Below are 230686 nucleotides of genomic sequence, written 5' to 3'. Positions count from 1 at the left end.
GCAGGCAGTCTGGTCATCGACTGTTCGCGCATCGCCGCAACCAGGCCTTCGCGCAGCGACCGGTTGCCGTGGTGATTGTCGATCGCATCCATGGCGGCGCGGCCAAGCACGGCCGGCCCGTCGAGCAGCAAAAGCCGCGTGCGGCCGGGCGCGCGCATGGCGGCGAGATAGGCGTCCGAGCCGGCAATCAGCGCATTGCGGGCAAACAAAGAAGGCGGCGAGGCGCGCTCGATCTCTTGCGCCACCGCCGCCGCCTCCTGCTCGACCACGGCGGCAAACAGCGCCTGCTTGTCGGCAAAGTGGTGATAGAGCGCGCCGCGGGTGACGCCGGCGGCCGCAACGATCTCCGGCGTGCCGGTCTCGGCATAGGACTTTTCGATGAACAGTTTGCGCGCCGCAGCGATCAGGTCGGCGCGCGTCGCTTCGGTGCGGTCGCGGTTGGAGCGGCGCGGGGTTTCTCGTTGCATACATGCAGCCTGTATGTTATTTCGAATTACATGCAAACTGTATGTTGGCTGACGGGAGAAAGAAAGATGAAGACGACGAGCTATTATCCGGTGCTGATGACGGGCGACGTAGCCGGCACGAAAGCCTTCTATATCAATCACTTCCGCTTCAAGCCGCTGTTTGCGAGCGACTGGTATGTGCATCTGCAGTCTGCCGAGGATCGCCGGGTCAATCTCGGTATCGTCCAGGGCGACCACGAGACGATCCCGAGGGGGGGCGCGGCCGCACATCGGGGCTGCTGATCAATTTCGAGGTGAGGGATCCTGATGCTGTCTATGAACGGATCGTTGCGGCCGGCCTGCCGATCCTGTGCCCGCTGCGCGACGAACCCTTCGGCCAGCGCCATTTCATCACCAGGGATCCCAATGGCGTGCTGATCGACGTCATCAAGCCGATCCCGCTCGGCCCGGAATTTCAGGCGCAATTCGCGGCGGGCGCGGCGGGCGCCTGAACGATGGCAGCAAATGTCGGCAGCGGCTCCGGCCGCTGTGGCCGGACCCGCACCATGCGGTCTATGTTGGTGACGTTGAAGCTGGGCCTGCCGCATGCGTGACATCTGCCTTGTTCGGGCGCCATCCAATCTCGGCCTTCGGCCCTTGGAGCCGGGCCATGTGCCCGGCACCTGGCGTGCGCCGCAGGCGCTGAGCCAAGCTGGTTTGATCGAGTCGCTGGCGCCGGGGCGGGTGGTCGATCTCGACAGACCCGCCTACAGTACCGAACCGCAACCGGGCACTAGGCTGCGTAATGGTCCGGCGATCCGCCGCTTCAACCTCGATCTTGCCGAGATCGTCACCGGTGCGCTTGGGCAAGGCGAGTTCCCGCTGATCATCGGCGGCGACTGCTCGATCCTGCTTGGCGCACTGGTCGCCGCGCGGCGCTCGGGCGCGGTCGCCCTGATCCATGTCGATGGCCACAGCGATTTCCGCCATCCCGGCAACTACGATGTCAATGCCTCACTCGGCTCGGTTGCCGGCATGGATCTGGCACTTGCCACCGGACGCGGCGAGGCTTTGCTGGCGCAATGGCCAGGTGTTGTCGGTCCGCTCGTCGCCGACGAGGCGGTGGTTCAGATCGGCGAACGCGAGAGCCGCGATGCCGATTTTGCCTGGCCCGACATCAATGCGACCGCCGTCACGCGCATCGACGTCTTTGCCGCGCAGGAACTCGGCGCGGCTGGAGTGTTGCAAAAGACAAGAGCGACGCTGGCGCGCGCCGGCTGTCCCTACTGGCTGCATCTCGATGTCGATGTGCTCGACCAGACGGTGATGCCGGCGGTGGATTCGCCCGGCAGCCCCGGCATCGATCCCGATGAACTCGTTGCCATTCTGTCGGCGCTGGCAGCGGACCAGCGCTGCACCGGCTTGGACATGACGATCTACGATCCCGACCTCGACCCGACCGGTGACCTTGCTCGACTGCTGGTGTCGCTGCTCGGGCGGGTGCTCAAGCCTCGATAAGGCTCAGCTCGCCCTTGCTACCGGCGTCACCGTCACCTGGCTGACGCCGGTGCGGCGCACCACTGTGCACAGCGTCTCGCGGCCGATGCGTTCGGCGTCGAGCATGCGCACGAGGTCGTCGACGCCGGTGACCGGGCGACCGTCTATTGACGCGATGATGTCGCCTTCCCTGAGGCCGGCCTTCGCCGCGGGTCCGTCTTTCTCGACGCTGCGCAGCCGTACCGCCGTACTGGTGGTCACCTGCGACAGAAGGGCGGCGCGGCGCGGCAGGTTGGTGGTGTCGGCCGAGATGCCGATGAAGGCACGGCGCACGCGGCCGAAGCGGATGATCTCCGAAATGACGAAATTGGCGGTGTTGGAAGCGACCGCGAAGGCGATGCCTTGCGCGCCGTGGATCATGGCGGTGTTCACGCCGATGACCTCGCCTGCCGACGACACCAGCGGTCCGCCGGAATTGCCGGGATTGAGCGCGGCATCGGTCTGGATGACATCGTCGATCAGCCGCCCGGTCGAGGCGCGCATCGAACGGCCAAGTGCGGAGACCACGCCTGACGTTACGGTCCATTCGAAGCCGAGCGGATTGCCGATGGCAATGGCGATCTGGCCGCGCCGCAGCCGCTTGGAATCGCCGAGCGGCGCGACTTCGGTGAAGCTGCCATCGGCGCGCACCAGCGCGATGTCGGTGTCGGGGTCGCGGCCTAGCACACGGCCTTCGCTGGAGGCGCCGTCGGGCATAGAGACGCGCACCGTTTTGGCATCGCCAACGACATGGAAATTGGTGACGACCAGCCCGTCCGGGGTGATGACGAAGCCGGAGCCATGGCCACCTTGGCCACCGACGCGCTCGATGCGGCAGACGGCTGGGCCGATGCGGTCGACGGCGTCGGCGACTGTCGTCGAATAGGCGTCGAGCAGTGTGTCGTCGGTTTCGAACTTGTGGGCGGCGAGGGCCATTGGCGGGGCTCCGTGTTTTCAGGCGCGATGATGACTATATGTGCGGAGCGGCTCGAACTGCCGCGACCTGACCAGATGGCCAGTCAAACCAGTAACTAGCCGTCAGACGAGTACCTCCGGGCGCACTGCCGAGCGATATCTGGGCATGAGAAAACCCAGGAGATCATCATGAGTGACTTCAACCTTAATGCATTTTCCGAGGCCATCGCCGATCTCGCCGCCAAGGCTGCGCCGGCAACGGCAAGTTTCACCACCCATCACCATCGCACCGCCAGCGCCTTCCACTGGCGTGACGGCTATTTCGTCACCGCCGAGGAAGCTGTCGAGGCCGGTGAGGAGATCGAATTGACATTGGCTTCGGGCGAAGCGGTGAAGGCCGAACTGGTCGGTCGCGATCCGTCGACCGGCGTAGCGCTTCTGAAGCCGGCCGGCGCGGCCGCGGCGCCTGCGCTCGCCAAGGCTGATGGGGTGCGGCCGGGCAACGTCGCCATCGCTGTCGGCAGCAGTCAGGGCTCGGCGCTGGCCGTCTCGGGCTCGGTCGGCGAGGTCGGCCCCGCCTGGCGCTCGATGCGCGGCGGCAGCATCGATCGGCGCATCAATCTCGCCGTCAATGCCGGCGGCCGTTTCGAGGGCGGGCCGGTGCTTGACGCCAAGGGCGCGCTGATCGGCATGCTGCTGTTTGGGCCACGTGGTCGTGCGCTGGTCATGCCTTATGAGACGATCGAGCGGGCCGTGGCGACGCTGCGTGAAAAGGGCCATGTCGCGCGCGGCTATCTCGGCGCCGGCCTGCACCCGATCCGTGACGGCGCGGCGCGCGGCGCCATGGTCATGAGCCTCGACGACAATGGTCCGGCCAAAGCCGCCGGCCTTGCGCTGGGCGACATCATCGTGGCGTGGAATGGCGAGGCCGTGCACGGCCCGCGCGAACTGATCCGAAAGCTTGGGCCGGATAGCGCGGGCGCTGCGGTGACGCTCGGCGTGGTGCGCGGCGGCGAGCAGCGCGACGTCGCGCTGACCGTCGGTGAAAAACCGCTGAGCTGAGAGGGCCGATGGAAAGCGACACGCTGACAAGGCCGGAGGCGGGTGGGCCGGAGGCGGGTGGGCCGGAGGCGGGTGGGCCGGAGGTGGGTCGGCCGGAGGTGGCGGGCGGCGGACGCCAGCTCGTGGTGCTGATCGCGCTGCACGATGCCGCGCGTGCCGAGCGCCTGTCAGCTTCGCTTGCCATGGCGGACGATCTGCTTCCGGTCGTAGCCGGCAGCGGGATTGCCGACGTCGCTGTCTTCGATGACGCTGTTGCGAACAGTGCGGCCTGGCTCGATCGAGCCGATGGTGGCAACAGCGCAATCCCACGGGTGCTGCTATCCGCGAGCGCTGGCCGGCCGGAAAACCGGGTGCTTGCCGTGCTGCCTTTGGCGTCGGATGCGAATCTGATCGCGGCTGCCGTCAGACTGGCGGCGGCCGGCTACCGGGTGTCCAGGGATGGGCGTTCGACGCCCGCTCGCCACGACGATTTCGATGGCGCCGCCAACGGCGGAAGCCATAGCGGGCTGTTCGGCGAGGAGCCGTTGGACGATGGCGCTACCGCCCGTCCGGCGCTGTCGCCGCGCGAGGCCGAAGTGCTGGCGCTGCTGGCCGAAGGCGCGCCCAACAAGGTGATCGCGCGGCGGCTGAACATCTCCGTGCACACGGCAAAGTTCCACGTCGCCGCGATCCTGATCAAGCTGGGTGCTGCGAACCGCACGGATGCCATCGCGATCGCGATGCGGCAGGGCCTGGTGCTGGTCTAACCCCCTTATCCATTTGAGCCTACGTTGCGTAACCCGTTGCAGGCTGCCGAGGCCTTGCGCAGTGCATTGCCGCCGCGCAATGGTTCGCGTCAGTGATGTAGCAAGGGAGGTGCCAAGACATGTCGCTCAAGGGAAAGACGCTGTTCATCTCCGGCGGGTCGCGCGGCATCGGGCTGGCGATAGCGTTGCGGGCGGCGCGCGACGGCGCCAATGTGACGATCGCGGCCAAGACCGCCGAGCCGCATCCGAAGCTGCCGGGCACGATCTACTCGGCAGCTGAGGAGATCGAGCAGGCCGGCGGCAAGGCGCTGCCTGTTTTGTGCGACATCCGCGAGGAGGCGCAGGTGGCCGAGGCGGTTGCCAAGACCGTCGAAAAGTTCGGCGGCATCGATATCTGCGTCAACAATGCCAGCGCCATCCAGCTCACCGGCACGCTGGAGACCGACATGAAGCGCTACGATCTGATGCACCAGATCAACACGCGCGGCACTTTCCTGGTGTCGAAAATGTGCGTTCCCCACCTGAAGTTGGCTGAGAATCCTCACATCTTGAATCTGGCGCCGCCGCTCGACATGAAGGCCAAATGGTTCAAGAACCACGTCGCCTACACCATGGCCAAGTTCGGCATGTCGATGTGCACGCTGGGGATGAGCGCCGAGTTTGCCAAGGACGGCATCGCGGTCAATTCGCTGTGGCCGATCTCGACCATCGACACGGCTGCGGTGCGCAATCTGCTCGGCGGCGCGACGGTGGCGGCGATGAGCCGCTTACCCGACATCATGGCCGATGCCGCACACGCCATCTTCCTGCGGCCATCGCGCGAGACATCAGGCAATTTCTACATCGATGAAGAGGTGCTGCGGGCCGAGGGCGTGACCGATTTCGCGGTCTATGCGCCGGGCGCGACCGGGCCGCTGGCCGGCGACTTTTTCGTGCCGGACGCGGTATTTGCCAATTCGCCGACGAACGTCAAAAGCGTCTATTGACGGAAATCACGGGCCGCCGGCGCTGCCCCTCATCCACCTGCCGGCGTTGGTCGTTCGAAAAACCAAGCAGTTGCCTTTCGCCCGCTGTGCGGACCAGCCTCACCTCCCCATGAACGGGAGAAAGGGGCTCATCACGCCTCGCCCTTCTTGCCTTTGCTCAGTCCCATCAGCCGGTCGATATAGGCCAGCATCAGCGCCGAGACGACGAAGGCGAGATGGATGATGGTCAGCCACATCAGCTGGTCGATCGTATAGGAAGACGAATTCAGGAACACCTGCAACAGGTGGATCGAGGAAATAGCGACGATGGTCGAGGCGACCTTGACCTTCAGCGAGCCGACATCGATGGTACCCAGCCAGTGTACGCCGCCATCCTGGTCGTCGAAACGGCTGACGAAATTCTCGTAGCCGGAGATGATCACCATCACCACCAGCGAGGCGACAAGTGCGGCGTCGATAAGGCCGAGCATCTTCAGGATGGTGTCGGTGTCGTCGAGTGTGAAGGCGACCATGACGAACTCGTAGAGTTTTTTGCCGAAGGACAGCGCATAGACGGCGAGCGCCAGGGCCAGCCCGATATAGAAAACCACCAGCAGCCAGCGTGAGGCGAGGATGATCGATTCGATGGCGAGTTCGAGACGTTTCATGCAGCGGTTCCGGTCAGCTTTGATGTCGACTGGGGTATTTCGATCAGCTTGCCGCGGTTTGCAAGGCAAATTGCGACGCAAAAAAACCCCGCCGGGAGGGCCGGCGGGGTTCAATGCATCCCGCTGGAGTCGGGACGGGGCAGGGAACGCCCAGCCTTGAATCTGGGGAGGGCGGCCGCTCTATTCAATGAGCCGGTTCTAATACCAGTACAATTCTTGTTGAACCGGGATTGCTGTCCGCAGCTCGACCCATCCCGGTCTGCCGGGATGGGTCCTTGTTGTCGATCTGATTCCAGAAAGCTGCTCAAGCCATTGGAAAGCAGATCAATTGTTACTCGCCACCGGTGCCACCAGCGAGGTGATGCGACGGATGCCGACGCGGCGGTTCTCGCGGTTGGGCGCCGTGGTGTTGACCTTGAGGTATTCCTCGCCATAGCCCTGAGTGGTCAGGTTTTCCGGCGGGATGCCGAAGGCATTGGTCAGCGCTTCGGCGACAGACTCAGCGCGCCGGTCGGACAGAGCAAGGTTTGCCTCCGGCGTGCCAACCGCATCGGTGTGGCCTTCGATCAGGAAGGTTTCGGCCGGGTTCTTCTTCAACAGTTTCTCCATGGCCGTGGCGACGCCTTCCAGTTTCTGCACTTCGGTGTCGGATATCGAGGCCGAGCCGAACTCGAAGTTCAATGTGTCGAGGTCGACGCGACGGGCAATGTCGCGCACGCGCGCCGAACGCTTCACTTCGTCGATGGAATAGAGGCGCTGGACCTTCTCCACCGGCGGTTGTTCGAGGAACTCGTAATAATCGTCCGGGCTTTCGACATCTTCCGAATCGAGGATGTACTCGCGGCGCGGGATGGTGAGCCGCATCGGCGGCAGGTCGTCACCGGGATCGCGCCAGTCATTGTCGTCGTCATAGCTGCGCTCGTCGACATAGCTCAGCACATATTCGTGCCCATCCGGCGTGATGCGCGATCGCCTGATGACGTCGCCATTGCGGTTGCGGATGGTGACGATCTGGATGCCATTGTCGCGCTCGACGATTTCCCGAGAGCGATCGCCCGACAGTTCCTCGTAGTAAACATTCCTGGCGCCGCGGTGCATGCGCGGAGCGTCATTGCTTTCCACGATCGTCTGGTTGTTGAACTGCAGGATGACGCGGTCGCCAAGTTCCTTGACGACGTCGACGCCTTTCGGACGCCGGCGGTCGCGGACGTTCTCATCGGGTGCACGCTCGACGCGTTTGCCTTTTTCCTCCGTCACCGGGGCGATCTTTTCTGGCTGAATTGCCTGCTGAGCTGACTTGTCGTCGGTGGGCGGCGGTCCCTGGTCGACCGGAGCCGGCTTCGGGGCTTGCGCCTCGGTGCCGCCCTGCGCGGGCTGCTCGCCCGTCTGGCCGCCAGCATTCTGGCCGTTCCCATTTTGGCCGTTCCCATTTTGGCTGTTGCCGCCCTGGTCCTTGCGGTGCTTGCGCCTGGCATCCTTCTGGCTGTCCAGGATGGGTGCTTCGTCGGGGTTGGCCGTGGCTTCGCCTTGCGCCGGCGTCTCACCTTGCGCGGGCTGCTCGGCATTGGCCGGTTGCTCCGCAGGCTGTGGTTCACCGGTCGCAGGCTGCTGTTCGCCCGTCACCGGCTGTTCGCCGACAGTTTTTTTGCCGTGCTTTTTCGCCTGATCCTTCGGCTGTTCACCTTCGGCGGGAGCCGCTTGCTGATCGGCCGGGGGCTGAATCGGCTCGGCCTGCGGCGCGGGCTCTCCGGCAGGCGCAACTTTGACGTCTGGCGCTTTGTCGGCAGGCGCGGCCTCGATCTGCTGATCCTGCTTGCGCTTTTTCTTGCCCGACTTGTTGTCGTTTGCCGGCGCCACCTGTTCGGTGGGCGCTGCTTGCTCGGCAGGCTGCTGGGCCGGCTGTTCAGCGGGCGCCGCTTCGATCTGCTGTTGGTCGCGCTTCTTCTTGCGTGGCTTTAGCGGCTGTTCTTCATTTGCCGGAGCTACCTGTTCGGCCGGTTGTTCAGCCGGTGCTGCCTCGATCTGCTGCTGGTCACGCTTCTTCTTGCGTGGCTTGAGCGGCTGCTCATCGGTCGCCGGCGCTGCCTGGGCGCCGCCCTCGTCCGCAGGCGCCGCCTCGATCTGCTGCTGTTGATTGCGCTTCTTTTTGCGCGGCTGCTGTTCCTCGGCGGCAGGTGCGGCCTGTTCGGCCGGGGCCTGCTCGGTCTGCTGCTGATCCCGCTTCTTCCTGCGCGGCTGTTGTTCCTCGGCGGCAGGGGCGGGTTGCTCTGCAGCCGGTGCAGGCTGCTCGGCGGCCGGCGCTGCCTGTTCGGCCTGCTGGCGTTTCTTTTGCGCGGCAGTTCCTGGTCGGTCTGCTGACCATCTGCAGCAGGGTCGTCCTGGACCAGGATCAGTGGCGCGGCCGTGCGCTGCAAGGGGCCGAAAACGGCGTTGCCCTGCAACGGGGATGCGCCCAACGGCGCGGATGCCATAAGCAGGCCAAGTGCCGTACCTGCCAGTACCCGTGGTTGGCGTTTCATCTTAAATTCTCCTTGTGGGGTCCCATCCCTGCCCAAACTGTCCTTGACCGGATTGGTTCCGGTTTGCGGGCATTACCCGCACCCAAGGACGATTGACCGGCGTTTTGAAGGCAACTTCATGTTTTCCTATGGTGCGGCCGGAACTTGAAGTCACACAACAGCTTGACCTTGCCGCATGCGGAGGCCACATCTCGACCCATAATGGAAACGCCGTTCTGGAAGACCAAGACGCTGGAAGCGATGACGCCCACCGAGTGGGAATCGCTGTGCGACGGCTGCGGAAAATGCTGCCTGTCTAAACTCGAGGACGAGGATACCGGCGAGATCTACTGGACATCAGTCGGCTGCCGGCTGTTCGATGGGCAAAGCTGCCGCTGTTCGGACTATGCCAACCGGCTGGCGCGCGTGCCGGACTGTGTCGGGCTGACGCCGCAGAATGTGCGCACCATCACCTGGCTGCCGAAAACCTGCGCCTACCGGCTGGTTGCCGAGGGGCACGACCTCTATTGGTGGCACAGGCTGGTGTCGGGAAGTGCCGAGACCGTTCATGATGCCGGCATCTCCATGCGCGGCCGCGTCCGCGCCAGTGAGACCGATCTGGCCGAGCCGGACGACTATTTCGACTATATGCTCGATGACGAGCCCTGAGCATTCTGGAACGGACGCTGCCATAGGGCGTTCTGCGCCATTGGACGTTTTTGACGGTCAGGATCGTTTGCAGCGGTGGAAGGGGCGGTTGCTTTCAACCTGTCGGGCAGATTAACCGAAAATGAACGGCCGGTTCGCGAAGAGTTCAGATTGCAAGGAGCATTCTCCCCCCATCGGTTCGACCAAGACGGGCGCAAGCCCTCAACAAGGAGAGAAGACAATGTTCAACTCATTCAAGACGGCAGCCCTTTCGGGTCTCGTAGCTCTCGGCACCCTTGCCGCAGTGCCCGCCCAGGCGGACTCGATCTATCTCGGCTTCGGCAACAACCATGACCGCCGCGTCGGCGTCTACACCGGCGACGATGAGGACGGCTTTCGCCGTGACCGCAATTGGCGCCGCTGCTCGCCGGACCGCGCCCTCGACAAGGCCGAGCGCATGGGCCTGCACCGCGTCCGCATCGTCGATGTCAATCGCCGCGTGGTGAAGGTCGCCGGCCGCCAGTATGGCGATCGCGTAGTGGTCGTGTTCGCCAATGAGCGCGGCTGCCCGGTTATCTATCGCTAAGAGAACCAGACTGATCTTCTGCGAAGATCAGTCTGGGATACGACCTTCTGCGAAGGTCGATCGGGAGGCATGTTCCTCTGCGAGGATCAGCCTGGAGTAGCGGCATGACCCTTCTAGGGTCAGCCAGGAGCCCCTTTCCCTCCGCGGAAAGGTGCGGCTCGAAAAAACCCCGGAGGCCAGTCCTCCGGGGTTTTTCATGTCGGAAATCTGCGGTTCCGGCCGACGGGTTCAGCAGAACCGCGCCCGGCCCGGCGGCCTGCTACTTAAGCTCGAATGTAACTGTTACCTGCACGGCGTAGGCATTCTCGCCGGCCTGCACGGGAACCGCGGCGCCTGCCGCATCGAAGGCCTTGGCATTGATCGGCATCGGCGCCGGCGCAACGTTCTGGTCGGTGATTTCCAGCACCCGGCCGATGCTGACGCCGGCGGCTTCGGCCAGCGTCTTGGCCTTGGCCATGGCATCGGCGACCGCCTTCTTGCGGGCTTCGGTGACGGCAGCTTTCGGGTCTTCGTTGGAGAACGAAATGCCTCCGCCCTGATTGACGCCGAGCGACACAGCCTTGTCGAGAATCTCACCTGTTTTGTCGATGTCGCGGATGCGCACCGAGAGTGTGTTGGTCACCTGGTAGGCGACAAGCTCGGCTTCCTGGCTGCCGTCCGGTTTGTTGGTGTAGTTGTAACGCGGGTTAATCTGGATGCCGGCGGTCTGCAGGTCGCGGTCCTTGATCCCTGCCGACTTCATTGCCGCGATCACGGCGGCCATGGCGTCGTTGTTGGCGTCGAGTGCCGCGCGTGCGGTCTTGGCCTCGCGCATGACGCTGAGCGTCAGCAGCGCCAGGTCAGGCGCCACGGTCGACTGGCCTTCACCCGACACGATGATGCGGGGCGGGGGCAGCGAATCGGCAGCGCTTGCCATCGCCGGAAAAGCGATCGCGGCGGCAAGTGCGAGCGGCAAAATATGTCTGGTCATGAAAATCTCCTCGGTGTGCGATCCAGTCGCGCCTGTCGACTAGGGCGCGAATATGGGCTGATTTGGGCGATCTCGGCCAGCCCGTCCGGAAAGCCTTGTGCCGCGCAAGGAAAAACACTAATCCAGCGCGCGTGGGGCCTGTAGCTCAATGGTTAGAGCCGGCGGCTCATAACCGCTTGGTTGGGGGTTCGAGTCCCTCCGGGCCCACCAGTCGCCTTGGTGCACAAGGCTTTGCGTCGAGGGTAGACAACCTGGTTAGACAGTCGGTTAGACAGTCGGTTAGACAAACCGCTTCAGAAGCTTCGCCATGCCATCCATGGCGAGCCGCTCCTGCTCCGTCCTTGCTGTAAAGCTCTACGTGGTCCAGGTCGTCGTGGCCGAGAATGCCTGCCGATTGTTTCGAGGTCGCGCCCCTCCTTGGCCAGGTACTTCCCCAGCGTCTTCCGAAGTCCATGCAGCGTGCAGCCGGGCCCCATGCCCGCCATCTTGGTTCGGTGCGCCATCATGCCGGTCAGCGACCTCTCCGAGAAGGAATTGCCGTAGGCGTTCAAAATCACCGTGTCGGCCGAGCCCCAATGCTTCGGTGAGCACATAGGTGATCTTAGCGGACTTCAAATGCGATCCGCTGCTCACTAATTACTTGATCCCGTAAATTACATGATCACGTACCGACTTTTTATTGAAATCCCGAATTCGGTGGCCTTACAAGACCGATGTTGCCATTGCTCGTAGGTCGGCTGTGATGGATAACGTGGTTCCATTCCGCAAGGCCGTGCCTTGCGTCGAAGTGACAGAAACCTGCGGCGAATGGTTCGTCCGCGTGGTTGAGAAAGATCAGGAAATTGCCAGGTCATTCAATCAGGAATCGTTCGCGTTGTCCTTTGCAGAAGGCCAGCGGATACGCCTAGGGCTAGCGAAGGTCGTGCGCCTGTAGGGCGCTGTGGGGCGGCATTGTAGGCATTCAAGCATGAGCGGAACCTAATTTGCAGCCGCAAATTAATGTCCAATGAATGAACTCCCAAACCGGAAAAAACTCGTGCCTGACCCTCAACCTCGGCGCGGCTCCAACAAAGGTGTGTTGCTAGCGGCTGCAGCGCTGCTGTTTGCCTTTCTCGCTCTTATTCTGTTTGGGTTTTTTCAGTAAGTGCGCGCGGCGCCGGCTTCCTAGAGAGGGCAGAGCACCTGCCGACGTGATCTTCGATCGCTCGCGTCCTTGCGGCGGGGCGACTATCCAAGCCGGCTCGGTTCGTCGCTCCTGACGGGTTCGGCGGTCCCACCACAGCAGGATGATCATTCGGCAATTTTTGGCAGCGCCGGTATTCAACTCACGCCCAAAGCGATTGAACTGAAGCTGGCCGTCGATGTCGTGACTGACGCAGCATGAGCCGAACAGGCGAGGCAAGCGCAAGCCTTGGGGCCCAACCTCAGACAGACGAAGCACGCTCGTGCAGTCTGGAGACAGCGCAACGAGTTATTCATTCGGGCGCCTTCGCATCACCAGCGGAACGAAAGAGTTAACTGGCGGTTTACTAGGGAAGGATTGCAGGACGAAAAACATTGAGGATTTCTGCCATGACAATGTTGTTCGAACCACTCGACTCTGAAGGTTACAAGCGCAGCGTGGTCTACCATGCGGCACGCTTGTCCATGCTCCACAATCGAATGCTGAAGCGTTTCGACAAGGTCGATAAAGCGGCTGAAAAGGTTGAAGCCGAGGTGGAGTTGTTTGATGAAGCTGTTCGCACTCTCTACGAATGAGCGGCATGTTGACCGCCGACGTTCCTGCTAGCGCGTATACGGGCGCGGGGTTCACCGTTGCTCCACCAGGCGATGTCGCGCCGCGTATTTGGGCTTGATAAGCACGATCTAATGTATACGATTCACCCAGCCGGCCTGGCTCCCCCGCCATTGGGCCGGTCAGGCCCGACGGTTCAACGCACCACCCCAAACGACTGTCGGGCCGCTAGGACTCTCACTGCGCAGCCGGGTTCATGCTTTGCCTTTTTTTCTCGAAAAGCGCGAGCTTGGTCATATAACCAATTCTGATTTTTGCATGGCATTGGGTGCAGTTGAAGTTGGATATCACCTTCAACCACGATCCCTTTTTATGATGACATGAGAACAGTTTGGACATTCCAGTTCCAGGTACTCGTCCCCCATATCGTTTGAAATCGGCACTACGACACTCCCCAACAGTTGCCCGTGAAACTTGCGCTTCGAGATCGGCCGGCACCTCCGTGCTCAAACCCCGAACGTGGGTCCTTGGCAGATGTTCCGCAATCCGACCTCTGGCGACCGGGATCGGACCTAAGTCCAAATCGCCGCCAACAGGCCGAGAAGTGGAACCCCGGCGGATGCTTTTTGAACGCAGAATTTCCGTCCTCGCCGGTCGTAGTCCGCCGTCCTCATGGCCAAAGCGCCAATGTTGCCCTTTGTGAGACTGACCTCGTCCGGCCTACCAGGTCGCCAGGGCGCAACTCCGGTAATAATGCGGCGGAGCGAATGTCAGCGCGAAGCTGTGCGCAGGGACGCCAACTCGCTGACAGCAGCAAGGATGACAGCATCGGTTGCCGGCTTCGGCAGGAATCTGCAGTCGCGGAAAGCCGCGGGAACGTCGGCGGGGCCAAATCCCGACAAGAAGGCAAAGGGGATGCCTCGCGCCTGCAATATCCTCGCCACCGGCAGACCCGTTTCACCGTTCAGCTGGATGTCTAGCAACGCCACGTCAATCTTGTCCGATTCGACAAGACGCAGAGCGGCGGATACCGACGGCACAGGTCCGACCACCTGATAACCGGCGCGACGCAGCCGCGCGGCAGTGTCCTGCGCGACTAGCCATTGATCCTCAACAATCAGAACACTCACGCTTTCGCTCACGGCCCCTCTCTGCGATTGACCGGAAATGAGATGTCGATCCGAGACCTTCGGACAGTTGTTTCGACATGTCCGCAAACCTATAGGTAACCTCTCCATGCAGCAAGGTGAGGCTGATGCTGGAGCGGAGGCGCTTCCACCGACCACTTGCTGAATTACCGGAGCCGAAGATTAGCGCGTCAATGGAGCTGCGGTCCGCGCCTCCGCTCCATCAGAGTTGGATAGGCGTTTACCCCTCTCCACGATCCACAAAATCTAAAAGCCGCCGTACCGCGCCATTGGCTCTTCAAAGCATGAGCAGCACCTCTCTCTCCATCTTTGGCGACCTGAGATTGCAATCGGTCAATGAGCGTCAGAAGTGCGATGCACCGAGTTTGTGCCTGCAGTTTTTCGAAGGAAAGGCTTGAGAATTCATGATTTCGGAGCAGGTTTGGCTGGCGCATGAGCGCCGCAGATCTATACTGGGGAGATCAAGCGATGGGGTCGGCCATGAGCAAAGAGTTCAGTGTAGCTGATGCCTATGGCGCCGGCCGCGCCATGTTCATGGGACTTGAACTGCTGGTTTCGCCCGGTGCGCTCGTCCCCAGACCTGAGACCGAGTTGCTCGGCAAGACCGCGCTTGGTGTGTTGCATCAGATGAACCTGCCGGCTCCGCGCATAGTTGATATGTGCTGCGGCACTGGGAATCTGGCGTGCGCGATCGCCTACCATGTGCCCAGCGCCCTTGTCTGGGCAAGCGATCTCACCGATGAATGCGTCGAAACGGCACGCCGCAACACCTCACATCACGGCATGGCTGAGCGTCTTTCGGTGCTTCAGGGCGACTTGTTCGACTCTCTCATCGGCCTTGGGTTAGACGGAACTATCGACGTAATCGTCTGCAATCCGCCTTACATTTCTGAAAAGCGGCTCGAGGGCGACCGCGCCCATCTGATCGAGCTTGAGCCGCGCGAGGCGTTTGCAGCCGGCCCTTACGGCCTGAGCATTCATATGCGCGTACTGAAAGACGCACCGCGATACCTGCGGCGTGGCGGCATCCTGCTCTTCGAGGTCGGGCTTGGCCAAGACCGACAGGTAGCGGGTCTGCTGGAACGCAGCAAGGCATTCGAGAACATCCGTTCGGTCTCGAACGAAGCGGGCGAGGGCCGGGTGGTTCTGGGGCAAGTCAAGACGCAGGCATGAATCCTGCGACAATCAGACCAAATACGGGGCTGCTCTGGGCGTTACGCTTACCCATCAGTTCATTTTGCGGATGATGTATTGCTCGATCCCCTGGATGGAATCGAGGTTTTCAGGCAGAAGTTCGCTATCCTCGACGGTAATGCCAAAGGTCTCCTCGATGAAGCCGATAATCTCAAGCACACCCGTCGAGTCGACAATGCCTTGATCGAGCAAGGATGCGTCATCCAGCAATGCCTTGACGTCGCTGACGTAGAAATTCGAAACCAAGAAACTACGAATCTGCTCGCTGTAGATTCCGGTGCGTTCCTTGATGGTCAACATGAATTCGTCCTCCGTGGCGTCACCATTAAATCAGCGACTTGGTTCTGGCCCCGTATCATGACAGCGCCGTTTTCTTGAGTTTTCCCGTGTCCGTCATCGGCAGGTTCGCCACAACGACGATGGATTTCGGGACCATGAAGTTTTCCAGACGCTTCTGGCACTCCTTCTGCAGTTCCCTTTCGCCAATGGCTCTTCCATGCTCCATCACCACAAAAGCTTTCACCGCTTGCCCGAGGAGCTCGTCGGGAACACCTATGACAGCCGCTTCTCGGACTCCTGGAATGTCCATCAGTACATTTTCCACTTCCCTTGGCGCCACCTTCTCGCCTCGCGACTTTATGATCTCATCCCCACGGCCAACGAAGTAGAGGTAACCCTCCGTATCCATCCGGCAGTAGTCGCCGGTGTATAGGACCTGCTCGCCGGGCAGCGGGCCGGGTTTGAGTTTCCTGGCCGTTGCCTCGGGCTTGCCCCAATACCCGTTCATCACCGTTGCGCCGCGAATGACGAGTTGGCCGACAACGCCTGGGCCTATCCGCCTGTCATGCTCGTCAACGATCCACATCTCCGTATTCGGGATTGCGATCCCTACGCTCAATGGCTTTCGCTCGAGGTCCTCTGGCGGCAAATAGGTGCAACGTTTGCATTCGGTGAGACCGTACATCGAATAGATGCGTGCACTCGAAAACAGCTCGCGAAGCATGAAAATATGCTTGAGGGGTAGGGCTGCCGCAGTGTTTGTGACGTAGCGGATGCTCGAGAAATCCTGGTCTTTGAGGGACCTGAGTTCGGAGAGTGCGGCAAAGATTGTGGGCACGCCGGGAAAGCCCGTAACTCCCTCCTGCCTGATCAACCCGAGGATCTGTGCCGGGAAAGCGAACGAGCGTTCGAGCACCAGCCGGGCGCCGGTACGAAAAGCCATGATCATCTGGTACAGTCCATAATCGAAGGCGAGGGTAGGACATTGAGGATCACCTCGTCCTCGGCAATCGCCAGGTAGGAAGCGACAGACGCGCACGCGGCCATCATGTTTCTGTGCGTCAGCATCACGCCCTTGGGTTCGCCCGTCGACCCGGACGTGTAGATGATGGCTGCCAGATCAACATCGATGCACTGCCGTGCCGGCGGCGTATCCGCGCCATTGGCGAGGGCGGCGTCCCAGCGCACGGCAAACGGCAGCTGGGCGAGTTCGACGTCGTCGATCGGTCCCGATACGATCACCCGCAGAAGTGACGGGCAGCCGCGCGCCGGCTCGCGGAAGATCGCTTGCAGATGGCCGTCCGTGATGAGCGCCGTCGGCCGGCAGTCGTTGAGCAGATAATCGAGCTTGTCGCTCTTGGTGAGCGGGTTGACGATGCACACCACCGCATTCGCCTTTAGCACCGCCCAGAAGCTAACCACCGTCTCGACGGTGTTGTCGGCGAAGATCATCACGCGATCACCGCGAACGACTCCGGATGCGGACAGGTCCCAGGCGATCGCGTTGGCTCGCGTTTCGAGTTCGAGGTAGGTGACACGCTGCCTGTTGCACACCAGCGCCACCTTACTTCCGTGTCGGACGGCGGAATGGGCGAGGTAGTCATGCAGCAATGGTACGGCATCATGCAACATACAGGCGCTCTTCCCGATGTTCGCAGTCGACGTCGACGCTGAGCGTGCATTCGAGCGTTGCACTGGGACAACCCGCGACGAACTGCTGATGAAGAAGTTGGGTCGACAACACGCCGACCAGCGCCATGTTGTCGGCATTGGACAGGTCGCCATCGCCAGTTCTGGCCTGGCATTTGGCAAGCAGGTGCGTGACCCCCTTTGGATCGAAGACATTCGCCTCGCGCAGGGCCGTCTGCGAAACCGCCTCGCGAGCGTAATCCGGAGCGTCTGCGCCGACGAAGCAAAGCGCGTTGGGCGCGCGGAAGGGCTGCTTCTTGCGGGCTACGATCTCGGAGGGCAGGATGGGTGCCGCCATGCGCTTCAGCACGTGCTTTTCGTCGAGGCCGCGGAGTTTGAAGGAGGGTGGCAGCGAATTCGCGAGCCTCACAAGTTCATCGTCCAGGAACGGGAAGCGCCCCTCGACTGAGTGAGCCATCAGCATCCTGTCGCCTTGCGAGGAGAGCAGATAGCCCGACATCAGTGTTTGCACCTCGAGATACTGGTCCTGCGCAAGGGGACTCCAACGGGCAAACTGCGCGGGCAGACGGGCGAGCAACTCGGACACGGCGTCGCGGCCCTGCGTTCGAGCCCGCATATCGGCCGTAAACAAGCGCTTGATGGCCCTGGTGGTTTGCCAGCGGGTTTCATGAGCAAAGCCCGGCGCGTCGTAAGCCTGAATATTTCGCCCGAAGAACTGACGCGCCATCGCCTGCTGTTGCACCGGCGAGCGGGTGAGATAGGGGTAAAGGCGTTCCAGGAGCCGAGAGCGTCGTGTCGAAGTCGGGTGGCGCCCCCAGAAGCGGCGGACCTTGCCTTCGCGGAACAGGTCGTAGCCGGCGAACATTTCGTCAGCGCCTTCGCCGGTCAGCACGACCTTGATTCCACGCTCGCGCACCAGGCGCGAGAGCAGGAAGAGTGGCGCCGGGGCAGTCCTCAGTATCGGGCGTTCGGTGTGTCGGATTACCTCCGGAAAGATCCCGGCTATATCTCTGCGCGAAACGACCACTTCATGGTGCTCACTGCCGGCCGCCTCGGCAACCATTCGCTGGAAGCGGGTCTCGTCATACTCGGCGTCGGCAAAACGCAAGGAGAAGGTTTGGAAGCGCTCGCCCGCGAAGCGCCTCGCGAGCGCGGCCACAAGCGAACTGTCCAGCCCTCCGGAGAGGTAGCACCCGACAGGCACGTCTGCGCGCGCCATTCTGAGCGCCGTCGCGGCTTCAAGAGCGCTAGATACGCGGTCCACCGCGTCATCGCTGGACCCGGTGAACTCGCCCTGGCGCGATCCGAACTTGTCGGGATAGGAAGGCTGCCAAAAAATCCGCTCACGAACGGTGCCATCCTGATAGATGCGGACATGACCCGGCTCGAGTTCGTTGATTCCGTGGAAAACTCCTTGCGGCGGAACGACCGTCCAGAGCGTGAACGTCTGATCGATGCCGGCGGGATCAAAGGCGCGAGGTATGGTTCGATCGGCCGCGAAAATGGCTTTCACTTCGCTGGCGAAATAAAGCCGGTGCGCATGCTCGCTGAAATACAGCGGGCAAATGCCGAAGCGGTCGCGCGACAATACGAGACGATTGGCCACTGAATCCCAGATCGCAATTGCCCATTGGCCGTTCATCCGCTCGAAGGCCGTTTCTCCCCACTCACGATAGGCGTGTAGCGCGACCTCCGTGTCGCTGCGGGTTCGGAAGCGGTGGCCGAGCGCCGTGAGTTTTTCACGCAATTCGACGTAGTTGAATATCTCGCCGTTGAACACGATCCACGTCGTATCGCCTGTATCCGCCATCGGCTGCTGGCCACTGGAAAGATCGACGATGGACAGGCGCACATGCGCCAGCCCCGCGCGTCTGTCCCGGTAGAGACCGCGCCCGTCGGGACCGCGATGCGCCAGCGCGCCCATCATCTGCATCAGCGCCTGCCGCGAAGGAGAAGCCGCTGTGGCATTCAGCGCCACGATTCCAGCGATGCCGCACATGCTCGGTCAATCTCCGCCTTCGGCGGACAGCAAAGGCCGCGCGTGAAGATAGTGGGCCGCCCTTCGTTTCGCTTCGATGTCCTTGAACACTTTCTGAAGCTGGGGCTCGGTGAGGCCAGCAACCGCCGCGAGCTCATTGCTGGCGACCCCGTGGTTCAGGCCGTAGAGGCATAGATCCATCAGGTGATAGGGCAGCGCGAAATAGAATTCTTCCTGGCTTTGGGTCATGGAAAAGGTGTCGGTGGTCGGTGGCCGCTGCCGGATTTCATCATCCACCTCGAGATATTCCGCGAGTTGATAAACCTGGGTTTTGTAAAGGTGAACGATCGGCATCACGTCGGCGGCTCCGTCGCCCTGCTTGACGAAAAAGCCCTGGTCGTACTCGAGGCGATTTGGAGTGCCGACAACCGCGTATTTGAGGCGGTCGGCGTGATAGTATTCCGTCATCTTGCGCAGGCGCTGCTTGTAGTTTGTCGCAGCAACGATCTGCAGATAGGCAGCTGGCGGCAGACGCACGGTATCTACTTTACCCTGCGGATCCTGGACCGTGAGGCGAGTTATATTGAGCCCGCTGCTCTCCAGAACCGACGCGATCACCAGCTTGCATTTCCACCCTTCCCCATAGTCGGGAACGACGGTCTGGATCGCATCGATCTGCCGGCGGTAGGCCCCAATGGCCTCCAGTGCCGGTGCTATGTCCTCAAGGACGCTTTCAATGCCAAGCTGTGCCGCGACGCGGCGGCCAAGTCTCAGGGAGTCGCCGGAAGAATCCCGCTCCGGCATGAACAGTCCCAGGACCTTGTCTTTCCCGAACGCGCGCATGCACAAGGTCGCGACGACGGAGCTGTCGATACCGCCGGAAAGACCGACAACCACGCCGCGACGATGCAGGGTGCCGAGAACCTGAGTGCGCAAGGTGTCAACGATGCGATCGACCTCCGCGCGGGCATCGAGCGTCAGCATGTCCTTGCTGAATTCCGGAATTATGTCGATGACAAGTCCTCCCTTTTGCGAGATTCGGCGGGGGAATAGGTCTGCACGATGGCCGTCTCGATAAGCGGACGGTTGGTGGCAAGGTTTGGTTCGACGACAAGGTCGATGTGGCTGCCCGTGATCGAAATGACGTCCAGGTGTGCCAAGACGCTGTCCCAGCCCAAGGCCCGCGGCATTCCCTCCCTGCGACATCGGAACAAGGTACCGGAGAGGGGCAGAGCCGGTTTCGGTGCCTCAAGCCACTGGAAGAATGACTTCGCCCTTAAAACCTCCTGCAGTTCCAGTTTGGTCCTGAAGATCGTCGGGTTGAACTCTCCATTGGCAAATCTGTCCAGAATCCTGGCCAGACGCGCTTCGCCGCCCACGGCGACGGTGATCTTCGCAAGGGCTCTGCAAGCCATCCGGTGCGCGGATATGCGGTTGGTGCGAATACGATAGAACGTACGGGTAACTGTCTCCCAATGGTTGCTCGGCTCGTCCAGAAGGCTCGTGTCGAGGATGCCCAGGAACCGCACCGTTCGCCCGGCCTTCATGAGCCGTGCGGCAACCTCGAATGCAACCGCGCCACCCAGAGAATGGCCGAGAAGTCGCACGGGGCCCGCAGGTTGGATGCGGCTTATCTGCTCGAGTGCGGCGCCAGCCATGGCGCTGAGGGTGTTGTGTCCGTCCAGTATCGCCGCAAGGCTCGGATATCGGATGGGGTTTACACGGGCGACTTTCCCCATGGCGGCTGCGAACGCAGCGAGGCTCGGGCCATAGCCAACGGACCCTGGAAACAGGAAAAGAACCGGGGGGTGGTGCTTCTTTTCGCGCCCTTCGCCTAACCGTGCAGAGACGACCGCCTCAACCATCTCGTCCAAGCTCATGCCGACGGTGAATGCTTCGAGGCCCAGCTCTTGCCCGATGGCGTTTTCGATCGCCATGACGCAGTGCAGCAGCTGCAGCGAATCTCCTCCAGCATCATCCCAGTTTCCCGTGGCAGTGCCTGTGTTGAGAACCTGCGTCCACGCGTGCTGCACTATTTGACGCGTGTCCTTTGCTCCTCCGGCGGGCGGAGCATCGAGAGTGGACGACCGGGCGGCTCGCGCCCTCCTTCCGTGCGAACGATCTATCTCGGCCAGAGTTGCCAAATCGACCTTACCTCCCGACAGGCGTGGGATTGCGTCAACGGTGTGCAATCGCAAGGGACGCAATGGTGTCGGCAAGGTCATCCTGAGGAGCTGGCGAAGGTCGTCTGCAAAAGCGCCGCCTGCGAAGCACTGGGGAACCGCGAAGGCGATGAGTTCCTGCGCGGCCGTTACCATCACCACGGCATCCGCCACTGAAGGCGCGCAACGCAAGACCCGTTCGAGTTCGGCGGGCTCGATGCGTCGACCATTGATCTTGATCTGGCGCCCTTTGCGGCCGACGATCCTCAAGATGCCATCATCGTCCAGCCGAACGAGGTCCCCGGTCGAAAAAAGCCGAGCCTCGGGATCGTCGGGGTCCGGCTGCGCGGGAACGACCACACCGTTCTCCCAATGACCAAGCAGGACATAGCGGCTTTTGATCAGAAGCTCTCCACTTTCGCCTGGCCCTACATTGCGCTCCGCTTCGTCGACGATAGCGAATGTCATACCAGGGAGCAGCCTGCCGACGGGAACCGACGCGTCTTGCTCGGGCCAGTCAGGCGGCAAGAACCATTGCGAACCGATGGTTTCAGTCGATGAGTAGCCGATCTGGATCAGACACTGGTCCGAAACGGCTTTGCGCAGCAAAGCGATGTCCGTCCATGACACTTTCTCCCCACCGATCCGGGCCACTCTGAGCGGCCAGGAAGCGTCGGCGGGCGCCTCAGCCAGGAGGGCTCGAAGCAGTGCCGGCACAAGATAGGCGATCGTCACACCTTCGGACTGCAATCGAGCGCGCGTAGCGCGCAGGCCGACAGCCTCCACCTCGAGAAGATGCAACGTGGCGCCCGTCAGCAGCGCCGCAAAAATCTCCCGGCAACCGGCGATCGTGGCTGGCCCGGTCAGCGGCAGGAAAACGTCATCCGCGCTGATATGGCACGCATCGACATATTGCCGGACCCGCCATAGCAGGCTGCGTTGGCTGTTGACGATTCCCTTGGGGCGCCCGGTGCTGCCCGAAGTGTAAAGCACCAATGCGGGCGCATCGACCGAAACCATAGGGGGCTTATGCTGCTGTTCTGGGTGTTGATCGTTGGACGCCACGGCGGCCGCAATTTCGATCCAGATGATCTCTTGGGCCAATTCGACCGGGCGAACATTTTCGGCGCCTATAATCGCGCCGAGCCCCGCGGCACTGACTATATCGAAAATGCGAGAGGCGGGATCTCTTGTGTTGAGCGGAACCGAAGGCCGTCCCGCCGCCATGGTCGCCAACATCGCCACAGGATACCAAGCGGAGTTTGCTTGCAGGATGCCGATGGCCTGCCCTTCGGGGACGACGGCAGCGATATGAGTTGCCAGCGTCTCGACCGCCCGGAAAAGCTCAGAAAAAGTCAGGCGGTTCGCGCCGTCGCTGATTGCGAGCTTGTCAGGATGCCGCCTGGCGACATCTCCAAGGTGGTCGAAGATTGGAATGTCTGCAAATTTGGCACCCATCTGTCGGTAACGGCGCCAGACTGGCCCCCCTTGGTCAAGGTCATATTCGGGAACGACTGACCACTTTCGGGTGGGTCGCAGATCCACCTGTAGGTTTTGATTTGCCACTTCCGAATGCAAACACACTGAGGACATTCAGGGCCCCGCCAAGCTGTCGGTCGAACATCGCTCGCCACGGAGATCTTTTCATCAATCATTCGGATGATGCCTCGATCTTGCCTAGCCAGCGCTTCCCGAGCGTCCTTCAGAAGTTTTGCCATTTGTGTCCAGCACCGGTCGTTTTTCCTTGCAAGCTCCGTGGAGCGCAAGACGGCTTGCCCAGGCGAACGGATGCGATCGGCATCTCCGCCAGAATCCGGGCTCGGTGCCTAGATTCACTGACTGGAACAATCATTCAAATGAACGTTGGTGTGATCTGAAATCCGGCTAAGCTTGATCCGTAGGGGAATGACTGCTCGTTCGGAGACGCTTGAGCATATGATCATCGAGTTGTTTGGGCCGCCTGGCGCGGGTAAAACCACGCTGCTTCGCGGCCTCTGCCAAGGGCTGGCGAGACACGGCATCAATGTGAAGACAGTAAATGGGTATCGCCTGATTGAACCTGGATCGGCTCAGGATGACGCTCCGGAAATCCGCCATGGCATAGGAAGAATTGGCAAAAAGATTGCCACATCCGGTCCTATCTTGCTGTCGACCTTGCCAAAGGACAGTGTCGCGGCCCGGCTTCTGGCATCGATCCCTCTTCGAAGCCGCGTGTGGTCATGGCGAATGAAGGTCGACATCGCCCAACTGTGCCAGTCCTGGCGCCAAGCGCGGGAGTCGCCCGGTTGCTTCATCTTCGAAGAGGGCATGATTCAGGCTTTGTGTGCGCTGGGTGTGCTGGCTAGAACTCCAAGCCTCGACGCGGTCCGCGAGTGCCTGGCGTTCCTGCCGCGGCCGGATCTCGTTGTGCAACTCGACGCGCCCCAGGAAACGTTACGCCGCCGTCTTGTGGATAGGCATGCGCAGCAACCGCTCCTCGAGGTTATGCTGTTCGAACTTGGCGTGGACAAAGGATTAAGGCAGGCCGAAATCTCAAGAGAGGTCGGCGAGTGCCTGCGCCAGGACCGATGGCCGTTGATACAAGTCAATGGTGCTGAACCTCACGACGTGGACGGGGTCGTCGCGCGCGTTCTGGGAGAGCATGTTGGTCATGCTGCCTAGGCTGGCCCATGACCTATGATCCATGACACATTTATGCATTTGGCGCCAAGCCGGGCAGCATCTGCCGCCAAGCGCGCAATCATGTCGAATCGTGCTGATCGAGCACTTCGAGCATGGTCGTCAACATGCTTCCGACTTCCTCAGAGATTTCCTCGGGGCGGATTCCCGCTCTGATGGCATCCGCCGTTGCTTGGTCCGCAAGTTTCGCCGCAAGAGCCGGATCGGCCTTGGTGTAGAGTGGGATCTTATCCTCTACCCATTTCTGCAGGAATTCGATGCCGCGCGCGCTCATACCAAGTACAAGCTCGGCGGGGCTTCTTGGTTCCGTCAGCCATATTCAAGAACGTCAGACCATCTTGCTCAGGCTGACGTCCCACGGTCACGTCACGATGAACGAGGACGCCGTCAGAGCCAGATGTGGCGATAGAGTGGCAAATTGGATCTGATGTGCGCCGCCCGAGCCGTCGCTGTCAAAGGAAAGCGCGCCGGTCGTGCTGTTATAGACGATGTGATCGCCGCTGTCGTGCGCGGCCCTGCCGGCGTAAAACGCCGAAGAGGGAAGGGCGCCTGTATGCAGGCCGGCAAACACGGTGTGGTCGAGTTGGATCTTGTCGTGGCCCACTTTGAAATCGGTGACCTTGTCGATATTGCCGACCTTGAGAGCCGAATCGAAGACAAAGACGTCGTTGCCGCCATGTCCCGTCAGAACGTCTCTCCCGCCACCGCCGTTGATAGTGTTGCTCCCGGAATTGCCATCAATGGTTTGGGCGAATTCGTTTCCCGTGAGCTTGATGGCGGCAGTTCCCAATTTGCTGGTGGTCGCAAGATGCTCGACCTGCGAGCCGGCCGACAGCGCGTAGCTGACCGATGCCAGCACGCTATCGTTGCCGCTGTGCCGCAGTTCCACCACCTTGTCGCCGGCGTTGTTGACATAGTAGGTGTCGTTGTAGCCGCGGCCCATCATCGTGTCCGCGCCAGCGGTGCCGCGAAGCACATCCGCGCTACCCGTGCCGTAGAAAATGTGATCGCCGGTGCTGGTCGGAGGGACACTTGTGGGCGGAGGCACTGTGCTGGTAGGCGGCGGCGTCGGTTCGCTGGCCGAAGGACCGCTTGCGGTGCTCTGGTTGTGTTGAAGGAACAGAGCCTGCAGCGTCGGCGAGCTCTCAAGCGCCGTGTCGCCCTGTTGAGAACCCCAAGCATACGCATAGTCGAAGGCGGGCGAAGGCGCTACCTTGGCCCAGTGGTCCAACATAGTCTTTTCCTGAGCAACGCTGGGCAGGACATAGCGACCGCCCGTGTCGGTCGTCCAGTCGCCGCCGCCGAAGGTCTGATACACGGGAACGACCTGACTGAGCGGGATGCCCGAGGCGACGGCCGCCGCCACAGTCCTGTCGATCATGTTGTAGTCAATCGTGCTTGTTCCGGTCCGTACCGGGTAGGGATCCAAGCCGTAATAGTCGATATGCGTGTTGGCAGGATTGAATGTGTTTGAAAAGTCGGGGTTAGCGGAAGACCCCATGTTCATCATGGTTATGAAGGTCTTGGCGCCGGGCAGGTGGCTGTGGATCCAGTCTGACTCCGCCTTCAGATCAGCGGCGGTGGCATAAGTTCCCCATTTGCCGGTCGGGTCCGGCTCATCGACGAGGAAGAAGCCAAACACTTTCGGATTGCCGATGAAGGGCGTGACCTTCTGGATAAAGGAGGAGGTTGCACCATCTGCTTCATTGAGCCACACCAGGCCTTTCTGGCCGGCCGGCAAGGCGTTGAGCTGGTCCAAGGAAGATACATCAACAAGATTGAATCCGGCTTTCGCGACCTCGGAGGCCGACCCGCCCGAGGCGTAATGGAGTGTTGTCATTGACATACCCTTCGTCCGATTCGGTAGGCGCCCCACACCTGCCTAGGGAAAGGATCCATTAGCGACAAATCAAATACCGGCGCCCCTTGATAGAATCTTTGATCATACTCCGGAAAACACAACAGCCTCGATGCTACGCAGAGGTATGTAGATGATCCAAGTATGGGGTGCTCAAGCCTGCAACGAAAGCATTGCAGGAAGTCTGCCGGAGCGCCTTGTGCGTTTGCAGTGGCGGCAATCGGCCAATGCGCGCTTGGGTTGCGCGAGCCACCGCCCAAATGCGCGCTTCCGCAGGATTTATTCGAGCTCAGACCGCAAAGGAACCGCGCCCTGGCGAAGCCTCCCATTGCAGCCGCTCAATGCTCCTCGTAAAAAGCCTCGGCGCCAAAATGAGCAAGGCAGTACTCCACAAGGTCATGCGAGGCGCGCGCCGCTGGCAATTGCGGAGAGGCACTGAACTGGATCCCACCGGGTTCAACGGAAAGGCGGGCGTGCCGGTCCGGATGACGGCGAGCATGGCAACGCGGTCGCCCATCCGCGGGAAGAGGCGGCTGGTGGGTCCGACCATATCCAGAGACCGGGTGAAAGCCTGCTTCCAGACGAAGCGATCGGGAGAACTGGCGGTGCGAGTCATCACACCGCCTGGTCGCGATGTTGATCCGGCGAGAGAAGGCGGGCGGAAGTTGCTTTGAACGCGGCGCGCGGACCTTTCGAACACAGCCCTTTTTTATATCCGGCCCGCCGTGTCGTACGCGAAGATGTCGTCCTTGCACCGTCAGACCGGATGAATCCAACTCACTGACCGAGGCGACAGCGATTGTGGCTGCATTGCCGCTTCGTTGATCAGCTTGCTTCATGCAAACAGACGAGGACAGCACGAAAGCCTGCTCCTAGCGTGGGACTGGCTGTTGTGTGTTCAGGGGCGATGAAACCGGCCATGGAAACCGCGGATAGGATCAGCTGTTTTACGCGATTGGTATCGCATCCAGGAGCGACAGGATGAGTCCGCATCTGGTTTGCGTTGGAGGCGAGGATCATAGACTAAGAATCCCGTTTCTTTTGGCGCTTCGCGAAAGGGGTTTTCAAGTCACTGCCGTTTCGAGTGATCTCGGAGCCGCCTTCTCACCCCATGGCATTGCCCATCGCCGATTTGGGTTCGACCGCTTTGGCAGCGGCGGTGCAGAATGGGGTGCTGTAAGCGCGATCCGTGAACTGATGTCCGAACTGCGTCCGGACATCATTCAAAGTTTCGACACCAAGCCCAATATCCTAACTCCACTGGCGGTGCGCGGGCACGTTCCCGTCGTTCGCACCATCAACGGGCTTGGTTGGACATTCTCGTCGCGGGAGCCGCGGGCCCTGGCATTGCGTCCTTTCTTTTGCGGCCTTCAGGGGGTGGCGTCTCGTTGGACAGCCATGACCGTCTTCCAGAATAGTGATGATCAGGCCTTCTTCGAGCGCTATCGGCTGGTGGCTCGCGGCAAAGGGCGACTGATCCGGAGTTCTGGCATCGACCCCGATGCATTCTCGATGGCAAGGTATCGTGGTCCTTCGGCTGCCACGATGCGCGAGGAACTTGGCCTACAATCGGCCCAGGTCATAATATTTGTCGGCCGGCTCACGCGGCAGAAGGGGATTCCAACCCTCATCGAGGCGGTTCCTCGCGTTATCCGCGAGAGGCCCGACGCGCGTTTCGTACTTGTCGGCCCGCAAGACTCCGAAGGTCCGTTTGCCGTCAGCAGAGCCGATATCGAGCGCCATGTTCCCCACGTTGTCGCATTGGGGCCAAGGCGCGACATTCCAGCCCTCCTTGGGATGGCGGATCTGTTTGCGTTTCCGACGCAATATCGCGAGGGAATTCCGCGTGTCCTGCTGGAGGCGGGATTGTCCGGATTACCGATCGTCGCCTCCAACATGCCGGGCTGCAACGATGTGGTTGAGGATGGCTGGAACGGCTATCTCGTGGCGCCGCGCGATGCGGATGGCTTGGCCTCCCGGATAGTCGATATTCTTTCCGACCCCGCCCGTGGCAAGACCATGGGGAGCCGTTCCGTCGGATTCGTGCGGGAGCGGTTCTCGTTGTCGTGGGTCATCGACCAGTATTGCGACCTGTACAAGACAATCCTGGGTGGCAGATATCGCAGCAGGCTTGTTCAAGCTGCGCAGGCGAATCCGAGGGAAGAGGCGGTGCCGAGCCCCCATCGACTGGGCGAGGCGCGGCAATGATGCGTGATGCGCTTCTGGCCTTCGGCGTCGCGATGTCCTACGCGGCGCAACTCAGCATCCCAGGGCTGCCCTTCGGCTACAGCGAACTGTGCCTCACGCTCTGGATAATGCTGTCGATAACGCGAATCCTTGCTGGCGGCCAACTGGAGGTTACGCCGGCACTGGCTAAGCTTGGGCTTTTCTGGCTGATCCTGGCGCTTGCCATGGGCGTGGGTTACATCATCGGTTTTCTGACAACCACGTTGTTCCTGGATCCGTTGTTGCACGACACGCTGGCCTATGTGCTGTTGGCGTGCGTCACCTGTCTGGCCGCTGCGGAGCCCAACGCGTCTTTCCGTTTGCGTCGTATCGCCTGGTGGATGGTTGCTGTCGCGAATGCGGGCTTCATCATTCAGGTAGGGCTTGGTTTCGGCTGGCTCCATCAGGCTGGGGTCGAACCCTGGTACTGGGACCGCTTCTGCGGGTGGTCCGACAATCCGAACCAGCTTGCGCTCTACTGCGCCCTACTCGGTCCACTGGCCTTGCATCTTGCCACAACCACCAGCAATAAATGGGGAAGATGCCTTGCCCTATGCAGCCTCATATTCACCGTTTACGTCGGAAGGCTGACAAAAAGCGATACCTACCTTTATACCACGGTCCTGGCTTGTCTGATCCTTCTCGGGCTGCGGGTCCGGGCCTGGCTGACGAGCGACGGCAATAAGGCGAGCCTTTCAAGGCAGCTTGCCGTCCTGATGGCCGTTGGCTTCCTGCCGCTGGCCCTGTCTATAGCGCCGTATGCCCTCAGCGAGGCCTCCAGCGCCGAAGACTTCGCCAAGAGCCTGACCAAAGACAAGGGCGGGGAAGCGACTGCCCAAACCGCGGCGCTTCGCCTCTATCTCTGGAATGCAGCCTTGGAGAAGGGGGCACGATCGGGATCGCTTGGACTGGGTCCGGGCCCGCACCTAGATAGTCCCCCCGTGGTCAATCAACAGTTTTTGCCGCGGCCCTTCGAGGCGCACAGCACCATCCTGGATCTCTACACTCAGGGCGGCCTGATTTCGGTTCTAGCCCTGATGTGGATCTTCGGCTCAGCTGCGTTGTCCGCCTGGCGGGCGAAGCTGGATGCTCTGGTGGCGCTCGTGGCATCGATCGCCGCCTTCAGTGCTCCGCATTTGGTCATCCGCCATCCGATCGTGTGGTTCTGTCTGACCCTCTGCCTTGTCGCTGGGACGCCGGAAGCGATCCCCGCGATTGTTCGCCAGAGGAGATGCTAGAATGTGTGGGATCGCCGGAATTTTGTTGGCGCCCGATGCACCCAACGCAAGTGCGCTCAGGGCCATCGGACCGATGGCGACGGCGCTTCGTCATCGCGGACCTGACGGTGAGGCCTTCTGGGTGAGCCGTAAAGGGGGGGTAGCCTTCGGCCACCGGCGACTGGCCATCGTCGACCTGTCCGAAGCGGGTCGCCAGCCAATGCTCTCCGCGAGCGGTCGGTATGTCATCACGTTCAATGGCGAGATATACAATTTTCGCAATCTGCGCCGTGAACTGGAAGGGGCGGGCCATCATTTCCGCGGCGCCAGCGACACGGAGGTCATGCTGTGCGCGATCGAAAGCTGGGGCCTTGATGCAGCCCTCGCGCGCTTCGCTGGCATGTTTGCTTTCGGGCTGTGGGACCTGGAGAACCGAACGCTTCAGCTTGCCCGCGACCGAATGGGCAAGAAGCCACTCTATGTCGCCTTGACACGTGACGCGCTTGTCTTCGCCTCGGAGCTGAAGGCGATCACTTGCTTCCCAGGCTTCACCCCGGAACTCGATGTCGATGCGGCGACGACGATGGTTTCCAACGGCTGGGTGCCGGATGACCGTTGCATTTGGCAGGGCGTGTTCAAGTTGCCGCCTGGTTCAGTCCTGTCGGTCACTGCGGCGCAATTCGCCAACGCCCGAGGCACCGGTTCGCTTGCGCATCGCATTCACCCTTGGTGGTCGCTGGCCGATGTCGCCGGCAAGGGACAGCGCGATCCGATAGCCGCCAGCGACGAGGACCTCGCGACCGAGCTCGACAGCCTGCTCCGACTGGCCGTCAAGGAACGAATGGTTGCAGATGTGCCGCTGGGCGCCTTTCTGTCGGGCGGGATCGACAGCTCGACTGTCGTCGCCCTGATGCAGGCACAGTCCCGAAACCCCGTTCGGACGTTCACCATAGCGTTCGGGGAAGGTGGGTTTGATGAAGCTCCCCATGCGGCCGCGGTTGCTCGGCATCTGGGCACCGATCATACGGAACTTCATCTCTCGCCGGCCGCCGCGCTTGAGGTCGTTCCGGAGCTGCCCCGGATTTGGGACGAGCCGTTTGCCGATGAATCGCAGATACCGACGCTGCTGGTGTCGCGCCTCGCGCGTCAACATGTAACCGTGGCGCTTTCAGGCGATGGCGGCGACGAGTGCTTCGCAGGCTATTCTCGACACTTCCTGGCAACCCGCTTCACAAAGCAGCATGAGCTGCCATTGTCATTTCGCCGGCTGTTGGCATCGGGGGCTGGGTTGCTGGCCCAAGCCTCTCAGAAAGATATCTTCGGCAATCTGCCGCTTTCGGCGAATATGCGGCATGGCTTGCGCGGTGACCGCCTGGCTCGCCTTGCCCGCCTGCTCGCGGCGCGAGATGAGGACGAACTCTTTCTGCAACTGACAAAATCTTCAGCCAACGACCTTGTTCATCGCAAGCCGTCGACAGCACCTACCGACACCACAAAGCTCGACGGCCTGCTCTCGCGTCTCCTATTCGCCGACATGACAGGCTATCTACCGGGCGACATTTTGGTGAAGCTCGATCGAGCCACCATGGCCAACAGCCTCGAGGGGCGATGCCCGATCCTGGACCATCGCGTCGTTGAATTCGCCTGGCGCTTGCCAGCCCGTGCCAAAGTCCGAAACGGGAAGGGCAAATGGTTGCTTCGCCGACTGCTTGATCGTTATGTACCACGCCGACTGGTCGACCGGCCCAAGCAAGGTTTCGACGTTCCGGTCGGGACTTGGTTGAAAGGGCCCTTGCGCGGCTGGGCAACCGATATCATTGCCACGATCGGCCGCTCCGGGGACGGGGTCATCGACCGTGAGAAGGTCGACGCATGCTGGCGCAATCATCTGCATGGAAGCCAAGATAATTTCCGCGACCTGTGGCCGGTGCTCATGTTTCAGGCGTGGCGCAACGAAGCCATGCGGCCATCGACGGTCGCCACGCACCCTTCTTACCATATCGAACTGACAGGGGATTGAGATGGAAGGTTCCATAGCCAACCGCGCCCGGCGTCCGCGCGCCAAGCAGATGGAAGTTGGGACACTTGAAACCAATCTGCGCTTGATGCGGCCGCCACGCGAGCCAACGCAATCGTCACCCTTCCACCAGCTCGTCATCATCCTGGCGACGCGAAAATGGTTCTTGCTTGCCATGGCCCTTCTGGGCGGCATCCTGGCCGGACTGGCAGGCTTCACCCGCCCGGTGCTGTTCGAGGCAACGACCCAGGTCATTATCGATGCCCCGAGCAGCAGTGCTTCGGGCGGCGTGGCGTCCGCCCAGGACTCGCTGGAATCGAACATCGATGATCATCTGACGATGCTCTCCTCGCAAGGCCACCTGCGTCGGGTCCTGGCAGCACTGCGCAAAGCCCAACCAGACGACGGTACCGGAAAGAGCGTCGTCAATGCCGTCCCGCCCGCGGCTGGCTCGTTCCTCATCGATCTCCTGAGCAGGGCCTGGAGACAGGATAACACGGTGGCGGAAAATCCGGACGCAGCGGACGCGCCCGAGTTGAAGGCGCTACGCAACGGAATGAGGGTCGGACAAGAGCTGCGATCGCGCGTCATCACCATCGGCTTCACCGATCCAAGTCCGGCGCGTGCGGCACTTGTCGCGAACACGTTTGCCCAGGTCTACATTCAAGATCTGGTACAAAAAAGCCGGGCATCGGATCAGGTTCATCTGGATTCGATAGTCGCCAGCCTTCCGCAAGTACAAAGGGATCTTGTCGAAGCGACAGATCGGCTGGAGACATACCGGCTCACGCATGGCGCCGTCGATCAGACCGCGGCCAACAACGCAGCCAGTGAGACAGCGGAACTCGGCCGGCAGATATTCCTATCGAAAGCCAGTCTTTCCGCGTCGGAAGCGCGCCTTCGCCGTATTGAGGACCTGCGCAAGGCGGGCGCCCCGGTCACGGCCATCGCTGAAGAAATCGGGTCGCCCGTGTTGACGGACCTGGTGACACGCCAGTCGGGTGCCGACGGCGATCTGCGCAACGCGATCGCCCGCGAAATGGAGCAAAGCGTTGCCCGAATCGCTGCCGAGGCAAATGTCTACCGGTCTCAGGCTACGGCTCTTGAAAGTCGCAAGTCGATGCTCGACGCGGCCGTGGCCGACACGGCGAGCCAACTTTCGGGGCTGCGTTCCCTTGAGCCTCGGGTAGCCATCGTGACGCAGCATTACAACGAACTCCTGAGCCGACAGCAGGATCTGATACGTCGCATCGCCGCTCCTTCGCCAGGCGTAGCGGTCCTTTCGACCGCCTGGCCGCCGTCGACCCCCATGACATTGTCGCCAATTTTCCTGATTCCCCCCGGCATGGTCGTCTTTGGTCTCATGGGGGCGGTCATTGTCCTGGTCCGCAACGGTTTCAACCAAACCTTGCGCAGCGAAGCCGAAGCCGAGGCCGAGCTTGGAGTCCCGTGCGTAGGACTGCTTCCCAGGGTTGCGGGACTTAACGCCAGAAAGCTGCGGCATCTGGTTCTGAGCCAGCAGAACTTGCCGTTCAGCCGCGCCGTGACTTCGCTGCTCGTCACTGCGGCGCCAACTCAGGGGAAGGGGCAGCCGCCGCATATCATTCTCGTGACGTCCAGCATCCAGGACGATGCCAAGACCGAGTTGGCATGGAGCCTGGCGCTGGCGGCAACGCGGCTGGGAGGAAGAGTGCTTTTCCTCGATCTCGATCGCAAGGATGTACGGCTCACGAACGGGTTTCGTGGTGAATTCAGCACCGACAAGGCCCGGAACTCCTTCGGCGACTATGTGAATGAACGTTGCGTGCTGAAGGATGCAATTACGAGGATGCCGGAAATCGGTATCGACCTCATGGCCGCTCCAGCACCTTCCGATGATCTCCTGACCCTTCTGTCCACCGTCGACAAATGCCAGTTCACCGAGGAGCTGCGTTCGGCCTACGACGTGGTCATCATGAACGGTCCCCTGGGCCTCGGGGGGCCTGAAACCAGGCTGCTTAAGCGCTGGGCCGATTCGGTGCTTTTTGCCGTTCGCTGGGCAAGGACGAGGCGCAGCATTGCCCGTGGTGCTCTGGATGCAATAGGGACCGGCGGATCCGCCACCGTTCCAGTAGGGAGTGTGCTCACCCGGGTGAACCTGAAGAGGCTAGCCGGCTCCAGGCTCGGAGACAACGCCGATCTTCTGTTGGAGAGGGTTTGAAGATGCGTGTGCGATCTTCAACAGAAGCTCCAGGGAGCGATCGCGCCCCTAAATCGAGCCAGCTACACGATGATCATTGAATTTTTCGGACCTCCAGGATCCGGCAAAACAACCTTCGCACATGCGCTTGCGCAGCAGCTGCGCGGGAAAGGCTATCACGCCAAGGTCGCTCTCAGCTACAAGCCAAGCACCAGGGCCGCCAAATATGATCTCGGAATCTTTCTGTTCATATCACGGATCGTATCGGCGATATTTTCAACAGCTAGAATACTGCTTTTTTCGGCAGGGCGAGCAGATGATATTTCCAATTCCTTTGCAATGGTGAGGATGATACCGCCAAGAAACCGAATATGGCGCGCGCGAATCTGGCGATACATCCTGCACCTTTCGCGTTGCTGGAAGTCTGCGGAGCAATCGCCCGAAATTATAATTTTCGATCAAGGATATGTTCAAGCGATTGGTTCGCTTGCGATGTTTAATGGGAGCACCAACCCCGGAGCGCTGGAAAAGGCGCTCAGCCTCGCACCGGCGGCCGATCTCACCGTCAGGCTCTTGGTGCCAGCTGCGGTCGTGGAAAGTCGCCTTCGTCGGCGGATGGAGCTTGAGCCGCCGGCGGAACGGATTTTCGAGGCCGACTTGAACGTGAACATGCGCTCGTTCGCCGTTTTTGAAGCGATGCATGACCTCCTTACAACATCTGGCCGGGAAATCATCTCCGTCGAAAACACCGATGGTCCATCGACCTTTAAAAGTATTTGTCGGATTGAGAGACAAATACTTTCTGCATTGTCGCGCTTCGATAGGGCGGTCGGCGAAAAGCAAATTGAGTTGCCGGCTCATCGCGCAGATGTAACTGGTTCAGCAACCGCGCCGCCGCGCAACAAGGACATGGGCTCGCGGCTCGCTTGGGCAAGCATATTCGCCTTGCTGATCTATATTGGTGGCGCTGGTTTGACCAGTCTTGCCCAGTTGGCAATTGCACGCCTTATCGGACCTCACAACTACGGCATCTATTCCTACGTTCAGGCTTGGACGTCAGTGCTCGCCTATCTGGCAACGCTTGGCTTTAATGTATCATTGTTGCGTTTCCTCCCGGCCTATAGGGCCAGTGGCAGGCTTGATCTGGCCCGCGGGGTGATAAGATTTGCGCTGCAGAGATCGCTGATAGCGGCAACCTTATTCGGGATGATCGGCGCTGCGTCCGTCCTGTTCCTTTCAGATCCAACGGAAAGAGGGCTTGAGACAAGCATCGTGCTCGGCATGATGGCTGTGCCCTTGGTTACGGCCTATGCTCTCGGAGCCACGCTTGTGCGTGCTTTCGGCGGCGTTGTCTCGGCGTTGTTGCCGGAGCGCATCATGCGAGACGGACTCCTGCTCGTGTTGGTAGCGCTCCTGGCATTGTCGGGATTTCGAACAGTGGATGCGCCCTCGGTGACGATGGCGGTGCTTGTGAGTTCCGCTTTCACAGCGGCGCTGGTGTTCATCATCGCTAGGAGGTTTGAACCACCCGGCCTGGGACACGCCAAGCCAAGTTATGCCTCGAGGGAATGGTGGCTTGCCGTCCCCCCGCTCATGCTCATCACTGGGCTCGATGTTTTCGTCAGTCGGGCAGGAGTCCTGGTTTTGGGCTGGACAAGCCATATTGCTGAAGCGGGTATTTTCGCGCTGGCCTTGAATGTCGCGATGCTCGTGGGCCTGTCCCGTATCGCCGTGGCAACCATGTTTTCGCCAACAGCAGCCGATCTCTACGTCAGAGGCGATCGCAGAGGCCTACAACAGCTGTTCGCGCGCGCAACCCTGCTTTCTGCTGGCGGTGCCATCCTGGTGGCCGTCCCAATGATGGTGATAGTCGAGCCGTTCTTGAGCTATTTCGGTGAGGGTTATAGCGCGGGAGCGCCGATCGCACGGGTTCTGATTTTGGGATATGTCTTTGTCGCGCTGTGCGGGCCCCAACAGAATCTCCTGACCATGACTGGAAATGAATGGGCTGCGGCAACGACGATGGTAGCGGGTGCTGTGGCCAATATAATTGCCTGTGCAGCCGGAGTTGCGGTGTACGGCCTGCTTGGCGCTGCGGTGGGTGTGGCACTTGCACTGAGCATCTGGAGCATTGCCATGGCCGTTTATATCCGCAAGCGACTGAAAATCATGCCAGGCTTGGTTTTTGCCTTGCTGTCGATGAGGCCGAGCGCGGTCGATGCCCGTCAATGGCATTGGTTCTTGAGGGCGAGCAAATGAGACCACTGTTTTCGCTACGGTGATCGCCGTCGTTCGGGCAGGAAGTCACGAAGCCCGGATCGCACAAAGGCCCATAGGGCTGCGCAAACGCTTCGGCGTATACCTGTTCCGGACACCCGCGTCCCCGCGGGCAGCCGATACTTTGCGGGCGGTGTCCGTCATTTGAAGGATGCATCAGTTTCGGAGGTGCACCACGGTGTGCTCACAATCTGCGGAGCATCCATGGAACAAGCCCGAATGGCGAGCGCCTCGGCGCCTGCAGTGCGCCGTCGCTCGGAGAGATCGACGCCTGTCGAGCGCAGCCAACGCGAAACCCTCACCCAGGTCCAGGTCCTGCGCGCCCTCGCGGCTAGTTCGGTCGCGCTGCGACACGCCCAGCATGATGCGGCCACCCTGGAATTACAGGCCGGCCGCACCTTTCAGAGCTGGAATCCGATACCATGGAGCGCTGGAGTCGATATTTTCTTCGTGATTTCCGGGCTTATCATGGTGCATACGTCGCGACAGCTGTTCGCAAAGCCCGGGGGCGCGCGTCTCTTCATTTCCCGCCGGATCGCGCGAATTGTCCCGCTATATTGGGCGCTCACCTCGCTCTACATTGCGGTAGCGGTGGCCGCCCCAAATCTTCTCAACCAGAGCTACGTCGATTTCAGGTTTGTAGTCGAATCCTACTTATTCGTTCCGGCCAGTCGCCCTGACGGCGTCGTTCAGCCGGTCTACGAGTTGGGTTGGACGCTCAATTATGAGATGCTGTTTTACGTGCTGTTCACGGCGACGATCGTGCTGCCCATGCGGTGGGCAGTTACGGTCCTGCTCGCGATCCTGGTTGGGATGGTGCTCTCGGGCGCTCTTGGGGCTCCTTTGCCTGAGCCCTGGGGTTTCTGGACCAATCCGATCATCCTCGAATTCGCTTTCGGCGCGATGATCGGGGTCATGTGCGCCTCAGGCCTGCGGCCTTCCGGCCCAATCAGGGCCTGTATGGCCGCAACGGGACTGGGTGCCCTGATGCTTGCGGCGGCGTTTCCCGATATCTCGGCCGGCTTTGGTCGCTCTGTCGTGTATGGCATTCCGGCGTCTCTAATTGTTTGGAGTGCTGCCTTGGCACCGCCGGGTAAACTGAGGCATGACAGCCTGGCGGCGAGGTGGGCCGCTGGCGTTGGCGATGCGTCATACGCTCTTTACCTCATGCATCCATTCGTGATCCGCGCCATGCGCATATTGTTCTGGCGTACAGGGTTGATCTTTGTGCTCGGCCCGTGGGCCTTCATCGGTTCGGCCTTGGCGATAACCCTCGGCGTGGCATTTATCACCCATCGTCTGTTCGAGAAGCCGCTCACCCGCTATGCGCGGCGCCTTTTGGGGGTCGGGCACAGTACAGGACGGCAGCTTGGGCCCCTTCCAGTGCCGGCGTATCGCCACCCTGTCCACCAAGGAAATGGCGGCGTTGTGCTCACTATGCCGTTGCCGGAAGGCCAGCTGGTCGCACCTGCCCCACAGGGCGTGCATGGAATTCCCGATACCATTCCACGAAACGTTGCACGCCGTCCTCCAGTGTTGTCGCCGGTGCGAAGCCAACGGCGCGGCGGAGGTCCCTGACATCGGCGCGGGTTTCCAGGACGTCACCTGGCGGTAAAGGTACGTTGACGCGAACGGCGCGGCGACCAAGGGCCGTCTCGATGAGCGCGATCAGATGGTTGATTTCTTCCGGCCGATCATTGCCGATATTGTAGAGCCTATATGGCGCCGAACTGGTGGCAGGATCGGCAGCGCGACCGTCCCAACCGGGATCCTGACACGGTGGTTTGGCGAGCACGCGAACAACCCCCTCTACGATGTCGTCGATATAGGTGAAATCCCGCCATACGCGCCCGGCATTGGCGATTTCGATCGTTCGGCCCTCGGCGATGGCATGGGTGAAAGTATAGACTGCCATGTCGGGCCTGCCCCAGGGGCCATAGACGGTGAAGAAGCGCAGTCCGGTTACGGGGAAGCCGAACAGATGGCTGTAGGAATGCGCCATGCATTCGTTGGCGGCCTTGGTGGCGGCGTAGAAGCTCACCGGATGATTGGCACCATGATGCTCGGAAAAGGGTATGCGTCGATTGGCGCCATATACGGAGCTCGACGAGGCATAAACGAGATGGCTAACGCCCGCGTGTCGGCAGCCCTCCAGAACGTTGAGAAATGCGACTATGTTTGACTCCACATAGGCATGCGGGTCGACGAGCGAATGACGCACCCCGGCCTGGGCGGCCAGATGCACGAAGTGCGATGGCTGGAATTCGCAGAACAGCGCTTTCACCAGCGACCGGTCCGCCAGGTCGAAGCGCTTCGGCGTGAACCTCGGCTCGGCGCAGAGCCGTGTAAATCGCGCCTCCTTCAGCTTCAGATCGTAGTAAGGCGTGAAGTTGTCGACGCCGATGACCTCGGCGCCGAGCCGCAAAAGGCGTGACGCAACATGAAATCCGATGAACCCAGCGGCGCCCGTGACGATGATCGGCCCCGTGTGCTTAAGGTTCGACGCAGCACCATCCTGCAGCGCGTGAACGATATCCGCCAGCTTGTTGACCTTCGAATCTGCTTCGGCCATGGCAAGTCACTCCCGTTTCCAGGTTCCGCGTTCCGCGCTATCTCGGCAGCGCTTGAACGATCGGAAATGGCGCCGCCGGCCTTGTGATCTACGCGACAGCGCGCTCAATGCGGGCCGCCGCTGTCTGAATCAAAGCGGATGCAGACAGCAGTCGATTTCTCATGGCAAAACCGAAATGCGCCCCAAAAGAGCCACTAGTTCCGCCTGACGCCTCGTGTCGGTCTTGGCGAACAGCGAGGCGAGCTGAGAGCGAATAGTCGTGCGACTGAGATGCCAGCTACGGGCGATCTCCAGGGGCGCGTCGCCATGGGCGAGGCGTAGCGCCAACTGCGTTTCCGCGCTGGTCAAACCGAACATCCTTTGCAACGTGCGAGGGTTGGCCGCCGATTTGTTATCCCGGTCCAGCAATGCGACGACGGTTGTCCCGTCCGGTGTAACGACGCCCGTCTCGTTCATGGTCACCGGCCTGTCGCCTCTGCTGTGGATCACTACCCATGAGAGTGAGCCCGGCTGGAGGTGGACCGGAACATTCGCGACCAGCCGCCTCAACCCGGCAGCAAGCTCGACGGCTGTATCAGTTGCTTCGCCCTGGCGTGCGAGGGTGTCCCGAGCGGCAGCGTTCCATTCTATTACTTTCTTGTCTCGGTCCAGGACGAGATAGCCGCAACCCATACGATCAAGCATGCCGGTGATGGATTCCAGGCTGCGTCGTCGAGATCCGCCGACCCTTGCGTCCGGTCGGTCCACAAGGCTTATCGGCCTTTCGTGGCGGGTATCGTTCAATACAATGTATTGCCTGCCTGCAAGCGCATCGTTTCGCGTTTCAATCAGTGTCATCGCTTCCACCCAACCCATTGCTACTGACGCAAATCAAATCTGATGAAGTTGCTGCTTCAACTTGAATTTCCACATACTGCGAGAAATCTGCGAATGGTTTTTCCGCAGCGTCTCTTGGATATATCTTTCTGAAGAGCGCTCCTGACACCATGATTTTATTCGCCGGCAAAGTCATGGCAATCGGGCAATGGGATTAGGTGCCACCCCTTCGGCCTAGTCTCGACGGACTAGACCGAAAGTTGTAGTCTTTGCGCATGGGTTCGGACCTGCGCTGGCTCAAATCGAATGTGTCGAGCACTACGTGGGCTCATCTAGCTTCGCTTTTGGTGTTTGCAGCATCGATAGCATTCGAGGCGATAAGTACGGTATATGGCGGCCAGCCGTTGCCGCTTGTTGCGTTTATCCCCATAACCGTTGTCATCGTGTATCTTGAGGGCCGTTTTGTTGCCATCGCAGCAACGCTTCTGATGGCGGTCGCCGGCTTGTGGATGCGACACCTGTTGGACGGTCACCTCACTGGTCGAGACTGGACCGGGGCCGTCTTCCTTCTGGGTTCGGGTAGCCTGATCGCAACCGTGTTCCACCGCCTGCGACAAGATCTGCACGGCGCGCTCAGGGTGGCAGAAGCGAGGCTCGCTGCCATCGATGCTGCCGCCTTGGGCTTTGCTAATACCAATCGCCATGGCGAACTGCTGCAGTCGAACAGACGGCTTTTGGAGATGACCGGCTACGCGCACAAGGAACTTGCCCAACTGGAGCTGGAGGAACTCATTTTCCCCGACGATCGAGGTACTGTGCGGAAACTTTTGCAAGATTTGGGCAATGGGACCGCGTCGGCGACGGATATCCGCGTTTTGCGCAAGGATGGCACGGCATTTTGGGCTCACCTGGCCCTGTCTTCGTCGCGGCCGGACGAGGCGCCAAATGAGAGCGTATTCGTGGTGGTTGACGATATTTCCGAGCGACAAGCGGCACGCGAGGCCCTTCGGGCTCAGAAGGAATGGCTCGATCTCGCCGTATCTGCCGGGCGCCTGGGCACATGGCAAATAGACATTGAGGATGGGACAGTCGCCGGCTCCGGCAAGTTCTGGGACATCCTTGGTCTGCCTCCGGCCCCAGTCCGCCGCTTGGAAGAACTCTCGGCCGTAATCCATCCCGTCGACTGGCCGAAGTTGTCCGCCTCGGCAAAGCCTTCATCGGCATTGAACTTTGACGTCGAGATTCGCGTCCGGCAAGTGGATGGTCACACACGCTGGATTGCATTGCGTGGACGGCAGGAAGAGCACGGCGACCGCAAAATGCGCATCGGGGTGGCGGCGGATCTGACCGAACGTCGACAAACAACTTTGCTTCGCGCCGCCGTAAAGAGACGCGAGCGCATAATGCGCGAAGAGCGCCATCGGTTCAGCAATGTGTTTCCAGTGATTAGAGCTCTGGTCAACATGATCGATATTCCCGACAATGATGTTGCCAAATACAAGGAGATGTTGATCGATTGGATTCGAACACTGGAGGCGACCCATCGCATCCTTTCTCGTCATGCCAACCTGTCAGGGATGCTCCATGAACTCGTGGACCGGGAATTGCAGCCCTTCAAGGAGACACGCGACATTACGATCAGTGGACCTTCCCTCACTGTGCCAAGCGGCGCCGCCGAGGGCTTGGCGATGATCCTTCACGAGTTGACGACAAACTCGGTGAAACATGGTGCGCTGGGTGACCCGAATGGCAAGGTCGAAGTTAAGTGGCGATTTGCATCCGAGGACGAAGGTGACGACCTCGTGTTCGATTGGGTGGAATCGGGCCGACGGAAGAGTTCAAAAGTCGTACGCCGCGGGTTCGGGTCACTGATAATCGGTGTGGACAGCACGCCGCTTGTCGGGCATTCCCCGAATATGGAAATAACCGAAGATGGCCTTCGATATTCGCTGCGTGTATCGCGCAAAGAAATTGAGGAATTTGGATTGCAATAGAGCCCCTACAAGTCGAAGCCGAATTGGCCAATTAACCGATGGTGTGGGCCCTTTGCTGCGATTTCCTGCAAGCAAACTCGGGCCGGTTCGAGGGGCATACGTCAACTCGCCTGTCTCGTCAGCCAGCTTTGGAGCAACACAGCTGCTTCGGTACGGTTTCTAACCCCAAGCTCACGCAGCACGGCTGCGGCATGGATTTTCGTTGTCGCCTCGGCAATGTCCAGATTACGGGCAATCTCCTTATTCGAGTACCCCTCTGCCATCAGCTTGAGGACGTCCTTCTGTCTAGACGTCAGCCTAGCGACGTCGCCCGAGCCCTCGTGCCGGCGGCTGGGATTTTGAACCGGAGGTGGGGGGGCATGCGATCTCTGGTCGGCAGACGTTCGAGATAGCAGAGATGGCACATAGATCCGGCCAGCGAGGATTTCGTTTACAGCCAGCACGACTTCTTCGTCGCTCTGCGATTTGACGATATACCCGTGAAGTCCGATCGAAAGCGCGGTCAGTATCTCCGAGCGGGAATCATCCCCGGAAACGATCGCAAAGCGAGTGTCAGGATAGGCAGCCATAAAGTCGCTGAGCACTTCCTGATGGAACAGCCCAGGCATGTTCAGATCGAGGATCGCAAGATCGATGGACGCCTGCTCCTCTAAAAGATTGACCGCGGCATCGAAACACGAAGCTTCGAAAATTTCGGCGCTTGGAATTCCAGCCATGAGTGCCAGCCGGAGACCACGCCGATATAAGCCGTGATCGTCGGCAATGACGATCCGAGCCATGCAACTACCCCAACGCGTTACTCGGTTCCCGACGAGAAAACCCGCTGGAACCTCCCATTCGCCTATGATCGACAATCCGTGGTGGTCCTAAAATGGCGGCCATCCACTGGTCAACGCATCACAGTGATGTCCGCAGCGTCCCATCCACGCACATCCAGAACGTCTAATATAATACTAAATTGCGAAGCTCATCCATAGATTTTTAACCCTGGCGTGCGGTGCCTGTCGGCAAAACGATGCCGGTTTCCCATCTCTGGGTCCAAAGCCAGCTGTTCAGGACCATCGTAATCATGTGGCATCTGTTATGTCGCCACCCGCTGTCGCCGGACCTGTAGGCCGGCCCGGCCCGGGCGGATCGCAGCTTTCTTGAAAGCAACTGCTTTCGTTTTATCGCCGTCATGATCAGTGCCCAATCGCGCTTCTATCGGCTGTTGATCTCGTGGCCATCTAATACCTTGAACGTTTTGAATCCCTACCATTCAAATGCACGACGACAGCCGCCCCGGCTGTCACATACCTTTTCACATATGATGTTCGGATTGCCGCCGAGGTTTGGCCGGATTTGAGGGTGTGCCCTGGCCGGACAATGGAACACCGATCCCGAACAAAGCCAACTGCAGATCAGGAGGATCGAATGAAAGCGGTGATTCAATGTGGTGGGATGGGTACGCGCCTTCGACCGTTTACATCGGTCCTGCCGAAACCATTAATGCCGATAGGGGCCAGGCCTGTTCTTGAGTTGCTTTTGAAGTGGCTGCGGCGCAACGGCATTGAAGAGGTATATATTACGACAGGGTATCTAGGACATTTGATCCGGAGCGTCTGCGGCGATGGATCGCAATGGAACTTGAAGATCAAATATACCCAGGAAATGGAGCCACTCGGCACCGTCGGACCTCTCTCTCTGATTAGGGATGAACTGAACGAAACATTTGTCGTTCTGAACGGCGATGTCCTCACAGATCTAAGCCTGAGCCGGTTTGTAGCCGCGCACCGCTTGCATAGGGATCCCGTTACGATCGCCACGGCGTGCCGTCATATCAAGATGGACTTCGGGGTCATCGACGAGATCGACAATACCGTCCAGCTCTTCCGGGAAAAGCCGACGCTTTCCCATCTCGTCAGCATGGGGATTTACTGCATGAACCCAGATGTCCTGCGGTTCATTCCGTCCGGGATCCCATTTGGGTTCGATGACCTGATGCTGCAGATGATGCAGGGCGGCACGACCGTGCATGTTTACAAGCATGACGGTCTTTGGCTCGACATCGGTCGTGTCGATGACTTCCAGAATGCGCAGGCAATTGCCTGGGAAGATCAGTCGTCCTCAATCGAGGTCGCGGCTGCCGCCGCAGCCGCATGAAAGTCTGATGCAGAGGTCTAGCCACTAACAAGGCTTTCAGGAGGTCAAGATGCTCTTGGTGAGCGCCCCGATCCTAGGCGTGCCAGAGAAGGCAGCCCTGTCGCAGGTGATTGATAGCGGCTGGCTTACGATGGGGGACAGGGTACGAGAGTTCGAACAGGCCTTTGCCAGCATGCATGGCGCGCGAGATTGCGTTGCGGTTGGTTCCTGCACCGCAGCGCTCCATCTTCTCCTCCATGCTTTGGGCATCGGCCCTGGCGACGAAGTACTGGTTCCTTCGCTGACGTTCGTGGCGACGGCGAATGCGGTGCTGTATGTAGGGGCGACGCCGGTCTTCGTCGATATCGAGTCCGTCGACGTGCCGTTGATCTCGGTTGCGGAAGCCGAAGCGCGGTGCACGACGCGCACGAAAGCGGTCATTCTCGTTCACTTCGCCGGGTATCTCCCCGATCGGGAACAATGGCAGCGGTTCGCCCGGCTTCGCGGGCTGCATATCATCGAGGACGCTGCGCACGCGCCCGGGCTTAGGGAAGTCGGGACCTTCGGCGCCGCGGCCGCGTTCAGCTTCTATGGCAACAAGAACATGACAACGGCCGAAGGGGGCGCCGTGATTGCACGTGACCCCGATCTGCTCGACAGGGTTCGCCTGGCCCGCGGGCACGGAATGACCACGGGGACGCATCAGCGGCTGAACAGTCGTACGCCGCAATATGATGTCACGATGCTCGGGTTCAACTACCGAATGGACGAGATGCGAGCGGCAATAGGGCTGGTTCAGTTGCAGAACCTGCAAGAGTGGAACGAAATCAGGCGTATCATAGCTGTCTTGTACCGACGCCTGATCGCGGACCGTTGCCCAGCTATTGTCATTCCATTTAGCGAACCCCGGACGTCGGCTTACCACATCATGCCGATCGTCCTGCCGCGCTACGTGAGCCGGCAGGATGTCATCGACGAGTTGCGGACACAGGGCATACAAACCACCATCCACTACCCGCCGGTGCACCAAATGACGTTTTACCGCGAGCGCCTTCCCGGCGTGAGTTTGCCCCACACAGAGGATTTCGCTCAGCGAGAGCTCACAATTCCGCTGCACCCCCAGGTCACTTCCGCCGCCGCCGAATCAGTCGTGGCTGCCCTGGCAGCCGCGCTCAAAACAGGCGCGCTCAAAGCAGGCGCCCAAAGAGGAACTGCTGCATGAATGCGTTAGACCCTGCCTTTCACCGGATGTTCGTTCCAAATCCTGATCACGGCTTTGCGAGACGCGCAATCGATCTTGCGGTGGCGGGCATCGCTACCGTCGCATTGGCGCCATTGATGCTGCTGATCGCCGGAGCGCTTCTGCTCGAGGGCGGTGGCTCGATCTTGTTCGCTCAGACCCGCATCGGGGCCGGCGGCCGAACCTTTCGCATGTACAAATTTCGCAAATTCGGTGTGAACTGCGGCTCTCAAGGCCTTGCGCTGACGGTCGTGGGCGATACACGCATGACCACCGTTGGCCGCTTTCTCGCAGCGACGAAGCTGGACGAACTACCGCAGCTGTGGAATGTCCTCAAAGGCGAAATGGCGATCGTCGGTCCACGACCCGAGAGCCTGGCTTTCGCCGATTGTTTCCGGGGCGAGCTTAGGGCCGTGCTGCAATACAAGCCAGGCCTGCTGGGTCCAGCCCAGGTCGTTTTTCGGCACGAAGCACATTACTTCCCCCAATCCGTGGATCCGATCGTGTTCTACCGGGAGGTCATGTTCCCCGCCAAGGCAACACTGGACCTCTCGTATTATCCGCGACGCACCATCGTCTCCGACCTCGCGTGGATGGTGCGGGGAGTGCTGGCAGTGGTCGGTTGGGTTCCGGTACCGCCGATCGACGTTTGAATATCCAAGGGAAGCGTTCCAAACAGCCAAGGGAATGCGCAGTGATGAGCTACAATGGAAAGAAAGTCCTGGTGACCGGCGCGGACGGATTCATCGGTTCGCATGTCACGGAGGCGCTTGTTCGCAACGGGGCAGATGTCACAGCCCTTGCCCTTTACAATTCCTTTGACAGCCATGGATGGCTAGACGATCTGCCGGACACCATCCGCAGCCAGTTGAGGCTCGTCCGTGGTGACGTCCGCGACAGTGCGTTCCTTAACCGGATCATGCGCGGCCAAGCCGCGGTTTTTCATCTGGCGGCGCTTATTGCGATTCCATACTCCTACGCCGCTGCCCAGTCCTATGTGGAAACCAACATCCTGGGCACGGTGAATGTCCTCGAAGCGGCGCGCCTATGGGAGACGGAGCGGGTGATCCATACCTCGACGAGCGAGGTCTATGGAACTGCCCAAACCATGCCGATCGGCGAAACACACCCCCTGCAGGGACAGTCACCATATTCGGCATCCAAAATCGGCGCCGACATGATGGCGGAGTCCTACGCCAGGTCGTTCGATGTCCCTGTGGTCATCATGCGACCCTTCAACACGTATGGCCCGCGCCAGAGTGAGCGCGCCATCGTGCCGACCATTATCCGGCAAGTCCTCGACCCGAAATGTCCTGCGATCATGGTCGGGGATACCAGCCCGATCCGCGACCTGACCTATGTCGAAGACACCGCGACAGCGTTCCTGACCGCAGGTCTCGCCCAGCTCGAGTTCGGCCACGCCTACAACGCTGGCAGCCAACGCGCTGCGACCGTCTCGGACGTATTGGCCATTGTTCTTGAGTTGACCGATTGCAAAAAGCCGGTCCGTCGTGATGAAAGCCGCCTGAGGCCGCAAAATTCCGAAGTTCGCGCCTTGCTCGCCGATTCCTCGCGCTTTGAACGTGAGACTGGATGGCGGACACAGACCAGCCTGCGCGATGGGCTGGAGCGAACAATCACGTGGTGGCGCGAGCGCCTTAGTGAAGGCCGGGTACGGCGCGAAGTGGGTTACATGACATGACCCTGGGCGGCCGTCATGCGTTGGCGCTGTTGCTGGCTGCCGGTGCCATATCTCCTAACATCTATGTTGCCGGCGGCCGTCAAAGCAAGGCAGCGGAGGTGGCGGCCACAGCGGTCGTGAACAACCTGCCGGGCTATGTGCGCCAAACAAGGGATCCTTGGTCTGGCATGGTTTTCGCACGGATCACCAGACCGGGCGTTCTCGGCCGGGCGGGTGTATGCGGGAAGAAGTACTGCACCCACCGTTACTCAAGCGCACAGGCTTGGAATGCCGACCAGAGCCTGCTCCTGATCGCCAATGGCTGCGGTGGCCTGTGCTTTCTCGACGGACAAACCTACTTGCCTTTGTTCCACCGCAACCGCGCGACCGAATGCGAATGGCATCCCACTGATCCCGAGTTGATGATCTGCGTCGGGGGCCGGCAGATTGCGACATGGGCCCCACGTACCGATCATGAGGACGTCGTGTTCGCCTCCGGAGCGTACTCCAACCTCAAATTTGGACCCAACAAAGGCAATCCGAGCCGCGACGGCAGCCGGATTGCGGTGCGTGCAACGAACAATGACGGCCGAGCGGTGGTTTTTGGCTACGATCTCAAGCAACGGCGGAAATTCCCGGATATCGATCTTGCCGAATTCCCGGGAACGACCGGCTCCTGCTCGATCTCACCTCTCGGAATCAACATAGTGTGTTCCCAGCAATTACCGGACGGAATCGAAGCGAGTTTCGTCTTCTCCATCGACGGCATATTGGGCCAGAAGTGGATGGAGCACCATCGACCGGGCCATGGCGACATGACGGTCGATTCCGACGGAAGCGAAATCTATGTCGGGATCAGCAAATCGGATCCTGACAAATATCAGGTGATCAAGCGCCGCTTGGCTGATGGCAAGGCTACCTCGCTGATGAAATATGGCGAGGCCATGCATGCGTCACTCAGGTCGCTCGGCAGGCCCGGCTGGGTGTTTCTGAGTTATGGCGGCACGCCAGCCGAACTATCGCAGCACCCGGATTGGGCGCCTTACGCTCAGCAAGTCATTGCGCTGCGTCTAGACGGCAGTGGAGAGGTCCGCCGTGTCGCAGACACGCACAACGCGCCCTTCGACTACTGGAGCGAGACGCATGCCTCTCCGTCTCCAGACGGCACCCAGGTGGTCTGGTCCAGCAACTGGGGCGTGCCCGGTGGCCCGGTATACGATTTCGTTACTCGTGTTGAATGGCCTTTGAAGCCGGTGTTCGACCGGAAGGAGATTGTCGCAAATGACCTTCAGTAGACGATACGTTCTTGGCGCAGTCGTGATGATGTCGCTAACCTCGATGGCTTGCGCAGGCGAGGTCGAGCCCTATCAACTCTCACCTGGCGATACGGTCGAGATAGGAATAGCGCCGATCCCTGATCGGACGCAGCGCGCCGTAGTCCAGATGGATGGCAATATTGCCCTTCCGGAGGCGGGGATGATCATGGTCGCAGGCCTGACGGCGTCTCAATTGCAAAGGCGCATGCAAGAGCTCTTGCCAAGCAAGATTTTTCACGTGCGTCTGACTGACGGGCGGGAGCAGACAGTTACTGTCGAGCCTGACGATGTCACAGCAATCATAGCGGACTATCGCCCGATCTATGTAACGGGCGATGTGCTCACCCCAGGACAACAGGCCTACCGTCCGCTCATGACTGTACGGCAGGCGCTGGCCGTTTCCGGCGGCTTCAGTCTTTTGCGATCACGGGCAGGCCAGGCCGGGCCTGATCCGGTTGATCTCAAGCGCGATTACGAAATGCTCTGGGGAGATTACACGAAAGAATACCTTCACGCCGCCCGCATTCGCGCCGAGCTTCAGGGCCAGGCGGATTTCGACAAGAAGACACCACAGGGATCACCTCTTTCGCCGAGCGTTGTAGCCGCGATGGCACAGGCTGAAGCAGAGGCGCTGAAGGTTGCGCTGAGTGATTTCCGGCAGGAACAGGATTTTCTGGAGAAGGGCCGGACGGATGCTGCCGAGCAAATTGACGTTTTGCAGAAACGCGAGCAAGTCGAGGGCGAGAGCGTGAAGGCGGATGAGCAAGATTTGGCGCGAGTGACGAAGGCATTCGATGCAGGCAATCTGACCAACACCCGGCTCGCGGATGTCAGGCGCGCGTTGCTTTTATCTTCAAGCGGCGCGCTTCAAACCTCGGTCGAACTGATGAGGGCGCGGCGCCAGCAGGAGGACTTTGTCAGACAGCACGAACGCAACGACAATCAAAGGAGGATTGGCCTGCTGACGGATCTGAAGGACACCAACGCCCGGCTGGCGGATGTCACCGCCAGGCTCCATGCCGCCAGCGAGAAGCTGCAGCCGACCGGAGCATCCACACAGCCATTGCCGATTGCCGGCGAAACGGTACGGGCCCAGGTGACCATCGTGCGCAAGATCGGCAATGAATGGCGCAAGCTGTTGGTTGACGAAGATGCGATTGTGCTGCCGGGGGATACTCTCGAAGCCAGATTCAGCAGTGAACTGCAAAGTGTGGCAGTCCAATAGGGCGTCAGCGCAGTCCGTGCGGAGCTTACTGTTCTATCGGGGGGGCAACCCAATTGAACGGAGATCCAAGGTGAGGCGCATTTTCAACCAGGGAGCGACCCTGACACCCTCAACGAACGCGGATCAGATGACGCAGTCTGCAAGTTATGCTTCCCATATGCCGTCAGCGCGAATTGTGCGGTCCAGGTCGCGCGCCGGTGAGTCCGGAAATTGGCAGGAATTTACGTCCAGCAAGGAGAGCAATGCGCAGGGCGGCTGGGTGTCGGACGGCTATAGGACCAGCCATTGCGCGCCCGGCTACGGCCTACATTACAACAAAACGCACAGTTCCGGCTATTATGGCGCGCTTTGGGAGAACATCGAAAAGCCCCTGATCCTCAACGTTCTTCGCCCCTTGAGCGGAGCGAGCCGAAACTGCCTCGATTTCGCATGCGGAACAGGTCGCATCGCCGAGGTAGCCGCCGGCCTCTTCAGCGAGGTGGTTGGCGCCGACGTTTCCAGAACTATGCTCGACAGCGCTCAAGTACCGCCCAATGTGAGTTTGCGTCACGTCGACGTGACAAGGGAGAAGTTGGGTATGACGTTCGATGTGGTAACCGCATTTCGTTTTTTCCTGAACGCAGAGGATGAACTGAAATGGCATGCACTGAAAGCGATCAATGAGCACCTGAAAGATGGCGGGCGGCTTGTGTGCAACGTTCACATGAATGCGACGTCGCCCGTCGGCCTGGCGTGCCGGCTGCTCAATCGAGTGTCTGGACGCACAATTCGCCACACGCTGAGCGCGGCGAGGTTCAAGGCCCTCCTGACTGCCTCGGGATTCACCGTCGAGCAGACGATACCGTACGGTTACCTGCCTCGGCCGGGAAACCTGTTGCCAGGGTTCTGTGAAATGATGATGCAGCCTGTCGAGAAGGCCTGCAGAAGGCTTTGCGTTCCTGGCCAGCTGGCGCAACACTTCCTGGTTGTTGCGAGGAAGCGCTAAAGCGCGAAAATGCCCCGAAAAAGGGCAGGGGGTGGTTTTCTTGGGCCGCTCCGCCCGGCATGAAGCCCCGCCCAAATACCATGGAACGGCAGTTTTCCCCCGATTTGACATGTGGGTTCCGGGTTTCTGAGGGCAGCGCCACGATTTTGCTACATTTTGACTAAAGTCCAAGCATGTTAGTGGGGCGTAATATTAGAAGGCTAAGGGGATACGCTCCTGAACAGCAAGAGATTGTCGGTGCCCAGTGGGGCCAGTGAGCTTGCGCAACGATCTCTCACGGGAGGTCGAAGCCTATGAACCCTGGTGGAAGGAGTTCGTCGGATTTGCGAGGCGCAATGCTTGGGACCGTGCCTGGCCTGGTAGGCGTCGCCGTCTTCTCGGCAGTCATAAACCTTCTCGCCCTGACCGGCTCGGTCTATATGCTGCAAATTTACGATCGCGTTTTACCTTCGCAGAGCGTTCCGACGCTTGTCGGGTTCACGATCGGAATGCTGGGTCTTTACGCTGTCTACGGGCTGCTGGATTTCGTGCGGCTGCGCCTGCTGGTTCGAGTGGGCAATCGTGTCCATAGGAATTTGAAGCAGAGGGTGTTCGGCCTCTCGCTGTCCTTGCCGCTCATTGGCGGGCAGGATGCGAACCGGATACAGCCCCTCCGTGATCTCGATCAGTTACGCGGCTTCCTTTCCGGAATGGGGCCGACTGTTATATTCGACGCTCCGTGGATTCCATTTTACCTGCTGATCATCTATTTCCTGCATCCTGCGCTCGGTCTGTTGTCCACAAGCGGTGCGATCATTGTCGTGCTGCTCACGGTCATGGCGGAAGTTCTTGGCCGCACATCGGTGACACGCGCGTCCGAGACGCTGGTGTCGCAGCGCAATCTCGCCGAATCCGGACGCCGCAACGCGGAGGTCGTACGCGCGATGGGCCTTTCCGCACGGCTTGCCCACCGCTGGGGCGAGATCAATAACGCATATCTGAGGCACCAAGAGAAGCTTTCCGACGTCGTCGGCGCCACCGGGGCACTCTCTAGGGCACTGCGTTTGGCCTTGCAGTCCTGCGTTCTTGGACTGGGTGCCTACCTGGTGATAGGAGGCGAAGCCTCGCCAGGCGTGATCATCGCATCCTCCATCTTGCTGGGCCGCTCATTGGCTCCTGTTGACGCCGCTATCGCGAACTGGCGAGGCTTCGCCGCGTTCCGGCAAAGCTATTCGCAACTGGCAACGGCCCTGGCCGCTTTTCCTGACCGGGACGAACATATGGAACTTCCGCGCCCCCAAGCGGAGCTTGCGGTCGAGGACCTGACTATAGCGCCACCGGGCCAGCAAAAACCGACGGTAGCCAATGTCAGCTTCCGCCTGGCTGCAGGGACGGGAATGGCCGTTGTCGGCCCGAGCGGTTCTGGCAAAAGCACGCTTGTGCGCGCGCTGGTGGGCGTCTGGCAGCCACTTCGCGGCACGGTGAGGCTGGACGACGCCTCGCTTGACCAATGGGACCAAGAACACCTTGGCGCACATATTGGCTACCTGCCCCAGGACGTCGAACTGTTTGATGGAACGGTTGCCGACAACATTTCGCGATTTGGCGGGAAGGGCGACGCCAAGGGCGTGCTTGCAGCTGCCAAGGCAGCGGGCGTCGACAAAATGATAATGCGATTGCCGAACGGTTTTCAAACACGCATGGGCGAGGGAGGAACAGCCTTGTCGGCTGGACAGCGGCAACTCGTAGGGCTTGCAAGGGCACTTTACGGCGATCCGTTTCTTGTCGTTCTGGACGAGCCGAATTCAAATCTGGACGTCGATGGCGATACCGCCTTGGCCGGCGCGATCCTGGCAGTGCGCAGACGTGGAGGCATCGTCATCGTAGTTGCGCACCGTCCTTCTGCCCTTACCAACATCGACAGGGTACTCGTAATGTCCAATGGGATGCTTCACGCCTTCGGCTCACGCGAGGAGGTCCTGGCCAACGTCATCCGCCCCTTTGCTGCGCCGGTTGAACGCCCGGCAGCGGCCGTCGCGATGCACAAAGGGGTGAGCGGTCACGCATGAGGAATATTTTTTTGTCTGAGGCGACGATGGCTCCATCGGCCCCGATCGGCAATGGGAGCCGGCGCAACGCGATTTCGGGCACGCGCGATGGAATCGGGGCCAACCTGATCCTGGGTGCGGCGGTCACGGTTATGTTGCTTGCCGGCGGCGGGCTCTGGCTCGGTCTGACCAAGATTGCTGGCGCGGTAATTGCGCCGGCGACCGTGGTGGTCGAGAGCAACATAAAGAAGGTGCAGCATCTGACGGGCGGCACGATAGGTGGCATCTTCGCGCAAGACGGGGATCATGTACGGGCCGGCGATGTGATGGCACGGTTGGACGACACACTGACACGAGCCAATCTGCAGATAATTAGCAAGGATCTTGATCGGGCAACGGTTCGGCTTGTGCGGCTGGAGGCAGAGCGGCAAGGCCTGTCGGAGATGCAGCTTCCGTTCAGCCTTCAAGCGCGAATGGGCGAGCCGGAGCTGGCTGCGCTGGTGAACGGCGAGCGCACGCTGTTCGACAGCCGCGCTACGGCCCTCAACGGGCAGAAGGCACAATTGCAAAGCCGCTCAAAGCAACTCGAACGCCAAGTTGAGGGCCTCAAGGCGCAACAGACCGCGGAAGAACAATCCGTGGTCCTGCTGGATGGCGATCTTGTCGATGTACAGGCGCTTTTTACAAAGAAACTGGTGTCCAAAGAGCGACTTAGCAACATCAGACTGGATGCCACCCGGGCGCACGGAGAATCAGGGCGCCTCGCGGCGGCAGTTGCCGAGGCGCAGGCCCGGATCAGCGAGACCGAATTGCAGATTCTTCAGCTCGATGAACAAAGGCGTAGTGACGTAACGAGCGAACTTCGTGAAACGGAAGCCAAGCAAACCGAACTCAGCGAGCGCAAGGTTGTGGCACAGGACGAACTGGCCAAAACCACCATCCGCGCGCCGCAATCGGGAACCGTACAGGAATCTTCCATTCACACGATCGGCGGCGTGATTGCCGCGGGCGAGGTTCTCATGATGATTGTCCCTGACACCGGCAACCTTGTCGTCGACGCGCTGATTGCGCCGTCGCGCATAGATGACGTTCGTCCAGGTCAGCGGGTCTCGATCCGGTTTCCGGCTTTCGACGCCGGCACTACGCCTGCCTGCCAAGGGTCTGTCAAGCGCATCTCGGCGGACCTGATAAAAGATCAACAGCGCCAGCTTTCTTATTTCTCGGCGCGCATCAATGTCGAAGACAAGTCCACCTGTCTGACCGATGCCAAAGTGCTCAAACCCGGTATGCCAGCGGAGGTTCACATAAGTACGGACGAACACAGCGTCTGGTCTTATCTGCTGAAGCCGCTTACCGACCAGATGTCGAGGGCTTTCCGGCAATGACATGGCGGCTGTGAGCGGTCGACCGCGGGAACACGGCAGGCGTGCTTGCTGACATATTAGGGTAGGCGACGTGATGCCGACAGGGGTGACGCCTGCGGCCGACGCGCGAGGCTCGTCTGGGACATTGTCCCGGCTACAAGGATACCCCAACAGGATTTTCCTGGCCGCCTCACCAAGTCCTGCCCCGACAACAGCGTTAGTGTCCTGTCATCTTTTGCGCAACAAACAGCGCATACCGTTCCACGATCATCGACAGGGGCAATTGCCTCACGAGGAGAGGTTCTTTGCCCCTACGACGCGGCGAGGGCCCTCCGGCGGACACGGCGTGCGGCATGCACCGTTCGGTCTGCAGTCACCGCTACATTTGCCACGTCAGATGTATGCGGCAAGGCGTTAGCGCTTCCATGCGACCTCTTGTAGGGCAGCAATTCCCTGACCCGAGCATTGACCGAGGCAATTTCGACCCGCAAGTCCTCACATTCCTGCCGTCTCACATCGAGTTCAATCTGATCGGACGCCTGCTGCATGGACAGTTGCGCAAAATCTGCGGTGATCTTGGAAAGGTTCACCTTGTTGGTTTCGGCCTCCTCAGCGAGTGCGGCCAACCTTTCGTCAGTCACCTGTTTTTCCGCCAGGGCGTCGCTCCATTGTAGCTGGAGCCTGGCGATCTCGGCCGCGGCCTCGTTGTTTGCGATTGAGGCGAGTTCGAAGCGCGATTGGAGGCTTTGAACTTCTGAGCGCAATCCTCGGTTCTCAGCTTGGCAGCGTTTAAGCTCGCCATCCATGTCCGCCTGCATAATCCTGGCTGCTTCGGTCACCTCCCATAACTTGGCCTGCGCAACCTCGAGTGAGGTGTGCAATTTGATTGCCTCTTTTTCGCTCTTGCCGAGCGCACTCAGCATTTCGGAATTTCGCGCAGCTTCGTTGGCATGGATCGTCGAGAAGGCATCCAGCCTATGCCGTGCCTCTTCCTCCCGCTTCATGGCCTTTTCCAGGTCAATAGACAGGCTCACATTTTTTTCACGCAGCTGTTTGTTCTCTCGGGAGCGCCTGTCGGCCTCGACATTTGCGGCGGCAAGCATGTTCGTGAGGTCGCCAAATTCCGCTTCGTTCTTTGTGGTGTTGTTCGCCGCTTCGACCAGCTCTAGCCTTGCCGCGGCCAATGCGCCACGGAGCACTTCGCACTCTTGAACAAGGCTTGCCTGGCGCTGCTGCAATGTCTCGACCGTGCCTTGACGCTCACAGTACCGTCTGTTCAGGTCATTGAGTGTTTCCGACAAGCTCCTTTGATCTGCGATCAGATTTTGATTCGCCAACTCCAGTTCGTTCGCACGGAGAATGTCCGCGTGAAGGATGTGAAAAAACTCGAACGTCAGTTGACATGTGCTTGTAATTTCGGAGATTTTTGCGTTGATCTCCTCGAAATGGAGCTTGGCATCGTGGAACAAGCCGTTAAACGAGCTCACGGCAGCAATTCGGCTCTGCGTGTGTGAGGTCATCCGATGCGCTGGTATCGGCGAGCTATCATCGTCGTCGCCGGCACCGTCCTCGCTTGGTACGCTGTCATCCTGTTCGTTGTTGTCGCCTGCCATGTTTGGCACGTCGGCGACATCCTCCAAATCGAGGCACTGGTCGACAGCGTTAGCCAAGTCAGCTTCGAGATCGTCGAACGACCTCTCCACATTGTCCTCGGCGCGTCTGATCAAATCCCTGAACTTCATGACTTCATCCCCTGCAGCCGCATGCCCGGAACGATTGAGGCACGAGGACTGAGATGCTTTTGTATCGAGAGCTCAACTCAGCGTCTTCGTTCAATCAAACGATGCCAGGGCGCCGGCGCCGCGAGGAGCCGAGAGCTGCGATTGGAAGGCCCTACATCGGTCTAGGTGCCTGCTGACTTATTCTTGAGGACTGCGCGGCTCCCCTTCTTGCCATCGTCTTGGCGTCAATGGTGTGTTGCCTGGGCACATTAACGCTCAGGTGCAGAAGCCCCGACGAACGGCCCGGCACAGCCTCTTGTGGGGCGCATCAGGCGGCCGGGCCTAACCGGCGGTTGAGTGTTTTGGTTTGCCGGCTGACTCACCATGCGACATTGGCGAGGCAAGCGCATCATTCGAACGAATTGGGGACCGGCCGCCTGGCCGCTCAATCACACTAAGCTTCCGTTGCCGGAGCTGGCGACGAGGTGCTTTGCCTCGAGCCTTGGTATGCTACATACGAAGCGGCAATACGCGCCGGCGGAGCAGTGGCCCGACCCGTCAAACTAGCGCTGCAAAATGCGCGGCAGAGATATCCGAGAATATTGTCCAATCAGCGGTATGAGATCGAAGGCGGGCGATCTTGCTGAACTCCCAAACAATCCCGGCGTATATGTGTTCGGCAAGGAGGATCTGGAAACCATTGCGACATTGCCGAGCGGCACAATCTATGGATCATCAGCGATGAGGTTTACCGCAGCACAATATTCAACGGCGAGTTCCTCTCAACAGCATCTGCAGGCTAGGATGGACGCTTGGGCCGGTCTTGGCATCAGTTTGGAAACTCTTGCGCAATGCATGCTTTTCGGATCGCCGACCTGTATTCAGGATGCCGCAGCGGTGGCTCTCGATGAGGCGGTGACGAAGAGATGCGTTTTTCTCAAGCGAACTGAAGCGCAGACGCGATCATGTGCGCGATCGCACACGAAAGTTCTGCTTCTTTTCTTTTTTAGTTCCGACGACAGAGCCGCCGGCAGCCCTTTTCGGACGCCCTTCTGCCGCTGATTTGACCATTGCTGTGCGGATGTTCGCCGGGATATCCGTGAACCTTATCGTCCGCTGCGGCGCTCAGTTTGCATGGGGCTCTTGGAACCGTTCCGAACTTTCTCCTTGCGCCTCCGATCGAGTTGCGCGTGCTCATGCGGGGCGCTGAGGTGTCTCGATCCGCAGTGGCACGGCCATTATGCGACGAAGCCGATCAGCTTAGTTGAAATTTGTCCCCAGCGCACGGGAACGACGCTTGGCCATGTTAGTTGATGTGAATGGAGCAGCTAAGAAAAGATCTGGCATTGCTTACGCGACCGGGCTTCTGGATAGCTTTCGGCATTTTGTTGCTGCTTTACGGGATTCAGGTCATTTTTCTAATTCGGGCATGCCAATGCCTTTAGCCTGGAACATCGATACCGCTGGCTGGAACGCGGTCTGTCCATCTCCCGGCGGCTGCGCCGATAGCGTTGATCAACGATATATTCATTTATAAGCCTGCTATTCCCGGGGATGCCGAGGTTGGCAGCGCCTGCATCGTTGATTACGCACGTGGCGCTCCCCTCAAGGTAGGTGGTTACCATTCTCGCGCAGCCGGTGAGCATTGGAGCCCGCACTGTGTTGGACGTGCGCTCATGCGTCGGGAAATTTCTTATAGACAGGGGAGGGTCTGTCAGGCTGGAAAATCACAAGCTGCCCCGCGAATGAGGAAGCGAAAAAGGTGCAAGACCAGATCGATTTCTTCCAGGCAACTCGGTCCTCGCATCATCGCCGATCAGCGGCCGTACCGTCGAGAACCAAAATGCGCACGATCTCAGCCGGTCGGCTTCGACCAAAACATGCGGACTACCGGACGGGGACAGTCGGAGCCGCGTCCCGTCCTGTGGCCGGCGCTATGCTGACGCTCCTACGGTATCCCGTTCACCGCCCGCGGCAGGAGGGCGAATTTCCTCCGTCCTGCGCGCGACAACCGTCCACTGTTGCGGCCGCACGCAGGACTGCGGCTTATACGCCGTTCTTCCTTTGAGCGGCGTCCAGTTCGCAGGGCTAAATCACCATTGGTATGCAGACGAGCCTCTCGGCGTCTGGACAGAGATCAATTGCGCTTTGCACCAGAGTTCCTGGATCGTACTCTCCAAACACGCTGCAGTCGCCTAATATGGTCCACTACGTTGGCCGGCTCATACGGCTTCGCAAGGTGCGGGCCTTCCTGACAAAGGTCGCCCGCCGCGATCGCAGTTCGTTCTACTGCGGCGGAAAGCACTATTTTGACCTCGGGCTTGTTCTCGCGAACCCACTTCGACAGTTGGAACCCGTTCATGTTGCCCGGCAGGTCAACGTCACACAAGACGGTGTCGACACCGAACTCCGCATAGTTCAACGCTTGTTGCGCCTCACGTGCGAAATGGGCCTCAATCACCCTGTAGCCACAGTGGCGGAGATAGTCCGCGATGACGCATCGGGCGATGACGTCGCCGTCAACCACGAGGATCGTTTGGCTCTGTTGGTTCGGGGCTTCCATTGACGGAGAACGGTCAGCAACCGGCAGGGTTCCACGCATCATGACCTGCGCGGGATGCCGACCGAAGATCGCGGCGAGATCCTGCACGAAATGATCCCAGCCGGCGGGCGCATTCAATTCAGCGGAGCGATGCCGCACTGGTGACGCCGTTTGCCACCTGGTCGGCGAGACGGGCTAGAAGGCATGGTCTCGAAGCTCAAGGGCAGTCCATATCGCAGCGGCAAACGAGCGCTTGGCGCAAGATCAAGTGCTTTGAGGAAAGGAAATGCAAATCATCGGTGCACAGCGCGAGCGCGGCAAAGCTGCCCAGGTGATTATGGCTGAAAAGGGCCACTACAAAGGCGGCGCACTCGTCAACTTCAGTGCCGATGAGCGGCAAGCGCTTTGGGATCGCGTCCAGGGCAAGGTTGGCGGCCCGGTCCCGAAGGGGCATAAAAGGACAAGGCCGAGTGGCTGAAGCCCGGACTGGTTGGCTGGGTCAAGACCCTCAAAGGCGAAGAGAAGCTGCGGCACGCAAGGCTGCTGGATTTCCGGGAGGATGATGCAAATGGCCATGCCTAAGAAAGATCAGGAACGCGCCACCTACGCTTGGATGTACGGCGCCCAAGCGCGCAAGGATGGCAAGGAGCGTGAGGTGCCAGCTGGCTGCAGGGCTTGACGGTGTGGCGATGGACGGTTTTGGCAAGACCAAAACCGTCAACGACGAGATGGAGGCCGAGGTCGACGAAGCCGCCGTCGAGCGCCCCGACGAATAGCCATTTGGTGTATGAATCTGTACGGTCGTTTTTGATTGAAGAAAGGGTTTCGGCGGGCCTATAAAGATTGCGTTTACCATTGCCTTTTTTGGGAGGATGCGATGGTTGCAACTCCCATAGATATCGCTCAAGCGGCCACTGCGACTACGGCTACCTTGCTGAAGTGGCAGAAGTCCATGGAGGAACGCGCCACGTTTCGCCAGAACATGGATCAATCGCGCAGGGCGATCCAAGCCTCACGCGAACTGCTGAAGCGCCTTCGCCAACGTCATCGCGACGAGATGTCGGAAAGTTCGGAAAATGCCGACCCGTCTACTGCGCCGATATCGCAACGCGCCGGCAGCTAGCGGGAGGCGACCAGAGCCGATGTGATGGGGAAAGTTTCACTGGCCGTTCCTTGGGTGGGCAGGCAAGTTAAACTTTGTCAACGAGCGGCCTTTTTCGCGCTCGCGGAAGCGCCACGTTGCTTTCGACCAGGCGCACGTGCTCGGCGTCGACAGTCACCAATGGCCGGAGGCTGACGGTTACCTTGTCCCCGTCGATGCGTGTGACAGGCCGATCAATTCCATATGCTGGCCAATCACAGCCTTCCAAGTCGAATCGACAACAGAATGCGGGAAGTCGTAGGAGGGGATCGTCACGCTTATGCGATCGGGCGTCACCCGGCCGCGCACAATCGCCGTGACTGCGACCTCGTCGCCAACTTTGATACTTCCCCGAGCCATGCCCAAGACTTTGGAGCAGCCGGCGCCGGCGTCAAGATGAGGGGGAGCTAATAAAACCCCTCCGCGCCGCGATTGTGACGCAGGGCGATCCGATCGCCGCCAGCGACTTAGCAGACCAATTGACGACAGCGGCCGAGAAGCCTGGCATCCCTGCCGACCAAATCAACGGCGAAATCGAAAGCGTCTTCGAACTGCTCTTAGAGGTGATGCGGCGCGAGAGTTGCGCGAGGAGAACCAGCCCGGAGGCTTCTCCGGGGCTGTGCCGGTCCTGTCCCGTTCCAGCGGATGAACTGCGCCTTCTGACCGGTGACCGTCTCAATCGACTTCAACAGGGGTCCATGGGCCTCAGGTAGAGCTTGGCAGTGCTCCCTGTGGTACGCCAGGAGCGGCCCGGCGATGCTCTTGTGCAGCGCTTCGGCTGCCGCCAGGAAGCGCTCGATTTCAGCCCGGGAAAGCTGTTCGGAAGGTTTGTTCTGGCCATTGGCGCTCTCCATTGAGGGCGTCGCCGCAACGAGGACCATAATTCTACATGCCAGGCCGTCTGACAAGCGCCTCGCCGGCCTTACCCGAAGGAAGACGCAGGGCCACGGCGCCAAGCGGAGCCATCAGGAGCAACCGCAAAGATGAGCAACGGCAGGCCCGGCGACCTCCTTTGGCACACGGGACAAACAAGAAGGGCGCCGAGCCTTACCGGCGCTGCTTTGTGAGGGAGACGACGCCGGATGATGAGAGTATGCGATCGTGCTAATCTCTGCGAACCATGCGAATGAAGGAAAGCCGCGTGGCAGTGCCAATCAACGACGTTGAGACCAAGGTCGGCGGGTGCGATCAGGTTCGGACCATGATGACGGGCTGGTGGGCCTGCACATGGTGGTGGCTACCGCGCTACCGCCTTGCTTTGCGCCAGCCGGCGGCCCATGCCTCTGCCTCGCTGCACAGCCAGCGCTCGCTGTACTGAAACTGATCGTCGTCTTCCAGTAATGCTCCTGCCCTGGAACGTGATAAATCGCTCATCGGTACTGGTGGAAATGTTGCCCTTGATATCGCAGGCTCCCCGCGCCGGCCGTGCGGGTGCCACTCAGCCAGCCAGCTGGGATGAGCCGGTCAGGGAACCATCACCAGCGCCGGCAGATATTGCCGTCGCCACATCCACCGCCGCTTTGCGTTCTTGCGCCAGCGGTCGGCCTGATCCGCACCTTGATGACGCTGGACTTTGCCCACGCCCTCTCCCCGAGTGCAGAATGCTTCCAAAGCGGTAGCGAGTCCCGACCGGAACATTAGCGCCGACTAACGGTTATTTCGGCAGTGTTCCGAACCGTGATTGGTAGAGCGTTGGTGGCGTTTCATCTTGTCTATTTTTCCGGCCTGACGGCAGACCAGCTGCTAGGCAGCGCCGTTTCTATGATAGTGTGTTTGCTGCTTTATCACGCTCTAGCTACGGACCCCTAACTGATGGTCCACTTCCCGGCTACCCGGCAACCGAAGCTCGCGCGACGTTCCCGACTTTTTCAGCATGATGAGAAGCGCCTCTAGGATTTGTTGTGCGCCCGTAGCCAGTGCCCATGCATTCGCGACGATCTCTTGCTCACGCTCTGTCATCCCGCCCTCCTGAAAATATGTGGTCGGAGCGTGCTTTAGAAAGCTTCGCCCCAGCAGGGGCGTGCTTGACGATTTCGGCGAACAGAGAAAGTCGCCGGCTCCGCCCGACCAGGCCGGGATGGTCGTTGGGAAATTTGTTGACGGCGCTCGTGTTCACCTCACGTCCAACGCGGTTGAACTGCAGCTGACCGTCGATGTCGTGGCTGAGAATGTGCTTGAGGCTGGTCCTTTGGTCCCCGGGTCCAGCCAGGCGTCATAGTATGCCTGGTAGAGAATGAGAGGCTGTTGATCATGTGATGATGGTGCAGCTGGTTATGTCGAGATTGGAATTGTAAGCCCAAAGCCCGGCGAACGAGAAAGGCGCGTGGGCTGGCTGGGGCAAAGCGCGCAGCGAAGGGAGAGGCAATGAGCGCGTTCGCTATTGTTCTCCCTGAGCAGCACTTTCACGCGGCGGGTGCTCGGCCGGCAATCTAGGGAGCATGGCAGTTGCCGGCGCGGTTGATGTCGTCGACAATATCGTGCCATTCTACACCGATGCCTCGATGAAGACACTGAAGTCCATGCCCGAGTTCAAGGCGGTCTTCATGGCCAAGCCAAAGCCCATGCGCGAAATGATCATGCGCGAATGCAATGACGCGGCAATGAGCAAGCCCTACGCCGAGTTCTGCGCCGACGTGAATTCCCTCCGCGGAATGCAGTAGGTCATTCACGGCCGCGCAGTTTGACGACGAGGTGGGCGAATTGCCCTTATCACAATGACTCTCAGCTTCCGCCGGCAACAGCGTAATGCCAGCGGTGACCGATGCCGGCCCAGAGACTCCCCGGGCCGCTCCTCCCCAGCCTCCAGGCGAGCAGGCCGGCATCGGTCAGTAAGGTCCCGTCGGTGTGCAATATATCGTTGACGCCACGAATTGCGGACGTTCGAAACCGGTCATTGGCCATTTCGTGTGACCAAATTCCGCGACTGTTTACTTGCGATCACAAGGCCCCGCAACCTGGAGGTTCCGAAGCGCCATACTGGAGTAGCATTGGCGTGGTCACGCGATTTGAACCCGACAACGGTGCTTGAACCAGACCAGGTTAAACGTCCGTTATCGTTTTGCGCCAGAAGCGGCCAGTCAGCTTCCGGCCAAATGCGGCAGCGCTCATACTACCATGGTCAAATACAGCTCTCATGGAACTAGTTGTCTTCTTGGCCTTTGGTTCGCCAGACCATACGAGAGAATACGAGAGAAACGGCTTGGCGAACCAACCACTGACGTACTGATTTCCTGTAGAAAACGCTGACCCTCCGGGCCCACAAACTTACTACATCAATGGATTACGCTTAATTCTCAAAGTTTGAATTGAGCGTTATTGGCTAAGTCTTTCCGCTAGAGTGAAATGGCTTTGGGCCTGTTCGTCAATTTGTCGGTCTTTCGTTGGCGCCTGTCACAGTAGCTAAGCCTCCCGGTCTCGAAAGAACCTGCAACGATGCGTGCGGTAATCGGCGGCAACCACGTGCAATTAGGCGGGTTCTGAACTCCGTATGGCGAGGACACGTATGAAGACGACTACCTGGGCGCATCCAGATCGTCATCCATAAGAATACGCTCGGCCTCGGATCGCCAAGATCTATGGCCTTCCGCATGCGATGACCGATGCCGGCATTTCCTATGGGTTTCACGGGCTTACCTATAGCCATATCGCTTCGCAGCTTCGGACCCGCTACGGACCCGCAGCTGGCGGCAAGGTGATCGTCGCCCATCTCGGCAGCGGTGCCAGTCTGTGCGCCATGAATGCTGGAATAAGTGTTGGGTTTTCGACATTGGACGGCCTCGTCATGAGCACGCGTTGCGGCGCGCTCAATCCTGGCGTCACCCTCCATTTGCTGAATGACCGGAAGCTGCAGACGGACGATTGGTCACCCTTCTCTACGAGCAATCCGGCCTGCTCGGAGTGTCGGGGATATCCGGTGATATGCGGACGCTAATCGACTCCGATGATCCTCTTGCCGCCGAAGCAGTCGATCTCTTCGTCTATCGTATCGCACGCGAGATCGGGTCGCTGGCCGCTGCGATAGGCGGACTGGACACGCTGGTGTTCAAGGCAGGCATACGCCAAAACGCGCCATATATTCGAGAGAGGGCCGGGGCTGTGGCCGGCTGGCTTGCGGTTAATATCGACCACAAGCTGAATGGGCGAGGCGACGAGGTCATCAGCCTTGCTGGTTCCGACGTCGACGCGCTTGTGATCCCCACCGATGAAGAGAGAGCCGTGGGGGTCCAGCATCTGTGTGCCTCAAGCTTTGTCGCTCGTACCCTGAGCGCCGAACCTGATGCTACTCGCGCGGCGGGTGTCTCGACCTGTCAGGAGTTCGGCGGCAGCAGCATGGTCCGATAGCCGGCCATCAAGGCGATCAAGGTTGCTGCAACCAGCGGCAACCAGAACTTGGTCGGTCCGGCAAATACTGCCAGCGATGCGCGGCGATGCCGTCAGCACCGTCAGGAACCAGACCTCCCACGGGTTGAAACCGCCCATGGGTCAATCGTCCGGTTTGGCAACAAGGGCCAAGATGATCGCTGCCGCAGCCGTGCGGCAAGACATTTGCGGCGGTGTTCCTCCGGCAACGACTTGTTTCAGCTAGTTGTGGAGGTGCGACAATTGAAATCCGGGCTGGCGTTCGACGCCGGATAACAGCGATTCCGCCGATCGGAACATGTCCTCGAATTCCAACTCGTTTTCAAACACCACGCCGCCGACGCTGATGGTCAGCGTGTCCGCGGTTCCTTTTGGCGCGAAATAGGCTTGGGCCACGCGCGCGCGGATACGGTCGCCGATCTCCCTGGCGTCGTCTTCTGTCGCACCGGGCAGAAAGACCCCGAACATGGAGGTTCCGATCCGGCCCACCAGATCTTCCTTGCGTACCGATGACTGGATGGTCGAGGCTATGAGCCGCAAGGCTTCGTCACCCCAGCCAAGGCCGAAGCGCAGATTGATCGACCTGATGTGTTCGGGATGAATGACCAGGAAGGCGCCAGATCTTGGACCAGACGATTCCGGCCTGGTTGCTCTCCTTTCGACCATCGACGTGAAGACTGTCCGGTTGAGGCAGCCTGTCAGGCTGTCAAAGGTCGCCGACTTGTTGAGTTCTCTTCGATAACGGACGAGCTCGGTCCGCTGCAGTCCAATGAACAGGAAAAGTGGGCCACCGACGATGACCGGCAAGAGGATCGCTGTGACCATGCTGCGGCCGAAGGGCGTCAAGGCTTCCGAGAACAGAAGCAGATAATTTAGGCCAACCGAGAGGAGCAGAATTCCCGCCGATCCTAGGGCGGTCAGCCATGCGATATCTTTCCATTGCCGGGGCGAGCTATTCGCCATTGGTGTCATCATTAGCCAATCTCCCGCCTGATCGGCTGTCATAAGGCCAAGGTGCTGCACTTTCAGTTTCGAGGAAACATACAATTTTAGTAATGGCGCAATCACCTACCATCGGCCCGAAATCAGCCCTTCAAAAGCAAGGCTACGGCGGCAAAAGCAACGACACCGAATTATCGGCTATTGCGGCGGGCCGAATATCCCCATCTGCGCGTCTCTGGCCACTGCCTCCGCCTTGCCATAGATGCCACTCGCCAAGGCCGTCGCCCAGCCATTGGAAACAAGCCACGCGCCGACATCCTGCTTGCCCAAGCTGCACGGTGCCGCAATGGCAAAACGATCGATTTCCGGCGGCACGACGCATTTCAGCGCCCGGCCGCGCAGCCAGGAATTGAACGTCGCGCGCGCACGCTGGCCGCAAGGCCAGGCGATGCCACGAAAGGAACAGGTCTCATCCAGGTCAATGCCTTGGATCCCGCTGATGACTACCTTGCGCCCCATGGATTCGAAGGTTGCCGACGAGGTGGCAACCGGTTGGTAAAGCAAGACCCCTGGCCAATCCTTTGGCATTCGCATCCCTGCAGGCGCGGCCAGACCAAGGTCGCTGAGCGGCGGGCGCGGCTCGACCCGTTCGATTTGCGCCGAATCAAGCTGTGGCGGCGCGATAAGGTCCTGAGCAATCTTGCGTGCCCGTCCTCGCCATGGCGTATTGGCGACGGTCGCAACTGGTCGCATTGGCTGGCTATCGTCGATGGATTGACGCGGCGCTGGTATCGGCCGATCGATGGGAAGCAGATCGGCGGCCCGGATGATCAACAAGACCCCGGCCAGGAGGAGCAGGCTTCCGAGCAATATCAAGCGATTGTGCCTCAGCCAGCCCATCAACTCAAGCAAGGTTCCTTGCCCCTCAATACCCCGATGTCGATTTGGCGACCAGCTTGAGTGCGCCTTTTCGAACCTGGTAGAAGGGCATGGATCGCTCACTGGAGCCATCCGCCCGAAACCGGAACAGGCCGGTCGATCCGCGAAATCCGCTCCGATTTTCGAGCACCTGCTTGCTGAAGCCGTCAGGCCCGGCCGAACTTGCAATTCCTGCTGTCAGGGCGACCATATCATAGGCGTAGGCGACATTGGCGTCGGCTGGATAATTGTAGGTCGTCTTGAAGCGGTCGGCGATCGGGCCGGTTTCGGTTGGGTCGAGCGTGGCGATGTAGGAGCCTTCAAACAGCGGCTCCATCGGATGTTCCAGCCAGCGGTTGGTTCCAACGACGGCAATTGCTTTTCCAGGAATGCCTTTCGTTTTGAGCGCCGCAAGGATCTGCGCCGGATTGTCGTCGCCGCTGGCGATGATGATGGCATCGGGAGCCTCGACCAGCGAGCCCATATCATTGACCACTTTGGTGCCGCCATCGCCGGCCGGATACGGAATGGTGACGGCGAGCGTCGCGCCATAGATGCTGAGGCTGTTGGCGACCCGCTTTTCAACCGCGCCGGCATTCGCTCCTGCCGCAACGAGCAACACGAACTTCTTGCTGCCTTTGGCCGCCAGGCCGGCTGCGCCCGCGGCCGCGCTGTCGGCCTCGTTGAGGCGCACCGCATAGACGCCCGGGCCGCCGGCGAAATTGTCGGCCAGCGCCAGCACCGGCGGCCGCTTCGATCCCGACAGCTTGGCAATGTGCTGAGCCGCGGCAAGTTCCACCGGGCCGATGACGATCGTGGCTCCGGTGGTGATAGCCTTCACCGCCAATTCGCTGGCGTGCGCGCTGTCGCCCATGGTGTCCTCGACCGTGACCGTGAGCAGGACATTTCCAAGGTCGGCCATCGCCAGCTTGGTCGCATCGAGCATCTTCCTGCCGTTTTCGCCGGCGTTGCCCGGGGCCGACAAAGGCAGCAGCATCGTGACCTTCGTCGATCCCGTGCCGAGCGATTGCGTCGCCTGGGCGGGACCGGCAACGGCGCCGGTGACCGGCGCTCCAGGTGCGGCGATCGCCGCCGGATCGAGCGCGTCCGAGACGCTGCCTTTCGACTGGCAGCCCGACACTATGCCCGCGAACGCAAAGACGATCGCCCACGTCCACGAACCGTGTCGCTGCCGGCCAGAATCCATGATGCCTCCCTCATATCCCGCCGGGTATTTGTCCCGGTCTCATCCGTTCATCTTACGGCAGACTTGCCTCGCCGTCTTTGCAATTGCTGGATTATGGCTCAGCCGTCGAAAAGTCTTGCCCGGAGCGCCTTGATCATTCTGGCTTGCCCGGCGCTTCGATAGTCCGTGCATTTCATGTATCGCGGGCCCGGCACGAACAGCCGGCGCACACAAATCCGCCTCGCCGGGGCAGGGGCACCATCGTCTCCTGCTGTCGGGAATGCGGAGAATCCGAACGTCGCCACCGGCAATGGCCCGGCCACCGCAAAACCTTCTCTCGCCAGGATTGCACGCGCACGCCGGCAGTAGCGGACCGAAAGTTCGGAGAACCGGGTTTCACCGTGCCCGGCGCGATATTTCATGACCGTCGTGCAAAGATCGCCTTCGGCAAGGCTGTTTGCCTGCGCCAGATATCTGACGCCGAGCGCGATGTTGGTCGCAGGGACCGCGAGTTCGTCGAGCGAACCGCGAAAGCCAAGCATTCGCGCCGTCGCCGGCATCACTTGCATCAACCCGACTTCACCATCGGCGCCGTGCACATCGGGATCGAATCCGCTTTCGATCTCCATCACCGCGTGCGCCAGCACCGGCTCCAGGCCGTAGAGCGATGCCTGGCACGTCGCGAACGCCTTGAATGTCTCGCGCGTCCATTCCGGAGCGACATCGCAGCGAACCGGCCGCGTCAAGCCGGACGGAGCTTGCTGCTCGAGGGCAGGTCGTTCCAGCCAGTTGGCACGGGCTTCAGGGGCAAAAACGGCCAGTGCGATCGCTCCGGCAATCGCTCTCGACAATCTTCCACGGGCGATCATCGTCAGCCTGTCGGCGCGACTTGATCCCTTTCGGTCAGTTCATGTACTCGACCATGCGGTCGTGGAAGCACTCGCACTTGTTGAGCGTGTCCTCGTCCTTGTAGTTCGTCTTGAGGTAGCCATAGGCCATGCCGCAGGCGACCTTGGCTTCCGACGCCCAGACGAAGGCGGGGCGGGACGAATTGATCCATTCCGAGCTGTTGGCGACGGCCACCGACTCGTCCATCAGCTTGACCACCTGGACCTTGAGATCGACGATGTTGTCGTTCAACACCAGGTTCGATGTGCCGACGGTCCGGCAATAGTCGGCCACCGGCCCGTCGATGATGTCGGCGGCATAGCCCGTCGACCCGACTGCCAGCAACAGCGCCGCAGCGGAAACCAACAGTCTTACGGAACGTTTCATGATGAGATCCCCCTCTGTATTCCTAATCTCTAATACATAGCATAGTCGCGTGGCCCCGCACCATGCTCCTAGACCACGTTTGCCGTTGTCGTATGCTGCGTCACTCCGTCATCGTAGAGCAGGGTGATCGTGTTGGCGACGGGTGCATTCGTCAAGGTGGCCACGTCCACGAAATTGGCGCCGTTGGCCAAACCGTCGGCGTCGACGCTGACAGTGTTCGTTCCCGCATTGTAGTTCACGAAGTCGCCGACATTGGCCCCTCCGGCGGCTGTATCGAACAAGGAGGTAAGGTCGATGATGTCGCCATGGCCGCCGACACCGCTGTAGTCAGCGATAAGATCTTTGATGTCGAGGTGCTCGAGCTTGAACGTATCGACGCCTATACCACCGGTGAGCGTGTCCTGACCGGAACCGCCGATCAGCAGGTCGTTGCCGTCGCCGCCGAACAGTATGTCCGCTCCCGAGCCGCCGTAAAGCGTGTCGTTACCGGAGTTGCCCGACAAGGTATCATCGCCGCGTCCGCCGGAGAGGATATCAGCCTGGAGATTGAGTCCATTGAGGGTGTCGTTGCCGTCCTCGCCGAGCAGCGTGGTTTCTGTCGCGGTCGTGGTGTGAGTGTCCACGCCCGAAGTTCCTTGCCAGGTGCTGAGATCGGGCGAAAGGTGTGCCGTCACTGACCCGGCAATTGGGTCGCCGTCACCGTCGGTCGCCGTGACCGGGATCGAGATGTCGAACGGTGTGACGGCGTTGGCGGTCGTGTAGGTGACCGGGCCTAGCTTGAAGTCATTCGAGCCAACATTGGCCGAAATTTCGATTGCGCTGAACGGGTCCGAATTTGCAACCACGGTAAAGGTGTCGCCTTGCGCGAGACCGGTGATCGTCCACGTTCCGTCCCCATTGTTCGTTGCGGTCGGAGTAGCTCCGCCGGAGCCGTTGACGACAGTGACCAAGGCGCCGAGGGCCGTGCTTTCGCCGGTAACATCACCTATGTAGGTGTTATCATAGTCGGCGTTGACCGGGCGGATCGTTATCGAAACCAGGCCCGGTCCCGAGACATTGCCAATCCCCTGTGTATAGCTAGCCACCTCGTAGTGATCCGTATAGTGGGTTCCCGCCCCGATGCCCGCGGGGGTTCCGGCGATGGTGCCGTCGGTGGTTGCATTGCTGACGAAATCGAAGCGGATCTTCTCACCAGGGCTGATGCTGTTTCCGCCATCGACGCCCCAACTGCCCGTGCTGGTGTTCACGAAATTGGGGCTGTTGGCGGTTGCAAGCAGGTCGCTGGTTGAGCCGATGGAGTCCAGGACAATCGCTTGGTTGTTGCCGCCGCTTGGCGAGAAGTTCGCCGTATTGAACTGGTTGCCGGCAAACATCGTCGCGGCCTGGGTGTATGTCCAAGTATCTGTCGCCGGGTTCAGGGTCGCCGTGAAAGCGAGGTCGCTGCCGTTCGCGGCCGAGGTCCGTCCCTCCACAGTATGCGTATCGACGACGTGGAAGAAGACCTGCTCGCCATTCAGGAATATGTTTGTGCTGCCTGATGTGACGGCCGCGCCTTCGGTCACGTTGAACACGACATTGCCAACGCCGTCAGCACCGGCGCTCGCGGCAAAATTGATGCTCTCCGTCAGCACCGTATGCGTGGTGTTTTCCACGAAGATGCCATCCGGCTTGAATGGCAGCGGAACGTCGTCCAGGACCGTCAGATTGACCGATCCGGAAACATGATCACCGCTGGTGTCGGTTGCCACCACCTGAAGCCCGTTGATGGTGACGTTGCCCGAGCCGGCAAGATGCTGGAGCTGGTCGGTCAGTGTCGCGGTAACGACCGGTGTCAACGAACTGTTGGCGCCGGCGCTTGTGTTTGACAGCGCCAGATAGACGAATGCGCCGAGGTTCACGCTGCCGGCCGTTTGTATCAGACTGCCGACGAGTTGGTTGCCGACGAGCGCCCAGCTGATTGTGTATCCAGAGGCTAGGCCAGAAACAGTCGGCGCCACCCAGTTTGGATCGCCGGTCGGGTTGGCGAATGCAACATTAATGGCTTCGCCGGTCGTGGTGAAGGTGATGCCGCTGATTGCTTGCGCCGTCTCGCCGCGGCTGCCTGGGTTGGTGCCGGTCACGGCCCCGGCTTGGAGATCCGCAGGCGCCGAAGCATCGAGCGTGGTGTCGAGCGCGGCTTCGTTCAATGTCAACGACGCTGTCCCGCCACCCGATGGAACGGTGTTGGTCTGCACATTCAGGGTCACCGTGGCCGTCGAAGCGTCGCCGTCACCGTCCTTGATCGTGTAGGTGAAAGAGTCCGACCCGACATAGATGCCCGTCGGTGTGTAGGTGAACGTTCCATCGTTGTTGTAGGTGACGGTGCCGTGAGCACCGTTGGTGGCGGTCACCTGGCCGCTGACCGGATTGTTGTCGGTGTCGACGCCGTCGGCGCCGAATTTGTCGTTGGTCAGGAGGCCGGTGAGGACCGTCGCACCGGTGATCGTTGGCCCCCAGGTGTCATTCGTCGCGGTCGGCACGTCGTCGACGATGGTGATGACGAGATTGCCGGCTGGAGCGCTGTCGCCGTCGGCGTCGGTGACGACGACCGCGAAGCTGGTGCTCGACGGATCGGTCAGCGTGTTGTCGATCAGCGTATAGGCGTAGCTGATGGTGCCGATGCCGGTGGTTGCATTGTAGACATAGCTGGCCGTCAGCGATCCTGTGGTGCCGTCGGCAAAAGTCTGGGCCGAGCCGGTCAGCACATGGCCACCCAGCGAGACGGTGGTCAGGCCGTCGGGCGAGGTGAAGCCGATGGTGCCCGAAGTGGTCTCGGTGGTTGCAGGCTCGTTGGAGCCGGCCGGTTCGCCGGCGCGTGCCGGCAGGCTGGCTTCATAGACGGTGGTGGTGGCGCCGCCGGCAGCCGGAATGGCGTCGGTCGGGGTTGAATCGCCGATGGCGATGGTCAGCGTGGTGTGCGAGGTGTCGCCGTCGCCGTCCTTGATGGTGTAGGTGAAGACATCGCTGACGCCGCCCTGCGTGCCGGCATCGCGAACATAGGAGTAGGAGCCGTCGGCGTTGAGCGTCAGCTTGCCGTAGCTGCCCTGGACCTGGGTGCCGAGCGTTGCGGCATTGTCGACATCGAGATTGGTGTTGCCGGCGGCAACGCCGACCACGGCAGCGCCATCGGCGCCCTTGACGTCGATGCCGGTGACCGGCGAGGTGGTGCCAACCGCGCTCAGCACATTGCCGGTCTCGGCGGTGAACTGGTTGGACGCAACACTGTCGGTATCGGCGTGTGCGGTCGGCACGTCGTCGACGATGGTGATGACGAGATTGCCGGCTGGAGCGCTGTCGCCGTCGGCGTCGGTGACGACGACCGCGAAGCTGGTGCTCGACGGATCGGTCAGCGTGTTGTCGATCAGCGTATAGGCGTAGCTGATGGTGCCGATGCCGGTGGTTGCATTGTAGACATAGCTGGCCGTCAGCGATCCTGTGGTGCCGTCGGCAAAAGTCTGGGCCGAGCCGGTCAGCACATGGCCACCCAGCGAGACGGTGGTCAGGCCGTCGGGCGAGGTGAAGCCGATGGTGCCCGAAGTGGTCTCGGTGGTTGCAGGCTCGTTGGAGCCGGCCGGTTCGCCGGCGCGTGCCGGCAGGCTGGCTTCATAGACGGTGGTGGTGGCGCCGCCGGCAGCCGGAATGGCGTCGGTCGGGGTTGAATCGCCGATGGCGATGGTCAGCGTGGTGTGCGAGGTGTCGCCGTCGCCGTCCTTGATGGTGTAGGTGAAGACATCGCTGACGCCGCCCTGCGTGCCGGCATCGCGAACATAGGAGTAGGAGCCGTCGGCGTTGAGCGTCAGCTTGCCGTGGCTGCCCTGGACCTGGGTGCCGAGCGTTGCGGCATTGTCGACATCGAGATTGGTGTTGCCGGCGGCAACGCCGACCACGGCAGCGCCATCGGCGCCCTTGACGTCGATGCCGGTGACCGGCGAGGTGGTGCCAACCGCGCTCAGCACATTGCCGGTCTCGGCGGTGAACTGGTTGGACGCAACACTGTCGGTATCGGCGTGTGCGGTCGGCACGTCGTCGACGATGGTGATGACGAGATTGCCGGCTGGAGCGCTGTCGCCGTCGGCGTCGGTGACGACGACCGCGAAGCTGGTGCTCGACGGATCGGTCAGCGTGTTGTCGATCAGCGTATAGGCGTAGCTGATGGTGCCGATGCCGGTGGTTGCATTGTAGACATAGCTGGCCGTCAGCGATCCTGTGGTGCCGTCGGCAAAAGTCTGGGCCGAGCCGGTCAGCACATGGCCACCCAGCGAGACGGTGGTCAGGCCGTCGGGCGAGGTGAAGCCGATGGTGCCCGAAGTGGTCTCGGTGGTTGCAGGCTCGTTGGAGCCGGCCGGTTCGCCGGCGCGTGCCGGCAGGCTGGCTTCATAGACGGTGGTGGTGGCGCCGCCGGCAGCCGGAATGGCGTCGGTCGGGGTTGAATCGCCGATGGCGATGGTCAGCGTGGTGTGCGAGGTGTCGCCGTCGCCGTCCTTGATGGTGTAGGTGAAGACATCGCTGACGCCGCCCTGCGTGCCGGCATCGCGAACATAGGAGTAGGAGCCGTCGGCGTTGAGCGTCAGCTTGCCGTAGCTGCCCTGGACCTGGGTGCCGAGCGTTGCGGCATTGTCGACATCGAGATTGGTGTTGCCGGCGGCAACGCCGACCACGGCAGCGCCATCGGCGCCCTTGACGTCGATGCCGGTGACCGGCGAGGTGGTGCCAACCGCGCTCAGCACATTGCCGGTCTCGGCGGTGAACTGGTTGGACGCAACACTGTCGGTATCGGCGTGTGCGGTCGGCACGTCGTCGACGATGGTGATGACGAGATTGCCGGCTGGAGCGCTGTCGCCGTCGGCGTCGGTGACGACGACCGCGAAGCTGGTGCTCGACGGATCGGTCAGCGTGTTGTCGATCAGCGTATAGGCGTAGCTGATGGTGCCGATGCCGGTGGTTGCATTGTAGACATAGCTGGCCGTCAGCGATCCTGTGGTGCCGTCGGCAAAAGTCTGGGCCGAGCCGGTCAGCACATGGCCACCCAGCGAGACGGTGGTCAGGCCGTCGGGCGAGGTGAAGCCGATGGTGCCCGAAGTGGTCTCGGTGGTTGCAGGCTCGTTGGAGCCGGCCGGTTCGCCGGCGCGTGCCGGCAGGCTGGCTTCATAGACGGTGGTGGTGGCGCCGCCGGCAGCCGGAATGGCGTCGGTCGGGGTTGAATCGCCGATGGCGATGGTCAGCGTGGTGTGCGAGGTGTCGCCGTCGCCGTCCTTGATGGTGTAGGTGAAGACATCGCTGACGCCGCCCTGCGTGCCGGCATCGCGAACATAGGAGTAGGAGCCGTCGGCGTTGAGCGTCAGCTTGCCGTAGCTGCCCTGGACCTGGGTGCCGAGCGTTGCGGCATTGTCGACATCGAGATTGGTGTTGCCGGCGGCAACGCCGACCACGGCAGCGCCATCGGCGCCCTTGACGTCGATGCCGGTGACCGGCGAGGTGGTGCCAACCGCGCTCAGCACATTGCCGGTCTCGGCGGTGAACTGGTTGGACGCAACACTGTCGGTATCGGCGTGTGCGGTCGGCACGTCGTCGACGATGGTGATGACGATTGTCGCCGGGGCTGACGAGGAGGTGCCGTCCGACACGGTGAGCGAGAAGGTCTCGGTCTCGGTGACGGCGGGAACGTCCGTGGTCGGACTGGTCAGCGTGTACTGGTAGGTCGCTACGCCGGTTACCGCGTTGTAGCCGGTGATCAGCAGCGTGCCGTGGTCGCCCGGGAAGGTCGAACCGTTGAGGCTGCCGATGGCAACCGTGGTGCCGCCGATGGTGACGCTCTGGACGTCGTCGAGGCCGTCGGGGTCCGATACCGTGAAGGTGCCGGTCGCCACCGTGCTGCCGTTGCCGGCCGCCGAGCCCGCCGCAAGGCCGGCTTCATAGACCAGGTCGTGCGCGCCGGCCGGGTTGCCCTGGTCGACGACGATCTGCGGCACGTCGTTGGTGCCGTTGATGGTGATGGTCAGGGACGCCAGAGCGGTATCGCCGTCGCCATCCGCCACAGCATAGTCGAAGCTCTCGGCCACGGTCTGGCCGACATCCAGCGCCTGTACCGCGGCATACCCGGCCGGGTTCTGGGCTTGGGTGTAGAGCACATATGTGTAGCTGCCGTCGGCGCCCACCGTAAGCTGGCCGTAGGTTCCAGCAACGTGGTTGGCAACGGCGCCGTCCCAGGTGATCGAGCCCAAGCCGTCGGTGCCGAGGTGATCCGCGTGGCCGTCGGTTGCGTTTGCGTCGGCGCCACCCACGCCCGTGATCACATTGCCGTCTGCCGTGAGCGGCCCATCTTCGGTGACCGAGTCCTGATCGTTGACCGCAACCGGGCCATCATCCTGGAATTCGATGCTCAACGCGACATGGGATACGGCGGTGCTCGTGTCGCCGTCGAAATCGGTGATGGTGGCCTTGACGTGCAGGTCGGCGGCGACGGTCGCTATGTCGTCAAAGGCTGCGGTGCTTGAACCGTCGACATTGTGAGCGATCGGCTGATATTGCCCGATCCAGACCGCTCCGGTCGGATCGACATAAACCTTGAAGACGTCGACGCCGTTGGCAGAACCAACGAGAACGCCGTCCGCATTTGTCGAGAGCATGATCGCCGAGCCGTCGAGTGTCTTCAGGCCGGAATCGACGTTTGACAGCGGATTGCCGTTCGCGTCGGTGACGGCAAACGAGAATGTCGCGTCGTCATCGGCGCCGACCGAGGCGTTGAAAAGGCCGAGCGCGCTGGCTGACGATTTTGCGTAGCCCAACGCCCCCGGCTCGTCCACCAGAGCTGGCGGGGAGAGAGCGGTGTCATCCGCCGGATTGGGATCTGCGGCGTTGTTGACGCCGGCGGACTCGTCGTGGCTGACCCGGAAGACCTCGGTTTGCGTGGTGACCGTCGTGACCTTGGCTTCGATGCCGAAGATCTTGAACGGGTTGCCGCCGGTCAAGGTGGTATCCGTTGTCCCGTTATTGTCGGAATCGAATTTGAAACTGTTGTAGTTGCCCACCTTGAGCTGGTCGAACGGGGTGCTGCCGATGACCTCGACAGTCGCACCATCGGGCACGCCGGCGAAGGCATAGCCCACCTGCACGCCGCCCTCGAAGACAGCCGTGCCGGCCGTCAGCACACCATTGATGCTCACGGTGAACGGCTCGAATGTGCCACCGTCCTTGGCGCCGATGAACATCACGGCGGCTTCGACACCCTGGGCTTCCGCAACATCGATCGTGAACTTGACCGAGTCGACGTCGTATGAACCACCGTCGGTGATGCTGGGCGGATTCGGATTGTTGGGGGCGATGACAAGATTGTTGACGAAGTCCATCGTCACGATTTCGGGGCCGGTCAAATGCGGATGGGTTTCGTATCCGTCGATGATCTGGCCGTCGCCGACGCCGATCTTGGTGCCGGTGGTGTTGACGGAATTGTCGCCTTCGTTGATGTCGACGGCGCTGAGCTTGATGTCGTGGTTGCCTGCGCCATCCATGCCGCGAACATCGGTGTTGCCGGCCTGCAGCGTGTAGACGATCGTTTCGGTCGTGGTTGTGGTCGTCGTGCCGGCATCCCGCGCGACGATCTGCGGAACGTCGTCGAGCACCTGGACCTTGAATGTACCAGCCGCCAGTCCGATGGTATCGCCGTCACCGTCCATGGCAACGACAAAGGCCGAAAGATCGATACCGCCATTGGCAAGCGTATTTTCGGTGTTGTCGCCCGGGAGCATATCCAGAGTCGGATGATCGATCTGATCGATCAGGGTGAAGACATAGGAGCCGTCCGCACCGACGGTCAGGGTGAAAACAGGACGATCCGTGCCCGCCTGATAGCCGGCGCCGGCGCCTACATCGACATAGCCGGTCAGGGTCGTGCCGTCGGAGACGATGAGGACATTGCCGCCTTTCGAATCAAATCCCGAATCCGATGGGGTGGTTTGGGTGACAAGGCCGAAGGCCGAAGTCGCATTCGGGCCGTCAGAGCCGAAGTCGACGATTGCATTCAATGCGCCGGCAGCACCGATGGCAACCGCGGAGTTTGTTCCGGTCACTTCGCCAGGCTGAAGATTGTCGGCATTTCCGGTGGACTGGCTGTTGTGCAGACCGTCTTCGTCGACATTCGCGGTGACCTGGGCGGTGCCAGTAACCTTCGGCCCGTCATCGTCGAAGGAGAATGCGGAGCCTTGGCCGTTGATCAGGTCGACGGTCGCCTTCTCTGTGATGGTGTCGCCGTCGCCATCCTGGCGCGTTACCTCATATTGCAGCTGAACCTGGCCGCCATTGGTCAGCGACAGATTGAGTTCGGAATCGAACTTGTTGCCGTCGGCGCCATGGTTGAGCGCTTCGTAGAGCGTGGTCTGCAGCTGCTCGGCGCCAGGCGCCCCGGTGATCGCGATGGTCAGAACCTGATCGCCATGCGTGTCGCGGCCGACGATCACTCCTCCTTCGAGGAAGAGCGTGACGGCGCCGCCGTCGGTGGCGGTGAGATTCGTGGCAAGGCCACCGGCCGGAATGCCGGTAAAGCTCAGATTCCCGGTAACGGTACCAGGACCGTCCGAACCATAGCTGCCGCCGACAGTGAACAGATTGGTCAGTCCGCCTGCTACCGCGGTGTTGACCTGCGCCAGGCCCGGACCGGCATCATCCGTGTTGGCGTTGCCGCCGGCATCTTCGGTCTCGCCGATAGCGCCATTGTAGCGATCCGCGCCAACCGTCTCGTCAAGCTCGACGGAAAGCAGGCCAGCGGCTCCATCGTGGGCGCCAACCGTAAGGCTTGGCCCGTCATCGTCGAAGGAGAATGCCGAACCCTTGTCGTCGATCAGGTCTACGGTCGCCTTCTCGATGACGGTGTCGCCGTCGCCATCCTGGCGCGTCACCTCATATTGCAGCTGAACCTGACCGCCATTGGTAAGCGACAGGTTGAGCTCGGAATCGAACTTGTTGCCGTCGGCGCCATGGTTGAGCGCTTCGTAGAGCGTGGTCTGCAACTGCTCTGCGCCGGGCGCGCCGGTGATCGCAATGGTCAGGACCTGATCACCCTGCGTGTCGCGGCCGACAATCACTCCTCCTTCGAGGAAGAGCGTAATGGCCCCGCCGTTCGTGGCAATGAGATTCGTGGCAAGGCCACCGGCCGAAATGCCGGTGAATGCCAACTGCGCGGTCGTGCTGCCTGGCCCGTCGGCACCGTAGACGCCGCCAACGGCGAACAGCGAAGAAAGGCCACCCGCCAGGCCGGTCGTCACCTGGGCCAGGCCAACGCCGTCATCGGTGTTGGCGTTGCCGCCGGCATCTTCGGTCTCGCCGGCATTATAGCGGTCGCCGCCGACCGTCTCGTCGAGCTCGACCGAAAGCAACTGTGCCGCTTGCGCGGTTGCCTGGACCGAAAGCGTAGGGCCGTCGTCCAGCACACCAATATTGAGGGTCGCGGTGGCCGGATCATTGTCTGTGTCTGTAACCACGACGGCAAAGCTGTCGGAAACCCCCTCGGTCGTTCCGGTCGATGAGATGTCGTGATGATCAAGAGTGTTGTCGGCAAGGGTATAAATCCAGCTATAGCCGTTCGTCGGATTGCCGGTGACCACGAGCGTGCCGTATTGCCCGGCAACGCTGCCGCCGTTGGTCACGTCCACACCGTCAATGACAAGCGTCCCGATGCCATCACCCGAGACGATGTTGAAGGTCCCTGAAACCTGCTCGGCGGTGCTGGCCGGGTCCGTCCCGTCGGCAAGCGCGGCCTCGTTGACGACAAATCCGGAGCCAATGTCGATTGTCGGCGTCGTATCTTCTTCCCTGACCCCGATCGTCAGCTCACGCGGCTCCAGCCGTCCAAATTGCAGGTCCGTCGGCGGCAACAATGCGGAAAGATCGAAGCCGTCGCCGATACCACCTGGGGGAATGGTGAAGTCGCCGCCGGCACTGCCTGGGGCGCCGCCCGGGCCGGCCGAGATCGAACCATCGGCACCGAAGGCGACATCGACGTGGCTCGCTTCAAGAGCGGCCAGCAAGGCCACGCGCGGAACTTCGACATCACCGATGATGAAGGTCGGCACGTTGAGCGCGCCATCCTTGATGAGGATGACTGAACCGTCGGCCTGTTCCAGCAACAGATTGTGGCCGTCGACCTTGATGTTGTCGATGGAGACGTCCGCCGGAAGTTTCACGATGTTGCTGGCGTCGGCCACGTATTCATGCGGCGCGGCTGCCGCCGGCGCTTTCGCCTCCGCGGGTGCTGCCGGCTGAACGGGTGCGCCACTGCCGACATCGACCGGCACCGGCTCGGCAGGCGCCGCCTGAGCGGCCTGCGCTACCTGGATGCCTGCCTGCGATGGCGAGCCGCCATGTTCATGTGAAGAGTGCTCGTCCCAAGAATTCGAGACGGTATCCAAATCGTTACTGGTCGTCATCGCCAAACCCCTCCGGCATTTCCCGGATAGAGACAGTGACGACTTCTGCTTTGCAACTGTCCCGCAATCAATTTCATATATCCCGGTATGCAAGTCTCGGCATTTTTTACGTGTGGTAAACCCGGAAGATATAATCTGATATACATTGGCCGCGCCGCGCTTCGTTTGATATCCGCCGGCTGAGCTGGATTGGTAAACAGAAGTATAAATTTGAATAAAGTTTTACACAAAATAGGTATTCCCGATTGAAGGAAACTTATCCACCTTCCTTTCCAGTAATTTGAGACAATATTGGTACCGTCCACAGTCAAGAGGTGGGCGTCATGAAAAAAGAAAAATCTGCCCTGGGAATAACCGGGCTCAGGCTCCTCCTGCTGGCAATGGCGATTGCAAGCCTGCCGCAGCCATCATCCGCGAAAGCAATTGCCGTGAATGCCGGCGCTGCCGCTGGAGTTCTGGCGGCGGTCGAAACCCCGTCCAGTCTCGGCGGCGTTTCGCTGGCTCGGCCGCAGCCATGGCAGCCGGTTTCAGCCTACCGGATCGGCATGATTTTCAGCAGCTCTGTTGCCGTTGATGAAAAGCGTGGTTCTTCGATCGCGCCGCCCGCCGCCGGGATCGACCTGATCCAGACGGCGGCGATCATTCCCGGCGTGTTCGGTTCTGTTGCCCTGTCGATGCGCAATTTCCCGGTTTCGGCGCGCTGGGCGCCGGTCTACAAGGCAATTGTCGACTGTACCGCGAGCAGCGCGTGCGAACGCAAGAACAGCGCCTTTGCCGAGATAGTCAAGGCAGCCGGGAACAAGCGCTTCATCGACAAGTTGTCCTTCGTCAACTCAAGTATAAATCGCGCCATCGCCTACAAGAAGGACAGCGTGGTTTACGGCAAGCTCGACTACTGGGCCAAGCCCCGGGAAATCCTTGAGCGGCGGGCAGGGGACTGCGAGGATTTCGCCATCCTCAAGATGGCCGCGCTGCTGCATGCAGGCATCCCGGCGCAGAGCATGTCGCTGGTCGTCTTGCAGGATCGCAAGCGCGGTTTCTTTCATGCCGTGCTGTCGGTCAGCACCGGCAGCGGCGTCTTCATTCTCGACAGTTTGAGCAATGTAGTTTCCCGCGACACAGACCTGCCGACCTACGTGCCGCTGTATTCGTTCAGCACCGATCGCGCGTGGATCCATGGCGCGAAGACCGGTTCTGCTCAAATAGCCGATATCAAGGGCGGCCTTTCGACGGTCGCGCCTGGTGAAGGTGTGCAGCCGTAAGCTCCCATCAGAGAGTCTTGAGCGCTCTATCTCTTGTTTGACGCAATTTTCCACGAAAACCGCTCACACTTTTCCCGGAATTGCTCTAGCCGCCGAAGACGAACGCCATCAGCAGTTCCGGCTCGACCACCGGCGCCCGCACCGCGCTCAGTTGACCGCGGTAGCGGCGGTCGCCGGCGCCTATGACGAAACCGGTCGCGACCGGCGTCTCGCCATTGGCGTCGAGCCTAGCGAATATGTCGGCGACATTGAGGTCCAGCGCCAGCTTGAGATCCTGGCGCGCGTCCTCGTTCGGCGCCACCGGCAATTGCCGCCGCACCAGTTGCTGGAACGGCGCGTTGAAGGTCAGGATCTTCTTCGACGATGCCAGGGCAAAGGCCGGCGAGGGACAGGCGACGAGAATGGCGCTGATGGTCTTGATCGACGCGAGCCTCTGCAAGGTGAGGTTTTGGTCGGCCAATCCACGCATGCAGGCTACGCGAATTGCCGATGTCAGGTTTCCGGCGTTGGCGTGGCTCTCTGCAATTTCCTCGATCAGTGTGCCGATCGTGCATTTGCGGCTTTCCGCCATCTGCTTCAGCGATGTCCAGAACGCCCGTTCCAGACGAATGCCGCGGCGCATGCCGCCACGCGCCACAACCCGGAACTCCAGTCCGAAATCCTCTGCCGCCAGCGGTGGCAGCAGCCGGTCGCGATCGGCAGGAAGGGAGACCGCGCTATCGCTCACTCATTGCCTCCTCTCGCGCCTTGTTGATCGGCTTCATAAGGTAGGTGAGAATCGTTTTGCGTCCGGTCTTGATGTCGACCGAACAGATCATGCCGGGGATGATCGAATAGGTCTTGCCGTCGCGTGTCAGCGTCGATTTGTCGGTGGCGACACGGACCTGATAATAGGGTTCGCCGGTCTTCTGGTCGACCAGGCTGTCGGCAGTGATGTTCGAGACCTTGCCTTCGATGCCGCCGAAAATCGAGAAGTCATAGGCGGTCACCTTGATCAGGGCATCCTGGCCCGGCCGGATGAAGGCGACGTCCCGCGGTGAGACCCGGGCTTCGACCAGCAGGGTCTCGGACGTCGGCACGATACCCGCGACGACCGCGCCGGGCTGGACGAAGGCGCCGACCGTGTTGATGTCAAGCGTGTTGACGATACCATCGACAGGCGAACGGATATCGGTACGCGCCACCTTGTCGGTGGCACCGCGTATCGTCTCGTCCACCACCGAGAGATCGGCCAGCGCCTGCGTCAGATCGCTGAGCGCTTCCTGTTGCAGCTGGAGGCCAAGTTCGTCGACCTGAAGCTTGGCTTCCGTGATGGCAGACCTGGCTTTCTTGATGGTCTCTCCGGCAAGCGTCAGCTGACCATTGAGCTCGGTCTGCTCGCGCTCGACGCGGAGCTGCTCGGTTCGCGCCATCAGGCCCTTCTTGACCATCGCTTCGACCAGCTTCGCCTCCTGGTCGCTGACGGCCAGGTTCTTGGTGAGGCGATCGGCATTGGCGTTGGCTTCGTCGAGTTCCTTCTCACGCTGATCGAGGCGCGACTTGAGAACCGACAGTTTGACTTCGAAGTTGTCGCGCCGCGCGATTAGCAGCTTCTGCTCGTTGTCGCAGATTTCCGGCGCCACCTTCTGAATCTCGGGCGGGCAGGGAAACGCGCCCTCTAGACTTCCGGTCTGTTCGAATTGGAGCCGTGCAATGCGCGTCTGCAGCGCCCGCGCCTTGGCCTGCTGCTCGCCAAGGCTGGAAGTGTTGAAGGTGTTGTCGAGACGAATGATGAGGTCATTCTTCTTGACGACCTGACCGATCGTCACGGCGATTTCCTGAACCACGCCCGGCTCGCTGGCCTGGATGATCTGGGTCTTCGACGCCGGTATGATCTTGCCGTCGCCGCGTGCGATTTCATCGACCTCGGCGAAGGATGCCCAGGCTACCGAACTCGCAAAAAGCGCCCCGATAATGAATATCGAAGCCGACGCAAAAAGCGGCGGACGGTCTTCCCTGGCTAGCATTTACCACGTCCCAACGTGCTGTGTTCACGCATAATTCTGTTCGTCAGGCGCTTGTTTTCTGCAGCGCTTGTATCACTTGGTCTTTCGGTCCATCGGCAACGATCTTGCCCTGCTCGATGACGATCAGGCGGTCGGCCAGCTCGAGCATGCTGAAGCGGTGCGTCGATACGATCAGGGTCGTGTTGCGATCGAAAGCCACTTTGAGCTGCTTGATCAGCTGGCGCTCGGAAGCCAGATCCATCGAGCCGGACGGCTCGTCCAGGAACACGATTTTCGGTTTGGTCAGCAACAGGCGGGCAATTGCCATTGTCTGCCTCTGACCGCCCGAGAGATTGGTGCCGCGCTCGCCGACATTCATGTCGTAGCCTCGCGGATGGCGGGAGACGAAGTCGTCGACGCCGGCAGCCTTGGCCGCCTCGACGATCTGCTCATCGGTCGCCTCCGGGCACGCCATCAGGAGATTTTCCTTGATGGTGCCGGAAAATAGATCGTTGGCTTGCGCGACGATCCCGACCGCGGCGCGAACCTCAGATGGGTGGTATTGGCGGATGTCGATCCCGTCCAGCAGCAGCTCGCCGGAGGTCGGCAGGAAAAGCCTGCCGATCAGCCTCCCCATGGTCGTCTTTCCCGAGCCTATGCGGCCGATGATGCCAATCCGCTCACCGGGCTTCACCGAGAAATTCAGGCCGGTCAGCACTTCGTTTTCGGAACCCGGGTAGACAAAGCCGACATTCCTGAATGCCATTGCACCGTTGCGAATGGGGCGGTTGACGAAACCAACCGTGTCCGGCCGATCCTCAGGCTGCGCCATGATCGAATTCACCATTCGCAGGGACAGCATCGCCTGGCGAAGTCTGGACAAGGTGATCGCAATCTGCCCAAGCGGGGCCACCGCCCGGCCCGCCAGCATGACGGTGCCGATGATGGCGCCGGTCGAGACATGCCCTTCCGAAAAGGCATAGGCGCCGGCCACGATCAAGGCGACGGTGACTATCTGCTGGATGGCTTGCGTTATGTTGCCGGCGGCAGCCGAAAGCTGTTTGATCTTCTCGGACGTGTTGGATGCGTTCTTGGAATGCTCCGCCCATTTTCGCAGAAGGTACGCCTCTGCCCGCAGCGATTTGATCGTTTCCAGCGTGGAGATGGATTCCACCAGCAGGGCCTGGCGCTGCGAAGCCTCGTTCATGGAAGCGGCAACGCGTTTGCCGATGCGCCGTTGCGTGATCAGCCCGACGATCACCGAGGCGACAAAGGCAATGGCCGGTATGACGACCAGCCAACCGCCTATCGCATAGATGACAAGAAGAAAGACGAAGACGAAGGCTGTGTCGATGAAGACGCTGATGGTGTTCGACGTGAAAAACTCGCGCACGAACTCGTACTGGGTCACCCGATTTGCATATTCGCCGGTTGAGCCGGGCCTTGCCGACAAGGACGAGTTCAGCACCTTCTCGAAAAGCATATAGGAGATGCGAAGATCGGCCTTGCGCCCGGCATAGTCGATCAGTGACGCTCTGGCGGTCTTCAAGAGCAGGTCGAACAGAATGACCGCGCCGATCCCGATCGACAGCACCCAGAGCGTCGATATCGCCTTGTTCGGCAAGATCCTGTCGTAGACGTTCATGGTGAAGATCGGTGAGGCAAGAGCCAGCAGATTGATGAATACCGCCGACAGGATGACCTTCGAATAGGTGCGCCAGAACGGCCCCATCGTGCCGGTCAGCCAATGTCGCCGCTCGATCTTGGCCGCCGAACCGACGCTCATCGCCTCTACTGCGTTGGCATAGGTTATCGAGAAGGAAACGCCGCCACTAATATAACTTCCGGAAAACTCGGATTTGCTGATTGTGGTGCGCCCGTCTTCCTGGGGAGCGGTCGTAAATCCACCGTCCTCGGTCTGGGCAAGCAGCGCAACCGGCAACTGGCTGACGCGAAACAGAATGGCGGGAAGGTCGATGCGTCCGCGAAGACAGTCGCGATGGCTGAATTCCGTGATTTCAAGACCGATGCGTTCGGCAAGATGCCGGATGGCGTCGATATCGATGCGGGTGTCTGACAGCGGCACGCCGGCAAACAGCACGGTCTCGGAACTCGGCCTGCCGAGGTACCCGGCAACAGCGGAGAAGCAGGCCTTGAACGCCTCTTTTGGGGAGAGGATTTTGGGTTGTGGGTTCACGATCGGCCCGCAGGACTATCGTTCGTCCTTGACCTTCCTACTTCTTTCTTACCGGTGCGAGGATGTCGAAAGGCAGATCGTTCGTCTGCTCCGACGGCGTGCGCGCATACGTTTCGGTGTCGGCCGTTTCAGGCGCATTGAACTCGGCCTTGGCATAGGCGGTGGCCTGTTTTGCCGGCTGAAGATTCATGGTCTTCAGCAACTGCCCGGTTGCCGCCAGCAGCCGGTACTGCGCGAAAAGCGACGCGTAGGATGCGGTGTCGGCAAGCGTAGCTGTGTTGAACCGCGTGTTCTGCGCGTCGAGCACGTCGAGCAGCGAGCGCTGTCCGACCTTGAACTGCTCGCGATAGGACGCCACCAGCCTTTCGTTGGCGGCAGCCTGAAGCTTCAATGTCTTTGCCAGATCGGCCTGCCGGAAGCGGCGATCCCATGACGTACGGACGGCTTCCTCGATCTCGCGCAGAACCTGGTGCAGCACAAGGCGCTGCTCGCTGGTGCGGCGGACCTGCTCTTGCTCGTTGGCTTTGTCGATGCCGCCGCGATAGAGGTTCCAGCGCAGCACCAGCCGCGCCTGCAGGTCGCTGGCGTCGCCATCGTCGCCGTCGATGTCATAGCCGCCGCGGGCGCGGCCTTCGGCGATGACGGAGGGCCCGAATTTCGCCCGCGCCGCATCCACCAGGGAGGCGGCGGCGTCGATATCGCTGTTGGCCATGTGGACGCGCGGATTGTTCTGTCGCGCCAGCCCTAGCGCGTCGTCGAGCGACCTTGGCAGCGCGCTCGAGACATCGCCTGGCCTTGACGCGTTGGTCAGCGGCTTACCGACCGTCTTGAAGAACCGTATCTTGGAAGCCTCCAGTTCTTCGGTCGCCTCCTGCATACGTGCCTTGGCAGCGAACAGCCGCTCCTCGGCCTGCTGGCGATCAGCCTCGTTCAACGCGCCGCCTGCAATACCTTGCCGGATGTCGCCGAGGATTGCCTGGTGAAAGCCCAGATTCTTCTTCGCTTCTGAAACGATCGAAGCCTGCAGCATGTATTCGAGATAGTCCTGGACGACAGACAGTCCAATGAATTCAGACCGTTCCAGCACCCGGAACGATGCGCCGTCGACCCGCGACGCCTGACGGTTCAGTTCCGCCCGCCTTGCGCCGCTGTCATAAAGCGTCTGCGTGACAACGACATCGGCTTCCGCTGGATAGAGCGCGTCATCCTCTATGGACAGCGAACGCCGGGAGGAATTGTCGAGACGACGAACCCCCGCCGACGCCTCGACATCGACGCTGGGAAGATAAAGTCCCTTCGCTTGGCGTAGCTCGAATTCGATTGCTTCGCGGTTTTCGATCGCTTGGCCAATTTCGGGGTTGGACTCCACCGCAACCGCCATCGCCTCCTGGAGAGTGAGCGCGTGAGCATTCCCACAACTCAATATGGCGACCGTCGTCAGCAGGCCGAGGCGCTTGCCTATCGCCGACATAGATGTCGTATTCATTTCACCCCACCCCAACGTTCCCCTGCGCCATTATTGCCAGGCGTTACAACTCAACCGTGATTGTTCACAAATTTGCAAAATATGGGAGCACTTATTGATTTAGTGACCGCTAAAACGCTGAATTCAAGCAAAATTCTATAGAATGTCGCAAAAATGGCACATAAAATACCCACTGCGGTTTTTGGGTAACAGCCGTCCGAGTTTGAACAGGCAAGCGAAACCGCTCCGGGAAGGAGGACCGCAAGGCCACCTTATGACCTATTTGCTCCTGATGGCTTGACTATTTCTGGGTGTACTTTTTCAGCGAGGTGACCGACAACATCTTGGTTGGCAGCTACAATCGGCAGGATAATCTTAGTCCACTTGCCAAGAGCCTGGAACGGACACCCCTGCCTTTCTTCGACCTGAAGCGTGGGCATAAATCCCTGAGCCGGCGAATAAACGCCGACGACTGCTTCACTGGCCAGCGTGCCAGCATAGGGCTCGTATGACGGCCGATCAACGACTGGGTCAACCGAAGAGGTGACGGTACTTTTTGAGGCGGTTCGGTAGGCCATCGAATGCCGCAAGGTCCAAAAATCCCTCGATATTGATCCCGATAGCTGGTGAAACCTCAAAATATTTCTTGTGGCGATTTTCCGTTAAAATCAAAAGCGTAATTTTTTGACGGTTCTAGTGTCGGCCTTTCGCAGTTCAGAAAAAAATTTGACTGTAACGAGTCATACGCTGTTTAAAATGCGGAACGAAGTGGTCGGTAGCGCCACCACTTTGCGGGACGACATACGAGAGTTGCAGGACGAGCGGTCAAACATCGAGGGGCCGCCGGCTCGTTAGATACCACTACTCGTTCCTCCGCGCCATTCCAACAGCCTGAACTTCGAGGCAAGTGAGCCCGTCCTGGTCCGGCGCCTCGACTCGTAAATCCATTCCACCGATTACAACTGCCTGCAAGCTGCCGCTTGTTTGTTACTTCCCAAGTCTCATCGGCCATATCGAGGCGTTAGACCGTCAGCTGGTCGCGCGCTGTTGCCACAGCTGCCGATCTGCAACCGCCCCCATTTCCGCCGTTCTGGACCCTGTCCCCCAACGTTTGCAAAACGAGGTCAGCTATGGTCGGCAGTTTGGGGGTCGCGGGAGCATACGGAATGATACGGGAACCTTTCAGATTTTGGCCCACCAAAATTCAGCAAAATCAACAATTTCCGTTCGCCTTCGGGCCCACCAATAACTCACGGCTTAAGCCGAACTCTTTGTTTTGTGAATTGAGCGTTTTCCCGAAAGTATGTGCCTTTGGATCAACATAGTCGTCAGTCCGCTCGTCGATTCACCTTCTGGGATGCCACCTGTCACACGTAACCCAAGAATTTCAGCTTCGAAAGACTTCCAGCGATTCGTGCGGCAATCGGCGGCTACGACGTGCAACAGGATGGGTTCACACGACTGATGGCTCAAACCACGGGAAGGCGCTCGTTGACAGTCACTATGGTTGTCACGGCCTCACGCTTCAGGCTGTCGCTCTCCGCCCCGCCGGCGCTGGGAGGGTCACCACCGAACTTTGGATGGTGTCTCTGGCCGGGGGATATCCAGGTTTCTATGAAATCCAACGGATCTACGCTCCCCGTCATTTCCTTCGCGAGCGTCAGAAGCTCCTCCAGGCGCTGCTCACGCTCCTCGTTCGTGCACTTGAGGCGCTCATGCGCATCCGCGAAAAAGCACTCTACCGTCAAAGCCTTTCCCCACCTCTCGATAATTTCGCAAGCTGCTGCTGGCTATCGGCAGATCGTTGATGCGCAACTGTGACGGCGGTCGTTACCGTGGCTCGAGTGTCAGCAGATGTGGTAAGGCTGATTGTCGACGAGTAGCAGAGGGGTCCAGCAACAATGACTTTGAGACGAACCAGAGCTTACGGCGGATCCGGCTTGGTTCTGGCGGTTTGCACAGTATTGGCTTGGCAAAACGCCACCGCCGCTCAAGATTGCTACGCAGCCGCGACGCCTGGCGTCAATTGGCAGGAGTGTGACAAAAAGCTTCTCATCCTAGAAGGACAGGACCTGAGCGGGGCAAACCTGTTCGGTGTTGATTTCACTTCGACCGACCTCAGGAACAGCAATCTCCTTGCGGCAAATTTTGAGAAGGCAACGCTTGTGCGCGCTTCCCTGGCCGGCTCGACCGCCAAAGGCGCCCGGTTCGACAAAATCGAGGCGTACAGGACCGACTTCAGCCATATGGACGCGCAGGGCGCCGTGTTTACGGGCGCGGAAGTGCAGCGCTCGAATTTCCAGGACGCCAATCTGGTCAATGTTGATTTCACAAAGGCGGAATTGGGGCGTGCGCAGTTCCATGACGCCGATATCAGCGGCAGCCACTTTTCGTTTGCCAATCTCGCGCGGGCGGACTTCCGAGGAGCGAAGTTCACCGCACCGATAGACTTTGAGGGCGCTTTTTTCTTTCTGACCCGTATCGAGGGCCTCGATCTATCCAATTCGGCGGGTCTGTCCCAGTGGCAGCTCAACATGGCTTGCGGGGACGCCCGGACCGAGTTGCCTTCTGGCATGACGAGGCCAGAAAATTGGCCCTGTCAATTCCAGCAGGAATAGCCCGCCCGTCCGCTTCCCGCCCAAAGGCTGCCGGGCGGCAAAGCGCTCAATCAGTCCTCGGCCGCGGGTCAAAGCACGACACTGCGGGACATTTCCGGCAATCTCATTTACCGGCGAACGACAACGACCAAATAGAGGACGGATGCCCAAGGTCAAAGGTGATACCGCTCTGGACAAGGAGCGCGCCAAAACAGAGAAGCTCCTCAAAAGGTTGGATACACCGCCTTGAAGGAGGCCGGTGTGGTATCCAAGCGACCCGACCTCCCAAATCTAAAGGTTGAAAAGCGAGGGAAATAGCGCGGACACTCGCATGCTGACCTGACGAGGGCACGCCCAAAATGTAGACGTCTGCTTTGCCTTCTCAAGCTAGGAGCGTGCAGGCGGCGCTTGCGAGAACCACAAGGCGGACTGCTGGGGCCGGAAGAAGCTGTCGTATTTCCGCCCCGGTGCGATCCGATACTTCACAACTTTTTCTCTTTCCAATTGGGGGGCCATAGCAAATGAACGAAGAGACCGGCGTTCAGAAGTTGGTGCGCACGCTGCGTGCTCGAGCACCTGATGACGCAGCTGAATTGCTCGCTAGAGAGTCTCCCGAGTTCATCCGCGACACACTAAAGCTGTTGCCGGACGGGCACGCCCGTAAGGTGGCCGAGCATTTGCCACTGCATATGCGGCCCATCAGCTCTCATGACGGTGAGATGGGTTTCGCGATCCCCGAGTCGCTCGTCGACGTGATGGACCCGATCCCCGCCAGCGTTCCTGTCGGGACGACGGTTGCTGCCGCGGTGGAAGCTGTCAGAGGCGCCCAGGTGCCGACCGAGCTCACTTATCTCTACGTCACGGACAAGGGCAATAAACTGGTTGGCCTGGCGGTCCTGCGCGATCTGATGCTGAGCGAACCGGACGCGGTTGTCGATCACATCATGCTGCCCAGGCCGTTCGCTCTTGATGTCGGTCTCTCTTTGAGTAACGCATGCAAGGCGGCGGTACGGCGTCACTATCCTGTCTATCCGGTGGTGGATGCGGAGAACCGGCTGCTCGGGCAGGTTCGCGGCTGGCGCTTGTTCGAGCAGCAAATCATCGAGATTTCCGCCCAGTCTGGCCAGATGGTCGGCCTCCAGAAGGAGGAGCGCTCTTTTACGCCGCTGTTTTCAGCCTTCCTGAAGCGTCATCCGTGGCTGCAGTTGAATCTCCTGACGGCCTTCATGGCCGCATTCGTGGTCAGTTCGTTCACAGGCACGATCGAGAAGATCGTTGCTCTGGCGGCGTTTCTCCCGGTCTTGGCCGGGCAGAGCGGAAACACCGGCTGCCAGGCACTGGCTATGACGCTGCGTGGCCTTGCCCTGGGGGATGTGGACAAACGACCGAAGCTGCACTTGGTGATGAGAGAGGGCGCGCTCGCGGCCGCCAACGGCGTGCTCGTCGGCGTTGTTGCTGCTGCGGCGATGTGGTTCTATGCCTCGAGGCAACCGGCGTCGGCGGCGCAGGCGCCGATGCTGGCACTTGTGATCCTGCTTGCCATGTCCGGATCGTGCCTCATGTCCGGCATCTCCGGCGTGCTGATCCCGTTGGGCCTGCGCCGGGCAGGCGCCGATCCGGCGGTCGCCTCGGCGATCTTCCTCACCACCGTGACCGATATTGTAGGCATGGGCCTGATGCTGGGGCTGGCCACCATGCTCGTGCTGTAGCAAGCTGCGTGCGGTGACGCGTCCCTGGGCGTTGAGGCAATGAGCTGACCTCGCGTTCAAAGAAATTGCAAGACCCGGGCCGAATCGCACACGCCTCGTGAGAAGCACCTCCGGCAGCTCTCCGTCCCTTGCGAAACGCGACGGAAGGCCTTTGGAGAAGCCGTGGGTGACCTTGAAGCCTGGTGACCAGATACGCAGGATCGCCCACCCAATATTAATCTTGTCGGCTGTGCGATCCACTACTGATGAGATTTGATTTTGTTAAGCCTTGGGCCAAATACTTCAATCACGTGCAGCAATGTTGAGAAGAGTTTTTGACAATCAGCGCAGCCGAAATAGGAATAAACCCGATATCTTGTTGCGCAGCTGCAACAGCTGCTGAGGACTCGCATAAGTCCGGCGATCGTTCAGTCGCCTTTTTCTTGCAGTCGTGCTACTCCCTCGCACTAGTCGGGTTTGGGGTGGGTTCTCGGCATGCAATCTTCGTTTCGAACGATCTTCGGCTTCGCCGCAGCGCTGCTTTGTGCCGGCGTGTTGCCGGCCGGCGCACAAGGTCTTTTTGGGGCCTATGACGATGCGTTTGCGGCCCGCATCGCCAGTCCGGCCGACAATGGAACGCTCGCCCAATTCGTCACGGTCGCGGTCAACGCTGGGCAATACGATCAGGCGATCTCCTCGATCGAGCAGTATCTGATCCAATACCCGCGCGATGCGCGCGCCCGGCTTGCGGCCAGCCGGTTATATTATCATGTCGGGTCCTATGAATTGGCCCGGCGGCAGGTGCAGTACGGCATCGAAGTTGGAGGTCTGACCGCAAGTGAGCAACAGGAAGCTGTTCGCCTGCTCGCCCGCATCGAGCGCGCGTTGCGTGGCGTCACCTGGGAACTCGCCCTGACCGGCGGCGTATTCAGCGCATTCACCGATTTTGAGCCAGGCGGGGCGCAGGACGACGACAGCTTCGTCTCGCCTTACGGGCAGGCGGAAGGTTTTGTGCGGTGGGACCTCGGCACGCCAAGTGCCGACGCGCTCGTTCTTTCGGGGTCGTTGACCGCGACTGAGCGTCTTTTCACGGAAGACCTGTCGGTTCCGGGTGGCGAGAAGACTTTTATCCACGGCAACGCAGCGATAACCTGGGACAAGGGACTGCCCAACAGCGGGATCGATTCGCTGCGCCTGCTGCTTTCCGCGTTCACCGTTACGGATCGTTTCGACAGCGACATTTACGAAACCGGTATCGGCCTCAGTGGACGTTTCGTCGTTCGCCCGACGGTCGAGACGACGCTCTTCGCCGGTGGCGGCTACATCGATCTAAGCGCCTCGCAAGGCATTTTCGCGGATAGCAGGGTCTTCTATGAGGCAGGCGGCAGCCACCGCTTCCGCAATGGCCAGGCGCTCGGCTTGCGCTTTGTCGGCTCGAATGAATTCGCTTCCGGATCGGGCGAAATCAGCCGCAGCTATACGGGCGAGGTCCGCTATGGCGGCCTGTTGATGAACGTACCGGATTTTTTCGCATGGTCGCACCAGATCGCCTTATCGGCCGGCCACAGCGACACTCCCGATCTGTCCGTCGGCATCGGCACAAATATCAAGAGCGACTTCTGGCGAATTGCCTCGGAAAGCGATTTTCAGCTGACGGAAGCGCAGAAGATCAGCGTCGATCTCGCCTACCGCAAAACCAACTTCGCCCTCGCCAACCGCGACCGAAAATCGTTCGAAATGCTCATGAGCTATACGTTGACGCTCAATTGAAAGAGGCCGCGATGAGGTATCATCAGATCGTCATTTTTATCGCCTGCCTCGCCTTCGCGGCACCATCCGCTGCTGAGACGGTCGGGTCGATGACGGCCTATCAGACCATCATCGTCCGCAATAACGGCGGGACGATGAACGTTGGCGCCGGCGTCGAACTCGGCGACCAGTTGCGCAGCAATCCCACCGGTCTCGGAATGCTGGTGTTCCGGGATGAATCGAGCGCCAAAATTGGTCCAAACACCAGCCTGACGATCGATGAGTTCGTCTACAATCCGGGCTCCGGGTCGGGAAAGATCGACATCGGGATGAACAGCGGCCTGGCACGTTTTTATGGCGGCCAGGTTTCGAAAGGGGGCGTCATGCAGGTTGCGACGCCGCACATGGTGCTCGGAGCGAGAGGCGGCATCATCGAAGTGCTGGTGGCAGCCGGCCAGACCGTCGGCATATTGCGCGCCGGCCGCATGACCTGCACGATCAATGGCAAACGGCTGGTCATCACGAACCCGGGCTACGCCTGCACGTCGGACGATGGCAAGCTTCTGGCCGGCTACGGCGGCATCGACGCCTTCCCGATCTTGGACAGTATCGACCGGATAGCGGGAACCGGCCTGCCGGGCGCACCGGGTCCTGGGTTGGACGTAAGCGCAATTTGTGCGTCGGCTCTAGGCTCCTCGCTCAAAGTCTGCGGGTCCAGGGACGGCGCACTGCCAGGAGTGGTCATGGAATTCCCTGACAGCCCAACGCCACCTGCGGGCAGCGGGGGGCGGCGGGGCGAGTGTGAGGGTGAGGGTTGCTGCTACTACTACAACTGCGATTAGGCCTGGCTGCACGAGATGAGCCACTCGGTCGGTAGGCGCTGGGCTGATTGGCGGCAAGCCGGCAGGCGCAAAATATCCGGCCTTGTGGTCGTGCTCCTGCTGCTCGCTTGCCATTTGGCTTTTGACGGGCCGTTGTCGCGCCTGCGTGAGCGGACGTACGACTTCTATCAGTTTCTCGCCCCACGTCAGGCGACGAGCAATCCTGTCGTGATCGTCTCGATAGACGACGCCAGCCTCAAGGCACATGGGCGATGGCCCTGGAACCGTGGCCTCTTGGCCGATCTGGTCGATGGCATCACGCAATCCGGTGCGGCGGTGGTCGGGCTTGCGCTGGTACTCCCCGAGGCTGACACCTCGCCTGAGGGCATCGCCGGAGACAAGCGCCTGGCAGCGGCGCTGTCCAAAAGTCGAACGGCGCTTGCCGTCAGCCTGGGCAATGAAGCGACGGTATCAGAAGCAGAACCCAAAGCCGGCTGGTCGATCGTCGGGCAAGTGCCCGATACACTTCCCGGCTTCACCGGTCTTACCGGCTCGCTTGCCGAATTCTCGAACGCCGCCGCAGGCCTCGGCGTGATTCGCACCTTGCCCGATCCCGACGGCGTACTGCGCCATGTGCCGCTGCTCTGGCTTCGCAATACCCCTCAACGCGCGCAGCTGTGGCCGTCTTTCGCACTCGAGCTCCTGCGCCTTTACGCTGGACAGGACGGTTACACAGCCCGGATGAATGCAGCCGGGTTCGACGCACTCAGGATGGCAGGCGCCATTGTGCCGCTCGAGCCGGAGGGGAGCATCCGCCTCTGGGAAACCGCCACGGACACGCCTCGCCTGTCTGCCAGCACTATCCTTTCGGGCCATGGCGATCCGCGGCTGCGGGACGCCATCGCCATTGTCGACCTGTCGGCTGTGGGCCTGACGCAGTACCTGCCCACGCCGACGAGTCCAGCGCGACCAGGAGCGGAGATCCACGCCGATGCGATCGGCCAGATGCTTGCCGGGCGCTTCCTGGCAGAGCCAGCGCACGCGCGTATGCTCGAGCGGCTCTGGTTTCTCCTCAGTGCCGTCGTTTTCATCGGGCTTTCTGGAGTGCTCGCCGGGCGTGTCGTGCTTGGCGCCATCTCCCTGGCGCTGCTGGCCGTCACGCCGTTCGTGTTCGGCGCTCTCGAGTACAGCCTGCAGGGTGCACTCTATGACCCGCTGCAGCCGGCGCTTGCAACCATCATGGTTGCGGGCTTCGAAGGCTATGTCCTCTACAGGCGCAGCGAGCAGCGCCGGTCCACCCTGACGCGACAGTTCTCCCAATATCTGTCGCCCTCCGTGGTGCAGCGCCTCGCAAGCTCGGACACCGAGGCAATCCTGTCCGGCGAGAAGCGCGAGATCACAATTTTGATCAGCGACATACGTGGCTTCACGACCATGAGCGAACAGCTCGACACCCAAGAGATCGCCAAGGTGGTCAACCATTTCCTCGGCATTGCGACCGATGAGATCCTCAAGCGCGACGGCACCATCGACAAGTTCATGGGCGATGCGGTGCTGGCCTTCTGGAACGCACCGCTAGATCAACCCGATCATCGTGAGCGTGCGCTCGACGCGGGCCTGGCCCTTATCGAGCGGGTGAGGCGCGAAGACGCCGCCTTCACCGCGGATGGCCATCGCTCCATCGAAATCGGCGTCGCCATCGAGACCGGCATCTGCTCGGTAGGCAATTTCGGCTCCGAACGGCGCTTCGATTACACCGCGATCGGCTCCCCCGTGAACCGCGCGGCACGGCTCGAATCGACGACCAAGAAGCTGGGCATCCCCCTGGTGCTTGGACCCGGCTTTGCGGCAGGAGCATCGATGCCGGTCGTCCAGGCGGGCGCCTTTGAGCTCCAGGGTTTCAAGGGCGAGGTCCCGGTTTTCACCGTTCCGGAGATGCAAGCTGCTCAACAAGGTATTAGCCGCGAAGTAGAGAGCCAACGTGGTGAGCAATCTGGCGCCCCCGCCATGGTGGTTGGTTCGCCGCCATCCGTGCAAATGGCGCCGCTTGATGTTGCACCCCGAACCCGAAGCACGCGCTGATCGGCCAACGGGTCGCAGGATGCGATTGTCACGGGCACCGACGGACATCTTGTTTCGGCGACATCGAGGGATGCGACGGCTTGCGTCACTCGTCCTTGAAAGTCACCTTCATATGTTTGTGCACCATTGAGGCGAGGTCCTCGGCATCCCAGTTCGTTAGCCTGATGCAGCCGTGAGAGAAGGTCTTCCCGATCTTGCCGGGTTCGGGCGTGCCGTGAATGCCGTAGCTTTCGATGGAGAGGTCGATCCAGATTGATCCCACGGGATTGTTAGGGCCGGCAGCAATGGTGAAGGGCCGCTTGGTTTTGACTCCCTTGAATGCAAAATCGGGATCGTAGTGATAGGTCGGGTTGTGCACCACCCTTTGGATCTCTGCCTGCCCACTTGGTGCCGGCTTCTCGTCGCTCCCGATCGAGGCAGGGTAGACGGCAAGCGCTTTATTGGAGGGGTCGAGCACGCGCACCTGATGAGCGCCTTTGTCGACTTCGACGCCGGCAATGGTGGCGGGAGGTTCACCCCGGCCAACATCTGGTACCAGCAGCGTGGTTCCAGCTTTCCTGAATCCGGTGCCTGGGTTTAGCCTCCTGAGCAATGGTTCGCTCACATGGAAGCGCTCCGCCAGCTTCTCGATCGAGTCGTGATAGCCAAGCCTTCTCAGGCGAGCCATCCTCTCCATGCGCCCCGGAATGCGTTTGGTGAAGGGGCCGCGTACATCTTTGCGGGTCAGTTCATAGGTGATCAGAGCTGGGCTGGTGGAGGTTGCCATCAGCTTGTCCCAAGTCGCCTGGGTGAGCTTGCCATCTGGCGCCAGTCCGTTCGACGCCTGGAAGGCCTTGACCGCCTTGGCGAAGTTCTCTCCAAGGCGGCCGTCGATGAGCCCCGGTGAGAAGCGCGCACGATCCAAAAAAATTTGCGCCTTCAGCACGGCAGGATCGAGCCCTTTTGGATCGCCGGCGGAGAATTGCGCCTGATTTACCGCGGCTAGGTCCAGCTTGGCCGCCTCCGTCCCGCCGCATGCGAAGGCGAGTGCAATGGCGAGGAGGAGAAGGAGCCTGATCATCGATTTCACTCCTTACGTTAAATCGCACCTGATCTGCTTCTATGACGCGCTGTGGCAGATCTGGTTCCATTCGCCGGTAGGGGATCATAGGCAACCAGCCTTACGCTGCCGACCGGTCCGAGACGTTTGATGCCCATGCCTTGCCCCTCACGAGAGGCGTTGCTGGCCGCGCAGATCGGCAGTGTAAAAATGGTCTGGCCATGTTGACGTGAGCTTCTACCTTCAAACTGCCCACTACCTGGACCGGCAGTCAAATGGTCTCAGGGCAGCAAGTGAGGAGATGCGCTGGGAACCGGCTTATCGGGCGGGTATTCTATTGATCTTCGGTATCGATAGATCCATGTTCCGTCGTCACTGTGATCGCGTTGTCGCCCGCGATTGCTCTAGCGTATTCGAAGCGCTCCAACTTCTGTTCTGCCGATAGGCCTTTGAACATCGCGGTGGCCGAGTTCGTGATTTTGAAGTCGCCGCAACTCGGACAGCGAAACTCCCGGATGTCACCAACTGTCTCCGAATTAACGAGCGCCTGCTCATCTGTAATCGGGCAAATTGCGGCCATCCAAGCCATCGTGGTCCTCCGTCCTAAGGCCGTCCCCGATTACCCAAAAGGCATCGTCGAGTGCAAAATCCATTTCTGCCGACGCTCACCCCACCTGGAGTACTCCACCGAGTAGATTGCGCTCTCCACTCTCCAACCCAGAATGTGGATTAAAGCCAGTTCCTCGGCGAGCGATTTGCTGGTGAGCGGTAGGCGCTCTCGCTCTGGAGCCTCTCCCAAACGATCGGAGATGTTCATGTAGCGTCGGGCAGGACCGAAGGGCCGGAACGTGACGTTTTCATCTCTTCGGCAATCACCAGTAGCGCCTCCAGAGCGACGGCGATCCCCGACATCACCGTACTTATGTCTGCGCTGCCGCCGAGCGTCGAAAGTTCGGCCGCTCGCGTTTGCATGCTTTGGCTCAGCTCTTGTAACTTCAGGCGCAGCTCGTCATCCATGGTATGTTCTCCAAGCTTGACGCTGGAGGAACGCCTGCTTACAACCCGTTCCGCCGGTGGCCGCAGAGAACCAGAGACACCGCAGATGCTACAACTTGCGCTGTGGCGGCGCTTAGCATGGGCGGTGGATTGAGCCTCAGCGAATGACCGTCGGCAAATAGCGGATGCTTCAGTCTCGAAAAGGTGCTGGACGGCTCGATATGCACCGCCCCTTGGCCCTGGGTGCTGGTCCCATGCACAGTAAGGCCGTGCAAGTGCGCGCGGCCTCTGGGCTCAACATTCCAGTCGTCATGGTCCAAAGTTGTCCCAAGGTGGGTTCTCACCAAAGTGGGCGGCGAGAAGCGTCACGAAGCTTTGAACTTTGGCGGAAAGATGCCTTCTTGACGGGTACATCGCGTAGATCGACCGGCTTACCGGCTTGAACTGGGGCATCACTGTCTCCAGTTGGCCCGAACGAATGGCTTCTCCAACAAGGAAAGTGGGGCAAAGTACTATGCCTGCTCCACCCAGCGCCGCATCGCGCAGGAGCTGCCCGTTCGTTGCCGTCATCCGTGCAGTGATTTTTACCGCCACTTCCCCCTTTGGTCCGTCGAACCGCCATTTTCCGCGGCTGGCGCGCAACGCGTAGTCCAGACAATCATGGTCGTGGAGATCCGACGGCTTTGTGGGACGCCCGCGTCTGTCCAGATAATCGCGCGAAGCGCAGACCACCTCGCGTGAAGGCGCGATTCGGCGAGCAACCAGATTGGAAACCGTGAGTGGAGCGATGCGTACCGCGACATCCAGGCCCTCTTCCACGATGTCAACCACACGGTCGTCCAACACCAACTCAACCGACACCTCCGGGTAGACCGCGAGATATTCTGCAACGACTCTCCCAAGGTGCATCGCGCCGAAGGAGATCGGCGCGCTGACACGCAGTGAGCCGGTGGGACGTGTCTTGCTCTCGGCCGCGCTCGTACGAACTTCCTCGACATCCTCGATTATGCGCAGACTGCGCTCGTAGACGGAGGCGCCGAGCTCTGTCAGGCTTATGCGCCGGGTCGTCCGGTTGAGAAGGCGTGCGCCAAGCCACTCTTCCAGCATCTGGACATGTTTGCTCACGGCCGCTGGCGATAGTCGCATCCGCTTGGCCGCTCCAGCGAAGCTGCCTTCACCGACGACGTTGGCAAACACGGTCATGCTGGTCAGCCGGTCCAACTGCAATCACCTCTTTCATTCACGTTTCGTGAATTCACCATCCATATCTCCCTCGATTATCAATCCGCAGTGGACAGATTATCTGAAACCAGGCCGGGATCAATTGCCCGATCCGTCTCTCTAACGTTTGCCCGAAACGTTGGCGTCGAGTGCCTTCTCGCGGGCTGGAGGTGATCATGTCTCTGACCAAAGCAGCCCTTCGGGAGAAACAGGGAGCCACTTTTCGCATGTGGCTCTCCGTGCTCACTGTATCGCTGGGTATTTTTTCGATGATCACTGCGGAGCAACTCCCTGTGGGGCTGATTCCGGCAATTTCTTCCGAGTTGAATGTCTCTATTGGGAGTGGCGGTCTCACGGTGACGATACCCGGCGTAATTGCGGCGTTCGCTTCTATCGGTTTGCCGTTGGCAGTGGGGAGGCTCGACCGGCGTATTCTGATGGCGGGCCTGCTCGCTGTAATGGCTGCGGCGAGCGTGATTTCAGCGCTCGCAACGAACTTTCCCGTGCTGCTCGCGTCCAGGCTGCTCGTCGGGATCACCATCGGTGGCTTTTGGGCGATAGCCGGGAGCATCGCAGTACGACTTGTTCCTGGACCGTCCGTGCCGCGCGCCATGACTATTGTCTTCGGCGGTGTAAGTGCCGCTGCGGTGCTGGGCGTGCCGGCCGGCACGATCATCGGTGATCTAGTCGGCTGGCGCGGCGCGTTCTGGTCTCTCGCCGGCCTGAGCTTTGCCATACTGCTCGCCGCCCTGCTTGTGCTTCCGAAGCTGGAGGCGGCGCAGCCTGTGGAGGTGAAAGCCCTGCGTGCGCAATTGCGCAATCCCGCCCTCCTGTCGGGCGTGGTTGCGACCGCACTGCTGGTGGCTGCCCACTACGGTGCCTACACTTTCGTGAGCCCGGTGTTGCTGGAGGTCTCGGGCGTCACTGCAGGGAGCATAGGTTGGTTACTGTTGGGGTATGGCATTCTCGGAATGATTGGCAACGCCGTCGCAGGCGTCTGGGCCGCCAAATCCGTCGGTCGCACATTGGCCTGCATCGTCATTGGGCTCGGCGCCACGCTGGCTCTCTTCCCGTTGCTCGGGGTCACGCCGCTCACAGGAACCATCCTGCTGCTGGTGTGGGGCTTCGCGTATGGCGCGGCGCCCATCACGCTGCAGACGTGGGTGCTGAGTGCAGCACCAGAAAGCGCGGAGACCGCGACGGCCATCTACTGCTTCACTTTCAATCTTGCCATCTCCGTGGGTACCCTAGCGACCAGTCAGATCGTCGACACGATGGGCGTGAACAGGGTCCTCTGGGTCGACTCCGCCATCATCCTGCTGGTGCTGCTGCCGGTGTGCCGCGCACCCATGCTTAACCGGAACATCGGAAACTCGTAGACAGCAAGCCATCCTGTGCCGCCCATCTGGCAATGATGTGATAGGTTGAAGTAGATCTTCGTTTCCTCTGTCTTGAAAGTCACGCGCATCACATCAAACGCGGGTTCCGCCGCACCGTGCGGGTGCCGATGCTTTGCGCCCCCGGAGGACAACTGGCTACTTGAAAAAGGACTTGATCCCCTCGTCGATATGTGTGCTGATATGAGATCGATCTCATGCCGCGCTCTCAATTGCTGTTTCTCTACGGGAGCGCGCTCTGGGAAGCATATGTCTGAATGACGATGAAGAGGGAGGTTCAAGTGAGGAAATTGATCGCGTGGCTGGCCTTGGCCACTACCACGCTCGCGTTCGCGTCTGCGGCCTCGGCGGGTGAAACCATCAACCGGGTTACCTCGAAGAAGGCAATGGTGGTCGCCACAAACAGCGGTTGGCCGCCGCAGAGTTTCCTCGACGACAGCAATCAGTTGGTCGGCTTCGACATAGATGTCTCGAAAGAGATCGCAAGGCGCCTCGGTGTCGAGGTCAGTTTCGATACGCCGGACTGGGCGACGATGACGGGCGGCCATTGGCAGGGACGTTACGATCTGGGTGTCGGCTCGGTGACGCCGACCAAAGCGCGCGCCAAGGTGATCGATTTCGAAGGCATCTATTATTATAGCCCCTACGTTTACGTGGTTCACAAGGACAGCCCGGCCAAATCGGTCGCCGACCTGAACGGCAAGATCATCGGCGTCGAGACCGCCACCACGTCGGAGGATTTCATCCGTAGACAACTCGAGATCGATGCTCCCGGCCTGCCGCCCATCGAATACAAGCTGGAGCCCGGTGAGATCAGGACTTTCGCTGACTCAATGCTGCCGTTCGACGATTTGAGGCTCGGCGACGGCGTGCGCCTCAACGCGGTCATCGCACCAGAACAGACGGCTCAGAACGCGATAAAGAACGGCTACCCGTTGCGTGTCCTGGAAGGCGGCTATGCCTTCCGTGAGCCACTGGTGGTGATCGCGGAAAAAGGTGATGCCGAGTGGAATGCCAAGATCGGCGGCATTCTCGACGAGATGAAGAAGGACGGTACCCTCGCGAAACTGACCACCAAGTGGTACGGCAAGGATTACAGCTCTGACTGAGAGGCATCGTGGATAAAGCTTGAGCGGGGTGCATTCAATTGAACATCCCGCTCCATCTGTTTTGTTTCAGCCGCATTTCCACGACACCGGGCGGCTCCGCCTGCCTGCAAAATGCTCTAGTGCCGCCACCTCATCATATTGATCATGACATGTCCTGACACATATTACCGACGCACGCTTGCCGACAACACCATCAGACCGCCGCTGAGCGGCGTTTCCGAGTGCGAGACAGTCGTTGTCGGCGGCGGACTGGCCGGCCTGACGACGGCGTTGCAGCTGGCTCGCGCCGGCCAGCAGGTCGTCGTGCTTGAGGCGCAGCGGATAGGATTCGGCGCTTCCGGTCGCAATGGCGGCTTCGTTAATCCCGGTTTCGCCACCGGCACCGACAACATCGCCGCGATGGCCGGCGTCGACGCGGCACAAAAACTGCACCGCCTGTCCATCGAAGGCGTCGACATCGTGCGGCAGACGATCCGCGATCTCGACGTCAAGGCGGCAGAGCCGCGCTCCGGTATATTGAGCGTGCTTCGCCACGATGGCGGCGCCGTGCTCAAGGCATATGCCGAGCAACTGGCGCGGGATTTCGACTACCGGCTCGACTATCTCGATCGCGACCAGGTGCGAGCGGTGCTGCATTCGGATCGCTACCACCAAGGCCTGCGCGATCCCAGCGCCTTCCACATGCATCCGCTTAACTATCTGCGCGCCGTTGCTGGCGAGATCGAGCGGCTGGGCGGCAGGATATACGAGAGAACGGCTGCCGTTGAAGCCAACCTTGACGGCGCCGAAAAGATCTTGCGTACCGACAGCGGCGAAGTGCGCGCCCGCCAGGCCGTAGTTGCCACCGGCGGATATACGGGCCCACTGGTCGGCCTGCTGCAGCGGGCATTCCTGCCTATCGCCACTTACGTTATGGTGAGCGAGGAGGCGCCTGACCTCATCGCCAAGGCGATTACGACGACCGACGCCGTCGGCGATAACCGTCGCGCAGGCGATTATTACCGTGTTGTCGAAGGCGGCAGGCGGCTGCTCTGGGGAGGGCGCATTACCACCCGGGCAGCCTCATCGGGCGTGTTGGCGAGGCAATTGCGCCGTGAGATGGTCACCACTTATCCGCAGCTCGAACACCTCAAGACCGAACTCGCCTGGTCCGGGCTCATGTCTTATGCCCGGCACATGATGCCCCAGATAGGCCCGTTGCAGCCGGGCGTCTGGTACCTCACGGCTTTTGGTGGCCATGGCATCAACACCACGGCGATCGCCGGCAAGTTGATCGCCGAAGCCATACTGGGACAATCGGACCGTTACCGGCTGTTTGCACCATTCGGCCTTGCCTGGGCGGGCGGCCCGGCTGGACTTGCAGTTGCGCAACTCACCTACTGGAAGCTGCAGGCGCAGGATTGGTGGCGCGAGCGGGCCCGCTGACCGCAGGGAGATCGAAGACGTGATCGGCCGACTATTGCTCAACCACCCGGACGCGGCGCGCCGCGTTGGCGTGTTCTTCGTGCTCGCCGCCATCGCCGCCGGCCTGTATGGGCTCGGCATCAAAGCCAGTTGGCTCGGCAAGCTCGTTCCGGGGTCGGTCGAGTGGCTCGCCGCCAACCCGGACGTCGGGCGGGCGGTCTCGGCGGTGCTGATCGCATTGATCTTGGTGGCGAACTGGAACGCGCTGCGGTATCTCAGCCGCAAACAGCAGATTGTGGCAGTTTGGATAGAGCTGTTCGTGTTGCTAATGTTGTTTTTCTATTCCTTCGACCTGTCCTTCGCGTTCATCGCCAAGAAGATCGGCTTCCTCGTCTCGAAGGGTGTGGTGACGACCCTCTACATTTCGGCCATTTCGATCGCCATCGCCACCCTCATCGCCTTCGTTGGCGCCATCGCCAAACTTTCCCGCAACGGCGTGGTCTATGGCTTGGCGACCTTCTATACCTCTCTGTTTCGTGGCTTGCCGTTGCTGATGCAGATCTACATCATCTATCTCGGCCTGCCGCAGATTGGCTACGTGATCGGCGCCGTGCCGGCTGGCATCATGGCGCTGTCGCTCTGCTACGGCGCGTACATGACCGAGATCTTCCGGGCCGGCATCGAAAGCATCTCGCGCGGCCAGACCGAGGGTGCTACGGCACTCGGCCTTAGCGCTAACCAGACGATGTTCCTGGTCATCCTGCCGCAGGCGATGCGCGTCATCGTGCCGCCGACCGGCAACCAGTTCATTGCGATGCTGAAGGATTCTTCGCTGGTCTCGGTGGTCGGGGTCTGGGAGATCATGTATCTCGCACGCACGCAGGGCCAGACCGAGTTCCGCCACATCGAGATGCTCATCACCGCCTCGATGATCTATTGGCTGCTCTCGATGGGGCTCGAGTTCCTTCAGTCGCGGATCGAGGACCGGTTCGGGCGCTCACTCAAGCGCTGATCGTCATCCGTGATCTTCGCCAAAGCGAGTTGCACAGCACCGCAACAGCCAGCTTCGGAGAGCAGCTGCAGATTGTACGCGACAGCATGCCGTTCGGCGACGTCGTGAGGGGTGAATCAACCCGGTATTTCATCGGCTTAGCCCGATCGGAGGGCAGAATAGAGCAAGTGCTGGACGAGCATGTTCGTTGGCCGACCGCCCGGCAACTACGACCGATTGCTGGATTTCACCCGCGCCAATAAGTTAACAAAATTAATGACTCTAACATGTCTCCGGCCAACCATTATCGCTATGTATCGATGGTAGCCGAGTTCGCCACGTGGTTCGCCAATAGGTTTGTCAGCAGTGGTTTGCGCGTTACCAGCCGCACGACTCGGTCCATGCCCTGCACAGCCAAACGCACCGGCGAGACTTCCCGGGAATGAAGCTCGGCATGGTGTTTCGTTCCTTTGAAGTGGGCGTGGTTGGGGGAAGACCGTAGTCGGCGTGTTCGCGCCCGGTGGAATTTTCGAAGAGTTGTTTCCAACGGCGGGAACGAACCAAACTTCCATGCATTTAGCTCTGGCTTCGTTCATTCACTCTTTCTTCTGGGAGCTGGACCATTGTCATCCGGAGGCTATCTCTTGGCCGACCAACAAACCAATGACGTTTCCATCGTTGATCTGATACCTGCCCTGCGGGCTTTCGCGCGCACCTTCTGCCGCGTTCCAGACGATGCCGACGATCTGGTGCAGGAAACGTTGACCAAAGGGCTCGCCAACATCGACAAGTTCGAACCTGGTACACGCATGAAGTCGTGGCTCTTCACCATCATGCGCAACACCTACTACACCCGGATCAAGATCGCTGCACGGGAAGCGCCAGGCCTTCTCGACTGCGCGTCTTCGAGACCGATTTCGGAAGCTACCCAGGAATGGACCGTTCAGAGCAAGGAAGTTCACGGCGCCATCCAAAAGCTGCCCGAACATCAGCGCGAGGTGCTGATGCTGATCGGCGTTTTAGGAGTGGGCTACGAGGAAACCGCCGAAATCTGCGGCTGCGCGGTAGGGACGGTCAAGAGCCGGCTGAACCGTGCCCGCGCCAACATCCTTGAGCTACTCGGGGAGAGCTCGTTGCAGACATTGATAGAAAGGCGAAATCAGCTGTCGGATGGTCAGCTCGATATAGAGGTCGACAGCCGCAGATAATCAGCTCTTCACGTCTCGCCGACGCTTCTCGACGAGAGCATTTTGCAATTGGATCGCCAGCTTGGATAGGCGGTCTGGTATCTTTTCCTGCTCTATGGCGGCCAGCAGGGAAGCAATCTCCTGATCCACTGCCATCTCGACAAGCAGATCCGTGGTATCGTCGCTCGAATGAGACATCACGTTCTCTTGATAGCATCCCTAGATCCAAGTCTGATGATGAGCGCTCGGCACTACAAGGCGTTGTCGACCGCCGAGAGGCTCACCGGCGGCCCTTGCACAGTTTTCCTCCGTGCCGCGGCAAGACGCGGCGCGGTGGCGTCAGTCCTTCAGCAACCGGTTTGCGGCGTGATCCTGAAATTGATCGGACTTGCTTCGATTGCCGTCCAGCCCGCGCTCTCGGCTATGTTGCTTCCTGTCGCGGTTGGACAAAACCGCGTTTTCTTCGATCTTGTCCTTGTCCAAGGTGGTCATTGCGCCGGCGCCGGCACCTTTGCCTTGGCTGCCTTGGCCGAAATGCTTTTTGCCGCCGGATGCCATGATCTCCTCCTTCGAATCCAGGACACCGATCGGTGCCGACGCCCGAACCGGCATCGCGCTGTAATGTTCCGTCTCACCCAGCAAGCAGGAAGGCGTCGCCATCCCATGACCCAAACGGCTTCTCGCCGTCGATGACGACCCGCAATTGGTGAGCTTGCGCAAGACGGCCGATGTCGGCCCGGTCCAAAGAAAGCGATCCGCGATAAGAATAGTTGAGCAATGCGAGCCGGCCCGGCCGTTTGAGAACGCGCGCAATTTCATCGAAAAGCCGCTCAGCCATGCCGGCCAGGACCAGGTAGGGAAAGCTGTCGACCGCCAACACGCAATCGAAACTGTCGTCGTCGAAGTCGGCCAGATCGAGACCGGAGGTTTGGCGCAGTTCGACATTGCCGAGCGCTGCGCATTGCTCGGAGGCGATAGAGATCATCCGCGATGATATGTCGATGCCGACCATCCGCTTGAAGGAATTGGACAGCGCGCGCTCGAAACGTCCGATGCCGCAACCGATGTCGAGAATGTCTCGTTCAATTCCGGTGAATTCTCGCGCCTCGAGCCATTCAACGATTTCGTCGGTCATGGCTGTCAGCCGCTCGTCATCGCCAAGGGATCCTAACTGGACACTTGCGGCTGTCGAAATTGCTGCCGCGGCATCAAAACTCGAGGCCAGCCGCGTGACGACGGCAATATCCGTCTCGCCGTTACCGCGTTCATGCCGAACGGCGCCGCCTGTCGCTCGCAAAGTGGCAAGGACGCCCGGTCTGTGGCGCAGCAGTCCAGCGACCTTTCGCAGTCTTTCAGCATCGCCGGTATCCGCCGGACGGACTTTCAGCACGAACTCCGCCAATTCCGCCGCTTCAATTGTGGGCGGCAGGTGAAGCGCCAGCCTGACGAGAACAGCTTCGGCGCAGGCACCATCGGCCATGCAATCTTCGACCGCCCGTCTGACCGATGTCCGGCGCTGCGCGTGCACACTCATGACATCAACTCCGCGTCCAGATCCTCCGCATCGTCCACCTGTCAACGGCGCCCCAGCCGTATTTGTAGGCCTCCTGGCCGCGCAGGAAGTCGAACTCGCGCGCATCCTCGCGGATCGACTCCGCGATCGCGTGGCCGATCAGGATCGCCCCTGGGCTCTCCTCGGCATAAGCAGGATCGAGGCCGCCGAGATAGGCATAGGCGCGGCCGCGGTGGTGAAATCCGTAATAGGCGGCGACAGTCGTGCCATCGATCGCGAGCAACCAGCATCGGACCAGACCGTGAGCATCGAGCAAGGGAAGTGAAAGCCCATGGAAGTGCTGCACGGCGGGGTTGGCCAATACACCACCTCCATGTCCAACCCAGCGTGCATGGTGCAGGCGGATCAATTGGTTCAGGAAGTTCTGATCGCCCCGGGCTGACGCCAACGCGAGCCGGCCGCGTCTGGACGCCGCTTGGCGCGCCCGGCGCAACTGGCGCCTGCGCCGAGCGGGAACGCAGCCGGCCAACGTGTCGTCGCCGGCAACAGCAAGCACGGGGCAGGCTGCATGAATTACCGGCCTCTCGACCGTTAAACCGGGATGCGCGATCGTAAGACCGGCACTGTTTTGCGGCAGATCAGACAATATCCATTGTGACCACCCGACCGAGCAGATCGTTTCGGCAATTGTGGACACGACCGCCGCCTCGATATCCCGGACAGCCAGGATGTCCAGATAATCGCTGAGCGAAATACCGACCGGAAGCAGCTTCGAACCGGCCGTTCCATGCTCGAGATAGAGTGGCGCCAGCCCGACCAGATCGCCGCCACGCCAGACCGCGACTGTCGCCAGTTCACCGGGTGCGAATGCGCGCCACCATGGCACCAGCCAGGCGGGGGATTGGAACGGCGTCGCACAGGAACTCTGCTCCCACAGTTTCCACCAGTGCGGCGTCAAGGCATCGAATTTTACGGGGTCATCGATGATTTCACTGCGCAACACTGCTTTTCTCACGGTGCCGCAGCGAAGCGCCGGCAATCTGTGCCAAGTTGTGCCAGCGCCTGATAGGCAGCCATATACGACGAGATCATCCGTTCCAGCGAAAACCGCCGTCGCGCCTCCACCCGGCACGCCTCGGCGTCCAGGCTGGGCGCCGCAAGAATGGCTTGGGCCATCTCGTCGACTGTATTGACGAGAAAGCCCGTCCTGCCGTGCTCGATTACATCCGCAAGCGCACCATTCGGGAATGCGACCACCGGGGTACCGCAGGCGAGGGCCTCCATGGCGACAAGCGAGCTTGTCTCGGCGGCGAGGCTTGGAATGACCAGACAGCGGGCTGCGTTGAGAAAGCGCCTCTTGGCGTTAAAACCGAGCGGGCCCAAGAAGCTGCGGCGAGCATCAAGACGGGATTGGACCTCGTCGCGAAAGTAGCGCGTATGTGTTTCGTAGGGTAGACCTTGCCGCCGATGACCAGGGGCACGCCCGCCTGTTTGGCCGCGTCCAGGGCCAGGTGAATGCCCTTTTCCGGGCAGACCCGGCTGAGAACCAGGGCAAAGTCTCGCTTCGGCTGCACCAGGCTCAGTGCTTCGATGTCAACGCCGTTGGGAATCGGCGCCACCAGTCTGGCCCCTGGTGGCGCCGTTTGCTGCTGGGTGGGCGAGACCGCATGGAGCCACAGGTCGTCGCGCGTCGGTCGCAGAGCCTCGGCCGGATACCAGTCCAAGGGCAGGTGGAGGCTCACCAGGGTCGGACCATCGTCGGGCAGATAGGCATGAAAATCGATGCCGTGCAGATGAACCACATCGATCGGCCATCGGGCGCGGGCAGCGGCGATCGCTTTGCGATGAGCCTGCTGCGCGCGGCTCTTCGCCGCCTCGTCGAGCACGCCGTTTTCAGCCGGCATTTCCACAAGGGTACCGCTCGCGCTGGAGCCGCGGCAGCCAATGACGATAGAGCGGTGGCCGGCGCGAACCAGCGCCCGATCGAGCATCGACAGAACCTGTTCGGCACCGCCGACAGCATCGGGTCCGACGGGTGCGAGAGGGTAGGCGACATTGAGGACAGTGAGCGCCGCGGCTGGTTGGGCCTCGGTCCCGTACGCCGCACCACCTGTCGATGGTGCCGCTAATTCGTCCAATGTGTCGGGCGTCTGATGCATCGGTAGCATGACATTTCACGCTGCCGAGGCCCGCCGCGTCGGGAGCGAATTGGACGCCATGCCGGGCGCATAGCGGCGGATCATGGTTGCGCAGAATTCCGCGAACTCCTCCGGCACCAGTGGCGGGCTGGTGTGGTGGGGCATCATTCCCCGATGCTCCGGTGTAAAACAAAAGGTGACCGTCACGTCGAAATCGGCGAGTGCCTCCATCTGCCGGTCGAACCAGTCCAGCGCGTTCGGTCGGAAGCTGTCTGCCCAGGAAAGCCCCGTGCGCATATTGGTGACGCCCAGCCGCTTCATCCAGGCGACAGCATCGTCCAGCCGGGGGTCCTCGAAATGAAACCACTGCACCAGCCCCATTGCGGGCGAGTAGCGCAGGAACTCCTCCAGCGCTGGTTTTGGCGTGCCGTCCTGGCGCAGCAGCCCCATGTGGAAATGTCGATAGTAAGAAGAGCCCTCCGCCTCGCGATGCCGCGTCGTTGCTTCCCATTCGCGCGGAAGATCGTAGAGGCTGTACCACTGGATACGTGGTGCGTTGCCAATCAGCAACTCGGCGGTGCGCTTGAGCCCCCAGACCTGGATCTCTTCCGCGCCGAAGGTCGATACGCCGACTTCGCTGACCCAGATGGGAAGGTTGGTGACGGTCGCGATCTCGCCGATCTTCTGTGGCCATTCGTGGATCTGCCACAGGTTCCAGTCGAGCGGAAAGCCGTGCACGGCGACGGCATCGACATGGTCCAGCACGCCGAATTCCTTCATGCGGGTGATAAAGCCCGGATCTATCGGCGAGATGCCACCGAGTACTTTCGTCAAAGACGGGTTCTCCGACGCGATTGCGTCAGCCGACAAGATCGCCATCCTGGCAAAGCGGCTCCAATCGGGATCGAGCTCTGGGTCCCAATGCGATTTGTTGTTGGGCTCGTTCCAGATCATGGCGGCTTCAATCATGGAGCTGTCCTTTCGAGGGGTAGATGGCGCCGCCGCCGGCCGGGTCCCCGGCTGCGCGGCAGAAATAGACCTCCTGCTCGGGGTGCAGAACGATCTCGAAACCGGCGCTGCGCAGCATCGCTTCGGTGCAGGCGCGGTTTGGAATCCACCAGTTGGTGGGATCGTCGGCATAGCGGTGCTCGATAAAATGCAGCTTGGGAAACTGCGGCTGGTCGAACAGGTCATGCGTCCAGAAATGATAGTTTTCTTCCAACTCGGGCAGATCCGCGCTGCCGCGCTGCATGGACTGGAAGATCATCAGGTCACGGGCGACATGTTCGCGGATCAGGTCGAGCGCGAGCAAGGGGTGGCGCAAATGGTAAAGCACCCCCATGAACAGCACGACATCGAACGTCTCGCGCAGCGAGCCGACGTCGTAGACCGAAAGCTTCTGGAATTCGATCTCGCAATCGGCAACCTCGGCGGCAAAGCGAGCCTGCGCCAGGTAGGCGTCATCGAAATCGATGCCGAGGACACGGTCAGCACCTCGCCGTTTCATCTCGATGGAGTAAAATCCTGCATTGCAGCCGATATCGAGTACGGCCTTGCCCCTCAGATCAGCGGGAATGGCATTGGCAAATTTGCGCCATTTGATCAGCGGGTAGTTGCCCAGAAAATGGTTGGGAGCGGTTTGGACGCCGGCAAGTTCCATGTTGTGGAACCATGGGCCGAGCGCATCGATGCGGCGGCGGATTTCGGCATGGGAATGCAGCATGGCTCAGGCTCCTTCGCCAGGAACGACGGGTACATGCGACTGCGCGCCGGGCATGATCATGGTGGGCCGGCGCTGCGCGGATGAGGCGTCGTTTTCAAGCAACCGCAGAGCTGTTCGATAGCCGTTGAAAGTGCCGACATCGACATAGTCCGACCCAGCCCTGACACCAAAAGCTGTACCGCCGGCCGCAATATAGGCGTTGACCAAAGTGCCGATATATTCGTCACTGCGCTCGCGCTCACGCCAGAGTGCCGCAAGCTGATGCAGGATATGGCCCGGCATCTTGAACGCACCCCAGACCCAGTTCGTGGCGGCATCCTGTCGCTTGACCTGGATTTCGATCACGCGCTCGTGGACGTCGGTGACGACGGCGTCGAAGAATTCCGGCTGATCCACCGGGAAAAGCAGAAATGAGAGCTGATCGTCGGGCAAATGGCGGAAACCGTCCTCGGGAAACCAGATCGTATCGGGAAGGCCGACCAGGACGACCTCGTCGGGCGCGACGAGGGGCGCCGCCCGGAAGATCGCATCGCACAGACCGACGGGGTTCGGCTGCACCACGAAGAGAGCCGCCGCGTCACCGTAGCCGGCGGCGTAGTATTCAAGGATGTCGGATTTGCCCGATCCGATGATGAAGCAAATCTTGTCGACGCCGGCCTGCACCATGCGCCGTACCAGATACTCGCTCACGGCGCATGGACGCTCGGTCTGTCCATCGATCCGGCTACCGACCGGCAGCAGCTCTTTCGAGAAGCCGAGCGGCTGAATGCGGCTGCCGCGCCCGGCAGCGGGTACGATGCCCAACATCAGACCGCTTCCCTCATCGGTTCGCCGGGAGATCTTTGAAAGGCCTCGTTCAGGATGCGATCCAGTTCCGCCGCGCGCCGTGCCGAAGTGTGTTCGCCCAAGACCCGGTCGCGGGCACGCCTTCGAATGCCGTCGAGCTCGCGCTCCGGCAATCGCAATGCGGCGACCACATCATCGGTGTCATGCGCCAACAAGATTTCGCGGCCGGGTTCGAAAAATTCGGTCAGGCCCGGCCATGCATCGGTGACGATGGCAGCCCCACACGCGGCCGCTTCGAAGAGCCGTCCCGACGGGCACCAGCCCTTTTGCGCCATCGCCTCCCGGGTGACGTTCAGTGTCAGGCGAGATGATGAGAAGAAAGCCGGATGGTCGGCTGGCGGAAGATGCCTGACAAAGAAGATGTTGTCGCTCCATGGGAATTCCTGCGGATATTGCGCGCCGCCAATGATGAAACGGTGGTCAGGCAGGCGCGCGGCCGGGCGGACCAGCAGCTTTTCGACGCCGGCCTGGCGATCCGCCGCGTAAGTTCCGAGATAGGACAGATCACCGGCGAATTCGGCCCGCTTCTCTGCCGGCCGGTGTTGGTCGGGATCGACATGCCCATAGAGCGGCACCACGTGACGCGCGCCCAAAACCGACTTAAGCGCCTCGATCGCAGAGCCGCCGGTGTAACTCAAAACGAGGTCGAAATCGGCGAGACCCTCAGGTCCGAAATAGGGCGGACGCTCGCCTTGCTCGATGCGGGCAAGCGTGACCGGAGTGTCGAGATCGTAGAAGACACGCAATCCGCGACCTGTCTGCTGCGCCAGCCGCGAGGCCTCCACGGCGTCGGCACAGTAGGAAGTGACGACGACGACATCCGCTTGCTTCATTGCCCGCTCCGCAACGCGACGGATGTCCTCCCAGTCCGGATAAATGACGACGTTGCCGCCATCGAGCCGATCGAGATCACGCGTCCCGGCATAGTAGGGGGTATCGCGTTCGAAGAAGGTGATGGACCATCCCAGCCGACCCAGGGCGCGGATCAGACCGCGCCAGAGCGTGGCATGGCCGTTGCCCCATGATGATGTAACGGTGAGACCGAAAATGACCATCTGCATCCGGAAAGTCCTCGTCAGGCAGCTTCGTTCATTCGCAGGAGCTTGGAGCCCCAGTCACCCGACACGATCGTCGTGATCGAGGCTGGATCGATGTCGAAGCGGAAGCAGTCGCCGACCGGCAAGCCAAGCACCTTGCAGACGGCGGCCTTGATGACGTCGGCGTGGCTGACCAGGGCGACACACTGGTTCGGATGCCGCTCGCGCACTGCGTTCATCAGTGCGACGATCCGCTCCTGCACATCCAGCATGGTCTCGCCGCTCGGTGTCCTGGCCTCCTGCCGCTGGTCGTTCCACGCCCGCCAACCGGCATCGCCATTCAACTCGTCGAAGGTCTTTCCCGACCAATCGCCGAAATCGATCTCGTCGAGTTCGGCGCAGATCGCGATTTCACCGACGCCGCAGGCAAGCGCGATCGGCACGGCCGTCTCTTGCGTACGCTCACGCGGGCTGCACAAGATGGCTTCAATCGGCTCCCGGGCCATGCGGCCACCAAGATGCGCGGCCTGCGCCTTCCCAGCCTCGCCAAGGCAAACGCCATCCATCCGTCCTGCAAGATAGGAGCCGACATTGTCGTGCGCTGCATGACGGATCAAAAAGAACGTTGTCGTCATTCCGCGGCATCCAGCAAAGGCTCGTCCTTGCCGGCGATGAAGGCGAGCGTGCGCTGCCGCGCTTCGGCGTCGGTGAACTGTTCGGGAGGCGACTTCATGAAATAGCTGCAGGGACCGGTCAGTGCTCCCGCTATGCCGCGATCGAGCGCAAGCTTGGCGCAGCGTATCGCATCGATCACCACGCCGGCTGAATTTGGAGAATCCCAGACTTCCAGCTTGAGCTCGGCGTTGAGCGGCACGCCGCCGAAGGTCGTCCCTTCCACTCGGATATAGGCCCATTTGCGATCAGTCAGCCACGGTACGTGGTCGCTGGGTCCGACATGAATATTGCCCGGCTCCAGGGGAACATCGAACTGGCTGGCCACGGACTGGGTCTTGGAAATTTTCTTTGATTCCAGCCGCTCGCGTTCCAGCATGTTGAGGAAGTCGGTGTTGCCGCCGAAATTCAGCTGATAAGTGCGATCGATGCGCACGCCGCGCTCGCGGAAGAGATTGGCCAGCAGGCGGTGAACGATGGTCGCCCCGACCTGGCTCTTGACATCATCGCCGACCAGCGGCAGCCCTCGCTGCTCGAAGCGCCGGCGCCATTCCGGACGTGAGGCGATGAAAACGGGTATGCAGTTGACGAAGGCGCAGCCGGCCTCAAGCGCGCATTCGGCGTAGAAGCGCGTCGCCTCCTCGGAGCCCACCGGCAGGTAAGAGACCAGCACGTCGGCGCCGCTGTTGCGCAGGATTTCGCTGACGTCGGCAACCGGCTCCGGCGCCTCCTCGATTTCGTCGCGCAAGTATTTTCCGATGCCGTCAAGTGTCGGTCCGCGCTCGACGCGAACGCCGTTTGCCGCCGCATCGGCAAAGCGGAACGTGTTGTTCGGGGCGGCGTAGATTGCTTCAGCGACGTCGAGGCCAACCTTGCTCCTGGCGACGTCGAATGCGCAGACAATCTCGATGTCGTCGACATGGTAACCGCCGAGGTCGGCATGCATCAGCCCTGGGATTGGTTCGTTGCTTTTTGCGTGACGATAATAGGAGAGGCCCTGCACCAGGGAGGATGCGCAATTGCCGACCCCGACGATACCGACACGAACCTTTTTCGATCCCACGAAACTGCCGCCCTATGCTGTTCAAAGGTAAGTTCCTGCCGCCGAACCACCAGCGTGCCGGAATGTTCCTTGGCCTGCCGAAAAATTGCGCAAGACAGCATGGATCGAAGCAGCGCTCGCTGCGTTGCCGCAAGGCAAAGCATTGGAAAACCGATCGATGATCGTTTACGGCGACCAGAAGCGGAGGCAGAGCGCAGAACGGCTTCGCGAAGCTGCCAGCGAGATTGCTCAAAGTCTGGACCGCATGGCTCGTGGCCTCCGACGCCATGCCGCGTTGGTTGGACTATTCATCAGCGTATCGGAACTGGTTCGGGCGCTTGCCGATGTCGATTTCGAGACCAGCGGCATCGACATCTTTTCGCCGCGGCAACAGCAAGGCGCGAGATTGCTGGTTGGTCTTGCGGCCGAGGTGGCGAAGTCGTGGCGAAGCGGTTTCGCCGTGGGCGGTGGCATCGAGCCGGGACTTCTCCAACTGCTGGACGGGTTGGATTGCGAGGCTGAGGTTCTGACCGGTTCTGCCGAGGGTTACGCGCATTACGCGCTTTATCCCGAAAGCTATTTGGGAGCGGCGCAGGAGTCAGGTCTCGATGCGAACACATGCGTGATCGGCATCCGCAGCATCGGCCTGGGGCTTGCCGCCATAGTGGCTGCCGCGATTGGCGCGCCGGCGCCGTTCAGCGTTCGTCCGGTCGGCCATCCTTTCCGCAGGCACATCAATGCCGATTCGCGCTCGATCGCTTCCTGGAAGAACAATCCATCGGCACGCTTCGCCGTTGTAGACGAAGGTCCCGGTCTGTCCGGCAGTTCGATGCACGCCGTCGTCGCGTGGCTGCGGGAACTGGGTATTGGTATGGACCGCATTCACCTGTTTCCCAGCCATCCTGGCAACCCGGGCATCGAAGCGTCACGGGAGGCCAGGGAGACATGGTCGCGCTGTCCGAAACATGTGGCGACGGCGCTCGAATGCACCTTCCCCGAAAGCTCGAACATTCCCACGCTTAGCGAATGGGTGGCCGAGGCGGTCGGCAGCCCCGAATTACGCCTGACCGAACTGTCTGGTGGCGAATGGAGGAGCGTCCACTACGTCGACGAAAAGCATTGGCCGCCGAGCCCGCGCGGCATCGAGCGGCGTAAATTCCTGGCGTCCGCGGGGTGTGGTCGCTGGCTCGTCAAATTCGCAGGCCTCGGCGAAACCGGACGGCGTAAGAGACGAGCCGCGGAAATGTTGGGGAAAGCCGGGTTCGGATCGCAAGTGGTCGGGCTTTGCCACGGCTTTCTGGTCGAACGGTGGATTGACGGCACCACGATGGACCAGGCGCCGCTGCCCAGAGGAAGGCTGGTCGCGGAGTTGACGCGCTATCTAGCCTGGCGGGCGCTCAATCTCCGAACCTGCGAACCGGGTGCATCATTGCTCGCACTCGCGGAAATGGCTGTTTCCAATACATCTGAAGCCCTGGGCGAGAACCGAGCGGCGACGTTGCGCCATTGGCTCTCGAAAAAAACCCCTGCGCATGTTCTGCAGCGGGTGGAAATCGACGGAAAGCTTCACGCGTGGGAGTTTCTCGTTTGTGCCGATGGCACGGTGGTCAAGACAGATGCCGTCGACCATTGCCGGGCACACGATTTGATTGGCTGCCAGCCGATAGAGTGGGACATTGCCGGCGCCTGTGTCGAATATGGACTGTCCGACAGCGATGTGACGACATTGGTCGAGGGGATGGGGCTCGATATTGACAATGGCCACATCGATTTTTTCGAACCCTGCTATTTGGCGTTCCAAATCGGGCTCTGGAGCACGGCTGCGCAATCCGAAAATGGCCAGGAAAAAGCAAGGCTGGCCGGGACGGCAGACCGATACAGGGCGGGGCTGATACGATTCCTGGACGAATCTCAGGTGTAACGTTTCGATCAATCCAGCCTTCGCAGCATGTCTGCTTCCTGCTCAAGAATAGCGGCCACTTCCTCGCGCTGCAGATGCGTCATCATCAAGCTGACGCAGCACTCGAGATAGGTGATCGAGGAGCGCCGCAAATAGGCAGCCGCCTCGCGTTCGGCAATCTTGTCGACATCCTTCGCGGGTCGCTTGGGTTGCATGAGGATGATCCTCCGTATCGGGTCCCTCCCGCCAAACTACAAGGTTGGATGGATGTTCCGCACGATCTCCGGGCAGGTCCGGCCGCGGCCCACGTCATGCAGGAAGGTTCTGCAGCCCGCCTGCGGGTCTCCTTTTGGCAAGGCCTGTCATCTGATCGCCGATGCCGGTGCCTTCGAGCGCCGCGAAATAATCGATCGTCAGCTTGAGCCCTTCGTTGAGCGGCACTCTCGGCGACCAGCCGAGCAGCGTTTTCGCACGCGTAATATCAGGCTGCCTGCGCCGAGGATCGTCTTGCGGCAGGGGCAGAAATTTCAGATCCGACTTGGTGCCGGTCATCGCCTTCACCAATGCCGCCAGTCGCACGATGGTGAATTCTCCGGGATTGCCCAGATTGACCGGCTTGCCCGGATTGGGGTCGATGTTCATCAGGCGCATCAATCCATCAATCAAGTCGGAGACATAGCAGAAGGATCGCGTTTGCTGGCCGTCGCCGAATATCGTCAGCGGACGCTTCTCGAGCGCCTGCATGATCAAATTCGAGACGATGCGACCGTCGGCCGGATCCATTCTCGGACCGTAGGTGTTGAAGATGCGCGCGACGCGGACGTCGGCCTTGCCGGCCCTTAGATAGTCGAAGCAAAGCGTTTCGGCGGTGCGCTTGCCCTCGTCGTAGCAGGCGCGTGGGCCGGTGCAGTTCACATGACCGACGTAGTCCTCCCTTTGCGGGTGTTGTTCCGGATCGCCATACACTTCGCTCGTCGAGGCCTGCAGCAGTCGCGCGTCATTGCGGACAGCGAGTTCGAGCAGGTTGAGGGTTCCGATCACGCAGGTACGCGTGGTGTGTATCGGGTCGGCCTGATAACGCGGCGGTGAGGCGGCGCAGGCCAGGTTGAAGATGTGATCCACGGGCTCGCCGAGATCCAGTGGCCGGCAGATGTCCTGCTCGATCAACCGGAAACCCGGCCGGTCCATGATCGAGATGATGTTTTCCATGCGCCCGGTCAGAAAATTGTCGACGCAGATCACGCGCCAGCCGTTGCGGAGCAATACTTCGCAAAGATGCGAACCGAGGAAACCCGCGCCGCCGGCAACAAGCACCGTCTTTGCCCTGTGCGCCTTTCTTGTCTGTCGCATCGCTGTTTTCTCCTGTCTGCCGTTCATGCTGCACTTCCAATGTCGAGATCGAGGGCCGTCGCCCTTGGTTGGGTCAGCGCCGCCACGAATTCGCGAGCCCTGGCCCCACCGGTGTGGGAAGCGAGGACGAGTTTGCGAGCCCGGCCGGCCATGGCCAGGCGTGCGCGCTCGGACTCGCCAACGAGGATATCGATGACTTCGTCCGTCTCCGCGGCGGTGTGGATCGCCGATGCGGGAAAGAAGCTGTCGAGCCCTGGCCAGTGGTCGCTGACGATGGGCGTGCCGCAAGCCGCCGCTTCGAACAGGCGCACGCTGGGCGACCATCCTGCGGTGATCATGGAACTGCGTGTGACATTCAGCGTGTAGCGCTGACGGCTATAGAACGCGGCGTGATCGGCTGGCGGCAAATGTTCGATGCGTTCGACATTGTCCGGCCAGATGATGTCGGATGGATATTGGGAGCCGGCCACGACGAAACGGAGGTTCGGCATATGCCGTGCGGGCTCGAGCAGCAGAGCGTTCAGCGTTGTCTGCCGGTCCATGCTGTAGGTGCCGAGATAGCCGAGATCCCAGCGGATCGGATCTCCTGTCGGGTGATGCCGTTCTGGATCTACCGAACAATAGAGAGGTTCGGCATGGCGCGCGCCGAAGTCTTGCGCCAGATGGTTGAGCGTTGGTCCGCCAGTGAAGGAGAAATAGACATCGAAATACGGAATTTGCCGCGAACTCAGATAATCGCAATCGTCGGCTGAAAGCTTGGCCAGGGTCACCGGGGTGTCGATGTCGTAAAAGCAGAGCTGCCCCTTGCAAAGCGAGGCGACGATGTCGATGACCTGGCGTCCTTCTGGAACAAAGGATCCGATGACGATGATGTCGGCCTGCTCCAGGCACTGTGCGTAGTCGCGTTGCAGCTCCGCAGTGGTTTCGTAGTAGCGCAAGGCGCAGAACTCCGGTTCGCGCAGATCGCGGTGATTGGCGTACCATGGCACGTTGCGCTCCAGAAAAGTCACGTGGTGACCGAGTCCGTGCAAGCCTTTCAAAAGACCTCGAAAAGTGGTGGCGTGACCGTTTCCCCACGATGAGGACAGCGACAGGCCGAGAAAGACGATGTCCAGTTTCTTGGTCATTCCGCTGCCTCCACGGCCCCGTGCTCGAAATGACGTTTGAAGACGGCATCCGCCACATCCGCCCGAAGCGCGTAGGTATGGTCCGCCAGCACGCGGTGAAGTGCGGCTTGGCCGATTGCCTTGGCCCGACCGGGGGTCAGCGAGCGCATTATTTCGGCGACATCGCCGCCGTCACGCGCGACCAGGATCTCCTCGCCTGGTTTCAGGAACAGTTCCACGCCCAGCCATGCATCCGTGATGAGACAGGCGCCGGCGCCAGCCGCCTCGAACACTCGCGTGGCCGGTGAAAAACCGTTGGCGGCCATGCTATCGCGGCTGATGTTCAACACGGCTTTTGGGGTGACATTGAAGGCGTTGTGATCGCGGGTGCCGACATGGCCGAGCCAGCCTACATTGGTGGGGAGCGGCTTGTCGCCCCAACCCGAGCCTCCGAGCAGGAAACGCTGTTTCGGCAGCTGGCTGGCGGGATCGAGGAAAAACGATTCGACACGCGCTTCACGGTCCGGCAGCCGGTTTCCGAGGAACGCCAGGTCGCAGGCAAAACGCGCTTTGCTGGCGACCGGATGGTGCGTTTCGGGATCGAGCGCATTGTAGATGGGCACGCACTCCTTGGCGCCCATGGCACGATAGGCCCAGACAACGGGATCGCCGCCACCATAGGTCAGCACGAGGTCGATCTCCTGCAGTGCACGATGGAGCGGGTGGTCCGGCTCGTCGCGCAACTGGGCAAGCGTGGCTGGCGCATCCACGTCCCAGAATACGACAAGCGCGTCGCTGCGGGCGTGGTCGAGAACGGCGCGAAGCAGCGCCTCGTCTTCGAAACCGACGCCACTCGCCTTGACGACGATGTCGGCGCCGGCGGCACGTGCCGCGACCTGCATCAGCGCATGCTGGGTCGCCTCGTAAACGACGACAGTGCACCAGTCGGGAGCTTCGATGTCGCGGTTCTTCTGCCGGTCGTAGACATCGGGTTCGTAGAACGTGATCTCGTAACCCAATTGCGAAAGTGCCTTGAGCAAACCGCGATAGTACGTCGCGGCACCGTTCCAGTAGGACGACAAAAGGCTCGATCCATAGAATGCGATCTTCATGCGACGGCTTCCTTTGCGGCTGTCGGGACGGCGGTGTGTCGGTTCGCGCATTGCGTGAGCACGCCGAGCAACTCGTCGACGCGGTGGCGGCAGGTGTGCCGCGAGCGGATGGTCTCGAGACCCGAGGTCACCAGGGAGGCCGCAAAGTCCTCGTCGGACAACACCGTCCGAAGCTGTTGCCGCATTTGCGAGCCATTCTCGGCAAACAGGAAGTCGACACCGGGCCTGAAAAGCTGCTCGACATCGGACCATGGCGCTGAAATCAGCGGAATGCCGCAGGCGAGTGCCTCGAACATGCGGATCGTCGGGATTCCGGGCAACCTCTCGCGATAGGGGCGCCGTGGGATGTGAACGGTGACACGATGCGCGGCGAAGGCCTTCGGCACGTCGGCATTGGCGATCCACCCCTCATAGCGCAGTCCTGCGGTGGCCAGATCCGCAAGTGCGGTCTTGGGGTAGCGTACGCCGTGAACAGCGGCATCAAGGCCGAGATCGTGCACCGGCTCGATCAGAAACTCCTTGAGTTCGGCGGTCCGCTCATCATCGCCCCAGTTGCCGATCCAGACCAGATCGGAGGTGGGGTGGATCTCCGGGTGCGGCTTGAACAGGCGATCGTCCGCCGCTTCATGCCAAGTGAAGACGCGCTTGCCCCAGCCGGCGCGCAGATAGCTCTCGCGCAAGGTTTCGCCAAAGGCGAGAACGCCGTCATAGTGCTCCAGCCGGAGCGCCGAGAGTGCCTCGGTCGCAGACACGGCCCGGTGGTGGGTGTCGTGAAAAAGAAGGATGAAGTTGCCGCCGGCGGCCCGGGCACGGCCAATACGTGCGACGAGCTCCGGATCCGTCCACTCATGAACGATCACAACGTCGGCCTCGGCAATCCAGGCTTCGTGATCAAATCCGGCATCGTAGGTCACCGGCATCAGTTCGGGAAAATCCTTGCGGAAGCGTTCGATGGCGAACGACCCCTTCTCAGCCAGCAGATTCGACCGGCTCCAGCCATTCGCCGGCTCCAGCGCAATAGCCTGATGCCGGCGCTGGACCAGCTCTCGCATGACGCCGCGCAGGAAATGGGCATTGCCATGGTTCCAGTCGGAAACGACCGAGTGGGTGTAAAACACAAAGCGCATGATCAGCGCTCCGCCATCGCTAAGGCCGCTTTGTCGTAGACGCCGCGCATAGCCGCTGTCTGCTTTGTCAGCCTAAACCTGCGGCTGCGTCGGATGGCTGCCTGGCCAAGCTCTCGCCGGAGCTCGGCATCGCTGGAGAGACGGTTGAGGCAGGCAGCGAGATCGTGCGGATCGCGCGCGTCAAAGAATATCGCGGCCCCGTCCCATAGTTCGCGATAGGTGGCGATATCGGATAGCACCAGGGGCGTAGCCGACATGGCGGCTTCCAGCGCGGCCAGGCCGAATGGCTCGTAGAGCGATGGCGATACGAAAATACCCGCGCGAGCCATCAACGAACGCACCTCATCGGACGGCACTGCTCCCAGAGGAACAGCATGGCTGAAGCTGACATGCTCGCCGTTTGGGCCGTTCGTCGAACCGGCGGCAAACAGAGGCCATCGCGTCAGGGACGCCGCCTGATCGACCACCGCCGCATTTTTGCCCTCGTCCCACCAGCGGGCAGCGGCGAAGACGAGCGATTGATGCTTTTCGGCCTTCGGCAGAGGACGGGCACCATTTGTGACCACACTCAAGCGCGCGATCGGGCCGTAGCAGGTCTCTAGCATGTCGGCATGGCTGCGGCTCGGCGCGATGACCGCGTCGGCCCGATCCATGCCGCGTCTGTTGCGCTCCTTCTGCCAGGCCCATGCGCCATCCGCCGCCTGTCCTCTGACCGCATGGAACCAAGTCGTCACGCAGGAATGGGAGACCACCACGACCGGGCATGGCGCGTCGAATCCCGCCGCCTGCGAAGGCGCGTTGAAATGGACAAGGTCGATGGCGTGGTCGCGCATGGGCGCATGCAACTCTCGCGGCAGCGCGTCGAGATCACCGCCGTTGCGGGTCATCCAATCCGGCGGCGTGTTCAGCCAGATCAGCTTCGCGAAAGCCTCCGCCTCGTCGGCCTGCTGCCTGGACGGTGGCGGACCGAGACCGGCAAGCACTACGCTATCGCCGCCGTTGACAAGTTCCCTGGCCAGGTCGAGCGCATAGCGCCACACGCCGCCCACGGCATCGACCGTCATCAGGATGCGCCGCGAGCGCGGCGTCAGTGTCCGCAACATGTCGCCTCCAGTTCCGCCAGCGGACGCGGGCGCCTTTCCTGGATGTCGCTGAACTTCTGGAATGATGCGAGATAGTGATCATGGGCGCGCTCCCAGGCGAGGTCGTCGGGTTCGCCCCAAAGCTCGCGATAGCTTGGCGAACTCGGATATGGATAAAGCGGTACGGGTTCATTGGCCCACACGCCGTTGTCGATGAGGTGCGTTCGCCAGTAATCGACGAGGGCAGGGTCATCCTCGACGACGCCGATCAGATTGGCCTGTACGAATGGAACGTGACGCCTGGCATTGACGAGCAGCGCGGCGAGTTCCTCGGTACCCAGCCGGCAGCGCTTCGCCAGCATCGCACGACCTTCCACGGTCAGGCTTTCGAGACCGGCCTCGATGGAGACGCAGCCGGCCGCACCAAGCAATTCCAGCAGCTCGGGCTTCCAAAGGTCGATGCGGGTCTGCACACCGAACTTCACGTCGCGATGGATCAACGCTTCCAACAGCGCTTTCTGCGGCAGGAAGATTTCATCGATGAAATAAATGTAGCCGACGCCCTGGGCAATCAGCCGATCGATTTCCGCTATGACCGCCTCGTGGTTGCGGCGGCGATAGGCATCGCGGAAATCGATCTTGGCGCAGAAGCTGCAATTGTAGGGGCAGCCGCGCGATGCTTCGACCTCCGCGCCGAACCCAACCTGCTTGTCATCGAACCTGTGATGGTGATGCGAATGGGCTGCGATCCAGTCTGATGGCCATTGGAGTGGCGGATGATCGACAAACGAGCTGGCGTGGACGCCGCCGTTCAAAACCACCTTGGCGTCGCGCAGGTAAGCGGTCGAGGGGACCGCGCTCCAGTCGTCGCGCCGGGCAAGTTCCGCGACGATTTCCTCGCATTCGCCGCGCACAACAATGTCGACGCCAAGCTTGCGCAAGGTTGGCGCGGGCGTAGCCGAGCCATGCGGCCCGACCGCGACTGTGCGTCCACCGCGCCCGGCGAGACGGTTGAGGAAATCGGCCGGCACGCGCAACTCGGGTGGTGCGCAGCGCCAGAACAGATAAGTCGGGGCGGTACTGACGACCGTCATTGCAGGCGCGAAATCAGCCACACGCTCGGAGAGGTCCGAGTTGTCGAGCTTCTGCAATTGCCCATCCAGCATCAGCACCTCATGGCCGGCTGTTTCGAGCAGGGATTTCGAATAGCCGAGTTCCAGCGGGAGATGTGGTTGGCGGCAGCCGAAATAAATGCTGTCGTCATAGGTCCAGAACGGGTTTACCAGGGCGATTTTCATGCGACGTACCTCACGACTTCGGGGCGAGGCTGGAGCCGGTGTTTTTGCAGCCAGTCTGCGAGATCGCGAATGCCTTCGCGCCATGAAACACGAGCTTTCCAGCCAAGCATCGCTTTGATCTTGCGGGTGTCGGCGACGAAGAAGGGCTGATCGCCGGTGCGTTCGCCATCATGGCGGATCGAAAGCTCATGGCCGGTCAAGCTACGGATCTCGCTCAACAGCATGCGCAGGCTGATCGCATTATCGGGGCCGCCGCCAAGATTGAATGCCTGGCCTTTGGTCGTCTCGATACGATCGAGCGTGGCCCTGTAGGCGGCGACCGCATCGGAGACATGCAGTATGTCGCGCACTTGTCTGCCGTCGCCGTAAATGGTGATTGGACGTCCCGTGAGCGCACTCAGCAGGAAGTGCGCGACCCAGCCTTGATCCTCGGTTCCGAACTGGCGCGGCCCGTAAATGCAGCTCATCCGCAGCACCGCCGTGGGCATGCCGTAGGATTTGGCATAGTCGAGCACATATTGGTCCGCCGCGCCTTTGGAGCAGCCATAGGGCGTGCAGAAATCCAGGCTGTGGGTCTCGTCAATGCCATTCGCTTGGATGATGCCGTCGCAAGGCAGGTAACGATCGCCGTCCTCGCGCACCGCGACGTCGGGCAGGCTGCCATAGACCTTGTTGGTGCTGGCGAAGACCACCGGAACAAACTCACTGCTCAGCCGCGCCGCCTCGAGGACATTGAACGTTCCTCGAAGGTTGATGTCGAAATCCTCGTCCGGTTGGACCAGGCTCGTTGTGACTGCGGTTTGCGCGGCCAGATGGAAGATCGCCTTGGAACTCTTCAGAACGGGCGCAAGCGCGTTGGCGTCTCGCACGTCAATGGTTTCGACCATGAGGCGGCTGCCGTGCTTTTGCGCCAGCCATTCAAGGTTCTGTTCGACGCCGGGGCGGCTGAGATTATCGATCACCAGCACCGGCTCGCCATCCGACAACAGGCTGTCGGCCAGGTTCGATCCTATGAAGCCGCTGCCGCCGACAATGGCGACGGGCGCGGCGCGTCGATTGCGCGTATTCATGACACCAGCCCACGTTCTTCGAGCTCGCGTTTCATGTCGGCGCCGCGGTCGATGGCGGAAGAGTTGCGCACCCAGGAAACGAAATCGGCGAGCGAATTCTCCAGTTGTTGCCTCGGCTCGAAACCGAGCAGCTCACGGGCCTTGGATATATCGGCGAAGCAGTTGCGGATATCGCCGGAGCGCGCCTTGCCGAGCAGTTCTGGCGAGCGGTCCGGCGTTCCCATGGCCTCGGCAAGTACCCGCGCGACGTCGCTGATCGCATAGGCTCGGCCGCTGCCGATGTTGATGACGTGACCCCTTGCCTGGCGTTGCTGCAGCGCAAGACGAAAGGCGCGGGCGACGTCATCCACATGGACGAAATCGCGTTTCTGTTCGCCATCCTCGAAGATCATTGGACGTTGGCCGTTGGCGAGACGCGAAGCAAAATTGGCCAACACGCCGGTATAGGGGTTCGATAACGCCTGGCCGGCGCCGAAGACGTTGAACAGGCGCAGCGCGACCGTATCGATGCCATAGGCTTCGCCGAAGATCAGCACGGCGCGTTCCTGGGCGTATTTCGTCAGTGCATAGATAGAGGCGAGATCGACCGGCTTTTCCTCGTCCGTCGGCAGGGGGGAGAGGGGTTCGCCTTCCGGCGACAGCGGATTCCACTGTCCGTTTTTGATGTCGCTCGCCTTGCGCCGGGCATTGTCGATGCGCCGGCCGTCCGATGTAGCATAGAGGCCCTCGCCATAGACACTCATCGATGAGGCGACGACAATGCGCTCGACCGGGTGTTTGATCAGCGCCTCAAGCAGCGTCGCGGTGCCGAGATCGTTGGTGCCGACATAGCGCGCGATCTCGTACATCGACTGTCCGACGCCGACTTCCGCGGCCAGATGAATGACCGCGTCAACGCCTTCCAGCGCCTTGGCGACTGCCTCCCGGTCCCGAATGTCGCCCTTGATCAGCTCGGCCCCGGCGGGAAGGGCGACTGTTTCGCCTGCGTGCACCTGCTCCAGCAGCACATCCAAAATGCGAACCGAATAATCCTGCTCGATGAGTTCCTGGGCGACATGCCGGCCGATGAAGCCGCAGCCCCCTGTAACCAATATCCGTTTCACGACCACTCCTCAGACAGGTAATCTTGGCGACCCGAACTTTTCGGCAAAAGGTTTGTTCCCTTGGCTTCAACAAAGTTCCTTTGGCCGGCTTCGTCCGGAAGCAGCCACATCGCGCTCGCCGCGCCGTGCCGGAACATTGCCGCCCTTGTGCTGTTAGGACGCCGGCAGCCCCGACGATGCCCGATGTTGGCAACGCCGATGATCAAAGGAGATTTCAATGTCCCAGTCGCAAACGACCACCAATCACGACGAAATCCGCAAATGGGCCGAGGAGCGGGATGGACGGCCGGCAGTGGTTCGCACCAAAGGGGCGGGCGGCATCCTGCGGATCGACTTCGGCAAACCCGAGGAAGCATTCGAGCCGGTGGAATGGGACGAGTTCTTCCGCATATTCGACGAGAACGATCTGGCCTTTCTTTACCAGTCCAAGACTGGTGACGGACAAACCAGCCGTTTCAACAAGTTCGTTGAGCGCAACCAGAAAGGCGAATGACGCATTTCGAGCCGGCCGATTTGCCCGACCTGGTTCTCGGGCCAATTTTTCTGGATGCGGTGGAACAATAGGGGCTCCGATCCTTCCGTCGCTGAACCACAGCCGCAGCAACGATCGAAGGCCTTGGCCCTGAGCGCAGGAGGCGGCGGGGCTGGATAGGCGTCAAAAGCTGGAAACCCGCTACTCGTCCTGCCGTGAAACCAAAACGCCGCTCATCAGTCGTCCTGCTGCCTGCGGTGGCGGTGTTTTCGATTTCCTCGGGCTCTTCATCGTCGATCCGCGTGATGTTCGAGGCATTGTGGTCTGATCGCAGGATCTCATCCAGTTTGGCGTGAATGGCCTGAGTGTCGCGGTGCTCGGCACGCTGGATGAACAGCGTCATGGCCCACGTAAACAAGGTAGCCGCTCCATGCCAGTCCAGGGTCTGTCGCTCGAAGATCATCCAAAGGATTGCGTAGACCAACAGGATCAGGAATGCCGCGGGGCGGGAGGTTAATGTGCCGATTGAGGTAAGCACGCCGGTGACGGGATGATTGGCCATGCGAAAGAACTCGCGGCAGTGACCGTGGTTCCCGACCGCAGTGCATCGCGCCGGCACGAGCCAGCTAGGCGCGACGGATGAATTCACGGCCCAGTGCTTGCCGATCGCAGCTACAACGATGACCACTCGATTGCCGGGCGCGCAATCATCAGCCAGAAAATGGCGAGCACGGCGCCGAAAGCTGGGAAGCCGAAGACAAACCAGCGTCTGAACAGCTGATGGTAGCGCTCGGGAGGAGGTTGGTTGGAGAGTGCGGCCTGTGTGGCTAGATTTCGCATCTCGATCTGCATCCACACGACAGGCAGCCAGAACAGGCCCGTCAAGATGTAGAGCAGGATCGAGAGAACGATCCATCCTTCGGACAGCGAATACCCCGCAACCCTAGCGAGGCCCAGTCCGGTCAGAGGTTGTGCGATAACGGCCGTAGCCGTGAACAGGAAATCAGCCAGCACGACAATGCGGGCGACGGCTGCGATCGTCGCGGCATTCCCGGTCCGGTGTGCCAAAAGCATGAAAAAAGCAATGCCGGCACCAGTTCCGAGCAGCACAGCAGCGCCGATCACGTGCAGGTATTTAAGCACGAAGTACGTCATCAGCGTTCCTCCAGAATGGCCAGCGCTGCAAAATGCAGAACGAGGATCGGGAGGATTTTGATCAACGGCCCGAGTGGCTCGAGCCAAAGATCCGGCCGCAGAATGCTCCCAGCGATCGCATAGAAAAGCGATACCGCGATTGCGCCGAAAAGACCAAGCCGGCTGGTTGGGCGCCAGGCGATAAGCGCCCCGACGGCGATGTCAGCCAGCGCGCCGGCGACTACCGCCGGTTCGGCCAAGGGGCCGGCAGCAGTGCCAATCAGCAAATCAACTCCGCTGCGCCAGCCGGCAGTGAGGGAAATGATGCCCGTCATGATCCAGAAGAGCGGCAAGATGACAAAGAGCGCCGGCTTGACGAAGTAAAGACCGGCGAACCATCGCTCCTGCACCGTCGCAGGATTTAAACGCAGTGCAGATGTAAGACTTGATGGTTGAATGCCGGTCGCCGTCATCCAGGGTTGGGGATCGCCGACAGCGCCTCGGGCAATCTCTTTTGCTGCATTGCTGCGCATCGGCGGGCGCCAGCCCAGCTGAGCCGCGGCATCCCCGAACCTGTATAAGATAGCTGCGGCCCAATTGGGCAAGATGAACTCCCGAGCACTGCTCCATCCGAACCAGCGGCGATAGCGACCCACGACCTCGCTCATCGAAAGTGCCTCGGGCCCAGCCAGGTCCAGCGTGAGGTGCGATGGGCTGCCGGGTTTGAGGAAGAACAGGACGGTGGAGATCACGTCATCGAGTTGGACGACTTGGAGACGGCCCGTGTCGGGCATCAACGGCAAGAGCGGCAACGCCGCGAGGCCGCGAAAAAGTGCACTTGCGCCGAAGGCCGGCCTTCCCAGTACTACGGAGGGGCGCAGGATGACCCAGTCAAGGCTACGTGCCATCAGTGCCTCATCGCCGGCGAGCTTGCTGGCGGAAAAGGCGGACGGCTGCTGGCGATCGACCCCGATGGCAGAAAAGTGGATCACCTTATTCACACCTGCGTGCTCACACGCGGTGAAGAGAGCCGAGGCGCCGGTAGAATGGACATGCCGGGTGTTTTCCCGGGCACTATCCTGCAGGACGCCGGCACAGTTTACGACGGCGTCCACACCGGCGAGATAGGGGGTCCAGTCCTGAGGTCGCAAGGCCCGCGCCATATCCAGGGAAACGGTTGGGATCTCCGGGTGGACGCCAGTGTCTGCGTGGTGAAGCACGCGGACCACTTCATGACTCTCGCCGGCCAGGCGCGCGCAAAGCGCGGCTCCAATCAGACCTGACGCGCCGGTGACGAGAATTTTCATTCCTTCCTCCAGCCGTTCGCCAGCGCGTGCCCGTCCATCAACCCAGCGGCTGCGCCTGGGAGAACTCTAGCAAAGCCGAAGCCGGTAGTCTCACGCCGGGTGGAACAGGTTCCGGGCATCAACGCAGCCAAAGGTGAGCCGGTACGGTGCGTTCGCATCTGCAGGTCAACTTCGCCGGAAGTTCGTCGCCGGCTCGGCGCAATCGCGGAGGTCGTTATGAATGTGAGTTGCAGCCTTGGCGGCGTCTCCGAACGCAACAGCAATTTGATTGAGCCCCTCGGCCACGTCGCCAATGGCATAGAGTCCTGGCGTTGAAGTCTCAAGGTGTCGGTTGACCAGGACATAGCCTTCTGCGTCACAGTTAGCCCCCAGAGCAACCGCGAGTTCGGAGCGTACGTCGCTGCCCATCGAAGGGTACACCACATCGATGTTGCGCATCGGGGCGCCCTCGGCCATGACGACATCGAACCCGGTTCGTCGAGGGATCAGGTCATCGACAGCGTCCCAGATTTCAACTCCGCCTGCCAAGGCGGCGCCGCGGGCAGCTTCGGAAACATCATCCTGGTTATTGGCGAGCAAGGCGACCTGACTGCCATATCCCTTCAGGAACAGAGCCTCCCTGACGGCGAGATGCTCCGGACCAACAACGCCGATGCGGCTACCCCGGGCCTCATATGCATCGCAAACCGGGCACAGTCTGACAATGCCGGTTGCGATCGCCTCCTCCAGTCTTTCAATGGGAGGTGCCTTGTCCACAATGCCCGTTGCCAGAATCACGCGCCTTGCTTGGACAATCCCGCAGGTGGTCGTCAGGACAAAAAAAACCTCGCGTTTTTCGGCGTGGCCTACGCAACCATGGACAAGGCTCGCGCCGTATAGCTGTGCCTGGGCTCGTAGGCGGCCGAGCAGTTCTTCCCCGCTGATGCCGTCGGGGAAGCCGGGACAGTTGCGGGATTTTGGGATGAGCTTGGCACGCGCATGCCCCGCGTCGAGCGAGATCACCGAACGCAGAAACCTGGCTAAATACATGGCTGCAGCGAGCCCCGCGGGGCCGCCGCCGACGATGGCAACGTCAAAAACTTGTGCGCCCGAAAAGCTTGGTTCGCCCGAAAAGCTTGGCATCGGGCCTAACTTCAACTCAACGAGCTTGTTCCACAGGGTCGAAATGGACGCAATCAGGATGCACACTGCACAATAAGAGTGAACTCCAATCGAGTCGTGAAGAGAAAGGCCACTGCCTCATCAAGCCTGCAAAAACCTCGTGGCTCCCAACGCTGTGAGTACAGCACCACTGGGAAAGTGAACGCATCATGGAACTTCGGCTCACCGTCGCGCTTAGTTTGGCGAAAGGGTGGTCTGAGATGAGCGCGACCAGAGAGTTTTTTCAAAACTGGCTACAGGAGAATGTCGGCACACTTCCTGGTCGAGAGGAAGTCAGCGTCGCGGTGCTCGCTCAGCAATTCGAGCAGGATGCCGAGGTGGCTGGTTATGGGCGTGAAGTAAGGGAGGACGAACTCGGAAACATCGAAGATGCTATCGTGCAAGCGATCGAGAACGCCGGGTCCGGGGTGCAGAGCCCGAGCTCCGAAAAGAGCGATCCGGCACCTGTAATGGACGCGTTGGAGGTCGATGATGCCAAGAGCGGACCGTAGCCCCTGACACCTTCTTCTGTTCGCCTGAACAAGCCCCCCGGGCTGCCATACGAGCTGAAAAACGGACCTTAGGTGCTTTCCCGTTAGTTCCATGCACCATTGAGGAACATTCCTGCCGCCACGGCGTTAGGAAAGTTCCTTCACACCCGGTGCGCCCGTGCTGACTGCTACCCTTCCAGGCGAATGGCTGACCCGGCATGATCAGGGTCACATCTCGCGGCGGGCCGCTCTTGCGGGTATTTGTTGCTGGCTATTGGGTGCTTCCGCAGAAGCCGCGCCACAGCCATCGCCGCTCGTGCGATTTGGCGTGCTGGGATTTGGCACCGCCGCCTGGGAAGTTGACGTCATGCGGCGACATGCGTTGGACACCATGCACGGCGTATCAATCGAGGCTCAGCGGCTTGCCGGTACCGAAGCCGGTAAGACCGCATTGCTGGCGGGCAGCGTCGACGTCATCGTTTCGGACTGGGTGTGGGTCATGCGCCAGCGCAGCGAAGGCGCTGATCTGGTCTTCTATCCCTATTCTCGTGCCGTCGGCGCGCTGGAACTGCCGCAAGGCTCGCCCATTCGAACTCTTGCGGACCTCAAGGGCAAAAGGCTGGGGATCGCAGGTGGTCCGCTGGACAAAAGCTGGATCCTGTTGCGCGCGCTCGGCCTCCGTCAGGTGAAGCGCGATCTTGCTGAAGAGGTGGAGCCAGTGTTCGGCGCGCCGCCTTTGTTGGAGCAGGAATTTCTGGCGGGGCGACTGGATGCACTGCTGACGTTCTGGAATTTCGCCGCCCGTCTCGAGTCAGAGGGGGCAAGGCCTCTGCTCAGTGTCGCGCAAATCCTGCAGGGGCTTGGCGTATCCGTGGACTTGCCGATGCTCGGCTACGTCTTCCATGAAAGCTGGGCGCGGGCCAACCTGATAGCCCTCGCGCGATTCACGAGCGCGACCGCGGCAGCGAAGTCGCTGCTCGAGTCTTCGGACGACGAATGGCGGGTGCTCGCGCCCCAATTGGGCACGGACGATCCTCACCTACAGGCGGCGTTACGCGCCGCCTATCGAGCCGGAATCCCTCGTCGGTTCGGCAAAGCCGAACGTGATGGCGCGGCCCGGTTGTTTGCAATCCTGGCCGAATTGGGCGGCGAAGATCTGGTCGGCAAGGCGACGAGCCTCGATCCTGGTGTCTTCCGGGCCATACCGGCTTGAGCTCGCGCCAATGACCGATGTCCCAGCGTTCCCCATCACAATGCAGCGTTCGCAATCCACTGCGGCATTGCTGACCATGGTGCTCGTCTGGCAGATTGCATCATCGATCGCCGCCGATCGCCTGTTTCCTGGTCCGGTCCAGGTTGTTTCGGTTCTCCTGCACGAAGCGGTTCGGGGCGAGCTGCCATACCATTTGGGCATCTCGCTTGCGCGCGTCGTGGCAAGCCTCGGGTCGGCAATCGTCATTGGCGCGGCCCTTGGCTACGCGGCAGGCCGCTCGCACAGAGCCGACATATGGATGAGGCCTTGGATCGTGTTACTCCTCAACATGCCGGCGCTGATCACGGTCATTCTAATTTATATCTGGCTTGGTCTTGCCGAGACCGCGCTTGTCCTTGCGGTCGCGCTCAACAAGATCCCCAACGTCGTGGTGACTATTCGTGAAGGCGCCAGCCGGCTGGACAAGGACTTTGCCGAAATGGCTGAGCTCTATCGCTTCGGGCGTGCTGCAAAGCTGCAGCATGTCGTGCTGCCGCAATTGGCGCCGTTCTTTCTCGTCACCCTGCGCAGCGGGCTGGCACTAACGTGGAAGATCGTGTTGCTCGCCGAACTGCTCGGCCGCTCCAACGGCGTCGGGTTCCAGCTACAGGTCTATTTTCAGAACTTCGACGTCACCCACATCCTTGCCTATGCGATCAGCTTCGGCGTTGTGATGCTTGCCATAGAGTATGGACTGCTTGTGCCGTTGGAACGTCGTCTGTTCGCCTGGCGACGCTGATGCTGAGGATCAGGATCGAGGACAAGACTTTCCCCGGTGACGACGGACAGCGCCGGACGATCTTTCGCGCGCTGTCGCTTGATATAGCCGACGGACAGGTCTGCGTCCTGACCGGCCCTTCCGGTGTCGGCAAGTCGACGCTGCTGTCGATCGTTTCGGGCGTCGACCGCGAATTTCGCGGCAGCGTGAGCGGACGACCGCTTCCGATAGGCATGCTGTTCCAGACACCGAGGCTGCTGCCCTGGCTCACCGCCTTGCGCAATGTAGAGATGGCCATCCCGGATCGCGCGCCCGATGCGGCCCGGTGGCTTGCCGCTGTCGGCCTGAAAGGCAATGAGAAGAGCTATCCGCAGCGACTCTCGGGCGGCATGGCGCGGCGCGTAGCGCTTGCCCGGGCGCTCGCCGTGGAGCCTGCGCTCCTGCTCCTCGACGAGCCATTCGCTTCACTCGACGAGGCGACCGCGCAAGCCATGCGCCGCCTGCTGCAGGATTGTTTCGCCAGTCGGCGGACTACCACGCTGCTGGTTACGCATGATCTCGCCTATGCCTCGTCGCTGGGTGATCGGGTTATTGTTCTGGAGGGATCGCCGGCGCGCATCGTGCGCGATGTCGCAATCTCTGGTGGCCATGAAGCGGGATCGTCGCGCTTTGGGCTGGGGGCGACACAATGAGACTGTTGCTGGGCCTTCTCTTTCTTTTGCTGATCACCGGCCCTGGCGCCACCGAGCAACAGACGATGGTGATCGGGTATATCGGCCAGGAGCGCAAACCGGCTCTGCCCCTTGGACCCCTTGATGAAACCGTCACCGACGACGGCCTGCAAGGCGCACGGCTCGGCATTGCCGACGACGAAAGCACCGGCCGGTTTCTTGGGCAGAAATTTCGGCTGGAGGAAAGGATATTGAAACCAACCGAAACGCCGGACGACGCGGTAAGACAATTCGCCGATGCCGGCATCGCCTTTGTCATCGCCGATCTCGACGCCCGTCAGCTTCTACAGGCCAGTGCCGCGCCCGGTGCCGAGCAGATGACGTTGTTCAACAGCCGGGCGCCGGACGACGAGCTTCGCCAGCAGGACTGCCGTCGGAACGTGCTGCACACGATCCCGAGCCGCGCCATGTTCGCCGACGGGCTGGCGCAATATCTCGCCTGGAAGCGCTGGCAGCGTTGGTTCCTGCTTGTGGGGCCGCATTCGCAGGATCAGGCGATGGCTGCGGCCTTTCGACGGGCGGCGGCTCGCTTCGGAGCCGAGATCACGATCGACCAGCCGTGGACATTCAGGCCCGCCAACGGACGTGCCGATACAGGGCATGTCACGCTGCAGACCGAAATACCGGCGGTCACGCAGGTCAGCGACTATGATGTGCTCGTGGTCGCCGACGAGGCGGATGAATTCGGCGCCTATCTGGAGGGCCGCACTGCGCTGCCGAGAATCGTCGCCGGCACGCAAGGGCTTGTCGCCATAGGCTGGAGCGCTGTCAGCGAGGAATGGGGCGCCACGCAACTGCAGGACCGTTTCCACAGGCAGGCAGGGCGCTGGATGTTGCCCAGCGACTACGCGGCCTGGCTCGCTGTGCGCAGTATCGGCGAAGCGGCGACGCGCCTGCACAGTCTCGATCCCGCGGCAATCGGCAGATATATACGCGGCGACGCGTTTCTTCTCGCTGGCTTCAAGGGGCAGGGGCTTAGTTTCCGTCCTTGGGACGGACAGATGCGCCAGCCCATTTTGATCGCCGGGCCTCGCCTCTTGATTTCCAGCTCACCGCAACCGGGTTTCCTGCATCAGCGCACGCCGCTCGACACGCTGGGCATCGACCTGGAGGAGAGCACATGCAAGTTCTGATGACGCTGTTGTTGGCGGCGTTCGCTCTTGCTGCTCCCGCCGCCGCCGAGACCATCTACGTTTCCAATGAGCAGGATAATACCGTCGCGGTCGTCGACGGCGTGACAATGACTTTGCTGGCGACGATCGATGTCGGCCGCCGTCCGCGCGGGCTGGCGCTGTCGATCGACAACAAGATGCTTTTCGTCGCGGAAGGCGACGACAACCGCATCGACGTGGTCGACGTCGCGAAGCGGCGGGTCGTCGGGGAACTGCCTTCGGGAGCCGATCCGGAATTCTTCGCAGTCCATCCCGATGGCAAGCGGCTGTTCGTCGCCAACGAGAATGACAATCTGGTGTCGGTGGTGGACATCGCCGCGGCCAAGGTCATCGGCACCGTGGATGTCGGCGTCGAACCGGAAGGAATGGCGGCCAGCGCCGACGGCCGCTATGTCGCCTGCACTTCGGAGACCACCAGCATGGTGCATCTGATCGACGCAGGCACGCTTGAACTCGTCGACAATCTGCTGGTCGATACCCGGCCGCGCGCGGCTTTATTCTCGTCGGACGGGAAGCAATTCTGGGTGTCCTCGGAGATCCGGGGCACTGTCACCGTCTTCGACACGGCAACGCGCGCGCAGACCGGCAAAGTCGAGTTCGAGGTGCCGGGTATACGACGCGAGGGTGTGCAGGCGGTTGGCATGGCGACGTCTCGCGATGGCACGACCGTCTATGTGGCGCTCGGCCCCGCCAACAGGATTGCGGAAGTCGATGTGAAAACGCTGGCGGTCCGTCGGCTCTACCTTGTTGGTCAACGACCCTGGCACGTTGCGCTCTCCGGCGACGAGAAGCGCCTAGTCAGCGCAAACGGGAATTCCGGCGATATTTCTTTTATCGATCTGGAAAACCAGGAGGTGGTGAAATCGCTGCCGGTAGGGCGGGGGCCGTGGGGCGTCGTGATCGGGCCATGAACGCCTTGTCGGTCGAGAATCTGGGCCATAGTTTCGGAAACCGGCGGGTTCTCGACGGCGTCTCTTTCTCTGTGGCCCAAGGCAGGATGTGCATCTTGCTAGGCCGCAATGGCGCCGGCAAGACGACGTTGTTCTCGCTGATCACCGGTCTTTATCACGCCCGCTCCGGCTCGGTGCATGTCTTCGACCAGGCGATGAATGTCAACCCGTCCGCCGCGTTGGCGCAGATGGGCGTCGTCTTCCAGTTGCCGACCCTCGACCTCGATCTGACGGCCGGCGAGAACCTGCGTTACCACGCGGCCTTGCATGGGCTTAGCCAGGCCTTGAGCAAGGAGCGCTCCATCCACGAACTCGGCCGGCTGGACGTGCTGGACAGGATCGACGATCCTGCCCGAGCGCTTTCCGGGGGGCAGCGTCGCCGTGTCGAGATCGCACGTGCTCTGATGCATAGCCCACGCCTTTTGCTGCTGGATGAGCCGACCACCGGGCTGGACGTGCCGGGCCGCCGCGCGCTCGAGTGGCACGTGCGGGAGCTTTGCCGCCGGCGGGGCATTGCCGTCCTGTGGGCAACACATTTTCTGGAGGAACTAACGGCGGATGACGATGTGGTGGTGCTGCATCGAGGCACAATGCGGTGGGCCGGCCGCGCCGATCGGCTGGCTGCCGATCTCGGTGTGGCGAGCACGGGCGAGGCCTTCGCGTCGCTGACGGAGTCCGAATGAAAACGTCTCACGCAGTGCGCGCGCTCAACGGCATCCTGCGCAGGGAGATGCTGCGGACGTTGCGGCAACGCGGCCGGCTGCTCTCGGCGATGGTGCGGCCGCTGGTCTGGCTGGCAATCTTTGCCGCTGGCTTCCGCTCCGTTCTCGGTCTGTCGATAACGCCACCCTACCAGACCTATGTTCTCTATGACGTATATGTGGTGCCTGGGCTAGCGGCCATGATGCTGCTCTTCCATGCCATGGCGAGTTCGCTGGCCATGGTCTACGATCGCGAGATGGGCAGCATGCGCCTGTTGCTGACCGCACCATTGCCGCGCTGGTACCTGCTTGCGGCGCGCCTGCTGGCCAGCGTGATCGTTGGCGTGCCGCTGGTCTACTTGTTTCTGTTGATCGCGCGTTTCTGGGATGTGCGGCCGCCCGTTCTCGGCTACGTCGCGGTATTTCCGGCGCTCGTGCTGGCGGGCCTCATGCTTGGCGCGTTCGGACTGCTTGTCTCCTCGGTTTCGACACAGATGGAGAACTTTGCCGGTGTCATGAATTTCGTCATCTTTCCGGTGTTCTTTGCCTCGACGGCGCTCTATCCGCTGTGGCGGCTTGCCGAGGCGGGACCGGTGCTGGCAACAATCGCCGCCTGGAACCCGTTCAGCTCGGCGGTCGAGCTGATACGCTTCGCGCTCTATCTGCGGTTCGATCCTGTCGCGGCGGTTGTGGTCCTTGGCTGCCTCATCGCGTTCTTCCTCGCGGCGGTCATCGGCTATGACCCCGGCCGGGGCTTGTGGTCCCGGCGCGGCGGCGAGGGATGAATTACCTCAACGCATAGAGATAAGCGGCGATGTCCCGCGCCTGTTGCTCGGTGATCCTCGTCGACGGCATGGCCGTGTGCGGATTGACTTCCCTCGCCGAGCGTATCCAGCGGATCATGTTCTCCGGATTGTTTGCCAGCAGGCCACCGATAAAGACCCTGTCGGCAAGGCCACCGTCCAGGCGGGGTCCGACCTGGCCTTGCGCACCCGGCACGCCGGGTATCGTATGGCAGCCGGAGCAGCCATTCGCCGTCATGATCGGAATGGCGCGAGCGCCTACGCCCCCGGTCGCGGCATCCGACTCGTGCCGGACACGGTCGCGCCGGTCGGACCACAAGGTCGCCGCTGCCACAGCCGCGGTCAGCAGCAGGATTGCGGCAAGGGCGCCCCCGATCAGCCTACCCAGGTCGGAGCGCATGTGTTGCCTCCCTGGTTGCGCTGCTGCTTATCCACAGGCCGGCGAGCAGCAGGGCGGCGCCGCCATAGATCAAGCCGGCCGGAACCCACATTACCAATCCGGCAAGTTGCTGGTCCTCGATCGCGGTCAGGCCCCACAACGCGGCGCCGGCGCCATTCTCCGGATACCAGAGTTTGGGCGACATCAGCAGCAGGACACCGAGCAGGCCGGTATGAAGCGAGGTGAAGAAAAGATGCATGACGGAGCTGCCATAGGTCTGCTGTCGACCGGGGCGCGGAAGGAGCGCCCACCAGAACAGCAAGGCTGTGCCGAGGAAGCTCGCATGCTGGGCATAATGAAGAAAGCCCTGCTGGAGCGCTGCCTGGAACAACGCCGGAATGTGCCAGATCCAGATGGCGACGCCGTGAATGATCGTCGCGTTGAGGGGGCGGATCACCAGGGCCCAAACCGATTGCAGCGTCTTTGCGCGCGTGAGCTTGCCCGTTCCGCGGCGAAGTGAGGCCGGCAAGGACCAGAGCAGGACTGCGCCTGGGCAAGCGGCGACAAGGAGGGGCGCCGCCACCGCCATCAGCAGTTCATGCTCGATCATATGGGCGGCAAACACCCGCTCGCCGAGCGCGTGGATGGGGCTGACCAGTGCTGCCGTCAGCACGCCCCAACCGGCGGCGAAAAACAACGCCTGCCGCATCCGCTCGGGACGGCCTCGGCTGCTGCGGCGCCACAACCGAGTCGCTCCGATGGAATAAAGGAAGGCAATCGCGGCCAGCGGAAACGTGATGGGAAATGCGAGCGTCCATCCGGCCTCGGGCGCGCCGGCGCCGTAGCAGATCGAGGTCGAGAAGAACGCGTCGAAGCTCATCGCAGGCACTCGTCGAGAATGAGAGCCGCGCTGCCTTGCATGATGATGACGAGGGCAAACAGCAATGCCGCAAGCATGCCGAGATCGGCGACGAACTGCTCGGTGCTGCGCGTGCGCTCAGGCTTGAAGGCGGCGCCGCCCTGCCGCTTCGCCCGCCATGACAAGGCACCGCCGAGCAGCGAAAGCACGGCGAGCACCAGTGCCACGGGAAGCACCACCGGCACCTGGCGGTTGCACTGCCATGGTACGAGTGCGTAGTTCAGCTGCGTCGAGATTGCCCAAGCCATCGGCCCCGACAGAAGACCACCCCAGGACGTTCCCATTTTCAACGCACGCATCAGCCTAGCCTCGGCATCCAGTAGATGAGCAGATAGATCGGGATCCAGGTCAGCACCACGAAATCCCAATAGAAGACATTGTCGCCGACATCGCCGAAGCGCCGGCCGCTATAGCCATGGCGTGTGAACATCAGCACCGTCAAAACGATGGTGTCGCCGACATCGGTGATCAGGTGTGTGGTATGCAGCCCTAGCAGCACCCAGAGCATCGAACCATAGGCGTTCGTGTCCCAGTAGATGTTCAGCGCCGGGAATTCGAACCAGCGCACGACAAGCGGGGCCAGACCGAGCAGCGACATCACCACCAGCCCGATCCGCACCGGCACGATCGCGCATTGCTTGGCATGGCCGTGGAGGATGTGATTCGGCACCACGCTGATAATGAACAGGATGGTGACGATCGTTCCGGGCCAATGGTTGGGGTGCGGGGCGCTTAGACGCCAGTTGGGCCACAAAGTGGCGAGATAGAGATAAGCGCCGGCGGCCAACGCAAAGCCCATGCCTTCCAGCGCCATGAAGCCGAGCGTTCCCCACCAGGTCGGGCTGCGCGGACCATGTCCAAAGGTTGGGAGGTCCGAAAGATCCAAGCTGGGACGCTCACTCATCCCTCATCCTCCGGGTCGTCCTTGGGCCAGAACCAGCCGATCAAGGTGATGGCGATCGGCGCGGCGCCCCAGACGATCGCCCAGGGCGTGAAGATCGAATAGACAAACGTACCGCCGACAGCGATTGCCGCCAGCAGCGGCCAGATCGACGGTGTCGCCGATTTCTCGCGAATGTCGGGGTGGGCTTCCGCCACGGTTGAGATCAACAGCTCACGGACATCGACGCGGAGACCGGTCGCCACAGGCAGCGCCTCCCGTTCGGCCCAGAGCGGCTCGACATGCGTGACAATCGGTATCCGCGCGAAATTATAGCTTGGCGGCGGCGAAGACGTCGCCCATTCGAGCGTACCGGCATCCCAGGGATTGTTTCCGGCCAGCGCGCCCTTCAACGCGCCGTGTACAAGATTGAAAGTGAACAGTACGAAGCTGAGGAAAAAGAGCACCGCGCCAGCGCTGATGAACAGGTTGATGTTGCCCCAGCCAAGCTCGGCCGGATAGGTGTAGACCCTTCGTGGCATGCCCCAGAGCCCGACGAGATGCATTGGGAAAAAAGCCGCGTTGAAGCCGATGAAAGCCAGCCAGAAATGCCAGCGCCCGAGACGCTCGCTCATCATGCGGCCGCTGATCTTGGGGAACCAGAAATAGGCGGCGCCCAGCAGCGGGAAGACCGAACCGCCGATCAGCACGTAATGGAAATGGGCGACGACGAAATAGGTATCGTGCACCTGGAGGTCCAGCGGCACCGAAGCGAGCATGACGCCGGTGAGGCCGCCGATGACGAAGATGAAAAAGAAGCCGAACACGAACAGCAGCGGCGTGCGGATCACCGGCCTGCCGTCCCACAAGGTTGCCAGCCAGCAGAAGATCTGAACGCCATTGGGGATGGCGATCAGCATGCTCGACGCGGTGAAGAAGCTGGCGCCGAGCTTGGGTAGCCCCGTCGCGAACATGTGATGGACCCAGAGGCCGAACGAAAGGAAACCGACGGCAATCAGCGACAAGACCAGCCCGAGATGCCCGAACACGGGACGCCGGGCGAAGACCGGGATGATCGCGGAGACCATGCCCGTCGCCGGCAGGAAGATGATGTAGACCTCGGGATGGCCAAAGAACCAGAACAGATGCTGGAAGAGCAGTGCGTCGCCGCCCTCGGCGGGGTTGAAGATATGTGTGCCGACCAGCCGGTCGAGGATCAGGAAGGTCGAGGTGATCATCACCGCGGGCATGGCGAAGACGACGACGAAGGAGGTAACCAGCATTGCCCAGACGTAGAGCGGAATCCTGTCCAGCGACATGCCGGGGGCTCGCTGCTTGAACACGGTGACGATGGTTGCCACCGCGACGGCCAGTGAGGATACTTCTGTATAAGTGATCATCTGGGCCCAGACGTCGGCCCGCTTGCCCGGCGCGAATTCGGGGCCTGACAGCGGCACATAAGCAAACCAGCCGACGTCGGGCGCCATGTTGAGCGCGAAAGACACCCAGGCGAATATGCCGCCCGAAACATAGATCCAGTAGCTGAACGCGTTCAGGCGGGGAAAGGCGATGTTGCGGCTGCCGACCATCAGCGGGACGAGATAGATGCCTGTCGCCTGCACGATGGGCACGGCGAACAGGAACATCATGGTCACACCATGCATCGTGAACAGCTGGTTGTAGAGGTCCGGGCCGATCAGACCGCGCTGCGGCCCTGAGAGCTGGATGCGCATGGCGACAGCGTTGAGCCCGCCCAGGCACAGAAACACGAAGGCGGTGATCAGATAGCGCCGTGCGACGACCTTGTGGTCGACGCTCGACAGCGCGCCGATGATGCCGGGGGGCGTGCGCCATGTCCGCGCCAGCCAGCGATCCAGGCTGGCATCGTCCATGCCGGTGTCGCGCGGTCCGTCATGCTCGGGTGCGACGTCGCCCTCGGTAGAGGTTTCACGCGCCGGCGGCAGGTCGCGTTCGCTTGTGAGGTCCGCGCTGCTCATTTAAGCGCCTCGAGATAGGCGACCATGGCGTTGAGTTCGTCGCCGCTGAGCTCCACCACCGGCATGTGGGATCCGGGCTTGATGCCCTGCGGGTCGGCTATCCAGGCGGCGAGATTGCCGCGGCTCATCGTCAATGTCCCGGCGGCAAGCGTCTGCCGGCTGGCTATATGGGTGAGGTCGGGGGCGACCGTACCTCCGGCAGGCGTGCCGCCTATTCTGTGACACATCACGCAAGGGCGCTTCAGAAACAGATCCTGGCCGGCCTTGGCCTCGTCCCCCGTCGGAGTAGCGGCCGGCTGCAACTGGTCGTTCCACCAGGCGTCGAACTTCGCACGCGGCTCGGCGATGATGAAGGTGCCCATGTTTGCGTGCTGCGCCCCGCAGAACTCGGCGCATTGACCTCGGTAAACACCAGGCTTGTCTGCCTTGAGGTCGAGCACGTTCATGTGGCCGGGAATGAGGTCGAGCTTGCCCGAAAGGCTCGGGATCCAGAAGGAATGGATCACATCGGTCGAGGTCAGAAGAAGCCGCACCGGCTCCCCGGCGGGGATATGGATCTCGTTCGCCGTGGTCAGGATGCGGCTTGGCGTGGCATCCTCATAGCGCACCTCCCACCACCATTGATGGCCGGTGACCCGAATGGTCAGTGCGGCATCCGAGCCGATCGCGGCGAGCGTCCTGTTGGCGAAGAAGCTCAGCAAGGTCAGTCCGATCAGGACAATGGCGGTCAACCCGACGGCGGTCATCACCGCGCGCAGCTTCCGGTCGTCGGCGCCGGCCTTGATCGCGAGCGGCTCCGCCTGCGCGCGCGACCGCATCATCAAGGGCACGACGAGGGCGATCATCACCAGCACCCACACCACGGCGCAGAGCGCGGTGAAGAACCAGATCAGCCATGCCAGTTCGCTCGCCGCGGGACCTTTCGGGTCGAGGGCGGATTGCCAGCCCGCGCATCCCTGGAGCAACAGAGCCCCGGCGGTGGCGAACGCCATCGAGACGAGACGTTTCACGGCGACTTCCCCAGCGTGGCCGCGTCGGGCATGCGGTTTTCCGAAGGATGCGCCATCATGTCGTCATTGCGTTGCGGCGCGGCGGAAGACGGCGCGTTGCCGCTCAGCGAGCGCACGAAAGCCGCAAGCTCCCAGATCTGGTCGTCGGGAATTTTGTCGCGGAAGCTCGGCATGCCGTTTGGCCGACCGTCGCGGATCGTGGCATGGATGCTTTCGATCGAGCTGCCATAGAGCCACTTCTGGTCCATCAGGGCCGGCCCCATGCCGCCGCCGCCATTGGCGTGGCATCCCGAACAGTTGAACCAGCCGAAAAGCCGTTTCCCTTCGCTCATGTGGAAGGCGTTGGCCTCGAAGCTCGCCGCCTTGTTGTCGCTGGCGGGGGCCGCTGTCCGCCGGGCTCCAGCGTGGTCACAGGCGTCGGCTGCTCGCCCGATCCGAGCGCCGATTGCGGGCGCGTGTCACGTTCCTCGCGCTGGCAGGCAGCGAGCGCCAGGACTGGAAACAGGAGCATGGCCACAACGGCTCTCATCGCACCGGGCTCCCCGGGGCATCGAGGCGCGGCACGCCATACTGTGACAGCAAGGCATCTATCTCGACCTTGTGCCTGGACAGGGCGCCATTGACATCGCCGCGCAGCGCATCGTCTTCGCGGCGGACGCCCATCGAGATGTCGTAGATCATCGGCAGTTGCGGTCCGTCGATGCGGGGCGCAACCGGCGTGATGCGGAGCGGCACCTTCTGCCTGGCGGCGAAGTAGCCGGCGAGGGGGCCCCAGACCACGGCAAGGTCGATCTCGCCACTCGCCACCGCTTCGACGATGCGCGCCGGCGGGTTGGGGGCGGAATAATCGCCATAGACCGGATAGCCAACGAGGTGCCCGACGATACCGCGGCGGCCAAGCGCCTGGACCGGAGGCGAATTGGCGCCATCGTCGCCGATGAGCTGAACACCGATCCGCATGTCGCGCAGCCGCGGATCATTGAACGATGCTACGTCGGGGCCGTCCCTGCGGGTGACGAAGACATAAGACGATCGGTAGTAGGGCGTGGTGGTGCGCAGCATTTCGAGGTTGCTCGGCGTGCCCGGCACGAGATCGCATAGACCGGCCTTCAGCGTGTTTCGGATGAAGCCGCGGCGCTGCGCCCACCAGGTATAGGTCAGCTTCGCGCCGAGATCGGACGCAACGATTTCGGCGATCCTGTTCTCGAAGCCCTGACCGGCCGCGTTGGAGAACGGCATGTTGTTCGGATCGGCGCAGACCCTCAGCTCACGTGCGTCGGCTGTGGCCGTCAAGAACACGAAGGCGATGGCGGCCATGCCGATCACCAGCCGTTGACACGCCTTTCGCGCCGGACCTACGGTCAAGTACAATCCATCAAGGCAGCCGGAACACATAAAGCGTGCCTCCCGAGGTTGTCGCGTTCTTCAGATCCTTCATGGCATTGACGAAACCGAGCGCGGCGGTGGCGTCACGCGGATCAAGATCGCCCGATACAATGGCGCCGGCCCAGCCGCCGACGCCTGAGAGGATGGCGACATACTGGTGCCCGTCGGGACCGCGATAGGTGATGGGCTGGCCGATGATCCCGGACGAGGTCTTGAACTGCCAAAGCAGGTCTCCGGTCTTGGCGCTGACCGCCTTGAACCAGCCTTCCATCGTGCCATAGAAGACAACGTCGCCGGCGGTCACTACCGCGCCGCTCCACACCGGGAAATTCTCCTTGAGGCTCCAGGCCGGTTTCTCCGCGGCGATGTCCCAGGCGGTGAAGGCGCCGCGATTGCCGCCAGGCCCTGGTATCATGCGGACGTTCATGCCCACATAGGGCGTGCCGGCGATGTAGTTCACCTCGACGCCTTCTTCATCCATGCACAGATTGTTGTGCGGGATGTAGAGCAGGCCGGTCTTCGGCGAGAACGCGGAAGGCTGCCAGTCCTTGAGGCCAGACGCCGTCGGACAGATATCGCGAACGACCTTGCCGGTGCCGGTCTTCTTGTCCGGATTTACGATCAGTCGACCGGTTTTCAGGTCCACACCTTTGCTGGAGTTTACGGGACCAAAGGGTTTTGCCGACAGCACCTCGCCGGTTGTCCGGTCGAGGATGTAGAGATAGCCGTTGCGCTCCGGCCGGATCAGCACCTTGCGCGGCTTGCCCTGCCAGGTCATGTCGAGCAGGATCTGCTCGTTGATTCCGTCATAGTCGTGGAGGTCGTGCGGGCTCCACTGATAGAACCATTTCGCCGCGCCGGTGTCGGGATCGCGCGCGAAAATGCCAGACGTCCACTTGTTGTCGCCCGGCCGCAAATCCGGATTCCATGGTCCGGGATTGCCGGTGCCGTGGAAGATCAGGTTCAGATCGGGATCATAGGAAATCCAGCCCCACATGTTGCCGCCGCCGATCTTCCAGGCTTCCGGCGGCCACGTCGTGACGCCAAGATCCTTGCCTTTGTCCATGTCGTAGTGCGGCTTGAAGTCCGGTCCGATCAGCACGTCCTTGTCCGGCCCGGTGCTATAGGCGATCCAGACGACATGACCGTCGCCGGCGTCGAGCGCCTTTACCCAGCCGCGAACGCCCATCTCGCCGCCGGAATTGCCGACCAGCACTTTGCCCTTCACCACAAGCGGCGCCATGGTGATGGTCTCGCCGATGTTGATGTTGCCGATATGAGTGTTCCAGATCGGCTTGCCCGTGTTCGCATCAAGGGCAATCGTGTGGCCGTCCAGCGTATTGAAAAAGATGCGCCCGTCGGCGAATGCCACCCCGCGGTTGACGACGTCGCAGCAGGCCACTCCCTGTGCCGCCGGCTCGGGATTGGGTTCGTACTTCCACTTCATCGGGGCGCCGGGCTTGGAGAGATCGAGCGCATAGACGAAATTGGGAAAGGGCGTCACGATATACATGGTGTTGCCGACGACCAGCGGCGCTGCTTCCTGGCCCTTGTTCACGCCTGTCGAGAACGTGAACGCGACCTGCAGGTTCTTGACGTTGCCTTCATTGATCTCGGAGAGTTCGCTGAAGCGCGTCGACGCGTAGTTCTTGGCCGGCATCGTCCATTGGCCGTCATCGGGTGGCGAAGCTGCGGCTGGCGGTACGATCGCTGGTGTTTTAGGAGGCTCGGACGCAGCGCCCAGAAGCAGCAGGCAGGCGAGCAGCGTCACCAGAAGGATAGCGCCAAAGGAATTCCCGGCTGCCAATTTGCGGGTACATCGTTCTACGTCAACGCGCGTTAATGCCAACTGCGGCATAGCTTTCATTTATTGATCGAGCCTCCCACGCCGGCGCCGAGTTCGGCCGCGATGTCGGCCTCCGTTCCGGCACAAAGCGGATGGCCCCAGCCCGAAGCGCTTTTGCCGCCGGGGTCCAGATCGTAGACAATGGCATCCTTGCGATTTGGATTGACGCCTGCCGGGACCTTGTCGAAGCCGAGCGCCGCGCGGATACGCCAGGCCACATTGTGATCGGCGCATGAGGAGTCGCCTGAAACGCCGAGGCCGCCGACAATGCTCTTGCCGTCGTAGAGGGCAAGCCCGCCGCCAAACACCACGACGCCTCCGATCGGCTTGCCGACGAGCGGGTCGCCGGCGCTTCCGAACGTTTTGGGATCGCCCGTATAGGCCGCGGCCTGGTTGACGGGATTGGTCTCCTGCAGGCCAAATAGCGGCCCGCCCGGCTGCACCCCCGCATAGAGATTGGCCGTAGAGAGGGCCATCTGAGCCAGGCTGAGACCGTTGGCCGTGTTGGCTTTCTCCGCTGCTATGAGCCGACTTCCCGGCCATTGCGAGTCGGGGGTGGGGCCGCTGAACGCAATCGCGCAGACAGTGCCGTCACGGGCAACGATGGCTGCCCATTCGTTGGTTTCAAAGCCGCCATTGGCTGGTCCGCCGCTTGCCTTCACGTTGGCTTTGAGGGCTGCAAGCAGCTTATCGTGATCGGCCGGACAGGCTTCCTGCGCCATGGCCTCGTGCCCGTGGAACAGGCCACCCATCAGCAACAGCAGGCCAAAAAGAGGTACGAAAAGCTGCGAGCGATACATTGTCCTGGCATTCGTTTACAAAACAAGGACCACCCCGGCAGACCGCAGAATGCGAGGATACGTCCAATGGGTCAGTGCCTAACTCGCGTAATGCTTCTATGTTCCTGCTTTGCATAAAATTCATGCGGTTGGATTTGGGTGCAGGTGTTCAATCAAAGCATGGGACCTGGATACCCGTGGCCACAGGCCAAGCGGTGAGGCAAAGCGGCTGATCCAGGAAAATGCGATCGGGATGGCGCAGACGCACCCGCCCTGACAAACGCTGTTGCCTTGTCACGGCGTTCGACGATGGATGATCTCTTCAATAAGTTTCGCGTCGGCTTCGTATTCCGCGGCCCGCGCAGCCATTTGGCTGGCTAGGCTGTGTCTTTCCCGCGCGGCTTCGCGTTTTGCCGTACGTTTCGCCAACTCAGCCCGCTGCTGGTGCGCTCTTAAAAGGCTCCAAAGAGCCTGCTCCGCATCGTCAGCCTGGGCCTGCATCAAAACGTCTGCTCCGAACGCATGTCCGGTGTGGCAGCGGTAACGGGTAATCGGCCCGTCTTCTATCTCCCATAGGGGGCCATGACATTCGGGGCAGACAAATGTCGAGGGGGTGCCAAGCTGGCCTTCGGTCAATTCCATTGTGCTGTGCTCCTGAGCTGCAATCGCTGCCTCAAGGCGGATGCCGGACGGGATTTCTGGTGTCGGTCCTGCGATTTCGGAAGCAAGCCTGTGCAACAGGCCAGCCATTTCGGACAGAGGGACGCAATGGTCGATTTCCACATTCTGCAAGGCGCTCAGCGGCATGTCGGGTACTGCGGCGTCGCCGGGGTCCTGGACTACGCTGACGCCTCCGCACATCTTGATTGCGTGCAGGCCGGCGGTGCCGTCGGAGAGGCTGCCTGTGAGCACGACGCCGATCACGCTGCCGCCAAAGCTGCAAGCGGCCGATCGAAACAGAGGGTCGATGGCGGGGCGCGCCAGGTTCTCTCGCGGCCCGCGCCGCAGCAGCATATGATCGTCGTGTAACAGAAGGTGAGCTCCCGGCGGTGCAACGAAGATGTGCCCGTTTTTAACCTTCATGCCGTTGGAGGCATTTGCAACGGGCATGTTGGCAGCGCGACCGAGAATGTCGCCGAGGTAACTCGTGGGACCAACGTGCTGTACGATGAGGAGAGCCGCCGGAATGTCCGACGAAAGATCGCGGACAAGTCTCTTCAGCGCGTCGACGCCGCCGGCCGATGCTCCGATTGTCACGATGCACCGGTTCTCGCAACCGTCGGGACGGACCTTGTCCGGCTGGCCCGCACGCTCCGAATCTGATCGTGGTGCGGCGGTGGCCATGATTGCTTCACCCACATTCAGCACAGATGTCGATGCGAGCGCTCCGGCCAGACCGCTGCTGGTCGGATGCCCTGCCTTCGTCGGTGTTAGCTTCCGGCCGCATCGCGGAACATAGATGCCCGCGCCGGCTCTGTACTAACGCCTACGTGCGCGTTTGACGGCAGCCTCTGCCACGGCCGGGGCCTCCTGAATGCTTGCCGCGCCGCCGAAATCGGCGTTCTTGGTACGGCCAGCTCCCGGGCCAGCCCCTAGATCAGCGCCTGTTGTCGGATCGGAAGCCGGATCGGAAAGCGTACGGTCGGCCATCCTGGCCACCACCTTCATGTCTTTGGCCCCCAGCTTGACAGTTGCCAGGCCGTCTCCGCCGTCGACGGGCATCACCTCTTCAAGGTCATCGATCCGATCCCACTCTTCGCCGGAATTCCATGGGCCAGCGACATCGCCGTCGCCTTGAGAGGTGTTGACATACATGCTGGCGTACTTCTCTACGCCTGGGAGCTTGCCGGAAGGGAAATTGTTTTCTATCGCGTAAAGTGCTTTCTCAAACGACTTCTGGTGCGCGATCTCGCGCGTCATCAGGAAGCCGAGCGCGTCCTTGATTCCCGGATCGTCGGTGATGTTGATGAGGCGTTCGTAAACGATCTTGGCGCGGGCTTCGGCGGCGATATTCGACCGCAAATCCACCGTAGGTTCACCGCGCGAGTCGACATAGGCCGCAGTCCAGGGAACGCCGGCTGAGTCGCACAGCGCGGGAGCGCCGCCGAACAGAATTGATTCCTTGGCTGTTGTGCCGCTGGCGCCGATCATCAGGTAAAGGTCGGCTTCCTTCATTTGGCCCTCGGCCAGCTGTGCCTTAAGCCCCTTGTTGAGCATGGTGACGATTGATCCCACCACTTCGAGATGGCTGAGTTCTTCGGTCGCAATATCGAGCAACATGTCACGACGGCCAAGATCGTCCTCGCCAAGCCCTTGCGTGAAATAGCGCATGGCCGCTGCAAGCTCGCCATCGGCGCCGCCGAACTGTTCCATGATCATGCAGGCCAGGCGAGGATTCGGCTCCGAGACGCGAACGGTGTATTGCAGGCGCTTGTTGTGCATGAACATGGACATCTCTCCGGTTAGATCATCCGAACATCCCGGCAAGTTGATTGTTCCATCCGGCCATCGGCCAGCGAGCATTTTTACGGCAGCTTCAGTGTTGAGCATGGCAGGGAGCCAGAGGCGGCATTTATTTCTCCGACCGGTGACCGGCGGCAACGAGACTTCGATCGTGCTGCGCCATCACAGCAATGAGCAAGGCCGCGGATGGGCAAGAGGTAGACAAAATCTGGAGGGATACTGGCTCGGAAAAGTGAAGCCGGGCCATATTAATACGATGTCGGTGTCGACACCTTCGGCCCGTTTCGCCGCACACCTTACGCGGCAAACGCCGGGTTCGGTCACACGGCGAGCGTCGCGGGCTGTTGCCCGTTCACTTTCGATCCAGCACCTTCCGGACTTTCTCTGCCAATTCGTCGATCGTGTAGGGCTTGGTCAAAAGTTCGGTTCCGAAATCGAGCGTGCCGTTGTGGACAATCGCATTTCGTGTGTAGCCGGTGGTGTAGAGCACTTTTAGCGACGGGTGCATTGTCTTGACCTGATCCACCAGCTCCCGGCCCGACATCTCCGGCATCACCACGTCGGTGAACAGAAGCGACGGCACTTGCCCGCTTTCGACGGCCACCAGCGCTTCGCGTGGACCTTGCATTTCCAGCACGGAGTAGCCCAGTTCCCGCAGCGCTTCCGCGGCCATCAGCCGGACGCGATCTTCATCCTCGACAACCATGATGATCTCGTCTGCACAGCCGGGGTGCTCGCCTGCCACGACGTCGATTTGGCTGTCGAGCACGCCGTGGTGCGAGCGCGGCAAATAAATCTTCAACGTGGTTCCGACGTCTCGCTCGGAATAGATCTTCACACTGCCGCCGGACTGGCGAACAAAACCGTAGACTTGGCTGAGTCCCAGCCCGGTGCCTTTGCCGACCCCCTTGGTGGTGAAGAACGGATCGAAGGCTCTTGCGACAACATCAGCAGTCATGCCCGTTCCTGTATCGGTGACCGCTATCATCACATACTGGCCGGAGGGGATCGCGTTCTCCCTGGCATAGCGCTCGTCGATGTGGGCGTTTGATGTCTCGATCGTCAGCTTGCCGCCAGCAGGCATGGCATCCCTTGCGTTGACGCAAAGGTTGAGCAGCGCGCTTTCCAATTGCCCTGCGTCGGCCTCGACATGCCATAGGCCCGCGGCGAGCACGGTCTCGATCTGGATGGTCTCGCCAAGCGTCCGGTTCAGCAATTCGCTCATACCGGAGACGAGGCGATTTGGATTCAGCCGCTTCGGCGCCAGTGGTTGCTGGCGGGAAAAGGCGAGCAGTCGCCTGGTAAGTTCTGCGGCACGTTGTGCTCCATCGATCGCGCCGGTTACGAATTGGTGGACGTTGGTATCGCCGTTTCTGAGCTTGCGCTGCACAAGGTTCAGGCCGCCGATGATGACGGCCAGCATATTGTTGAAGTCATGCGCGATGCCACCGGTGAGCTGTCCGACAGCTTCCATCTTCTGGGCTTGGCGCAGGTGCTCTTCTGCTCTGGTACGTTCGGCAACTTCGTCTCTGACACGTTGTTCGAGCGTGCCGTTGAGTGTCTGCAGCGCCTTGAACAGTCGGGAGTTGTCGATGGCCGTCGCGGCATGGCCGGCAAGCCCCAGCAAGGCCGCTTCTTGCTGTTCGGCGAACACGCCGGTCTCTGAATGACCAAGGAAGAGGCCGCCCAGGACCTCGCCCGAACGCGAGACGACCGGCACGGCGAGATAGGAACGCACCGGTAGATGGCCCTCCGGCATTCCCTTGCGGGGCCAGTTCTTGCCGTAGCGCGGATCGGTGAGGATATCGTCGGAACGCACCACGCTTGTTCCGCGGAAAGTGGGCTCGAACACCGCGGTGTTGCGCGGCATCGGAAAGTTTTCGAAAGCAGAACGAGGTGCCCCCGACAGGGCGTAGAGCACATAGCTGTCGCCCTTGTCGTCGATCACATTGTAGAAGAATGCTCCGAATTGTGCGCCCGACAGCACCACGCCGGCATCGGTTACCGTCTGGACAATTCGCTCCACGTCAAGCTCGGCCGCCACGGCTGCCGCCGTAGCGTTCATCAACTGAAGCTGATGCTCCACCCGCTTTCGCGCGGTGACATCAACCACGGTGCCGATGAAGCGGATCGCACGGCCGGACTGGAAAAGCGCTTCCCCCGTTGCGGCAATCCAGCGCTCCTTGCCATCCCGAAGGCCGATCGTCCGGTATTCGATGTCGTAGCGGGAGGGGTGCCCGGCGCGAGCGACTGGCGTACGGCCTCGTCGGCCCGTGCGCGATCTTCCGGGTGGAGGCCCGCCAGGAAGGCGCTTTCATATGTCACCTCCGCGTCCGGCGGCAAACCAAAAAGGGCTTTGCACCGGTCGTCCCAACGCAGCACTCCGCTGATGGGATCGTAATCCCAGGTGCCAATAGCGGCCGCGTCGGTGGCAAGCCTCAGCCTCTCCTCGCTGGCCCGTGCCGCCTGTTCCGAGCGAACGCGCTCGATGTGAGCCCAGGACCGCTCCGTCACCTCGGTCAGCAAGGACAGTTCGCGTTGCGACCAGACGCGGCGCTGCTTGTCGTGGATGGCCATCAGGGCAGTCAGTCGGCCTTGTTTGACCAAAGGCATACAGATGGTTGCCGTTATCCCGATATCCTGAAAGGTCTTCGCTTCCTCGGGAGCAATTTCCTCAAGGTTGTTGTTGATGATAAGCGGCTTGTTGGCGCTGAGGTTGGTGACAGCCAGGCGGCCGAAATCGGCAAGACTGTAATATCCCCTGATGCTGGGCGAGCCAGGTGCGCTCCAATCGCCGCGGATGGTGAAATGGTCTTGGTCCTGCTCCATGTCGGCATAGGCGCAAATCGAGACGCCAAGATGTTCGCCGAGGAGCCGAGTGGTGATCTGCATGACAGCATCGGCGTCGGCCGCGAGGGCTATCTCCCTGCCGAGGCGGTCGAGAAAAGCAAGGCGTTCGGCGTTCTCACGCAGGGCCAGTTCGGCGCGAAGGCGTTCTATCGCCGTACGCGTCCGGTCCGCGACTGCCGAAATGAGGGCTACTTCCTCCGTCGCCCAGCGTCTGGGCGCGGAGTGGTTCAGGTATAACAGCGCCACCAGCCCGCCATGCTCGGTAACGGGCATGTTGATGACGGATTGGGCGCTGATGGCTTTGAGTGCCTCCGCATGGCTGCTGGTTCGCGGATCTGTCTCGGCGTTTTCAAAGACAACGGTTTCGCCTCGCTTCAAATCCTCGATATACGAGCCGTAGTTCCTGAAATTCAGCGTCCCAGCCAGGCTTTTGATGCCTGGCGCGTTCCAGTCCCTTTCAATGGTGATCGTTTCTTTCTCTAGATCGATCGTGCCGTATCCGGCTCGGCTGATGCCAAAATGGTTCCCCAGCAGTTCCGCGGCTGCGTAGGCCAGTTCTGCGGGATCCGTAATCTCGCGAATACGGTCGCCCAGCGCTGCCAAAAGCTCGAAGCGCTGCAGTTCAGATCGCGGATTGCTCGAAGTGGCCCCCATTTCGCCCCCGTTTTGCCCGGACTTAAATGCAGTCTGCGGCCAAGAGTTCCCCGCAGGACGGCAGTTTCTTTGGCGGGCCGGTCAGCCGAACACGCCGCACCGGTCATAGGTTAATGACAGCTTGGCGCGCTGTGGCGGATAAAGGGGAAACCGGCGGGCACTTGACGAGCTCCCGCTGGCTGGGTGCCCGAACCGCACTTCACTCGTTTGGAGACGTTTGATGCTTGACCTGCCCATTCTTACGAATACGGACGCTCTCTATCCAGACGACCTGAAAACGCTTCGGTCGGTCTTCGACGCGCTGTGTGAGGAATTTGAGATTTCGTCGGACACTACCGCGGCAGAATCCATCGCGAGAGAGCTGGTCAGACTTTTCCAGACCGGGATGAGGGAAGCGGCCATGCTGATGATTGCCGTGCGCGCACGTTGGCAGGGTGATTGGAAAATGGGAGGCAGCAGTGCTGCCCAGGCTTAACGGTCCCAACTCCATGGAGAAGGCCTACTTTAGCCGCTTGAGCCGGTTGTACAGCGTTGTCTTGTCTGGCGGAACAAGCTTTCGCCCCGAGAGTTGGGGTCGGCAGATAGTTTCCAACAGGCACGGGCATGGCGTTCGACAGAGATGGACCGAAACTCGCGACCGGGTTGCTCGCGGCCTCGTTGGCGGCGCTGGCGGCATACAACGCCATCCGCGCCAAACGTGCGATTGCCGGCCGGGCATGCGGACGTGTGATGGAGATCGATGGTGTGCGCCTGCATTTTATCGAAGCCGGAACCGGCATGCCGCTGCTTCTCCTGCATGGCAATGGATCCATGGCGGAGGATTTCAAGTCGAGCGGCATCTTCGATGAGGCGGCAAAGACCTATCGGGTGCTTGCATTTGATCGTCCCGGTTTTGGGCGAAGCTCACGGCCGCGCGGCCGGCGTTGGTCCGCTCGCGACCAAGCCGACCTTATACATGCCGCCGCCTGCGGGCTGGGTATAGAGAAATACCTCGTGCTTGGACATTCCTGGGGAGCTTGGATCGCCCTCGAATTGGCGCGCAGGCATTCTCCGTCGGTCGCCGGCATCGTGCTGGTCTCGGGCTACTACTATCCGCCACCGCGGCTGGATCTTGCACTGGCCGCACTCCCTGCATTGCCTGTGATCGGCACCGCGTTTCGTCACACCTTGCTGCCGCCGCTTGTAAGGCTTGCTTGGCATTGGGCAATGGAGAAGATCTTTAAACCCGCCGTCGTCGCCGGCGACTTCGCCGCACTCGCCAAAGATGTCGCCAGCCGCCCTTCCCAATTGCGGGCGGTTTCTCTGGAGACAGCATCGATGCTGGCCGCGTCCTTGTTGGGAAAGGCCAACTATAAGGACATTGCCGTGCCCACCGGCATCATGGCGGGATCCGGGGACCGGTTGTTCGACGCGCAACGCGATGCACGACGCTTGCACGCGGAAGTCGGTGGGTCTCTCCTTGAGGTGGTTCCGGGCGCCGGCCATATGGTTCATCAGAGCGCCCCGCAGGCAGTGGTCGGCATGGTGCACACTATTGCAGGAGGGCACGCCTTGTCCCAAGGGGGCCGTCGGCAGCGACCCAAGTCTCGTGCCGTCGAGTTCAAGGCAGATCCGGCCTCGCGGGAGCCACCGGCGATAAGCGACGCCGCTTGCACGGAATGATCTCCAAACGGGGCTTTCAATGAGCGACCAACGTCCAGCCGACATGCAGTCGGTGCTCCACCAGAACATACAGGCCCTGGTGGAGCACAGGCGACAGCAAGAGGAGCACCAAGGCGTTCAAGCGTGGGTCGCCGGCGCCGTTTCGCGCTTCGCGGGAAGCATGACTTTCGTCTATCTGCACCTTGCAATTCTTGTCGTCTGGGTCCTCGCGAACCTTGGCGCGATACCAGCCGTCCCAGCTTGGGACCCGACTTTCGTGATCCTAGCCATGGTCGCCTCGGTTGAGGCAATCTTCCTGTCTACTTTCGTGCTGATCAATCAGAACAGAATGGCCGCACACAGCGAGCGGCGAGCCGAACTGGATTTGCAGATCAGCCTTCTGAACGAACATGAAACCACGCGGCTGATCGAGATGGTGGCTGCCTTGACGGCGCGTCTGAATATCTCGACCCCGGCCGACAAAGAGCTGCCGGAACTCGCCGAGAATGTGGATCCCCAAAAGGTGATGACGCAGATCCAGCAAGCTTCTGGAGATCAGGAGAACGCTTGATCAAAGCGACCTCGTTGGCAACGGTTAAGCGTCGGCTACAACCTGTAATTCAGCCTCATTGTCCAAGGCTGTCGAAGCAGCTAAGCCGGTGTCGGCCTTTTCCAGGGTGGCTTCCCGACGTCACAAGTCCGCCGCGCAATCGAGGCAGCGTAGAGCTTCGATACCAACAGGCTGCTGCGCGTCAGATGGAACCAAGTTGACGCCGAACTCGTATTAGCGGTGGCGGCTTGGGGAGATTCCGGATGAGCGAAGGTGCTGTTCTGATCGTCGAAGATGAGACAATGATCCTGCTCGACCTCGAGTCAGCTTTGGAGGAGGCCGGCTTCCAGGTCGTCGGCACTCGGAGTGCCGCCGAGGCGCTGGCGGCTTTCGACCCCGATCCGACCAAGTTCAAGGCCGTGCTCACGGACATCCGTCTGGGAGCAGGACAGTCGGGGTGGGAGGTCGCTCGGCACTTGCGAAGGTCCAACTCGACCATCCCGGTTGTCTATATCAGTGGCGACAGCGCGGTACACTGGGGAGCGGAAGGTGCCCAACAGCATAATGATCACCAAGCCCTTTTTTCTGCCGCAGATCGTAACTGCCGTTTCTCAACTTTTAAACGCGCAGCAAGGTGCAGAAACTCACCTCTAGGAATCGGACCGCGGCTCCACGAAACCACCGAACATTCTTTCTTCGGCCAATCGGCGCCGTCCGGCGTAAAGCGTTCGCGTCTGCTTGGGTCAAATGTCGGCGGCCTCAACCAGATGTCGACCTCAGCTCCTTTCCCTCGCCACCGGCTCGCATCCACTCGGAAGCCCTCCCGAAAGCAGGGGCGCTCATTGGTTGAGCTTTCGGTCGAGTTCATCAAGCAATGACCGATGCTCGCTGGGCATGTCCGCATCTGTCGGCAGATCCAGCAACTGGCGAAGCTGGCGACGATTGGCGTCCGATGAAATCCACTCCCGTATGAGGCGGGCTATGACCTTTTGTTGTGCCTTGCCGATTTCTTCCATGTTAGATTCCGGGCTTGTCCGTTGGACGAACTCGGCGGCTCTTTGATGGTTCCCTGTCCTGTACACAAATCGAGGCACAATCTATGGGCAATGCATGTCGCTCAAAAGTGGCCTGGTTTTGAGACACGACATGCCAGTGGATGTTTGCAGTCCCAGTCCGCTCGCCTAACGCTGCGCGTAGAGTGCAAATTTATACGTTCGATTTTACCCGAAGCGAGAGGCTCAGCCGCAAAATCTTGGCGCCGTTTTCATCACGCACTTCGATAAACAATTGCTGCCCGTCGACGCTCTTCAGTGACTCTCTCGTGAGGTCGACAAGGCCCTCGAATCCCGCGCGGCGGACCTCTTCGAGGCCAGCGCATTCGACACCTATTTCGTCCTCGAAGATGAGATCGCCATCGCCGCTGTCGAAGAAAAATCGTGCCATCGGAGAGCTTCCGTCACTGCTAATCTGCGGGGTTCCTTTGGTGCAGGTAGGTCGTGTCGAAATCTCCTGCGTGAGTGAGGCCAGCCCAGTCCAGTGCGTGAACTTTTGATCCCGAGGTGGCAATGAGGCCTCTGCGTCGTAGTTCCTGGAGCATCCGGTTGACGTGGACCGTGGACAAACCCAGCGCATCGCCAAGGGCCGCCTGTGTAATGGGGATATCCGCCACGTGATCCTCAATGCGCCCCATGGAGCGCAAGCGAAAAATCAGTTCGCACAGGATGTGAGCCATGCGGGTGTATGCCTCGCGTCTTCCCACATTGATGACCCACTCCCTATAAATCGCGGCATCTATCAACGTCGACCGCCAAAAAGCGGTGGCGATGCGAGGGTGCTGGTCGCAAACGGCACGCAGGGTGTCATGCCGCATGAAACCTATTCGCGCCGGCGTAAGGGTCGAGAAGTTACAATCCATGACCGACAGATGCAGCCCATGCAGATCAGGAATGTCGCCGGCGACGAAGAATGATGTGATTTGTCGCTTTCCTTCGCCCGTATGTTTGGTGGAACCGACCAAGCCATCAAGAACGACAAACGAGTAAACAGGACGGTCGCCCTCACGCACCAGATCGTGGTTGGCCAAATATTCCTTCTCCTGGATCGGAATGCCTTTCAGAACGCCGATGTCGGCCTCTCGAAGATCCGAGATGGTCTGAAGCTTGCGAATGAGTACATCCGAGGATGAGGTGGGGAACAAATTGACTACCTGGCTGATGTTGGTGATCGAACTATTATCCGCGCCAAAAGTTCCGACTGGCATGGGGACATATGCGCGGCGGCAGAAGGCGCCGCCGTGCGGCATGGTCCCATGCCTGGAGCGTTTTGCCAGCGTCGAGCGTGGTTGAAGATCCCGGAATGATCGAAGCACCAGTTTTTTAGGACAGCCATAGGTGAGCAAGGCAGCAATGCATTAACCTATGACATAGGCTCGGCTAGAAATTTTCCCGCTGGGCAGCCAGCCCCAGGAGTTCGCCGATCACGGCGCAGCTTTGACCCTGTCGCTCCGCCCATTCAAGGGCTGCACCCGCAGCCCGTCCTGGAACTCTTTGATGCGCCACCAGGAACGGGGTGGCTCCGCTGACGTTGTCTCAGTGGCAAGGTGAGATTTCAGTGAACAGGCATATTTCGCGGACGGATGTCGAACAAATCGATCACACGGATGACAGCGGGTCTGCGATAGGGCACGGCGGACCGCCATCCTCAGCAATCGCGGTAGCGCTGGCCCGTGGCCTGGAGACCAGTCGGGACAAGCACATCATCCATATAGCTCCCTCGGAACGCAGTGCCGAGGAGATCGCCGGCGCCTTGCGTCAGTTCCTGCCTGACGCGGATATAATCTTGCTGCCGTCCTGGGATTGCCTGCCTTACGACAGGGTGTGGCCCACACGCGCCAATATGGGGCGAAGGCTTCGTGCGTTGCGTGAGATCGCAACGAAGCCGGATCGCCCGCGCATCGCTGTAATGTCGCTCGAAGCCATTCTGCAGCGGGTGCCGCCTGCTCCGGTCATCGCTGGCGGTTTCACAATTCTGGAGGTGGGACAAAAGCTCGACCGTGACGATTTCAGAACCTGGTCCGAAGCCATTGGCTATGTCGTCGACGAGAGGGTCGACGAACCGGGTGAGATAGCCTTTCGGGGCGATCTCATCGATATTTTCCCTGCTGGCGCGGATGGCCCCGTTCGCGTCATCGTTGATCCCGATGCCTGCATCCGGCAGCTCAAGACCTACGACCCGCTCAGTCAGCTCAGCGATCAGGTTCGAGACTCGGTTACGGTCGGACCGGCATCCGAGCTGATCTTTAAAGCTGGTGAGCATCCTGAGCTGACAGCGATGCGCGCGACGTCGATGGAAGAGCGCCTGGTCGCATCGTATGGCGCTATGCCGTCCGTCTTCGATGCGGCTTCCAGCGCCTCGATCTCCTTCCTTGAAGGGACCGACGGGCAGCCGCTCGGCAGAGTTCTGGATCTGGTCGAGGATGCACGTCGTGCCAGGCAGGAGGCAGCCGGAACGAAAAAACCTTTGCCGGGACGATTTTACCTATCCCGTGAAGAGTGGGACGCTGCTCTGCTTAACCGCTGCTGCGTGAGACTTGCCGTTTCTGCCGTGGGAGTTCCCAAATTCTTCCGCCAGGCCCGACCCGGGCATGATTTCGCGGAATTCGTCACAAGGCAGACGAGCGCCGGAGTCAGAGTAGTGTTCACCGGCGATGCCTCTGAATTGCAGCGAGCAGATCGCCTGCTCGATAGGAGACTAGGCCGGCGGGCAGAGGAAGCGGCCGACTTGCCGCAAATCCTTTCGGCCGCAAGGGGCTCTCTTCTCAAGGCTGAATTCGTCCTCGACGAAGGGTATGTCGACGCGCAATCCAATATCGCCGTGGTGGCCGCATCCGACCTGTTTGGTCCCGCGTTGAAGGCGAACGGGAGCGCGACCACGGGCATACTCGAACCCGAGTTGCGCATTGGCGATGTCGTCGTCCATGAAGACCATGGCCTGGGCGTGCTCGCCGCGGTCGAACAGGTCGAGTTGGCTGGCCAGCAACAGGATGTCGTCAGACTGGAATATCATGGCGGGGCTTCCTTGCTGGTTCCGGTCGACGACTTTGGACGAATATGGCGCTACGGCTCGGAACCGGAGGCAGTGTCCCTTGATCGCCTCAACGGCGAGGGCTGGCCGAAGCGACGCGAAGCTGCGTTGCGCGAGATCGACAGGCTGGCCAAACGCCTCTTGAGTCTTGCCAAAATCAGGTCCAGCCAGCCTGCCAAGATCATGAAGCCCTCCCGCACGGAGTTGGCCCGTTTTGCGGCGAGATTTCCCTATACGGAGACGCCCGACCAAGCGGCCGCCATCCGCGCTGTGCTCGATGATCTTTCGTCGGGAAGAACAATGAACCGGCTCGTCTGCGGCGATGTCGGCTTCGGCAAGACAGAGGTCGCCCTGCGTGCTTGCGCCGCCGCCGCTCTCTGCGGGAAACAGGTTGCTATCATAGCACCGACAACAGTGTTGGCACGACAGCACTATGAGACGTTCAGCCGCCGCTTCGCAGGAACCGGCCTGCAGGTCGCCCACCTTTCTAGGATGGTCGGGGCTGCGGAGGCGAGAGCGGCAAAAGAGGGTCTGCGGAGCGGCCAGGTTACGGTCGTTGTGGGTACTCAGGCCCTGGCGTCCAAGAGCGTCACCTTCGCCAATCTTGGACTGCTGGTGATCGACGAGGAGCACCGGTTCGGGGTCAAGTTGAAGCGGGCCTTGCGGACCATGACGCCTCGCCTCCATACGCTGAGCATGAGCGCCACACCGATACCCCGGACGCTGCAATCGGCGTTGTCGGGCATCCAGGACGTCAGCGTTCTAAACTCTCCGCCCGCCAAAAGACGTCCCGTTCGCACGATCTTGGCAGCGTTCGATCCAGCATCGGTGCGCGCGGCCCTTCTGCGTGAATTCCACCGGGGTGGACAGAGCTTTTTCGTGGTCCCGCGGATCGAGGATATTGCCCCGGCCTGTGACCAACTGAACAGACTTGTGCCGGAACTCGGGGTCAAGACGGCGCATGGTGAAATGAAGGGGAGACAGCTGGACGAAGTCATGGTCGGATTCGCCGACGGTGATGGCGACATTTTGTTGAGCACCGACATCATCGAGAGCGGCCTCGATGTGCCGCGGGCCAACACCATCATCGTTTGGCGCCCCGACCGGTTCGGTCTGGCGCAGTTGCACCAGCTGCGGGGCCGGGTCGGAAGGGGGGCGGTGCAGGCCGTAGCGTTTCTTCTGACCCAACCTGGCGTTGAACTGGCCGAAGGCACCAAGGCCCGGCTTTCGACGATGCTTGCGCTCGATCGGCTCGGCTCCGGCCTGGCAATCAGTCAAAGAGACCTCGACCTGCGTGGCGCCGGAGATCTTTTCGGCGAAGACCAGGCCGGGCATATGAAGCTGATCGGAGTGGGCTTGTACGAGCACTTGCTGGAGCGGGCGGTCTCGGCGGCTGGCGGAGGGGCCGACTTCGGCAAGCAACTTGCCGAGATCAATGGCTCGGGAAAGGGGGCTTTTCCCGAGAGCTATGCCGACGAGCCTACGGTGCGCGTTGGCCTCTATGCGCGGCTCTCCCGCATCCGTTCGGAGCCGGACCTCGATACATTCAGCGAAGAGCTCGAGGACCGCTTTGGAGACATGCCTGGCGAAGTAGCCCTTTTGCTGGAATTTACCAGGTTGCGAATAGCAGCGTCGGAATTGGGCGTCGGCAAAGTCGATGTGGGTCCCGAGGCTATCGCGATCACCCCTCGGTACAAGCCGTCGGCGTCCCAATGGCGGAACAGCAAGGCGTTGGGCCTGGACTACCGGAAGGGCCGCCTGATTTTCAGGCCGATCCAGCCCAGCGTCTCAGGCATCGATGCGGTTCGCTTAGCGCTTGATGCCCTACGCGCAGCCCAGCCAAAGCACGAGATCTGACGAGCCTTTTGTCTCCTGGGGCCATCGGTGCGAATGGTGCACTGTGGGCGGCCGTGCGTTCGCAGGGCAGCGTTCAAGGCATGGTTCCGGTTTGATGGGGTGTCATGGCAGCCATGTTTTCATTCAGGTGGGCCATGATCCAGATAGAGCCCAGAACCACCAGCGCGACGATCAGCACGCCGAAGGCCAGGGCCAGGATGTTGTTGGTGTTGTCCGGCCCGGTGGTCAGGTGCAGAAAGAAGACAAGATGCACGCCCATCTGCGCAACAGCGAGCACCACCAAGGCCGAGATGACCGCAGGCTGGTAAATCAGATCGGTTCGCGCCGCCAGGAATGACGCGATCGTGAGCAGGATGGCCAGCCCGAAGCCGAGCACATAGCCCGAGAGGCCCCAGCCGTTTCGTGCTCGCTTATGTGTTCCTCGCCCGGCGCTGAATCGCGGCGGTCCTGCAACTCGCCGGTCTTGCTCTCGAACTCGGTCATGACGATGCTCCCAGCAGATAGACCAGGGTGAAGATGGCAACCCAGATGATGTCGAGGGCGTGCCAGAAGAGCCCGAAGCAGTGGAGCCGCCGCAAGATGTCGGGCCGAAAGCCCTTGACCCACAGCTGCGCCATCATCGTTCCCAGCCAGAGCAGGCCGAGACCGACATGGGCACCGTGGCAGCCAACGAGCGCAAAGAAGGCAGAAAGAAATGCGCTGCGCGAGGGGCCTGCCTGCTCGCCGATCATTGCCGCGAACTCCTGTAGTTCCAGGAACAGGAACGCTGCCCCGAGCAACCCCGTGACGAGAAGCCAGAACTGCGTGGCAGCCATTGATCTGCGACGGGTGGCGAGTGTTGCCACGCCGCCGGTGAAGCTCGAAGTGAGCAGAAGGCCCGTCTGGACCGCAACCCGTGTCGGTTCGAACAGATCCTTGCCTGTCGGTCCGCCGGCGGTTGCCTTGGCGAGCACGGCGTAGGCGGCGAAAAATGCCGAGAACATGATGATGTCGGACAGGAGAAAGATCCAGAAGCCGTAGGTCACCGTGACGAACTTTGAGGCCGGGCCGCCTTCTCCGTGGCCCGTCGCAGAGCGCACCGCATGCCGACCGGTGTGATTAAGCCGATACGGGTCCCGTGCCTGGGTGCCGGCGCTGATGTCGCCGGAGAATGCGTGATCGCTCATGCCGGGCGCTCCCACCCGCGCAACCGGGCAAACTGGGCTGCCTTGTGGTCATGGTCGATGCGGGCGACCTCGTCGACAGGGATCTCGTAGTCTCCATGATCGCGCCAGGCGAATACGACGAAGGTTGCGTAGGCGCCGATGAAGCCGACGATCGCCAGCCACCATATATGCCAGATCAGCGCGAAGCCGATCAGTGTGCTGAAGAAGGCGGTGACGAAGCCAGTCGGGCTGTTGCGAGGCATCTCGATCGGCTCATATGCCTTTTCCTCGTCCGAGCTCTGTTCGATCCCTCGTTGCTTGATGCTCCAGTAGGGCTCTTCGTCTTCCACGTGAGGCAGCCGTGCATAATTGAAGACAGGAGGAGGGGAAGATGTCGACCACTCCAGCGAACGCCCGTCCCACGGGTCGCCGGTTTCGTCGCGAAACTTGTCGCGATGCCGGATCGAAACGAAAAGCTGTGTGATCTGCAGCGCCGCGCCGGCGATCATCACCACCACGCCGAAAGCGGCCACCACCAGCCACGGTGCCCAAAGGTCCATATCGATATGTTGCAGGCGCCGCGTCATGCCGAGCAGACCGACGATATAGAGCGGTACGAAGACCAGCATGTAGCCGGCCAAGGTGACCCAAAATGCCGCTTTTCCCCAGCCTTCGTGCAAACGGAAACCGAACGCCTTGGGGAACCAGTAGGTGAAGCCGGCGAATGCTCCAAACAACACGCCCGAGATGATGACGTTATGGAAATGCGCGACGAGGAAAAGGGAATTGTGTAGCACGAAGTCGGCCGGCGGGACGGCAAGCAGGACGCCAGTCATGCCGCCGACGGTGAAGGTGGTCACGAAAGCCAGTGCCCAAAGCATCGGCGTGTCGAAACGAACGCGCCCGCCATACATGGTGAAGAGCCAGTTGTAGATTTTCACACCGGTTCCCACGGCAATGACCGACGTGGCGATGCCGAAGGCGGCATTAACGTCCGCTCCGGCACCCATGGTGAAGAAGTGATGCAGCCAGACCATGAACGAGACGATGCAGATGAACATCGTGGCCGCGACCATCGAACGGTATCCGAACAGGGGCTTCGATGAAAAAGTCGAGAAAATCTCGGAAAAGATTCCGAAGGCGGGAAGCACCAGGATGTATACTTCGGGATGGCCCCACGCCCAGATCAGGTTGACGAACATCATCTGATTTCCACCAGCTTCGTTGGTGAAGAAGTGGAAGCCGAGATACCGGTCCAGCGTCAGCATTGCGAGCGTGGCGGTAAGGATCGGGAAGGCTGCGACAATGAGCAGGTTGGACGCGAGCGAGGTCCAACAGAACATCGGCATTCGCAGATAGCCCATTCCCGGCGCTCGCATCTTGAGGATGGTCGTCACCAGGTTGACACCGGTGAGCAGCGTGCCGACGCCGGAGATCTGGATCGCCCACAGATAATAATCGACACCGACGCCCGGCGAGTAGGCGGTTTCCGACAAAGGGGCATAGGGCAGCCAGCCGGTGCGCGCGAACTCACCGACCACAAGCGAGATGTTGACCAGCAGGGCTCCGGAAGCCGTCAGCCAGAAGCTGACGGAATTGAGCGTCGGAAAAGCGACATCGCGTACGCCAAGCTGCAGCGGCACGACGAAATTCATCAGGCCGATCATGAACGGCATCGCGGCGAAGAAGATCATGATCGTGCCGTGCGCGGAAAAGATCTGGTCGTAATGCTCCGGCGGGAGGTAGCCCGGCCCGTGAATCGCCAGCACCTGTTGTGTGCGCATCATGATAGCATCGATAAAACCACGAAGAAGCATGAGCATCGCAAGCACAATGTACATCACGCCGATGCGCTTGTGGTCGACCGAGCTTATCCACTCGCTCCACAGATATGGCCAGTAGCCCTTCACCGTTATCCAGCCAAGCACGGCGGCTGCTGCCAGAAAGACGCCAAGGGCTGCACCGAGGGGGATGGGTTGATCGAAAGGAACGGCCGACCAGTCGAGCTTGCCCAGCATCGTCATTCTGCGCCTTGTGGATGATGGGTCATCGTTGCCGCCGCCGCGGGTAATGCCCTTGGGCTCACCTGTGGCTCGCCGCTGGCTGCGCTCTCAGCAGGCCCCGGACCCGGTGGGAGCGTCTGCTGAACGACCGCTTCGAACAGCCCAGGCTGGACATGACCGAAGGAAGCCGGCGCCACATTAGTGCTTTGCCGGGCGAGTTCGCGATAGGCGTTGGCGTTGAGCACGCCGCCCCCGCCACGCAGCGATGACGCCCAGCGGGTGAAGGCATCGGCTGAAACCGCGCTCACACTGAAATTCATATCCGAGAAGCCGTCGCCGCTGAAGTGCGCCGACTGGCCGAAAAAGCTGCCCTCGCGGTCGGCCTGCAGATGCAATTCGGTCTGCATGCCGTTCATGACGTAGACCATGCTGCCAAGCTGGGGCACGAAGAACGTGTTCATCACGCTGGCCGAGGTCAACTTGAAACGCACTGGAACACCGGCGGGGATAACCAGTTGATTGACAGCGCCCACGCCCTGCTCCGGATAGAGGAACAGCCATTTCCAGTCGAGCGCCACCACCTGAATGTCGAGCGGCGGCTGGCTAGAAGGGATCGGTTTGCGCGGATCGAGCTGATACGATCCGTAGTAGATCAGACCGCCAATGAACAGGATGGTGAGCGTCGGGATCGACCAGACGATCAACTCCACGCGTCCCGAATAGGTGAACTCCGGGTTATAGCGGGCGTTGCTGTTCGAGGCGCGGAACTTCCAGGCGAATGCCAGAAGTGCAACAAGCGTGGGAACAACGATCACCAGCATCACCGCCAGCGAGTTCAAAAGGATCGTGCGATTGCCGACGCCAATTGGTCCTTGGGGATCGAGCACTCCCCCCGCGCAACCGGGCAAGAATGCGCCTCCGAGGATCCAGAGCAGTTGGCGTGTCAACTTAGGGCTGGATGGCAACAACACCGGTTCTGCAATCTCTCTTTGCGGGAACGCGTGCTAGGGGCATGCGTTCATCGGGTTTCCATCTGAGCCTACCCATGGCGCGGAACCTCGCGGCACTTCGCAGGGTGTCGCCCCCTGAGCGAGTGCCCCAACTGTCGCCGGCCGGGTTTGTTCCGCTGGACCGAGTTACTCTGTCCGATGGTCCCGCGTTCGCCAATCCGACCATAATTTCAGAACGATGGAGGCTCGATTGGCCTAGCTATCGGCGACGCTGGCTCCCGCACGAATTTCAATTTCGGCGGGACGGCGAATACCCTGAATCGCTCAGCCAGATTATCGAGAGCCTGACGCATGCCCACTCCCGCAGCAGCCGCACCGTGTCCACTGATGACCATCTGGGGGCCCAAGGCAGCCAGATGCTTCACGGACCTTTCCGCTGCATCCCAGTCTGGCGTGAAATAGCGCGGCGGACCGTGCATCTCGAGATCCTGAATGGCGACTTCATAGACCGACTCCTGACCGGTGGTGATGAAAGCGTCTCCTACGATGAGCGAGCGGTCTTGCTCGCGCCAGAGCGAGATATGCCCAGGGGCATGTCCGGGTGTGTGCAGCCATTGCCATCCGGGCATTCCGGGGATCGATCCATCGGCGGGCAAGGGTTGCAAACGGCTGCCAAGATCGATTGGCCCGCGTGGAAAAAGCGGTGAAAGCAGCGCCATCAGTCCACCCCCAACCCAGGGATCCGGTGGCGGATAGGATGTGGTTCCGTCCAAATAGGGGTGCTCGAGTGGATGGGCGAAGACAGGCACGTCCCAGCCATTTGCGAGTTCTAGAACCGTTCCCACATGGTCGAAATGGCCATGGGTCAGGATGATTGCAGCCGGCCGTGCGTTGACGCCGAACCGCTTTTCCGCGACCGCTAGAATGCTGCTGCGAGACGTCGGCAACCCGGTATCGATCAGCACCCAGTTCCGATCTCCGCTGCCCGGTGCGCCGAAGAACACGACATTCACGATTGCTAGCCGCAAGTAACCCAGGTCCGGTGCGATGCTCCAAGCGCCGTCGCCACGATCCTCGCGCCTGGCGTGGTCGATCTCGGAAAGTCGAATCTGAACGGTCATGTGATCCCATGCCTCTGTTGTTGCTGAGCAGCCGCTCGAGTGGATGATGGCGGCGGTACATCGCCCCGAACTTGGGACGGGCCTCCTTGTTCCTCATTTGCCACGCGGCTCCCGGACAGTTCACCACCGGAACAAAGGCTCTACCAATGGGTTCGGCACTACCCGGCCACGCAAGGACGAGCTGGACTGAGCAACGAACATGGGGCGCGCCCGACTGAATTCGGTATTTCGCCAACGCGGTTCCCGGTCCGGACAAGGCGGCCGAGTTCGAAGCCGATTGCCCAAAGGAGACTTCGAAAAATGAGCGAAGTGGGACGCCAGACGGAGGCCTCGGTTCCGGAAGCTTCGCGCTTCGCCAGTTTTTTCATGGCAGGCTTTGAATGCTCCTCGCACCGGCGCAAGGACGGCGTTCGCCTCGATCTTATTCGTGCGACCTCGCATAATTTGCATGCCCTGGGCGACTACCGCGGCTGCGCCGAACTTGGCCTTCGCACCATCCGCGACGGCCTGCGTTGGCATTTGATCGAAACCGCTCCCGGAGCCTATGACTGGTCAAGTTGGGCGCCAATGGTCGAGGCAGCCCGATCGGCAGGTGTTCAGGTAATCTGGGACATCTTCCACTACGGATCTCCGGACCATGTCGATCAGGGGTCGCCGCATTTCATCGACGCCTATGCCTCGTTCGCGGCAGAAGCCGTCAAGGTACACCGTTCGATCACCGGAACATCGCCTCTGTTGTGTCCCATCAACGAAATCTCCTTTTTCGCATGGGCTGTCGAGGTCGGCTATTTCCCGCGCGTGGGGCCGAACAAACGTGGATGGTTCAAGCGGCACCTCGTGAAGGCCGCCATCGCGGGTGTTCGTGCAATGCGGGAGATCGACCCCGCCTGCAGATTTGTCTGGGCCGAGCCGCTTATCCATATCGCCCCTCGCGACCGAACCCGCAGCGAACGGCGCCGGGCCGAAAACGCCCGACAGGGGCAGTTCGAAGCTTACGACATGTTGCTGGGCCGCGTCGAACCTGAGTTGGGCGGGAGCGAAGATGTTGTCGATGTCGTGGGCTTGAATTTTTACCCGCACAATCAATGGTACGTAAACGGGCCGACGATTCCGATGGGACACCACGAGTACCGCGCCCTGTCGGAAATGTTGCTAGAAGTTGCTCATCGATACGGCAAGCCGATGTTCATTGCGGAGACCGGCTCCGAGGGATCCGGCGGGCCGGCTTGGCTCCATTATGTCTGCGACGAGGTGCGTTCCGCAATCAGTCTCGGAGCGCCGATCGAGGGTATTTGCCTGTACCCGATAACGGCCTACCCGGGCTGGGACAATTCGCGACATGCCGAGGTCGGTTTGTTTTCCGTCATCCAGGCTGACGGCAGGCGACACCTGCGCAAACCCACAGCAGATGAACTGGCCCGTCAGCAAGGTCTTCTCGTGGCGGACACGACACCTTGAAGAGGCCTAAAACGAGGGAGGGGCGGGCGAGCGTCTGTTTCGAAACGCCGCCCGCGCCGGCGCGGTGCATCAGCTTTTTGCAGTCGCCCCAGCCTCGCGCAGCCTGGCATATCGCATGGTAACGTCGCTCAGATTTTCCTTGAGCCAGTTGGCCATGGCTTCCTCTTCGTTCAGGTTCTGCTTGAGGGCCCTTTCAGCATCCTGGAAGCCCCCGGCGTCGGCCAGTACCAGCAGCGAATTGTAGGCAGCGATCTCGTAGTTCTCGAATGCGAAATTCGCCAGGCTGTTCTTGATGATCTCGTCGCCGGCCATCGAATGTCCAATGGCGGCCACGCTGCCAACCATCGACAAGGCAGTGTCCTTGAGGGTGGAGTGCTCCTCACCAAGGCCCTCCAGGACGGACTCGAGTCTCGTGATCTGGCCTTCGGTTTCCTGAATGTGCCGGCGCAAGCGATCGGCCACCTCCGGATAGTTCTCTATGCGCTCGACCTGAGGCTTCATGATCGACAGCGCTTGATTTTCCATGGCGTGCGCGTTGCGCAAGCCGACGATAAATATCTCACGGCTTTCCGAGTTGAAGTTTGTATCCATCGAGTTTCTCCTTCTGATACCCGCCCGATCTTCCGTCTTGGAAGAAACTATCTTCTCGGCTCGGCCAACAACGGCTCCTCCGTGCGTGCCCAGACCGGGAGGCTTTTTTGGATGCGCGCGAAAGTGGCCAGAGCCTGTCCGACTACCTGGTCCATGTTGTAATAGCGGTAAGTTGCAAGCCGGCCGACAAACCACACGTCTGGGCAGCTTGCCGCGAGCGCTTCGTAGCGCTTGTAGAGCACTTCGTTTTCGGGCCGGGGCACGGGATAGTACGGGTCCCCGATGTCCGTGGGGTATTCGTAGGTCAGGCTGGTCCGCGAACTCTGCTGGCCGGTCAGATGTTTGTACTCGGTAATGCGCGTGTAATCTTCCGTCTGGGGATAATTGACCACGGCAACCGGCTGAAATTGCTCGCAATCCAGTGTAACGTGCTCGAAACGAAGCGAACGGTACGGAAGGTGCCCGAGCTGCCAGCCGAAATATTCATCGATCGGGCCGGTATAAACCATGCGCCTGAACGGTATCTTCTCACGAATTTCACGGAAGTCGGTCTGCAGCATGATCTTGATGTTCGGATGATCGAGCATGCGTTCGAACATCCGCGTGTACCCGCCGGCCGGCATTTTCTGGAAGCTGTCGCTGAAATAGCGGTCGTCACGGTTGGTCCTGGTCGGCACTCGTGCCGTCACGGATTTGCTCAGCTGACTGGGATCGACGCCCCATTGCTTTCTTGTGTAGCCGCGGAAGAATTTTTCATAGAGCTCGCGCCCCACGGTGCTGACGACAACGTCCTCAGCCGTTCGGACATCCTCCACCGTTTCGCGTCTCGACGCGAAGAAATCCTCCAGCTGTGCCGAGGTCAGGTCCAGCCCGTAAAGCCGGTTGATGGTGTCGAGATTGATCGGGATGGGAACCAGTTGCCCGTCCACGGCCGCCAACACCCTGTGCTCGTACGGCCGCCATTGCGTGAACTGCGAAAGGTGGTCCACGATCGTTTGGCTGTTGGTGTGGAAGATGTGCGGGCCGTAGCGATGGATGAGGATGCCGGCTTCATTGTAGCAGTCGTAGGCGTTGCCTCCCACATGGCTGCGGCGATCGATCAGCAAAACGCTTTCCTGACGCTGCGACGCTATCCGTTCGGCAAGCACACTGCCGGCGAAACCCGCGCCGACGATCAGCCAATCGAACATGGCTATGCACTCCTGCGAAGGGGCACGACCTTCTTGCGTTGGTAGGCGCGCTCAATGTGAGCTGCCATGGCATTCCATGTCCGTTCCCAGGACATGTCCGCAAGATAGGCATCGACCTGCTGCAGGAGCATCTGACGCGGTCGCGAAAGAACGGAGCGCAGCTTGATTTCCAGATCGTCACAGTCGGCGATTTCCACCAGCCCGGCAGCACCGTAACTGCGCACCACGTCGACGATTGCCGTCGAGATCACCGGCAGACCCGCCGCGAGAAATTCCGGCGTCTTGGTCGGGCTGATGAAACGCGTGGCCTCGTTGAGGGCAAACGGCATCCATCCGGCGTCCCAATGGCGCAAATAGTCGGGCAGATCGCAGTAGGCTTTCGGGCCAAGCCAATGCAGGTTTTCGGCTTGCGGCAGGCTTGCAGGGTCGATCTTGACAACCGGACCGAGCATGACGAAATGCACGTCCGGCATTGTCTTTGCCGCTAGCGCCACGAGATCGACGTCCAGCCGCTCGTCGATGACGCCGAAATATCCAACCCTCGGGGAAGGAATGCCCGCCTGGTCGGCTGGGTCCCTTCCTGGCTGTCTTGCGATGTGAAAGTGCCTCACATCGATGCTGCTCGGAAATGGAAAGATGGCGGGATGGAGGTGACGCTTGGTCTCGAACAAGCTTAGACCACCGGTGAAAACGAGATCCGCGCGGCGAAGAAGCGCCTTTTCCATCTGGCCCAGCTCGGGGGGCGCATTCCTGAACGCAGAGAGTTCGTCCATGCAGTCATAGACGCATATGTCTGGGTCGAGGAATTCCGTAAAGCGAAGAGCCATTGGGGTGTAGTACCAGGCGATCAGCCGGCTATGCGGCATAGAAGCGATGGTCTGCTGCACAAATCTCCGCTGGACGGCATCTGCTTTCGCGGCCGACGTGCCAAGCGGCAGCACTGGTGTGACAATCAGAATGTTTTCCGATGCCACGCTGGTCCGCATCAGCGGCTGCGGCAATTCTTCGAAAACGGGTTCTTCAAAATAGACCACTCGCTGCTGAGCGGATGCAAGGGTGAGGAGATGCTGCGGACGCTGGTGAACAAAATTCCATCGTAAGTGGGAGAAGCAAACCAGTATATTTTCGCGACGAACATATTGACTGCCGGTTACCCCGCCAAAGGCCGCTTCCATTGACATACTCCCTCTGTGACACTATTTATGTTACGATTAACATTTGTTAATCGCGAATGGAGAGAACTACTAAGTTCCAGCTCCTAACTTTCGATCAGGTGAGTTGTTCCAACTGAAATGAAGAAGGCCCGGTCGCCCGCTTGGTCCACGCACGAAGCGGGATCTGGGTGCGGAGGCGAGGGCGGCTGTCGGAACCCGGCCGCCACTGAAAGCGTGGTTGAACGAGGAATGCTGGTGGACAGCGGCATTGCCGTATTTGCGTTGAACTCGTTGGCTATAGAATGTGCCTAACATCAATGATTCGCCTGTATCTCTGCGCGTCTCCGACTGCCGAGGCGAATTCCGGGGCTGACATGAACATCAACTTTGAAACCAACGTTTTTCCACTGTTTCATCCGCAAAGCGTGGATGATCTCAAGGACCCGTGTCCTGTCTTCGATGGCCGTGTCTGGCACGTCTTCGGGTCAAGCGGCACGGTCACCACCGAGACGTGGAGAATCTTGCATGCCACGGCGCCCGATCTTTATGGGCCGTGGGCCGAGCATGAGCCGATCGAACTTCCAATCAACGGTACTGGTGTTGCGGCTCCCGGTGTGACCCACGAGTGCGGCGTCTTCCACATGTTCATCCAAACGGAATTCATGAAGTCGGGTGGCCGTTGCGAGCATGCGGTTTCCAACGACGGGTTCCATTGGGTAGTCCTCAGTCCGGCCATTCTGGCCATCCCGGACACGGAAGAGGACGGCATTTACGATCCGCATCCAGCAGTCATTGGCGGTGGGCGCTACCTGGTTTATTCGGCTATGCCAAAATTCACCAGGGTGCCTCAGCCCGACATCTATCTGGCACGTAGCCAGTCCGACTCGTGGTTCGGTCCGTGGAAGCGGATCGGCAAAATCCTCGACCACAACGATGTTCCCCACCATAACACCAGAGATGATCCCGACTACGAATGGGGCATTGAGGGCGCGCAACTGATCGAGCTGCCGGATGGCCGGGTGCTTCTCAACGCCACTTGCTTTCTTCCGAACGGCCTTCGGGGAAACCGGCAACGGGTGTTTTTTGCCATCGCCGACGAGGTCAGCGGGCCTTACGTTTCGATCGGCCCCGTGTTGGAGCCAGGTCAACCGGGCGAGAACGGCCACTCGACAGTGATGATCGATGGCAGTCAGCTTTCACTGTTCTACCAGAGCCGGGTTGCCACAACCGATCACCGATGGCGCTATGGTTTGGCCAGATGCGACGTCGCTCTCTTTTCAAAGGTCGCGTGATTTCCAGGCTGCCATTAGCGCCTTCAGGCGGATGCGCGTCATGCGGCCATGAAACTCCTGAGGGTTGAAGGTGATCCGCGTCGGTGACGGTAGCAAAGTGTCATCGCGAAATGATTTCAGCCCGTTCGTCAATTGTCTCCGCGCATCGATGACACCGCCAGATGCCCGACTAATGGGCTCATAGCTATTTCTTCGGTCCCTTGACAGGGAATGTCGCGTCGCCGTCTTTTTTGCCGGAGATCACCCGCGGATCGGCGCTGGCGACGCCATCGCTTCCCCCGCCCTTGTGGTCCTTTTCCGACTGACCCTTTGCGTCCTGCTCGGGTGTCCGTTTTGATGTTCGAAGCGTCTTGTCCGCCATCATGGCCTCGCGTTTGCCATCCAAACTTCCGGCAATTTCGAAAGTTCCACCGCTTTAGCAAGCCGAAGGACCCAGTGAGTTGGAACGTCGTGGCGGGACGTGAGTTGTAAGCGAGGATATTTACCCGCAGGAGGACGCTTATGGCTAACCGCCGAGAGCAGCAGACGGACCTCACGCCCGCCGAGGCGACAGACCGCATCTGGGAACTCGCCGAGGACATCGACGTCTGCATGTTTGTGACCTGGGACGGCGAGTACAATCGAGCCCGTCCGCTATCTGCGCGTGTGGTCCGTGAAGAAAACGCCATATATTTCCTCGTCAATGACGACAGCGCCAAGAGCAAGCAACTGTCGACCTATCCAAAGGTCACATTGGCCTGGAGTGACAACAGCCACTACAAATACGTCACGATGTCAGGCCCGGCCACAGTGACAAATGACAGGGAAAAGATCGCCGAGCTCTGGGAGAAAACTGACTCAGCCTGGTGGGATAATGCCGATGATCCCGAGATTCGTCTGATAACGGTCAAACCCGACGAAGGCGAATTGTGGGACAGCCCGGGGCTAATCATGGCTACCGCAACGATGGTGTTTGCGGCCGTTACCGGCGCCAAGCCGAATGTGGGCGACAACGCAAAGGTCGAGCTCTGAGCGAGCGGCTAAACTAACCTCTGCTTTAGAGGCAGCGTCGATGAGCATTTTGGAAACCAGCAAGAAGGTGCTCGAGAACGTCACCGGTTTCGCAAGACCGCGCATGGAAATCGTCGCCGGATTGGTGAGGCAGCGAAAGTCGAATGAGTTCTGGTTCAAGGATGATGGACTTGTGCCCAATCATCCAGCATGGCCGCTCGTCGTTTATCGCGGCGCCGTCGAATTGCCCGAAGGACTTGATCCAGCAGCCGTCATGGAGGTGCTTTTCGAGGCAAACGGATGGGGCGATAGCTGGCGAAACGGCATCTATGATTATGTTCACTATCATTCGCAAATACACGAGGTTCTGGGCATTGCGCGCGGAAACGCTGAAGTCCGGTTTGGCGGCAAGAAAGGACGAACGCTGTCGCTGAAGGCCGGTGACGTCGCGGTCCTCCCGGCAGGCACCGGGCACCAATGCCTCTTGGCATCCGATGATTTTTTGGTTGTCGGCGCGTATCCTCCGTTTGGGACTTATGACGAATGTAGGAGCAAGGATCAGCATAGCGGTGCGCTCGCAACGATCCCCAGGGTGGGGCGTCCGCGCAAGGATCCTGCATATGGGAGCCAAGGTCCGCTGCTGAAAAGTTGGAAGCGCTAATCTAGTCGTCGGGGTCGAAAGCCTTGGCAACCGCATCTTTCTCAGCCTGCGGCAGGACTGTCATTGTGAGAATGAACGCTGACAGCAGGAGACAGACGCCATTCGTGAGTATGATCGGCCACTCTGCCTTCATGATGCCGAAGGCCAGCCACAAGGCGAAGCCCAACACAGTGATGGCATACATCGGTGCGGAGATGCCGCTTGTCTCTCGTGTCCTGATGATTTTCCAGGCTTGCGGGGTGAAACTGCTCATCGAGCAGACGGTCGCGAGATAGCCGATGAGCGTGACTGTCTGCATGGAAGCGGCCCTGACCTACGTCGCAGATACGCGCTTGAGATCAGATACGCGGACCACGCCGTGCTGGCTGACAAAGGTCAGGGTGGAGTCCGTGCTCTGGCTCTGCGAAACACCGGATATGCGATGGTCGCCTGTGTCATAAATCTCCATCTTTCCATGATCGTCCATGACCAGGCGGCTTTGCTCAGGAAACGCTGCGTAGCGCATATTGTTTTGAGAACCAGCGGCAGACGGGCTCCCAAACTCCTCAGGCCACCATGAGCCGGCGTGGGCCATAGCTGCAGAACGATAGCTCGTGTCGTCGCGTTGTGGCTTGGCGGGATGATCGCGCAGGTAGGCCGAGAGCTCCGCCGCGATAGTGTTGAGCTTCGCCTTGAGGCTGTCATCGAACATGTCGCCGACCATCGTCATGCCGGAGGACCATTGTGACATTCCTCCGAAGTCGACGTGGCTGAACTGGGCCATGGTTCCACCACCACGCCGCAACGCCTCAAGGACAGCCATGACAGCGCCATCAGTGACGCCATGCTGGCGTGCAAGGCGCGCAATCAGTTCAGCTTCCTTTTGAGTGGTTGTCATCATTGCGTCCTTGATCGCTTGGCGCCGGCAGTCCTCATTGTTGACGATAGACATGCGCGGCCAAATGTAATCACGAAGGAGCGCCACCAGGTCTTCAGGCTCCTTGCCGAGGAAGCTCAATCAAGTTCTATCCAGGCTGGCGCATGATCGCTCGGCTTGTCCCATGCACGCGTTTCGGCATCTACTCCGGCATTCTTCAGGCGATCCAATAGGGATGAACTCAGCAAGAGATGGTCCATCCGGAGCCCGGAACTCCGATCGTACCCGCCGCGGTAGGAGAAGTTCCAATAGGTGTAAATTCCTTTTTCTGGATGAATGCGACGAACCGCATCGAACCAGCCCTGAGCAAGCATTTCGGCGTACGCGCTCCGGCTCTCGGGGAAGTAAACGGCATCGCCAACCCAGCGCCCCGGCACCGCCGCGTCGATCGGGCCTGGAACGACGTTATAGTCGCCGCACAGGATGGTCGGTGAGCTATCGCCGAGCAGCACCTGGCCATAGGTGATCAAACGTCGGAACCAGCGAAGTTTGTAGTCGAACTTCGGCCCCGGCGCTGGATTGCCATTGGGCAAATACAGGCAGCCGACAACAAGCCCATTCACATCTGCCTCGATGTAGCGGCTGTGCGAATCGTCGGGATCGCCCGGCAGACCTCGACGACGTTCCAGCGGCTCAATCCCGCGAGCGAGGATTGCCACGCCATTGTAGGACTTCTGTCCGTGCCAGATTGCGCCATAGCCGGCGTTTCTAATCGCATCGACGGGAAATTTTTCGTCAGAGGTCTTCAGTTCTTGAAGGCAGACGATGTCATAGCCGGTTTCGCCAAGCCACTTGAGAAGCACTGGCAGTCGGCCGTTGACGCCATTGACGTTGAAGGTTGCGATGCGGGTCATCTCGACGATTTAACGTCTTTGCGCCGCTTCGATGCGACCTAGAGTCGGTAGCCAAATCTTGCCTTTTGTCATCGTCCATCTGCATTTTTGCTCGAAGCATTGGTGCTTTGACCGGAAGCAGCGGATGTCTTTGCATCTTTGGAATGCGCGGCAATTGCCGGACCCGCGCCGGTAGCTTTCCGCATATCGCCGCTCCCCTTGCCGTCAGTCGATTTCTTGCTCAACAGTCCTGAGAAATATTTTCCAAAGAAGCCCATCCGACTCTCCATCTTGGCGCTCATTCGGCGGCTTTGCGGGCCCTGAACTCATCTCTGCGCTCTTCTCGCAGCTGCCGAGGATCGCTGCGCGAACCGCCAAGCGCGCGGCGCCTGACCAGCGCGGCCGAACACTCAAGCAGGAAACATTCCAGTCCTTTGTAGATATGCGTGATCATGTCCTTCATCTCCCGGGACCGCCTCGGCACATGGGTCGCCGAGGCGGTTGGGTAGGCGATCAAATCAAGCCGCTCTCCGTTCTGCCGCTCGTTCGTTGACGCCGGCTTCACCGAGGGCAGTCAACGCCTCGTCGGTGGCCTTCTCCTCTTCAAGTGTCGCATTGAGGAGCGCAACCACGTCGTCCTTGCCGAGCGTCGTAGCCCAGGCGATCAGGGTTCCATACCTGGCGATCTCGTAGTGCTCCACGGCTTGCGCGGCACCGACGAGCCCTGCATCGAGCGAAGTCGAACCCTTGTACTCCTGAAGGATTTCAGATCCTTCCTCCAGGATGCCGTCGATCGCCGGGCAGGTTTTGCCGCGCGCGGCAGCGCCGAGAATCTCGAAGACCTCCTCCAGACGTTCGACCTGCCCCTCGGTTTCAGCGAGGTGCTTCTCGAATGCTGCCGAAACTTGCTCTTCGGATGCGCCTTTGGCCATCTTCGGCAAGGCTTTCAGAATTTTCTTCTCGGCATAGTAGATGTCTTTGAGGCCATCGAGGAAAAGGTCCTCCAGGTCCTTGTTGTTGCCATTGGCTTTCTTGGCAGTGGGCATTGTGCCGTCTCCTCTGTTGAAAATTGCCCGTCGCGAGCATTTTCTTAACTCGGAAACCCGAACCCGGTTCCGGGATAATGGAGATATCTAAATTTAAAGGGTCCTGCGCTTCACTGAGAACAACGACCACGTCATTCTCGTCGAAGAGCCGCGGCGGGGCGCACGCCATCGGGCTCCCGCCAACGGTCGTGCGGTCTGAGGGCCTGGGACTGCAGGAGACGCAAGTACCGCAGCGGCAGCAGAGCAGTCGGGGCAACGCCTCTCAAGCCTCCTGACCGCTCTGCAGCCGCTTGATTGCTGGCCCTGCTTGCATCCAGGAATTGGGTGATTGGACGCTGCGTATGCAACCAGAATACCTCAGAATGGTTCTAGCTATGATTTGAGCGGGATGGCAGCGAGCGCCGTCCAAAGGTGGCAATTTTTATGGACGTATCACTTTCGCGAACCGCAGACGACAACATCAAAACCGGCAAGAGCGGCTTGCTGCTTGTCTCGGACAATTATGACGCTTTCGCTCTGCGCGTGCTGGCCGCAAGGAGCGCTGAGCGCAGCCTCGACCTGATGTACTACCTTTGGCATGATGATCACACCGGCCGCTTGCTGCTTCGCGAGGTTTTTCGAGCTGCTGAGCGCGGTGTTCGGGTGCGCATGCTCCTTGACGACGTCAATCCGCGTAAAAATGATGCGGCATATCTGGCGCTGAACAACCATCCAAACATCGAATTGAAGTTGTTCAATCCGAGCGGTATCAGGCGCGGCCGGATCATGCGTGGTGTGGAAGTGCTGTTGCGGCTCTTTGCATTGACGCGACGGATGCACAACAAGGCTTGGATCGTCGACGACAAATTTGCCATTGTCGGCGGTCGGAATGTTGGCGATGCCTATTTCGATGCGGCAGAAACCAATTTCCGGGACCTCGATCTGCTGCTCCTGGGGCCTGCGGTACGGCAAACCGCGGCGATATTCGATGCCTTCTGGGCTTGCAATGAAGCCAAGCCAATCAAAACCTTGGGATCAGTGGCTGAGCATGAGCATGCCAAATGGCTTGAAGGAAGCGATACCGGCCCCGATCCCAAATTCCTGAACGGCATCGGCAACCGGGGCTCGATCACGGAGTTTATTGCGGCCAGCAACGACGTTCATTGGGTGGATGGCGTGCGGGTCATTTCCGATCCGCCGGAGAAAGTTCGTGGTTGGAGACGTCGCAGCTGGCTTATGAAAGAGCTGCGTCCGATCATCCAATCCACGCGCGGGTGTCTGGAAATTGTGTCGCCCTATTTCATCCCCGGCAAAAGGGGCACAGCGATCTTGCTGGACCTTGTCGGCGCCGGTGTTGACGTTTCGGTTCTGACCAACTCCCTGGCCGCTACCGACGTGGCCGCAGTCCATGGCGCTTACGCAAACTATCGCAAGCGGCTGCTGAGGAATGGCGTCAAAATTTTCGAGCTTCAGCCGTTCAACCGGCGCTCGGCAATCTCGGTGTTTGGCTCGAAGGGCGCCAGTCTGCATACGAAAGCTTTCACCGTCGACGACAAGATCGGCTTCGTCGGTTCCTTCAATTTCGATCCACGGTCAGTGTCCTTGAACTCGGAAATGGGCGTGCTGTTTGAGGATCCGAAATTGGTCGCCGAGCTGCGGCATCGATTCCAATCGGAAATATCTCCGGAAACAAGCTATCGGCTCGAACTGAAGCACAATGTTCTGCATTGGCATGGATGCGGCGAAGGCAAGATTCAGGACTATACGCATGAACCAGAAGCCGGATTTTTTCGCCGTATCCTGGCGGTCTTCGTCCGTCACCTCCCGATCGAATCTCAGCTCTAGCATCCGACGATGGCCGAGGACCTCGCGATCTCAGCAAATTGCCCTGCCGGGGATCGCGTGAGCGAAACGTGAAACCCTGATCTACCACGGGTCAGCCAGACCGCATCACACCCGGTTCTTCGACAACCGCGTCGCCAGTCCCATGCTGTCCGGCGTCCGGATCACTCGGCAACACGTCGGAAAAATTGACTGTGGCGACCAGATATCCGGCTTCATCGTAGACCTTGATAGTCGATCCCGATTGCTTGGTTCCTGACCCAGGTTCCGCCGCCACCGCTACGCGCGCCATCTCTATTGCTCTTGGACTGGCCATCTCCGCACTCGCTAGCTCTTCCTGGAAAGCAGTAGTCTGGCCGGATACTGTCGTCTCAAAGCGAAATTTTGGCATGGGCAACCTCCTGTTCCTATGCAATTCCGGTGTCCGGGTTGCGTTCCAAAGAAACAGAATTGGTGGGAAGCAGCTAAGATCGCCGCGATGGCCAGACCCGTGTCGCCACGAAGGTCAGCAAACCCGTGATCACAATCCAGGCCTGCACCTCGCGTTGGATAGTTGGCCCAGGGTTCGATGTCTGTCGCGACGGGCTCTCTGCCTCCACTATCGGTTGAAGGTCGGACCGACTGCCGAGACGGACGGAATAGGCCCGCGTGAACTCGGCGCCGAGCAGGAAGATCTCAGACGAATAGTAAACCCAAAGCAGCACGACCAGCAGTGCACCCGCCGCGCCATAGGAGGATGCGATCGCGCTGGTTCCGATATACCAGCCAATCAGCGACTTGCCGATGGTGAAGAGCAAAGCGGTCACTGCCGCGCCAATTGCGACATCGCGCCAAGCGAGCGACCGGTCCGGCAGGATCTTGAAGATCGCGGCAAACAGAGCGGAAATCAGCACGAAGGATACAACGCCGTTTATCGACGCGAGAATGATCGTGCCGAACGGCAGATGGGCGTTGATGACAGAGCCAAGTGCGGAAATGGCGGCGCTTGCCGCCAACGACACAAGCAGTAGAAATCCCAACGCCGCAACCAGGCCCAGGCTAGCCGCCCGCGCCCGCACCAATCGCGACACAGACATGGGTGGTGGGTCAATCTTCCAGATTGTGTTGAGCGAAAGCTGCATTTCGCCAAACACCCCGGAGGCTGTCACGAAGAGGGTGACGATGCCCACCAAGGTGGCAAGAGTGCCGGCGGTTCTGTGAGAAGCGCTTTCGATGGTGCTGCGCAGAAGGTCGCCGGTTTGCGATCCCATCACGCCTGCGATTTCGGCCGACAGAGCGAGTTGAGCTGCTTCATGCCCAAAGACAAGTCCAGCAATCGCAACAACGATCAACAAGATCGGGGCCAGGGACGTAACGGCATAGAACGCCATCGCCGCACCGTGGCTGAGGGCATTGTCGTTGATGAATCCGAGGATGCTCTCCTTGCCAAGAACCCAGGCTTCGCGTGCCACCCGCATGGGGAATTCCTTTTACCTCAACGAGCAACCTAGTGCTGTCGGCAACGAAAGCGAGACCTGCCGCCAGTGCGCGAGGCGCGATTGCAGAGACACGCCCGCTTGTCTCTGCACGAACGGCCAGAAATGTTCCATGCGGCGCCGGAACTCGCCGGGCTCGTAATGGTTATCGGTCATCCGATTGGAGTGATCAAAAATGCCTGATAATGAAAACCGTCGCGAGACCGGCGCAACGAAGTACCCGGCTAGAACAGGTCCTGATCCTTCGGATGCGTTCTCTCAGGATGCGGCCGGCAACAAGAAACCCAAGAGTGGGGTCGGTCTGACGCGGCCAGTCAATGAGGTGGATGACAAGACGCACCAATCCGATGGCCAGAACGCCCCGGCGAGGCCGGGCAGCGGAAACACGGTTAAGCCATGAACGTTGCCAATCTTCAGCTTGAAGGGTTGATGATGGCGGTCGCGTCAATCAACAACCTGCTCGTTCACAAAGGTCTGCTGTCAATTGACGAGATCGATACCGCCCTGCGAAAGGCAGAGGCGTCCATGACAGGTGACGAGCGGACCTACGAAGACATGTCACCGGCCAACCGTGACGCGATCTGCTTCCCGATCAGGCTTCTGCAGATCGCAAACAACGCGCAAGGCGAACTGGACATCCCACCATTTTCAGAGCTTGCAAAAATGGTTGGGCAAACCAAGGAACCTTAACGTCAGCGGTGACGACATGACGTGTAATCTCCGTGAAGGCCTACATTTGACGGCGATGCCACTCTGAAGCGGAAAAGCAGCATCGGCGCCGTCTCGGCCATGAACCGAACCAAATCTCACCCACTGCGTTGAGTCCGGCGTTGCGTCATTAGTCGGGGCACTTCCATGAAAACGGGCGAGCTTTCAACCTACCGGGCCAAAAGGGACTTCGCGAAGACGAAAGAGCCCAGCGGCGAAAGCTCGATTGCGGGTTCGAATCGACTTCGGTTTGTCATCCAAAAACACGCGGCCACGCGGCTGCACTATGATCTTCGCCTCGAGCTTGGCGGGGTCTTCAAATCATGGGCTGTGACCAAAGGTCCATCACTGGATCCTCACGACAAACGACTTGCCGTGGAGGTTGAGGACCACCCGCTGGAGTACGGCGACTTCGAAGGCACAATTCCCAAAGGACAATATGGTGGCGGCACGGTGCAGTTGTGGGATCGCGGATATTGGGAACCGGAAGGCGCCATGTCTCCCGAAAAGGCGTTGGAAAAAGGCGACCTGAAATTCACGCTGCAGGGCAAGCGCCTGCATGGAAGCTTCGTCCTCGTGCGCATGAAGCATGACCGCAATGGCGGGAAGCGGACCAACTGGCTGCTGATCAAACACCGCGACAAATACGCGACAGAGGGCAATGGCGATGCGGTGCTGGCTCAGGATCGATCCGTCGCCTCGGGTCGGAGCATGGAGAGGATTGCAGCGGGGAAGGGGGCAGGTCCGAAGCCGTTCATGATGAAAGGTTCATCGTTGGCCGATGCGGATGCCGTTTGGGACAGCAAGCGCGGCCATGCCGACAAGCGCGCCGCCAGGTCGGCAAAGCCTGCTCCGCGGCCGAAGCGAGCCGCTGGTGCCTCAGCGGCGAAGATGCCCGACTTCATCCCACCACAGCTTTGCGCAACGCTTTCCCGGCCGCCGGCCGGGACGAACTGGGTTCACGAAATCAAGTTTGACGGTTATCGCGTCCAGTTGCGCGTGGAAGACAAGGACATCGCCCTTAAGACCCGCAAGGGTCTTGACTGGACGGAGAAATTTGGCGCCATCGCAAAGGAGGCCGCCAGCCTCCCCAACGTCATCATCGACGGCGAAATCGTAGCGCTTGGCGAGAACGGCGCGCCCGATTTTGCCGCACTGCAGGCGGCGCTGTCGGAGCGCCGGACGAAGGACCTGATCTACTTTGCTTTTGACCTGCTCTTCGCAAATGGCGTCGATCTGCGAAAGATGCCTCTCTCACAACGGAAGGAACGTCTGAGCGAGATGCTCGGCGAAGTCGATCGCGGCGCGCAAAATCTCATCCGCTATGTCGAGCACTTCAGCAATGGCGGCGACGCGGTGCTGCGTTCTGCCTGTCGCCTGTCGCTTGAGGGGATTGTCTCCAAAAAGGCCGATGCAACCTATGTTTCGGGGAGGACCGACACCTGGGCCAAATCGAAATGCCGCGCCGGGCATGAGGTGGTCATCGGCGGCTGGTCGACGACCAACGGCAAATTCCGGTCATTGCTCGTCGGCGTCAATCGCGGTGAACATTTCGCCTATATCGGCCGTGTGGGGACCGGATTCAGCGAGGCAAAGGTCAAGCAGCTGATGCCCAGGCTGCAGGAGATGAAAGCCGCGACGTCGCCGTTTACCGGCGACGGCGCACCGAAAAGGAATTCAACCGTCTTCTGGACGAAGCCGGAATTGGTCGCGGAAATCGAGTTCGCCGGCTGGACCGGGGGTGGCAATATCCGGCAGGCCGCCTTCAAAGGCCTGCGTGAAGACAAGCCCGCAAAAGACGTCGAGGCCGAGCGTCCAGCCGATCCTCAAGAGACGCCGATTGCCGACCCTGCCAAGGTGACTGGCAAGACAGGAAAAAGCCCGGTTGTCATGGGCGTCATCATTTCCAAGCCGGACAAGCCGCTTTGGCCGAATGCCGGCGACGGTCAGCCCGTCGACAAGCTCGATCTTGCAGAATATTTCGAGACCGTTGGCCCCTGGATGATCAGACATATCAAAGGTCGTCCCTGTTCACTCGTGCGCGCGCCGGATGGCTACGCTGGCGAGCAGTTTTTCCAGCGCCACGCAATGCCAGGCACATCCAATCTGCTGGAACTGGTGAAAGTCTTCGGCGATCACAAACCGTATCTGCAAATCGACCGCGTCGAGGGTCTGGCCGCGATCGCCCAGATAGGCGGCCTTGAGCTTCACCCCTGGAATTGCCAGCCGGGTCATCCCGAAATGCCTGGCCGACTTGTCTTCGACCTTGACCCTGGTCCGGAAGTCCCTTTTGCGAAGGTGGTCGCGGCTGCCAAGGAAATGCGCGATCGTCTCGAAGATCTGGGCTTGGTGAGCTTCTGCAAAACCACGGGCGGCAAAGGCTTGCATGTCGTGACGCCATTGGCGGCCCAACGCAGCAAGACGACATGGGCCGAGGCCAAGGCCTTCGCAAAGGCCGTCTGCATCCAGATGGCGGCAGACAGCCCGGATCTCTACCTCGTCAACATGGCCAAGAAGCTGCGGACATCCCGGATTTTTCTCGACTATCTCAGGAATGATCGCATGGCGACAGCCGTCGCCCCTCTCTCCCCTCGCGCCAGGGAAGGCGCGACTGTATCCATGCCGCTGACCTGGAGTCAGGTGAAGGCGGATCTCGATCCGAAAAAATACACCGTTCGCACGGTCCCGGGCCACCTGAAAAAGACCGTCGCCTGGGCTGACTACGACGATGGCGAACGGTCGATCAGCAGTGCCATCAAACGGATCGGTTCAGCCAAGCTCGCCGCATGACGACGTCGGTTCGCGCAAGAACGCCATGACGGCTGCGGCTACCGCCTCGGCTGCTTCTTCGGCCATATGATGTCCGCTTTCGATCGGTTGGCCCTTCAGTTCGGTGGTCCAGGGTCGCCAAACATCGAGCACGTTGCCGTAGAGTGCCTCAAGGTCATCGCGGGCGGACCAGAGCGCCAAGGTCGGGCACGCGACCCGGCGACCAGCTTTCCTGTCGTCGGTATCGTGCAATTGATCGATGGCCAGACCTGCCCGATAGTCTTCAAGCATGCCGTGAACAACATTCGGATCGTGGATTGCGTCCTTGTAGTCGACATAGGCCTCAGCCCCCATGGACTCGGCTGAGCCGCCATACCACGCGTCAGGATCGGCCATGATTGCGCGTTCGGGCTTGTCCGGCTGTGCAAAAAAGAACCAGTGCCACCAGAGCTTCGCAAAGCGGGCGTCGCAGCGTTCGAGGGCTTCCAGGATAGGGACGCTGTCCATGACGATCAGATGGCTGATCGCCGACGGGTGATCCATGGCTGTTCGGAACGCTGTGTAGCTGCCGCGGTCATGGCCTGCGATGGCAAACCGGCGAAAGCCGAGATGTCCCATGAGAGCAATGCAGTCCCTGGCCTTGGCACGCTTGGAGGATCCAGCATGGTCCACGGCGTCCGCCGGTACCGAGGACTGGCCAAAGCCCCTCAGATCGGGGCAGACAACTGTGTGGTCGGCGGCGAGAAGTGGGGCTACCCGGTGCCAGGTAACGTGCGTCCGAGGATGGCCATGCAGCAAAAGAAGCGGCGGGCCTGAACCTCCATACCTGACTCGCAGTGAGGACTCGGGCAGATCCACGGTCTCTAGCTTGAATCCTTCAAACATCCGCTTCTTTGTCGTCAGACTGTGAAAACAAGTCCCGCATGTCCATCTTCAACCCACGCCGGTGAAATTGGTTTCGGGCATTTGTCCGTTTGGAGATCTCTCTCATTCCAATGGTTCGGCCGCCGTTCCGCCAGCCCTGGCGCTGGCTTGCAGGTACGACGCCCGAGATCCAGCCTCCTGCCTCACCGGTCTCTGGGATTGCCCAGGGCGGGGTCGCGCGCCCGGGTGTAGCCCTCGACGCGAGGCAAACCGTCATCCATCCTGATAAACGGCAGCCGCATTTCCCAATAGGCCTGGGCTTGGGGATGGTACTTCTCGGGCGCGTCCATGAATCCGATCGAGATGTAGAACTCATTTGGCAAGCCTTCATCGGTGTACCCAATCGAGGTGCCACATTCCGAACAGAAGGAGCGCACGACGCCCCTGGTTTTCGAAAATGTTTTTGGTTTGGAGCCGAGCCAATCGACCTGATCTGGACGATAGCCAATCCAGATCGTCAGTGGGCTGCCGATCGCTCGTCGGCAGTCATCGTCGTGGTCGAAACAAATCCAAAAGGGATCGCCACTGAATTCAGCTGTGATGGCTCCGCAAAAGCAATGCCCTTGATCAATCCGGGCCGGTTTTCTGACCGTCGTTCGGGGTTTGTCGTCCATGGTAATCTTCCGGCCAGCGTGGTGGCGTAACGCCGCGGACGGCAAGCAGTTCCTTTGGACGTCACAGAGCCGCAGATGCGCGCAACCGGCGGGCTGCTGGTCAATATCATTTGAGGCAGATCAGGCCTTAATTTGTTGGGAACATTTTTTCAGGTCCGCACTTTGTTCGCCGTCTGACCAAAGGAGGCGACCTTGAAAACACGACGCGTCGACAGGGAAAAGATCGAGAGGGCGGATCGAGAAGCCAAGTTGCTGTTGGAAGCGGAGCGGCATGCCAGGGAAGCCAAGACGGCGCGGCTTAGAGAACAGCGACAGTTGTTGGAGGCATCGATAACGCAGACCCCGCCCGCGCCCGTAGCCGCAAAGCAGCCGCCCCGCCAACGAAAGCCGACGCGCAAGGTAATCGAGGTGGACTGACGGTTTGGTCACTTGGGGCTTTTGCCAAGGTGGGGAGTTGATATGACAGGGCAGGGGATCCGGCAGCATGAATACCAAAGCGGTAAGTCCGGCCGTCGCCAAAGCGGCTGCTCGGCGTGCTGGATCGGGGTCTCATCACCGGTGTGTCCGACGACGATCCTGCGAGAGCCGCTGAAAAAGGCGCCCGAGCGGGCCGAGAACCAGCGAATCCGGCTGGACACTTACGTCGGGAACAATCGCACGCGCGGACCGTTCCCCAAGCGATCTTCACGCTCAGGATTTGCTCTTGTTGCAGCGACCGGATGAAATTTTCAACGAGGCCTCGCAAACGGTTGGTGATCCCCTTGAGCGCGACGCCTTAGGTGGGGAGGCTGAGCTAACTGGCGATCGCGCCATCCCGCGTCGTCTGGTTGTCGTCTCGAACAGGCTGGGGAACATTCGCGATCTGTCGCAAGCCGGCGGACTTGCTGTAGGCATCGGGGATGCGTTGGCCGAGCGTGGAGGCCTGTGGCTAGGAGCAAGCGCCGAGTATCAGGACTACGCCGCGAGCGACGAACCGCTGATCCGCTTGGAACGGGTGGGAAAGATCGAGACGGCTGCGCTTACCCTGCCCTATGAGGAGTATTCGCTCTATTACAATGGCTATGCCAACAGCACGCTGTGGCCGCTTTTTCATTACCGACTCGACCTGGTGAACCACCGGGCAGAGTTTCTACACGCCTACCGGCAGATCAATGCGCGGTTCGCGAAGGCGCTCGCAGGACTGCTGTCGGGCAACGACGACCTGGTGTGGGTTCACGACTACCACCTTATCCCCTTGGCCGCCCAGTTGCGGCGGCTGGGAGTCCGGAATCGGATCGGGTTTTTCTTCACATACCGTTCCCGCCGCCCGACCTGTTTGTAGCCACGCCCGACCATGAAGAACTCATCGATGATCTGCTTCAATATGACGTCGTGGGGTTCCAGACCGAAACGGACGTGGGGAATTTCCGGCGCTCAGTGCAGGCGGCCAACTCCACTACTTTTGATATCAATGGTTCGGCTGAGATGAACGGCCGCACGGTGTTATCGAGGTGTTTTCCGATAGGCATCGACGTCGATTCAATCGCACGCATGGCCAATGAGGCGGCGGAGGATGTGCAGATCGATTCCATGCGCCGCCAGATTCTGGGCCTCAAGCAAATCATCGGCGTCGATCGGCTGGACTACTCCAAGGGTCTCCCCGGCCGCATGCAGGCTTTCGCGCGTCTTTTGGAAAGGCATCCGGAACACGAGCGGGCGGCAACCTATTTGCAGATTGCGTCGCCGACGCGCGAGGAGGTCAGCGCCTATGCCGACATCCGGGCCCAGCTTGAAGCAACCGCCGGCGCGGTCAACGGAAGATACGCGGATTTGGCTTGGACCCCGATCCGCTACATCCACCGTGCCGTATCACGCTCTCGGCTTGCTGGCCTGTTGCGCGCTAGCCAGGTCGGATTGGTCACGCCCCTGCGTGACGGAATGAACCTCGTCGCCAAGGAATACATAGCCGCGCAGGACGAAGCCGACCCCGGAGTGCTGATTTTGTCGCGTTTTGCAGGTGCGGCTGAAGAACTTGCCGAATCCTTGATCGTGAACCCGTATGCGGTCGACGAGGTTGCCGATGCGATCGCAAAAGCGCTCGCGATGCCGCTTGAGGAAAGAATTGCAAGGCATAGTGCACTGCTCAAGCGCATCAGGCGCAATGACGCAGCAGAATGGCGGCGGTCATTTCTCGCCACGCTCGCGGGCGAGAACTAGCGCCTGGCATCGATGCCTGAATCCGTCCGTGTGTCACGCGTCCCACACGGTCATAGCCCGGCAATAACCCGGCTGGCCTAGCAGTTCGAAAGGCCTTGAAGCTGATCATGTACCTTGTCAGCCCGCATCAGAAACTTTTCGCTCGTTGCCGGAAGCGCGATAGCCCGCCTCAATCGGTGGACTATCGAAGGTTCCACGGAACACACCGCCGGTCCGGTCGTTTGGGCTCTGATAGGAGATCTGCGATGACAAGGAACCCCACGCGAAAGGACAGTGATCTCTCTGAAAAAGAGGCAATCAAGTTGGCCGAAGTCACCGACGTGTCACCCGGGCAGGCCAAAGAGCTTGCAGCCGAGCACGGCAAAGACGGCGCCAAGAAGGAAGCAAGAAATTACAAGGCGGAGGGCTGACTATGGCGGCCAGTGGATCCGCAAACGACAGAGACGCACGAGCCACCCTCTACGCACAAGGCGTAATGGAAGCCGAGCGCAAGGCGCGGGAAGAGAAAACGGCGCGATTGCGCAAAGCCCGTTTGGCGCACGAGGCGATCAATCCGCCTGCACCCGAGCGGAAACCGGCAGTGCCGAAAGCCCCAAAGCGGGCCGCCAAACCAGGCAGCCGAAAAGCTGGAGAAGATTAGCTTCAGCTTCTTCGGCTGTGCCGGCGGCACGCGTCGGGGAAGAGCAGACCGTGCGGTCGATCTGCACGATAAATTTGTACTTCATCGAATGACACAAAGGAGTCCAGTGATGACGGAGCATGTGTCCCGGAAGGAAGAACAGCGTGGCACCCGAAATGTACTCGGGTGGGGCGTCGTCATTGCGGCTGTGATCTTCGTCGCACTGCTAGCCTTCTTTGTGTTCATACCCCTTTCAGGCGGATCGTGGCAGACATCGCCAGTAAAGCGCACCCCGGAACAGAACCAAGGCGGCAATGCCCCCGCCGAGACATCACCCGCGCCCGGCGTTAAAAAGAACCCGCAAGAAAATACCGAGATGCCAGGGCAGCAGTGATCGACCTTGGGCTGCGACCCAAGTTGGCCTGATCTTCCTGGTCGTCTCATCGGCGTCATGATGGGATCAGGGCCTTCTGGGCGCAGGAACCGCTGAGCTATTGAGACTGGGTTTCGCCCACATCGAGCGCAGAAAGATTACCGCAGCAGCATCGGTCTGGCGAACGAGGCGATCACGCCATCGTGGAACTCGAGGCACATCAAGATGCCTAGCTGCAGGCCGTTCAGTTGGGATTTTTCAGCTGCTTTGACAACAGCAGTTGCTGCTGCAGCTCAAGGGCGAGCTTCAACAGCCGTTCAGGTGTTTCCTCTTCCGCGATTTCGTCGAGCAGCGCTGCGAGTGCGTCGCCCTCAACAGGATCGCGGAATGAGTCAGGTTTGGTTTGCGGAGGTTTGGCCACGAGGATTTCTAGCAGGAATGCGGCCGTATTTGCAAGACGAAGCGAAGCGCTCTTGGGGAGGGGTACCGTAGCGGGGGCGGTCGACAGGGCGGCCTGCGGCAAACTATCGGACAATCTTAATTCATGATGCCAGACCTGTCGTTGCGGAGCACCTCCTCCATGAGTGTATTGAGCCATTCGCTCAAGGGAAGGTCATGCCGCGTCGACAACCGCTCCTCCAGCGCCGCCTTCAATGTCCGTTCGACGAGGCGATCGGCCGCCTGTGGGTCGCCCAGCAGCAGCCGCGCGGACAGCCTCAGTTTTGGAAGAGCGCGGAAAACATTGTCTTCACCAAGCGCTGTTGATTGCGCGGCGAGGATCCCGGCAACCGTCCTGAACCCGGCCGGCTTGGAGAGGTTTTGGGTGTACCGGAACCGCTCCGGTAGGGTGATCTGATCGTTTCCGGAGAAGAATACGAACGGGATGCCTCTGTCCGTCAGCTCATCGGCGAGGGGAAAAACAGTCTCACCGTTAAGATCGATGTCCAGCACCGCCCCGTCCGCTGAATCGATATATCGTCGAGCCCGGCTGACTGACGACACCGGCCCCAAAACGGTCGCCCCACAATCGCTGAAATAAGAGGCAAGTTCGCTTGCCAGCAAGAATTCGTCCTCGACGAGCAGAATTCGCATGCCTAATAACATAGCAGCCCTCCGGGCTTTAAACGGCGGTCGCGTCCATCGGTTCCGTGGCTATCGGCGGTGCGGGATGGGAATTCGACCAGGAACGGTTTACACATTGGATCGAAATCAGCGCTGCCGCGTTGCATTTCACTGAAGCAGGACAATTGATGCAAAAGCTGCCGAGGTTCCCCATAGTCGGTATTGGCGCCTCTGCGGGCGGCATTGCCGCCATGGAGGGATTTTTTCGCGGGATGCCGTCTTCGAGCGGGATGGCGTTCGTGATCGTCACGCATCTCAGCCCGGAACGGGAAAGTCTGCTGCACGAAGTGATTGCGCTTTACACCGGAATTCCGGTTCGTGTCGCTGAAGATGCAATGGATATCCATCCTGACACCGTCTACGTGATGCCGCACAACGCGATCCTCACCATCGAAAATTCCAGCCTAAAGCTGCGCCAACCGAATTCGGTGTCCAGGGAGCGCAAGCCCATCGATATCTTTTTCAGCGCGCTGGCCGAGGATCAGGGCGAATACGCCGTCGGCGTCGTCCTGTCGGGCGGCGATTCCGACGGTACGTTGGGCATCAAGGCAATCAAGGAGCATGGCGGCCTGACGCTGGCGCAACTCTCCGACGAGTCGGGTCCGAGCAATCCCGACATGCCGCGCAGCGCGATCAGTTCCGGTCTGATCGATATCGCCATCCCCGCCGATGAGATGGGTGCGAAACTCATGGAATTTGCCCATAGCTTTGAACTGCTCGACGAGCTCGAAGCTGACGATGGCAAGGCCAGTGCTTTGAAACTCCGCAAGGGCCAGGAGGAAATCTACGCGATCCTGCGCAGCCATTCGGGACATGATTTCTCGGGCTACAAGGCCAAGACGTTCTTGCGCCGCGTCAGGCGACGCATGCAAATAACACAGAACACCGCGATCGATGCCTATATAGAGTTGCTTCGTTCAAATGCGGAGGAAGTGCGGTCGCTGTTTCGCGACCTGCTGATCAACGTGACAAATTTCTTCCGCGATACGGACGCTTTCAAGACCCTGGAAGAAACCGTCATCCCCAAACTTTTCGAAGGCAAGGACGCCAACGATACGATCCGCGTCTGGGTGCCCGGCTGCGCAACCGGCGAGGAAGTCTTCTCGATCGGAATGCTGATGCGCGAGCATATGGATACACTTTCGGCTGTGCCGCGCATCCAGATTTTCGCCACGGACATCGATGACGCGGCGTTGGGCATCGCACGTTCGGCGCGCTATCCGGAGTCATTGCTTGCGGGCGTTTCGCCTGAACGTCGCGAACGCTTCTTCAGCAATGACGGCACAAGTTTCATCTTGAGCAAGAGCGTACGTGATCTCTGCATCTTCTCGGCGCACAGCGTCATCCGTGATCCACCCTTCTCGCGCATGGACATGGTGTCGTGCCGGAACCTGCTGATCTATTTCGGCCCCGATGTGCAAAAGCAGGTTATTCCGACCTTCCACTATTCGCTGAAGCCCGGCGGCTATCTGTTCCTTGGCACCTCCGAGAGCATAAGCCAGCATGCCGATCTGTTTGCACCGGTCGACAAGAAACAACGGATATTCAAGGCACGAGAACATACGGCGCCGCCGCGGCTGCCGATCTTGTTGAATGCTGCGCCTGCAAGCAATTTTTCCAGCGCCAATGACACTCATGCCCGCCGCGGCTTGTCTTATTCCCTAAGGCAAACCGTTGAAGCCCATGTTCTCGAACGCTACGCTCCGGCCCATGTCGTCATCAATGGTGATGGAGATGTCGTCTATTACTCGGTCAGAACCGGCAAATATCTCGAGCCGCCGCAAGGGGTGCCGAGCAGACAATTGCTCACAATGGCACGCAGCGGCCTGCGTCTGGAACTGCGCGGCGCTTTGCGGGAAGCGGCCGAAGGCCGGCGCACGGTTGTGCGCGAAGCGATAGCCATTGAAGAAGATGAAGATCGTGTCCAATTCGTCACATTGACGATCGAGCCCTTGGTTGATCGCGGCAGCGGCGAGCCGCTGTTTCTCGTCCTGTTCGAACCGGTGGGCCAGCCGCAGCCGCGGCTGGAGGCTCTAAAGGTTCGTCAGCCATCCGGGATTGCTGATTTCGAGCGCGAGCTCCGCGATACGCGTGAGCGCCTGCAATCGACGATCGAAGAATATGAGACCGCATTGGAGGAGTTGAAATCTTCCAATGAGGAACTCGTCTCAGTCAACGAAGAAGCCCAGTCCTCCAATGAGGAGCTTGAGGCTTCCAAGGAAGAAATGCAGTCCCTCAATGAGGAATTGAACACCATCAATGCCGAACTGGTTTCCAAGATCGAGGATCTCGATCGGGCCAACAGCGATCTGAAGAACCTGTTCGAGAGCACACAGATCGCGACTGTTTTTCTCGATACCAAGCTGGTTATCCGCAGCTTCACGCCGGCGGCGTCTTCGTTCTTCAATTTGCTGCCGACCGACATCGGAAGACCGCTTACCGATCTTGCCAGCCGGCTCGATTATCCGCACCTGCGCGACCATATCGCGCAGGTTTTCAGGGCCGGCGAGATGATCGAGCACCAGCTACCGCGCGATAGCGACGGCATCCACTATCTCGTGCGGCTGATCCCCTACCGCGACAGCGTGCGAAAAATCCAGGGTGTGGTGGTGACCTTTGTCGATGTGACGACCATGGCTGAAGCCGAAGCCCACCAGCGGGTATTGATCTCGGAACTCAATCATCGGGTCAAGAACATGCTGGCTGTTACGGTCAGCATTGCCAGTCAGACCCTGAAAAATGCTCCCTCTTCGGAGGCTTTCGCCGAAGCGCTTATCGGTCGCCTGCGCGCCATGGCGCGGGCCTACGGAGTGCTCTCGCGCGAAAGCTGGAAAGAGGTCTCGGTAGAGGAAATCGTGCGGCAGGAAGTCGAGCCGTTCGGGCTGGAACGCATCAACACCACAGGCGAGGACATTCGGCTCAAGCCTCAGCAGGGCCTGTCGCTTGGCATGGTGATCCATGAACTTGCCACGAATGCTGGAAAATATGGCGCCTTGTCCGTGCCAAACGGCGTGGTGTCCGTGACTTGGTCGGCGTCGGATCACGGTTTTCAGCTCGAATGGTTAGAAAGCGGCGGTCCCGCTGTCACTCCACCTGAGAAGACGGGATTTGGTCTTTCGCTGGTAAAAGGCGAAATTGAGTATCGGCTTGGCGGAAATTTTGAAACATCTTTCGGTTCCGATGGTTTGAGCTTGCGGATTGAGTTTCCGTTTGATCATCGGGAGAGCGAAACGTGACTGCATCTCGTATCCTTATCGTCGAAGATGAATGGCTGGTCGCGGAGGAGCACCGCGCAATTCTGGAAGAGGCCGGCTTCGCCATCGCCGGGCCAGTGCCGTCCGTTGCTCGCGCGAAAAAGCTGATCGAGAGTGAAGTCATATCTGCCGCGGTCCTGGACATTGGTCTCGGCGGCGAGACCAGCGCTGCCCTTGTCCCTCTTCTAGCGCAACGCGGAATTCCGTTTGTTTTCGTCAGTGGGTACACGGCATCCGACATCCCGCAGGATTTGCGTCATCACAAGATGCTGTCAAAACCCGTGTGGGCTGCTGCGCTGGTCGAGGCCGTGCGAAATATGCTCGGTGTTCAACCGACAGCTTTGGCAAGACACCAGGACAGCGGAACGGTGCCAACCCAACGAGAAGCCCGGTAACGCACTTCTCGTGGGACAAAGACAATGGTTTTTCACCAGATATGCGACGACATTCGGGTCCAGGCCCGAGAGGGCGTCGCCGACAAGTGCCTGCGATCCGGCCGGCACGATTGGCATGCTCCCGGTCTGGCGTATTCCAGAGCTGGGCGAAATTTCGCGACCGCGCGACGATTGGTCAGGCGATGAGCCTATCAAACAACGGGCAGTTCGCCCTCGGTTTGCCTCGCGTCGAATAGGACGCCAAGGCCGTAAGTGACGGCGCCAGCGGCTATCATCTCTGCCAACGCTGCGCTTGACACCGGGCAATGCGGCATGACCGCCTTGATCGCGAGTTCGGCATTCGCGATCGACACGAAATCGTGCCGTCGCTTACGGGTCTCCAGATATTGTTCGATCAACATCTGCAGTCGCCTTCTTTCTATTTCATCGCCAGCCATTGGTTCCTCCTGTAGACAGTCTGAAAGCCCACCACGCCTAAGGAGCGGTGGGCTCGGCGGCCCTTTTTGAGGACCGTGGACTCTAGTGAGGCGGGCAGGTCCACCAGTTCGTCGGCGTCTTCCTGTTCTTCGGGGAGGTAGCCGAAAGCAACGTCCGCACGCTCGCGCGCGAATGCAATCGCCGCCGCACGACCAATACCGGAATCGCCGCCGGTTATCAGCGCTTTGCGACCGGCAAGCCTGCCTGATCCCTTGTAGGTCGTTTCGCCGTGATCCGGGCGCGGCACCATCTTGCTCGCCAAACCCGGCCACTTCTGTTCCTGTGGCTTGAACGGCGGCTGGGGATATTGCGTCACCGGATTCTGTTTGAGCATCGGACTCGCAGGGCCTGCTTTAGCAGGCACTGTTCCCGTATCGGCTGACGCCGTGGAAGCATAAGCGGCGAGAATTCCTCCTGCCATGCTTCCGACGACAAGTCTACGCGCTGCATCTGGTACATTGTCATGCTGGTCGTGGTTCATCATGGGCTCGCTTTGACGGCAGGTGACCGTTACGGAAGTGGCACCTAACCGGCCGTCGACGCGAATGTTCCCTTGTGATTGCAGTGAGGTGTGGGTCGCCTTTGCCCGTCTCGGCCGTGAGGCCGCATCACCACTTTGACACAACCTCCTGATTGTCGCGGAACGTCTTGTAGAGATCCGGCCCTGCTTTCAGATCTGTCCGGTGGGTAATCACAAGGAGGGATCGATTTCGCCGTTCTGGACCATCGCCAATAAAGGTTCCAGGTAGCGTTGCGTATGCGTCTGGCCCATCCGGAAAGCCGGTCCCTCATTCATCGCCGCCAAACGGGATGTGATCGACCAGGCTAACACAGACGCCGGGAACCGAGATGGTGCCGCCCCTGCGGCAGCGATAGATTGCCTCGCGCAGCACATGCGGCCTTGGGAATGCCAGCCCTTTTGATGACGCGAATATTGGCTCAGTCGCTGGACGCCGACCCCGGCTCGGCCATCCTACGGTGCTGTTCGGCCAAGGTGCCTGCCGGCGTGACATGCGCGGCGGCGACCTGCAGCTTGTTTTTCCAACCGCTGACGACCTGTTCATCACCGGCCATCATCGCCTCGTAACCCGTCTTGGCGACATCGGCCGGATTGTCCTTTTCATCGGAGCCGACCTTGGTATCCATCATTTCAGCGCGCTCGAAGAATCGCGTCTGCGTGGGGCCGGGCATCAGCACGGTGACCGTCACGCCGCTATCTTTCAGCTCATGGCGGAGCGCGATCGAGAAGGAATCGATGAATGCCTTCGTGCCGTTGTAGACGGCCTGGAATGTTCCGGGCATGAAGCCGGCGATCGACCCGGTGAACAGGATGCGTCCGCGACCTCGCCGGGCCATCTTGGCGCCGAGTTCATGCGCCAGATAGACCGTTCCGGTGACATTGGTGTCGATGATCCGGCGGACTTTTCGCCAGTCCTGGTCGACGAAGCCGTTGCCGAGCCCGCGTCCCGCATTGAGAAACAACAGGTCGATATCGCGATCGCCGACCTGGGAGATCAACCGATCGGCGCCCTCGACGGTCGCCAGATCGGCCTCAATGGCTTCGACCGTTACATTGTGGGTCTCAAGTGCCTCTGCCGCCTGCCGGATAGCCGGCTCGTCGGCGGCGATGATCAGGTCGTAACCGTCTTTAGCGCACAGCTTTGCGAGTTCCCTTCCGATGCCACTCGAGGCGCCGGTCACCACAGCGAGTTTGGCGTCCGTCATCATATCCTCCATCTTCGTGCCATCGGAACCACGAGCGGGCACAATTGTTCCGCGGCGTTTGGGCTGGATTGATCGTGCGCTGTCATGACGGTCAGGCGACGGTCGTCGTCGCGGTCCTTGCGCGCATTCATGGATGAGCGTTGGGGCAAAAGCCGTTCTTCGCCATGAGAACTCGCGATGGCCTACCTTCAAAAGGCCCCCAAACGCATGGATTGAGTACTCAGAACGGCAATGAGCCTAATCAGTTGAAGTTGGAACAAGTGGCTCGGTTGGAAGTTCGAACCGTGCAGCGTTGTTGCCCTCCCATGTTGATGCTGCGCGATCGGGTCATCCCCTCAGCCCGATCTCCCGCGCTTCTCCGCGCCAAAGAGAAGCGCGGGCCTCCCTCTTTCACGGCTGTCCGGGATGAGCGTTTTGTTACGTTGACTAGCCGACCTCACAGGCTCGTCGTCGGTTTCGTTGACGAGCTCTCCGAGGGCTCTAGATCATTGATGCCGGACGCAGTTGGTTCGGGCCGGGGAGGAAATCCGCGTGGTGCATACAACGCGCGCTGTACCCCATAACGACCGTCATTTTCCGGTTGGCTGCCTGTGCTTGCTTCTGATGCTAGCCGGGTTGGCCGGATGCTCGTCTTCCAATCAGGTGGCGCAGCAATCACGAACAGCGGCCTCCGCGGCACAGACCGTATCGATGGTGCTGGATGCCTGGGTGGAGGGAGCGGCACCGTCCGCCTATGCCACGGCCGCACTGCACTCGGTCGGAAAAACGCTGGCCGATGTCGAGGCGCAAATTCGATCGGCCGAGACCGCTGAACCAGCCGGGCGAGCAGGACTGACGGCAGCAGTCAACAGTTTGTCGGTGGCGGTGGCGCATGCCGAGGCGGGATTGCGGGTGAACAATCGCACTGAGGTGAAAAGCGCACAACAGGATCTTCGGGCGGCCATGCGCTCGCTCGCCGCCGCTTACACCAGCGCTTTCGGACCAAAACCGTGAAGAAGCTTCTGGAAATATCGCTTGGCGTCGTCACCAGTGTCGGAGGTTTCCTCGAAGTCGGGTCGATGGCTACGGCGGCGCAGGCGGGTGCCGCCTTCGGATTCCAGCTGATCTGGGCCATAGTTCTCGGCACCATATGCATCATCTTTTTGGTTGAAATGGCCGGTCGGTTCGCCGCGATGAGCCATCACACGATCTCAGAGGGCATTCGTGAAAGATTTGGGTTCAACGTCTTCCTATGGCCGTTGCTCGTCGTCCTTCTCGTCAATTTCATGGTGCTGTCCGCTGAGATCGGCGGTGTGGCCATCGCACTCGAACTTGCCACCGGCATAGGCTTCCAGTGGTGGGCACTGCCGGTGGCGTTGCTGGCATGGCTGCTGCTGTGGAAAGGCACGTTTGGCTTTATCGAGAAAGGCGTTTCGGTCCTCGGCCTCGTGACGCTGTGCTTCGTGGTTGGTGCGGTGATGTTAAAGCCCGACTGGACAGCGGTCGCTGGCAGCGCCGTGCCTTCGCTGCCGGCTCACGATGCCATCAATTACTGGTTCATGGCGGCCAGCATTCTCGGCGCGTCGATATCGCCTTATCTTTTCATGTTCTATTCCTCGGGAGCTATCGAGGACAAATGGGATGAAAGCCACCTTGGGGCCAATCGTGCCATCGCCGGGCTGGGCATGACCTTCGGTGGGACCATTTCGATCGGCGTGTTGATCGTCGCTGCTCTCGTTCTCGCGACGCGCGGCATCGACCAGGTGGACGACTATCACCAACTGCCGTTGATGCTGATCCCTATATTCGGCTTCTGGGGGTTCGTTCTATTCGTTGCCTCGCTCGCCATTGCCTGTTTCGGCGCCGCACTCGAAGTCGGGTTGCAACAGGCATATCTGGTGGCACAGGGCTTTGGCTGGACGTGGGGTGAGGATCGCAAGCCGCGCGATGATCCGGGCTTCAGTGCCGTCTATACGGCATCATTGTTTTTGGCCGCCATTCCGATCATGCTTGGCCTCGACCCACTGAGGCTGACCATCTTTTCCATGGCGGTAACGGCGGCGAGCCTTCCGCTGACGGTAGTTCCATTTCTCTTCCTGCTGAATGACGAACGCTATGTCGGCGAACATCGCAACGGCATCATTTCGAATGCCGCCGTTGTCTTCATTATCGCGCTTGCCTTCGTGCTCGCCGTGGTGACGATTCCGCTGCAGATATTCGGAGGCACATGATGGAATTGATGCGTGATCTCCTGGACAAGCAGGTGTTCGACCGCCGGCGGGTCAAGATCGGCAAGGTCGACGGAGTGGTGGCCGAGTTGCGGCGGGGCAAACCACCAAGGATTGTCGCGATAGAACTCGGCTCCATCACTTTGGCGCGCCGCCTTGGCGCGCGGCCCGGGGAATGGATGGCGCAACTGGCGACGAGGGTGGGTGGCAAACGCCACGCCGAGCCACACAGGATTGCGTGGAAAAAGGTGCAGGACAACGGGCTCGACATCGAATGTGACATCGAGGTGGGCGAGACGTCGATTTTCGCCTGGCAGGACTGGTTGCGCGATCATGTCATCGGGCGCATCCCAGGAGCGTGATGATGAGGACAGTCAACCTCGAACATCTTGCCGGGCGACGCGTGCTCTCGCAGCGTGGAAAGAGCATCGGTCACATCGAAGAGATTCTCGCCGAACAGCGTGGCGACGAGCTCGTCGTTACTGAATTCCACGTTGGCATCTACGCCGCGTTCGAGCGTCTGTCGGCCTCGACCATCGGCATCGCGATGCTCGACCTGCTTCGGCTGCGCCGCCGCGACGGCCTGTACCGCATTCCCTGGGATAAACTCGATATCTCCGATCCGGCGCGACCGCGGCTGCTATGCCCGATGACCGAGCTTCCTGGATGGAAAGGGCAAAAGGACCTTCGGGAGTAGATGGCTACGGCTCGGGAGGGCTAAGGCGCCGGCATTTTGCCGGCGAACAGCCGTTCGCGCAGATGGCGCCTCCGCAAAGATTACTGCAGGTTCTTGCGAAGGAAGATGCGGGCCTGTCCTGGAATAACGAATTCGACTTTGCCGAATTCCTCAAACCCATGAAGCCGGTAAAATTGAGGCGCCTGGAAACTGCTCGTCTCGACGACGGCTCTCTTGCATCCGCGCCTAATGGCTTCCTCCTCAATCGCCATAAGAAGCTGTGATCCATAGGATCGGCCACGCAATTTTTCAGGCAAGAAGAACATGTCGAGAAACAGGAGCCCCAGTTCCGTTCTGCCCCAAATTCCACCCCAGATCTTTCCCGAGGGGTCGGTAAGCTCCGCGCCGATCACTGCCCGGTCATCGATTCCGGTTTGTTCGATATTTTGTCGGTAGAGCGCAGCGGCAGCCTGCGTTCGTGCATCCCCGTTGTGAGCCAGAGCGATTGTAAATCCTTCGGGTTGAGCCGGCATGCCTTCTGCTCCTGCGTCGGAATGGTCTTGAGATTCAACCGTCAGATTAACATCAAGGCGCCCGGTTCGGTCTCAGCTCTGATCGCCGCTTCTGTTGTAACCCGTCTTGCCCACATTCCGCATCGCGATCCGCGTCGGATGCATGCAGCCGCGCCCAACATATCGCTTTGGTGTTGAACAAAGCCCATCCTGCCTTGTCAGGTCTCACCACAATTCGTGCGCCGGCAAGAGTATCCACCTCGACGAAGGCTGCTGCGGATCACAATCCATTACGCCGGGAACAATGAGAAAAACCTGTCGTTGGGAAAGCGATCGCAATTCGGCGATTCAAACACGGAGACTCCAATGTTGAAGAAAATTCTAGCCGCGTCGGTGCTAACTATTGCCTTGGCCGGTTCCGCCTTGGCGCAGACAAATGGAACGGGTGCTGGCGGAACGGCTGGCACGGGTAATGGAACTGGTACTGGAACTGTTGGCAGCGGCGGCGCCGCTGGCACTGGCAGCGGGAATGCGGCCGTGCCAACCGATCCGAATTCCACAAACTCGACTACAAAATCGAACGGCATGACCGACCGTTGCAAGGACGCCGCAGGCAATGACATCGATAACAACACTGCAAGTGGCGCAACGACCTCGACCGTGCAAAATTGCAACAAGTAGCCGATGGACCTAGCGGCTTCGGCCGCCCGAAGGCCCGCCATCAAGACAATGGCGGGCCTCCGAATACGTGCCTCGCATGCTGCCTGGATACATAGGAGCACATGTGTCCAAAGAGACCCGGCGGGCCAAACTCGATCGCTTAGCAGCCTCGATTCCGAAGCACGAATTCGAATTCCTAATGAAGATTGCAAAGCTAAGCCGTCATGACCTACTTGGCCTGATCGCTAAACACGATGGCGGCAGGGGCAAGGTCTATAGGGACCTTGCGGCCCACTTGGCAGCAACTCAGGCCGCCCCGGAGCCCGTGCGTGAGGCGGCAGCTGACGACGGCCAAACAGCTGGAGCATCTCCTGCCAGGAACTCGCCCGCCGGCAAGTAGCGGCGAAGATCATTTCGGTGCCAGCCCTGACGCTCCACGGAAGCGACCACCGTGTCGTCTTCCAAAGTCTTCGAATGGGTTGGACGAGCATTTCACCGCGCCTTACCGACGAGTACTGCTGGATACGGCAACCGATAGGCGCTTTAAGGCCGGCTGCCATTCAGCTTCATCGGACATGCCGGAACCTGAAGCGCCGCCGCGCATTTCGTCTCCAAGCATGACCGATCTTGCGGTAATCGCCAGGGAGAAATCCAAATGCAAACTTCAGGCGCAACTTCACAGCAAAACCTTGGCCGATTGGCCATAGAACCGTTTTCCGGCACGGTGACGGTGCGGTTTTCCGACGCCATCGTCGCAGCTACGGAGCGGGCGAAGGTCCTGCGTGAAGACGGGCACGAGCCCGTTTTCTATATCCCCTTCGAGGACATCTATTTCGATCTTTTCGAAAAGACCGACACCACCACCCGGTGCCCGCTCAAAGGCACCGCAAGCTACTGGCGTGTCCACGCCGTCGGCAGTTCTTCCGATGATTTCATGTGGGCCTACGAAACGCCCGATGCGGCTGCTCTGGCTATTGCAGGTCACGGCGCTTTCGATCCGGAAAAGGCCCGTATCGATGTCGACCCTGCCGAGGACAAGCGACACACGCCACATATCGTCGAATAGGTTTCATCAGGCAGAGTCAATCACGGTAACGACAGGCGCGATGAGCAGTTTCTACCAGGCGGCAAAGATTGCGGAGGAGGTTCACGCGTCGCAGCGCGATAAGACCGGGCGGCCCTACATCGAGCATTGCCGCCGTGTCGTCGACGCTGTCGAGACAATCGATCAGAAGACTGTTGCCTACCTTCATGACGTTCTGGAGAAAGGCGAGGGCTGGACCCGCGCCAAGCTCGAAGAAGCAGGCTTCGAACCGACAATTACCGCGGCGGTCGATGCCATGTCGCGCAGGCCGGATGAGGAGTATTTCGCCTTTGTCCGGCGGGCTGCGTCGAACCCAGTGGCGCTCCCCGTAAAACGCGCCGATCTGGAGGACAACATCTGGCAGTCGAGGCAGGTCGGAGCGTCGGCGGCCAAATATGAAGAGGGCCTTCGCATACTTGACCAGGAGTTCTCCCGACAATAGTGCGCGCCCGGCGCTGGCATTGCATCTGCCGAGGCAGCGATCGCCTGCGAGAGCTTGCGGCGCACAGCACGTTTCGGCTCTCCTGGCCGTCAGTTTTTCCGCGCCGGCGTGCGCCTGAGGGTCCTCGCCTGGACCATGGAACGTGTGTTCGGGTCAAAGCTCCTCCGGAGATGGACCGCAGCGTCTCGAAAAGGAGTAACGGCCCGGCTCGGAATCAGGAACTCCTCCGGCACCGGTGCGTTGACCAGCAAGCCGGGACGAGTTCCCGGCCTCCGCGGGTGGCGGGCGAGCCGCCGCCGGACCCGAACTTCTGCACAATGAAAGGTAAGGCCATGGGCTTCTTTTCGAAGGACATCAAGACACTCGACGATCTCTTCGTGCACACGCTGCGCGACATCTATTACGCCGAAAAGCAGATCGAGAAAGCGCTGCCGAAGATGATCGGCAAGGCAACCGATCCGCAATTGAAGGCCGGATTCGAAAAACACCTCGAGCAGACCAAAGGCCATATCGAGCGCGTCGAACAGGTGTTCGAATTGCATGGCGTCAAGGCCAAGGAGGTCAACTGCCCGGCGATAGACGGCATTCTCGAAGAAGCCGACGATGTGAGCGGCGACGTCGACGACAAGGAGGTCCTAGACGCGGCACTGATAGCGTCGGCGCAGGCGGTCGAACATTATGAGATGACCAGATATGGCACGCTCATCGCCTGGGCCAAGCAGCTTGGCCGCAGCGACTGCGCCAACGTGTTGGCCAAGAACCTGAAAGAAGAGCAGGCGACCGATCGCAAGCTCACCGAAATGGCGGAAAGCAAGATCAACATGCAGGCTGCCGAGTAGACCGTCCCAGGTCATGATGAGATCTGGTTGAAATCTCATCATGACCTAACCCTGTTGAAGCATGATTTTTCCAAAACCGGCACCAGTGCTGCGTTGAGTCGATCTCCATCGTTGTCCACGGAACTTTCATGACGGGCGAATCTGCCATCTCTCGCGATCTGCCGACGAGTGTAAAATCGTCTTTCGGCGTTGCGTTGAGCACGGCGCCGATGGAAGCAAAGGCTGCCGACACGTTGCCGGCCGATGCTGGCCGGTGGCAATACGAACCCAAATGGGACGGGTTCCGCTGCCTGGCCTTTAAAGCCGGCGCGGCCGTGGAGTTGCGTGCAAAATCCGGCAAGCCGTTAGGGCGGTATTTCCCGGAAGTCGTCGCGATGTTGCATGAACTGAAAACAAAAGAGTTCGTGGTCGATGGTGAGATCGTCATCGAAATTGCAGGCTCTCTTTCTTTCGACGCCTTGCAGATGCGGCTGCATCCGGCGGAAAGCAGGATCCGGAAACTGTCGGTCGCGACGCCGGCAAAGCTGATCCTCTTTGACATGTTGGCGACCTCCGAGGGCGCCTTGATGCAACAGCCGCTCTCGGTTCGGCGCGCTGCACTCGAACTGTTCGTAAAGTCGGCCGGGCGAAAGGATCTCGAACTGTCTCGGGCAACGCTTGATTTGGCGCCGGCAGGCAGATGGCTTGGCCAATCCGGACAAGGTTCGACCGACGGGGTCGTCGCCAAGCTTCTCGATGATGAATATCGGCCCGGCGAGCGCGCCATGGTCAAAGTCAAGCGCCTGCGCACGGCCGATTGTGTCGTCGGAGGGTTCCGCTACCTGGCGAAGTCGCGTGAAGTTGGCTCCCTGTTGCTCGGTCTGTACAATGACCAGGGGCAACTCGACCATGTCGGGTTCACTTCGACGATCGCCCGGGAGGACAGGGCCAAGCTTACGCGACAACTTGAAGCTTTGCGATCGGCTCCTGGCTTCACGGGAAAAGCGCCGGGCGGTCCCAGTCGGTGGAGCACGGAAAGAAGCGGACAATGGGAGCCATTGCGGCCCGAACTGGTGGCGGAGGTGCGGTTCGATCATGTCACCGGGGATCGTTTCCGTCATGGCACCAAATTTCTGCGATGGCGTCCTGACAAAAGCCCGAAGCAATGCACGTTCGAACAGATACTTGGAAAATGAGGCTTGGCGAAGCGTCGATAGGTCCACACTATGGAGACCAAATCCGTCAAGCATTCGGCGTAGCCAAATCCAGTCGCATTTCACTGGCGATCTTGAACCCGGCGGCGAGATAAACGCCTTTGCAGGAGGATGCCGGACCAAACCCGTTGTTCAGTCTGTCACCACGCCTCGCTTTGGCGGATCACGGTTCTCGTCCGGATTAGGAACTGGCACTTCGTCGGGAAGAAGATCCGGCTCAGGCTCGCGTATGTCCGGCGTCCACGTCGGCGCATCCACTGGCGGCTCTTCGGTTGGCTCTGGTTTGGGGGGCACATCTATTCTCCGGGTTTCGCTTGGGCGTGGGGTTCGGCCCGCCACAGGTCGCGCGTCGCCGCGTCTGGAGGCGAAAGGGTCTTTTCACACCCCATGTATTTTTACCGATGGCCGGCGGTCCTGGGGCTTGTCGGCGCCCGATCAGAGTCCTGCGTTCCGGCTCCTTTGAGCGCAATGTTGGCATCCGCTGCCTCTGACTCTTTGAGGACTGCCCTGTCGACGTTCTTGATCTCGGCCGTAAGGCATCGTCCTTGGTGGCCAACGGGCAACCGCGAGAATTGTTCCAAACGATTTAGGGGCGGCTGGGGCTGCTGTGCGGACCTTCTGGCTAGGCAGTTATCAACTATGCTGTCTTGCGTTTCGGTGAGGCTCTCTTTGTGGATCTCGCCAGCCCTTCCTGTTTGAGGCTCTTCTTCAGCACCTCAGCGAGGTTGATGACATTCTCCTGTGGCCTTGGTGCGGGGTTCGGCAGCTTCTTGCCTTTGCGCTTTGCATCGATCATGGCGATCAGCGCGTCTTCATAGGTGTCTTCAAATTTCGAGGGATCGAAGGTCGTCACTTTTTTGTCAATAAGCATGCCGGCGATTTCGAGCAGATCGGGGTCGTATTTCTGCTTGGCCAATCCATCGAACACAGTGCTTTCCGAAACCATTTCGTTGTGGTTGCGAAGCTCGGTCATCACCATCCCCTTGCCATAGGGCTGAATCAGCACTTCGCGGCCGCGCTGGTAGAGCACCACGCAGGATCGAGCGGCCACGCCCTTGTTCTTCATGGCATCGCGGATCACTCCGTATGCTTCGATTGCGGCGCCGTCGGCCGGGATCAGATAGTAGGGCTTCTCGAGATAGCGCGTATCGATATCGTCAATCGATACGAATTCGCCGACTTCGAGCGTGTGCTTCGACGTCAGCTTCAACGCCTTTATGTCGTCAGGTTCGATCTGGAGAAATTCGTCCTTTTCGATCTCGAAACCCTTCACCTGATCCGCTGCATCCACCAGCTTTCCGGTCTCCTCGTCGGCGTAGACGCTCCTGACCGGCAGACCGTCCTTGCGGTTCAAAATCTTGAAATGGATCTTGGATGCTTCGCTGGTTGCGCCGACAATCTTCACGCCGCAAGTAACCGAACCAACCTTCAAGAAGCCCTTCCAGGCAGCACGTGGCGCGGCCATTTTGCGCTTATCCCGTTTCCAGCTAGGGCAACGCGTTTCCGTTCGAATTGTTCCTGCGGCGGGGGCTCGGTGCACGTCAATGTCCGGCGGGGAAGTCCTGTCGGTCTCGACAGCCGGGCCGGCGCCTGCATCCGCAGGAACCGAAAGCGCACCATGAACATTGTCAGACACAGGCAGGAGAGTGTCATGCAAGTCGTTCGGACCGAAGTGGTGAATGCCAGGGCGCCAGACGGGCAGTCGGTTCGCCGGGTGATATTTTGCGGCGAGGGCGGCGACTGCGTTACGGTGGACATGGCAAACGTCGGGATACAAGCTGAAGATGACGTGCTTGCCCGCGCAAAGGCAATCCTGGTCCAGACAGCGACCTTTGATCTCGCAGCCAATGAATATGACGCGAGCAGCAACGGCAATTTCGACCAGGTCGAGATAACCTCTGCAAGCGACGGCGCCGGCGACGTATATGTCTTTGAGTATCGCGATGGCGAAACCAGCCGACGCATACCGCCGTCGAGGATGGCGAGCCTTGAGGCGGCCCGGTCCGAAGCTATCCGCTGCGCAATCGATCTTCTCGCCGACCTGCAGCCTGGCACGGACGCTCTGTCCGGCTGGCTTGTGAGGGTATCCAACGAAAACGGTGAATTGCTTTACACTGTTGATGTGGCTGAGGCCGATGCAGCGCGGCAGGCAGGCCAGTAACCCAAACCCGACGGAATCCACCAGTGGCCGCCCAAGGATTGATTCACGGACCAATAGGCGACGATGGCCTGCATCTGTGCGTCGACATGCAGCGCCTGTTTGCGCCGGGTGGACCTTGGCCCGTGCCGTGGGCTGAAAAGGTGGTCCCGGCGATCGAAGAACTGGTCGCCAGACATGCCAGCCGTACCCTGTTCACGCGCTTCATTCCTGCCGCCCGCCCGGGCGAGGCGCCGGGAATGTGGGCAAACTACTATCGTCGGTGGGCGGAGGTAACCCTTTCCAACATCGATCCGCGCCTGATCGAGCTGATGCCTCAACTTGCACGATTTGTACCGCCGGCGACGGTGGTCGACAAACATGTCTATTCGCCCTGGACCGAGGGGCGGCTCGACGCGCTGCTGAGTGGCTCCGGCGTGCGTGCGCTCGTGATCACCGGTGGCGAAACCGACGTTTGCGTTCTCGCGACCGTGCTTGGCGCCATCGATCGTGGCTTTCGCGTCATTCTCGTCACCGATGCCATCTGCAGCTCTGCCGACCAGACCCATGACGCACTGATGGAAGTCTACCATTCCCGCTTCAGTGAGCAGATTGAGGCGGCCAGCATGGCGGAGGTGTTGGAGTGTTGGCCACAACTCACTCGCTGATCTGGGGGGCTTCAAGTGAAAGGGCCGACAATCGTCATTCTGGTCGGGCGGACTGTTTCAGTTGGCGGACGGCACTACAGTGAACCGGAAAACGTATATGAACGGCACGATTGCCTGATCTGCTCGCTCGCGTGAATCAGTTTCTGGAAGCGTACAAAGCCTTGCAGAGCTATCGACAGCGCGGCCAACCGTCATAGAATGGACAGGATACAGCGCCGAAGACTCGATGCCGGCATCTAGCAATCTTTGCGAGACATCCGGCGCCTCTGCCGTCGGCCTTCCGCTGGGAGGGTGATTTGCTGAAAAGCGAAGTCATTGACCTTGAAACCTAGTCGCTGGCAATCGCGCTGACGACATTGTGTCGACGGCGTTTGCGGTCGATGGAATCCGCGCAAGTTTCCTGAGTGTCGCTGCGACGACGAGGAATTGTCGGGCTTATGGTCCATGCCATGTCCGGCAAGAAAATTGCCGTGAGCTTCGACCACCGGGTGGCTGCCTCGCCTTCCGAGTTGCGCAACGCAATTCATGCCTCTCTGGCAATGGCAAACGGCTATGACGTGTCGTGGTCGGCTGAAGCACGATAAATCCACAACCGCATCATGAAAATCCGGCGTTCAAACCAAGGCGCAACCGTCGGCCTGGAATTCACGGCACGATGGAACAAAATTGAAGATGCCGCGTTTGGGGTCTTGCGGCGCGATCCACCATTGGCCGCGGGGGCAACTTTATCCGTATAAATCCATAGGGCTGGGAGTGGCGCTGTGACCGTGCAGGCATCCAAGAAGCAATTGGACCGTCGAAGCATCCTGAATTCTCTGAAAGCCTTCCGGCGCGGCGATTTCTCCGTCCGCATCGACAATGTTTATGAAGGCCTCGATTCTGAGATAGCTGAGACTTTCAATGAGATCGCTGACCTCAACGACCAAGTGACGCGCGAGTTCGAGCGCTTGAGCCGGGTCGTCGGCAAGGAGGGGCGGATAGGCGAGCGCGGCCGGGTTCGCAATGCCACCGGCAGTTGGGAATCCAGTGTCCGTTCAGTCAATGATCTCATCGAAGACATGGTTCAGCCAACGGCTGAGGTTGCGCGCGTTATCGGCGCCGTCGCCAAGGGCGACCTTTCGCAGACCATGATGGTCGAAATTGATGGCCGACCGCTGCGCGGCGAATTCCTGCGCATCGGCAAGATCGTCAACACCATGGTCGGCCAGTTGGCCTCCTTCGCCTCTGAGGTGACGCGCGTGGCGCGCGAGGTCGGTACGGAAGGCAAGCTCGGCGGCCAAGCCCGGGTCAAGGGCGTCGCCGGCACGTGGAAAGATCTGACCGACAACGTCAACGCGATGGCCACGAACCTGACCGGGCAAGTGCGCAACATCGCGGAGGTTACGACGGCGGTCGCGTCGGGCGACCTGTCGAAGAAGATCACAGTCGATGTCAAGGGCGAAATCCTAGAACTGAAGAACACCATCAACACGATGGTGGACCAGCTTAATTCCTTCGCTTCGGAAGTGACGCGCGTGGCGCGCGAGGTCGGCACTGAAGGCAAGCTTGGCGGCCAGGCGCGCGTTGAGGGTGTTGGTGGTACGTGGAAGGATCTGACCGACAATGTGAATTCCATGGCCGAGAACCTGACTGGCCAGGTGCGCAACATCGCCGAAGTGACGACCGCGGTGGCTTTGGGCGACCTGTCGAAGAAGATTACGGTGGACGTGAAGGGCGAGATTCTCGAGCTGAAATCCACGATAAACACGATGGTGGACCAGCTGAATTCATTCGCGGGCGAGGTCACGCGCGTGGCACGCGAGGTTGGCACCGAAGGCAAGCTTGGCGGCCAGGCGCAGGTGCGCGGCGTCGCCGGCACCTGGAAGGACCTCACCGACAACGTCAACTCGATGGCCGAGAACCTGACCGGTCAGGTGCGCAATATCGCCGAGGTGACCACGGCGGTCGCGTCGGGCGATCTGTCCAAGAAGATCACGGTCGCCGTGCAAGGCGAAATCCTGGAACTCAAGGACACCATCAACACGATGGTCGACCAACTGAACTCCTTTGCCTCGGAAGTGACGCGCGTGGCACGCGAGGTCGGCACCGAAGGCAAGCTGGGCGGCCAGGCAGAGGTGAGGGGCGTCGGCGGCACATGGAAGGATTTGACCGACAACGTCAATCTCATGGCCGCCAACCTGACTGGCCAGGTTCGAAACATCGCAGAAGTCACCACCGCCGTGGCGCGCGGCGACCTGTCGAAGAAGATCACCGTCGACGTCAAAGGCGAGATCCTGGAGCTCAAGGACACCGTCAACACGATGGTCGACCAACTGAACTCCTTCGCCTCTGAGGTCACGCGTGTGGCCCGCGAAGTGGGATCGGAAGGCAAGCTTGGTGGCCAGGCGCATGTCGAAGGCGTCGGTGGCACCTGGAAGGATCTGACCGACAACGTCAACGCCATGGCCGGCAATTTGACGGTGCAGTTGCGTGACGTGTCGAAGGTGGCAACGGCCATAGCGACCGGCGACTTGACCCAGAAGATCACCGTCGACGCGCTGGGCGAGATCTTGCAGATCAAGGACGTCATCAACACGATGGTCGACCAGCTCAATTCCTTCGCTTCGGAAGTGACACGTGTGGCGCGCGAGGTCGGCTCCGATGGCAAGCTCGGCGGCCAGGCCCAGGTGCGCGGCATCGGCGGCACGTGGAAGGATCTGACCGAAAACGTCAACGCCATGGCGGCCAACCTGACCGGCCAGGTGCGCAACATCGCCGAGGTAACCACCGCCGTGGCGCTCGGGGACCTTTCGAAGAAGATCACCGTCGATGTCCGCGGCGAGATCCTGGAGCTGAAGGACACCATCAACACAATGGTGGACCAGCTTAATTCCTTCGCTTCGGAAGTCACGCGCGTGGCACGCGAGGTCGGCACGGAAGGCAAGTTGGGAGGCCAGGCGCAGGTGCGCGGCGTTGCCGGCACGTGGAAGGATCTCACAGACAATGTGAACTCGATGGCCGAGAATCTGACCGGCCAGGTGCGCAACATCGCCGAAGTCACGACCGCCGTGGCGCGCGGCGACCTGTCGAAGAAGATCACCGTCGATGTGAAGGGCGAAATCCTGGAGCTCAAGTCGACCATCAACACCATGGTGGACCAGTTGAACTCCTTCGCCGGCGAGGTCACCCGAGTCGCGCGTGAGGTTGGCACCGAGGGCAAGCTTGGTGGCCAGGCGCGCGTCGAAGGTGTTGCCGGTACCTGGAAGGACCTGACCGACAACGTCAACCTGATGGCGACGAACTTGACCAATCAGGTGCGCGGCATCGCCGATGTCGTGACGGCGGTCGCGCAAGGCAATCTCAGGCGCAAACTGACGGTCGACGCGAAGGGAGAGATCGCCCTGCTGGCCGACACCATCAACGGCATGATCGAGACGCTTGCCACCTTTGCCGACCAGGTGACCAACGTCGCCCGTGAGGTGGGCATCGAGGGTAAGCTCGGTGGTCAGGCGCGTGTGCCAGGTGCCGCCGGCCTCTGGCGCGACCTGACCGACAATGTCAATCAACTCGCTGCCAATCTGACCACCCAGGTGCGTGCCATCGCCGAGGTTTCGACGGCGGTGACCAAGGGCGATCTTACCCGTTCGATCAGCGTCGAAGCCTCCGGCGAGGTCGCCGCGCTGAAAGACAACATCAACGAAATGATCCGCAATCTGAAGGATCAGACGCTGAAGAATGCCGAGCAGGACTGGTTGAAGACCAATCTCGCCCGGTTTTCGCGCATGCTGCAAGGCGAGCGCGACCTTGCCACCGTCTCGCGGCTCATCATGTCCGAACTCGCTCCTCTGGTGAACGCCCAGTATGGGGTGTTCTACGTCACCAATCGCGACGAGGAGGAATCCTATCTTGAGCTGGCGGCTTCCTATGGCGCCGAGAGCAAGGCTGCCATCAAGCAGCGGCTTGATCTGCGAGAGGGCCTGGTTGGGCAAAGTGCCGCCGACAAGCGCGCCATCATGCTGGACAATGTGCCGCCAGAATTCCTTCGGGTCACATCTGGTCTTGGCAGCGCCTCGCCAGCCAATGTCATCATCCTGCCTGCCCTGTTCGAGGATGAAGTCAAAGCCGTCATCGAGCTCGCCTCGTTCGGCGAGTTTCGTGACACACACCAGTCGTTCCTCAACCAGCTCATGGAATCCGTCGGCATCGTTCTCAACACCATCGCTGCGACGATGCGCACGGAGGGCCTGCTCAAGCAGTCGCAACTGCTGACGTCGGAATTGCAAGCGCGTCAAACCGAGCTGACAAAAAAGCAGGAAGAGCTGCATGCGACAAACGAGGAGCTGCAGGAAAAGGCGCAGCTGCTCGAGAACGAAAAGAAGCAGGTCGAAAACAAGAATCTCGAAATCGAGATGGCGCGACGCGCGCTGGAGGAAAAAGCCGAGCAACTGGCGCTCACGTCGAAATACAAATCCGAATTCCTGGCCAATATGAGCCACGAACTGCGCACGCCGCTCAATTCGCTGCTCATTTTGTCAAACCTGCTGGCGACCAACCAGCACGGCAACCTCAACGAAAAACAGGTAGAGTTCGCCCGCACCATCAATTCGGCAGGAACCGATCTTCTCAGCCTCATCAACGATATCCTCGATCTGTCGAAGATCGAGTCGGGCACTGTTTCCATCGACATCAACGATATGCCGGTGACGCATCTTCGCCAGCATATGGAACGAACTTTTCGTCAGCTGGCAGCCGACAAGGGACTTGGCTTCACCATCAAGGTCGATCCGGCGCTTCCCGACACGGTCCGCACAGATGAGAAACGCTTGCAGCAGATTGTCCTCAACCTGCTTTCCAACGCATTCAAATTCACCTCGGAAGGCGAGGTCAGCCTGAACTTCCGGGTTGAAAAGGCCGGCCGCCGCAATGGCGCGACGCAGCCGGTGAAGGCTCTCGCGATCGCCGTCACCGACACCGGCATTGGCATTCCAGAAGACAAACAGAAGCTGATTTTCGAGGCCTTCCAGCAGGCCGACGGCACCACCAGCCGCAAGTATGGCGGCACCGGCCTTGGGCTCTCGATCAGCCGCGAGATCGCTCGCTTGCTTGGCGGCGAATTGCGGGTCGAAAGCACGCCGGGCAAGGGGTCGACATTTACCCTCATCATCCCGTTCGACGGCCCCCGCGTGACGACAGTACAGTCGACCTTGGCTCCGGCGGCGGAGGCGGTTGCTGCGACAGCTCTGCTCAGCAGTCCGCCCTCGGCAGAGCTGATCGACGACCGCGATTCAATCCTACCCACCGATCGGATCGTGTTGATCGTCGAAGACGATCCGACCTTTGGCGGGTTGCTGCTTGGCCTCGCCCGGTCGGCCGGGCTGAAAGGCGTTCTGTCGACTGCAGGTTCCGGCACGCTGGCATTGGCCCGCAAGCTCGTTCCCGACGCAATCACACTTGATCTCGGACTTTCGGATATCGATGGCTGGGTGCTTCTCGATCTGCTGCGGCATGACCAGAAGACGAGGGGAATTCCTATCCATGTCATCTCGGGTGCCGAAGACATCGACAGTCTCGCACGCAAGGGGGCGTCCAGCATTTCCACCAAGCCCGTTTCCTCGGACGAACTGATGAAGGTGTTTCAGGATATCCACTCGAAGAAGCTCCGCGTTCAGCGCCGCGTTCTGGTCGTGGACCCTGACCCGGAGCGGCGTCTGGCTCTGGTCGAGGCAATCCGCGACGGCGTAACGTCGGTCACCGCGATCGGTCGTGTTGCGGCAAATGCAGAAGACGTTGGCCTCGCCTTCTATGATGCCGTCGTGCTCGGCTTTGGACGCTCCGCCAAGGACAACGCAAAGGCGCTGGACGAGATCACCGGCCAATTCGGCGAAGCCTTGCCGCAGCTGCTGTTCTTTACACCTCACCCGGACGCGCTTGAACAGGTACTGGCATTGAACCCGGCCTTGGCGGAAGCACCGCGGGCGGAGAACTTCGCTCAATTGGCGCTGCATATTTCGGCAACGCTGCCGGGAGAAGGTCGCCAAGAGGCCTGGGCAGGAACTGAACACAACGGCAAGTCCGATCTCGCCGGGGCGAAAGTTCTCATCGTCGACGACGACATTCGTAACATTTATTCGCTCACGAGTGTTCTGGAGACCTATGACATACAGGTTCTGCATGCCGAGCGGGGCCGTGATGGCATCGCGCTTCTTGAACAGGCGCCCGATGTCGACGTGGCATTGATCGATATCATGATGCCGGAGATGGACGGCTACGAGACGATGCGGCGGATTCGCGGCACACCGGCGATTGCTCATATCCCGCTGATTTCCGTCACCGCAAAGGCGATGAAGGGGGATCGGCAAAAATGTCTGGATGCCGGGGCTTCCGACTACATCGCCAAACCCGTCGATCTGGATCTCCTGCTGGCGCTGCTTCGTGTCTGGATCGGACGTGCCCGATCCCGTGTCGAGAGCCCGGAAAAATTCTCCTGGCAGCGAACTGACGGCCGTTCGATGCAAAAGCTGGCAAGAAACAGGGTAAGGAAACTTGAGGTGGCAGCTCTTGCCGAAGGGCCGGCAAGAGCCCGTATCCTGGCGGTGGACGACGATGAGCGCAATCTGCTGGCGATCAGCGAAGTGCTCGCGACTATCGGAGAGGTCATCTGCGCCCAATCGGGCGAAGAGGCTCTGCGCTTTTTGCTGAAAGAGGAGTTCGCCGTCATTCTCCTGGATGTCCTCATGCCAGGGTTGGACGGGTATGAAACGGCCGCACTTATCCGCCAGCGCGAGCAATCCAAGCGCACCCCAATCATCTTCTTGACCGCCATCAACAAGGAGGATGCGCATATGCTGCGCGGCTATGATGCCGGCGCGGTCGACTATGTGTTCAAGCCATTCGATCCGATCATGCTGCGTTCGAAAGTCGCGGTTTTCGTCGAACTCCACGAGAAGACGCTCGAGATCCAGCGCAAGGCGGAGGTCGAGCAGGGACTATTGGCGCAGGCGTTGCAGGCGCACAAGGACAAGCTTCAGGCCGAACGCGCGCTGCGCAGCGCCGAGCAACGGCAGGATGCCATCCTGAATTCGTTGCCGGTCTGCTTTCATGCTCGGGCAGCCGAGCCACCCTTCGCGGCGCGCTTTGTTACGGAGGGCGTCGAGCGCTTGACCGGCTTTGCGCCTGAATACCTGACATCGGATCCGGAGTTCGGTCTCAACCGCGTTCATCCCGACGACCTGCCGCGATTGAAGCAAGCGCTGCTGGCGGCCAAAACCACCGGCTCCTATACGTGCGAGTTCCGCTGGCATTGCGCCAATGGCGAGTATCGCATTTTTCTCGACCAGGGCGTGATGTCGGACGGGTCAGATGGCCGTGAACCGGAAATTATCGGCACATTGCTTGACATCACGGAGCGGCGCGGTCTTGAGGATCAGCTGCTTCAATCCCAGCGCATCGACGCTATCGGCAAGCTAACCGGCGGCCTGGCGCATGATTTCAACAACCTGCTCGCCGCAATTCTCAGTGGGTTAGGGCTGCTTGAACGCCGGGCTACGTTGGATGATCAGGCGCAACAGGTACTCGACCTGACGCGGCGTTCTGCAAAACAAGGCGCTGACCTTGTCGCGCGAATGCTGGCATTCTCGCGGCGCCAGACCCTGAAGCCGGAAGCGGTGCGCCTTGCTGCGCTGGGCGACACGATGAACGGATTGGTGGCGCCCGTGCTGGGGGGGTTGATCCGTTTCGACTGGCAGATCGATGACACGATCTGGCCGGTGCATGTCGATGCAGGCCAACTTGAATTGGCCTTGATGAATCTGGTTTTCAACGCGCGTGACGCCATGCCCTCTGGCGGGACAATAACCGTGCATGCGCAGAATCGATCGATCGGGACGCCAACAGAGGATATTCCGCCGGGCGACTATGTCATGATCGCCGTCAAGGACACCGGATCCGGCATACCCCCCGATCTTGTCGCCAAGGTCGTCGAACCGTTCTTCACCACCAAGCCGGTCGGTAAGGGAACGGGCCTCGGCCTCAGCACGGTCTACGGCTTCATGAAGCAGTCAGGTGGGACACTTCGCATAGAAAGCGTCGTTAACCGCGGAACTACCATGCAACTCTGGCTGCCACGATCGACCGAACAGCCGGTCGATCCTGTGGTGGAACCCGACATTGAACGAGCGTTCGCCGATGCCGGGATGGAGCACCCATCAATCCTCCTGATCGATGACAGCCATGTTTTGCGGCAATTGACCGCCGAGTCCCTTCGCCAACGTGGTTTCGAGGTGACCTGCGCGGGAGGAGGGGCGGAGGCGCTGGCCATGATGGAGCGCACTCCCGACGAGTTCGACGTCATTATCACCGACTTCGCCATGCCACTCGTATCCGGCGTCGACGTGATCCGCTTCGCGCGCAATTTGCGCTCGGACTGGCCAGCGGTCATGATCACGGGCTATGCCGATGCCCGGGAGATTGCCGATCGGCCGGCCGACGTGCCCTTGCTCGGCAAGCCCTTCCGCGACGAGGATCTGTTCGAAGCGATTTTCCTCGCGATAGAGAATGCGGCCCCCCAAAGGATCAAAACCGGCTAGCGCTTAGGGCTTGTCGACGGTCTGGCCACGTCGGCAGGCCGGGCAGATCGAGACCGCACTTTCGGGGCACGGCGACAAGGGCCGCATTCCTGATCGGCAATCTAGGTCATTCGCAACAGGCGGCGCTACCAGCGCTCCTCGGTGTCGCGGTCCGGTAGGTCTATTCCGCAGCACACCCAACCAAGGCGCTGCGCTGAACCGTAGTTGTACCGAGGCACCAGGTGAGCCGGATCATCGAAGGTACCGACGTGCAGCGCGATCTCGGTTGGCGACGCGTCGTAGCAAAGGCTGAGCGGCGACCCGCATTCTGGGCAGAAGCCTCTTTGCGCGATCGGCGAAGACCTTCGATATGTTGGCGTTCCGGAATTCCAGCTCAGGCTTTGGCAGGGCATCCAGGCAAGAACTGCAAACGCGCTGCCGGTCGCTCGTCTGCACATATCGCAGTGGCAGTAGTGAACCCTCGGTTCGATCCCGGCGCTGAATCGGATCCTGCCACAGAGACATCCGCCATGGATGGCCAAGGAGCCGGGCAGGCGCTTGCCAACCTCACGCATTAAGATCGATCAAGGCGGCGCCGAACGCTCCGATCGCAGTCAAAGAGGCACTGCCGAGGTTTTGGTCGGTTGCGAAGGCTGTCAGCGCGCCGAAGCCTTCGTCGCCGAGGTCGAGCACCACGACGAAAATTCTTTGCCCGCTGACCTGATTGACGAGCTTGGGTTTCATCGCGCTCCGAACCTGTTGCGGGGCAGTTAATGGGCATGGTGCTCGGCATTCCGCTTGCGGGTTGCCGCTGCCTTCTTTGCCGATTCCGATCGGCTTGCGGCTGACCGTGAAGCCGATGCCTTGCCGCCGCTTTTCCCACCCTTGTGGGCCGCGGGGTGTCCGGTGTGTTTACCACGACCCGAGCCGCCTTCTTTCTTGCCGCCGCCATCGTCCTTGTTGACGGTCGCCCATGCCCGGCGCTCGGATTCCTTCTCGGAAACACCGCGCTTCTCATAGCCTGCGGCAATGTGGTCGGCTTTGCGTTCCTGTTTGTCGCTGTATTTCGATTTGTCGCCTCGTGGCATGGTCGTTCTCCCGGCTCAATGATGTTTGAACGGTATGCCGGCGGGAGAGTTCCAAGCGGAAATTCAGAAAATTGAAAACGCGAGCGAGGATTTCGACCAACACGGAGCGTTATTGCTCCGGAGCCGTGGCGGGTGCCGTGTAGCGGCGGCGCACGGCACCGATCACGCGTTTCTTGAAGCGACCGAGCGCGGCAAGCGTCTCCCTGGAGAGGACGTCGTCGCGTGCCGTCTACTCGGTAGCCCAATGCAATGAAATACGTTCCGCGACCTCAGTAGCCACCGACCACCGGCAGGATCTCTCCCGTGATGTAACTCGAGCAATGCGACGAGGCGAGGAACACGTAAGCCGGGGCAAGTTCTTCCGGTTGCGCTGGCCGTTTCATCGGCGTATCCGCGCCGAATTTCGAGACGTCGTTGGCTTCCTTGTCCGAAGGGTTGAGCGGCGTCCACACCGGACCTGGCGCGACCGCGTTTACCCGGACGCCCTTGCCGATCAGATTGCCCGAAAGCGCTCGCGTGAAGGCATGAATGCCGCCCTTGGTCATCGAATAGTCAACCAGTTGCTTGGAACCGTCGATGCCGGTCACCGAACCGGTATTGATGATCGCGGAGCCCGGCTCCATGTGCGGCACGCTCTCCTGCGCCATATGGAAATAGCCGTAAAGATTAGTCTTCAGCGTCGTGTCGAAATGTTCCTCGGTCAGGTCGTTGAAGTCACTGGAATGGATTTGGAAAGCGGCGTTGTTGACCAGCACGTCGATCCTGCCGAATTTTTCGACCGTCAGCGCCACGGCGTTGCGGCAATGCTCGCGTTCACTGACATCGGCTTTTATCAGTATGCAACGCCGGCCTTCCTTTTCGACGGCGTTTTTGGTCGCTTCGGCGTCCCTGTCTTCACTCAAGTATACGATCGCAATGTCGGCGCCCTCGCGGGCGAACAAGACTGCCACCGAACGGCCGATGCCGGAATCACCACCCGTGATAAGCGCTACCTTGTCGTCGAGTTTTTTCGATCCGAGGTAGTAAGGCGCATCGTAGAGCGGAGCGGGCTCGATCGCCCATTCATGCCCCGGTTTGGGTTGATGCTGCTCGGGAAAAGGCGGCTCGGGATATTTGCGGGCGCCGGCTTGCATCGCGTGTTGCATTTTGCCATTGCTCTTCGTCTCGTCTTTGGCGTCGATACCACGCTGGATATGGCGTTGCTTGGCGGCTTCAGCTGAAGTCTGCGACTTAGTCTGCATGGCTTTCTCCTGTGCTCGGAGAACGAACAACGCATGCCGGGCAAAAAAGTTTGCGCAAATATCTCGATCCCGAAAGGGCTCGCCATTGCGAACAGCCTGCGAAGAGCGTGGAGCATTGGTCGTCAATGAGATCGGAATTGCCATGCCGGCGGCGTTCAGACAAACACCACATTCATTACCCGCTCAAAGCACGCTTTTTTCAGAACCATAGGGTTTGGCAATGCGGACCATGCCTTTCGTCCGAAGGCGCTGGTATAAATAGAAATCGTCATCAAGCCGATTGCTGTTCCAGCACCAAGACACAGCGCGAGCAATAGTTCTGCACCGACACGAAACGCAAGCAGAGTAACGCCCGCCGCAGCGACGATGGCATTTATGAATGCGATCATAGTCGCTGCAGTGGTCAGGTACGCCAGGAGAGGCCCAGTACGAAGAGAAGGTTCGGCGTCATTTTCGGGCCAGCGGCCGAATTCCTTGGAAAACTGGAAGGCAGCCTCGTCGCCCAAAGTTCGATAGTAGGCTCTGATCCGGGCAATGCCGATATGGGCCTGCATGTTCTCAGCGGCGATGTCGACCAACCTCAAGACGGTAAAGGCACCCAGTAAAAAGACCGATGGCAGCACAACCGCGACAAACGGCAGGAAGAACTCGGAGGACTGCGTAACAAAGCCCGTTGCCACCAGAGCGCTCGACAGAGACATAATGTAGATGGTCGTTCGCGACGCCATTTCACTTATGGACGTGCTGATCGCTGTCTGCTGCACGAAATGCTCTGTCGTCAGGGCCGCGAGAAACGAAGCATCGGGTGTCGGCGTGTCAGCCATGGAGCATGCTCCTGTCGGGTAGACCTGAGTTTTTCTTCGAAATAGTGCTTGCGAGGCTGGCCGCCACTGGATGCTCCCGACGTCTGACCATGCCGGTTTTATTGTGCCATATCCAGCGAGCCCGCATCACCGATCAAAAAGGGCCGATCATGTGGTCAGCAGATGCTGGCCATATCGCAGGCGAAATGTCTGCCGTGGTCAATCTGTATGGCCTTTTGGGGATCCGGGTCGAAGCGCATTCGCGGCGCGGTTGCAGTTGGGAGCGGTTCCGCGGCGGCGCTGATGCGAGTTCGCGCATTCGTGGCAGCGGCCTCGAAACAAATTCGGTCTCTAGGCCGGCAACGCGAATTCACCGGCAAGTTCGATGGTGCGGGCTTGCGGGCCGACTTTTCGGTGGCGAAGCCCATGACCACGGTCCACCAGACTCATAAATCAGCAGCCCGGATCCTGCCTACTGCGGTATCTCCAGGCCCTGCCGCAATCCTGTCGCGACGACTGAGACCCTGAATTTTCCGGCGAGTGCCCGGTCGAATATGGCGCCGACGATGATGTCGGCGTCGGCGTCGACCTCCTCGCGGATGCGGGTGGCGGCCTCATCGACTTCGAACAGCGTCATGTCCATGCCGCCCGAGATCGAGACCAGGACGCCCTTGGCGCCGATCATCGAGGCTTCGTCGAGAAGCGGGTTTGCTATCGCCGCTTCGGCGGCCTTCCTGGCGCGGTCCTCGCCCGTGGCTTCCCCGGTACCCATCATTGCGCGGCCCATGTCGCGCATCACCGACTTCACGTCGGCGAAGTCGAGATTGATCAGCCCTCCTTGACGATGAGATCGGTTATGCAGCCGACGCCGGAATAAAGGACGCGATCAGCCATGGCGAAGGCGTCCGCGAAAGTCGTCTTTGCGTCGGCGATCCTGAAGAGGTTCTGGTTCGGAATAACGATCACGGTATCGGCGCATTCGCGAAGCTGCTCGATGCCCTCTTCGGCGGCTTGCATGCGGCGCTTCCCTTCGAAGGTGAACGGCTTGGTGACGACGGCCACGGTCAGGATGCCGGCTGCCCGTGCAGCGTTCGCTATGACGGGCGCGGCACCGGTTCCAGTTCCGCCTCCCATGCCGGCGGTCACGAAGCACATATGGGTTCCCGCAAGGTGGTCCCTGATCTCGTCGATCGATTCCTCGGCTGCCGCGCGGCCGACCGCCGGCAGCGACCCGGCGCCCAGGCCTTCCGTGACATGGGCACCCAGCTGGATCAGCCGCGATGCTTTCGACATGGTCAGTGCCTGGGCATCGGTGTTGGCGACGATGAACTCCGCACCCTGCAGATTTTCGGCAATCATGTTGTTGACCGCGTTGCCGCCGCCACCGCCCACACCAATGACGGTTATCTTCGGCCGCATTTCCGAGATGACGGGCCTTGCCGCGGTGCTCATCGTCTTGTCTCCTTGGAATTGATCGACAAAAAGTTCCCGGAACGCGCCGCTTGAACACGCCAGGTGCAAGAATCAGGTTCTATCGCCTTGGCACAGGGAATCAGAGGGTGAACTTTGCGGCAAGACAAGATGTGGGACCTTTTGGACGAGTCTCCAGCCAATTTCCGGAATTGGCCCGTTCTGGCCAGCGAAAATCCACAATCCGGGATCCAACCCCTTCAAGCTTCACGCGCCCGCCTCACGCGCCAGAACCTTGAGAATCTGGCGGCCGATCGACGCCTGACGCTTAGCGGATCGGCATCTTGCCGCGAAACAACGGCTGATGGGCCCGCATCAGAGCGGCAATCCGGTCGGCAATCTTTCGTACTGGCGGGGAGTGGCGTTCCTCATGATGGGTGACGATCCACTGGTCGGTTTCGAGTTCGGGGATAGGCTGAGCGACGCGAACCAGCCGCGGATCGCTGTCGCCGACGAAACACGGAAACACGGAAAGGCCGGCGCCCGCGGCCACAAGTTCTCGCACCGAATGGGTGTTGTTGCCTCGCACGGCGATGCGGTCGCCGTGATGGGCTTGCAGCCAGCGCGCCGAGGCGACGTTTGCTCCTTCGCCGGTGACGCCGACGAACAAGCCGGCAGCGATGCCGTTGATCAGGTGGCGTCCGGAATAGATGGCATACGCGACCTTGCCGCTCTGACGGCCGGCCAGCCACTGTTCGGTCGGGCGCTCGCTGCGGATGCCGATATCGGCGGCGCGGCGACCGATGTCGACCCGGTCGGTGGTGGTGACGAGTTCCACCCTGATGCCGTCATCGACGGTCCAGATTTCGCCGATATGGGTGGAAACGAAGGCCGAGGTCCATGGCCCGGCCGAGACGCGGACAATGCGGTCGGGCAGGTTTCCCTCGCGCCAGCGGGTCAGCGACTGCATTGCTGCTTCGACGTCTTCGGCGCGCCGCAGCAGTTCTTCACCGACCGGGGTTAGCCGGTAGCCGGTCTGCTGACGTACGAACAGCGCTTCGCCGATCTGCTTTTCGAGCGCGGTGACGCGTCGTCCGAGTGTGGCTGCGCTGAGGCGCGTGGTTGCCGTCGCCGCGCTCAGGCCACCCAGCCGCGCAACGTCGAGAAACAACCTCAGATCGTCCCAGCCAATATCCATTTTGCAGAAATGAAAAACTCCTTGCGACCGTGGCTGTAGCGCGAAGCGGCCATCACGCGCAAGTATATAGGCATTGGAAGCGCTTGATAATTCTGCCCTGGCGGGAAAATGACAGGCACCTCGGTTGGCCAGGCAGTCAGCGCAATCCGTTCGATCGTGCATACGCTTTGCGCGATTGCTTTGCGTTTTCGACCAATCCAAGAGCGTGGGTATCCCGCTCGCCAAGGAGACGATCATGTTGCATGAACTTCGACACCGTTTCGCCCGCTGGCTTGCCTATCGCCAGACGCTTGCGAGCTTGAGGCGGCTTCCAGACAGCATATTGGCGGATGCGGGCCTTTCTCGCGAAGAGCTCCGCGAGCGTGCCCGCGACGCCAGCCTGCGTCGCTGAGATTGGAGGCGGGCATGCAGAGAATGGAGCCGGCGGCGAGAAGCAATCATGCGTCGTCTCCTCACTGCTGAGCTGCGGCTGAATGCGCCAATACGGTTGCCACGCTTGATGCCGCCGCAGTTTCGCTCCACATCGTGAGGGATGAAGACCGAGACATCCGAGCGGCGGCGGACTTTGCTGTGGGCCTTGCCCGCATCGCTGGTCCTGCATGCGCTCATCACCGCGTTCCTGGTCTATGGCCTGCCCGTTCCTGCCCAGCAGCCGCAGGAGGAGCAACCTATCAATGTCGCACTCGTGCCGCCGCCCGAACCACCAAAGCCGAAACCCGCTCCCGCGCCGCCGCCACCGCCACCCGGAAATCCTTCGGAGCAGAAGGTTGAAAAGCAGGCACCGGAAAAGCTGCCGCCAATCGAGGTCCTGAGGCCTGTTTTTCAGTTCGGCGACAAAGACACTGGCCCCAAAAAATCCTTGGATGGAGGCAGCGCTCAAGACAATGCGCCATCGCCGCCCAAGGATAACGAGCCACAGTCGGCTGTCGCGCCAAAGAATGCGGAGAGTAAACCCGCCTCAGCGCCAGACGCCGGAGAGCCGGCAGAGTCAGCCAAGATTAATGAGAAGCCGGAAGCGGACAAACAGGAGGCTGCGACCCCACCCGCTGACAAAGAGGCATCCGCGGCCGCAATGCCTTTGGCTGCCCATGGGGACGACGGTGAGATCGAGCTTCCCGCGTCGGCTCAGGCGCCTCGGACCAGACCCGAAAACGTGCCGAAACGCCGCCCCGCAAAGGCTACGAAGTCAGGACGCGGAATCACCGAAGAGCCAAACTCCATCGACGTGGCCTCGGCTACACCGCGGCCATATTCGGGCCTTCCGGGCGTTCGCAAACTCTTTTCGCAAGGCGCTACCGGTGATGTGTTCGCAACGAACTCGATGGCCGACGTGCCTCGCGATCAACGGGCCGCCAGACTTTGCGCCAGCGTTCTTGAGCAAGAGTTGAACGACGCCTCTTATTCTCCCCAACTGATCCCAAGCATTCCGCTCAAGGCCGGCAATGTTCTTGACGCCCCAGACACCGCTTTCCGCACGGCAACGACATGGTACCATCTGAGCTTTCGGTGCGGTATCGACATCAATGCGACGCGGGTCACGTCGTTCGCCTTCCGTGTCGGAGCCGCCGCCTCGCCAGACGAAAGCGCCTTTCTTGATCGGGACGTTCGTCGGCGGCGCGGTCCCGGCTGAGACGGCCCCCCAGTAGTCTGCCGGGGGCACATCGAATTTCACCGCACATATGGATCGTCTTGAATGCCTGCGTCAATCCGCCGGACGACTGGCTTTGCGCCACTCCTCATATTCGCCGCGGGCGTCGTCATGCAGCGGATAGTAGCGCTGCAGCGGCGCTCCCTGCATCAGCTTCTCTCGCGAGAACTCTTCCCAATCGTGATGCTTCCGGGATTCTTCGATCACCTTTGCGGCCATTGCGACGGGAAGCACTACCACCCCATCGTCGTCTGCGATGATAATGTCGCCCGGGATCACCGTGACACCGCCGCAGGCGATCGGAACGTTGACGGCGTTCGGATAGATGCTGGTTTGCACATGGTAGTTGGGCGTCCAGCCGCGCAGCCATAGGGGCAGATCGAGCTTCTCGACATTGGGCCGGTCGCGCATGCAGCCGTCGATGACGATGCCCGCGCCGCCTCTGCCCTTGAAATAGGTCGACATCATATCGCCGAAGACGCCCGAGCTCATGTCACCGCGCGCGTCGACGACGACCACATCGCCTTCCTGCGCGTGATAGAGCACGTGCCGGTGCAGTTGCGTTTCCGGGTCGGCGTATTCTCCCTCGCTGAAGAGGTCCGGCCGCTGCGGCAGGAACTGCAGCGTCAGCGCCGGCCCGACGATCGACTTCCCATGGTTCTGCGCCACCGGACCGACCATGTGAGGATTGCGGAAACCCATATGGCCAAGCGTGCCGGCGACCGTCGCGGCGCCGATTTCCCTCAGGGCGTCAATGAGGTCTTTGGGCGGTCGCGTGATGTCAGGGATATGCGTCATCGTGGACTCCGGTTGAGATGGAACTACCAGTTCGTAACAGACCCGTCCCGGCGCCTGAGGTGAGGCGCTTCCCAGAAACGAAAAGCCTCCGCCTGGACCGCCGCTTCGTTGACCTCGACGCCGAGGCCCGGCAGGTCGCTGACCGGATAGTCGGGACCGTCGAGCCGTGGCTGCACGGGGAAGAAGTCGGAATTGTCGAAGCCCAGCTTCGTCTCGGGTTCCCTGGTCTCGAGCCACGCGAAGTTGGGTACCGCGGCGGCGAGATGTAGGGTCGCGGCCGTGCACACCGGACCAAGCGGATTGTGCGGCATCAGGTCGACATAGTGCGCCTCGCTCCAGCCGGCGACTTTCATCGCCTCGGTGAGCCCGCCGACATTGCAGACATCGAGACGGTTGAACTGATGGATGCCGCGCTCGATGTAGGGCAGGAACTGCCACTTGCTGGCAAATTCCTCGCCGATGGCAAAGGGAATGTCGGTCATCCTGCGCAGGGATTCGTAGGCTTCAGGTGTCTCGTCGCGGATCGGCTCCTCGAGAAAATCAAGCACGCCGCGGCCGAGCTTGTTGCAGAAGCTCGCCGCCTCTGCCACCGACAGCCGATGATGATAGTCGATGCCGAGAACGACGTCGTCGCCAAGCGCCTCGCGCGCCTTGTTCAGCATGCTCGCGGTAGCGCCGATCGACTCGCGGGGTTCGAAGATGTCCCTGCTGCTTTGCCCTGCGGGGAAGAAGCGGATCGCCTGCCACCCCCGTGCGCGCAGCTCCCGGGCTCGTTCGATGGCGAGGTCGCCCTCGGCCTCGTCTCCGGTCGAGGCGAAGGTGGGGATGCGGTCGCGCTGCTTGCCGCCCAGCAGTTCGTAGACCGGCACCCCCAGCGCCTTGCCCTTGATGTCGTGAAGGGCGATGTCGATGGCGGAGATAGCCGCCTGCAGAACGCGCCCGCCTTCGAAGTACTGGCTGCGATAGGCCTCCTGCCAGATTCGCCCGATCTGCATCGGGTCACGGCCGATGAGAAACTCGCGAAAATGCTCGACCGCGCCGGCAACGGCCTTTTCGCGCCCGCTCAAGCCGCTCTCGCCCCAGCCGAAGACGCCCTGGTCGGTCTCGATCTTGACGAGCATCTGATTACGCGTTCCAACCCATACAGGATAGGGTTTGATCGCGGTGATCTTAAGCTTTTCAGTCATCCCCAACGTTCCCAATGAACCCCCGTCTTGTCTCAGCCGGCCTTGAGGGCCAGTTCAGTTTCGCCATCGAACAGATGCAGCCGCTCCTGGTCGAACTCGAGCCAGATCTGCTCGTCAGGTGCGACGGCGATGTTGGGGGACACGCTGATGTTGACGATGGCGCCTGACAGCAACGCCTGCACGAAGGTGACGTCTCCGGTCGGCTCCACTGTATAGGCCCTGGCCGGGACGCTGCCTGGCACCGCGCTCTTGTGGAGCCTGATGGTCGAGTGACGTGCGCCGAGCACGACTTTCCTCGACGTTGCCCCCGCAACCTTCCGGGCGTTGAGCGGCGAGAGCTCAAGGCTCCAGCCCTCCGCGCCGGTCAACGCAGTGTTGCCGTTTGCTGTCGATGCCTCCAGTGGAACAAGGCTCATCGCCGGGCTGCCGATGAAGCTGGCGACGAACATGTTCACCGGATGGGCAAAGACCTGCGCCGGAGAATCGTATTGCAACAGGTAGCCGCCGTTCATCACCGCCATCTTGTCGGCCATGGTCACGGCTTCGAGCTGGTCGTGCGTGACATAGATGATGGTCGCCTTGAGATCCTGGTGGAAGCGCTTGATCTCCGAGCGCATCTGGACGCGCAGTTTGGCGTCGAGGTTGGAGAGCGGCTCGTCCATGAGGAAAACGGCAGGGTCGCGGACGAGGGCGCGCCCCAAGGCGACACGTTGCTGCTGCCCGCCTGAAAGTTCGCGCGGCTTGCGCTCGAGAAGGTGCGTCATGTCGAGCACGCGCGCCGCTTCCTTGACCTTCCTGTCGATCTCGTCCCTGGGCAGCTTGCGCATCTGCAGCGGGAACGCCAGGTTCTTGTAGACCGATTTCTGCGGGTAGAGCGCGTAGTTCTGGAACACCATCGCGATGTCCCGGTCCTTGGGGTCGAGGTCGTTGACCACGCGGTCGCCGATGACGATGTCGCCCGATGTGACCGGGATCAATCCCGCGACAAGATTGAGCGTGGTTGTCTTGCCGCAGCCCGAAGGGCCGACGAGCGCAACGAACTCGCCGTCATTGACCGTCAGCGAAACGTCGTTGACAGCTTTGAAGCCGCCATAGGTCTTGACGAGATCTCTCAGGTCCACGTGGGCCATCGGCAACTCCCTACGGCATGATGCCGAAAAGTGTGAAGCGGTTTTCGGACGACATCATGCTCTATCTCTTTGATTTAGAGGCGGATTCAGATTTGAGGTCGAACAGACCTGAAATCATCCGGCTCTAGTGTTTGACCGCGCCTTCTGTAAGGGCGCGTACGAAGTATCGTTGCAGGAGGAGGAACAGCACCACGACGGGCACGCTCATCATGAAGCTGGCCGCCATCAGGCCCGGAAAGTCCGTCGTATTCTCCGAGAAGAAACGCTGTATGCCGACCGGCAGGGTCAACTGCTCGTTCTTGGAAAGGAAGGTGTAGGCATAGATGTACTCGTTCCAGGCGCCAATGAAGGAATAGATCGCGGTGGCGATGATTCCGGGCGTCGAGAGCGGCATCACGATCAGGATGAAGGCCTGGAACCGGGTCGCCCCATCGATCCGCGCCGCCTGCTCGAGCTGCACCGGAATGTTGTCGTAAAAGCCCTTGAGCAGCCAGATCGCCAGCGGCAGGCCGAAGGTGAGATAGGTGAGAATGAGCGAGCCATGCGTGTTCACCAGCCCGATCGCGCGCATCAGGATGAAGAGCGGCACGAGAAAGATCACCGCCGGGAACATGTTGCGCAAAAGCACGGTGAAGAACAGGAAGTTTCGACCGGGGAAACGAAAGCGCGAAAACGCGTAGGCCGCAGGAACGGCCACGATCACCGAAAGGATTGTGGTGACCGTGGACACGTAGAGGCTGTTCCAGAAAAAACGCAGGAAGTCCTGGCCGACGCTGTTTTGCGGATCGAGCAGCTTTTGGTAGCTGGCCAGGGTAGGCTCTTCCGGCCACCATTGCGGCGGGAACTGCATCGCCGCGAAGCCGGACTTGATCGAGGTGATCAGCATCCAGATCATCGGCAACGCGGTGTAAAGCAGCATGAACACGAGGAAGATGCGCCCGGCCCAACGCCATCCGTCGATGCGCATGCGGCGCCGGGCCGGACGTCGAGGGACTGTCTCGACGATCGTGCTCATGCGCTCCCCTCTTTGCGCTCGTTGCCGGCCAGCGCACGGACGTAGAAGTAGCCCAGCACCATCAGCATGAGGAACAGGAGTACCGAATAGGCCGATGCGACGCCCCATCGCTGCCGGCCGAAGGCGAGCTCATAAATGTGGGTGATCCAGATGTGCGAAGCGTTCGACGGCCCGCCACCGGTCATGATCCACGGGATGATGAAGGAATTGAAATTGGCCACTGCGAGCAGCAGGATCGTCACCGTCGAGACGTTGCGCAGATGCGGGAAGGTGACGTGCCAGAAACGCTGCCATTCATTGGCCCCGTCGACTTCCGCGGCGCGCAACAACTGGTCGGGGACCGTCTGCAAACCGGCCATCATCATGATCATGGCAAACGGAAACTCGCGCCAGATATTGACGACGATCAAGGAGGGCAGCACCGTGCTGACGTTGTCGATGAAGTTCGGCGGCCGGTCAGCCAATCCGAGGCCGACCAGCACCGCGCCGATGATGCCGAAGTCCGAATGGTAGATCCACTTCCAGATATAGGAGGCGGCAACCGCGCTGATGACCCAAGGAATGATCAGGATAGCGCGCAGGACGCCCCGGCCGATAAACTCGCGGTGAAGCGCCAGCGCGGCGGCAAACCCCAGGGCAAAGGCAACGAAGGTGGATGCGATCGTCCAGATCAGGGTGTTCAGGGTAACTTTCCAGAACACCTGACTGGTGAGGATGGCCGTGTAGTTGTCCAATCCGATGAAGGTCTTGTCGCGGAGCTGCAGGCCAGGCGGCGTCTTAAAGAACGACAGCTCGACCGTGTAGTAGATCGGATAGGCGATGACGATGAGCATCACGGCGATCGCTGGAAGCACGTAAGCGTAGTCGGCGCGATGCTCCCAGATATTCCGCAGCACGCCGGAGCTACCGGGTTGCAATCTTCGGCGAGCCTCGGCCTTGCCGGTCACGATCGTCACGATGGCGTGCCCTTGTTGTTCGGAGCAAACCGGCTGCACGCACTATCGGCACAGCCGGTCGGATCGCAGGTCAGGCCCGGACTAGAGTCCGTCCATCAGGTTCTTCACCTTCTCGGCCGCGTCGTCCGCTGCCTGGTCGACGGTCATCGCTCCGGTCAGGGCGTTCTGCAGCATGTCCGGGACGATGATATTCATGATCTCGGGCGATTGCGGCAGCGCCGGGAACGGAATGCCGTATGGCAACATCGAGGTGGTGACATCGAGGAACTTGATGTTGTCCAGACGTTCCTTCATCCATTTGGTCTTGAAGCCGTTCAGGTTGCCCGGGTTCGAGCCGGCATACGCCATCTTCAACGACCATTCAGGGCTCGTCCACATGCAGATGATGGCCTTTGCGGCCGGCTCGTCCACCTTGCCGCCCTCGACATATTCGGGCTTCAGGATGTGAATGTTCGAGCCGCCAAACACGACGGCCCGCTTGCCGTCGGGGCCGGTCGGAATCAGGCCATAGCGCATGTTGTCGATGACAGTCTGCGCCTTGTCCTTGTCGGCGCCCGTTGCCTTCTTCTGCAGGTCGAGCATGACGTTATAGTCGGACGGGTGCGAGACCATCATGCCGAGTTGGCCGGCGACGAACAGGGGCTGGTTATCGGCCTGCTGGTTGGTGAGGGCCGAGACCGGAACCGACTTGTCGCGAACATACATGTCGTAGGAGGCTTGCAACGCCGCCTTGCTCTGCGGGCTATTGAGCTCGACCTCCTTATAGGTCGGGTTCGCGGAGGCTTCGTCGAAGACACCGCCGCCATAGGCCCATAGTTGCGGCATGAAGCGGTACGGCGTGTTGCCGGCGTTCTTGCGCGCCACGAGGCCGTAGCCGGCTATGCCGAGCTTGTCATGGATCTGCTTGGAATATTTGACGACGTCGTCCCAGGTAGCCGGAGCCTTGTCCGGATCGAGGCCCGCACGCTTGAAAATGTCGGCGTTCCAGATGAACGCCATCGTCTCATTGTTGGTGGGAATGCCGTAGGTCACGCCATCCCAGGTTACCGCCTTCATGGCGCCGGGCCAGAAATCCTCTGTGGGATAGCCCACATCTTCCGGCTTGAGCGGCTGCAGATAACCCTTCGAGGCGAACTCGGTTCCGCCCAGGATTTGCAGGCGGACCGCCATCGGCGCGGCGTTGCCCAGCAGCGCCGTGCGGAATTTGTCGAGAAGGTCGTTGTAGGTGAGGGCCTGATCCTCGAGCTGGATGTTCGGATAGGTCTTGCGGAACGTCTCGAAGAAATCCTTGTAGTACTGACGCAGCAGGTCGGGGTCGCCCTCGAACACGCCCTGATACCAGAACGTCAGTCGCCCTTTGTAGTCGAGCGGGGTGACCTTGCCGCAATCGGCGGCCGTGTCGAAATCCTGTGTGCCGGCGATGGAGCGCACATACTCCGGCGACCACTTGCTCAAATCGACCGGCGGCGCACCCAGCGCCGATCCCGACATGAGCGACGCCATCAAAGCAGTGGCGACAGTGCCGCGCAGGACGGCACCGCCGAGTGTAATCCTCGTCATAGTATCCTCCCAGATTCTCCCATGCCGCTGTGCGCCAAGGGGCTCGTCCGACCGTGCGGGATGCGTCTTCTGCTCAATGTATCCCTTCGATCATCTGGTACGTTTTCAGATCGTGGATTGCCTGTCAACGCACCCGATCGTACATTGTTTGCAAAACGCGTGTATGATATCGAGCATGCGATGTACTAATCGGGGGAGCCGGCTTTGGCCGAAACAAGTGATTTCAAAGCAGAGCCACCCGTGGGGATTGATCCCATCGGGGCGTCCAGCGAGGGCGCCTCGCTTTATGAGCTGATCCGGGAAGACATCATCGAGGGACGGCTCGCCGCCAACGAACGGCTTGTGGTCACCGATCTCGCCCGGCGTCACGGCACCTCGACCAACCCCGTACGCGAGGCGCTGCAGCTGTTGCGAGGGAGGGCTTCGTCACCTTTGTCGCCAACCGTGGCGCGCGCGTCCGGCCCATAGACCAGGATTTTGTCCGGGATATCTACGAGATCGGAGTCCTGATCGAGCCGGCCCTGACGCGATGGTTCGTGAACATGGCGACCGGCGAGGACATCGCCGAACTCGAACGCATCCAGGCTCTGATCGAAGAGAACAACTTCACCGACACATTGCGGCACAGTGAACTGGATACCGCCTTCCACACCGTAATGTACCAGCGCCACTACAACCGCCATGCCGCCGAGCTTTGGTGGAAGCATCGCGAAGTGCTGCGAGCCGTGAGCCGGCGTTTCAATTTCACGCTCGCGCGGCGGGCCGCCATCATGCGTGAACACCGCGAGCTCATCGCGCATATCAAAGCGGGAAATGCCGACGAGGCGGCCGAACTCATTGCCCGCCATGTCGAGGGTTCCGGCCGGCACGTTCTCGAACAGATGCGTGCGCGCAACGCCGCTCGGGCCGGATAGAACTTCCAGCCCAGAAAATCATTGGTCCGGCCATCAGACAGAGGTAGTTGAGAGATGAAAATCACGAGCGTTCGGCCGTGGCTGATCAAGTCCGATGCTTCCTATTGGGGAGAGTTCCTGTTCGTCGAGGTGACGACCGACGAAGGGGTGAGCGGCTGGGGGGAAATCACCACCACCACAAGGCTCGCCAACCGCGCGCTGTGCACGATCCTGCGGCAGATCGGTGTTGCCGTCACAGGTGAGGATCCGGCGCGCATCGAGCATCTCTGGCACAAGATTTTCCGCAGCTTCACCTATATGGGCAGCCGCGGCGCCGCAGTCGAATGCGTGAGCGCTATCGACATAGCGCTCTGGGACATTCGCGGCAAAGTTCTAGGCAAGCCGATCTACGAGCTGCTGGGCGGACCGGTGCGCGATGAAATCGCGCTCTATACCCATCCCAACCAGGCCAAGTTTACCAGCAAGGAGGCTGTGGTCCGCGAAATTCGAGACATCGTCGAATCCGGACACACCGGGCTGAAGTTCGATCCTTTCCCCCACCAGGGCCGCATCGCCGATGGCTTGGCGCGCGAACAGCGGGACGGCTACCTCGATGGCGGCATGACCCGCAAGGACGAGCGCGAGGCCGCCGAACTCACGGCTCTGATCCGCGAAACGGCGGGTCCAGATGTCGACATTCTCATCGATGCGCATGGCCGTTTCGATGTACCCACCGCCATTCGCCTCTGCCGGAGCCTCGAGGAAGCCGGCCAGATCGACTGGTTCGAGGAGCCTTGCCCGCCCGAGAGCCTCAATGCCCTGAAGCAAGTGCGCGAGAAGGTCAGCGCCCCTATCTCGTGGGGCGAGCGCGGCCACACCAAGTGGGATTTCGTGCCGGTGCTCGAGAACAGGCTTGCCGACTACATCATGCCGGACGTCACCTGGACCGGCGGCATTACCGAACTGAAGAAGATTTCCGCCCTGTGCGAAGCCTATTACATCCCGGTCTCGCCCCATGACGCCGCCGGACCGATCAACGTGGTTGCGGGAGCGCAGGTGATGATGACGGTTCCCAACTTCTACAAGCTCGAAACGTCCGAGTGGAACCTTGATAAATACAATCACCTCATCGACAGACCGCTCGACGTTTCGAACGGCAGCCTCAAGCTGACGTCGAAGCCGGGTCTGGGCGTCGAGATGAACCGCGACTACCTGCAGGCCCACGAGATAGAGCTTGGCTAGCAACGCTCATGCCGGCCGGGCGTGCGGGGCGCCACCAGTCAGAACGAGGATAAGCCATGGCAAAGACGGGTAGCGCCGGCGAGGCGCTCAATCGGGTAAATACGAACTCCAGGCCGAGCGACCTGCGCATCACCGACCTGCGGGTCGCCGAAATCGTCGGCGCACCGTTCACCTCGGCGCTGGTCAAGATCTACACCAACCAGGGCATTGTCGGCCTGGGCGAAGTGCGCGACGGCGCCAGCGCGACCTATGCGCTGATGCTCAAGAGCCGGTTGCTGGGCGAGAACCCTTGCGACGTCGACCGGCTGTTCCGGCGCATCAAGCAGTTTGGCGGCCATGGGCGGCAAGGCGGCGGTGTCTCGGCAATCGAGATCGCGCTGTGGGATCTCGCTGGCAAGGCGTACGGCGTGCCGATCTACCAGATGCTGGGGGGACGGTTCCGCGACAAGGTGCGGGTCTATTGCGACACCGACGCGGACAAACCCAGCGGCACCGAGACCGGCAAGCGGCTGAAGGCGCGGATGGACCTTGGCTTCACCTTCCTCAAGATGGACCTCGGCCTGGCGCAGATTTCTCACATCCCCGGCGCGGTGGTCGCGCCCGCCGGCGTGCTCGATGGTTTCCGCACCCATGCCGGCCGCGGCCGGGTACGCACGCTGGACGAGCGCCGGGCGCGCAACGCCGCCTATGATGCGCAGAACGTGCCGCATCCCTTCACCGGCCTCCACTTCACCGAAAAGGGCATCGACCTGCTCGACCAATATATCCACGAGGTCCGCGAGGTGATCGGCTACGAGGTTCCGCTTGCCATCGACCATGTCGGCCACATCTCGCTGCAGGACGGCATCCGTCTGGCCCGGCGGATCGAGAAATACGCACCGGCCTGGCTCGAGGACGTGATCCCCTGGCAGTACACCGAGCAGTATCGGCAGTTGCAGCAGGCGACCTCGGTGCCGATCTGCACGGGTGAGGACATCTACCTCAAGGAAGGCTTCGAGCCGCTGCTCAACGCCGGCATCTCGGTCATCCATCCGGATCTGCTGACCACCGGCGGCATTCTCGAGACCAAGAAGATCGGCGACGCGGCGCAGGAGCATGGCGTCGCCATGGCCATTCACATGGCGGAAAGCCCGATCGCGGCAATGGCCGCCGCGCATGTCGCGGTGGCGACGGAAAACTTCATGGCGCTCGAATATCACAGCGTCGAAGTCGACTGGTGGGACGATATCGTCACCGGCCTGCCCAAGCCGCTGGTCAAGGACGGCTTCATCACCGTGCCCGACAAGCCTGGTCTGGGCATCGACGACATCGTCGACGAAGTGATCAGCCAGCACCTGCAGCCCGGCGTCACCGGCATCTGGCAACCGACCGATCACTGGGACGACGAATACTCCTGGGACCGCACCTGGAGCTGACTCTACACTTCTCTCCTCGGAGGGAGAGGTGAACAGAAGGATGGACCATGATCTACGAACTTCGCATTTACGACTGCGTGCCGGGCCAGCTGCCGGCGCTGCTCAAGCGTTTCAACGACCATACCTTGGCGCTGTGGGACAAGCACGGCATCCGCCAAGCCGGGTTCTTCACCACGGTGGTCGGCGAAAGCAGCAATCGACTGACCTATTTCATCGCCTGGGAATCCCTTGCCGAGCGCGAAGTGAAATGGAAGGCCTTCACCACCGATCGGGCATGGCTCGAGGCCCGCGACGAGTCTGAGCGCGATGGCCCGATCCTGGCCAATATTTCCAGCCAGTTTCTCGCGCCAACCGCCTTCTCGTCGGTGAAATAGAGGACATCATGAAGATCACCGATCTCAGGTGCGCCGTCATCGGCAGGCACCCCATCGTGCGCATCGTCACCGACGAAGGCCTCCATGGCCTCGGGGAGGTCGAGTACACCAAGCCTTATCTGAAACCCTGGGTGCTGCATTTCCGCGACGCGCTGATCGGCGAGGATCCGACGGATGTGGAACGTTGCATGCTGAAGATCCGTCAGCGCGGTTCGTTCAAGCCCTATGGCGCCGCCGTCAGCGCCATCGAGCACGCTCTGTGGGACATCGCCGGCAAGGCCGCCGGCGTCCCGGTCTACAAGCTGCTTGGCGGCAAGGTGCGCGACAAGGTTCGGGTCTATAACGGTTCCATCCGCAAGAAGCGCACCGGCGACAGGCCGGAGGATTACGCGGCCGACGTCAAATGGATGATGGAACGGCCGGAAGGTTTCTTCATGGTCAAGCAAGGCATCTCCTTCCATTCCAACATGAAGACCAGCGTTCCCGACTTCCACTATGGCGTGCGCCAGCCGCCGACCTATCACGGCGCGATGGACCAGGGGCAGATCAGCGAGCGCGGCATGGCGCACATGATCGACTGCGTCATCGCCATGAAGGAGGTGCTCGGCGACAAGGTCTCGCTGGCGTTGGATTGCGGCCCCGGCTGGTTCCTGCCGGACGCCATCCGCTTCGCTCAGGCGGTGGAAAAACACAATCTGATGTGGCTGGAGGACATGCTGACCGGCGACTACGTGCCATGGGTCAACCCGCAAGCCTACCGCGAACTCACGACATCGACGTCCACCCCGATCCATACGGGCGAACAGATTTATCTGCGCCATAATTTCAAGGAACTGATCGAAACACAGGCGGTGCGCGTCATCGGCCCGGATCCCGCCGACATCGGCGGTATCGCCGAGCTCAAATGGGTGGCCGAGCATGCCTATATGCACTCGATCATGATGGCGCCGCACGGCACGGCGAACGGTCTGCTGGGCCTCGGCGCGCTGATCAATGTCTGCGCCACGATACCGGCCAACTACATCGCCTTCGAATATCCCAGCGCCTCCGACCCCTGGTGGGAGGACATCGTCATCGGCCTGCCCAAGGGGCAGATCGTGAAGGACTCCATGATCGACCTGCTCGAAGCGCCGGGCCTGGGCGTCGACATCGATGCCGAAGGCGCGAAGAAATACCTGGCGGAAGAGGACGCCGGTTTCTTCGACCAATAAAAGATCCAATGCGGCCTGAGCGTCATCCTGAGCGTCATCGTCGAAGCCCGGCGGCCAGCGCCAGGCGGTCAGCGACGCTGACCGGCATGAAGATCCTGCTGCTGGACGAGCACACCGCAGCGCTTGATCCGCGCACGGCGGCCTTCGTGCTCGACCTCACACGCAAGATCGTCGAGGAGCAGAAACTGACGGCGCTGATGGTCACCCATTCGATGCGCGACGCGCTCGATCACGGCACCCGCACCGTCATGCTGCACGAAGGCACCATCGTGTTCGACATTGCCGGCGACCAGCGCAAGAGCCTCGACGTGCCCGACATGCTGAACCTGTTCCGGCAGGCGCGCGGAGACGAACTCTCCGACGACAATTTGCTGCTTGGGATGGGAGCGAAGCAGGCGGCGAATATAGGGGCGAATAAGACGGTCTGAGGGACGGGGAGACCCTGCAGAGCTTGACGGTGAGCAGGCACACTTACGACGTATGCGGGTGGCCGCCCTGGCTAGGCAACGTCAAGACACTGAGGGGAGCGCCGTTATGCGGTCGCTCCGCTGGCAGGGGCGCATGGGGCTCCATGCGCAACCCATGCGTGCAAAATAAAGCTGTGGATATCTGGGTTGTGACGGGTCGCCGTCGTATAAACCAAGTCAAGCAGGAGTAGCGTCAAGCAACTGGCTAGGGGGATTCAATGAAGCGGTTGCTTTTTGGCGCGGCTATGTTTGCCGCTGGCGTCTTCGGCGCGGATATATCTTCACTTTCTTATATTAGAGGTGGCGCAGGAATAGAGGCCTTTGCGCAGAGCGCCTCGCCCGGGGCGCCAGCCAGCAGCGGTTTCGGCAATGGCGGCGCCGCGCTGGGCGGCGGCTCCGCCAAGCCCGCCCCGGCGACAGGCGCGACAGGTGACGCGGCGACGGGCAGCCCTGATGCGGCGGCCAAGGTTGGCGCCAAGCCGGCGGATGCCAAGGCAACCGACGGCGAGGCGAGCGACACCAAGGCTGCCGATACGAAGCCGACCGATACAAAAGGCAAGGCGGCCAAGGAGACCGATACGGAAGCAGCGCCGGAGGAGCCGGCAGCGGCCGTGGCGGCTACTGAGGCAGCCACGGCAACCGACAGCGGCGATCCCGAGGCGATCGGTACGCCGAAGGTGGACCTGCCCAAGGCTGGCGGCAACGGTAATCTGGGTTATGGCATCGGCATCGATGTTCCGGACTTCCACGGCATCGAGCCGCAGATTGCGCTCAACTACAACTCTTCACGCAAGACCAAGATCGGTGACCTCTACCAGGGCTGGTTGGGCTATGCCTGGGGCCTCGACGGCTTCGACGTGATCGAACGCGCAACGCCCGGTTACGGCATGCCGGCCTTCGACGCCAACGACATCTATCTGCTTGACGGCCGGGCGATGGTGGCCTGCGTTGCCGGCATGATTTCGCCGTCCTGCGCCACAGGTGGCACGCATGCGACGGAGAATGAGAGCTATCGGCGCATTGCGCTGAACAGCACCACAAACGAGTGGAAGGTGACGGATCGTGACGGGACCGTCTCGACGTTCCGCTCGGTGGCGGCGGTTGCCAATCTGACGCCGACCGCCGGCACGCCGGCCTATGACCTGGCGATGAGCTATCGCTGGCTGCTGACCTCGGTCACCGACACCAACGGCAACAGCGTTGCCTACAGTTATGCCTGTGCCAGCCCGGTCTGTTATCCAACTACGATCACCTACAATGGAACGGTGATCG

At 60.6% G+C, this 230686-nt stretch carries 197 protein-coding genes, 1 tRNA gene and 12 pseudogenes (2 of these 210 only partly in view); 98 read left to right on the top strand and 112 right to left on the bottom strand.

Translation table 11 applies throughout. From position 1 onward, the window contains the following. Nucleotides 1-467, bottom strand: the 5' portion of a protein-coding gene (locus NLY44_RS14255) for a TetR/AcrR family transcriptional regulator (RefSeq protein ID WP_023748199.1). Its footprint begins 160 nt before the window's first position; 467 of the gene's 627 nt are visible here — the first part of the coding sequence; the start codon lies at nucleotides 465-467; the stop codon falls past the left edge of the window. 66 nt (nucleotides 468-533) lie between these two features. Between NLY44_RS14255 and NLY44_RS14250 the strand changes: the two are divergent. Together NLY44_RS14250 and NLY44_RS14245 are read left to right on the top strand one after the other, a co-directional pair. After that, a pseudogene (locus NLY44_RS14250) lies at nucleotides 534-958 on the top strand (VOC family protein). A gap of 94 nt (nucleotides 959-1052) precedes the next feature. Continuing rightward, nucleotides 1053-1964 carry an arginase family protein gene (locus NLY44_RS14245; RefSeq protein ID WP_023805956.1) on the top strand — a complete coding sequence of 304 codons (912 nt, stop codon included), beginning with the start codon at nucleotides 1053-1055 and terminating at the stop codon, nucleotides 1962-1964. Between the two features lie 3 nt (nucleotides 1965-1967). Here the strand turns inward: NLY44_RS14245 and NLY44_RS14240 are convergent, their stop codons facing one another. Beyond that, nucleotides 1968-2918, bottom strand: coding sequence for a S1C family serine protease (locus tag NLY44_RS14240; protein WP_023672459.1), 951 nt, complete (start codon nucleotides 2916-2918; stop codon nucleotides 1968-1970). Nucleotides 2919-3086: 168 nt separating this feature from the next. Here NLY44_RS14240 and NLY44_RS14235 point away from each other — a divergent pair, with 168 nt between their 5' ends. The 3 genes from NLY44_RS14235 to NLY44_RS14225 all read left to right on the top strand — a co-directional run bounded on the left by NLY44_RS14235 (nucleotide 3087) and on the right by NLY44_RS14225 (nucleotide 5691). Then, nucleotides 3087-3959 carry a S1C family serine protease gene (locus NLY44_RS14235; RefSeq protein ID WP_023805955.1) on the top strand — a complete coding sequence of 291 codons (873 nt, stop codon included), beginning with the start codon at nucleotides 3087-3089 and terminating at the stop codon, nucleotides 3957-3959. 8 nt (nucleotides 3960-3967) lie between these two features. Further along, entirely contained in the window at nucleotides 3968-4705 is a 738-nt protein-coding gene (locus tag NLY44_RS14230; protein WP_156941032.1) for a helix-turn-helix transcriptional regulator, read from the top strand. 119 nt (nucleotides 4706-4824) lie between these two features. Continuing rightward, nucleotides 4825-5691, top strand: coding sequence for an SDR family oxidoreductase (locus NLY44_RS14225; protein WP_023733288.1), 867 nt, complete (start codon nucleotides 4825-4827; stop codon nucleotides 5689-5691). A 131-nt stretch (nucleotides 5692-5822) separates the two neighbouring features. Here NLY44_RS14225 and NLY44_RS14220 read toward each other — a convergent pair whose 3' ends face one another. Both NLY44_RS14220 and NLY44_RS14215 read right to left on the bottom strand, forming a co-directional pair. Continuing rightward, a complete protein-coding gene (locus tag NLY44_RS14220) occupies nucleotides 5823-6338 on the bottom strand; it encodes a TIGR00645 family protein (protein ID WP_023733287.1) in 516 nt (171 codons plus the stop codon). Nucleotides 6339-6662: 324 nt separating this feature from the next. Beyond that, nucleotides 6663-7595, bottom strand: coding sequence for an OmpA family protein (locus NLY44_RS14215; protein WP_245259835.1), 933 nt, complete (start codon nucleotides 7593-7595; stop codon nucleotides 6663-6665). Nucleotides 7596-7685: 90 nt separating this feature from the next. Between NLY44_RS14215 and NLY44_RS14210 the strand changes: the two genes are divergently transcribed. The 4 genes from NLY44_RS14210 to NLY44_RS14195 all read left to right on the top strand — a co-directional run bounded on the left by NLY44_RS14210 (nucleotide 7686) and on the right by NLY44_RS14195 (nucleotide 10070). Continuing rightward, nucleotides 7686-8297, top strand: a complete 612-nt coding sequence (locus NLY44_RS14210) for a hypothetical protein (RefSeq protein ID WP_286457480.1) — start codon at nucleotides 7686-7688, stop codon at nucleotides 8295-8297. Between the two features lie 39 nt (nucleotides 8298-8336). Next, nucleotides 8337-8696: a hypothetical protein gene (locus NLY44_RS14205; protein ID WP_286457478.1), complete on the top strand. Its 360-nt coding sequence runs from the start codon at nucleotides 8337-8339 to the stop codon at nucleotides 8694-8696. A gap of 362 nt (nucleotides 8697-9058) precedes the next feature. Continuing rightward, nucleotides 9059-9505: a YcgN family cysteine cluster protein gene (locus tag NLY44_RS14200; protein WP_023672465.1), complete on the top strand. Its 447-nt coding sequence runs from the start codon at nucleotides 9059-9061 to the stop codon at nucleotides 9503-9505. Between the two features lie 220 nt (nucleotides 9506-9725). Then, nucleotides 9726-10070: a hypothetical protein gene (locus NLY44_RS14195; protein ID WP_023672466.1), complete on the top strand. Its 345-nt coding sequence runs from the start codon at nucleotides 9726-9728 to the stop codon at nucleotides 10068-10070. Between the two features lie 259 nt (nucleotides 10071-10329). On the opposite strand, the gene NLY44_RS14190 is transcribed toward NLY44_RS14195, so the two are convergent. Next, nucleotides 10330-11040 carry an SIMPL domain-containing protein gene (locus tag NLY44_RS14190; RefSeq protein ID WP_023672467.1) on the bottom strand — a complete coding sequence of 237 codons (711 nt, stop codon included), beginning with the start codon at nucleotides 11038-11040 and terminating at the stop codon, nucleotides 10330-10332. A gap of 134 nt (nucleotides 11041-11174) precedes the next feature. On the opposite strand from NLY44_RS14190, the gene NLY44_RS14185 reads away from it, so the two are divergent. The 3 genes from NLY44_RS14185 to NLY44_RS14175 all read left to right on the top strand — a co-directional run bounded on the left by NLY44_RS14185 (nucleotide 11175) and on the right by NLY44_RS14175 (nucleotide 12798). After that, nucleotides 11175-11250, top strand: a tRNA-Ile gene (locus tag NLY44_RS14185). A gap of 532 nt (nucleotides 11251-11782) precedes the next feature. Next, entirely contained in the window at nucleotides 11783-11974 is a 192-nt protein-coding gene (locus tag NLY44_RS14180; RefSeq protein ID WP_023670878.1) for a hypothetical protein, read from the top strand. 638 nt (nucleotides 11975-12612) lie between these two features. Further along, nucleotides 12613-12798: a hypothetical protein gene (locus NLY44_RS14175; protein WP_023681021.1), complete on the top strand. Its 186-nt coding sequence runs from the start codon at nucleotides 12613-12615 to the stop codon at nucleotides 12796-12798. Between the two features lie 747 nt (nucleotides 12799-13545). Here the strand turns inward: NLY44_RS14175 and NLY44_RS14170 are convergent. Next, nucleotides 13546-13917, bottom strand: a complete 372-nt coding sequence (locus NLY44_RS14170) for a response regulator (RefSeq protein WP_023670881.1) — start codon at nucleotides 13915-13917, stop codon at nucleotides 13546-13548. A 486-nt stretch (nucleotides 13918-14403) separates the two neighbouring features. Between NLY44_RS14170 and NLY44_RS14165 the strand changes: the two genes are divergently transcribed. Further along, nucleotides 14404-15096, top strand: coding sequence for a N5-glutamine methyltransferase family protein (locus NLY44_RS14165; protein WP_023689767.1), 693 nt, complete (start codon nucleotides 14404-14406; stop codon nucleotides 15094-15096). Between the two features lie 54 nt (nucleotides 15097-15150). On the opposite strand, the gene NLY44_RS14160 is transcribed toward NLY44_RS14165, so the two are convergent. The 5 genes and pseudogenes from NLY44_RS14160 to NLY44_RS14140 form a co-directional block, all read right to left on the bottom strand. Then, nucleotides 15151-15417 (bottom strand): acyl carrier protein, encoded by a 267-nt coding sequence (locus NLY44_RS14160; RefSeq protein WP_023670883.1) that lies wholly within the window; start codon nucleotides 15415-15417, stop codon nucleotides 15151-15153. A 55-nt stretch (nucleotides 15418-15472) separates the two neighbouring features. Next, nucleotides 15473-17028, bottom strand: a pseudogene (locus tag NLY44_RS14155) (class I adenylate-forming enzyme family protein). Continuing rightward, entirely contained in the window at nucleotides 17018-19045 is a 2028-nt protein-coding gene (gene asnB / locus NLY44_RS14150) for an asparagine synthase (glutamine-hydrolyzing) (RefSeq protein WP_023805953.1), read from the bottom strand. The pseudogene NLY44_RS14155 and the gene asnB (NLY44_RS14150) overlap by 11 nt, the downstream one beginning before the upstream one ends. A gap of 6 nt (nucleotides 19046-19051) precedes the next feature. Further along, a complete protein-coding gene (gene nadE, locus NLY44_RS14145) occupies nucleotides 19052-20032 on the bottom strand; it encodes an NAD(+) synthase (RefSeq protein ID WP_280790677.1) in 981 nt (326 codons plus the stop codon). Beyond that, a complete protein-coding gene (locus tag NLY44_RS14140) occupies nucleotides 20029-22779 on the bottom strand; it encodes a non-ribosomal peptide synthetase (RefSeq protein WP_023805952.1) in 2751 nt (916 codons plus the stop codon). The genes nadE and NLY44_RS14140 overlap by 4 nt, the downstream gene beginning before the upstream one ends. Nucleotides 22780-23121: 342 nt before the next feature. Here NLY44_RS14140 and NLY44_RS14135 point away from each other — a divergent pair, with 342 nt between their 5' ends. After that, nucleotides 23122-23847 carry an AAA family ATPase gene (locus tag NLY44_RS14135; protein ID WP_023670888.1) on the top strand — a complete coding sequence of 242 codons (726 nt, stop codon included), beginning with the start codon at nucleotides 23122-23124 and terminating at the stop codon, nucleotides 23845-23847. Between the two features lie 79 nt (nucleotides 23848-23926). On the opposite strand, the gene NLY44_RS14130 is transcribed toward NLY44_RS14135, so the two are convergent. Beyond that, entirely contained in the window at nucleotides 23927-24139 is a 213-nt protein-coding gene (locus tag NLY44_RS14130; protein WP_023670889.1) for a DUF768 domain-containing protein, read from the bottom strand. An 87-nt stretch (nucleotides 24140-24226) separates the two neighbouring features. Beyond that, nucleotides 24227-25705 (bottom strand): M10 family metallopeptidase C-terminal domain-containing protein, encoded by a 1479-nt coding sequence (locus NLY44_RS14125; protein ID WP_023701115.1) that lies wholly within the window; start codon nucleotides 25703-25705, stop codon nucleotides 24227-24229. 999 nt (nucleotides 25706-26704) lie between these two features. On the opposite strand from NLY44_RS14125, the gene NLY44_RS14120 reads away from it, so the two are divergent. The 6 genes and pseudogenes from NLY44_RS14120 to NLY44_RS14095 form a co-directional block, all read left to right on the top strand. Then, nucleotides 26705-27931, top strand: coding sequence for a glycosyltransferase family 4 protein (locus NLY44_RS14120; RefSeq protein WP_023805950.1), 1227 nt, complete (start codon nucleotides 26705-26707; stop codon nucleotides 27929-27931). Next, nucleotides 27928-29187: an O-antigen ligase family protein gene (locus NLY44_RS14115; RefSeq protein WP_023805949.1), complete on the top strand. Its 1260-nt coding sequence runs from the start codon at nucleotides 27928-27930 to the stop codon at nucleotides 29185-29187. The genes NLY44_RS14120 and NLY44_RS14115 overlap by 4 nt, the downstream gene beginning before the upstream one ends. Nucleotide 29188: 1 nt before the next feature. Then, a complete protein-coding gene (gene asnB / locus NLY44_RS14110) occupies nucleotides 29189-31186 on the top strand; it encodes an asparagine synthase (glutamine-hydrolyzing) (RefSeq protein ID WP_023805948.1) in 1998 nt (665 codons plus the stop codon). Nucleotide 31187: 1 nt separating this feature from the next. After that, nucleotides 31188-33383, top strand: coding sequence for a GumC family protein (locus NLY44_RS14105; protein ID WP_023805947.1), 2196 nt, complete (start codon nucleotides 31188-31190; stop codon nucleotides 33381-33383). 69 nt (nucleotides 33384-33452) lie between these two features. After that, nucleotides 33453-35621, top strand: coding sequence for a polysaccharide biosynthesis C-terminal domain-containing protein (locus tag NLY44_RS14100; protein WP_031356120.1), 2169 nt, complete (start codon nucleotides 33453-33455; stop codon nucleotides 35619-35621). Nucleotides 35622-35843: 222 nt separating this feature from the next. Beyond that, nucleotides 35844-36923: pseudogene (locus NLY44_RS14095) on the top strand (acyltransferase family protein); the annotation flags it as partial. Nucleotides 36924-37074: 151 nt separating this feature from the next. Here NLY44_RS14095 and NLY44_RS14090 read toward each other — a convergent pair. Further along, nucleotides 37075-38211: an NAD-dependent epimerase/dehydratase family protein gene (locus NLY44_RS14090; RefSeq protein WP_084013037.1), complete on the bottom strand. Its 1137-nt coding sequence runs from the start codon at nucleotides 38209-38211 to the stop codon at nucleotides 37075-37077. A gap of 159 nt (nucleotides 38212-38370) precedes the next feature. After that, nucleotides 38371-39048 carry a helix-turn-helix transcriptional regulator gene (locus NLY44_RS14085; protein ID WP_023689781.1) on the bottom strand — a complete coding sequence of 226 codons (678 nt, stop codon included), beginning with the start codon at nucleotides 39046-39048 and terminating at the stop codon, nucleotides 38371-38373. A gap of 254 nt (nucleotides 39049-39302) precedes the next feature. On the opposite strand from NLY44_RS14085, the gene NLY44_RS14080 reads away from it, so the two are divergent. Continuing rightward, nucleotides 39303-41021 carry a sensor histidine kinase gene (locus NLY44_RS14080; protein ID WP_023805943.1) on the top strand — a complete coding sequence of 573 codons (1719 nt, stop codon included), beginning with the start codon at nucleotides 39303-39305 and terminating at the stop codon, nucleotides 41019-41021. A gap of 101 nt (nucleotides 41022-41122) precedes the next feature. Here the strand turns inward: NLY44_RS14080 and NLY44_RS14075 are convergent, their stop codons facing one another. After that, the gene (locus tag NLY44_RS14075; protein ID WP_023670902.1) at nucleotides 41123-41800 is read right to left on the bottom strand and encodes a LuxR C-terminal-related transcriptional regulator; all 678 of its coding nucleotides are present in this window, start codon (nucleotides 41798-41800) and stop codon (nucleotides 41123-41125) included. A gap of 634 nt (nucleotides 41801-42434) precedes the next feature. On the opposite strand from NLY44_RS14075, the gene NLY44_RS14070 reads away from it, so the two are divergent. The 9 genes from NLY44_RS14070 to NLY44_RS14030 all read left to right on the top strand — a co-directional run bounded on the left by NLY44_RS14070 (nucleotide 42435) and on the right by NLY44_RS14030 (nucleotide 53001). Next, entirely contained in the window at nucleotides 42435-43163 is a 729-nt protein-coding gene (locus NLY44_RS14070) for a nucleotidyltransferase family protein (RefSeq protein ID WP_023681041.1), read from the top strand. A gap of 49 nt (nucleotides 43164-43212) precedes the next feature. After that, nucleotides 43213-44364 carry a DegT/DnrJ/EryC1/StrS family aminotransferase gene (locus tag NLY44_RS14065; RefSeq protein ID WP_023711225.1) on the top strand — a complete coding sequence of 384 codons (1152 nt, stop codon included), beginning with the start codon at nucleotides 43213-43215 and terminating at the stop codon, nucleotides 44362-44364. Beyond that, on the top strand, nucleotides 44361-45035 hold the full coding sequence (locus tag NLY44_RS14060; protein ID WP_023681043.1) for a sugar transferase: 675 nt from the start codon (nucleotides 44361-44363) through the stop codon (nucleotides 45033-45035). The genes NLY44_RS14065 and NLY44_RS14060 overlap by 4 nt, the downstream gene beginning before the upstream one ends. A 44-nt stretch (nucleotides 45036-45079) precedes the next feature. Continuing rightward, entirely contained in the window at nucleotides 45080-46084 is a 1005-nt protein-coding gene (locus NLY44_RS14055) for an SDR family NAD(P)-dependent oxidoreductase (RefSeq protein WP_023681044.1), read from the top strand. Continuing rightward, complete coding sequence (locus NLY44_RS14050) at nucleotides 46081-47358, top strand: hypothetical protein (protein ID WP_023729565.1); 1278 nt, start codon at nucleotides 46081-46083, stop codon at nucleotides 47356-47358. Before NLY44_RS14055 ends, NLY44_RS14050 begins: the two co-directional genes overlap by 4 nt. Continuing rightward, the gene (locus NLY44_RS14045; protein WP_023754510.1) at nucleotides 47345-48604 is read left to right on the top strand and encodes a polysaccharide biosynthesis/export family protein; all 1260 of its coding nucleotides are present in this window, start codon (nucleotides 47345-47347) and stop codon (nucleotides 48602-48604) included. Before NLY44_RS14050 ends, NLY44_RS14045 begins: the two co-directional genes overlap by 14 nt. A gap of 70 nt (nucleotides 48605-48674) precedes the next feature. Next, the gene (locus NLY44_RS14040) at nucleotides 48675-49589 is read left to right on the top strand and encodes a class I SAM-dependent methyltransferase (protein ID WP_023805942.1); all 915 of its coding nucleotides are present in this window, start codon (nucleotides 48675-48677) and stop codon (nucleotides 49587-49589) included. Between the two features lie 335 nt (nucleotides 49590-49924). Further along, nucleotides 49925-51637 (top strand): type I secretion system permease/ATPase, encoded by a 1713-nt coding sequence (locus tag NLY44_RS14035; RefSeq protein ID WP_023805941.1) that lies wholly within the window; start codon nucleotides 49925-49927, stop codon nucleotides 51635-51637. Nucleotides 51638-51663: 26 nt separating this feature from the next. Then, nucleotides 51664-53001 carry an HlyD family type I secretion periplasmic adaptor subunit gene (locus NLY44_RS14030; protein WP_023689788.1) on the top strand — a complete coding sequence of 446 codons (1338 nt, stop codon included), beginning with the start codon at nucleotides 51664-51666 and terminating at the stop codon, nucleotides 52999-53001. A gap of 290 nt (nucleotides 53002-53291) precedes the next feature. On the opposite strand, the gene NLY44_RS14025 is transcribed toward NLY44_RS14030, so the two are convergent. Continuing rightward, entirely contained in the window at nucleotides 53292-54722 is a 1431-nt protein-coding gene (locus NLY44_RS14025) for a coiled-coil domain-containing protein (protein WP_023805940.1), read from the bottom strand. Nucleotides 54723-55277: 555 nt separating this feature from the next. Here NLY44_RS14025 and NLY44_RS14020 point away from each other — a divergent pair. Beyond that, on the top strand, nucleotides 55278-55763 hold the full coding sequence (locus NLY44_RS14020) for a hypothetical protein (RefSeq protein WP_155923887.1): 486 nt from the start codon (nucleotides 55278-55280) through the stop codon (nucleotides 55761-55763). A 235-nt stretch (nucleotides 55764-55998) separates the two neighbouring features. Then, complete coding sequence (locus NLY44_RS14015; protein ID WP_156941031.1) at nucleotides 55999-56238, top strand: hypothetical protein; 240 nt, start codon at nucleotides 55999-56001, stop codon at nucleotides 56236-56238. Between the two features lie 600 nt (nucleotides 56239-56838). Here NLY44_RS14015 and NLY44_RS14010 read toward each other — a convergent pair. Next, nucleotides 56839-57402, bottom strand: a complete 564-nt coding sequence (locus tag NLY44_RS14010; protein WP_245263847.1) for a response regulator — start codon at nucleotides 57400-57402, stop codon at nucleotides 56839-56841. A 127-nt stretch (nucleotides 57403-57529) separates the two neighbouring features. On the opposite strand from NLY44_RS14010, the gene NLY44_RS14005 reads away from it, so the two are divergent. From NLY44_RS14005 to NLY44_RS13975, 6 genes and pseudogenes are all read left to right on the top strand, one after another. Further along, nucleotides 57530-57721, top strand: a complete 192-nt coding sequence (locus NLY44_RS14005; RefSeq protein ID WP_245263846.1) for a hypothetical protein — start codon at nucleotides 57530-57532, stop codon at nucleotides 57719-57721. 172 nt (nucleotides 57722-57893) lie between these two features. Next, nucleotides 57894-58019, top strand: a complete 126-nt coding sequence (locus tag NLY44_RS14000; protein WP_280791034.1) for a hypothetical protein — start codon at nucleotides 57894-57896, stop codon at nucleotides 58017-58019. A gap of 101 nt (nucleotides 58020-58120) precedes the next feature. Then, nucleotides 58121-58366: a hypothetical protein gene (locus NLY44_RS13995; protein ID WP_023714697.1), complete on the top strand. Its 246-nt coding sequence runs from the start codon at nucleotides 58121-58123 to the stop codon at nucleotides 58364-58366. 1159 nt (nucleotides 58367-59525) lie between these two features. Further along, nucleotides 59526-59702: a hypothetical protein gene (locus NLY44_RS13985; protein ID WP_155929682.1), complete on the top strand. Its 177-nt coding sequence runs from the start codon at nucleotides 59526-59528 to the stop codon at nucleotides 59700-59702. 1120 nt (nucleotides 59703-60822) lie between these two features. Beyond that, nucleotides 60823-61044, top strand: coding sequence for a hypothetical protein (locus NLY44_RS13980; RefSeq protein ID WP_023687762.1), 222 nt, complete (start codon nucleotides 60823-60825; stop codon nucleotides 61042-61044). A 932-nt stretch (nucleotides 61045-61976) separates the two neighbouring features. After that, nucleotides 61977-62725, top strand: a pseudogene (locus NLY44_RS13975) (hypothetical protein). A 240-nt stretch (nucleotides 62726-62965) separates the two neighbouring features. On the opposite strand, the gene NLY44_RS13970 reads toward NLY44_RS13975, so the two are convergent. The 6 genes from NLY44_RS13970 to NLY44_RS13945 form a co-directional block, all read right to left on the bottom strand. Next, nucleotides 62966-63718: a GGDEF domain-containing protein gene (locus tag NLY44_RS13970; RefSeq protein ID WP_023687765.1), complete on the bottom strand. Its 753-nt coding sequence runs from the start codon at nucleotides 63716-63718 to the stop codon at nucleotides 62966-62968. A gap of 165 nt (nucleotides 63719-63883) precedes the next feature. Beyond that, on the bottom strand, nucleotides 63884-64597 hold the full coding sequence (locus NLY44_RS13965) for a thermonuclease family protein (protein WP_245262551.1): 714 nt from the start codon (nucleotides 64595-64597) through the stop codon (nucleotides 63884-63886). A gap of 13 nt (nucleotides 64598-64610) precedes the next feature. Beyond that, entirely contained in the window at nucleotides 64611-65810 is a 1200-nt protein-coding gene (locus NLY44_RS13960; protein ID WP_031201432.1) for an ABC transporter substrate-binding protein, read from the bottom strand. A 98-nt stretch (nucleotides 65811-65908) separates the two neighbouring features. Further along, complete coding sequence (locus tag NLY44_RS13955) at nucleotides 65909-66658, bottom strand: lytic transglycosylase domain-containing protein (RefSeq protein WP_023687768.1); 750 nt, start codon at nucleotides 66656-66658, stop codon at nucleotides 65909-65911. A gap of 34 nt (nucleotides 66659-66692) precedes the next feature. Continuing rightward, complete coding sequence (locus NLY44_RS13950; RefSeq protein WP_023687769.1) at nucleotides 66693-67064, bottom strand: hypothetical protein; 372 nt, start codon at nucleotides 67062-67064, stop codon at nucleotides 66693-66695. Nucleotides 67065-67132: 68 nt separating this feature from the next. Continuing rightward, entirely contained in the window at nucleotides 67133-77521 is a 10389-nt protein-coding gene (locus tag NLY44_RS13945; RefSeq protein WP_286457455.1) for a cadherin-like domain-containing protein, read from the bottom strand. A gap of 323 nt (nucleotides 77522-77844) precedes the next feature. Here NLY44_RS13945 and NLY44_RS13940 point away from each other — a divergent pair, with 323 nt between their 5' ends. After that, entirely contained in the window at nucleotides 77845-78783 is a 939-nt protein-coding gene (locus tag NLY44_RS13940; protein WP_023696389.1) for a transglutaminase-like cysteine peptidase, read from the top strand. 85 nt (nucleotides 78784-78868) lie between these two features. On the opposite strand, the gene NLY44_RS13935 is transcribed toward NLY44_RS13940, so the two are convergent. The 4 genes from NLY44_RS13935 to NLY44_RS13920 are packed head-to-tail and all read right to left on the bottom strand — an operon-like array spanning nucleotide 78869 to nucleotide 84451. Then, entirely contained in the window at nucleotides 78869-79510 is a 642-nt protein-coding gene (locus NLY44_RS13935) for a ribbon-helix-helix domain-containing protein (protein WP_023681069.1), read from the bottom strand. After that, nucleotides 79500-80789, bottom strand: coding sequence for an HlyD family type I secretion periplasmic adaptor subunit (locus NLY44_RS13930; RefSeq protein WP_023691466.1), 1290 nt, complete (start codon nucleotides 80787-80789; stop codon nucleotides 79500-79502). Before NLY44_RS13930 ends, NLY44_RS13935 begins: the two co-directional genes overlap by 11 nt. A 43-nt stretch (nucleotides 80790-80832) precedes the next feature. Then, the gene (locus NLY44_RS13925) at nucleotides 80833-82965 is read right to left on the bottom strand and encodes a type I secretion system permease/ATPase (RefSeq protein WP_031201434.1); all 2133 of its coding nucleotides are present in this window, start codon (nucleotides 82963-82965) and stop codon (nucleotides 80833-80835) included. Between the two features lie 37 nt (nucleotides 82966-83002). Continuing rightward, complete coding sequence (locus NLY44_RS13920; protein ID WP_023681072.1) at nucleotides 83003-84451, bottom strand: TolC family protein; 1449 nt, start codon at nucleotides 84449-84451, stop codon at nucleotides 83003-83005. Between the two features lie 1880 nt (nucleotides 84452-86331). On the opposite strand from NLY44_RS13920, the gene NLY44_RS13915 reads away from it, so the two are divergent. The 5 genes from NLY44_RS13915 (at nucleotide 86332) to NLY44_RS13895 (ending at nucleotide 93367) form a co-directional block, all read left to right on the top strand. Beyond that, entirely contained in the window at nucleotides 86332-87048 is a 717-nt protein-coding gene (locus NLY44_RS13915) for a pentapeptide repeat-containing protein (protein ID WP_023691463.1), read from the top strand. A 500-nt stretch (nucleotides 87049-87548) separates the two neighbouring features. Beyond that, a complete protein-coding gene (locus NLY44_RS13910) occupies nucleotides 87549-88736 on the top strand; it encodes a magnesium transporter (RefSeq protein ID WP_031201438.1) in 1188 nt (395 codons plus the stop codon). 531 nt (nucleotides 88737-89267) lie between these two features. Then, the gene (locus NLY44_RS13905; RefSeq protein WP_198028949.1) at nucleotides 89268-90485 is read left to right on the top strand and encodes a tetratricopeptide repeat protein; all 1218 of its coding nucleotides are present in this window, start codon (nucleotides 89268-89270) and stop codon (nucleotides 90483-90485) included. Next, entirely contained in the window at nucleotides 90482-91306 is an 825-nt protein-coding gene (locus tag NLY44_RS13900) for a FecR family protein (RefSeq protein ID WP_023687780.1), read from the top strand. Before NLY44_RS13905 ends, NLY44_RS13900 begins: the two co-directional genes overlap by 4 nt. Before the next feature lie 90 nt (nucleotides 91307-91396). After that, nucleotides 91397-93367, top strand: a complete 1971-nt coding sequence (locus NLY44_RS13895) for a CHASE2 domain-containing protein (protein ID WP_198028950.1) — start codon at nucleotides 91397-91399, stop codon at nucleotides 93365-93367. Between the two features lie 85 nt (nucleotides 93368-93452). Here NLY44_RS13895 and NLY44_RS13890 read toward each other — a convergent pair whose 3' ends face one another. From NLY44_RS13890 to NLY44_RS13875, 4 genes are all read right to left on the bottom strand, one after another. Further along, entirely contained in the window at nucleotides 93453-94427 is a 975-nt protein-coding gene (locus NLY44_RS13890; RefSeq protein WP_023691458.1) for a L,D-transpeptidase family protein, read from the bottom strand. 313 nt (nucleotides 94428-94740) lie between these two features. Then, nucleotides 94741-94995 (bottom strand): hypothetical protein, encoded by a 255-nt coding sequence (locus NLY44_RS13885; RefSeq protein WP_023699977.1) that lies wholly within the window; start codon nucleotides 94993-94995, stop codon nucleotides 94741-94743. 224 nt (nucleotides 94996-95219) lie between these two features. Next, nucleotides 95220-95423, bottom strand: a complete 204-nt coding sequence (locus NLY44_RS13880; RefSeq protein ID WP_023804809.1) for a hypothetical protein — start codon at nucleotides 95421-95423, stop codon at nucleotides 95220-95222. 288 nt (nucleotides 95424-95711) lie between these two features. After that, the gene (locus tag NLY44_RS13875) at nucleotides 95712-96623 is read right to left on the bottom strand and encodes a LysR family transcriptional regulator (RefSeq protein ID WP_023691455.1); all 912 of its coding nucleotides are present in this window, start codon (nucleotides 96621-96623) and stop codon (nucleotides 95712-95714) included. 176 nt (nucleotides 96624-96799) lie between these two features. On the opposite strand from NLY44_RS13875, the gene NLY44_RS13870 reads away from it, so the two are divergent. From NLY44_RS13870 to NLY44_RS13845, 5 genes are all read left to right on the top strand, one after another. Next, entirely contained in the window at nucleotides 96800-98002 is a 1203-nt protein-coding gene (locus NLY44_RS13870) for an MFS transporter (RefSeq protein WP_023714681.1), read from the top strand. A 299-nt stretch (nucleotides 98003-98301) separates the two neighbouring features. After that, nucleotides 98302-99129: a transporter substrate-binding domain-containing protein gene (locus tag NLY44_RS13865; protein ID WP_023691453.1), complete on the top strand. Its 828-nt coding sequence runs from the start codon at nucleotides 98302-98304 to the stop codon at nucleotides 99127-99129. A gap of 144 nt (nucleotides 99130-99273) precedes the next feature. Beyond that, nucleotides 99274-100554 carry an NAD(P)/FAD-dependent oxidoreductase gene (locus NLY44_RS13860; RefSeq protein WP_023804813.1) on the top strand — a complete coding sequence of 427 codons (1281 nt, stop codon included), beginning with the start codon at nucleotides 99274-99276 and terminating at the stop codon, nucleotides 100552-100554. Between the two features lie 19 nt (nucleotides 100555-100573). Further along, nucleotides 100574-101545: an amino acid ABC transporter permease gene (locus NLY44_RS13855; RefSeq protein WP_023687785.1), complete on the top strand. Its 972-nt coding sequence runs from the start codon at nucleotides 100574-100576 to the stop codon at nucleotides 101543-101545. A gap of 623 nt (nucleotides 101546-102168) precedes the next feature. Then, on the top strand, nucleotides 102169-102732 hold the full coding sequence (locus NLY44_RS13845) for a sigma-70 family RNA polymerase sigma factor (protein ID WP_023667968.1): 564 nt from the start codon (nucleotides 102169-102171) through the stop codon (nucleotides 102730-102732). Here the strand turns inward: NLY44_RS13845 and NLY44_RS13840 are convergent, their stop codons facing one another. The 12 genes and pseudogenes from NLY44_RS13840 to NLY44_RS13785 form a co-directional block, all read right to left on the bottom strand. Continuing rightward, complete coding sequence (locus NLY44_RS13840; protein WP_023667969.1) at nucleotides 102733-102909, bottom strand: hypothetical protein; 177 nt, start codon at nucleotides 102907-102909, stop codon at nucleotides 102733-102735. A 141-nt stretch (nucleotides 102910-103050) separates the two neighbouring features. Continuing rightward, nucleotides 103051-103269: a hypothetical protein gene (locus NLY44_RS13835; protein ID WP_031196937.1), complete on the bottom strand. Its 219-nt coding sequence runs from the start codon at nucleotides 103267-103269 to the stop codon at nucleotides 103051-103053. 73 nt (nucleotides 103270-103342) lie between these two features. After that, nucleotides 103343-104245 (bottom strand): class I SAM-dependent methyltransferase, encoded by a 903-nt coding sequence (locus NLY44_RS13830; RefSeq protein ID WP_023691450.1) that lies wholly within the window; start codon nucleotides 104243-104245, stop codon nucleotides 103343-103345. Nucleotides 104246-104249: 4 nt separating this feature from the next. Beyond that, nucleotides 104250-105227, bottom strand: coding sequence for a GNAT family N-acetyltransferase (locus NLY44_RS13825; RefSeq protein WP_245262552.1), 978 nt, complete (start codon nucleotides 105225-105227; stop codon nucleotides 104250-104252). Nucleotides 105228-105235: 8 nt separating this feature from the next. Then, on the bottom strand, nucleotides 105236-105607 hold the full coding sequence (locus tag NLY44_RS13820) for a glycosyltransferase (protein ID WP_286457439.1): 372 nt from the start codon (nucleotides 105605-105607) through the stop codon (nucleotides 105236-105238). A 266-nt stretch (nucleotides 105608-105873) separates the two neighbouring features. Then, nucleotides 105874-106215 (bottom strand): annotated as a pseudogene (locus tag NLY44_RS13815) (glycosyltransferase family 4 protein); the annotation flags it as partial. A 183-nt stretch (nucleotides 106216-106398) separates the two neighbouring features. Then, nucleotides 106399-107331: a glycoside hydrolase 5 family protein gene (locus NLY44_RS13810; RefSeq protein WP_023687790.1), complete on the bottom strand. Its 933-nt coding sequence runs from the start codon at nucleotides 107329-107331 to the stop codon at nucleotides 106399-106401. Then, on the bottom strand, nucleotides 107324-108085 hold the full coding sequence (locus NLY44_RS13805) for a TIGR04290 family methyltransferase (RefSeq protein ID WP_023667975.1): 762 nt from the start codon (nucleotides 108083-108085) through the stop codon (nucleotides 107324-107326). Before NLY44_RS13805 ends, NLY44_RS13810 begins: the two co-directional genes overlap by 8 nt. Before the next feature lie 3 nt (nucleotides 108086-108088). Next, on the bottom strand, nucleotides 108089-108892 hold the full coding sequence (locus tag NLY44_RS13800; protein WP_023667976.1) for a sugar phosphate nucleotidyltransferase: 804 nt from the start codon (nucleotides 108890-108892) through the stop codon (nucleotides 108089-108091). After that, the gene (locus NLY44_RS13795; RefSeq protein ID WP_023667977.1) at nucleotides 108892-109992 is read right to left on the bottom strand and encodes a CgeB family protein; all 1101 of its coding nucleotides are present in this window, start codon (nucleotides 109990-109992) and stop codon (nucleotides 108892-108894) included. Before NLY44_RS13795 ends, NLY44_RS13800 begins: the two co-directional genes overlap by 1 nt. A gap of 14 nt (nucleotides 109993-110006) precedes the next feature. Beyond that, nucleotides 110007-110603, bottom strand: coding sequence for a histidine phosphatase family protein (locus NLY44_RS13790; RefSeq protein WP_023667978.1), 597 nt, complete (start codon nucleotides 110601-110603; stop codon nucleotides 110007-110009). Then, entirely contained in the window at nucleotides 110600-111703 is a 1104-nt protein-coding gene (locus tag NLY44_RS13785; protein WP_031201443.1) for an inositol-3-phosphate synthase, read from the bottom strand. Before NLY44_RS13785 ends, NLY44_RS13790 begins: the two co-directional genes overlap by 4 nt. A gap of 85 nt (nucleotides 111704-111788) precedes the next feature. Between NLY44_RS13785 and NLY44_RS13780 the strand changes: the two genes are divergently transcribed. After that, nucleotides 111789-113603 (top strand): hypothetical protein, encoded by a 1815-nt coding sequence (locus NLY44_RS13780; RefSeq protein WP_023804818.1) that lies wholly within the window; start codon nucleotides 111789-111791, stop codon nucleotides 113601-113603. 8 nt (nucleotides 113604-113611) lie between these two features. On the opposite strand, the gene NLY44_RS13775 is transcribed toward NLY44_RS13780, so the two are convergent. The 9 genes from NLY44_RS13775 to NLY44_RS13735 form a co-directional block, all read right to left on the bottom strand. After that, nucleotides 113612-113797: a hypothetical protein gene (locus tag NLY44_RS13775; protein ID WP_023667982.1), complete on the bottom strand. Its 186-nt coding sequence runs from the start codon at nucleotides 113795-113797 to the stop codon at nucleotides 113612-113614. A gap of 94 nt (nucleotides 113798-113891) precedes the next feature. Continuing rightward, nucleotides 113892-114932 carry a UDP-glucuronic acid decarboxylase family protein gene (locus tag NLY44_RS13770; protein ID WP_023744467.1) on the bottom strand — a complete coding sequence of 347 codons (1041 nt, stop codon included), beginning with the start codon at nucleotides 114930-114932 and terminating at the stop codon, nucleotides 113892-113894. Between the two features lie 23 nt (nucleotides 114933-114955). After that, nucleotides 114956-116059, bottom strand: a complete 1104-nt coding sequence (locus NLY44_RS13765; protein ID WP_023804820.1) for a CgeB family protein — start codon at nucleotides 116057-116059, stop codon at nucleotides 114956-114958. Next, the gene (locus tag NLY44_RS13760; protein WP_023667985.1) at nucleotides 116056-117150 is read right to left on the bottom strand and encodes a CgeB family protein; all 1095 of its coding nucleotides are present in this window, start codon (nucleotides 117148-117150) and stop codon (nucleotides 116056-116058) included. The genes NLY44_RS13765 and NLY44_RS13760 overlap by 4 nt, the downstream gene beginning before the upstream one ends. After that, entirely contained in the window at nucleotides 117147-118277 is a 1131-nt protein-coding gene (locus NLY44_RS13755) for a CgeB family protein (RefSeq protein WP_023696369.1), read from the bottom strand. The genes NLY44_RS13760 and NLY44_RS13755 overlap by 4 nt, the downstream gene beginning before the upstream one ends. Before the next feature lie 2 nt (nucleotides 118278-118279). After that, nucleotides 118280-119380 carry a glycosyltransferase family 4 protein gene (locus tag NLY44_RS13750; RefSeq protein ID WP_023804821.1) on the bottom strand — a complete coding sequence of 367 codons (1101 nt, stop codon included), beginning with the start codon at nucleotides 119378-119380 and terminating at the stop codon, nucleotides 118280-118282. Beyond that, nucleotides 119365-120657, bottom strand: coding sequence for a TIGR04295 family B12-binding domain-containing radical SAM protein (locus tag NLY44_RS13745; protein ID WP_023712229.1), 1293 nt, complete (start codon nucleotides 120655-120657; stop codon nucleotides 119365-119367). Before NLY44_RS13745 ends, NLY44_RS13750 begins: the two co-directional genes overlap by 16 nt. Further along, nucleotides 120654-121727, bottom strand: coding sequence for a GDP-mannose 4,6-dehydratase (locus tag NLY44_RS13740; protein WP_023804822.1), 1074 nt, complete (start codon nucleotides 121725-121727; stop codon nucleotides 120654-120656). Before NLY44_RS13740 ends, NLY44_RS13745 begins: the two co-directional genes overlap by 4 nt. Then, nucleotides 121724-122830, bottom strand: a complete 1107-nt coding sequence (locus NLY44_RS13735; protein ID WP_023733216.1) for an NAD-dependent epimerase/dehydratase family protein — start codon at nucleotides 122828-122830, stop codon at nucleotides 121724-121726. The genes NLY44_RS13740 and NLY44_RS13735 overlap by 4 nt, the downstream gene beginning before the upstream one ends. 217 nt (nucleotides 122831-123047) lie before the next feature. On the opposite strand from NLY44_RS13735, the gene NLY44_RS13730 reads away from it, so the two are divergent. Continuing rightward, nucleotides 123048-123323 (top strand): hypothetical protein, encoded by a 276-nt coding sequence (locus NLY44_RS13730; protein ID WP_023667991.1) that lies wholly within the window; start codon nucleotides 123048-123050, stop codon nucleotides 123321-123323. Here the strand turns inward: NLY44_RS13730 and NLY44_RS13725 are convergent. The 4 genes from NLY44_RS13725 to NLY44_RS13710 all read right to left on the bottom strand — a co-directional run bounded on the left by NLY44_RS13725 (nucleotide 123286) and on the right by NLY44_RS13710 (nucleotide 126865). Further along, nucleotides 123286-123864: a low affinity iron permease family protein gene (locus NLY44_RS13725; RefSeq protein ID WP_286457425.1), complete on the bottom strand. Its 579-nt coding sequence runs from the start codon at nucleotides 123862-123864 to the stop codon at nucleotides 123286-123288. The genes NLY44_RS13730 and NLY44_RS13725 overlap by 38 nt on opposite strands. 110 nt (nucleotides 123865-123974) lie before the next feature. Next, nucleotides 123975-124457, bottom strand: coding sequence for a DUF2269 family protein (locus NLY44_RS13720; protein ID WP_023741841.1), 483 nt, complete (start codon nucleotides 124455-124457; stop codon nucleotides 123975-123977). Further along, complete coding sequence (locus NLY44_RS13715; RefSeq protein WP_031201446.1) at nucleotides 124457-125743, bottom strand: SDR family oxidoreductase; 1287 nt, start codon at nucleotides 125741-125743, stop codon at nucleotides 124457-124459. The genes NLY44_RS13720 and NLY44_RS13715 overlap by 1 nt, the downstream gene beginning before the upstream one ends. 165 nt (nucleotides 125744-125908) lie before the next feature. Further along, nucleotides 125909-126865 (bottom strand): NAD(P)/FAD-dependent oxidoreductase, encoded by a 957-nt coding sequence (locus NLY44_RS13710; protein ID WP_031201448.1) that lies wholly within the window; start codon nucleotides 126863-126865, stop codon nucleotides 125909-125911. Nucleotides 126866-127053: 188 nt separating this feature from the next. Between NLY44_RS13710 and NLY44_RS13705 the strand changes: the two genes are divergently transcribed. The 8 genes from NLY44_RS13705 to NLY44_RS13670 all read left to right on the top strand — a co-directional run bounded on the left by NLY44_RS13705 (nucleotide 127054) and on the right by NLY44_RS13670 (nucleotide 133683). Beyond that, the gene (locus tag NLY44_RS13705; protein ID WP_023696361.1) at nucleotides 127054-127395 is read left to right on the top strand and encodes a DUF768 domain-containing protein; all 342 of its coding nucleotides are present in this window, start codon (nucleotides 127054-127056) and stop codon (nucleotides 127393-127395) included. A gap of 370 nt (nucleotides 127396-127765) precedes the next feature. After that, on the top strand, nucleotides 127766-128587 hold the full coding sequence (locus NLY44_RS13700; protein ID WP_286457780.1) for an ABC transporter substrate-binding protein: 822 nt from the start codon (nucleotides 127766-127768) through the stop codon (nucleotides 128585-128587). Continuing rightward, on the top strand, nucleotides 128481-129365 hold the full coding sequence (locus NLY44_RS13695; RefSeq protein WP_286457778.1) for an ABC transporter permease: 885 nt from the start codon (nucleotides 128481-128483) through the stop codon (nucleotides 129363-129365). The genes NLY44_RS13700 and NLY44_RS13695 overlap by 107 nt, the downstream gene beginning before the upstream one ends. Beyond that, nucleotides 129365-130036, top strand: a complete 672-nt coding sequence (locus tag NLY44_RS13690) for an ABC transporter ATP-binding protein (RefSeq protein ID WP_023668000.1) — start codon at nucleotides 129365-129367, stop codon at nucleotides 130034-130036. The genes NLY44_RS13695 and NLY44_RS13690 overlap by 1 nt, the downstream gene beginning before the upstream one ends. Next, nucleotides 130033-131208 (top strand): lanthanide ABC transporter ABC transporter substrate-binding protein PedA1, encoded by a 1176-nt coding sequence (locus NLY44_RS13685; protein WP_023804829.1) that lies wholly within the window; start codon nucleotides 130033-130035, stop codon nucleotides 131206-131208. The genes NLY44_RS13690 and NLY44_RS13685 overlap by 4 nt, the downstream gene beginning before the upstream one ends. Next, nucleotides 131196-132158, top strand: coding sequence for a PQQ-dependent catabolism-associated beta-propeller protein (locus NLY44_RS13680; protein WP_023681110.1), 963 nt, complete (start codon nucleotides 131196-131198; stop codon nucleotides 132156-132158). Before NLY44_RS13685 ends, NLY44_RS13680 begins: the two co-directional genes overlap by 13 nt. After that, nucleotides 132155-132880 (top strand): lanthanide ABC transporter ATP-binding protein PedB/LutE, encoded by a 726-nt coding sequence (locus NLY44_RS13675; protein WP_023804831.1) that lies wholly within the window; start codon nucleotides 132155-132157, stop codon nucleotides 132878-132880. The genes NLY44_RS13680 and NLY44_RS13675 overlap by 4 nt, the downstream gene beginning before the upstream one ends. Beyond that, nucleotides 132877-133683, top strand: coding sequence for a lanthanide ABC transporter permease protein PedC (locus tag NLY44_RS13670; RefSeq protein ID WP_023713344.1), 807 nt, complete (start codon nucleotides 132877-132879; stop codon nucleotides 133681-133683). Before NLY44_RS13675 ends, NLY44_RS13670 begins: the two co-directional genes overlap by 4 nt. Nucleotide 133684: 1 nt before the next feature. Here NLY44_RS13670 and NLY44_RS13665 read toward each other — a convergent pair whose 3' ends face one another. The 13 genes and pseudogenes from NLY44_RS13665 to NLY44_RS13605 form a co-directional block, all read right to left on the bottom strand. Further along, nucleotides 133685-134101 (bottom strand): c-type cytochrome, encoded by a 417-nt coding sequence (locus NLY44_RS13665; RefSeq protein ID WP_023712217.1) that lies wholly within the window; start codon nucleotides 134099-134101, stop codon nucleotides 133685-133687. Beyond that, the gene (locus NLY44_RS13660) at nucleotides 134082-134960 is read right to left on the bottom strand and encodes a cytochrome c oxidase assembly protein (protein ID WP_023704606.1); all 879 of its coding nucleotides are present in this window, start codon (nucleotides 134958-134960) and stop codon (nucleotides 134082-134084) included. Before NLY44_RS13660 ends, NLY44_RS13665 begins: the two co-directional genes overlap by 20 nt. Next, nucleotides 134957-135298, bottom strand: a complete 342-nt coding sequence (locus tag NLY44_RS13655; RefSeq protein WP_023681115.1) for a hypothetical protein — start codon at nucleotides 135296-135298, stop codon at nucleotides 134957-134959. The genes NLY44_RS13660 and NLY44_RS13655 overlap by 4 nt, the downstream gene beginning before the upstream one ends. Further along, nucleotides 135298-135903: a cytochrome c oxidase subunit 3 gene (locus NLY44_RS13650; protein WP_023681116.1), complete on the bottom strand. Its 606-nt coding sequence runs from the start codon at nucleotides 135901-135903 to the stop codon at nucleotides 135298-135300. Before NLY44_RS13650 ends, NLY44_RS13655 begins: the two co-directional genes overlap by 1 nt. Then, complete coding sequence (gene ctaD, locus NLY44_RS13645) at nucleotides 135900-137876, bottom strand: cytochrome c oxidase subunit I (RefSeq protein WP_023804832.1); 1977 nt, start codon at nucleotides 137874-137876, stop codon at nucleotides 135900-135902. The genes NLY44_RS13650 and ctaD overlap by 4 nt, the downstream gene beginning before the upstream one ends. Further along, entirely contained in the window at nucleotides 137873-138886 is a 1014-nt protein-coding gene (coxB, locus tag NLY44_RS13640; protein WP_023668010.1) for a cytochrome c oxidase subunit II, read from the bottom strand. The genes ctaD and coxB overlap by 4 nt, the downstream gene beginning before the upstream one ends. After that, the gene (locus tag NLY44_RS33215) at nucleotides 138883-139218 is read right to left on the bottom strand and encodes a c-type cytochrome (RefSeq protein ID WP_502882053.1); all 336 of its coding nucleotides are present in this window, start codon (nucleotides 139216-139218) and stop codon (nucleotides 138883-138885) included. The genes coxB and NLY44_RS33215 overlap by 4 nt, the downstream gene beginning before the upstream one ends. 193 nt (nucleotides 139219-139411) lie before the next feature. Beyond that, entirely contained in the window at nucleotides 139412-140203 is a 792-nt protein-coding gene (locus tag NLY44_RS13630) for a substrate-binding domain-containing protein (RefSeq protein ID WP_023668012.1), read from the bottom strand. 58 nt (nucleotides 140204-140261) lie between these two features. Further along, nucleotides 140262-142139, bottom strand: coding sequence for a methanol/ethanol family PQQ-dependent dehydrogenase (locus tag NLY44_RS13625; protein ID WP_023821880.1), 1878 nt, complete (start codon nucleotides 142137-142139; stop codon nucleotides 140262-140264). Next, nucleotides 142136-142918, bottom strand: a complete 783-nt coding sequence (locus NLY44_RS13620) for a heme-binding protein (protein WP_023804835.1) — start codon at nucleotides 142916-142918, stop codon at nucleotides 142136-142138. Before NLY44_RS13620 ends, NLY44_RS13625 begins: the two co-directional genes overlap by 4 nt. Nucleotides 142919-143191: 273 nt before the next feature. Then, nucleotides 143192-144241, bottom strand: coding sequence for a chemotaxis protein CheB (locus NLY44_RS13615; RefSeq protein WP_023804836.1), 1050 nt, complete (start codon nucleotides 144239-144241; stop codon nucleotides 143192-143194). A gap of 135 nt (nucleotides 144242-144376) precedes the next feature. Further along, complete coding sequence (locus NLY44_RS13610; RefSeq protein WP_023681124.1) at nucleotides 144377-145345, bottom strand: manganese catalase family protein; 969 nt, start codon at nucleotides 145343-145345, stop codon at nucleotides 144377-144379. A gap of 367 nt (nucleotides 145346-145712) precedes the next feature. Beyond that, a pseudogene (locus NLY44_RS13605) lies at nucleotides 145713-148864 on the bottom strand (GAF domain-containing protein). A 220-nt stretch (nucleotides 148865-149084) separates the two neighbouring features. Here NLY44_RS13605 and NLY44_RS13600 point away from each other — a divergent pair. The 4 genes from NLY44_RS13600 to NLY44_RS13585 all read left to right on the top strand — a co-directional run bounded on the left by NLY44_RS13600 (nucleotide 149085) and on the right by NLY44_RS13585 (nucleotide 151933). Beyond that, nucleotides 149085-149339 (top strand): hypothetical protein, encoded by a 255-nt coding sequence (locus tag NLY44_RS13600; protein ID WP_023804838.1) that lies wholly within the window; start codon nucleotides 149085-149087, stop codon nucleotides 149337-149339. Nucleotides 149340-149467: 128 nt separating this feature from the next. Continuing rightward, nucleotides 149468-150526, top strand: coding sequence for an alpha/beta fold hydrolase (locus NLY44_RS13595; RefSeq protein WP_023804839.1), 1059 nt, complete (start codon nucleotides 149468-149470; stop codon nucleotides 150524-150526). Between the two features lie 19 nt (nucleotides 150527-150545). After that, nucleotides 150546-151076, top strand: coding sequence for a DUF1003 domain-containing protein (locus tag NLY44_RS13590; RefSeq protein ID WP_023681128.1), 531 nt, complete (start codon nucleotides 150546-150548; stop codon nucleotides 151074-151076). Nucleotides 151077-151318: 242 nt separating this feature from the next. Then, nucleotides 151319-151933: a response regulator gene (locus tag NLY44_RS13585; protein WP_023804840.1), complete on the top strand. Its 615-nt coding sequence runs from the start codon at nucleotides 151319-151321 to the stop codon at nucleotides 151931-151933. Here NLY44_RS13585 and NLY44_RS13580 read toward each other — a convergent pair. From NLY44_RS13580 to NLY44_RS13570, 3 genes are all read right to left on the bottom strand, one after another. Continuing rightward, entirely contained in the window at nucleotides 151895-152071 is a 177-nt protein-coding gene (locus tag NLY44_RS13580) for a hypothetical protein (RefSeq protein ID WP_023687819.1), read from the bottom strand. The two genes, NLY44_RS13585 and NLY44_RS13580, sit on opposite strands and share 39 nt — an antisense overlap. A gap of 190 nt (nucleotides 152072-152261) precedes the next feature. Then, a complete protein-coding gene (locus tag NLY44_RS13575) occupies nucleotides 152262-152498 on the bottom strand; it encodes a DUF6894 family protein (protein WP_023668023.1) in 237 nt (78 codons plus the stop codon). A 19-nt stretch (nucleotides 152499-152517) separates the two neighbouring features. Further along, nucleotides 152518-153453: a Crp/Fnr family transcriptional regulator gene (locus tag NLY44_RS13570; RefSeq protein WP_245260109.1), complete on the bottom strand. Its 936-nt coding sequence runs from the start codon at nucleotides 153451-153453 to the stop codon at nucleotides 152518-152520. Nucleotides 153454-153665: 212 nt separating this feature from the next. Between NLY44_RS13570 and NLY44_RS13565 the strand changes: the two genes are divergently transcribed. Next, complete coding sequence (locus NLY44_RS13565; protein WP_023804841.1) at nucleotides 153666-156995, top strand: DEAD/DEAH box helicase; 3330 nt, start codon at nucleotides 153666-153668, stop codon at nucleotides 156993-156995. Nucleotides 156996-157068: 73 nt separating this feature from the next. Here the strand turns inward: NLY44_RS13565 and cyoD are convergent. The 5 genes and pseudogenes from cyoD to NLY44_RS13540 all read right to left on the bottom strand — a co-directional run bounded on the left by cyoD (nucleotide 157069) and on the right by NLY44_RS13540 (nucleotide 162214). Next, nucleotides 157069-157478 (bottom strand): annotated as a pseudogene (gene cyoD / locus NLY44_RS13560) (cytochrome o ubiquinol oxidase subunit IV). Beyond that, entirely contained in the window at nucleotides 157475-158161 is a 687-nt protein-coding gene (locus NLY44_RS13555; protein ID WP_023681134.1) for a cytochrome (ubi)quinol oxidase subunit III, read from the bottom strand. Before NLY44_RS13555 ends, cyoD begins: the two are co-directional and overlap by 4 nt. Further along, nucleotides 158158-160158, bottom strand: a complete 2001-nt coding sequence (gene cyoB, locus NLY44_RS13550; protein ID WP_023681135.1) for a cytochrome o ubiquinol oxidase subunit I — start codon at nucleotides 160156-160158, stop codon at nucleotides 158158-158160. The genes NLY44_RS13555 and cyoB overlap by 4 nt, the downstream gene beginning before the upstream one ends. A 2-nt stretch (nucleotides 160159-160160) precedes the next feature. After that, entirely contained in the window at nucleotides 160161-161126 is a 966-nt protein-coding gene (cyoA, locus tag NLY44_RS13545; protein ID WP_084627195.1) for a ubiquinol oxidase subunit II, read from the bottom strand. A 197-nt stretch (nucleotides 161127-161323) separates the two neighbouring features. Next, entirely contained in the window at nucleotides 161324-162214 is an 891-nt protein-coding gene (locus tag NLY44_RS13540) for an MBL fold metallo-hydrolase (protein WP_023668030.1), read from the bottom strand. 300 nt (nucleotides 162215-162514) lie between these two features. Between NLY44_RS13540 and NLY44_RS13535 the strand changes: the two genes are divergently transcribed. Next, nucleotides 162515-163672, top strand: coding sequence for a hypothetical protein (locus NLY44_RS13535; protein ID WP_023804843.1), 1158 nt, complete (start codon nucleotides 162515-162517; stop codon nucleotides 163670-163672). 69 nt (nucleotides 163673-163741) lie between these two features. Here NLY44_RS13535 and NLY44_RS13530 read toward each other — a convergent pair whose 3' ends face one another. The 3 genes from NLY44_RS13530 to NLY44_RS13520 are packed head-to-tail and all read right to left on the bottom strand — an operon-like array spanning nucleotide 163742 to nucleotide 166628. Continuing rightward, the gene (locus NLY44_RS13530; protein WP_023687824.1) at nucleotides 163742-164263 is read right to left on the bottom strand and encodes a ferritin-like domain-containing protein; all 522 of its coding nucleotides are present in this window, start codon (nucleotides 164261-164263) and stop codon (nucleotides 163742-163744) included. Nucleotides 164264-164310: 47 nt separating this feature from the next. Then, nucleotides 164311-165453, bottom strand: a complete 1143-nt coding sequence (gene glf / locus NLY44_RS13525; protein ID WP_023754459.1) for a UDP-galactopyranose mutase — start codon at nucleotides 165451-165453, stop codon at nucleotides 164311-164313. A gap of 2 nt (nucleotides 165454-165455) precedes the next feature. Beyond that, entirely contained in the window at nucleotides 165456-166628 is a 1173-nt protein-coding gene (locus NLY44_RS13520; RefSeq protein ID WP_031201462.1) for a glycosyltransferase family protein, read from the bottom strand. 353 nt (nucleotides 166629-166981) lie between these two features. On the opposite strand from NLY44_RS13520, the gene NLY44_RS13515 reads away from it, so the two are divergent. Further along, complete coding sequence (locus tag NLY44_RS13515; RefSeq protein ID WP_023700021.1) at nucleotides 166982-167899, top strand: glycoside hydrolase family protein; 918 nt, start codon at nucleotides 166982-166984, stop codon at nucleotides 167897-167899. A 184-nt stretch (nucleotides 167900-168083) separates the two neighbouring features. Here the strand turns inward: NLY44_RS13515 and NLY44_RS13510 are convergent, their stop codons facing one another. After that, on the bottom strand, nucleotides 168084-168263 hold the full coding sequence (locus NLY44_RS13510; RefSeq protein WP_023748063.1) for a hypothetical protein: 180 nt from the start codon (nucleotides 168261-168263) through the stop codon (nucleotides 168084-168086). 137 nt (nucleotides 168264-168400) lie between these two features. On the opposite strand from NLY44_RS13510, the gene NLY44_RS13505 reads away from it, so the two are divergent. Next, a complete protein-coding gene (locus tag NLY44_RS13505; RefSeq protein ID WP_023729504.1) occupies nucleotides 168401-168910 on the top strand; it encodes a pyridoxamine 5'-phosphate oxidase family protein in 510 nt (169 codons plus the stop codon). Between the two features lie 40 nt (nucleotides 168911-168950). Beyond that, nucleotides 168951-169550, top strand: coding sequence for a cupin (locus NLY44_RS13500; RefSeq protein ID WP_023804845.1), 600 nt, complete (start codon nucleotides 168951-168953; stop codon nucleotides 169548-169550). A 1-nt stretch (nucleotide 169551) separates the two neighbouring features. Here the strand turns inward: NLY44_RS13500 and NLY44_RS13495 are convergent, their stop codons facing one another. From NLY44_RS13495 to NLY44_RS13470, 6 genes are all read right to left on the bottom strand, one after another. After that, the gene (locus NLY44_RS13495; RefSeq protein ID WP_023804846.1) at nucleotides 169552-169848 is read right to left on the bottom strand and encodes a SemiSWEET family sugar transporter; all 297 of its coding nucleotides are present in this window, start codon (nucleotides 169846-169848) and stop codon (nucleotides 169552-169554) included. A 15-nt stretch (nucleotides 169849-169863) separates the two neighbouring features. After that, nucleotides 169864-170547 carry a hypothetical protein gene (locus NLY44_RS13490; RefSeq protein WP_023714643.1) on the bottom strand — a complete coding sequence of 228 codons (684 nt, stop codon included), beginning with the start codon at nucleotides 170545-170547 and terminating at the stop codon, nucleotides 169864-169866. Beyond that, the gene (xth, locus tag NLY44_RS13485; RefSeq protein ID WP_023668041.1) at nucleotides 170544-171320 is read right to left on the bottom strand and encodes an exodeoxyribonuclease III; all 777 of its coding nucleotides are present in this window, start codon (nucleotides 171318-171320) and stop codon (nucleotides 170544-170546) included. Before xth ends, NLY44_RS13490 begins: the two co-directional genes overlap by 4 nt. 68 nt (nucleotides 171321-171388) lie before the next feature. Next, complete coding sequence (locus NLY44_RS13480) at nucleotides 171389-171601, bottom strand: hypothetical protein (protein WP_245259911.1); 213 nt, start codon at nucleotides 171599-171601, stop codon at nucleotides 171389-171391. Continuing rightward, entirely contained in the window at nucleotides 171598-171753 is a 156-nt protein-coding gene (locus NLY44_RS13475) for a hypothetical protein (RefSeq protein ID WP_155921618.1), read from the bottom strand. The genes NLY44_RS13480 and NLY44_RS13475 overlap by 4 nt, the downstream gene beginning before the upstream one ends. A gap of 64 nt (nucleotides 171754-171817) precedes the next feature. Then, nucleotides 171818-172345, bottom strand: coding sequence for a YciE/YciF ferroxidase family protein (locus tag NLY44_RS13470; RefSeq protein WP_023668043.1), 528 nt, complete (start codon nucleotides 172343-172345; stop codon nucleotides 171818-171820). Between the two features lie 423 nt (nucleotides 172346-172768). Here NLY44_RS13470 and NLY44_RS13465 point away from each other — a divergent pair, with 423 nt between their 5' ends. Further along, nucleotides 172769-174169: a phospholipase D family protein gene (locus NLY44_RS13465; RefSeq protein WP_023804847.1), complete on the top strand. Its 1401-nt coding sequence runs from the start codon at nucleotides 172769-172771 to the stop codon at nucleotides 174167-174169. Between the two features lie 91 nt (nucleotides 174170-174260). On the opposite strand, the gene NLY44_RS13460 is transcribed toward NLY44_RS13465, so the two are convergent. Next, complete coding sequence (locus NLY44_RS13460; RefSeq protein ID WP_023752158.1) at nucleotides 174261-174557, bottom strand: hypothetical protein; 297 nt, start codon at nucleotides 174555-174557, stop codon at nucleotides 174261-174263. A gap of 73 nt (nucleotides 174558-174630) precedes the next feature. Continuing rightward, nucleotides 174631-175623 (bottom strand): YihY/virulence factor BrkB family protein, encoded by a 993-nt coding sequence (locus NLY44_RS13455; RefSeq protein ID WP_023804848.1) that lies wholly within the window; start codon nucleotides 175621-175623, stop codon nucleotides 174631-174633. A gap of 414 nt (nucleotides 175624-176037) precedes the next feature. Between NLY44_RS13455 and NLY44_RS13450 the strand changes: the two genes are divergently transcribed. Next, complete coding sequence (locus tag NLY44_RS13450) at nucleotides 176038-176331, top strand: hypothetical protein (protein ID WP_023687836.1); 294 nt, start codon at nucleotides 176038-176040, stop codon at nucleotides 176329-176331. 165 nt (nucleotides 176332-176496) lie between these two features. Then, on the top strand, nucleotides 176497-179139 hold the full coding sequence (gene ligD / locus NLY44_RS13445; protein WP_023687837.1) for a DNA ligase D: 2643 nt from the start codon (nucleotides 176497-176499) through the stop codon (nucleotides 179137-179139). On the opposite strand, the gene NLY44_RS13440 is transcribed toward ligD, so the two are convergent. Next, nucleotides 179119-180003 (bottom strand): alpha/beta fold hydrolase, encoded by an 885-nt coding sequence (locus NLY44_RS13440; protein ID WP_023687838.1) that lies wholly within the window; start codon nucleotides 180001-180003, stop codon nucleotides 179119-179121. The two genes, ligD and NLY44_RS13440, sit on opposite strands and share 21 nt — an antisense overlap. A 182-nt stretch (nucleotides 180004-180185) precedes the next feature. Continuing rightward, nucleotides 180186-180656 carry a GFA family protein gene (locus NLY44_RS13435; protein ID WP_023707699.1) on the bottom strand — a complete coding sequence of 157 codons (471 nt, stop codon included), beginning with the start codon at nucleotides 180654-180656 and terminating at the stop codon, nucleotides 180186-180188. A gap of 192 nt (nucleotides 180657-180848) precedes the next feature. Here NLY44_RS13435 and NLY44_RS13430 point away from each other — a divergent pair, with 192 nt between their 5' ends. The 3 genes and pseudogenes from NLY44_RS13430 (at nucleotide 180849) to NLY44_RS13415 (ending at nucleotide 183865) form a co-directional block, all read left to right on the top strand. Continuing rightward, on the top strand, nucleotides 180849-181073 hold the full coding sequence (locus NLY44_RS13430) for a hypothetical protein (protein ID WP_023687840.1): 225 nt from the start codon (nucleotides 180849-180851) through the stop codon (nucleotides 181071-181073). A gap of 280 nt (nucleotides 181074-181353) precedes the next feature. Then, a pseudogene (locus NLY44_RS13420) lies at nucleotides 181354-182852 on the top strand (alpha,alpha-trehalose-phosphate synthase (UDP-forming)). Between the two features lie 749 nt (nucleotides 182853-183601). After that, nucleotides 183602-183865 carry a hypothetical protein gene (locus tag NLY44_RS13415; RefSeq protein ID WP_023681159.1) on the top strand — a complete coding sequence of 88 codons (264 nt, stop codon included), beginning with the start codon at nucleotides 183602-183604 and terminating at the stop codon, nucleotides 183863-183865. Between the two features lie 223 nt (nucleotides 183866-184088). Here NLY44_RS13415 and NLY44_RS13410 read toward each other — a convergent pair whose 3' ends face one another. Further along, nucleotides 184089-184379 carry a hypothetical protein gene (locus NLY44_RS13410; RefSeq protein ID WP_031197822.1) on the bottom strand — a complete coding sequence of 97 codons (291 nt, stop codon included), beginning with the start codon at nucleotides 184377-184379 and terminating at the stop codon, nucleotides 184089-184091. Nucleotides 184380-184381: 2 nt separating this feature from the next. Beyond that, complete coding sequence (locus NLY44_RS13405; RefSeq protein WP_050588792.1) at nucleotides 184382-184936, bottom strand: response regulator; 555 nt, start codon at nucleotides 184934-184936, stop codon at nucleotides 184382-184384. A gap of 158 nt (nucleotides 184937-185094) precedes the next feature. On the opposite strand from NLY44_RS13405, the gene NLY44_RS13400 reads away from it, so the two are divergent. Then, nucleotides 185095-188202, top strand: coding sequence for a CheR family methyltransferase (locus NLY44_RS13400; RefSeq protein ID WP_023687842.1), 3108 nt, complete (start codon nucleotides 185095-185097; stop codon nucleotides 188200-188202). Then, entirely contained in the window at nucleotides 188199-188615 is a 417-nt protein-coding gene (locus NLY44_RS13395; RefSeq protein ID WP_023804850.1) for a response regulator, read from the top strand. The genes NLY44_RS13400 and NLY44_RS13395 overlap by 4 nt, the downstream gene beginning before the upstream one ends. Before the next feature lie 191 nt (nucleotides 188616-188806). Here the strand turns inward: NLY44_RS13395 and NLY44_RS13390 are convergent, their stop codons facing one another. The 3 genes and pseudogenes from NLY44_RS13390 to NLY44_RS13380 form a co-directional block, all read right to left on the bottom strand. Further along, complete coding sequence (locus NLY44_RS13390) at nucleotides 188807-189052, bottom strand: hypothetical protein (protein ID WP_023687844.1); 246 nt, start codon at nucleotides 189050-189052, stop codon at nucleotides 188807-188809. A 95-nt stretch (nucleotides 189053-189147) separates the two neighbouring features. Then, nucleotides 189148-189426 (bottom strand): annotated as a pseudogene (locus tag NLY44_RS13385) (SDR family oxidoreductase); the annotation flags it as partial. A gap of 605 nt (nucleotides 189427-190031) precedes the next feature. Beyond that, a complete protein-coding gene (locus NLY44_RS13380) occupies nucleotides 190032-190817 on the bottom strand; it encodes an SDR family NAD(P)-dependent oxidoreductase (RefSeq protein ID WP_031201470.1) in 786 nt (261 codons plus the stop codon). Nucleotides 190818-191348: 531 nt separating this feature from the next. On the opposite strand from NLY44_RS13380, the gene NLY44_RS13375 reads away from it, so the two are divergent. The 4 genes from NLY44_RS13375 to NLY44_RS13360 are packed head-to-tail and all read left to right on the top strand — an operon-like array spanning nucleotide 191349 to nucleotide 193721. Further along, nucleotides 191349-191810, top strand: coding sequence for a hypothetical protein (locus NLY44_RS13375; RefSeq protein ID WP_245263731.1), 462 nt, complete (start codon nucleotides 191349-191351; stop codon nucleotides 191808-191810). Next, on the top strand, nucleotides 191807-193027 hold the full coding sequence (locus NLY44_RS13370) for an NRAMP family divalent metal transporter (protein WP_023668066.1): 1221 nt from the start codon (nucleotides 191807-191809) through the stop codon (nucleotides 193025-193027). The genes NLY44_RS13375 and NLY44_RS13370 overlap by 4 nt, the downstream gene beginning before the upstream one ends. Then, nucleotides 193024-193386 carry a hypothetical protein gene (locus NLY44_RS13365; RefSeq protein ID WP_245260251.1) on the top strand — a complete coding sequence of 121 codons (363 nt, stop codon included), beginning with the start codon at nucleotides 193024-193026 and terminating at the stop codon, nucleotides 193384-193386. Before NLY44_RS13370 ends, NLY44_RS13365 begins: the two co-directional genes overlap by 4 nt. A gap of 2 nt (nucleotides 193387-193388) precedes the next feature. Continuing rightward, on the top strand, nucleotides 193389-193721 hold the full coding sequence (locus tag NLY44_RS13360) for a hypothetical protein (RefSeq protein ID WP_023736049.1): 333 nt from the start codon (nucleotides 193389-193391) through the stop codon (nucleotides 193719-193721). 80 nt (nucleotides 193722-193801) lie between these two features. Here the strand turns inward: NLY44_RS13360 and NLY44_RS13355 are convergent, their stop codons facing one another. Beyond that, the gene (locus NLY44_RS13355) at nucleotides 193802-194233 is read right to left on the bottom strand and encodes a GNAT family N-acetyltransferase (protein WP_023804854.1); all 432 of its coding nucleotides are present in this window, start codon (nucleotides 194231-194233) and stop codon (nucleotides 193802-193804) included. A 345-nt stretch (nucleotides 194234-194578) separates the two neighbouring features. On the opposite strand from NLY44_RS13355, the gene NLY44_RS13350 reads away from it, so the two are divergent. The 5 genes from NLY44_RS13350 to NLY44_RS13330 all read left to right on the top strand — a co-directional run bounded on the left by NLY44_RS13350 (nucleotide 194579) and on the right by NLY44_RS13330 (nucleotide 198412). Continuing rightward, a complete protein-coding gene (locus NLY44_RS13350; protein ID WP_031201473.1) occupies nucleotides 194579-194893 on the top strand; it encodes a hypothetical protein in 315 nt (104 codons plus the stop codon). Between the two features lie 634 nt (nucleotides 194894-195527). After that, entirely contained in the window at nucleotides 195528-195938 is a 411-nt protein-coding gene (locus NLY44_RS13345; RefSeq protein ID WP_023704637.1) for a DUF427 domain-containing protein, read from the top strand. 40 nt (nucleotides 195939-195978) lie between these two features. Beyond that, a complete protein-coding gene (locus NLY44_RS13340; RefSeq protein WP_023741810.1) occupies nucleotides 195979-196398 on the top strand; it encodes an HD domain-containing protein in 420 nt (139 codons plus the stop codon). A 332-nt stretch (nucleotides 196399-196730) separates the two neighbouring features. Further along, nucleotides 196731-197237, top strand: coding sequence for a YciE/YciF ferroxidase family protein (locus NLY44_RS13335; RefSeq protein WP_023668075.1), 507 nt, complete (start codon nucleotides 196731-196733; stop codon nucleotides 197235-197237). A gap of 128 nt (nucleotides 197238-197365) precedes the next feature. Continuing rightward, on the top strand, nucleotides 197366-198412 hold the full coding sequence (locus NLY44_RS13330; protein WP_023804856.1) for an ATP-dependent DNA ligase: 1047 nt from the start codon (nucleotides 197366-197368) through the stop codon (nucleotides 198410-198412). Between the two features lie 655 nt (nucleotides 198413-199067). Here the strand turns inward: NLY44_RS13330 and ku are convergent. Next, on the bottom strand, nucleotides 199068-199895 hold the full coding sequence (ku, locus tag NLY44_RS33210; RefSeq protein ID WP_023804857.1) for a non-homologous end joining protein Ku: 828 nt from the start codon (nucleotides 199893-199895) through the stop codon (nucleotides 199068-199070). Between ku and NLY44_RS33205 the strand changes: the two genes are divergently transcribed. The 4 genes from NLY44_RS33205 to NLY44_RS13310 all read left to right on the top strand — a co-directional run bounded on the left by NLY44_RS33205 (nucleotide 199794) and on the right by NLY44_RS13310 (nucleotide 209799). Then, nucleotides 199794-200591: a DUF6894 family protein gene (locus NLY44_RS33205; protein WP_460221764.1), complete on the top strand. Its 798-nt coding sequence runs from the start codon at nucleotides 199794-199796 to the stop codon at nucleotides 200589-200591. The two genes, ku and NLY44_RS33205, sit on opposite strands and share 102 nt — an antisense overlap. Nucleotides 200592-200614: 23 nt before the next feature. Beyond that, the gene (locus tag NLY44_RS13320) at nucleotides 200615-201235 is read left to right on the top strand and encodes a cysteine hydrolase family protein (protein ID WP_023687850.1); all 621 of its coding nucleotides are present in this window, start codon (nucleotides 200615-200617) and stop codon (nucleotides 201233-201235) included. 449 nt (nucleotides 201236-201684) lie between these two features. Beyond that, nucleotides 201685-201819, top strand: coding sequence for a hypothetical protein (locus tag NLY44_RS13315; protein WP_280790991.1), 135 nt, complete (start codon nucleotides 201685-201687; stop codon nucleotides 201817-201819). 183 nt (nucleotides 201820-202002) lie between these two features. After that, nucleotides 202003-209799: a HAMP domain-containing protein gene (locus tag NLY44_RS13310; RefSeq protein ID WP_286457766.1), complete on the top strand. Its 7797-nt coding sequence runs from the start codon at nucleotides 202003-202005 to the stop codon at nucleotides 209797-209799. A 125-nt stretch (nucleotides 209800-209924) separates the two neighbouring features. On the opposite strand, the gene NLY44_RS13305 is transcribed toward NLY44_RS13310, so the two are convergent. The 7 genes and pseudogenes from NLY44_RS13305 to NLY44_RS13275 all read right to left on the bottom strand — a co-directional run bounded on the left by NLY44_RS13305 (nucleotide 209925) and on the right by NLY44_RS13275 (nucleotide 215518). Beyond that, nucleotides 209925-210353 (bottom strand): GFA family protein, encoded by a 429-nt coding sequence (locus NLY44_RS13305; protein ID WP_156936373.1) that lies wholly within the window; start codon nucleotides 210351-210353, stop codon nucleotides 209925-209927. Continuing rightward, nucleotides 210346-210522 (bottom strand): PCC domain-containing protein, encoded by a 177-nt coding sequence (locus tag NLY44_RS13300; RefSeq protein WP_023744504.1) that lies wholly within the window; start codon nucleotides 210520-210522, stop codon nucleotides 210346-210348. Before NLY44_RS13300 ends, NLY44_RS13305 begins: the two co-directional genes overlap by 8 nt. A gap of 26 nt (nucleotides 210523-210548) precedes the next feature. Continuing rightward, entirely contained in the window at nucleotides 210549-210866 is a 318-nt protein-coding gene (locus NLY44_RS13295; protein ID WP_023687854.1) for a hypothetical protein, read from the bottom strand. A gap of 269 nt (nucleotides 210867-211135) precedes the next feature. Beyond that, nucleotides 211136-212107, bottom strand: a complete 972-nt coding sequence (locus NLY44_RS13290) for an SDR family oxidoreductase (RefSeq protein ID WP_023744506.1) — start codon at nucleotides 212105-212107, stop codon at nucleotides 211136-211138. Nucleotides 212108-212262: 155 nt separating this feature from the next. Next, nucleotides 212263-212931: a hypothetical protein gene (locus NLY44_RS13285; RefSeq protein ID WP_286457384.1), complete on the bottom strand. Its 669-nt coding sequence runs from the start codon at nucleotides 212929-212931 to the stop codon at nucleotides 212263-212265. A gap of 451 nt (nucleotides 212932-213382) precedes the next feature. Beyond that, nucleotides 213383-214362 (bottom strand): annotated as a pseudogene (gene ftsZ, locus NLY44_RS13280) (cell division protein FtsZ). 286 nt (nucleotides 214363-214648) lie between these two features. Continuing rightward, nucleotides 214649-215518, bottom strand: coding sequence for a LysR family transcriptional regulator (locus NLY44_RS13275; RefSeq protein ID WP_023804862.1), 870 nt, complete (start codon nucleotides 215516-215518; stop codon nucleotides 214649-214651). A 235-nt stretch (nucleotides 215519-215753) separates the two neighbouring features. Between NLY44_RS13275 and NLY44_RS32960 the strand changes: the two genes are divergently transcribed. Continuing rightward, nucleotides 215754-215909: a YjiS-like domain-containing protein gene (locus tag NLY44_RS32960; protein ID WP_023681184.1), complete on the top strand. Its 156-nt coding sequence runs from the start codon at nucleotides 215754-215756 to the stop codon at nucleotides 215907-215909. A gap of 141 nt (nucleotides 215910-216050) precedes the next feature. After that, a complete protein-coding gene (locus NLY44_RS13270; RefSeq protein ID WP_023804863.1) occupies nucleotides 216051-217148 on the top strand; it encodes a DUF930 domain-containing protein in 1098 nt (365 codons plus the stop codon). A 72-nt stretch (nucleotides 217149-217220) separates the two neighbouring features. Here the strand turns inward: NLY44_RS13270 and NLY44_RS13265 are convergent, their stop codons facing one another. The 6 genes from NLY44_RS13265 to NLY44_RS13240 all read right to left on the bottom strand — a co-directional run bounded on the left by NLY44_RS13265 (nucleotide 217221) and on the right by NLY44_RS13240 (nucleotide 223812). Next, entirely contained in the window at nucleotides 217221-217964 is a 744-nt protein-coding gene (locus NLY44_RS13265) for a ribonuclease activity regulator RraA (RefSeq protein ID WP_023804864.1), read from the bottom strand. Nucleotides 217965-217987: 23 nt separating this feature from the next. Further along, the gene (locus tag NLY44_RS13260) at nucleotides 217988-219151 is read right to left on the bottom strand and encodes a mandelate racemase/muconate lactonizing enzyme family protein (RefSeq protein WP_023754437.1); all 1164 of its coding nucleotides are present in this window, start codon (nucleotides 219149-219151) and stop codon (nucleotides 217988-217990) included. 32 nt (nucleotides 219152-219183) lie between these two features. Beyond that, complete coding sequence (locus tag NLY44_RS13255; RefSeq protein WP_023681188.1) at nucleotides 219184-220281, bottom strand: ABC transporter ATP-binding protein; 1098 nt, start codon at nucleotides 220279-220281, stop codon at nucleotides 219184-219186. A gap of 124 nt (nucleotides 220282-220405) precedes the next feature. Beyond that, complete coding sequence (locus NLY44_RS13250; RefSeq protein ID WP_023714612.1) at nucleotides 220406-221296, bottom strand: carbohydrate ABC transporter permease; 891 nt, start codon at nucleotides 221294-221296, stop codon at nucleotides 220406-220408. Further along, nucleotides 221293-222252 (bottom strand): carbohydrate ABC transporter permease, encoded by a 960-nt coding sequence (locus NLY44_RS13245; protein ID WP_031201482.1) that lies wholly within the window; start codon nucleotides 222250-222252, stop codon nucleotides 221293-221295. Before NLY44_RS13245 ends, NLY44_RS13250 begins: the two co-directional genes overlap by 4 nt. A gap of 81 nt (nucleotides 222253-222333) precedes the next feature. Continuing rightward, complete coding sequence (locus NLY44_RS13240; RefSeq protein WP_023696294.1) at nucleotides 222334-223812, bottom strand: ABC transporter substrate-binding protein; 1479 nt, start codon at nucleotides 223810-223812, stop codon at nucleotides 222334-222336. A 204-nt stretch (nucleotides 223813-224016) separates the two neighbouring features. Between NLY44_RS13240 and NLY44_RS13235 the strand changes: the two are divergent. The 7 genes and pseudogenes from NLY44_RS13235 to NLY44_RS13205 all read left to right on the top strand — a co-directional run. After that, nucleotides 224017-224726, top strand: a pseudogene (locus NLY44_RS13235) (GntR family transcriptional regulator). A gap of 54 nt (nucleotides 224727-224780) precedes the next feature. Next, entirely contained in the window at nucleotides 224781-225947 is a 1167-nt protein-coding gene (locus NLY44_RS13230; protein WP_023696292.1) for a mandelate racemase/muconate lactonizing enzyme family protein, read from the top strand. A gap of 56 nt (nucleotides 225948-226003) precedes the next feature. Further along, on the top strand, nucleotides 226004-227362 hold the full coding sequence (locus NLY44_RS13225) for a mandelate racemase/muconate lactonizing enzyme family protein (RefSeq protein ID WP_286457382.1): 1359 nt from the start codon (nucleotides 226004-226006) through the stop codon (nucleotides 227360-227362). A gap of 47 nt (nucleotides 227363-227409) precedes the next feature. Further along, nucleotides 227410-227736 carry an NIPSNAP family protein gene (locus NLY44_RS13220; RefSeq protein WP_023702115.1) on the top strand — a complete coding sequence of 109 codons (327 nt, stop codon included), beginning with the start codon at nucleotides 227410-227412 and terminating at the stop codon, nucleotides 227734-227736. Nucleotides 227737-227744: 8 nt separating this feature from the next. Beyond that, nucleotides 227745-228947 (top strand): mandelate racemase/muconate lactonizing enzyme family protein, encoded by a 1203-nt coding sequence (locus NLY44_RS13215; protein ID WP_023804868.1) that lies wholly within the window; start codon nucleotides 227745-227747, stop codon nucleotides 228945-228947. 71 nt (nucleotides 228948-229018) lie between these two features. Then, nucleotides 229019-229375 (top strand): annotated as a pseudogene (locus NLY44_RS13210) (ATP-binding cassette domain-containing protein); the annotation flags it as partial. A 257-nt stretch (nucleotides 229376-229632) separates the two neighbouring features. Continuing rightward, a protein-coding gene (locus tag NLY44_RS13205; protein WP_286457381.1) for an RHS repeat-associated core domain-containing protein crosses the window boundary here: on the top strand, nucleotides 229633-230686 show its 5' portion. 5144 nt of this gene lie beyond the right edge of the window; the window shows 1054 of its 6198 coding nt (coding positions 1-1054); the start codon lies at nucleotides 229633-229635; its stop codon lies off the right edge, out of view.

Source organism: Mesorhizobium sp. C089B (genome assembly GCF_030323125.1).
GTDB lineage: Bacteria > Pseudomonadota > Alphaproteobacteria > Rhizobiales > Rhizobiaceae > Mesorhizobium.
The sequence above is the reverse complement of the archived record's forward strand: the minus strand, read 5'-3'. Positions and strand labels throughout refer to the sequence as shown.

Excerpts from the sequence above, each read along its gene's own strand:
- NLY44_RS13355 (WP_023804854.1), bottom strand. The coding sequence starts at position 194,233 with ATGCCGGCTCAACCCGAAGGATTTACAATCGCTCTGGCTCACAACGGG.
- NLY44_RS13600 (WP_023804838.1), top strand. The coding sequence starts at position 149,085 with ATGCTTGACCTGCCCATTCTTACGAATACGGACGCTCTCTATCCAGAC.
- NLY44_RS14125 (WP_023701115.1), bottom strand. The coding sequence starts at position 25,705 with ATGACAACACTCCATTACGCCTCGGGCGGGTCGGCCTCCGAGGTCGCG.
- NLY44_RS13705 (WP_023696361.1), top strand. The coding sequence starts at position 127,054 with ATGGAACTTCGGCTCACCGTCGCGCTTAGTTTGGCGAAAGGGTGGTCT.
- NLY44_RS13715 (WP_031201446.1), bottom strand. The coding sequence starts at position 125,743 with ATGAAAATTCTCGTCACCGGCGCGTCAGGTCTGATTGGAGCCGCGCTT.
- NLY44_RS13535 (WP_023804843.1), top strand. The coding sequence starts at position 162,515 with ATGAGCGAAGTGGGACGCCAGACGGAGGCCTCGGTTCCGGAAGCTTCG.
- NLY44_RS13615 (WP_023804836.1), bottom strand. The coding sequence starts at position 144,241 with ATGGCCACCGCCGCACCACGATCAGATTCGGAGCGTGCGGGCCAGCCG.
- NLY44_RS14005 (WP_245263846.1), top strand. The coding sequence starts at position 57,530 with ATGCAAATCATCGGTGCACAGCGCGAGCGCGGCAAAGCTGCCCAGGTG.
- NLY44_RS14130 (WP_023670889.1), bottom strand. The coding sequence starts at position 24,139 with ATGAGCGCGCGCGGCATCGAATTCCTGCAGAAATGGGTAGAGGATAAG.
- asnB (WP_023805948.1), top strand. The coding sequence starts at position 29,189 with ATGTGTGGGATCGCCGGAATTTTGTTGGCGCCCGATGCACCCAACGCA.
- NLY44_RS13685 (WP_023804829.1), top strand. The coding sequence starts at position 130,033 with ATGAGACTGTTGCTGGGCCTTCTCTTTCTTTTGCTGATCACCGGCCCT.
- NLY44_RS13470 (WP_023668043.1), bottom strand. The coding sequence starts at position 172,345 with ATGCCCACTGCCAAGAAAGCCAATGGCAACAACAAGGACCTGGAGGAC.
- NLY44_RS14035 (WP_023805941.1), top strand. The coding sequence starts at position 49,925 with ATGCTTGGGACCGTGCCTGGCCTGGTAGGCGTCGCCGTCTTCTCGGCA.
- NLY44_RS13440 (WP_023687838.1), bottom strand. The coding sequence starts at position 180,003 with ATGTTTGAAGGATTCAAGCTAGAGACCGTGGATCTGCCCGAGTCCTCA.
- NLY44_RS14225 (WP_023733288.1), top strand. The coding sequence starts at position 4,825 with ATGTCGCTCAAGGGAAAGACGCTGTTCATCTCCGGCGGGTCGCGCGGC.
- NLY44_RS13740 (WP_023804822.1), bottom strand. The coding sequence starts at position 121,727 with ATGAATACGCGCAATCGACGCGCCGCGCCCGTCGCCATTGTCGGCGGC.
- NLY44_RS14030 (WP_023689788.1), top strand. The coding sequence starts at position 51,664 with ATGGCTCCATCGGCCCCGATCGGCAATGGGAGCCGGCGCAACGCGATT.
- NLY44_RS14115 (WP_023805949.1), top strand. The coding sequence starts at position 27,928 with ATGATGCGTGATGCGCTTCTGGCCTTCGGCGTCGCGATGTCCTACGCG.
- NLY44_RS14120 (WP_023805950.1), top strand. The coding sequence starts at position 26,705 with ATGAGTCCGCATCTGGTTTGCGTTGGAGGCGAGGATCATAGACTAAGA.
- NLY44_RS14230 (WP_156941032.1), top strand. The coding sequence starts at position 3,968 with ATGGAAAGCGACACGCTGACAAGGCCGGAGGCGGGTGGGCCGGAGGCG.
- NLY44_RS13950 (WP_023687769.1), bottom strand. The coding sequence starts at position 67,064 with ATGAAACGTTCCGTAAGACTGTTGGTTTCCGCTGCGGCGCTGTTGCTG.
- NLY44_RS13610 (WP_023681124.1), bottom strand. The coding sequence starts at position 145,345 with ATGTTCATGCACAACAAGCGCCTGCAATACACCGTTCGCGTCTCGGAG.
- NLY44_RS14100 (WP_031356120.1), top strand. The coding sequence starts at position 33,453 with ATGATCATTGAATTTTTCGGACCTCCAGGATCCGGCAAAACAACCTTC.
- NLY44_RS13455 (WP_023804848.1), bottom strand. The coding sequence starts at position 175,623 with ATGCGGGTGGCACGCGAAGCCTGGGTTCTTGGCAAGGAGAGCATCCTC.
- NLY44_RS13880 (WP_023804809.1), bottom strand. The coding sequence starts at position 95,423 with ATGGATGACGAGCTGCGCCTGAAGTTACAAGAGCTGAGCCAAAGCATG.
- NLY44_RS14070 (WP_023681041.1), top strand. The coding sequence starts at position 42,435 with ATGAAAGCGGTGATTCAATGTGGTGGGATGGGTACGCGCCTTCGACCG.
- NLY44_RS14055 (WP_023681044.1), top strand. The coding sequence starts at position 45,080 with ATGAGCTACAATGGAAAGAAAGTCCTGGTGACCGGCGCGGACGGATTC.
- NLY44_RS13915 (WP_023691463.1), top strand. The coding sequence starts at position 86,332 with ATGACTTTGAGACGAACCAGAGCTTACGGCGGATCCGGCTTGGTTCTG.
- ctaD (WP_023804832.1), bottom strand. The coding sequence starts at position 137,876 with ATGAGCAGCGCGGACCTCACAAGCGAACGCGACCTGCCGCCGGCGCGT.
- NLY44_RS13910 (WP_031201438.1), top strand. The coding sequence starts at position 87,549 with ATGAACGAAGAGACCGGCGTTCAGAAGTTGGTGCGCACGCTGCGTGCT.
- NLY44_RS13340 (WP_023741810.1), top strand. The coding sequence starts at position 195,979 with ATGAGCAGTTTCTACCAGGCGGCAAAGATTGCGGAGGAGGTTCACGCG.
- NLY44_RS13225 (WP_286457382.1), top strand. The coding sequence starts at position 226,004 with ATGGCAAAGACGGGTAGCGCCGGCGAGGCGCTCAATCGGGTAAATACG.
- NLY44_RS13760 (WP_023667985.1), bottom strand. The coding sequence starts at position 117,150 with ATGAAGATCGCATTCTATGGATCGAGCCTTTTGTCGTCCTACTGGAAC.
- NLY44_RS14045 (WP_023754510.1), top strand. The coding sequence starts at position 47,345 with ATGACCTTCAGTAGACGATACGTTCTTGGCGCAGTCGTGATGATGTCG.
- NLY44_RS13435 (WP_023707699.1), bottom strand. The coding sequence starts at position 180,656 with ATGGACGACAAACCCCGAACGACGGTCAGAAAACCGGCCCGGATTGAT.
- NLY44_RS13795 (WP_023667977.1), bottom strand. The coding sequence starts at position 109,992 with ATGCAGATGGTCATTTTCGGTCTCACCGTTACATCATCATGGGGCAAC.
- NLY44_RS13870 (WP_023714681.1), top strand. The coding sequence starts at position 96,800 with ATGTCTCTGACCAAAGCAGCCCTTCGGGAGAAACAGGGAGCCACTTTT.
- NLY44_RS13680 (WP_023681110.1), top strand. The coding sequence starts at position 131,196 with ATGCAAGTTCTGATGACGCTGTTGTTGGCGGCGTTCGCTCTTGCTGCT.
- NLY44_RS13480 (WP_245259911.1), bottom strand. The coding sequence starts at position 171,601 with ATGAGCGCCAAGATGGAGAGTCGGATGGGCTTCTTTGGAAAATATTTC.
- NLY44_RS13730 (WP_023667991.1), top strand. The coding sequence starts at position 123,048 with ATGTCCCAGTCGCAAACGACCACCAATCACGACGAAATCCGCAAATGG.
- NLY44_RS13660 (WP_023704606.1), bottom strand. The coding sequence starts at position 134,960 with ATGAGCTTCGACGCGTTCTTCTCGACCTCGATCTGCTACGGCGCCGGC.
- NLY44_RS14080 (WP_023805943.1), top strand. The coding sequence starts at position 39,303 with ATGGGTTCGGACCTGCGCTGGCTCAAATCGAATGTGTCGAGCACTACG.
- NLY44_RS14220 (WP_023733287.1), bottom strand. The coding sequence starts at position 6,338 with ATGAAACGTCTCGAACTCGCCATCGAATCGATCATCCTCGCCTCACGC.
- NLY44_RS13675 (WP_023804831.1), top strand. The coding sequence starts at position 132,155 with ATGAACGCCTTGTCGGTCGAGAATCTGGGCCATAGTTTCGGAAACCGG.
- NLY44_RS13400 (WP_023687842.1), top strand. The coding sequence starts at position 185,095 with ATGCAAAAGCTGCCGAGGTTCCCCATAGTCGGTATTGGCGCCTCTGCG.
- NLY44_RS14105 (WP_023805947.1), top strand. The coding sequence starts at position 31,188 with ATGGAAGGTTCCATAGCCAACCGCGCCCGGCGTCCGCGCGCCAAGCAG.
- NLY44_RS13765 (WP_023804820.1), bottom strand. The coding sequence starts at position 116,059 with ATGACCAAGAAACTGGACATCGTCTTTCTCGGCCTGTCGCTGTCCTCA.
- NLY44_RS14200 (WP_023672465.1), top strand. The coding sequence starts at position 9,059 with ATGGAAACGCCGTTCTGGAAGACCAAGACGCTGGAAGCGATGACGCCC.
- NLY44_RS13670 (WP_023713344.1), top strand. The coding sequence starts at position 132,877 with ATGAAAACGTCTCACGCAGTGCGCGCGCTCAACGGCATCCTGCGCAGG.
- NLY44_RS14075 (WP_023670902.1), bottom strand. The coding sequence starts at position 41,800 with ATGGCTCGGATCGTCATTGCCGACGATCACGGCTTATATCGGCGTGGT.
- NLY44_RS14245 (WP_023805956.1), top strand. The coding sequence starts at position 1,053 with ATGCGTGACATCTGCCTTGTTCGGGCGCCATCCAATCTCGGCCTTCGG.
- NLY44_RS13930 (WP_023691466.1), bottom strand. The coding sequence starts at position 80,789 with ATGCTAGCCAGGGAAGACCGTCCGCCGCTTTTTGCGTCGGCTTCGATA.
- NLY44_RS13540 (WP_023668030.1), bottom strand. The coding sequence starts at position 162,214 with ATGACCGTTCAGATTCGACTTTCCGAGATCGACCACGCCAGGCGCGAG.
- NLY44_RS13315 (WP_280790991.1), top strand. The coding sequence starts at position 201,685 with ATGTCCGGCAAGAAAATTGCCGTGAGCTTCGACCACCGGGTGGCTGCC.
- NLY44_RS33205 (WP_460221764.1), top strand. The coding sequence starts at position 199,794 with ATGGATCTTGGATGCTTCGCTGGTTGCGCCGACAATCTTCACGCCGCA.
- NLY44_RS13710 (WP_031201448.1), bottom strand. The coding sequence starts at position 126,865 with ATGCCAAGCTTTTCGGGCGAACCAAGCTTTTCGGGCGCACAAGTTTTT.
- NLY44_RS14240 (WP_023672459.1), bottom strand. The coding sequence starts at position 2,918 with ATGGCCCTCGCCGCCCACAAGTTCGAAACCGACGACACACTGCTCGAC.
- NLY44_RS14175 (WP_023681021.1), top strand. The coding sequence starts at position 12,613 with ATGACAATGTTGTTCGAACCACTCGACTCTGAAGGTTACAAGCGCAGC.
- NLY44_RS13770 (WP_023744467.1), bottom strand. The coding sequence starts at position 114,932 with ATGCGACAGACAAGAAAGGCGCACAGGGCAAAGACGGTGCTTGTTGCC.
- NLY44_RS32960 (WP_023681184.1), top strand. The coding sequence starts at position 215,754 with ATGTTGCATGAACTTCGACACCGTTTCGCCCGCTGGCTTGCCTATCGC.
- NLY44_RS13305 (WP_156936373.1), bottom strand. The coding sequence starts at position 210,353 with ATGCGTGAGGTTGGCAAGCGCCTGCCCGGCTCCTTGGCCATCCATGGC.
- NLY44_RS13290 (WP_023744506.1), bottom strand. The coding sequence starts at position 212,107 with ATGCAGACTAAGTCGCAGACTTCAGCTGAAGCCGCCAAGCAACGCCAT.
- NLY44_RS13520 (WP_031201462.1), bottom strand. The coding sequence starts at position 166,628 with ATGGAAGCGGCCTTTGGCGGGGTAACCGGCAGTCAATATGTTCGTCGC.
- NLY44_RS14025 (WP_023805940.1), bottom strand. The coding sequence starts at position 54,722 with ATGAAGTTCAGGGATTTGATCAGACGCGCCGAGGACAATGTGGAGAGG.
- NLY44_RS13250 (WP_023714612.1), bottom strand. The coding sequence starts at position 221,296 with ATGAGCACGATCGTCGAGACAGTCCCTCGACGTCCGGCCCGGCGCCGC.
- NLY44_RS13405 (WP_050588792.1), bottom strand. The coding sequence starts at position 184,936 with ATGCGAATTCTGCTCGTCGAGGACGAATTCTTGCTGGCAAGCGAACTT.
- NLY44_RS13690 (WP_023668000.1), top strand. The coding sequence starts at position 129,365 with ATGCTGAGGATCAGGATCGAGGACAAGACTTTCCCCGGTGACGACGGA.
- NLY44_RS13940 (WP_023696389.1), top strand. The coding sequence starts at position 77,845 with ATGAAAAAAGAAAAATCTGCCCTGGGAATAACCGGGCTCAGGCTCCTC.
- NLY44_RS13575 (WP_023668023.1), bottom strand. The coding sequence starts at position 152,498 with ATGGCACGATTTTTCTTCGACAGCGGCGATGGCGATCTCATCTTCGAG.
- NLY44_RS13255 (WP_023681188.1), bottom strand. The coding sequence starts at position 220,281 with ATGGCCCACGTGGACCTGAGAGATCTCGTCAAGACCTATGGCGGCTTC.
- NLY44_RS13230 (WP_023696292.1), top strand. The coding sequence starts at position 224,781 with ATGAAAATCACGAGCGTTCGGCCGTGGCTGATCAAGTCCGATGCTTCC.
- NLY44_RS13360 (WP_023736049.1), top strand. The coding sequence starts at position 193,389 with ATGAGGACAGTCAACCTCGAACATCTTGCCGGGCGACGCGTGCTCTCG.
- NLY44_RS13625 (WP_023821880.1), bottom strand. The coding sequence starts at position 142,139 with ATGAAAGCTATGCCGCAGTTGGCATTAACGCGCGTTGACGTAGAACGA.
- ligD (WP_023687837.1), top strand. The coding sequence starts at position 176,497 with ATGAAAACGGGCGAGCTTTCAACCTACCGGGCCAAAAGGGACTTCGCG.
- NLY44_RS13330 (WP_023804856.1), top strand. The coding sequence starts at position 197,366 with ATGACGGGCGAATCTGCCATCTCTCGCGATCTGCCGACGAGTGTAAAA.
- NLY44_RS13745 (WP_023712229.1), bottom strand. The coding sequence starts at position 120,657 with ATGAAAATCGCCCTGGTAAACCCGTTCTGGACCTATGACGACAGCATT.
- NLY44_RS13830 (WP_023691450.1), bottom strand. The coding sequence starts at position 104,245 with ATGAGTGTGCACGCGCAGCGCCGGACATCGGTCAGACGGGCGGTCGAA.
- NLY44_RS13890 (WP_023691458.1), bottom strand. The coding sequence starts at position 94,427 with ATGATCAGGCTCCTTCTCCTCCTCGCCATTGCACTCGCCTTCGCATGC.
- NLY44_RS13800 (WP_023667976.1), bottom strand. The coding sequence starts at position 108,892 with ATGTTGGGCATCGTACCCGCTGCCGGGCGCGGCAGCCGCATTCAGCCG.
- cyoB (WP_023681135.1), bottom strand. The coding sequence starts at position 160,158 with ATGCTGGGCAAGCTCGACTGGTCGGCCGTTCCTTTCGATCAACCCATC.
- NLY44_RS14180 (WP_023670878.1), top strand. The coding sequence starts at position 11,783 with ATGGATAACGTGGTTCCATTCCGCAAGGCCGTGCCTTGCGTCGAAGTG.
- NLY44_RS13260 (WP_023754437.1), bottom strand. The coding sequence starts at position 219,151 with ATGACTGAAAAGCTTAAGATCACCGCGATCAAACCCTATCCTGTATGG.
- NLY44_RS13510 (WP_023748063.1), bottom strand. The coding sequence starts at position 168,263 with ATGATGGCGGACAAGACGCTTCGAACATCAAAACGGACACCCGAGCAG.
- NLY44_RS14060 (WP_023681043.1), top strand. The coding sequence starts at position 44,361 with ATGAATGCGTTAGACCCTGCCTTTCACCGGATGTTCGTTCCAAATCCT.
- NLY44_RS13450 (WP_023687836.1), top strand. The coding sequence starts at position 176,038 with ATGAACGTTGCCAATCTTCAGCTTGAAGGGTTGATGATGGCGGTCGCG.
- NLY44_RS13415 (WP_023681159.1), top strand. The coding sequence starts at position 183,602 with ATGACGGAGCATGTGTCCCGGAAGGAAGAACAGCGTGGCACCCGAAAT.
- glf (WP_023754459.1), bottom strand. The coding sequence starts at position 165,453 with ATGTTCGATTGGCTGATCGTCGGCGCGGGTTTCGCCGGCAGTGTGCTT.
- ku (WP_023804857.1), bottom strand. The coding sequence starts at position 199,895 with ATGGCCGCGCCACGTGCTGCCTGGAAGGGCTTCTTGAAGGTTGGTTCG.
- NLY44_RS13345 (WP_023704637.1), top strand. The coding sequence starts at position 195,528 with ATGCAAACTTCAGGCGCAACTTCACAGCAAAACCTTGGCCGATTGGCC.
- NLY44_RS13475 (WP_155921618.1), bottom strand. The coding sequence starts at position 171,753 with ATGATCACGCATATCTACAAAGGACTGGAATGTTTCCTGCTTGAGTGT.
- NLY44_RS13725 (WP_286457425.1), bottom strand. The coding sequence starts at position 123,864 with ATGGCCAATCATCCCGTCACCGGCGTGCTTACCTCAATCGGCACATTA.
- NLY44_RS13995 (WP_023714697.1), top strand. The coding sequence starts at position 58,121 with ATGGTTGCAACTCCCATAGATATCGCTCAAGCGGCCACTGCGACTACG.
- NLY44_RS14235 (WP_023805955.1), top strand. The coding sequence starts at position 3,087 with ATGAGTGACTTCAACCTTAATGCATTTTCCGAGGCCATCGCCGATCTC.
- NLY44_RS13885 (WP_023699977.1), bottom strand. The coding sequence starts at position 94,995 with ATGGCTTGGATGGCCGCAATTTGCCCGATTACAGATGAGCAGGCGCTC.
- NLY44_RS14165 (WP_023689767.1), top strand. The coding sequence starts at position 14,404 with ATGAGCAAAGAGTTCAGTGTAGCTGATGCCTATGGCGCCGGCCGCGCC.
- NLY44_RS13500 (WP_023804845.1), top strand. The coding sequence starts at position 168,951 with ATGAGCATTTTGGAAACCAGCAAGAAGGTGCTCGAGAACGTCACCGGT.
- NLY44_RS14065 (WP_023711225.1), top strand. The coding sequence starts at position 43,213 with ATGCTCTTGGTGAGCGCCCCGATCCTAGGCGTGCCAGAGAAGGCAGCC.
- NLY44_RS13265 (WP_023804864.1), bottom strand. The coding sequence starts at position 217,964 with ATGACGCATATCCCTGACATCACGCGACCGCCCAAAGACCTCATTGAC.
- NLY44_RS13790 (WP_023667978.1), bottom strand. The coding sequence starts at position 110,603 with ATGACGACAACGTTCTTTTTGATCCGTCATGCAGCGCACGACAATGTC.
- NLY44_RS13580 (WP_023687819.1), bottom strand. The coding sequence starts at position 152,071 with ATGGAAGAAATCGGCAAGGCACAACAAAAGGTCATAGCCCGCCTCATA.
- NLY44_RS14090 (WP_084013037.1), bottom strand. The coding sequence starts at position 38,211 with ATGGCCGAAGCAGATTCGAAGGTCAACAAGCTGGCGGATATCGTTCAC.
- NLY44_RS13390 (WP_023687844.1), bottom strand. The coding sequence starts at position 189,052 with ATGGCTGGCGATGAAATAGAAAGAAGGCGACTGCAGATGTTGATCGAA.
- NLY44_RS13380 (WP_031201470.1), bottom strand. The coding sequence starts at position 190,817 with ATGACGGACGCCAAACTCGCTGTGGTGACCGGCGCCTCGAGTGGCATC.
- NLY44_RS13695 (WP_286457778.1), top strand. The coding sequence starts at position 128,481 with ATGGCGCGGCCCGGTTGTTTGCAATCCTGGCCGAATTGGGCGGCGAAG.
- NLY44_RS13515 (WP_023700021.1), top strand. The coding sequence starts at position 166,982 with ATGAACATCAACTTTGAAACCAACGTTTTTCCACTGTTTCATCCGCAA.
- NLY44_RS14020 (WP_155923887.1), top strand. The coding sequence starts at position 55,278 with ATGCGCGGCAGAGATATCCGAGAATATTGTCCAATCAGCGGTATGAGA.
- NLY44_RS13335 (WP_023668075.1), top strand. The coding sequence starts at position 196,731 with ATGGGCTTCTTTTCGAAGGACATCAAGACACTCGACGATCTCTTCGTG.
- NLY44_RS13835 (WP_031196937.1), bottom strand. The coding sequence starts at position 103,269 with ATGGCATCCGGCGGCAAAAAGCATTTCGGCCAAGGCAGCCAAGGCAAA.
- NLY44_RS13585 (WP_023804840.1), top strand. The coding sequence starts at position 151,319 with ATGAGCGAAGGTGCTGTTCTGATCGTCGAAGATGAGACAATGATCCTG.
- NLY44_RS13805 (WP_023667975.1), bottom strand. The coding sequence starts at position 108,085 with ATGCTGCATTCCCATGCCGAAATCCGCCGCCGCATCGATGCGCTCGGC.
- NLY44_RS13755 (WP_023696369.1), bottom strand. The coding sequence starts at position 118,277 with ATGCGCTTTGTGTTTTACACCCACTCGGTCGTTTCCGACTGGAACCAT.
- NLY44_RS13300 (WP_023744504.1), bottom strand. The coding sequence starts at position 210,522 with ATGAAACCCAAGCTCGTCAATCAGGTCAGCGGGCAAAGAATTTTCGTC.
- NLY44_RS33215 (WP_502882053.1), bottom strand. The coding sequence starts at position 139,218 with ATGAGCGAAGGGAAACGGCTTTTCGGCTGGTTCAACTGTTCGGGATGC.
- NLY44_RS13960 (WP_031201432.1), bottom strand. The coding sequence starts at position 65,810 with ATGGATTCTGGCCGGCAGCGACACGGTTCGTGGACGTGGGCGATCGTC.
- xth (WP_023668041.1), bottom strand. The coding sequence starts at position 171,320 with ATGACCCGCATCGCAACCTTCAACGTCAATGGCGTCAACGGCCGACTG.
- NLY44_RS13215 (WP_023804868.1), top strand. The coding sequence starts at position 227,745 with ATGAAGATCACCGATCTCAGGTGCGCCGTCATCGGCAGGCACCCCATC.
- NLY44_RS13285 (WP_286457384.1), bottom strand. The coding sequence starts at position 212,931 with ATGGCTGACACGCCGACACCCGATGCTTCGTTTCTCGCGGCCCTGACG.
- NLY44_RS13620 (WP_023804835.1), bottom strand. The coding sequence starts at position 142,918 with ATGTATCGCTCGCAGCTTTTCGTACCTCTTTTTGGCCTGCTGTTGCTG.
- NLY44_RS13460 (WP_023752158.1), bottom strand. The coding sequence starts at position 174,557 with ATGCCAAAATTTCGCTTTGAGACGACAGTATCCGGCCAGACTACTGCT.
- NLY44_RS13840 (WP_023667969.1), bottom strand. The coding sequence starts at position 102,909 with ATGTCTCATTCGAGCGACGATACCACGGATCTGCTTGTCGAGATGGCA.
- NLY44_RS13955 (WP_023687768.1), bottom strand. The coding sequence starts at position 66,658 with ATGATCGCCCGTGGAAGATTGTCGAGAGCGATTGCCGGAGCGATCGCA.
- NLY44_RS13495 (WP_023804846.1), bottom strand. The coding sequence starts at position 169,848 with ATGCAGACAGTCACGCTCATCGGCTATCTCGCGACCGTCTGCTCGATG.
- NLY44_RS13295 (WP_023687854.1), bottom strand. The coding sequence starts at position 210,866 with ATGCCACGAGGCGACAAATCGAAATACAGCGACAAACAGGAACGCAAA.
- NLY44_RS13270 (WP_023804863.1), top strand. The coding sequence starts at position 216,051 with ATGAAGACCGAGACATCCGAGCGGCGGCGGACTTTGCTGTGGGCCTTG.
- NLY44_RS14195 (WP_023672466.1), top strand. The coding sequence starts at position 9,726 with ATGTTCAACTCATTCAAGACGGCAGCCCTTTCGGGTCTCGTAGCTCTC.
- NLY44_RS14160 (WP_023670883.1), bottom strand. The coding sequence starts at position 15,417 with ATGTTGACCATCAAGGAACGCACCGGAATCTACAGCGAGCAGATTCGT.
- NLY44_RS13810 (WP_023687790.1), bottom strand. The coding sequence starts at position 107,331 with ATGATTGAAGCCGCCATGATCTGGAACGAGCCCAACAACAAATCGCAT.
- NLY44_RS13750 (WP_023804821.1), bottom strand. The coding sequence starts at position 119,380 with ATGTTGCGGACACTGACGCCGCGCTCGCGGCGCATCCTGATGACGGTC.
- NLY44_RS14050 (WP_023729565.1), top strand. The coding sequence starts at position 46,081 with ATGACCCTGGGCGGCCGTCATGCGTTGGCGCTGTTGCTGGCTGCCGGT.
- NLY44_RS13775 (WP_023667982.1), bottom strand. The coding sequence starts at position 113,797 with ATGCAACCCAAGCGACCCGCGAAGGATGTCGACAAGATTGCCGAACGC.
- NLY44_RS13590 (WP_023681128.1), top strand. The coding sequence starts at position 150,546 with ATGAGCGACCAACGTCCAGCCGACATGCAGTCGGTGCTCCACCAGAAC.
- NLY44_RS13365 (WP_245260251.1), top strand. The coding sequence starts at position 193,024 with ATGATGGAATTGATGCGTGATCTCCTGGACAAGCAGGTGTTCGACCGC.
- NLY44_RS13630 (WP_023668012.1), bottom strand. The coding sequence starts at position 140,203 with ATGGCCGCCATCGCCTTCGTGTTCTTGACGGCCACAGCCGACGCACGT.
- NLY44_RS13860 (WP_023804813.1), top strand. The coding sequence starts at position 99,274 with ATGACATGTCCTGACACATATTACCGACGCACGCTTGCCGACAACACC.
- asnB (WP_023805953.1), bottom strand. The coding sequence starts at position 19,045 with ATGTGCGGCATCGCTGGAATCGTGGCGCTGAATGCCACAGCGGCTTCT.
- NLY44_RS13275 (WP_023804862.1), bottom strand. The coding sequence starts at position 215,518 with ATGGATATTGGCTGGGACGATCTGAGGTTGTTTCTCGACGTTGCGCGG.
- NLY44_RS14085 (WP_023689781.1), bottom strand. The coding sequence starts at position 39,048 with ATGACACTGATTGAAACGCGAAACGATGCGCTTGCAGGCAGGCAATAC.
- NLY44_RS13555 (WP_023681134.1), bottom strand. The coding sequence starts at position 158,161 with ATGAGCGATCACGCATTCTCCGGCGACATCAGCGCCGGCACCCAGGCA.
- NLY44_RS13465 (WP_023804847.1), top strand. The coding sequence starts at position 172,769 with ATGGACGTATCACTTTCGCGAACCGCAGACGACAACATCAAAACCGGC.
- NLY44_RS13650 (WP_023681116.1), bottom strand. The coding sequence starts at position 135,903 with ATGAGTGAGCGTCCCAGCTTGGATCTTTCGGACCTCCCAACCTTTGGA.
- NLY44_RS13530 (WP_023687824.1), bottom strand. The coding sequence starts at position 164,263 with ATGGATACAAACTTCAACTCGGAAAGCCGTGAGATATTTATCGTCGGC.
- NLY44_RS13945 (WP_286457455.1), bottom strand. The coding sequence starts at position 77,521 with ATGACGACCAGTAACGATTTGGATACCGTCTCGAATTCTTGGGACGAG.
- NLY44_RS14140 (WP_023805952.1), bottom strand. The coding sequence starts at position 22,779 with ATGTCCTCAGTGTGTTTGCATTCGGAAGTGGCAAATCAAAACCTACAG.
- NLY44_RS13920 (WP_023681072.1), bottom strand. The coding sequence starts at position 84,451 with ATGAATACGACATCTATGTCGGCGATAGGCAAGCGCCTCGGCCTGCTG.
- NLY44_RS14135 (WP_023670888.1), top strand. The coding sequence starts at position 23,122 with ATGATCATCGAGTTGTTTGGGCCGCCTGGCGCGGGTAAAACCACGCTG.
- NLY44_RS13980 (WP_023687762.1), top strand. The coding sequence starts at position 60,823 with ATGGCAGTTGCCGGCGCGGTTGATGTCGTCGACAATATCGTGCCATTC.
- NLY44_RS13665 (WP_023712217.1), bottom strand. The coding sequence starts at position 134,101 with ATGCGCTCCGACCTGGGTAGGCTGATCGGGGGCGCCCTTGCCGCAATC.
- NLY44_RS13505 (WP_023729504.1), top strand. The coding sequence starts at position 168,401 with ATGGCTAACCGCCGAGAGCAGCAGACGGACCTCACGCCCGCCGAGGCG.
- NLY44_RS13350 (WP_031201473.1), top strand. The coding sequence starts at position 194,579 with ATGTTGAAGAAAATTCTAGCCGCGTCGGTGCTAACTATTGCCTTGGCC.
- NLY44_RS13970 (WP_023687765.1), bottom strand. The coding sequence starts at position 63,718 with ATGATGACACCAATGGCGAATAGCTCGCCCCGGCAATGGAAAGATATC.
- NLY44_RS13720 (WP_023741841.1), bottom strand. The coding sequence starts at position 124,457 with ATGACGTACTTCGTGCTTAAATACCTGCACGTGATCGGCGCTGCTGTG.
- NLY44_RS14190 (WP_023672467.1), bottom strand. The coding sequence starts at position 11,040 with ATGACCAGACATATTTTGCCGCTCGCACTTGCCGCCGCGATCGCTTTT.
- NLY44_RS13700 (WP_286457780.1), top strand. The coding sequence starts at position 127,766 with ATGCACGGCGTATCAATCGAGGCTCAGCGGCTTGCCGGTACCGAAGCC.
- NLY44_RS13220 (WP_023702115.1), top strand. The coding sequence starts at position 227,410 with ATGATCTACGAACTTCGCATTTACGACTGCGTGCCGGGCCAGCTGCCG.
- NLY44_RS13595 (WP_023804839.1), top strand. The coding sequence starts at position 149,468 with ATGGCGTTCGACAGAGATGGACCGAAACTCGCGACCGGGTTGCTCGCG.
- NLY44_RS13655 (WP_023681115.1), bottom strand. The coding sequence starts at position 135,298 with ATGCGTGCGTTGAAAATGGGAACGTCCTGGGGTGGTCTTCTGTCGGGG.
- NLY44_RS13240 (WP_023696294.1), bottom strand. The coding sequence starts at position 223,812 with ATGACGAGGATTACACTCGGCGGTGCCGTCCTGCGCGGCACTGTCGCC.